At 51.8% G+C, this 230,686-nt stretch carries 209 protein-coding genes, 4 pseudogenes and 3 riboswitches (2 of these 216 only partly in view); of the genes and pseudogenes, 153 read left to right on the forward strand and 60 right to left on the reverse strand.

Annotated features, from left to right (window positions below):
* From EDM56_RS14480 to EDM56_RS31185, 4 genes are all read left to right on the forward strand, one after another.
* Positions 1 to 131, forward strand: partial view of a flavin monoamine oxidase family protein gene (locus EDM56_RS14480; protein ID WP_122918617.1) — the end only. 1,474 nt of this gene lie to the left of the window's left edge; the window shows 131 of its 1,605 coding nt (coding positions 1,475–1,605); the start codon falls outside the window, past its left edge; it ends in the stop codon at positions 129 to 131.
* 27 nt (positions 132 to 158) lie between these two features.
* Positions 159 to 341 (forward strand): twin-arginine translocase TatA/TatE family subunit, encoded by a 183-nt coding sequence (locus EDM56_RS14485; protein ID WP_122918618.1) that lies wholly within the window; start codon positions 159 to 161, stop codon positions 339 to 341.
* 278 nt (positions 342 to 619) lie between these two features.
* On the forward strand, positions 620 to 1,228 hold the full coding sequence (locus tag EDM56_RS14490; RefSeq protein ID WP_122918619.1) for a DUF1533 domain-containing protein: 609 nt from the start codon (positions 620 to 622) through the stop codon (positions 1,226 to 1,228).
* Positions 1,229 to 1,564: 336 nt separating this feature from the next.
* Positions 1,565 to 1,849 carry a hypothetical protein gene (locus tag EDM56_RS31185; protein ID WP_148040390.1) on the forward strand — a complete coding sequence of 95 codons (285 nt, stop codon included), beginning with the start codon at positions 1,565 to 1,567 and terminating at the stop codon, positions 1,847 to 1,849.
* A 54-nt stretch (positions 1,850 to 1,903) separates the two neighbouring features.
* On the opposite strand, the gene EDM56_RS14495 is transcribed toward EDM56_RS31185, so the two are convergent.
* Both EDM56_RS14495 and EDM56_RS14500 read right to left on the reverse strand, forming a co-directional pair.
* Positions 1,904 to 2,332 (reverse strand): exosporium protein C, encoded by a 429-nt coding sequence (locus tag EDM56_RS14495; RefSeq protein WP_122918620.1) that lies wholly within the window; start codon positions 2,330 to 2,332, stop codon positions 1,904 to 1,906.
* Positions 2,333 to 2,473: 141 nt separating this feature from the next.
* Positions 2,474 to 2,656: a DUF1272 domain-containing protein gene (locus EDM56_RS14500; protein ID WP_122918621.1), complete on the reverse strand. Its 183-nt coding sequence runs from the start codon at positions 2,654 to 2,656 to the stop codon at positions 2,474 to 2,476.
* 171 nt (positions 2,657 to 2,827) lie between these two features.
* Between EDM56_RS14500 and EDM56_RS14505 the strand changes: the two genes are divergently transcribed.
* The 8 genes from EDM56_RS14505 to EDM56_RS14540 all read left to right on the forward strand — a co-directional run bounded on the left by EDM56_RS14505 (position 2,828) and on the right by EDM56_RS14540 (position 11,987).
* Entirely contained in the window at positions 2,828 to 5,179 is a 2,352-nt protein-coding gene (locus tag EDM56_RS14505) for a histidine kinase (RefSeq protein ID WP_183192443.1), read from the forward strand.
* A 58-nt stretch (positions 5,180 to 5,237) separates the two neighbouring features.
* Positions 5,238 to 6,386, forward strand: a complete 1,149-nt coding sequence (locus EDM56_RS14510; RefSeq protein ID WP_183192444.1) for a response regulator — start codon at positions 5,238 to 5,240, stop codon at positions 6,384 to 6,386.
* 158 nt (positions 6,387 to 6,544) lie between these two features.
* Positions 6,545 to 7,339, forward strand: coding sequence for a transporter substrate-binding domain-containing protein (locus EDM56_RS14515; RefSeq protein ID WP_122918624.1), 795 nt, complete (start codon positions 6,545 to 6,547; stop codon positions 7,337 to 7,339).
* A 25-nt stretch (positions 7,340 to 7,364) separates the two neighbouring features.
* Positions 7,365 to 8,024, forward strand: a complete 660-nt coding sequence (locus EDM56_RS14520; protein ID WP_122918625.1) for an amino acid ABC transporter permease — start codon at positions 7,365 to 7,367, stop codon at positions 8,022 to 8,024.
* Positions 8,017 to 8,739 (forward strand): amino acid ABC transporter ATP-binding protein, encoded by a 723-nt coding sequence (locus EDM56_RS14525; RefSeq protein ID WP_122918626.1) that lies wholly within the window; start codon positions 8,017 to 8,019, stop codon positions 8,737 to 8,739. Before EDM56_RS14520 ends, EDM56_RS14525 begins: the two co-directional genes overlap by 8 nt.
* A 48-nt stretch (positions 8,740 to 8,787) precedes the next feature.
* Positions 8,788 to 9,669, forward strand: a complete 882-nt coding sequence (locus tag EDM56_RS14530) for a 5'-nucleotidase, lipoprotein e(P4) family (protein WP_221175980.1) — start codon at positions 8,788 to 8,790, stop codon at positions 9,667 to 9,669.
* A 164-nt stretch (positions 9,670 to 9,833) separates the two neighbouring features.
* Complete coding sequence (locus tag EDM56_RS14535; RefSeq protein ID WP_122918627.1) at positions 9,834 to 11,387, forward strand: hypothetical protein; 1,554 nt, start codon at positions 9,834 to 9,836, stop codon at positions 11,385 to 11,387.
* 39 nt (positions 11,388 to 11,426) lie between these two features.
* Positions 11,427 to 11,987 carry a PsbP-related protein gene (locus tag EDM56_RS14540; protein WP_183192445.1) on the forward strand — a complete coding sequence of 187 codons (561 nt, stop codon included), beginning with the start codon at positions 11,427 to 11,429 and terminating at the stop codon, positions 11,985 to 11,987.
* 150 nt (positions 11,988 to 12,137) lie between these two features.
* Here the strand turns inward: EDM56_RS14540 and queF are convergent, their stop codons facing one another.
* From queF to queC, 4 genes are read right to left on the reverse strand one after another with little or no spacing between them, the layout of a single operon-like run.
* Complete coding sequence (queF, locus tag EDM56_RS14545) at positions 12,138 to 12,659, reverse strand: preQ(1) synthase (protein ID WP_246009390.1); 522 nt, start codon at positions 12,657 to 12,659, stop codon at positions 12,138 to 12,140.
* Between the two features lie 42 nt (positions 12,660 to 12,701).
* On the reverse strand, positions 12,702 to 13,430 hold the full coding sequence (gene queE / locus EDM56_RS14550) for a 7-carboxy-7-deazaguanine synthase QueE (RefSeq protein WP_122918629.1): 729 nt from the start codon (positions 13,428 to 13,430) through the stop codon (positions 12,702 to 12,704).
* Complete coding sequence (gene queD, locus EDM56_RS14555) at positions 13,423 to 13,890, reverse strand: 6-carboxytetrahydropterin synthase QueD (RefSeq protein ID WP_122918630.1); 468 nt, start codon at positions 13,888 to 13,890, stop codon at positions 13,423 to 13,425. The genes queE and queD overlap by 8 nt, the downstream gene beginning before the upstream one ends.
* Positions 13,891 to 14,553, reverse strand: coding sequence for a 7-cyano-7-deazaguanine synthase QueC (queC, locus tag EDM56_RS14560; RefSeq protein ID WP_246009391.1), 663 nt, complete (start codon positions 14,551 to 14,553; stop codon positions 13,891 to 13,893). It abuts the gene before it with no gap.
* Between the two features lie 156 nt (positions 14,554 to 14,709).
* Positions 14,710 to 14,753: riboswitch (PreQ1 riboswitch) on the reverse strand.
* A gap of 211 nt (positions 14,754 to 14,964) precedes the next feature.
* On the opposite strand from queC, the gene EDM56_RS14565 reads away from it, so the two are divergent.
* From EDM56_RS14565 to EDM56_RS14575, 3 genes are all read left to right on the forward strand, one after another.
* Entirely contained in the window at positions 14,965 to 15,555 is a 591-nt protein-coding gene (locus EDM56_RS14565; RefSeq protein ID WP_425456316.1) for a TetR/AcrR family transcriptional regulator, read from the forward strand.
* A gap of 56 nt (positions 15,556 to 15,611) precedes the next feature.
* On the forward strand, positions 15,612 to 17,033 hold the full coding sequence (locus tag EDM56_RS14570) for an MFS transporter (protein ID WP_122918632.1): 1,422 nt from the start codon (positions 15,612 to 15,614) through the stop codon (positions 17,031 to 17,033).
* A gap of 169 nt (positions 17,034 to 17,202) precedes the next feature.
* Positions 17,203 to 20,367 carry an ATP-binding protein gene (locus EDM56_RS14575; RefSeq protein WP_342772394.1) on the forward strand — a complete coding sequence of 1,055 codons (3,165 nt, stop codon included), beginning with the start codon at positions 17,203 to 17,205 and terminating at the stop codon, positions 20,365 to 20,367.
* A gap of 229 nt (positions 20,368 to 20,596) precedes the next feature.
* On the opposite strand, the gene EDM56_RS14585 is transcribed toward EDM56_RS14575, so the two are convergent.
* Positions 20,597 to 22,000 carry an MFS transporter gene (locus EDM56_RS14585; RefSeq protein WP_122918633.1) on the reverse strand — a complete coding sequence of 468 codons (1,404 nt, stop codon included), beginning with the start codon at positions 21,998 to 22,000 and terminating at the stop codon, positions 20,597 to 20,599.
* A gap of 114 nt (positions 22,001 to 22,114) precedes the next feature.
* Here EDM56_RS14585 and EDM56_RS14590 point away from each other — a divergent pair, with 114 nt between their 5' ends.
* From EDM56_RS14590 to EDM56_RS14650, 13 genes are all read left to right on the forward strand, one after another.
* Positions 22,115 to 23,002, forward strand: a complete 888-nt coding sequence (locus EDM56_RS14590) for a LysR family transcriptional regulator (protein ID WP_122918634.1) — start codon at positions 22,115 to 22,117, stop codon at positions 23,000 to 23,002.
* Between the two features lie 205 nt (positions 23,003 to 23,207).
* Positions 23,208 to 23,621: a DoxX family protein gene (locus tag EDM56_RS14595; RefSeq protein WP_122918635.1), complete on the forward strand. Its 414-nt coding sequence runs from the start codon at positions 23,208 to 23,210 to the stop codon at positions 23,619 to 23,621.
* Between the two features lie 80 nt (positions 23,622 to 23,701).
* Positions 23,702 to 24,037: an ArsR/SmtB family transcription factor gene (locus EDM56_RS14600; RefSeq protein WP_122918636.1), complete on the forward strand. Its 336-nt coding sequence runs from the start codon at positions 23,702 to 23,704 to the stop codon at positions 24,035 to 24,037.
* The gene (locus tag EDM56_RS14605; protein ID WP_122918637.1) at positions 24,034 to 24,456 is read left to right on the forward strand and encodes an SRPBCC family protein; all 423 of its coding nucleotides are present in this window, start codon (positions 24,034 to 24,036) and stop codon (positions 24,454 to 24,456) included. The genes EDM56_RS14600 and EDM56_RS14605 overlap by 4 nt, the downstream gene beginning before the upstream one ends.
* Before the next feature lie 235 nt (positions 24,457 to 24,691).
* Positions 24,692 to 25,990: an ABC transporter substrate-binding protein gene (locus EDM56_RS14610; protein WP_122918638.1), complete on the forward strand. Its 1,299-nt coding sequence runs from the start codon at positions 24,692 to 24,694 to the stop codon at positions 25,988 to 25,990.
* Positions 25,991 to 26,044: 54 nt separating this feature from the next.
* Positions 26,045 to 26,980, forward strand: coding sequence for a carbohydrate ABC transporter permease (locus tag EDM56_RS14615; protein WP_122918639.1), 936 nt, complete (start codon positions 26,045 to 26,047; stop codon positions 26,978 to 26,980).
* Between the two features lie 15 nt (positions 26,981 to 26,995).
* Complete coding sequence (locus tag EDM56_RS14620; protein WP_122918640.1) at positions 26,996 to 27,820, forward strand: carbohydrate ABC transporter permease; 825 nt, start codon at positions 26,996 to 26,998, stop codon at positions 27,818 to 27,820.
* A 130-nt stretch (positions 27,821 to 27,950) separates the two neighbouring features.
* On the forward strand, positions 27,951 to 28,820 hold the full coding sequence (locus EDM56_RS14625) for a MurR/RpiR family transcriptional regulator (protein ID WP_122918641.1): 870 nt from the start codon (positions 27,951 to 27,953) through the stop codon (positions 28,818 to 28,820).
* A 14-nt stretch (positions 28,821 to 28,834) separates the two neighbouring features.
* Positions 28,835 to 29,740, forward strand: coding sequence for an N-acetylmuramic acid 6-phosphate etherase (gene murQ, locus EDM56_RS14630; protein WP_122918642.1), 906 nt, complete (start codon positions 28,835 to 28,837; stop codon positions 29,738 to 29,740).
* Between the two features lie 127 nt (positions 29,741 to 29,867).
* On the forward strand, positions 29,868 to 30,869 hold the full coding sequence (locus EDM56_RS14635) for a LacI family DNA-binding transcriptional regulator (RefSeq protein WP_183192446.1): 1,002 nt from the start codon (positions 29,868 to 29,870) through the stop codon (positions 30,867 to 30,869).
* Between the two features lie 104 nt (positions 30,870 to 30,973).
* Entirely contained in the window at positions 30,974 to 31,882 is a 909-nt protein-coding gene (locus EDM56_RS14640; protein ID WP_122918644.1) for a pseudouridine-5'-phosphate glycosidase, read from the forward strand.
* On the forward strand, positions 31,879 to 32,754 hold the full coding sequence (locus tag EDM56_RS14645; protein ID WP_122918645.1) for a carbohydrate kinase family protein: 876 nt from the start codon (positions 31,879 to 31,881) through the stop codon (positions 32,752 to 32,754). Before EDM56_RS14640 ends, EDM56_RS14645 begins: the two co-directional genes overlap by 4 nt.
* Before the next feature lie 179 nt (positions 32,755 to 32,933).
* Positions 32,934 to 33,064, forward strand: a riboswitch (cyclic di-AMP (ydaO/yuaA leader).
* 174 nt (positions 33,065 to 33,238) lie between these two features.
* The gene (locus tag EDM56_RS14650; protein ID WP_122918646.1) at positions 33,239 to 34,447 is read left to right on the forward strand and encodes an aspartate kinase; all 1,209 of its coding nucleotides are present in this window, start codon (positions 33,239 to 33,241) and stop codon (positions 34,445 to 34,447) included.
* Here EDM56_RS14650 and EDM56_RS14655 read toward each other — a convergent pair.
* On the reverse strand, positions 34,444 to 35,403 hold the full coding sequence (locus tag EDM56_RS14655; protein WP_122918647.1) for a helix-turn-helix transcriptional regulator: 960 nt from the start codon (positions 35,401 to 35,403) through the stop codon (positions 34,444 to 34,446). The genes EDM56_RS14650 and EDM56_RS14655 overlap by 4 nt on opposite strands.
* Positions 35,404 to 35,600: 197 nt before the next feature.
* Here EDM56_RS14655 and EDM56_RS14660 point away from each other — a divergent pair, with 197 nt between their 5' ends.
* From EDM56_RS14660 to EDM56_RS14725, 14 genes and pseudogenes are all read left to right on the forward strand, one after another.
* Positions 35,601 to 36,491: an SDR family oxidoreductase gene (locus EDM56_RS14660; protein WP_122918648.1), complete on the forward strand. Its 891-nt coding sequence runs from the start codon at positions 35,601 to 35,603 to the stop codon at positions 36,489 to 36,491.
* A 182-nt stretch (positions 36,492 to 36,673) separates the two neighbouring features.
* Entirely contained in the window at positions 36,674 to 37,327 is a 654-nt protein-coding gene (locus EDM56_RS14665; protein ID WP_122918649.1) for a GntR family transcriptional regulator, read from the forward strand.
* Between the two features lie 125 nt (positions 37,328 to 37,452).
* Positions 37,453 to 38,538 carry a M42 family metallopeptidase gene (locus EDM56_RS14670; protein ID WP_122918650.1) on the forward strand — a complete coding sequence of 362 codons (1,086 nt, stop codon included), beginning with the start codon at positions 37,453 to 37,455 and terminating at the stop codon, positions 38,536 to 38,538.
* A 53-nt stretch (positions 38,539 to 38,591) separates the two neighbouring features.
* A complete protein-coding gene (locus tag EDM56_RS14675) occupies positions 38,592 to 38,801 on the forward strand; it encodes a hypothetical protein (RefSeq protein ID WP_122918651.1) in 210 nt (69 codons plus the stop codon).
* Positions 38,802 to 39,226: 425 nt separating this feature from the next.
* Positions 39,227 to 39,850: a PepSY domain-containing protein gene (locus tag EDM56_RS14680; RefSeq protein ID WP_122918652.1), complete on the forward strand. Its 624-nt coding sequence runs from the start codon at positions 39,227 to 39,229 to the stop codon at positions 39,848 to 39,850.
* A 136-nt stretch (positions 39,851 to 39,986) separates the two neighbouring features.
* Positions 39,987 to 40,682 (forward strand): response regulator transcription factor, encoded by a 696-nt coding sequence (locus EDM56_RS14685; protein ID WP_122918653.1) that lies wholly within the window; start codon positions 39,987 to 39,989, stop codon positions 40,680 to 40,682.
* A complete protein-coding gene (locus tag EDM56_RS14690) occupies positions 40,675 to 41,787 on the forward strand; it encodes a sensor histidine kinase (protein WP_122918654.1) in 1,113 nt (370 codons plus the stop codon). Before EDM56_RS14685 ends, EDM56_RS14690 begins: the two co-directional genes overlap by 8 nt.
* 101 nt (positions 41,788 to 41,888) lie before the next feature.
* Positions 41,889 to 42,743 carry a M15 family metallopeptidase gene (locus EDM56_RS14695; protein ID WP_122918655.1) on the forward strand — a complete coding sequence of 285 codons (855 nt, stop codon included), beginning with the start codon at positions 41,889 to 41,891 and terminating at the stop codon, positions 42,741 to 42,743.
* Between the two features lie 161 nt (positions 42,744 to 42,904).
* Positions 42,905 to 43,081: pseudogene (locus EDM56_RS14700) on the forward strand (DUF3311 domain-containing protein); the annotation flags it as partial.
* A 231-nt stretch (positions 43,082 to 43,312) separates the two neighbouring features.
* Entirely contained in the window at positions 43,313 to 44,929 is a 1,617-nt protein-coding gene (locus EDM56_RS14705) for an ABC transporter substrate-binding protein (protein ID WP_122918656.1), read from the forward strand.
* Positions 44,930 to 45,081: 152 nt separating this feature from the next.
* Positions 45,082 to 46,002: an ABC transporter permease gene (locus tag EDM56_RS14710; protein WP_122918657.1), complete on the forward strand. Its 921-nt coding sequence runs from the start codon at positions 45,082 to 45,084 to the stop codon at positions 46,000 to 46,002.
* A gap of 15 nt (positions 46,003 to 46,017) precedes the next feature.
* Entirely contained in the window at positions 46,018 to 46,923 is a 906-nt protein-coding gene (locus EDM56_RS14715) for an ABC transporter permease (RefSeq protein WP_221175981.1), read from the forward strand.
* A gap of 13 nt (positions 46,924 to 46,936) precedes the next feature.
* Positions 46,937 to 47,920: an ABC transporter ATP-binding protein gene (locus EDM56_RS14720; RefSeq protein ID WP_122918658.1), complete on the forward strand. Its 984-nt coding sequence runs from the start codon at positions 46,937 to 46,939 to the stop codon at positions 47,918 to 47,920.
* A gap of 29 nt (positions 47,921 to 47,949) precedes the next feature.
* A complete protein-coding gene (locus EDM56_RS14725) occupies positions 47,950 to 48,909 on the forward strand; it encodes an ABC transporter ATP-binding protein (RefSeq protein WP_122919177.1) in 960 nt (319 codons plus the stop codon).
* Between the two features lie 238 nt (positions 48,910 to 49,147).
* Here EDM56_RS14725 and EDM56_RS14730 read toward each other — a convergent pair whose 3' ends face one another.
* Positions 49,148 to 51,214, reverse strand: coding sequence for a sigma-54 interaction domain-containing protein (locus EDM56_RS14730; protein WP_122918659.1), 2,067 nt, complete (start codon positions 51,212 to 51,214; stop codon positions 49,148 to 49,150).
* Between the two features lie 226 nt (positions 51,215 to 51,440).
* Here EDM56_RS14730 and EDM56_RS14735 point away from each other — a divergent pair, with 226 nt between their 5' ends.
* Genes EDM56_RS14735 through EDM56_RS14760 form a run of 6 tightly spaced genes read left to right on the forward strand, consistent with a single transcriptional unit; the run spans position 51,441 to position 58,987 of the window.
* Positions 51,441 to 53,054, forward strand: coding sequence for a glutathione ABC transporter substrate-binding protein (locus EDM56_RS14735; RefSeq protein ID WP_122918660.1), 1,614 nt, complete (start codon positions 51,441 to 51,443; stop codon positions 53,052 to 53,054).
* Between the two features lie 36 nt (positions 53,055 to 53,090).
* On the forward strand, positions 53,091 to 54,011 hold the full coding sequence (gene nikB, locus EDM56_RS14740; RefSeq protein WP_122918661.1) for a nickel ABC transporter permease: 921 nt from the start codon (positions 53,091 to 53,093) through the stop codon (positions 54,009 to 54,011).
* A gap of 17 nt (positions 54,012 to 54,028) precedes the next feature.
* Complete coding sequence (locus EDM56_RS14745) at positions 54,029 to 55,627, forward strand: ABC transporter permease (protein ID WP_122918662.1); 1,599 nt, start codon at positions 54,029 to 54,031, stop codon at positions 55,625 to 55,627.
* A 10-nt stretch (positions 55,628 to 55,637) separates the two neighbouring features.
* Positions 55,638 to 56,606, forward strand: a complete 969-nt coding sequence (locus EDM56_RS14750) for an ABC transporter ATP-binding protein (protein ID WP_122918663.1) — start codon at positions 55,638 to 55,640, stop codon at positions 56,604 to 56,606.
* 19 nt (positions 56,607 to 56,625) lie between these two features.
* Entirely contained in the window at positions 56,626 to 57,591 is a 966-nt protein-coding gene (locus EDM56_RS14755; protein ID WP_122918664.1) for an ABC transporter ATP-binding protein, read from the forward strand.
* 19 nt (positions 57,592 to 57,610) lie between these two features.
* The gene (locus EDM56_RS14760) at positions 57,611 to 58,987 is read left to right on the forward strand and encodes a M20/M25/M40 family metallo-hydrolase (RefSeq protein WP_183192448.1); all 1,377 of its coding nucleotides are present in this window, start codon (positions 57,611 to 57,613) and stop codon (positions 58,985 to 58,987) included.
* Positions 58,988 to 59,036: 49 nt separating this feature from the next.
* On the opposite strand, the gene EDM56_RS14765 is transcribed toward EDM56_RS14760, so the two are convergent.
* The 3 genes from EDM56_RS14765 to EDM56_RS14775 all read right to left on the reverse strand — a co-directional run bounded on the left by EDM56_RS14765 (position 59,037) and on the right by EDM56_RS14775 (position 61,596).
* Positions 59,037 to 59,801 (reverse strand): MerR family transcriptional regulator, encoded by a 765-nt coding sequence (locus EDM56_RS14765; RefSeq protein ID WP_122918665.1) that lies wholly within the window; start codon positions 59,799 to 59,801, stop codon positions 59,037 to 59,039.
* A 125-nt stretch (positions 59,802 to 59,926) separates the two neighbouring features.
* On the reverse strand, positions 59,927 to 61,036 hold the full coding sequence (locus EDM56_RS14770) for a DUF4179 domain-containing protein (protein WP_122918666.1): 1,110 nt from the start codon (positions 61,034 to 61,036) through the stop codon (positions 59,927 to 59,929).
* Between the two features lie 11 nt (positions 61,037 to 61,047).
* On the reverse strand, positions 61,048 to 61,596 hold the full coding sequence (locus EDM56_RS14775; RefSeq protein WP_122918667.1) for a sigma-70 family RNA polymerase sigma factor: 549 nt from the start codon (positions 61,594 to 61,596) through the stop codon (positions 61,048 to 61,050).
* Positions 61,597 to 61,912: 316 nt separating this feature from the next.
* On the opposite strand from EDM56_RS14775, the pseudogene EDM56_RS14780 reads away from it, so the two are divergent.
* Positions 61,913 to 62,360 (forward strand): annotated as a pseudogene (locus EDM56_RS14780) (MarR family winged helix-turn-helix transcriptional regulator); the annotation flags it as partial.
* The gene (locus tag EDM56_RS14785) at positions 62,350 to 63,384 is read left to right on the forward strand and encodes a threonine aldolase family protein (protein WP_122918668.1); all 1,035 of its coding nucleotides are present in this window, start codon (positions 62,350 to 62,352) and stop codon (positions 63,382 to 63,384) included. The pseudogene EDM56_RS14780 and the gene EDM56_RS14785, both read left to right, overlap by 11 nt.
* 255 nt (positions 63,385 to 63,639) lie before the next feature.
* On the opposite strand, the gene EDM56_RS14790 is transcribed toward EDM56_RS14785, so the two are convergent.
* A complete protein-coding gene (locus EDM56_RS14790; protein WP_122918669.1) occupies positions 63,640 to 64,416 on the reverse strand; it encodes a Cof-type HAD-IIB family hydrolase in 777 nt (258 codons plus the stop codon).
* Between the two features lie 233 nt (positions 64,417 to 64,649).
* On the opposite strand from EDM56_RS14790, the gene EDM56_RS14795 reads away from it, so the two are divergent.
* Together EDM56_RS14795 and EDM56_RS14800 are read left to right on the forward strand one after the other, a co-directional pair.
* The gene (locus EDM56_RS14795; RefSeq protein WP_122918670.1) at positions 64,650 to 65,600 is read left to right on the forward strand and encodes an MBL fold metallo-hydrolase; all 951 of its coding nucleotides are present in this window, start codon (positions 64,650 to 64,652) and stop codon (positions 65,598 to 65,600) included.
* A 28-nt stretch (positions 65,601 to 65,628) separates the two neighbouring features.
* Complete coding sequence (locus EDM56_RS14800) at positions 65,629 to 65,961, forward strand: HIT domain-containing protein (protein WP_122918671.1); 333 nt, start codon at positions 65,629 to 65,631, stop codon at positions 65,959 to 65,961.
* 111 nt (positions 65,962 to 66,072) lie between these two features.
* Here the strand turns inward: EDM56_RS14800 and EDM56_RS14805 are convergent, their stop codons facing one another.
* Positions 66,073 to 66,435: a L,D-transpeptidase gene (locus tag EDM56_RS14805; protein WP_122918672.1), complete on the reverse strand. Its 363-nt coding sequence runs from the start codon at positions 66,433 to 66,435 to the stop codon at positions 66,073 to 66,075.
* Between the two features lie 183 nt (positions 66,436 to 66,618).
* Between EDM56_RS14805 and EDM56_RS14810 the strand changes: the two genes are divergently transcribed.
* Positions 66,619 to 67,197: a hypothetical protein gene (locus EDM56_RS14810; protein ID WP_122918673.1), complete on the forward strand. Its 579-nt coding sequence runs from the start codon at positions 66,619 to 66,621 to the stop codon at positions 67,195 to 67,197.
* Positions 67,198 to 67,866: 669 nt separating this feature from the next.
* Here EDM56_RS14810 and EDM56_RS14820 read toward each other — a convergent pair.
* Complete coding sequence (locus tag EDM56_RS14820) at positions 67,867 to 68,424, reverse strand: substrate-binding domain-containing protein (RefSeq protein ID WP_148040391.1); 558 nt, start codon at positions 68,422 to 68,424, stop codon at positions 67,867 to 67,869.
* A 334-nt stretch (positions 68,425 to 68,758) separates the two neighbouring features.
* On the opposite strand from EDM56_RS14820, the gene EDM56_RS14825 reads away from it, so the two are divergent.
* From EDM56_RS14825 to nagZ, 18 genes are all read left to right on the forward strand, one after another.
* Complete coding sequence (locus EDM56_RS14825; RefSeq protein ID WP_122918676.1) at positions 68,759 to 69,967, forward strand: ROK family transcriptional regulator; 1,209 nt, start codon at positions 68,759 to 68,761, stop codon at positions 69,965 to 69,967.
* Positions 69,968 to 69,978: 11 nt separating this feature from the next.
* Positions 69,979 to 70,590, forward strand: a complete 612-nt coding sequence (locus EDM56_RS14830) for a chromate transporter (protein ID WP_122918677.1) — start codon at positions 69,979 to 69,981, stop codon at positions 70,588 to 70,590.
* Positions 70,591 to 70,595: 5 nt separating this feature from the next.
* The gene (locus EDM56_RS14835; RefSeq protein WP_122918678.1) at positions 70,596 to 71,132 is read left to right on the forward strand and encodes a chromate transporter; all 537 of its coding nucleotides are present in this window, start codon (positions 70,596 to 70,598) and stop codon (positions 71,130 to 71,132) included.
* Between the two features lie 309 nt (positions 71,133 to 71,441).
* A complete protein-coding gene (hutH, locus tag EDM56_RS14840) occupies positions 71,442 to 72,953 on the forward strand; it encodes a histidine ammonia-lyase (protein ID WP_122918679.1) in 1,512 nt (503 codons plus the stop codon).
* A gap of 149 nt (positions 72,954 to 73,102) precedes the next feature.
* Positions 73,103 to 74,533: an amino acid permease gene (locus tag EDM56_RS14845; protein ID WP_122918680.1), complete on the forward strand. Its 1,431-nt coding sequence runs from the start codon at positions 73,103 to 73,105 to the stop codon at positions 74,531 to 74,533.
* Positions 74,534 to 74,657: 124 nt separating this feature from the next.
* A complete protein-coding gene (gene hutP, locus EDM56_RS14850) occupies positions 74,658 to 75,101 on the forward strand; it encodes a histidine utilization transcription antiterminator HutP (protein ID WP_122919180.1) in 444 nt (147 codons plus the stop codon).
* 223 nt (positions 75,102 to 75,324) lie between these two features.
* Positions 75,325 to 75,753 (forward strand): hypothetical protein, encoded by a 429-nt coding sequence (locus EDM56_RS14855; protein WP_122918681.1) that lies wholly within the window; start codon positions 75,325 to 75,327, stop codon positions 75,751 to 75,753.
* 421 nt (positions 75,754 to 76,174) lie between these two features.
* Entirely contained in the window at positions 76,175 to 76,549 is a 375-nt protein-coding gene (locus EDM56_RS14860; RefSeq protein WP_122918682.1) for a VOC family protein, read from the forward strand.
* 64 nt (positions 76,550 to 76,613) lie between these two features.
* Entirely contained in the window at positions 76,614 to 77,369 is a 756-nt protein-coding gene (locus tag EDM56_RS14865) for a class I SAM-dependent methyltransferase (protein ID WP_122918683.1), read from the forward strand.
* A 238-nt stretch (positions 77,370 to 77,607) separates the two neighbouring features.
* Positions 77,608 to 78,660, forward strand: coding sequence for a serine hydrolase domain-containing protein (locus EDM56_RS14870; RefSeq protein ID WP_122918684.1), 1,053 nt, complete (start codon positions 77,608 to 77,610; stop codon positions 78,658 to 78,660).
* A gap of 38 nt (positions 78,661 to 78,698) precedes the next feature.
* Positions 78,699 to 80,030 carry an ABC transporter substrate-binding protein gene (locus EDM56_RS14875; RefSeq protein WP_122918685.1) on the forward strand — a complete coding sequence of 444 codons (1,332 nt, stop codon included), beginning with the start codon at positions 78,699 to 78,701 and terminating at the stop codon, positions 80,028 to 80,030.
* 28 nt (positions 80,031 to 80,058) lie between these two features.
* The gene (locus EDM56_RS14880; protein ID WP_122918686.1) at positions 80,059 to 81,009 is read left to right on the forward strand and encodes a carbohydrate ABC transporter permease; all 951 of its coding nucleotides are present in this window, start codon (positions 80,059 to 80,061) and stop codon (positions 81,007 to 81,009) included.
* Between the two features lie 33 nt (positions 81,010 to 81,042).
* Positions 81,043 to 81,870, forward strand: coding sequence for a carbohydrate ABC transporter permease (locus EDM56_RS14885; RefSeq protein WP_122918687.1), 828 nt, complete (start codon positions 81,043 to 81,045; stop codon positions 81,868 to 81,870).
* 40 nt (positions 81,871 to 81,910) lie between these two features.
* A complete protein-coding gene (locus tag EDM56_RS14890; protein ID WP_122918688.1) occupies positions 81,911 to 82,876 on the forward strand; it encodes a GNAT family N-acetyltransferase in 966 nt (321 codons plus the stop codon).
* A gap of 25 nt (positions 82,877 to 82,901) precedes the next feature.
* Positions 82,902 to 83,882 carry an N-acetylglucosamine kinase gene (locus EDM56_RS14895; RefSeq protein WP_122918689.1) on the forward strand — a complete coding sequence of 327 codons (981 nt, stop codon included), beginning with the start codon at positions 82,902 to 82,904 and terminating at the stop codon, positions 83,880 to 83,882.
* The gene (locus EDM56_RS14900; RefSeq protein WP_122918690.1) at positions 83,875 to 84,738 is read left to right on the forward strand and encodes a MurR/RpiR family transcriptional regulator; all 864 of its coding nucleotides are present in this window, start codon (positions 83,875 to 83,877) and stop codon (positions 84,736 to 84,738) included. The genes EDM56_RS14895 and EDM56_RS14900 overlap by 8 nt, the downstream gene beginning before the upstream one ends.
* Positions 84,739 to 84,762: 24 nt before the next feature.
* Positions 84,763 to 85,665, forward strand: coding sequence for an N-acetylmuramic acid 6-phosphate etherase (murQ, locus tag EDM56_RS14905; RefSeq protein WP_122918691.1), 903 nt, complete (start codon positions 84,763 to 84,765; stop codon positions 85,663 to 85,665).
* 15 nt (positions 85,666 to 85,680) lie between these two features.
* On the forward strand, positions 85,681 to 87,273 hold the full coding sequence (nagZ, locus tag EDM56_RS14910) for a beta-N-acetylhexosaminidase (protein ID WP_246009392.1): 1,593 nt from the start codon (positions 85,681 to 85,683) through the stop codon (positions 87,271 to 87,273).
* 68 nt (positions 87,274 to 87,341) lie between these two features.
* Here nagZ and EDM56_RS14915 read toward each other — a convergent pair whose 3' ends face one another.
* The gene (locus EDM56_RS14915; protein ID WP_122918692.1) at positions 87,342 to 87,932 is read right to left on the reverse strand and encodes a hypothetical protein; all 591 of its coding nucleotides are present in this window, start codon (positions 87,930 to 87,932) and stop codon (positions 87,342 to 87,344) included.
* 321 nt (positions 87,933 to 88,253) lie between these two features.
* Here EDM56_RS14915 and EDM56_RS14920 point away from each other — a divergent pair, with 321 nt between their 5' ends.
* From EDM56_RS14920 to EDM56_RS14945, 6 genes are all read left to right on the forward strand, one after another.
* Positions 88,254 to 89,021 (forward strand): ABC transporter ATP-binding protein, encoded by a 768-nt coding sequence (locus EDM56_RS14920; RefSeq protein WP_122918693.1) that lies wholly within the window; start codon positions 88,254 to 88,256, stop codon positions 89,019 to 89,021.
* 15 nt (positions 89,022 to 89,036) lie between these two features.
* On the forward strand, positions 89,037 to 90,908 hold the full coding sequence (locus EDM56_RS14925; RefSeq protein WP_122918694.1) for an FtsX-like permease family protein: 1,872 nt from the start codon (positions 89,037 to 89,039) through the stop codon (positions 90,906 to 90,908).
* Positions 90,909 to 91,161: 253 nt separating this feature from the next.
* Complete coding sequence (locus EDM56_RS14930) at positions 91,162 to 92,211, forward strand: response regulator (protein WP_122918695.1); 1,050 nt, start codon at positions 91,162 to 91,164, stop codon at positions 92,209 to 92,211.
* 17 nt (positions 92,212 to 92,228) lie between these two features.
* Positions 92,229 to 92,783, forward strand: coding sequence for a heme NO-binding domain-containing protein (locus tag EDM56_RS14935; RefSeq protein WP_122918696.1), 555 nt, complete (start codon positions 92,229 to 92,231; stop codon positions 92,781 to 92,783).
* Positions 92,776 to 94,518 (forward strand): hybrid sensor histidine kinase/response regulator, encoded by a 1,743-nt coding sequence (locus EDM56_RS14940; protein WP_122918697.1) that lies wholly within the window; start codon positions 92,776 to 92,778, stop codon positions 94,516 to 94,518. The genes EDM56_RS14935 and EDM56_RS14940 overlap by 8 nt, the downstream gene beginning before the upstream one ends.
* Positions 94,511 to 94,879: a response regulator gene (locus EDM56_RS14945; RefSeq protein WP_122918698.1), complete on the forward strand. Its 369-nt coding sequence runs from the start codon at positions 94,511 to 94,513 to the stop codon at positions 94,877 to 94,879. The genes EDM56_RS14940 and EDM56_RS14945 overlap by 8 nt, the downstream gene beginning before the upstream one ends.
* A 117-nt stretch (positions 94,880 to 94,996) precedes the next feature.
* Here the strand turns inward: EDM56_RS14945 and EDM56_RS14950 are convergent, their stop codons facing one another.
* The 3 genes and pseudogenes from EDM56_RS14950 to EDM56_RS31860 form a co-directional block, all read right to left on the reverse strand.
* Positions 94,997 to 95,260, reverse strand: coding sequence for a hypothetical protein (locus tag EDM56_RS14950; protein ID WP_122918699.1), 264 nt, complete (start codon positions 95,258 to 95,260; stop codon positions 94,997 to 94,999).
* Between the two features lie 42 nt (positions 95,261 to 95,302).
* Positions 95,303 to 96,061: a YheC/YheD family protein gene (locus tag EDM56_RS14955; protein ID WP_122918700.1), complete on the reverse strand. Its 759-nt coding sequence runs from the start codon at positions 96,059 to 96,061 to the stop codon at positions 95,303 to 95,305.
* A 39-nt stretch (positions 96,062 to 96,100) separates the two neighbouring features.
* Positions 96,101 to 96,189: pseudogene (locus EDM56_RS31860) on the reverse strand (phosphoenolpyruvate phosphomutase); the annotation flags it as partial.
* A gap of 309 nt (positions 96,190 to 96,498) precedes the next feature.
* Here EDM56_RS31860 and EDM56_RS14965 point away from each other — a divergent pair.
* The 3 genes from EDM56_RS14965 to EDM56_RS14975 all read left to right on the forward strand — a co-directional run bounded on the left by EDM56_RS14965 (position 96,499) and on the right by EDM56_RS14975 (position 99,832).
* The gene (locus tag EDM56_RS14965; RefSeq protein WP_122918701.1) at positions 96,499 to 96,864 is read left to right on the forward strand and encodes a MerR family transcriptional regulator; all 366 of its coding nucleotides are present in this window, start codon (positions 96,499 to 96,501) and stop codon (positions 96,862 to 96,864) included.
* 116 nt (positions 96,865 to 96,980) lie between these two features.
* Positions 96,981 to 97,862 carry an NAD(P)-dependent oxidoreductase gene (locus EDM56_RS14970; protein ID WP_122918702.1) on the forward strand — a complete coding sequence of 294 codons (882 nt, stop codon included), beginning with the start codon at positions 96,981 to 96,983 and terminating at the stop codon, positions 97,860 to 97,862.
* Positions 97,863 to 98,329: 467 nt separating this feature from the next.
* Positions 98,330 to 99,832 carry a malate:quinone oxidoreductase gene (locus tag EDM56_RS14975; RefSeq protein ID WP_122918703.1) on the forward strand — a complete coding sequence of 501 codons (1,503 nt, stop codon included), beginning with the start codon at positions 98,330 to 98,332 and terminating at the stop codon, positions 99,830 to 99,832.
* Between the two features lie 86 nt (positions 99,833 to 99,918).
* On the opposite strand, the gene EDM56_RS14980 is transcribed toward EDM56_RS14975, so the two are convergent.
* The gene (locus EDM56_RS14980) at positions 99,919 to 100,686 is read right to left on the reverse strand and encodes an alpha/beta fold hydrolase (RefSeq protein WP_246009393.1); all 768 of its coding nucleotides are present in this window, start codon (positions 100,684 to 100,686) and stop codon (positions 99,919 to 99,921) included.
* Between the two features lie 296 nt (positions 100,687 to 100,982).
* Between EDM56_RS14980 and EDM56_RS14985 the strand changes: the two genes are divergently transcribed.
* The 3 genes from EDM56_RS14985 to EDM56_RS14995 all read left to right on the forward strand — a co-directional run bounded on the left by EDM56_RS14985 (position 100,983) and on the right by EDM56_RS14995 (position 104,163).
* Positions 100,983 to 102,374, forward strand: coding sequence for an APC family permease (locus tag EDM56_RS14985; protein ID WP_122918704.1), 1,392 nt, complete (start codon positions 100,983 to 100,985; stop codon positions 102,372 to 102,374).
* Positions 102,375 to 102,533: 159 nt separating this feature from the next.
* Positions 102,534 to 102,989, forward strand: coding sequence for a GNAT family N-acetyltransferase (locus EDM56_RS14990; RefSeq protein ID WP_122919183.1), 456 nt, complete (start codon positions 102,534 to 102,536; stop codon positions 102,987 to 102,989).
* A 25-nt stretch (positions 102,990 to 103,014) separates the two neighbouring features.
* Positions 103,015 to 104,163 carry a glycerate kinase gene (locus EDM56_RS14995; protein WP_122918705.1) on the forward strand — a complete coding sequence of 383 codons (1,149 nt, stop codon included), beginning with the start codon at positions 103,015 to 103,017 and terminating at the stop codon, positions 104,161 to 104,163.
* Between the two features lie 70 nt (positions 104,164 to 104,233).
* Here the strand turns inward: EDM56_RS14995 and EDM56_RS15000 are convergent, their stop codons facing one another.
* Together EDM56_RS15000 and EDM56_RS15005 are read right to left on the reverse strand one after the other, a co-directional pair.
* Positions 104,234 to 105,019, reverse strand: a complete 786-nt coding sequence (locus EDM56_RS15000; protein WP_122918706.1) for a VOC family protein — start codon at positions 105,017 to 105,019, stop codon at positions 104,234 to 104,236.
* Between the two features lie 29 nt (positions 105,020 to 105,048).
* A complete protein-coding gene (locus EDM56_RS15005; protein WP_122918707.1) occupies positions 105,049 to 105,996 on the reverse strand; it encodes a DMT family transporter in 948 nt (315 codons plus the stop codon).
* Between the two features lie 303 nt (positions 105,997 to 106,299).
* Here EDM56_RS15005 and EDM56_RS15010 point away from each other — a divergent pair, with 303 nt between their 5' ends.
* Positions 106,300 to 106,941: a DUF2306 domain-containing protein gene (locus tag EDM56_RS15010; protein ID WP_122918708.1), complete on the forward strand. Its 642-nt coding sequence runs from the start codon at positions 106,300 to 106,302 to the stop codon at positions 106,939 to 106,941.
* Here EDM56_RS15010 and EDM56_RS15015 read toward each other — a convergent pair.
* The 4 genes and pseudogenes from EDM56_RS15015 to tnpA form a co-directional block, all read right to left on the reverse strand.
* A complete protein-coding gene (locus EDM56_RS15015) occupies positions 106,919 to 107,554 on the reverse strand; it encodes a DUF2306 domain-containing protein (protein WP_122918709.1) in 636 nt (211 codons plus the stop codon). The genes EDM56_RS15010 and EDM56_RS15015 overlap by 23 nt on opposite strands.
* 140 nt (positions 107,555 to 107,694) lie before the next feature.
* Positions 107,695 to 109,116, reverse strand: coding sequence for an aspartate ammonia-lyase (gene aspA, locus EDM56_RS15020; RefSeq protein WP_122918710.1), 1,422 nt, complete (start codon positions 109,114 to 109,116; stop codon positions 107,695 to 107,697).
* Between the two features lie 233 nt (positions 109,117 to 109,349).
* Positions 109,350 to 110,441, reverse strand: coding sequence for an IS200/IS605 family element RNA-guided endonuclease TnpB (tnpB, locus tag EDM56_RS15025; protein WP_122918711.1), 1,092 nt, complete (start codon positions 110,439 to 110,441; stop codon positions 109,350 to 109,352).
* A gap of 2 nt (positions 110,442 to 110,443) precedes the next feature.
* Positions 110,444 to 110,764, reverse strand: a pseudogene (gene tnpA, locus EDM56_RS15030) (IS200/IS605 family transposase).
* Positions 110,765 to 111,059: 295 nt separating this feature from the next.
* Between tnpA and EDM56_RS15035 the strand changes: the two are divergent.
* Complete coding sequence (locus EDM56_RS15035) at positions 111,060 to 112,334, forward strand: NAD(P)/FAD-dependent oxidoreductase (RefSeq protein WP_122918712.1); 1,275 nt, start codon at positions 111,060 to 111,062, stop codon at positions 112,332 to 112,334.
* Between the two features lie 67 nt (positions 112,335 to 112,401).
* Here EDM56_RS15035 and EDM56_RS15040 read toward each other — a convergent pair whose 3' ends face one another.
* Positions 112,402 to 114,486 (reverse strand): sigma-54 interaction domain-containing protein, encoded by a 2,085-nt coding sequence (locus EDM56_RS15040; protein WP_122918713.1) that lies wholly within the window; start codon positions 114,484 to 114,486, stop codon positions 112,402 to 112,404.
* Between the two features lie 199 nt (positions 114,487 to 114,685).
* On the opposite strand from EDM56_RS15040, the gene EDM56_RS15045 reads away from it, so the two are divergent.
* The 7 genes from EDM56_RS15045 to EDM56_RS15075 are packed head-to-tail and all read left to right on the forward strand — an operon-like array spanning position 114,686 to position 123,088.
* Positions 114,686 to 116,317, forward strand: a complete 1,632-nt coding sequence (locus EDM56_RS15045) for a glutathione ABC transporter substrate-binding protein (RefSeq protein WP_246009394.1) — start codon at positions 114,686 to 114,688, stop codon at positions 116,315 to 116,317.
* 12 nt (positions 116,318 to 116,329) lie between these two features.
* Positions 116,330 to 117,253, forward strand: coding sequence for a nickel ABC transporter permease (nikB, locus tag EDM56_RS15050; protein WP_122918714.1), 924 nt, complete (start codon positions 116,330 to 116,332; stop codon positions 117,251 to 117,253).
* A gap of 13 nt (positions 117,254 to 117,266) precedes the next feature.
* Entirely contained in the window at positions 117,267 to 118,814 is a 1,548-nt protein-coding gene (locus EDM56_RS15055; protein WP_122918715.1) for an ABC transporter permease, read from the forward strand.
* Between the two features lie 13 nt (positions 118,815 to 118,827).
* Positions 118,828 to 119,799 carry an ABC transporter ATP-binding protein gene (locus EDM56_RS15060; RefSeq protein ID WP_122919185.1) on the forward strand — a complete coding sequence of 324 codons (972 nt, stop codon included), beginning with the start codon at positions 118,828 to 118,830 and terminating at the stop codon, positions 119,797 to 119,799.
* A 12-nt stretch (positions 119,800 to 119,811) separates the two neighbouring features.
* The gene (locus EDM56_RS15065; RefSeq protein ID WP_122918716.1) at positions 119,812 to 120,780 is read left to right on the forward strand and encodes an ABC transporter ATP-binding protein; all 969 of its coding nucleotides are present in this window, start codon (positions 119,812 to 119,814) and stop codon (positions 120,778 to 120,780) included.
* A 15-nt stretch (positions 120,781 to 120,795) separates the two neighbouring features.
* Complete coding sequence (locus EDM56_RS15070) at positions 120,796 to 121,803, forward strand: asparaginase (protein ID WP_122918717.1); 1,008 nt, start codon at positions 120,796 to 120,798, stop codon at positions 121,801 to 121,803.
* 25 nt (positions 121,804 to 121,828) lie between these two features.
* A complete protein-coding gene (locus EDM56_RS15075; protein WP_183192449.1) occupies positions 121,829 to 123,088 on the forward strand; it encodes a cyanophycinase in 1,260 nt (419 codons plus the stop codon).
* Positions 123,089 to 123,174: 86 nt separating this feature from the next.
* On the opposite strand, the gene EDM56_RS15080 is transcribed toward EDM56_RS15075, so the two are convergent.
* Complete coding sequence (locus EDM56_RS15080; protein WP_246009395.1) at positions 123,175 to 123,654, reverse strand: anthrone oxygenase family protein; 480 nt, start codon at positions 123,652 to 123,654, stop codon at positions 123,175 to 123,177.
* A gap of 275 nt (positions 123,655 to 123,929) precedes the next feature.
* On the opposite strand from EDM56_RS15080, the gene EDM56_RS31495 reads away from it, so the two are divergent.
* The 4 genes from EDM56_RS31495 (at position 123,930) to EDM56_RS15095 (ending at position 126,600) form a co-directional block, all read left to right on the forward strand.
* The gene (locus EDM56_RS31495; RefSeq protein ID WP_183192450.1) at positions 123,930 to 124,076 is read left to right on the forward strand and encodes a hypothetical protein; all 147 of its coding nucleotides are present in this window, start codon (positions 123,930 to 123,932) and stop codon (positions 124,074 to 124,076) included.
* A 140-nt stretch (positions 124,077 to 124,216) separates the two neighbouring features.
* Positions 124,217 to 125,182, forward strand: a complete 966-nt coding sequence (locus EDM56_RS15085) for a metal-dependent hydrolase (RefSeq protein WP_122918719.1) — start codon at positions 124,217 to 124,219, stop codon at positions 125,180 to 125,182.
* Positions 125,183 to 125,325: 143 nt separating this feature from the next.
* Positions 125,326 to 125,736 carry a cytochrome-c oxidase gene (locus EDM56_RS15090; RefSeq protein ID WP_122918720.1) on the forward strand — a complete coding sequence of 137 codons (411 nt, stop codon included), beginning with the start codon at positions 125,326 to 125,328 and terminating at the stop codon, positions 125,734 to 125,736.
* Between the two features lie 249 nt (positions 125,737 to 125,985).
* Complete coding sequence (locus EDM56_RS15095; protein ID WP_183192451.1) at positions 125,986 to 126,600, forward strand: NUDIX hydrolase; 615 nt, start codon at positions 125,986 to 125,988, stop codon at positions 126,598 to 126,600.
* 77 nt (positions 126,601 to 126,677) lie between these two features.
* On the opposite strand, the gene EDM56_RS15100 is transcribed toward EDM56_RS15095, so the two are convergent.
* On the reverse strand, positions 126,678 to 127,649 hold the full coding sequence (locus EDM56_RS15100; protein ID WP_122918722.1) for a helix-turn-helix transcriptional regulator: 972 nt from the start codon (positions 127,647 to 127,649) through the stop codon (positions 126,678 to 126,680).
* A 238-nt stretch (positions 127,650 to 127,887) separates the two neighbouring features.
* On the opposite strand from EDM56_RS15100, the gene modA reads away from it, so the two are divergent.
* The 3 genes from modA to EDM56_RS15115 are packed head-to-tail and all read left to right on the forward strand — an operon-like array spanning position 127,888 to position 130,472.
* Positions 127,888 to 129,045 carry a molybdate ABC transporter substrate-binding protein gene (gene modA / locus EDM56_RS15105; protein ID WP_122918723.1) on the forward strand — a complete coding sequence of 386 codons (1,158 nt, stop codon included), beginning with the start codon at positions 127,888 to 127,890 and terminating at the stop codon, positions 129,043 to 129,045.
* Between the two features lie 37 nt (positions 129,046 to 129,082).
* Positions 129,083 to 129,778: a molybdate ABC transporter permease subunit gene (gene modB / locus EDM56_RS15110; protein WP_122918724.1), complete on the forward strand. Its 696-nt coding sequence runs from the start codon at positions 129,083 to 129,085 to the stop codon at positions 129,776 to 129,778.
* 16 nt (positions 129,779 to 129,794) lie between these two features.
* Positions 129,795 to 130,472, forward strand: a complete 678-nt coding sequence (locus EDM56_RS15115; protein ID WP_122918725.1) for an ATP-binding cassette domain-containing protein — start codon at positions 129,795 to 129,797, stop codon at positions 130,470 to 130,472.
* Between the two features lie 25 nt (positions 130,473 to 130,497).
* Here EDM56_RS15115 and EDM56_RS15120 read toward each other — a convergent pair whose 3' ends face one another.
* From EDM56_RS15120 to speB, 5 genes are all read right to left on the reverse strand, one after another.
* The gene (locus EDM56_RS15120) at positions 130,498 to 131,811 is read right to left on the reverse strand and encodes a DUF4129 domain-containing protein (RefSeq protein ID WP_122918726.1); all 1,314 of its coding nucleotides are present in this window, start codon (positions 131,809 to 131,811) and stop codon (positions 130,498 to 130,500) included.
* On the reverse strand, positions 131,801 to 133,024 hold the full coding sequence (locus EDM56_RS15125) for a DUF58 domain-containing protein (RefSeq protein ID WP_122918727.1): 1,224 nt from the start codon (positions 133,022 to 133,024) through the stop codon (positions 131,801 to 131,803). The genes EDM56_RS15120 and EDM56_RS15125 overlap by 11 nt, the downstream gene beginning before the upstream one ends.
* Positions 133,025 to 133,966 carry an AAA family ATPase gene (locus EDM56_RS15130; RefSeq protein WP_122918728.1) on the reverse strand — a complete coding sequence of 314 codons (942 nt, stop codon included), beginning with the start codon at positions 133,964 to 133,966 and terminating at the stop codon, positions 133,025 to 133,027. It lies immediately after the preceding gene.
* Between the two features lie 133 nt (positions 133,967 to 134,099).
* Positions 134,100 to 136,673 carry a winged helix-turn-helix domain-containing protein gene (locus EDM56_RS15135; protein ID WP_183192452.1) on the reverse strand — a complete coding sequence of 858 codons (2,574 nt, stop codon included), beginning with the start codon at positions 136,671 to 136,673 and terminating at the stop codon, positions 134,100 to 134,102.
* A gap of 150 nt (positions 136,674 to 136,823) precedes the next feature.
* Positions 136,824 to 137,768 (reverse strand): agmatinase, encoded by a 945-nt coding sequence (gene speB, locus EDM56_RS15140; protein ID WP_122918730.1) that lies wholly within the window; start codon positions 137,766 to 137,768, stop codon positions 136,824 to 136,826.
* 390 nt (positions 137,769 to 138,158) lie between these two features.
* Here speB and EDM56_RS15145 point away from each other — a divergent pair, with 390 nt between their 5' ends.
* Positions 138,159 to 139,538, forward strand: coding sequence for an MATE family efflux transporter (locus tag EDM56_RS15145; protein ID WP_122919187.1), 1,380 nt, complete (start codon positions 138,159 to 138,161; stop codon positions 139,536 to 139,538).
* Positions 139,539 to 139,626: 88 nt separating this feature from the next.
* On the opposite strand, the gene EDM56_RS15150 is transcribed toward EDM56_RS15145, so the two are convergent.
* Both EDM56_RS15150 and EDM56_RS15155 read right to left on the reverse strand, forming a co-directional pair.
* A complete protein-coding gene (locus tag EDM56_RS15150; protein WP_122918731.1) occupies positions 139,627 to 140,484 on the reverse strand; it encodes a universal stress protein in 858 nt (285 codons plus the stop codon).
* Positions 140,485 to 140,513: 29 nt separating this feature from the next.
* A complete protein-coding gene (locus tag EDM56_RS15155; protein ID WP_122918732.1) occupies positions 140,514 to 140,939 on the reverse strand; it encodes a universal stress protein in 426 nt (141 codons plus the stop codon).
* 254 nt (positions 140,940 to 141,193) lie between these two features.
* Between EDM56_RS15155 and EDM56_RS15160 the strand changes: the two genes are divergently transcribed.
* On the forward strand, positions 141,194 to 142,081 hold the full coding sequence (locus EDM56_RS15160; protein WP_122918733.1) for a serine hydrolase: 888 nt from the start codon (positions 141,194 to 141,196) through the stop codon (positions 142,079 to 142,081).
* A gap of 99 nt (positions 142,082 to 142,180) precedes the next feature.
* On the opposite strand, the gene EDM56_RS15165 is transcribed toward EDM56_RS15160, so the two are convergent.
* Entirely contained in the window at positions 142,181 to 142,912 is a 732-nt protein-coding gene (locus tag EDM56_RS15165) for a gamma-glutamyl-gamma-aminobutyrate hydrolase family protein (RefSeq protein WP_122918734.1), read from the reverse strand.
* Positions 142,913 to 143,128: 216 nt separating this feature from the next.
* Between EDM56_RS15165 and EDM56_RS15170 the strand changes: the two genes are divergently transcribed.
* The 4 genes from EDM56_RS15170 to EDM56_RS15185 all read left to right on the forward strand — a co-directional run bounded on the left by EDM56_RS15170 (position 143,129) and on the right by EDM56_RS15185 (position 148,159).
* Entirely contained in the window at positions 143,129 to 144,775 is a 1,647-nt protein-coding gene (locus tag EDM56_RS15170) for a peptide ABC transporter substrate-binding protein (protein WP_342772395.1), read from the forward strand.
* A 26-nt stretch (positions 144,776 to 144,801) separates the two neighbouring features.
* Positions 144,802 to 145,677: a D-amino-acid transaminase gene (gene dat, locus EDM56_RS15175; protein ID WP_122918735.1), complete on the forward strand. Its 876-nt coding sequence runs from the start codon at positions 144,802 to 144,804 to the stop codon at positions 145,675 to 145,677.
* Between the two features lie 159 nt (positions 145,678 to 145,836).
* Positions 145,837 to 147,075: a hypothetical protein gene (locus EDM56_RS15180; RefSeq protein ID WP_122918736.1), complete on the forward strand. Its 1,239-nt coding sequence runs from the start codon at positions 145,837 to 145,839 to the stop codon at positions 147,073 to 147,075.
* Positions 147,076 to 147,277: 202 nt separating this feature from the next.
* Positions 147,278 to 148,159, forward strand: coding sequence for a GNAT family N-acetyltransferase (locus tag EDM56_RS15185; RefSeq protein ID WP_122918737.1), 882 nt, complete (start codon positions 147,278 to 147,280; stop codon positions 148,157 to 148,159).
* Positions 148,160 to 148,215: 56 nt separating this feature from the next.
* Here the strand turns inward: EDM56_RS15185 and EDM56_RS15190 are convergent, their stop codons facing one another.
* Positions 148,216 to 149,679 (reverse strand): DHA2 family efflux MFS transporter permease subunit, encoded by a 1,464-nt coding sequence (locus tag EDM56_RS15190; RefSeq protein WP_246009396.1) that lies wholly within the window; start codon positions 149,677 to 149,679, stop codon positions 148,216 to 148,218.
* Between the two features lie 299 nt (positions 149,680 to 149,978).
* Between EDM56_RS15190 and EDM56_RS15195 the strand changes: the two genes are divergently transcribed.
* The 5 genes from EDM56_RS15195 (at position 149,979) to EDM56_RS15215 (ending at position 156,954) form a co-directional block, all read left to right on the forward strand.
* Positions 149,979 to 150,833 carry a hypothetical protein gene (locus EDM56_RS15195; protein ID WP_122918738.1) on the forward strand — a complete coding sequence of 285 codons (855 nt, stop codon included), beginning with the start codon at positions 149,979 to 149,981 and terminating at the stop codon, positions 150,831 to 150,833.
* 340 nt (positions 150,834 to 151,173) lie between these two features.
* Entirely contained in the window at positions 151,174 to 151,860 is a 687-nt protein-coding gene (locus tag EDM56_RS15200) for a response regulator transcription factor (protein WP_122918739.1), read from the forward strand.
* Positions 151,853 to 153,142 (forward strand): sensor histidine kinase, encoded by a 1,290-nt coding sequence (locus EDM56_RS15205; protein ID WP_122918740.1) that lies wholly within the window; start codon positions 151,853 to 151,855, stop codon positions 153,140 to 153,142. The genes EDM56_RS15200 and EDM56_RS15205 overlap by 8 nt, the downstream gene beginning before the upstream one ends.
* A 216-nt stretch (positions 153,143 to 153,358) precedes the next feature.
* A complete protein-coding gene (locus tag EDM56_RS15210; protein WP_122918741.1) occupies positions 153,359 to 154,312 on the forward strand; it encodes a hypothetical protein in 954 nt (317 codons plus the stop codon).
* A gap of 296 nt (positions 154,313 to 154,608) precedes the next feature.
* Complete coding sequence (locus tag EDM56_RS15215; RefSeq protein ID WP_246009397.1) at positions 154,609 to 156,954, forward strand: S-layer homology domain-containing protein; 2,346 nt, start codon at positions 154,609 to 154,611, stop codon at positions 156,952 to 156,954.
* A 499-nt stretch (positions 156,955 to 157,453) separates the two neighbouring features.
* Here the strand turns inward: EDM56_RS15215 and EDM56_RS15220 are convergent, their stop codons facing one another.
* Positions 157,454 to 158,731 (reverse strand): erythromycin esterase family protein, encoded by a 1,278-nt coding sequence (locus EDM56_RS15220; protein ID WP_122918742.1) that lies wholly within the window; start codon positions 158,729 to 158,731, stop codon positions 157,454 to 157,456.
* 289 nt (positions 158,732 to 159,020) lie between these two features.
* On the opposite strand from EDM56_RS15220, the gene EDM56_RS15225 reads away from it, so the two are divergent.
* On the forward strand, positions 159,021 to 161,276 hold the full coding sequence (locus EDM56_RS15225) for an ATP-binding cassette domain-containing protein (protein ID WP_122918743.1): 2,256 nt from the start codon (positions 159,021 to 159,023) through the stop codon (positions 161,274 to 161,276).
* 119 nt (positions 161,277 to 161,395) lie between these two features.
* Here the strand turns inward: EDM56_RS15225 and EDM56_RS15230 are convergent, their stop codons facing one another.
* A complete protein-coding gene (locus EDM56_RS15230; protein WP_122918744.1) occupies positions 161,396 to 162,154 on the reverse strand; it encodes an SDR family NAD(P)-dependent oxidoreductase in 759 nt (252 codons plus the stop codon).
* Between the two features lie 466 nt (positions 162,155 to 162,620).
* Positions 162,621 to 163,346: a gamma-glutamyl-gamma-aminobutyrate hydrolase family protein gene (locus tag EDM56_RS15235; RefSeq protein ID WP_122918745.1), complete on the reverse strand. Its 726-nt coding sequence runs from the start codon at positions 163,344 to 163,346 to the stop codon at positions 162,621 to 162,623.
* 246 nt (positions 163,347 to 163,592) lie between these two features.
* On the opposite strand from EDM56_RS15235, the gene EDM56_RS15240 reads away from it, so the two are divergent.
* The gene (locus EDM56_RS15240; RefSeq protein ID WP_122918746.1) at positions 163,593 to 165,236 is read left to right on the forward strand and encodes a peptide ABC transporter substrate-binding protein; all 1,644 of its coding nucleotides are present in this window, start codon (positions 163,593 to 163,595) and stop codon (positions 165,234 to 165,236) included.
* Between the two features lie 34 nt (positions 165,237 to 165,270).
* On the opposite strand, the gene EDM56_RS15245 is transcribed toward EDM56_RS15240, so the two are convergent.
* Positions 165,271 to 166,158, reverse strand: a complete 888-nt coding sequence (locus EDM56_RS15245) for a LysR family transcriptional regulator (RefSeq protein WP_122918747.1) — start codon at positions 166,156 to 166,158, stop codon at positions 165,271 to 165,273.
* Positions 166,159 to 166,346: 188 nt separating this feature from the next.
* Here EDM56_RS15245 and EDM56_RS15250 point away from each other — a divergent pair, with 188 nt between their 5' ends.
* The 6 genes from EDM56_RS15250 to EDM56_RS15275 all read left to right on the forward strand — a co-directional run bounded on the left by EDM56_RS15250 (position 166,347) and on the right by EDM56_RS15275 (position 171,443).
* On the forward strand, positions 166,347 to 166,799 hold the full coding sequence (locus EDM56_RS15250) for a MarR family winged helix-turn-helix transcriptional regulator (RefSeq protein WP_183192453.1): 453 nt from the start codon (positions 166,347 to 166,349) through the stop codon (positions 166,797 to 166,799).
* 11 nt (positions 166,800 to 166,810) lie between these two features.
* Complete coding sequence (locus EDM56_RS15255) at positions 166,811 to 167,854, forward strand: dipeptidase (protein ID WP_122918749.1); 1,044 nt, start codon at positions 166,811 to 166,813, stop codon at positions 167,852 to 167,854.
* Between the two features lie 13 nt (positions 167,855 to 167,867).
* A complete protein-coding gene (locus tag EDM56_RS15260; protein WP_122918750.1) occupies positions 167,868 to 169,988 on the forward strand; it encodes a CocE/NonD family hydrolase in 2,121 nt (706 codons plus the stop codon).
* Positions 169,989 to 170,049: 61 nt separating this feature from the next.
* A complete protein-coding gene (locus EDM56_RS15265; RefSeq protein WP_122918751.1) occupies positions 170,050 to 170,514 on the forward strand; it encodes a RidA family protein in 465 nt (154 codons plus the stop codon).
* Between the two features lie 311 nt (positions 170,515 to 170,825).
* Positions 170,826 to 171,026 carry a YezD family protein gene (locus EDM56_RS15270; protein ID WP_122918752.1) on the forward strand — a complete coding sequence of 67 codons (201 nt, stop codon included), beginning with the start codon at positions 170,826 to 170,828 and terminating at the stop codon, positions 171,024 to 171,026.
* Positions 171,027 to 171,155: 129 nt separating this feature from the next.
* A complete protein-coding gene (locus tag EDM56_RS15275) occupies positions 171,156 to 171,443 on the forward strand; it encodes a DUF2325 domain-containing protein (protein ID WP_122918753.1) in 288 nt (95 codons plus the stop codon).
* On the opposite strand, the gene pdaA is transcribed toward EDM56_RS15275, so the two are convergent.
* Positions 171,440 to 172,237 (reverse strand): delta-lactam-biosynthetic de-N-acetylase, encoded by a 798-nt coding sequence (pdaA, locus tag EDM56_RS15280; RefSeq protein ID WP_122918754.1) that lies wholly within the window; start codon positions 172,235 to 172,237, stop codon positions 171,440 to 171,442. The two genes, EDM56_RS15275 and pdaA, sit on opposite strands and share 4 nt — an antisense overlap.
* Before the next feature lie 53 nt (positions 172,238 to 172,290).
* A complete protein-coding gene (locus tag EDM56_RS15285; protein ID WP_122918755.1) occupies positions 172,291 to 173,526 on the reverse strand; it encodes an MDR family MFS transporter in 1,236 nt (411 codons plus the stop codon).
* A gap of 107 nt (positions 173,527 to 173,633) precedes the next feature.
* Here EDM56_RS15285 and EDM56_RS15290 point away from each other — a divergent pair, with 107 nt between their 5' ends.
* A complete protein-coding gene (locus EDM56_RS15290) occupies positions 173,634 to 175,442 on the forward strand; it encodes an ABC transporter substrate-binding protein (protein ID WP_122918756.1) in 1,809 nt (602 codons plus the stop codon).
* Here the strand turns inward: EDM56_RS15290 and EDM56_RS15295 are convergent.
* The 5 genes from EDM56_RS15295 to EDM56_RS15315 all read right to left on the reverse strand — a co-directional run bounded on the left by EDM56_RS15295 (position 175,439) and on the right by EDM56_RS15315 (position 180,091).
* Positions 175,439 to 176,551 (reverse strand): GerAB/ArcD/ProY family transporter, encoded by a 1,113-nt coding sequence (locus EDM56_RS15295; protein WP_122918757.1) that lies wholly within the window; start codon positions 176,549 to 176,551, stop codon positions 175,439 to 175,441. The two genes, EDM56_RS15290 and EDM56_RS15295, sit on opposite strands and share 4 nt — an antisense overlap.
* 2 nt (positions 176,552 to 176,553) lie before the next feature.
* Positions 176,554 to 176,781, reverse strand: coding sequence for a hypothetical protein (locus tag EDM56_RS15300; protein ID WP_122918758.1), 228 nt, complete (start codon positions 176,779 to 176,781; stop codon positions 176,554 to 176,556).
* Positions 176,778 to 177,974, reverse strand: a complete 1,197-nt coding sequence (locus EDM56_RS15305) for a Ger(x)C family spore germination protein (RefSeq protein WP_183192454.1) — start codon at positions 177,972 to 177,974, stop codon at positions 176,778 to 176,780. Before EDM56_RS15305 ends, EDM56_RS15300 begins: the two co-directional genes overlap by 4 nt.
* Complete coding sequence (locus EDM56_RS15310; protein ID WP_122918760.1) at positions 177,971 to 179,452, reverse strand: spore germination protein; 1,482 nt, start codon at positions 179,450 to 179,452, stop codon at positions 177,971 to 177,973. Before EDM56_RS15310 ends, EDM56_RS15305 begins: the two co-directional genes overlap by 4 nt.
* Positions 179,453 to 179,551: 99 nt before the next feature.
* Positions 179,552 to 180,091, reverse strand: coding sequence for a GNAT family N-acetyltransferase (locus EDM56_RS15315; RefSeq protein ID WP_122918761.1), 540 nt, complete (start codon positions 180,089 to 180,091; stop codon positions 179,552 to 179,554).
* A 128-nt stretch (positions 180,092 to 180,219) separates the two neighbouring features.
* Between EDM56_RS15315 and EDM56_RS15320 the strand changes: the two genes are divergently transcribed.
* On the forward strand, positions 180,220 to 180,822 hold the full coding sequence (locus EDM56_RS15320) for a YdeI/OmpD-associated family protein (RefSeq protein WP_122918762.1): 603 nt from the start codon (positions 180,220 to 180,222) through the stop codon (positions 180,820 to 180,822).
* A gap of 82 nt (positions 180,823 to 180,904) precedes the next feature.
* On the opposite strand, the gene EDM56_RS15325 is transcribed toward EDM56_RS15320, so the two are convergent.
* The gene (locus EDM56_RS15325) at positions 180,905 to 181,243 is read right to left on the reverse strand and encodes a hypothetical protein (protein ID WP_122918763.1); all 339 of its coding nucleotides are present in this window, start codon (positions 181,241 to 181,243) and stop codon (positions 180,905 to 180,907) included.
* A gap of 140 nt (positions 181,244 to 181,383) precedes the next feature.
* Here EDM56_RS15325 and EDM56_RS15330 point away from each other — a divergent pair, with 140 nt between their 5' ends.
* The 3 genes from EDM56_RS15330 (at position 181,384) to EDM56_RS15340 (ending at position 187,120) form a co-directional block, all read left to right on the forward strand.
* Positions 181,384 to 181,692, forward strand: coding sequence for a hypothetical protein (locus EDM56_RS15330; RefSeq protein WP_122918764.1), 309 nt, complete (start codon positions 181,384 to 181,386; stop codon positions 181,690 to 181,692).
* Positions 181,693 to 181,704: 12 nt separating this feature from the next.
* On the forward strand, positions 181,705 to 182,484 hold the full coding sequence (locus EDM56_RS15335) for a GNAT family N-acetyltransferase (RefSeq protein WP_122918765.1): 780 nt from the start codon (positions 181,705 to 181,707) through the stop codon (positions 182,482 to 182,484).
* Positions 182,485 to 182,677: 193 nt separating this feature from the next.
* Positions 182,678 to 187,120: an Ig-like domain-containing protein gene (locus EDM56_RS15340; RefSeq protein WP_183192455.1), complete on the forward strand. Its 4,443-nt coding sequence runs from the start codon at positions 182,678 to 182,680 to the stop codon at positions 187,118 to 187,120.
* 91 nt (positions 187,121 to 187,211) lie between these two features.
* Here EDM56_RS15340 and EDM56_RS15345 read toward each other — a convergent pair whose 3' ends face one another.
* Positions 187,212 to 187,637 (reverse strand): MarR family winged helix-turn-helix transcriptional regulator, encoded by a 426-nt coding sequence (locus EDM56_RS15345; RefSeq protein ID WP_122918767.1) that lies wholly within the window; start codon positions 187,635 to 187,637, stop codon positions 187,212 to 187,214.
* Positions 187,638 to 187,850: 213 nt separating this feature from the next.
* On the opposite strand from EDM56_RS15345, the gene EDM56_RS15350 reads away from it, so the two are divergent.
* Complete coding sequence (locus EDM56_RS15350; RefSeq protein ID WP_122918768.1) at positions 187,851 to 192,362, forward strand: helix-turn-helix transcriptional regulator; 4,512 nt, start codon at positions 187,851 to 187,853, stop codon at positions 192,360 to 192,362.
* An 84-nt stretch (positions 192,363 to 192,446) separates the two neighbouring features.
* Here EDM56_RS15350 and EDM56_RS15355 read toward each other — a convergent pair whose 3' ends face one another.
* Together EDM56_RS15355 and EDM56_RS15360 are read right to left on the reverse strand one after the other, a co-directional pair.
* Positions 192,447 to 194,993, reverse strand: coding sequence for an NEW3 domain-containing protein (locus EDM56_RS15355; RefSeq protein WP_425456318.1), 2,547 nt, complete (start codon positions 194,991 to 194,993; stop codon positions 192,447 to 192,449).
* A gap of 360 nt (positions 194,994 to 195,353) precedes the next feature.
* Complete coding sequence (locus tag EDM56_RS15360; protein WP_246009398.1) at positions 195,354 to 195,689, reverse strand: GNAT family N-acetyltransferase; 336 nt, start codon at positions 195,687 to 195,689, stop codon at positions 195,354 to 195,356.
* A gap of 233 nt (positions 195,690 to 195,922) precedes the next feature.
* Between EDM56_RS15360 and EDM56_RS15365 the strand changes: the two genes are divergently transcribed.
* Entirely contained in the window at positions 195,923 to 196,408 is a 486-nt protein-coding gene (locus tag EDM56_RS15365; RefSeq protein WP_122918770.1) for a hypothetical protein, read from the forward strand.
* Positions 196,409 to 196,474: 66 nt separating this feature from the next.
* Here EDM56_RS15365 and EDM56_RS15370 read toward each other — a convergent pair whose 3' ends face one another.
* Positions 196,475 to 197,179, reverse strand: coding sequence for a TetR/AcrR family transcriptional regulator C-terminal domain-containing protein (locus tag EDM56_RS15370; protein WP_183192456.1), 705 nt, complete (start codon positions 197,177 to 197,179; stop codon positions 196,475 to 196,477).
* 97 nt (positions 197,180 to 197,276) lie between these two features.
* Between EDM56_RS15370 and EDM56_RS15375 the strand changes: the two genes are divergently transcribed.
* Positions 197,277 to 197,978, forward strand: a complete 702-nt coding sequence (locus EDM56_RS15375) for a DUF6022 family protein (RefSeq protein WP_122918772.1) — start codon at positions 197,277 to 197,279, stop codon at positions 197,976 to 197,978.
* A 356-nt stretch (positions 197,979 to 198,334) separates the two neighbouring features.
* Here the strand turns inward: EDM56_RS15375 and ilvN are convergent, their stop codons facing one another.
* Positions 198,335 to 199,744 (reverse strand): acetolactate synthase small subunit, encoded by a 1,410-nt coding sequence (gene ilvN, locus EDM56_RS15385; protein WP_183192457.1) that lies wholly within the window; start codon positions 199,742 to 199,744, stop codon positions 198,335 to 198,337.
* A 124-nt stretch (positions 199,745 to 199,868) separates the two neighbouring features.
* On the opposite strand from ilvN, the gene EDM56_RS15390 reads away from it, so the two are divergent.
* On the forward strand, positions 199,869 to 200,765 hold the full coding sequence (locus EDM56_RS15390) for a LysR family transcriptional regulator (RefSeq protein ID WP_122918775.1): 897 nt from the start codon (positions 199,869 to 199,871) through the stop codon (positions 200,763 to 200,765).
* Here EDM56_RS15390 and EDM56_RS15395 read toward each other — a convergent pair.
* Positions 200,737 to 200,967 (reverse strand): cysteine-rich CWC family protein, encoded by a 231-nt coding sequence (locus EDM56_RS15395; RefSeq protein WP_122918776.1) that lies wholly within the window; start codon positions 200,965 to 200,967, stop codon positions 200,737 to 200,739. The two genes, EDM56_RS15390 and EDM56_RS15395, sit on opposite strands and share 29 nt — an antisense overlap.
* A 247-nt stretch (positions 200,968 to 201,214) precedes the next feature.
* Between EDM56_RS15395 and ssuE the strand changes: the two genes are divergently transcribed.
* The 19 genes from ssuE to EDM56_RS15490 all read left to right on the forward strand — a co-directional run bounded on the left by ssuE (position 201,215) and on the right by EDM56_RS15490 (position 221,487).
* Entirely contained in the window at positions 201,215 to 201,757 is a 543-nt protein-coding gene (gene ssuE, locus EDM56_RS15400) for an NADPH-dependent FMN reductase (protein WP_122918777.1), read from the forward strand.
* 24 nt (positions 201,758 to 201,781) lie between these two features.
* Complete coding sequence (locus EDM56_RS15405; RefSeq protein WP_122918778.1) at positions 201,782 to 202,675, forward strand: LysR family transcriptional regulator; 894 nt, start codon at positions 201,782 to 201,784, stop codon at positions 202,673 to 202,675.
* Positions 202,676 to 202,857: 182 nt separating this feature from the next.
* Positions 202,858 to 203,868, forward strand: coding sequence for an LLM class flavin-dependent oxidoreductase (locus tag EDM56_RS15410; RefSeq protein ID WP_122918779.1), 1,011 nt, complete (start codon positions 202,858 to 202,860; stop codon positions 203,866 to 203,868).
* A 51-nt stretch (positions 203,869 to 203,919) separates the two neighbouring features.
* Entirely contained in the window at positions 203,920 to 204,744 is an 825-nt protein-coding gene (locus EDM56_RS15415; RefSeq protein ID WP_122918780.1) for a transporter substrate-binding domain-containing protein, read from the forward strand.
* Positions 204,745 to 204,765: 21 nt separating this feature from the next.
* Positions 204,766 to 205,467: an amino acid ABC transporter permease gene (locus tag EDM56_RS15420; RefSeq protein WP_122918781.1), complete on the forward strand. Its 702-nt coding sequence runs from the start codon at positions 204,766 to 204,768 to the stop codon at positions 205,465 to 205,467.
* Between the two features lie 31 nt (positions 205,468 to 205,498).
* Positions 205,499 to 206,209 carry an amino acid ABC transporter permease gene (locus EDM56_RS15425; RefSeq protein ID WP_122918782.1) on the forward strand — a complete coding sequence of 237 codons (711 nt, stop codon included), beginning with the start codon at positions 205,499 to 205,501 and terminating at the stop codon, positions 206,207 to 206,209.
* Positions 206,206 to 206,958 (forward strand): amino acid ABC transporter ATP-binding protein, encoded by a 753-nt coding sequence (locus tag EDM56_RS15430; RefSeq protein ID WP_122918783.1) that lies wholly within the window; start codon positions 206,206 to 206,208, stop codon positions 206,956 to 206,958. The genes EDM56_RS15425 and EDM56_RS15430 overlap by 4 nt, the downstream gene beginning before the upstream one ends.
* A gap of 31 nt (positions 206,959 to 206,989) precedes the next feature.
* Positions 206,990 to 208,147: an amidohydrolase gene (locus EDM56_RS15435; protein ID WP_122918784.1), complete on the forward strand. Its 1,158-nt coding sequence runs from the start codon at positions 206,990 to 206,992 to the stop codon at positions 208,145 to 208,147.
* A gap of 162 nt (positions 208,148 to 208,309) precedes the next feature.
* Entirely contained in the window at positions 208,310 to 209,665 is a 1,356-nt protein-coding gene (locus tag EDM56_RS15440; protein ID WP_122918785.1) for an LLM class flavin-dependent oxidoreductase, read from the forward strand.
* A 32-nt stretch (positions 209,666 to 209,697) separates the two neighbouring features.
* Positions 209,698 to 211,359 (forward strand): ABC transporter substrate-binding protein, encoded by a 1,662-nt coding sequence (locus tag EDM56_RS15445; protein ID WP_122918786.1) that lies wholly within the window; start codon positions 209,698 to 209,700, stop codon positions 211,357 to 211,359.
* Between the two features lie 25 nt (positions 211,360 to 211,384).
* Complete coding sequence (locus EDM56_RS15450) at positions 211,385 to 212,323, forward strand: ABC transporter permease (protein WP_122918787.1); 939 nt, start codon at positions 211,385 to 211,387, stop codon at positions 212,321 to 212,323.
* Entirely contained in the window at positions 212,320 to 213,213 is an 894-nt protein-coding gene (locus tag EDM56_RS15455; RefSeq protein WP_122918788.1) for an ABC transporter permease, read from the forward strand. The genes EDM56_RS15450 and EDM56_RS15455 overlap by 4 nt, the downstream gene beginning before the upstream one ends.
* Positions 213,214 to 213,246: 33 nt before the next feature.
* Positions 213,247 to 215,289 (forward strand): ABC transporter ATP-binding protein, encoded by a 2,043-nt coding sequence (locus EDM56_RS15460; RefSeq protein WP_342772396.1) that lies wholly within the window; start codon positions 213,247 to 213,249, stop codon positions 215,287 to 215,289.
* 15 nt (positions 215,290 to 215,304) lie between these two features.
* Positions 215,305 to 215,787 (forward strand): DinB family protein, encoded by a 483-nt coding sequence (locus EDM56_RS15465; RefSeq protein WP_122918790.1) that lies wholly within the window; start codon positions 215,305 to 215,307, stop codon positions 215,785 to 215,787.
* A 5-nt stretch (positions 215,788 to 215,792) separates the two neighbouring features.
* Entirely contained in the window at positions 215,793 to 217,166 is a 1,374-nt protein-coding gene (locus tag EDM56_RS15470) for an amidohydrolase (protein WP_221175982.1), read from the forward strand.
* Positions 217,167 to 217,200: 34 nt separating this feature from the next.
* Positions 217,201 to 217,512 (forward strand): hypothetical protein, encoded by a 312-nt coding sequence (locus EDM56_RS15475; RefSeq protein ID WP_122918792.1) that lies wholly within the window; start codon positions 217,201 to 217,203, stop codon positions 217,510 to 217,512.
* 242 nt (positions 217,513 to 217,754) lie between these two features.
* The gene (locus EDM56_RS15480) at positions 217,755 to 219,662 is read left to right on the forward strand and encodes a PhoX family protein (protein WP_122918793.1); all 1,908 of its coding nucleotides are present in this window, start codon (positions 217,755 to 217,757) and stop codon (positions 219,660 to 219,662) included.
* A 276-nt stretch (positions 219,663 to 219,938) separates the two neighbouring features.
* On the forward strand, positions 219,939 to 220,529 hold the full coding sequence (locus tag EDM56_RS15485; RefSeq protein WP_122918794.1) for a TetR/AcrR family transcriptional regulator: 591 nt from the start codon (positions 219,939 to 219,941) through the stop codon (positions 220,527 to 220,529).
* An 88-nt stretch (positions 220,530 to 220,617) separates the two neighbouring features.
* Positions 220,618 to 221,487, forward strand: coding sequence for an alpha/beta fold hydrolase (locus EDM56_RS15490; protein WP_122918795.1), 870 nt, complete (start codon positions 220,618 to 220,620; stop codon positions 221,485 to 221,487).
* A 16-nt stretch (positions 221,488 to 221,503) separates the two neighbouring features.
* Here the strand turns inward: EDM56_RS15490 and EDM56_RS15495 are convergent, their stop codons facing one another.
* The 3 genes from EDM56_RS15495 to gltC all read right to left on the reverse strand — a co-directional run bounded on the left by EDM56_RS15495 (position 221,504) and on the right by gltC (position 223,350).
* A complete protein-coding gene (locus tag EDM56_RS15495) occupies positions 221,504 to 221,833 on the reverse strand; it encodes a hypothetical protein (RefSeq protein WP_122918796.1) in 330 nt (109 codons plus the stop codon).
* A gap of 126 nt (positions 221,834 to 221,959) precedes the next feature.
* Positions 221,960 to 222,349: a RidA family protein gene (locus tag EDM56_RS15500; RefSeq protein ID WP_122918797.1), complete on the reverse strand. Its 390-nt coding sequence runs from the start codon at positions 222,347 to 222,349 to the stop codon at positions 221,960 to 221,962.
* 95 nt (positions 222,350 to 222,444) lie between these two features.
* Positions 222,445 to 223,350: a glutamate biosynthesis transcriptional regulator GltC gene (gltC, locus tag EDM56_RS15505; protein ID WP_122918798.1), complete on the reverse strand. Its 906-nt coding sequence runs from the start codon at positions 223,348 to 223,350 to the stop codon at positions 222,445 to 222,447.
* Positions 223,351 to 223,499: 149 nt separating this feature from the next.
* Here gltC and EDM56_RS15510 point away from each other — a divergent pair, with 149 nt between their 5' ends.
* The 7 genes from EDM56_RS15510 to EDM56_RS15540 all read left to right on the forward strand — a co-directional run bounded on the left by EDM56_RS15510 (position 223,500) and on the right by EDM56_RS15540 (position 229,657).
* Positions 223,500 to 224,774, forward strand: a complete 1,275-nt coding sequence (locus tag EDM56_RS15510; RefSeq protein WP_122918799.1) for a Glu/Leu/Phe/Val family dehydrogenase — start codon at positions 223,500 to 223,502, stop codon at positions 224,772 to 224,774.
* 68 nt (positions 224,775 to 224,842) lie between these two features.
* Positions 224,843 to 224,948: riboswitch (TPP riboswitch) on the forward strand.
* 127 nt (positions 224,949 to 225,075) lie between these two features.
* On the forward strand, positions 225,076 to 225,705 hold the full coding sequence (gene tenI / locus EDM56_RS15515; protein WP_246009399.1) for a thiazole tautomerase TenI: 630 nt from the start codon (positions 225,076 to 225,078) through the stop codon (positions 225,703 to 225,705).
* Positions 225,702 to 226,850, forward strand: coding sequence for a glycine oxidase ThiO (thiO, locus tag EDM56_RS15520; RefSeq protein ID WP_122918800.1), 1,149 nt, complete (start codon positions 225,702 to 225,704; stop codon positions 226,848 to 226,850). The genes tenI and thiO overlap by 4 nt, the downstream gene beginning before the upstream one ends.
* The gene (thiS, locus tag EDM56_RS15525) at positions 226,847 to 227,050 is read left to right on the forward strand and encodes a sulfur carrier protein ThiS (RefSeq protein WP_122918801.1); all 204 of its coding nucleotides are present in this window, start codon (positions 226,847 to 226,849) and stop codon (positions 227,048 to 227,050) included. The genes thiO and thiS overlap by 4 nt, the downstream gene beginning before the upstream one ends.
* A gap of 3 nt (positions 227,051 to 227,053) precedes the next feature.
* Positions 227,054 to 227,821: a thiazole synthase gene (locus EDM56_RS15530; protein ID WP_122918802.1), complete on the forward strand. Its 768-nt coding sequence runs from the start codon at positions 227,054 to 227,056 to the stop codon at positions 227,819 to 227,821.
* Positions 227,818 to 228,837 carry a thiazole biosynthesis adenylyltransferase ThiF gene (locus tag EDM56_RS15535; RefSeq protein WP_122918803.1) on the forward strand — a complete coding sequence of 340 codons (1,020 nt, stop codon included), beginning with the start codon at positions 227,818 to 227,820 and terminating at the stop codon, positions 228,835 to 228,837. The genes EDM56_RS15530 and EDM56_RS15535 overlap by 4 nt, the downstream gene beginning before the upstream one ends.
* 196 nt (positions 228,838 to 229,033) lie before the next feature.
* On the forward strand, positions 229,034 to 229,657 hold the full coding sequence (locus EDM56_RS15540; protein WP_122918804.1) for a DUF3298 and DUF4163 domain-containing protein: 624 nt from the start codon (positions 229,034 to 229,036) through the stop codon (positions 229,655 to 229,657).
* Between the two features lie 72 nt (positions 229,658 to 229,729).
* On the opposite strand, the gene EDM56_RS15545 is transcribed toward EDM56_RS15540, so the two are convergent.
* Positions 229,730 to 230,686: the 3' portion of an MDR family MFS transporter gene (locus EDM56_RS15545; protein ID WP_246009425.1), read on the reverse strand. It continues 522 nt past the right edge of the window; the window shows 957 of its 1,479 coding nt (coding positions 523–1,479); its start codon lies beyond the right edge, outside the window — the gene reads right to left on this strand; the stop codon is at positions 229,730 to 229,732.

Genomic DNA, 230,686 nt, shown 5'->3' on the forward strand with positions numbered 1-230,686 from the left:
CGGAAGAGAATTGCTATTTTGCCGGTGAGCATACGGCCGAGTATTACGGCTTTTTGAATGGCGCTGTGGAATCGGGCGAACGGACGGCACAACAAATTCTGCAAAGCCAAAAAGTTGCAAAGCAGGCATAACGTCAAATGCAGGAGGAGTGAGGGAAGATGAGTGCGATCGGTATCCCCGGTTTGATCGTGATTTTCCTTTTGGCGCTAATTCTGTTCGGACCGAAAAAGCTGCCACAGCTCGGCCGGGCGATTGGGCATACGTTAAAAGAGTTTAAGCAGTCCACGCGGGGCTTGGTGCAGGATGAAGGAGCGGATGTGCAACAGGAAAAGAAAGCGTGATGGCAGAGGGAGTATGGTGGCCCCCGGAAAAAAGGCGGCGAAGTGGACAGCGGAGAAAGCGAGCGGCCCCAACCCATGGCCGCCCCGAATTGTACCGAGTTGTTCAGATCTTGTTCAAATCGCTTTTGTAGACTGGTTGAGGGGAAATAAGCACCATGAAAACAGGAGGATTGAGATTGTACGGCTGATGGAACGCCGTGTGCGCTGAAAGGCGCCCGCACGGTGTAGGCTCGTTATAAACCCGAGAGGAATAAGACGAGAATAGCGTTACACCGTCATTGCATGCCGATGAGACGGACAACAATGTAGACAATGATCTGACGATTACCTTTACGGATGATTCGGTATGGAGCTCCAAAGTAACGGCGGTCAAACTGGGCAGTAGTATTCTGAGCCCCGATGACTATTCGCTCACGAATGGAAAAGTTACGATTCGAAAAGACGTTATCCAAACGGTCGGTGATCATCACATTACAGTTGTAGCCACTGGCTATCAGGATGCGATGGTGACCCAGTCTGTGAAAGCAGGGGCTTTTTCGTCTTCCACATCTTCCGCAGAATTATTGGGGGATGGGGATATCATTTCTTTGCCTGGCGTCAACCAGTTCAAGCTGACGGCAAAAGATCGCTACGGGAACCCGATCCCAGACTATGTGTTCAAATACCAAGTCGAGATAGACAATGAGGATGGCGATAACCACACTGTGATAGTCAATGGCCAGCCATATGTAAGTGCTCATGTGGAAACTGCCGTATTTCCGGTCACGGCAGCATCCCCAGTGACAGGGCCAGATGGGGTAGCCATGTTCGAGTTTTCGTTGTCGGACGATAATTTCGGTTGGAGAGTCGACATATTGCTAAATGATGGGGAAACGGTCATTTGGTAGGGAAGAAAACAAGGGAAGGCGTTGGAATCATCGTAAAAAAAGAGGAGATCCGCAATAGCGGCTCCTCTTTTTTACGCTTCCGTCCATACGGTGAGTATCGACAGAAGATCGAAGTCATTCATTCACACAGTGAGAGATGTTCAGATCTTGTTCAAATCGGTGGTGTACACTGTTTGTGGGGAAATAAGCAAACTGAAAACAGGAGGATTGAGATTGTACGGCTGATGGAACGCCGTGTGCGCTGAAAGGCGCCCGCACGGTGTAGGCTCGTTATAAACCCGAGAGGAATAAGACGAGAATAGTCAAGGTAACGCAGCACCTATAGCAGCCAATGTAATGGTAATTGGTCTGCCCATTGTTGGCTTTCCGCAGGTAGGAAATTATGTTTATCTGGATGCGAATAATGATCTAGAAGGAGCAACTACCTTCAAATGGTATGCGGATGGAGTAGCAATCCCTGGTGCGACCTCAAATACGTATACCCCAACGCCTGCAGATGTTGGTAAAATTATTCAGCTTGAAGTAACTCCTGTGGCATTAACAGGCACACAGACAGGGACACCTGTGAAAAGTCCAGGCACAGCTCCTATTATGAGTAATCAAATGCCACCAGCACCTTAAGCACCTGCATGATCGATGATCCTCTAGGAACGTTCCTAGGGGATTTTTCTTTGTTTAGCTGCTCGTCTGAACGGCCAATCCACTAAAGGAAATAGGACCAACAACGTCAGCTCTAGTATTGGCCGTACGATTTTCTGCGGTTACGGTGTAAACATGAGTACCTGATCGTACATTTCGATCGATCGCCTGAAATGTAACCACGTAGTTTTGTTCAGAGCCAGTTGATTCAATACCTTGCAGTGTGTTGAAAATTTCCCTTCCGTCTCGGAAGATTCGAAAGAGAATTTGAGCGATACCGGTAACCCCTCGGACACCAACCGTTGCCACTAATTCCACCCGGTTGGGTTGAGATTTGGAGACGGGTATTCGCAATCGAATGGTTGCTAGACGAGTCCTTCCTGGAGAGCGTCTGATCGTAAATGATGTTGCTAGATTGAAAGAGCGACGTGGCTGAACAGCTGCTTTATCGAGAATACGTGCCAAAAAAATCACCTCCTTTAGTTCGATACCCTCAAAATATGGTGGAACATAAGAGCGTGATTGGACGACTATCAAACATTCTCGAAATAAGGCAGATCCATCATCGATATAACGAAAAAAACTCCCCATGGGGAGCTAATGCTACTACTGGCGCTTTGCTCTTCTCGGTCGGCGAAGAAGCTCACCAGAGCAGTTCGGACAAATGGCATTCATGTCATCCGTGCAATCTTTGCAAAATGTGCATTCATAACTGCAGATGTAAGCTTCCTGGTCAGGCTCGACTCGTTTCTGGCATTTTTCACAGCATTCTCTCATTTCCAATCCCATTGCAATCAGTTCCTTTCGTATTTTCAGTATCGTAATCGTAGAGAATCTCTGCCTGCTTGTGAAGAGACAGATTGTAAAGGGAACCATAAGGACAGAATGGATAAACGCTGGCGTATGCCCATACTGGATGGTACACTCTTTTCAGGCAAAGCAGCATGGGGAGTTGAGAGATTGATTGCCAAAAAAGTGATCGTACTGTTACTAGTGATTTGGTTTCTTACATCGGGTTTGGCGGTTGCAGAACCCTCCTCATCAAAAACGACATATGATGAAATCTATGAAAAGTATCACCGTGCAGCAGAATCCTTTTCTAGCGAATCAATTCCATTCACACCGGAAGAGCGGGAGTACCTGAAAGAAATGAGAAACAAACAGGTGAAAGTTCCGCTTGCGCCGGGTTTCATGGGCGGATTCTATGAATTTGACGAGAAAGGCAAAAACTACGGTGTCAATCAACTATTCTACTCCTTTTTAGAAGAGACATTGGGGCTCAAGCTGTCTTATGTTGCCGTCAGCGGTCCAGAGGATGTGTTCCATAAAATCGCGAACGGTTCCTTGGATGTGGCGCCAATCATTTATCGGCATCCGGCAGAATATTCTGGTATCCTGCTGAGCGAACCGATAAGCTACAATATGAATTACATCTTTTACTCGAATGAGAAAAAGATAACGTATGACTCGCTAGGGTACGCGCTGGAAGGGAAAAAAATCGGAACGGTCAATCTGTTGAGTGAAGATAGTCAACCGCTGAACCAATTCAACGATATCACGTATTTTCCTTACCGAAGCATTTCGGATGCGTATGAAGCATTTATGGCCAAAAAGATTGATTTCATTTACGCCAACGTCGAGAACTATCGAAGCTTTATCGATCACGGCCTCTTGGCATTGCCCGTACCCAATCCCAAAAACGATGAAACCTACCGCGTTTGTGTCAGTAGCTCCAATCCGCTGTTGCAATCGATCCTAAACAAAGCGATCGCCAGTATCATCGGGCAAACCGTTTCGGAATATGACAAAGAAATACGAAAGGCGTATTTGTATCACCATTTTTATATGACGGAACAGGAAAGAGAATTGCTGCGTTCAATCGGCGTCCTTCGCGTTATGGTGGATGACAACTTTACACCCCTTTCCTTTTATGATGAAAACAAAAATCACTATGCAGGTGCGAGCGTCGATCTTTTTGAGAGCATCGCAACGATGATCGGGTTGCGCTATACACTCGTTCATGATGAAAACATCAGCTGGTCAGAAAAAGTAGCCAAAGTGAAAAGCAAGGAGATCGATGTCCTTTTTCCCATCAGCATGACGCCAACCAGACAAAAATTCGGACTCTTTTCGCAGCCTTATTATTCCACGTACTATACGGTGATCGCAAAGGCGGAGAACGGGAAAAAGCTGAAATACGCCCAAGAGCTGCTTCATAAAAAAGTAGGGATCGTGAAGGGAACATCGATTACAGATTTTATCGAGACCATCATCCCAAAAGAGCAAATCACGTACTTTGACAGTGACAGCCACATGTATCGCGGATTGAAAAATGGACGTGTCGACTATATCATTCAAAACGAGAATGTCTTTTTAGAAGATTTTTATGAGAATGAGCTTTTTGATCTGACCTCGGTTTATCGCCTGCGAGAGTCACCGAAATATTACTGCTATTTTTTAAAACAGTCCGATAAGATGGAACAAGTCATCCCGATCATAAATCGGGCCATGAATTATTTCGATTCGAGTGAAATGGTGGCTGCCTATCAGGTAGGGGAAAGCGAGCTTCGGAACCGGTATATCGAGCAAAAGAGAAACCGAAATTTGATCGCATTTGTTTTGCTGATTGCCGTCGTTGTGCTGTCGCTTTTGGTGTACGGCTTTATTCGAACCAAAAAGTTTTCGAAAAAACTCGAAAAAGAAGTAGCCATCAACGAAATGGCCTATTTGCAATCACAGATCAAACCTCATTTTTTATACAATGCGTTAAGCGCGATCATGGCCTTTTGCTATACCGATTCGGAAAAAGCGGGGGATTTGTTGAACAGTCTCAGCAAATACTTGCGAATCGTCTTCAATACCGATAATCGGGGAGAGCTGGTGACGATCCAGCGAGAAATCGAACTGGTGAAATCATATGTGGATATTGAGCAGGCCAGATATGGAGAACGGCTTCAGATCTTTTTCGATATCGATCAAGCCTGTCTACAGCAACGGATTATGCCACTGCTGATACAGCCGTTAGTGGAGAATGCGATCCGGCATGGGGTTATGAAAAAAGCACAGGGTGGCACGGTGCGTCTTTCTGTCAAACAAATCGGCGAATCGATCACCGTCATCGTGTCAGACGATGGTGTCGGGATGTCGGAACAAAAAATCAAAGAAATTTTGTCTCGGAAGGAAACCGTGTCTGGCGTAGGTCTTGCCAACATCAAGCAAAGGCTGGGACATTATCCAGGCAAACAACTGACCATCGAAAGCAAAGAAGACCGTGGCACGATCATTACGTTACCATTACCGCTCAAGGAATAAAGTGAATTACACAACTGAAGAGAGACTTTATGCCTTCATCAACCAGGAGGAAATGCCCATGCTGCGTGCGATAACCATCGATGACGAGCAACCAAACCACATTCTTCTCAAGCGGGCCATTGAACAAAATGGTCAATTGGAAGTGGTCATGCAGTTTACCCACCCGGAAACGGCTCTTGGAAAAATCGAGGAGATTCAACCCGATGTCGCATTTGTAGATATCGAAATGCCAGACATGAATGGTTTGGATTTGGCAGAAAAGATGCTGGAGATTCATGGCCAGATGCATATCATTTTTGTCACCGCATATAGTCAGTACGCGATCGAAGCATTTAAAGTGAATGCATTGGATTATATTTTGAAGCCTGTCGACGCGGAGGAAATGAATCGAGTGGTTCGCAAAATTATGAGCCGAACGATTCCACACAAGCCTCCATCCACACAGGAGTCCCTAGAGCAATTGCCGAAAGCAAAAATCCTCTGCTTGGGGGAATTCGAAGTCTACGGAAACCGTTCTTCGCAAAAGGTGCAATGGATTACCGCAAAGGTTGAGGAGCTTTTGGCTTACCTGGTCATGCATCCGGGAAAACCGGTAGACAAATGGAAACTGTGCGATTTGCTTTGGCCCGCCCTCGACGCTGATAAAGCCACTACCAATCTCCATACGTCCATTTACCGTTTGAAAAAAACAATTGCGAATGAGCAGCTACCGCTGCAGATAAAAAGCAATAGCCATGGCTACTGGGTGGAGGTCGGGGAATGTTCGATTGATTATCTGGAATTTGAAAGGCTGAGCTCAACCTGGGCAAAGCATAACGAACTGCCCGAGGAAGAAGTGGCGTCGCTGATGAAAGCGGAAGCGTACTATCGTGGAGAGCTTTTTGCAAATAAAGCCTATCTGTGGAGCGTGGCACACAGTGAACATATCAACCAAAAATATATTCGGTTGTCCTACCGCTTGATCGATTATTTCGAGCAAAAGCAGTCGTTCGAGCAAGCGATGGAATACGCGAAAAAGCTATTGCAGTTGTTTCCGTATGAGGAAAAGGCCTGTATGGTGACGCTGGATATTTACGGAAAGCGCAAAGATAAGCCCGCACTCATCCGACAATACAAGCAGTATTGCGACGAGTTGAGGAAAGAAATGGGCTGCACGCCTTCTCTTAAAATGGAAAAGCATTATGAAACATTACTGAAATCCCTCTAGGGATCAAAAGCGATTTGAAACGGAGTTGTTTTTCCGATTCAAGTCGTTTTTTTGTTTTCTGAATTGTGATGAATGTCAGAATGATGTCAGAATGACAATTTATCATGCTCATAAAGGCAACGAGCTGTATAGAAAAAGATGTCAGAGGGGGAGAAGCAATGAAAAGAAACGGCTCATGGGTGACAAACGCGCTTGTGCTTGTTGTACTTGTAAGCGCTCTCGTTGGCTGTGCGGAGCAAAAAGAAAAAGGCCAAACGGAAAAGGCTTCAACGAAGGAAAAGCTGGTCATGGCGACCTCGGCAGATTATCCGCCGTATGAGTTTCATGATACATCGGGCGGCAAGGATGAAATCGTGGGGCTTGACGTCGATATTGCCACATACATCGCGAAGGAAATCGGAGTCGATCTGGAAATCAAGGACATGGATTTCAACGGGCTGCTGCCTTCTTTGCAGGCGAACCGGGCAGACTTTGTCATGGCTGGCATGACGCCGACAGAGGAACGGAAAAAAAGCGTGGCTTTTACGGATACCTACTATGAAGCAAAAAATACAATTGTCGCGAAAGCAGGAAGCCATTTGACGAAAATGGAGGACTTGGCAGGCAAGAACGTCGTTGTCCAATTGGGCTCCACACAGCAGACCACTGTTGAAGAAGCCGCCAAGCAAATAAAGGACATGAAGGTAACGCCACTTAATAAAATTGGCGATTTGGTTCAGGAAGTAATCACTGGTCGGGCACAGGCCGCGATTATTGAGGATACGGTTGCAAAGGGGTATGTGGTGTCAGGCAACCATTTGGAAATGAACCCGCTCCCGGACAACGGGGAAAATGCATACGCAATCGCGCTGCCAATCGGTTCCCCCAATGCGGAGAAGTTTAATCAAGCAATTAAAAAGCTGAAGGAAAGCGGCGAATTGGACAAGCTGACGAAAAAATGGTTTGACAAATAAGCAGCAGCGAGGAGTGTAACAAAACGTGGGCCTTGATTTTTCACGAATCAGCGACAAGCTGGTCTATATCCTGTCAGGGATTATCGATACCATGCAGTTTACCTTGCTGTCCGCATGCGTCGGATTTCTTGGGGGCGCTCTGCTTGCGTTAATCAAAATCTCAGACAATCGACCCCTGAAAGGACTGGCAGTCTTCTACACCTCGATTTTCAGAGGAACGCCGCTGATTTTGCAGCTGACATTGATTTATTTTTCCATTCCACAATTGACTGGCTATGACATCTCCCCACTCGGGGCGGGCGTGATTGCATTCGGCTTAAACTCAGCCGCCTATACTTCAGAAACGATACGTGCGGGGATTCTCGCCGTTGACAAAGGGCAGCGCGAAGCGGCCATTGCGCTCGGGATTCCGTACCGCAAGATGATGATCGACATCATTTTTCCGCAAGCATTAAAAAACATACTACCGGCCTTGGTGAATGAAAGCATCAACCTGCTGAAAGATTCCGCACTCGTTTCCGTGATCGGGGTGACCGATGTACTGCGCCGTGCCAATATCGTAGCTGCCGAGAAATTCATCTATTTTGAGCCATTGCTCGTAGCGGGACTGCTCTATTATGTCATGGTCATCGGGTTCACCGCTGCAGCGCGCCGTTTTGAAAGGAGGTTGAGGCGCAGTGATTAAGATTGAGAACGTAACCAAATCGTTTGGTAGCCTTCCAGTTCTCCAGGGAATTTCAACAGAGATAAAAAAGGGAGAGGTCGTCGCCATCATTGGCCCATCCGGTTCAGGCAAATCAACGCTGTTGCGCTGCATCAACCAGTTAGAAACCCCGACATCCGGCCAGATCCTCGTCGATGGCACAGCGATGACGCATTCAAAGTCAAATGTCATGCAGGTCCGTCAGAAGATTGGGATGGTCTTTCAGCACTTTCACCTGTTTCCGCACATGACCGTGCTGCAAAACATTATGTATGCGCCCATCCAGGTGAAAGGCGTGTCGAAGGAGGAAGCTGCCACAAAAGCGGTGGAGCTTCTGAAGCGGGTGGGATTAGCGGACAAAGCTGACACGTACCCGTCCCGGTTATCAGGCGGTCAAAAGCAACGAGTGGCCATCGCCAGGTCATTGGCAATGGAGCCGGAGGTGATGCTTTTTGATGAACCGACCTCTGCACTCGATCCGGAAATGGTCAAAGAGGTGTTGGAGGTCATGAAATCGCTCGCCTATTCCGGCATGACGATGGCCATCGTGACGCATGAAATGGGATTTGCGCGGGAGGTGGCGGATCGGATCTTGTTTCTGGATCAAGGCCAACTTGCCGAGGATGCACCACCCATCCAGTTTTTCACCGCGCCTAGAAGTGAACGGGCACAACTATTTCTGCAAAAAGTACTGTAACCGTCGTTACCGTATTTGATGCGATAAAAAAATGAGGGGGAACCAAACATGAAAAAACACCTATCCATGATGCTCGCAAGTATCATTGCACTTGGCACGGCAGCCGGTTACGCGTCAGCGTCGACCAGTCAGCCTTCCGTAGAGGCGGCACAGCAAGAACAAGCACCCGCTGCTGAAAGCACGACAAGCGACGTCGGCAACATTTTGACCGTAGCGGTAGCATGGAAGCAGACAGCGGCAGAATACAAAGCGCTTTACCACCAAGCCTTCAACATTGCGCGCATGCAGGTCGATCTGGCACTCGCCAACCAAAAGCCGGGAGACAAGCCGTTAGCGATCATCACGGACTTGGATGACACGGTCCTGCTCCCCGTCAACTATTGGGGCTATCTGATAAATAATAATATGGACTTTTTTGACGATGCCATCTGGGACAAGTGGATTCCGCAGTACAAAATGGTCGCCTCTCCAGGGGCGTTGGATTTCTTGAATTACTGCAAGGAAAAAGGAGTGGAGGTTTACTATGTCTCCAACCGCGACCAAGGGCCAAGAACCTACAAATACGCGCTGACCCAGCTGAAGCGGCTCAAATTCCCGTATGCTGATGAGACTCACTTGACCGTGAACAGAGACACCTCCAACAAAGAGCCCCGTCAGAACGAGATCGCGCAAACCTATAACGTAATTTCTTACCTGGGCGATAACCTGAACGACTTCCGCCGCGTGTATTACGTGAAGGACGTGGATGAGCGTACCAAACTGATGGAGCAGGATAAGGATCTTTATGGAAGCAAGTTTATCTTATTGCCGAATCCAACGGACGGCCATTGGGTACGCGCTATTTTCGGAGAATCGGAACCGGCAGCGACCGATGAGAACCGGGCGATTTGGAAGAAGGCGGCGACTCGGAGTGCTTGGAAGCAGAAGTAGTAGGGAGTGGGTTGGGCGCTAGAGAGGATGTAATCGTTTAGTTCCCGTGGAAGCAAAGTAGTACCGATGATTCAAGGTGAATATGTAAGCCCTGGTGGATGTTGCTGCCAGGGCTTATGCGTTTTTTTATCGATTATTGAATTTGCAAGAAAACAAACAAATGTATGTATCTGTCAAAATTCCGTCATTATATTGAAAAAAATGGTATTGTTTCAAAAATAAAACTCAAATATATTGAGATGTATTACAAAAAATACCATTTAAAGGGGGTTTTTATGGCTACTGCAAGTGTAATTCGCGAAACAGCACGTAAAGCAGCTGTTCAAACGAATACGTCAAATCAAAAAACATCTACACCACCAAAGACAACAACGAATACAACATCAACTCCAACAAAGAACGCGCCTATTGTTTCAACTCCCTCCAAACAACAATACGTACAAAGCCCTCCTAGAGATCGTGATACTGTTACCATAAGCGATGCAGCCAAGAAAGAGCTTCAAAATCATTCACAGCCTACAGTTGTTAAAATGCCACCTACTACATTGAGCAATACAGTGTCTATTACCCCGAGTAATTCTCGGCAGGATATAGTTACAATAAGTGAGAAAGCTACAACTCTTTATAAGGCCTCTACCAATTCCAATCAAAAAACAGCGCAAGTAATTACAGTTAAACAAGTTGATGATGGGGGTGCCCCAGGGGGAAAGCAAGTTCCGAAAACACCAATTGACGCAGTGAAGTTAGATCTAGATAAAATTATGCATAAACCGGAAAAGAAAGATTCGGATAGCAAAACTCCTACTCCAAAACAACCAATAGATAGAGTAAAAGATCCTAATTTTCCTGTGAAAGAGGAGAAGACGTGGGGGCAAGCAGCTAATGAGGCAGCGGTTAGTGGAGCAATGGGAAATATTACAACACAATATACAGACGCAGGTGCCCAGAAAGTAACAAAAAATCCCGTGCTCTCAGGAACTGTTGGGAAAATGGCGGGATTAGGGATGTCCATTATTGACGTTAAGCAGGATATGGCAGCAAATTTATCGCAAGGAAAAATGAATTTAGGTAGTAATAAGACTATAGGACAGGCTGTGGCGGAAGCTGGTACTGGTGCATTAATTACCGAGTATGGTACAGCTGGGGCCTTAGCTGCAGCTGGATTGGCTCCTGAAACTGCAGGAGGTTCATTACTCGCTGCTGGAGTCGCGTATACAATTTCAGTAGTTGATTCTAAATTAGGTATTTCATCTGCGGTTGGAGAATATGCGAAGACTGAGGGAAATCGGATTATTAAATCTGGAGAGTCTCTGAAAGAGTTAATGAATCAAGGTAAGCAAAAAGGTTATGGAGACATGACTGATAAAGAAAAAAAGGCAATTGATAAAACAATGGATAATGTAACCGAACAAAATAAGAAAATTATTGAAGCAAAAGAAAAGTGGGTAGCTGCAGATAAAGCAGGCGACGTAAAAGGAAAGCAAGAAGCTGAAAAAGCAGCCAAAGATGCAAGAGAAAAGGGAGGGACTATCGATAAAGACGAAAAACTAGATAAAGTGAAAGAACGCGAAAAAGAATTAAATGATAAGATTGATAAGGCTAAAGAAAAATGGAAAGAAGCAGACAAGATTAAGGACCCGGTAGAGAGACAGAAAGTAAAAGATGCTGCACACGAGGAGGCAAACAGATATAGATCAGAAGGCGGTACTAGGCCATAATAGAATACAAAAAAGTATTCTTTTACTAAGGGGAAAATGATGAACAGACATAAGGTATTTATGATAGCACTTCAGATTCTTTCTATTTCATTTTTGTTATTTGGGTGCTCAACTAGTAATTCATCACATGGAAATGTTGAATACCTTATATACAAGGATAATGAAAATCATTTTTCGATAAACTATCCGAGTACATGGTCAATTGATAGTAAACAACCAAATGTAGGAGTTATGTTCGATTCTCCAAAAGAGAATGATCAAGATATGTACACTGAAAATGTAAGTGCTGGTGCTTTTTCTTTACCAACCGAGGCTACTTCCCCGATAGAAAACTATGTCAATGGAATGGTTGATACTATAAAGAAACAAACACCTGAGATGAACGTTATTAAAACTTCAAGCTTAAAGATAAATAATGTACCTGCTATTCAGATTATTTATACTGCAAAACGTGACAATTTGGACCTCGCGTATAAAGCTACGTATCTATTGAAGGGGAAAGTTGGTTACATTATTGTCTTTACTTGCTTAAATGGCGAAATAGATAAATATTCCCCTGTAGTTGATAATATGATTAACTCTTTTGTTATTACAGATTAACAAATGATAAGCAATTGTGGTTGCAGGGCCTTTGTCTCACCTTCACTAGTGAGAAATTTACTTTTTACTGTTTTATAGGCATTAAGCGGCAAACGTAAAAATGGGAAAACCCTAATAAAAAAGGGATTTCCCATTTTTTTAATCCTATCCCTACCGATTATCCACTTTCTCCGGATACATATCATGATTCATCATCCGATACTCCGCCATCTGCTCATATTTCGTCCCAGGCTTGCCGTAATTGCAGTACGGATCGATGGAGATGCCGCCGCGCGGGGTGAATTTGCCCCAGACTTCGATGTAGCGCGGGTCCATCAGTTTGATCAAATCGTTCATGATGATGTTCACGCAATCCTCGTGGAAGTCGCCGTGGTTACGGAAGCTGAACAGATACAGCTTGAGCGATTTGCTCTCGACCATTTTGATATCTGGCACATAGCTGATGTAAATCGTCGCAAAGTCAGGCTGGCCGGTCATCGGGCAGAGGCTCGTGAATTCCGGGCAGTTGAATTTGACGAAATAGTCGCGGTAAGGATGCTTGTTGTCAAACGTCTCCAGCACGCTCGGATCATATTGGTAGTTGTAGGCGGTGTTTTGATTGCCCAGCAACGTCAGGTGTGACAAGTCGCGGGATTCGTTTGTGCTTTCATTCATCTTCGTTTTATCTGTCATGGCGCATACGCTCCTCATTCGTGTTCATTCGCAAAAAATCGATTAGACGCCGCGTTTGTTTCCCCACATTAGCGCATGCAGCTGCGGCAACACTTTGACGTCGTTCATGTCGCTTTGGACCATGGTTCGGTCGATCAGCCACTCGAATTTGGCCAGCAGTTGATTGCGCAGCGCTTCGTCGTCCGCGAGATGGACGTCATCATTACCGACCTGCAAAAAGAAGGGCACCTGCGGGTAACGGTGGTGGATGGTCCGCGCATGCTCGAAATCTTGTTCATCGAACACGACGACTTTCAGGCTGAACGGATTTTTACGCGGATTGGCCGCCAGTTTTTCAATCATGTCGTCCAGGAGGGAAAAGTCGGTGGTCATGCCGGAGCTTGGCGGCTTAGGCGAAATCGTGACTTCGTCGATTTCGAGCAGCCAGTCCTGCCACTTAGTCCCTTGCGTTTCGATGGCCGTGCGAATGCCGTTTGCATGCAGCAGTTCGACGAGTCCGCCGATGCTTTTGATTAGTGCAGGATTGCCTCCTGAGATGGTCACGTGTGAAAAACGATCCTGGGCAAGCTCGCGCAGCTCGGCCAAAATGTCCTCAGGCGACAGCTGACGGATTTGGTCTTGCGCCGTTCCGTCCCACGTAAACGCGGAATCGCACCAGCTACAGCGGTAGTCGCAGCCAGCGGTGCGGACGAACATCGTTTTTTGCCCGATAACCATCCCTTCCCCTTGAATCGTGGGGCCGAAAATTTCTAAAACCGGAATGTTACTCACCGTACATCCACTCCCGTCTTGCTTCGGCGTAGCTTGTCGGCGTCTCAAACAAGCGAACGAATTCGACGCGGTTTCCGTTTGTCAGCTGGCTTTCCATTTGCTCGAAAATCCAGACGACCATGTTTTCCGCTGTCGTGTTCATCAAGGGGAGCGTTTCATTCAAGTACCGGTGGTCAAGATGAATTTCGATGTGTTCTTTCCAAATCTTTTTTATATCGCCAAAATCGATCACGATCCCGATGTCGTCGGCGTAACCGCTGATGCCGAAAACGACTTTGTACGTATGACCGTGCAGATTTTTACATTTTCCTTCGTAGCAGTGCAGATGGTGGGCGGCGTCAAAGGTGAATTCCTTGCTGACCAACACCCGTTTCTTGTGATATTTCAGCTGCTCTTTTTGAATGTCCGTGCCGAATTTTTGCAAGCCTTCCACAATGCGAAAATCGTAGAAACCACTCATTTACGCATTCGCCTCCTGACGTTCGGCCAAATACGAGACAAGGCCGGCTTTACGAAGCTTGCAGGCCGGGCATTCGCCGCAGCCGTCGCCGATGATGCCGTTGTAGCAGGTGAGCGTTTTTTCGCGCACATAGTCAAATGCGCCGAGCTCATCGGCCAGCTTCCACGTCTCGGCTTTGTTCAACCACATAAGCGGGGTGTGGATCACGAATGAATAGTCCATCGACAGATTCAATGTGACATTAAGAGACTTTACAAAAATGTCGCGGCAATCCGGATAGCCGCTGAAATCTGTTTCGCAGACGCCGGTCACCAGATGGCGGGCGCCCGCTTGTTTCGCATAGACGGCGGCGAACGAGAGGAACAGGAGGTTGCGTCCGTCTACAAATGTAGAAGGGAGCTCGCCTTCCTTTTGCTCAATCGCCACATCGTCGCGGGTGAGTGCATTGGGGGCCAATTGATTCAGCAGGCTCATGTCCAAAATCGTGTGATTGACGCCTTGCTCGGCGGCAATGGCGCGTGCGCATTCGATTTCCTGCTTATGGCGCTGCCCGTAGTTGAAGGTAAGCACTTCCACCTCGCCAAACTGTTTTTTGGCCCAGAACAGGCATGTCGTGCTGTCCTGTCCGCCGCTAAAAACAACAACGGCTTTTTCTTGCTTCATTCTCTCCATCTCCTTTTCGTTTGAACGAAGAAAGAGAGTTCTTGAACGTGCGACCGCATGCGGTCATGTCCACCCTAGTGAAAAACGTCACTCGTTTTTCGATTGAAAAGCGCGGTACGTTTTTCAGAAAAAAACAAAACAATACCAAGGGCATTGTTTTCCTTAGTTTTTTATAGAGGGAGTTCGCGAACCTCTCCCATGCATGGTGCATGGATGTCTTCTGAAATTGTCGTCAGGCAGATGCCAGACGTTCCTCATTATACTATAGCGAGAGGTAGGCTTGCCAATGGTTAAATATGTACGTGCAGTTAGAGCGAAGAGGTGCAATTGCCCGGTTGACAATCACTGGAAATGGCAGTATGATCTTCTCATGATTGTTAGTGATCACTAACAATAGAGAGGGCTGACAACGTGGATACGCACAACACTCATACCAACAATGACAAAATGCTACTGGCAGCGATCGATCTCATGGCGGAAAAAGGATACAAGGGCGTGTCGACGAAGGAAATCGCAGCTGCGGCTGGCGTAAGCGAAATGACGTTGTTCCGCCACTTTGGCAGCAAGCAAAATTTGCTGGAGACAGCGGTGGACCGTTTTTACTATACGGTCGAGATGAAGCAGCTGTTCAAAGACCGGATCGTGTGGGATTTGCATACCGATTTACTGCTTGTCAGTCAAACCTACCACGAGATCATGTACCGCAACCGGAAACTGATCCTGATCATCCAGAAGGAGAGCGGCAATTTGCCGGGCTTTCGGGAAAAGACGCATAAGCATCCGCGACAGCTGCAAGAGATGCTGACGGAGTATTTCAAGGCGATGCAGGCAAAGGGCAAAATGATTCCGACTGATCCGACGACGCACGCCATCGCTTTTTTGTGGCTGAATCACGGCGCATTTATGGGTTATTTGAACGGTAGCGCGTTGGAGGCGCCGGTTCCGCTTGAGCAGTTTATTGAAACAAGTGTCCAGCTGTTCACTAGGGCTTTAACACCCTAGTTTTTTTACAGACATTATGTTAGTTAGTACTAACTAACGGAAGGGGAAGAGAGCAAATGAATTCGAAATCGATCCATGCCAATTCACCGGATGAAGGCGCACAGCATGCGCCAAAGCTCGTGCGTCTGCTTTGCTTTATCCTGCTGTTTTCCGTCTCGAACGTGACGATGTTTAACATCGCGCTCAGTGACATCGCGAAAGATTTTGGGTTGCTGCCATCGGAGGTAAGCTGGGTGGTGACAGGGTATTCCATCATGTATGCGATCGGCTCGCTGACCTATGGCAAGCTGGCCGACAGATTTCCGCTCAGGCGTTTGCTTACGGCAGGGCTGTTCCTGTTTGCGGCAGGCTCCATCCTTGGGTTCGCCTCGCAAAATTACGGCATGCTCATCGCCGCGCGACTCGTGCAATCAGCGGGTGCGGCAGCGATCCCGGCATTGGCGATGCTTTTGCCGGTGCGTTTGTTTGCTGTCGAGCGCCGCGGTCAGGTCATCGGCATCATTGCATCTGCCATCGCATTCGGCGCTGGCGTTGGGCCGATCTTGGGAGGTTTCATCGCAAGCTCGCTGAACTGGCGGTATTTGTTTCTCATTTCCGTCATCACGCTCGTGACTGTGCCCTTTTTTCGCAAATGGCTGCCTCGCGAGGAAACGCAGCCGGGTTCGTTTGATTTCCCGGGAGCTGTTTTACTCGCAGGGACGGTCGCTTCCTTTATGCTGTGCATCACGCGTTGGAATGGCTGGTTTTTGCTGGTCAGCCTGTTCTTGCTCGTGCTGTTCACAGTTCGCATGCGAAAAGCAGAGCAGCCGTTTATTCAGCTGTCACTTCTGGCCAATACCCAATACAGAAGCGCCCTGATTAGCTGCTTTCTCGTTTCTGGAGCATCCTTTGCGATTTTGCTGGTTACGCCGATGATGCTGCACAATGTGTTAGGCATGGAAACCGGCATGATGGGACTCGTGATGTTCCCCGGTGCGATGAGCGCCGCGCTGCTGGGACGGTACGGCGGAAAGTGGGCCGACCGCAAAGGCAGCCTGTTCGTCCTTTTCATCGGGCTGTTGCTGATGATGCTTGGCCAATTTGCTCTTTCGACCGCAAGCGGACACGTTGCGTGGATTGTCGCCGCCTGCCTTGTGTTTGTGAATGTCGGGATGTCGTTTTTCCAAGTTTCGACGACAAAAGTGGTGTCGACGACATTGCCTGCTGGCCAGACGGGAGTGGGAATGGGGATTTTTTCATTGACGAATTTCATGGCAGGGGCCGTGAGCGGTGCTGTCATCAGCAAAATTATCGATCATACGGGTACGGTATCGCCGGTCAATCCGTTTGCGGTGCCGGGAGCGGCTGCACTTTACAGCAATGTGTATCTTGGCCTGATCGCCGTCACCGTGCTCGGCGCAGGGATTGTGTATGCCGTGTTCGGACGGAAGCGGGCCAATTTTGAAGGGCTTTCTGGTAAGGAAGTCAAAGCCAATTAAAAAAGTTGGTTCCAAACATGCAGGCGCTCCATTGCGGGAGTGCCTGTTTCTATATAAGAAAGGCAATCGTCTTGAATCGTTCACGGCCCACCCGATGTTTGTGAGTTTTTTGTGAGCAAGGGGTGTTATCATGAAGGCGAGGCTAAAGTGAGCGGAGGGAGACTCCTTTTTGAACGCACGCATGAATCGCAAACTATTCGGTATGAGCATCATCTTTTTGCTCTCGATCGCCATTTTCGTGGGTATCTACAACCAGACCATACCAAATGACCACACGCCATTGGCGAAGCACGGGGTGCTGGATTTGACGCAGTGGGACTTTAAGCAAAAGGGGATAGTACCCCTTGACGGCGAGTGGGAGTTTTATCCGGGGAAACTGCTGGAGCCCCCCGCGTTCCGTGAGGGGAGCAGCGGTACTCCTTCCTATATTAGCGTGCCGGGCACATGGAAGGGCGAAGCCTCCCAGGGCAATTCCTACAGCCGAAAAGGCTACGGCACCTATCGGTTGAAAGTGATTTTGCCGGATTCGATGACAGGTGAAATAGTGGGGCTCAAAACGCGCAGTATCCGCATGTCCCATCAGCTGTACATCAATGGAAGGCTGGAGGGCGGAAGCGGCAAGCCAGCTGTTGAGAAGGACGCGCATCTGCCAGGGAACACGCCGTATGAAGCATTTTTTTATCCTGGCGGTAAGGAAGTGGAGATCGTCATCCCTGTCGCCAATTTCATGTTCATCACCGGCGGGATCGTCAATCCAATCCAGTTCGGGCTGCATCAGGATATCGCCAAATTAAACAGCATTCAGGTCGGGACCGATATCGCTAAAATTTTATTCCTATTGCTGCTGGGCTCCTACCATCTCGGGTTTTATTTTTTGCGCATGAAGGAGCGGACCTATTTGTACAGCGGATTCTATATGGTCTGCTTGGGCCTGTACGAATCGATCTATGGGGAGAAGATCGTGCTGCAGCTTCTTCCCGGCATACCGTTTGAGTTCGCCTACAAAATACAGGATGCGAGCATGTATGTGAGCGCAGTGCTGCTTCTGATGTTCTTTCAGTCGATCGACCAGCGCCTGCTCTCAAGACGCAACCTCAGGTGGATCAATATGCCGGTCATGGTCTTCATCGCAACCATTTTGCTGCTCCCGTATTCGGTTTATTCCGAAATCAAAGTGCCGTTTTTGTTTTACATTACGATTGCCCATCTCTTCATGCTGATTCGGATGATTTTTTTGTACATCAAACATCGCCGAGAGTCGTCCTCTACGCAGCAAGAGCTTTTGCTCTGCATCGGTTCAAGCGGATCATTGATGGCTTCGCTCGTGATCGGCTCCATGTATGCCGATAATCTGATTCTGACCGATATGTGGGGAAAAATCGCGGTTGTCAGCTTCATCACGTTCATGAATATTTTGCTCGCTGTCCGGTTCAACACCGCGTACGAGACGACGGAAATCCTTTCACGTCAGCTGGCGGTGTCGAACGAGTTGAAAGACGAATTTTTGACGAACACGTCTCACGAAATGAAGACGCCGCTTCACGGGATCCAAAACATTACGAGCTACCTGCTGGAGAGTGAGGAAGACCCTTTATCGCCCAAGCAAAGCCAAAATCTGCGGCTCATCAAAGATACGTCGATCAAGCTGTCGATGCTGATCCATGATCTGATTGATGTGACGCGGCTGAAGCAAGGCGAGCTGCGACTCTCGTTGACATTGGTGGATGTGCGGGTCGTAACGCAGATGGTGTTTGATATCTTGCGATTCGAGCTGACTGGAAAAAACGTCTGGCTGGACAACCAGGTTGGCAATCAGGTGTGGGTATTGGCAGATGAAAACCGGCTGCGCCAAATCATGTACAATCTCGTGCACAACGCAATCAAGCATACCGACCAAGGCTCCATTACCGTGAAGGCGATCGCCGCCAATGGTATGGTGACGGTATCGGTTGAAGATACGGGGACAGGCATTGCGCATGACAAGCATGAGGCGATTTTCGGCTATTTCGAACAGCTGGATCAGCCGCTTCCGCGGGATGGATACACAAGCATGGGAGTCGGCTTGTACATCAGCCGCAAGCTCGTCGAGCGCATGGGAGGCGAAATCAAGGTAGCTTGGTCCCAAGTCGGTGAAGGAACGCGTATGGACTTTACGCTGCCGATCTCACCGGTGCAGCCAGCCTATCAGGAAATCGCTGCGGCTGCAGTAATGGAAACGAACGATTTCCCGCATGATGCGCCACTTGATTTTGATGGGCAGCATGGGCAGACGATCCTTGTCGTGGATGATGAGGTCACGAATATCCATGTGCTCATGACGATTTTGATGCGGCATCGTTATAACGTCATCACCGCTTTCTCCGCAAAAGAAGCGCTCGACAAAATGCAGATTCACCCACGGATCGATTTGATCATCCTGGACGTCATGATGCCCGGCATGTCTGGCATCGAGCTGTGCCAGCAGCTGAGGCAGCAGCATTCCATCCTCGATTTGCCGATCTTGTTCGCGACGGTCAAAGATACGCCGCACGACATTGCGCTCGGCTATCGAGCGGGTGCGAACGATTATCTGACCAAGCCGTTTGACGCGAAGACATTAATCGCGAGGATTCAGACGCTGCTTGCGATGAAAACTTCCATCCGAGACGCCCTTCAAAATGAGCAAGCATTCCATCAAGCGCAGATCAAGCCTCATTTTCTGTACAATGCCCTGAGCAGCGTTATTGGTTTTTGCTATATGGATGGGCAAAAAGCGGCTTATTTGCTCACGATGCTTAGCCAGTACCTGCGTTTTATTCTCGACATGGACCGCAACAAATTGTTTGTGACACTTGAGCGGGAGCTTGATTTGATTGAAGCCTATGTGGAAATTGAAAAAGCGCGCTTTGACGATCGCTTCTCCTTTACGTGCAGCGTCGATGAAGACGTGTTACAGGCAGAAATTCCTTCGTTAAGCATCCAGCCGTTTGTTGAAAATGCGATACGCCACGGGCTGTTCGAAAAAGAAGGAAGCGGCGAGGTAACCTTGACGATTCTAGCGGAAGAGCGGCAGATACGGATCGAGGTCGTGGATGACGGCATTGGCATATCAGCTGAGGTGCTTGCTCTCTTGTTTAAAGGTGAACGCAAAAAAGAAGGGGATGGAGGGATCGGCATCGCAAATATCCGCCAGCGTCTCGAAGCCATCCCGGACGCCAGCCTGACGATCAGCTCTGAGCTGGGGAAAGGGACGAAAGTGACGATGACGTTGCCTTACGGAATGGGCATGGAGCCATCAAATGAGGGTAAAAATGGTGTGGAAAATACACTGGGGCAGCTGGAAAAAAAAAGATGAATGTCACCCGAGCGAAAAAACAGAGCTGTTCCCTCAATCCGCTTGCTGGCGAATGTGCTCAAAAAGCCACAGCGAACGATGTCGTTCGCGCTGTGGCTTTTTTGGTGAACGCGAGATTACTTCAGTACCGCGGTCATATGCTCGATCGTGATCGACCGATGCGAGGCTGTCCAGAACTTTTTCACCTAGATGATTTGCGGTGATTCGTGCTTGACCCCTGAACGTGCTGTCATGACACCTTGCTTACATTGGACTCTTTCAATGGTTCTGAATCCCGAAGCCGCAGATTCATAAAAACCAGGGCAACTGCAATGACAGTGAGGAAAATCCCCAGCAGTCGAAATCCAGCGAAACTGAACGTACCTCCCATAATGATTCCGGTCAACAATGAAGATAAAATGGTCCCCAAATATCTCGATGTATTGAAGAGTCCGGAGGCAACACCGGTCATTTCTTTTGGAGAGCTTTTAAACAAAGCCGCCTGCATACCAACAGCGTTGAGCCCGTTGCTTATGCCGAATGCAGCTAACGCAAAGGTCACGCTGATTACCGGTGAAGCTGGATCCAATGTTACGAGCCACACGGAACCCAATGTCATGAGTATTGCAGATGTCACCAATGCGGGGCGTGGGCCTGATTTATCGATCCATTTTCCTGCCAGTGGAGAAGCGATGAGCGAGCTCAAGCCTAAGGTGAGCATAAGAATCCCTGTATGGAGCTCGCTTACATGACGTACCATTTGCAAATAAGACGGAAGCCCGAAAAAGAGCGCATAAAATAGTAGGTTAACGAGCATGAATTGGACGTTGACCCAAGTCATGGCAGGATACTTGGCGAATGTACGCAAAGGAATAAACGGTGACATTGTTTTTAACTCGTGTCGAACGAAAGCCCCCAGCGTCCCAAGTCCGATCAACCCGACAATGATATGCCACCATGAGACATGCCCGGACGATTTTGCTGACAGTAAACCAACAAGCAGAGCAACCAGACCCACTGTGAAGAGTAGGATACCCGACCCATCGATCACATCCCACCATTTACGAATGGACATGCCCTGAACAACAGATCCTGCCGGTTCGCCCTTTGGAATCATCCTCCATGCTAATAGAAAGCTCGCCACCACGAACGGAATATTGACGATAAAGATCGCTTGCCAGTCCCACCACTGAATCAAGACCCCGCCAGCAAAAGGTCCAATGGCTGCCGCTCCGGATAAAAAAATCGACAAAATAGACAAAGCAGTCGCTCGTTTCTCCGTAATATGAATTCGTACAATCGCCATTCCGACTGCCACCAACATACTTGTTCCGATGGATTGCACAATGCGGGACACGATAAGCCACCCAAAATTTGGTGATAGTGGAGCGAGTAAAGATGAAACAAAGGATACAACAAGCCCCGTTAAAAATATTTTCCTAGGTCCGAATAAATCACTGGCCTTTCCCATAACAGGTTGAGCGATGGCGCTTGCAATGTAGAAAGAAAAAATAATCCAGGAAACAACAGTAAAATCAAGGCGGTACACATGTTGTAGCCTTGCGATAGCGACAGAAATCATCGAAGAATTTAATGGGTTCAATAATATCCCCAGTCCAACGGCTATCATCAACCACCTGCTGCGAGTATTCATTTTTGAGCTCCCCCTAACGTGTGTTGATGATAGCTTATTTGAAATTTACTATTTACTCCAACGCATTTTAAGTTATAAATATATTGACTAGAAGGAATGAATGGAGAGTGTGAAATGGAACTTCTTCAGCTGCAATACTTTTTAGCTGTAGCCCGCTTGGAACATGTGACCGAAGCTGCCCGATCGCTGCATGTAACGCAATCGTCATTAAGCAAAACGATTCAACGCTTGGAGGAGGATCTAGGGGTTCCTCTATTCGATCGGTCTGGTAGAAAGCTGCGACTAAATGAGTTTGGAAGCAGATTCCTTCGCCGCGCGGAAAGAGCTTTGTTTGAATTGGAGCAGGGGAAGCAGGAGATTCGCGATATGACCAGCGCGGAGCAAGGCACACTCGAATTGGCGGTAACCACCGCAAGTGCGTTGCCGAATATCCTTCGAGAGTTTCGGAAAAAGCGACCTTATGTCCAATACCATGTGCAAATGCTGAGTATGCAAGAAATGGTTACACTTCTTCATCGAGGAGAGGTCGATTTCTGTTTATCTTCACCTCCTATTGAAGAGGATGACATTGAATGTCAAATCGTGTTCATTGACCCTATACTTATAGCCGTTCCAAAGGGGCATCGGCTGGCAAACCGAAGCAGCGTATCCTTGATCGAACTAAAGGATGAATGGTTTGTTGGTGTAAAAAAGGGCTACGGGATTCGCGATTTCGTAGACGCTGTATGCCATTCGGTTGGATTCGTACCAAAGTATGTGTATGAGGGAGACGAACCTGCAAGGCTGAGCTCTCTTGTGGAAGCCGAACTTGGCATAGCCTTCATACCAAGCACTGCAAGGAATTCACGGGGAGATATTCATTATCTCCAAGTAGAGAATCACGAATTTGTACGGGAAATCGCTCTACTATGGCACAAGAGTAGGTACATTTCGCGGGCTGCTCTGGAATTCCGTGAGGTTGTTGTGGAATATTTTGAGGCGATATCAAAGCTTCGGCATTAACAGGCCGAGGCTTTTTTCGCATGTTTTTATGTCGTGCGTAAAATGCAGTTGACAGGACACTAAATGGTGTCATATTATCAATATGACACCAAATGGTGTCATATTATCAATATGACACCAAATGGTGTCCGATTAAGAATTAGCCATTTGGAAAGATTGGAACCTGAATACGATTCTTCTGAAACAATTTATGAGGAGGATACAAATGAGCAAGATGATTGGTGTGGAAACAAACGGAAAAGTAGAAATCCAGTCCCGAGGAAAAAAGATTGCTTATTGGACAGTCACCTTACTGCTCGCAGCATCTGTTATGTTAAGTGGAATCGGACAACTGATGCAATTCGGGGGAAACATTGAGCTCGTAACGAAGCTTGGCTACCCATTATACATTTTGACCATTCTCGGGATTTGGAAAGTGCTTGGAGCCATCGCACTCGTCGTGCCAGGTTTTCCTCGGCTCAAAGAATGGGTTCACGCTGGTATTTTCTTTGTAATGACTGGTGCTGCTTTATCTCACGCGTTTGCTAACGATTTCGGGTTTTCTATTATCCTTCCGCTTTTCTATGCGGTACTAAATATCGTCTCGTGGGCGCTACGTCCGATGAGCCGCAAATTGTAAGGAGGTGGTGAAAGTAACGGCTGTCCCTTCGTACCACCATAGATTTTTACTACAGAAAATAATTTTTTGGAGGGAGTGTTGTGAGTGAGAATACCCCTTTACGGGACGTGTTTGACGCGATTGCAGATCCAACTAGACGCCGACTGATTCGTCTGTTAGCAGAGGCAGAGGAGATACCGCTTCATGAATTGACGGCACAGTTTCAAATGGGTCGTACAGCGGTATCCAAGCATTTGACAATCCTGAAAGAGGCCGGACTGGTGCTAGACCGAAAAGTCGGCAGAGAAACGCGATTTAGGCTAAACGCCTCACCACTACGAGAAATTCAAGATTGGTTGGGTTTCTACAGTAAGTTTTGGAGTGCGAATATGTTGCGCTTGAACCAACTACTATTAGAGGAGGAAGAAGAAGAATGAGTTTAACATTATCTTTGGATTTTCAGTACAAAACATCGATTGAGAAGCTTTGGACCGCTTTAACCGATTCAAACAAGCTTTCCAAGTGGATGGTCAATATCCACACCGGTCAGGCGATGGAAAATGATTTTAAACCAGTCGTAGGGCACCATTTTCAGTTCCGGACTCAGCCGACCGAATATTGGGATGGAATTGTTGCCGGCGAAGTGCTTATCGTGGAAGCACCAAACCGGTTGTCCTACACCTGGTCGAGTGGTGGAGAGAAGCACACAGTCACCTGGACGCTGCAGGAATTAGAGGAAGGAAAGGTTAACCTTCATCTCGACCAAACCGGAATCTCAAACGAGCAAGCACTGGGTGGAGCTAAGTATGGCTGGAGTAATTGGTGCGGCGAGCTTGGGAAAGTGTTGGAACAATAGTAACAAATTCAGAACAAGGAGCTACCGGAGCAAGGCCGGTGGCTCTTTTTTTCTTGAAAATACGTTCTTGAAATATTGTTTCATATCATATAGATCTCTTATGAAATGAAACCAACCTTTCCGCGTTGGTAATGATCCGAATTTTCTGTCTCGAATAACTTGGGCAAGTGGCCGCTTTTGAGCCAGCTTTCCCGGGGGAAGAGCCATGCATCCATGAACAAAGGGGGCGTAAATCATGAAAAAAGCAAGCAGCGGTTTTCTGGCGACCGTGATGGCGCTATCGCTCGGACTGGCGGCGTGCAGCGGTGGCGGAGGAGGAGGAGGTACCGCAACGACAGAGCCAGCTAAAGGAGACGGGGCGGCAGAGAGCAAAGAGGTCAACCTCACGATGACGAGCTGGCGCGTCGAGGATGTGGAGGGCTACAAGAAGATCATCGCGGCATTCGAGGCACAAAATCCGGGGATCAAGATCAGCTTCAAGCCGCAGAAGGCGACGGAGTATAACACGATCCTCAATACGGCGCTGCAAAGCAACAGCGCGGCTGACATCATTCAGCTTCGTCCCTATGCGACCGGGATTGCAATCGCCGATGGGGGCTTTCTGGAGCCACTGGACGGTGTGAAGGGACTCGATGCGATTCCGAAAGAAGCGCTCGACTCGGCACGCGGCAAGGACGGCAAGGTGTATGGTGTTCCGCTCTCGCTCAACTCCACGCAAATCTACTACAACAAGAAAATTTTCACCGATAACGGGCTATCGGAGCCGAAGTCGTGGGATGAGCTGATCGCCTTGGCAAAAGCGTTGAAAGCAAAAAATATTACCCCTTTCGCTTTCGGGGCCAAAGAGAGCTGGCTGCTTTCGCTTTCCCACGGGGTTATCGCACCTGGCACCTATAACGGCAACGCGTTTGTGGAAAAGATGCTGAAGGGCGATGCCAGCATGACGAGTCCGGAATACAAGGCGTCGATCCAACGGATGAAAGATTTGACCCCGTATTTCCCTGATCATTTCGTCGGGCTGGATCTGAATGACATCCGGGCGATGTTCGCGACGGAAAAAGCGGCGATGTTTATCAACGGAAGCTTTGAACTGGAAGTCATTCAGAAGATGAATCCGAATCTGCAGATCGATTTCTTCCCGATGCCGACCGATGACGGCAAGCAGGTGATCACGACATGGGTGGATGGTTCTTATGCGGTCAATGCAAAATCGCCGCACAAGGCGGAAGCGCTCAAGTTCATGGAGTTCATGGCAACCCCGACATTCGGTGAGCTGTTCGCTAATACGTTCAAGCGGATCAGCGCGATTCCCGGCGTGAAGGTCGACGATCCACTCGTCAGCAAGATGGCGCAGCTGTCGGATACGATTTCGACACCGTATGCAGCCCTGGTCCACTTCAGCGGCGGCGACCCATCGACGAAAAAAGTGATGGAGAACGATCTGCAAGGCATGTATTTGGACAAAATGACGCCGGAGCAGGTAGCCGACGACCTGCAAAAATCGCTGGAAGCCTGGTTTAAACCGAGCAAATAGGCACATGTGCCTCCGTTCCCCTGCTTTTGCTTCTGAAAGGTGGTGAACCGCTGCATGCCTGTACCCGCAGCACAGCATGCCAAACGAAAGGGCAGGTGGCTCATCCATCTGTTCCCGCTGCCCGCCCTGCTGGTATATGTGTTGTTCGTAATCTATCCGATCTTTTCTGCATTTCGCTACAGCTTGTACGAGTGGAAGGGGCTAACACAGGGAGCTTTTATCGGCTTGGTCAATTTCATCAAGCTATTTGGGATCGAGCCGTACAACTCGATGTTTTGGAACGCGTTTCGGCACAATCTGGTCTATTTTGCAGTTGAGATGGTCGTGCAAAACGGCCTCGCCTTTTTGCTGGCGTTCATTCTGTACCGCAAAGTGCGTGGCGCAGGCTTTCTCAAAACGGTGTATTTCTTCCCCCGCCTGCTATCGGTGATAGTCGTCGGGTTTCTATGGAAGCTCATCCTCAATCCCAATTATGGTGCGCTCAATACGATTTTGGCGAAGCTGGGGCTGGAGCAATGGGCAAAGCCGTGGTTGGGCGACCCGGACACCGCTTTGGTGGCGATTATTTTGGTCAACTGCTGGTTCGGCCTTGGATTCGCCGTATTGATCTTTCTCGCCGGACTGCAGGCCATCCCGGAAGAGGTCGTCGAGGCAGCCCGGATCGACGGTGCGAGCGGACATACGCTGATACGCAAAATCATCGTGCCGATGTGCATACCAGCGATCACGATCATGACGGTGCTCACGTTTATCCAGTCGTTTGAAGCGTTTGAGCTGGTGTACGCGATGCAAGGCTCGATGGGCGAACCGTTTTATTCTACAGATACGATGTCGGTCTATTTTTACCGGCTGGCATTCGGTAGCTCGGGTGGCGGCGATACAGTTTCCATCGGATTGGGTTCAGCTCTGGCGGTGGTGATTTTTTTCATCGTCGCATCGGTTTCCGCCGTCTTTCTGTATGTGATGCGGAGAAAAGAGGTGCAGCATTGAGGAAGGGGGGAGCGGATGAAAACTGGCATCGGCACCCGTTCGGTTTTTTACTTGATCGCCTACTTGTTCGTGCTGGTGATGGCGTACCCGATCGTATTGATGGTTCTGTCATCCTTTAAGTCGACGGCTGAAATTTTCACCAGCCCCTTGTCGCTGCCGGAAGTGTTCAGCCTGGAACCGTACCGAAAGCTGTGGGAGCTGGTTCCGTTTCAAGACTACATTTGGAACAGCGTGTTCGTCAGCGTGGTCACGGTTGCATTGATTCTCCTGTTTTCCTCACTCGCTGCGTTTTATTTGGCCCGCTTTTCCTTTGCCTGGAGCGGTTTTCTCTACTTCTTTTTCCTCATCGGCCTGATGATTCCGCTGAAGCTGGGCATCGTGCCGCTGTTCATCCTGATGAAAAACATCGGGCTGACCAACTCGCTCTGGTCGCTGATCCTCATCTATACGGCGAGCGGCATCCCGATTTCCGTCTTCATCCTGACGGGCTTTTTTCGTACGCTGCCGATCGAGCTCGAAGAGGCGGCGCGCATGGATGGCTGCAACCATTTTCAGGTGTTTTGGCGCATCTTGCTGCCGTTGATTCGCCCGGCACTGGGAACGGTGATGATCATCAACTTCATTTCCGCGTGGAACGATTTCTTTTTCCCACTCATTTTTATCCAGGATGAGGCCGCGAAGACGATTCCGATCGGGATGCTCGGTCTGTTCGGGGAGTACGAGGCGGATTGGAGTATGATTTTTGCTGGCCTGACGCTGTCCTCGCTGCCCATGATCGCAGTGTTTCTGGTAGCCTCCAAGCAATTCATGGAAGGACTGACCGCCGGCGCCGTCAAGTGAATGGGACGGGTTTGCTGCGAAGCGTTCAAGGGAATGTAAGAGATGAGTGGAATAAGAGGAGTGAAGGATTGTATGCGTTTGCAATGAACAAGCAATCATACAGGCAAATCATGAAGAAAGCGGTGTCGGCATGTTTAATGGTGGTCTCGTAGGCTTACAGGCGATTTTGGATGAATTGAAGCCGTCGGAGCGTAAAGCGGCGGAATATATATTGGCTCACCCCGAAGAGGTGGTGGAGCTGTCGGTGCAGCGTGCCGCCGAACGGAGCGGCGTATCGGAAGCGACGCTGGTCAGACTGGCGCGCTCCCTCAACATGAAAGGGTTTCAGGAGCTGAAGCTGCGTATCACAGGTGATCTGAACAAAACGACGGCTGCAGGTAGCTATCAGGAGATCATGATCGACGGCCCGGTGGAGACGATCATGCAGGCGGTCAGCTGGAATAACACGCAATCGATTCAGGATACGCTGTCCGTCCTCTCGCGCGACGAGGTGAAGCGGGCGGCAGATGCGCTGCTTGCGGCACGCAAGATCGACGTATACGGCGTCGGGGCGTCAGCCGTCATCGCGGCAGATGTGAAGCAAAAATTTTCGCGGGTTAACATGTGGTGCGAGGCGCACGCCGATTTTCACAGCCAGCTAACGTCAGCCACCGGCTTGACAGGTCAGGATGTCGTTTTCGGCATCTCCCATTCGGGACAAACCGAGGACATCATTCAATCACTCGGCGAGGCGAAACGGCAGGGAGCAACGATCATCACTTTGACCAAATTCGGCCCATCGCCCGTGGCGGAGCTGGCCGACATCAAGCTGTTCACCAGCTCGGTCGAGCAAAGCATTCGCAGCGGCGCGATGGCATCGCGGATCGCGCAATTGAATGTGATCGACATCCTGTTCATTACGACGATCAGCCGCAGCCCCGAATCAGTCATTCCCGCGCTGGAAAAATCACGGCTTGCGGTAAACCGGACGAAACGATCCTCTTCAGGGGGAGGAGCTTAGAGGAGGACTGTGGGATGGATGATAGACTGGAAGACTTGTCGACAGAATCACGCAATGAGCAGACACGGCAGCTGGATACGCTATCGATCATGCAAATCCTCCAATTGATGAATCGGGAAGAAAGGAAGGTGCCGCATGCGGTGGAACGGGCACTGGAGCAAGTGGCAGCCGCCGTCGCATGCGTGATTGCAGCCGTAGAAGCGGGCGGGCGACTCTTTTATTTCGGCGCAGGGACGAGCGGCCGGCTGGGCATTTTGGATGCGGCCGAATGTCCGCCCACGTTCGGCACCCCGCCGGAGCTGGTGCGAGGCATCATTGCGGGCGGAGCAGCTGCGATCATGCGGGCGATCGAGGGGGCAGAGGACGATGAGCAGCTGGGGTGGCGCGATGTGCATGACTGCGGGGTTACCGCACATGATGTCGTTGTGGGGATCGCTGCAAGCGGCAGAACCCCTTATGTCATTGGCGCCCTAGACGCTGCCCGCGGAATCGGTGCGAAGACGATCGCACTCTCTTGTGTGGAGCAGGGTCTCATCAACCAACATGCCGATTTGGCGATCAAAGCGGTCGTGGGTGCGGAGATCGTGACTGGCTCGACGCGCTTGAAGGCGGGAAGCGCGACCAAGCAGGTGCTGAATATGCTGACCACCGCCACCATGATCAAGCTGGGCAAAGTGTACGGCAACCTGATGGTCAACGTGCAGGCGACAAACAACAAGCTGCGCGAGCGAGTAAAGCGGATCGTGATGGAAGTGACCGGCGTCACCTACGAGGAGGCGGAAGAGCTGGCTCAGCAGGCGGATGGGGACGCGAAAACCGCGATTTTGATCAAGCTGACCGGTAGCAGCCCGGAGGAAGCGAGGCGGCTTTTGGCGGCGACGCAAGGGCGGTTGCGTGAGGCGATTGAGCTGCTTGGCTAAGAGCTAAGAAATGAAAGGGATGCTTTGTCGCTGTTTGCAAGCTTTACGCTTGACAGTGGCAAAATATCCCTTCTATACTTGTAATAAGATTCTGCCAACGTTGGCATAAAACGATTGAGGAATGAACATGAACCGATTTACGATTAAAGATGTAGCCGCCAAAAGCGGGACGTCCATCCGCACGGTTTCCCGCGTCTTAAACAGCGATCCACATGTAAAAAAAGAGACGAGGGATCGTGTGCAAGCGGTGATCGACGAGCTGGGTTTCAAGGTAAACATCGCGGCCCGCAGCTTGCGCGACCGCAAGTCGAACCAGATCGTCGTCTTTGCCGACCGACGGAAGAATGCCTTTTTGGGCGGCTTCCACAACGAGGTTGTGCTCGAGCTGCACCGTGAGGCCAAAACCCAAGGCTACCGCATGGTCGTGTCCGTTTCCTCGCCGGAGCAGTTCGAGGAGGATGAGAACGATGGCTTTTATTTGGTGCAGCACGGTCTGTGCGATGCCGCCATCCTGTTCGATCCGCATGAAGGGGACCGGCGCGTGCAATATTTGCGCGAACACCGCGTGCCGTTTGTCGTGCTCGGCCAGGACAAAAGCAGCTACCAAACGTCCTACGTCGGCCTCGACAACCGCGCTGCAGGCTACATGGGAGCCAAATACCTGCATGAAAAAGGCCATGCTGCATTCGCGCTGATTCTTGGCAGCGAAGCATCCGGCGTCAATCAGGACCGGGCGGAAGGATTCCGCAGGTACCAGCGGGAAAAAGGCCTGGACAACCAGGTGCTATTCGGCTTAACCAACATCGAATCGGCGTACAAAAAGACGCAGAGCCTGCTCGAAGCCAAGTCGGTCACGGCGATTTTTGTTTCCGGTGACGAGCGTGTCGTGGGCGTCTACCGCGCGATCCAGGAAGCAGGACTGCAAGTGGGGCGCGACATCGGCGTGTTAGGCGTTGATGATTTGGAGATGGGGCGTTTTCTGCTCCCGGCGCTGACCTCGCTCGTACAGCCCAAGCAAGAGATGAGCAAGCTGGCGCTGGAGTTGATCATGGAGCAGCTGCAAGAGGAAGAGCGCGTGGTCAAGCGAGTCCTGTTCGTCCCAACGATTGCCGAACGAGAATCGGTCTAAATTTTTTTCGATCGTTTTGCCAACGTTGGCAAAAATGTAAAACGACAACAAAGAACTGCTCACCCGATCCATTTGCACTCATTCATAGAAGGAGGAATTCATTCATGAACACGAATCTTTTCCAGATCCACGATGAGGTAAAATCGGCGCTGGCCGAGGGCAAGGCGGTTGTCGCCCTGGAATCCACGATCGTTTCGCACGGAATGCCGTATCCGGATAATGTGAAAATGCAGCTGGAGGTTCACGAGCTGATCCGCGAGCTAGGAGCGGTTCCAGCGACCATCGCGCTGATGGACGGACGCATCTGCATCGGGCTTGACGATGACCAAATCGAACGGCTTGGGACTGCGAATGGCGTCGTGAAAACAAGCGTGCGCGACATCCCCCGCGTGCTGTCCGCCAACCAAATTGGCGCGACAACCGTAGCAGCCACGGCCTATGCGGCTGCTCAGGCAGGCATTCGCTTTTTTGCCACAGGCGGATTGGGTGGCGTTCACCGCGGCGCGGAAGAGACGTTCGATATCTCGGCAGATTTGCCGGCATTGGCACAATATGACGTATGTGTCTTCTCCTCCGGGGTGAAGTCGATTTTGGACATCCCGAAAACGTTGGAATATTTGGAGACTTCCGGCGTCCCGGTCTACGGCTTCGAGACGGATCGCTACCCCGGCTTTTATGTGCGCGATTCCGGCCAGCCGATCGAATCGGTCGACGAGGAAGGGCTGGTTGCGATGCTGCGGACAAAGGAGCAGCTTGGGCTTACGCATGCGGTAGCGGTGGCGGTGCCGATCCCGGCGGAGCATGAGCTGGACCGTGAAAAGATGGAGGCGACGATCAACACAGCGCTGAAAGAGGCTGAGGCAGCCGGAATCGCAGGCAAGCCGGTCACACCGTTCCTCCTGTCCAAAATCAAGGAAAGCACAGGGGGCACGAGCCTTGCCTCCAACATCGCCTTGATGAAAAACAATGCCACCGTCGCGGCGAAAATCGCGGTGGCGTTCCACGCGCGATGATTACCGTCGTCGGTGATTTGCTAGTAGAGATCCTGGTGCGAAAAGGCCAGACGCGCTACGCCACCGACACGGAAGGCACGGTCGACATGCGGCCGGGCGGGCAGGCGCTCAACGTCGCCAGCTGGTGTGCGCGGGAAGGAGCCGACACAAGACTGATCGGAAAAATCGGCCGGGACGTATTCGGCGATTACTTGCTCGAAAAAGCGACGAAAGCGGGTATCGGCTGCGAGCTCGTGCGCGATGAGCAGGAGGAGACAGGGCGCAATGTCATTTTGATCGATCGCGAGACGGGCGAGCGGTCGATGATCCCGGATCGCCGCGTCAATATGCGGCTTAGTCCCGAGGATGTCGATGTCGCCGGAATCGGTCGCAGCAGGCTCTTGTATTTGTCCGGCTACAGCCTGTTCGACGAGCAGCTCAGGCGAACGGCGCTTCATGCCAAAGCTGCGGCGCTTGCGCACAACGTCCCGATCGCGCTCGATCCTAGCTCGACCTTTCATTTGCGGGAGTTAAAGGAGCTGTTTTTGCAGCAGCTTCCCGGTGTGACCTTCCTGTTCCCGAATTACGAGGAAGGTGCACTGCTCACCGGACAGGAAGAGCCCGAAGCGATTTTGCGCGAGCTGCATCGTCATGTCCCGATACCCATATTGAAGCTAGGAAAAGACGGGTGCATCTTGCTAGACGGAGATACGGTTGTCAGACTTCCTGCTCCCAAGGTGAATGTGGTGGACACGACAGGCGCAGGTGATTCTTTTGCAGGCAGCTTTCTCGCCGCATACAGCAAAACAGGTGACCCAATTGTAGCAGCCACGCGCGCTATTGAAGTGTCTTCGCATGCGGTGACGCAGGTGGGGGGAAGCGGATGCAGCTGAATTTTTCACCCACGTTAAAAGGATCAGGAAACGGGCGGTATTTTTGGAATGCGGGCGAAAATTCCAGTAAATAGGTGGAGAGGGCCCGAGACTGGAAAATAGCGCATCTTACGGAGGGTGTGCCCATCGTGCCGGTATGGTACCATACAAAACAAGTTTTACCCGCTTGCGGGCAAACAAATCAATAAGAGCCTAGTTCCGTCCAGGACGGAAGCGGGGGAACCAACTTTTGGGGTTAATTCTGTGCAAGCAGAAGGGATGCTCTCTGCCATCCTACCCGTCAGCTAACCTCGTCGGCTAAAGCAGATTTGTCGGAACGAACCAAGTTTTTGCATGTATCAAGCTATGTCAAGATTTCCGCCCCCTTTGCGAGGGGGACAGTCGACGCATCTGCTTTCCGTCAGGGTCAGCCCTCTGTTCGGTAGCGGTGCGTCGATTTTTTATTCGCGTTTTTTCCACCACATGATGAAAAAGGAGGAATAGGATGGCTCTCATTGTGCAAAAATTCGGCGGAACTTCTGTAGGCACGGTTGATCGGATTCGCGAGGTGGCGAAGCGGGTGAAGGAAAGCAGGGAGGCAGGCCATCAGCTAGTCGTCGTTCTGTCTGCCATGGGCAAAACGACGGATGCGTTGGTCCAACTAGCAAAAGAGATTTCCGAACACCCCGACGAACGGGATATGGACATGCTGGTCAGCACGGGGGAGCAGGTATCGATCGCATTGCTGGCCATGGCACTGCAACAGGAAGGCTGCGAAGCGATTCCGCTCACTGGCTGGCAGGCGGGGATTGTGACCGATTCCGTACATGGCGAAGCGCGGATCAAGCAAATCGAGACACAGCGGATTCGAAGGCATTTGGCACAGGGGAAAATCGTCATTATCGCAGGCTTTCAAGGGATGGATGAGCAGGGCGCGATCACGACATTGGGACGAGGCGGTTCAGATACGAGCGCGGTTGCGCTTGCAGCAAGCCTGGGTGCACAGCTTTGCGAGATATATACGGATGTGGCCGGAGTATTTACCGCTGACCCGCGCCTGGTACCAACTGCGCAAAAGCTGTCGGCGATTTCGTATCAGGATATGCTGGACCTCGCAGAGCTCGGCGCAGGGGTCCTCCATCCGCGCTCAGTGGAAACGGCACGATCGCATGGCGTTCATGTGGTCGTCCGATCCAGTTTCTCAAATGAGGAGGGCACGAATGTGGGCAGAGACGTGCCAGCACCTGGCATCACAGGAATCGCCCATGGGGAGCACGTCGCCATCGTGACGCTAAAAGGCGAGGGTATCCGCAGCCGGACGCCCGTTCTGTCCTCACTGCTTCAGGATGCTGGGATCCCGGTAAGCGCGTTTGTGCACGGTTCTTCATTTTTGTCATTTCCACTTGCAAAAAACCAGCTGCAAAAAGTGGCTGCGCTGCTGCGGGAAAATCGAGAGCAGCTCGGCTACCGCGAGCTTGAGGAAGAGGGCGGCTTCACGATGGTCTCCGTCGTAGGCGTATCTCGTCATTCGGCCGCCAAGGTGCTGAAGGAGATCATGGGCCGAATGAAGCTGCTGCATATTCCGATCCGCTGGGTCCATCAAAGCGAGCGAAGGCTGTCATTCGCTATCCGGGGGAACAAGGCGGAGACGGCGATCCGCACGCTTCACAGGGAACTGGGACTGGATGGGCGCGAGGAGCTGGCGGCATTTTAGGAGGGTTCGCTTGCATACAGCGTATGGAGGGACGCGATCTCCGCAATCATCCGCTGTCTCAGCTCAAGTGGCTCGATGATCTCCATTTGTGCCCCGTAGCCGAGCGCTAGCTCACAGGCCGATTCCAGCGTATGGAACTGGACTTGTGCAAGCAGCCAGCCATTTTCTGCAGGAGCGGTATGAATTAGCTTGATGTACCGTTCCTGCTGAAGGCGGGGAAGCAGCTTCTCGTGGAAACGCACGGCAGCCGGATAGGCAGGCAGATTCGCCTTGAACTGTGCTGTAGAGGTGTCCCAAAAGGAAGCGAGGTCGAAATCCGCCGGCCGTATAAACGTTTCGTCCAACTGCTGCGCATGCATGAGACGTGAAATCCGGTACGTGCGTATGTCCCCCTCCACCTGTGCGACCAAGTACCAGACGCTGCGCTTGGCCACGAGCCCCAGCGGCTCGACGACCCGGTCCACCAGCGCATCCTCGCGCTGATACGTCATAGCGAGCTTTCGTCCTGCCCAGACCGCATCCTGGATGATCGTGAGCAATGGCACCTCCTCATCCGATTGATGCCAGCCCGCACCGTCGATATGGAGGCGTTCCCGCACGTGCTCGGCATCGCGACGCACAGCTGTCGGTGAGGCGGCCACCAGCTTTTGGAACGCTGCATCAAAAGCCCCGCGCATGCCCAAGTCGCCGAGCTGTGCGAGCGGAGCGGCCAGATGGAGGGCGCGTATCTCTTCCCCTGTCATGCCTGTCAAATTCGTCCGAAACCCTTCCGCTAGACACCAGCCCCCTGCCGATCCACGTTCGGCATAGATGGGAATGCCAGCAGCACTGAGCGCCTCCATATCCCGATGAACGGTCCGCTCCGACACTTCCAGCCGCTCTGCCAGCTGGCGTGAGGACAAGCGTCCATGATTTTGCAGCAGCAATAAAATGCTCAACAACCTCTCCGCTTTCACCCAAAAGCCCTCCATCCCTGTTATGTTCATTTTCATCACGTACAAACTATTTGTACTTTACCATTTTTATTATGACAGCACTTGTCATATATGATCCCGTACACTGCATTCATGCTTAGAAAACATGGCTACGCCAAGCTTTTTGGCGAGGCCGCGGTTGCACTTATCTGTACGAAAAAAACGGGAGGCATTTTCTCATGACAAAACCTTTGGCAGGAAAAATTGCAGTGGTGGCCGGTGGAACCCGTGGCGCAGGCCGGGGCATTGCCGTCGCGCTGGGCGAAGCCGGGGCGACCGTGTATGTGACAGGACGCAGCGTGCGCGGCAGCCAGTCTGATTTGCAGCGAAGCGAAACGATTGAGGAGACGGCAGAAATGGTCAGGGAAGCGGGAGGAACCGGTATCGCAGTGCGTGTGGACCACACGCGGGAAGAGGAAGTGCGTGAACTTTTCGCACGGGTGAACGCGGAACAAGACGGACAGCTCGACATTCTGGTCAATGACGTGTGGGGCGGGGAGCAGCTGTCCGAGTGGGGCAAACCGTTCTGGGAGCAATCGCTTCCCAACGGACTCTTGATGCAGACGCGGGGCATTCATTCCCACCTCATCACTAGTCATTACGGCGTGCCGCTTATGGTCGCCAAAAAGCGTGGGCTAATCATCGAGATTACAGACGGCACAGATTACCGTTACCGAGGCAATCTGTACTACAGTCTGGCTAAAATTTCGGTGATTCATCTAGCGAAGGCAATGGCCGCTGAGCTGCGCCCGCACAATATCACGGCGCTGTCGCTGACACCAGGGTTCTTACGCTCCGAGGAAATGCTCGACCATTTCGGCGTCACGGAAGAAAACTGGCGGGATGCAGCCAAAATCGACCCGAATTTTCTTCAATCCGAAACGCCCGCTTATATCGGTCGCGCCGTAGCGGCGCTCGCTGCCGACCTGGATGTGGCTCGCCAATCTGGCAAAGCGCTCAGCACCTGGGGCTTGTCTGACGAGTACGGCTTCACCGATTATGACGGCAGACGCCCGCATTGGGGGAGATATGCGGAGGAGCAATGCTTTTACAGAGAGGAAGAAGCGTAGTAATAAGAAAACGTACGTGTCCCGTATGGTTTGGAAAAATCACTCTCACCGATGGTGAAGGGTGATTTTTTTTGCGAGGAAAAGAGAGAAAAGTCGAAAATTTATCATTTACAGTTGTCAGAATCGTTTGTTATTATCTGAATTGTCGACAATTTGCCAATTAAGCGAGCGAGGAGCAGCGCATGAAATCAGACAAGATCATCAATAACGCCCTGTCCAATCTGATCAAGGAACGGATCGTCGAAGACCTCGTCCTCGGAAAAATCAAATCGGGTGAAAAATTAGTCGAAGCCAAATACGCAGAAGAATTCGGCACCAGCAGAGCTCCGATTCGCGAAGCCTTTTATTTATTGACACTGGAAGGCTTTGTGCAAAAAATACCGCGCAAAGGAACGGTCGTCAAAGGCTACACGCCAGCGGAAATCCGCGATTTGCTGGAAATCCGCAATTTTTTGGAAGAGCTTGCCCTGCAGCGCCTGTTTGAAAAAGACCGCAGCAAGCTGACTGGGCGGATGGAGACGATCATCGGCAAGATGGAGCGAGCCAGCCACGACGTGAAGGAATACGCTGCGCTCAATTACGACTTTCACTTCCAAATGATTTTGGCGAGCGAGAGCGATGTCATCAAAAGTATGTACGAACGCTTGGGCACGCCGCTTCGTTCGTATCAAACCGTTTCTTTTTTAGAGGAGCAAAACATCAAAAAGTCGTTGGAAGAGCACAAGCGCATCGTGCAGCTGTTGAAGGACGGAAGTCTCCAGGAGGCAAGCCAGCTGCTCGCCAAGCATAACAAAGACGTGTTTACCCGCATCGAGAAATATGTGAATCCCACATAATCTCATTTTTTTCATCATAAATGTCGACAATCGACCGAAATGAAATTGAGGAGGTGAGGCTCCGCAGTCGGGTACGGGAAATGAAAAGCGCTTCAACACAATTGAACTTGAAGGAGGCAGGAAGGATGAAGGAAAGAATCAAGGCAAGATTTCGCGAGTTGGCAGGGATGGTAGGCGTTTCGGGCGCGGAACAGGAAGTGGTCGCCTATTTGCAGGAGCAGCTGGCCGCAGTTGCCGACGAGGTCAAGGTCGACCCGAGCGGCAATGTGATCGCCGTGAAGCACGGATCGAAGCCGGGACCGAAGCTGATGGTGTGCGCGCACTCCGATGAAGTCGGTTTTTGCGTCAAAAACATTTATCCAAACGGCTACATCGCCTTTGACAAAATCGGCTATGTCTCCGATCAATTGCTGCTGGGGCGCAAGGTGTGGATCACGAGCAAAAAGCTGCCCGGCGTGATCGGGATCAAGGCGGGCCATCTGCAGACACCTGAAGAGAGCAGGCAGGTCAAATCGATCCGCGATTGCTACCTCGACGTGGGCGCTTCCTCCCGTCAGGAAGTGGAAGCGATGGGCATCAAGATCGGCGATCCGATCGTCTTGCAAAGCGACTTCATGGAAATGCACAATTCCGACCTGATTTCGACTAAATCCGTGGACAACCGGATCAACTGCGCGATCGTCATCGAGCTGTTCCACCAGCTGAAGGACACCGCGTTTGCCGGAACGCTGTACGGGGTCGTGACGGTACAGGAGGAAGTGGGGCTGCGCGGCGCGACGATGGTCGGCAACCAGCTCGAACCCGACTACGCGATTGTGCTCGACACCATTCCTGCGGGCGATACGCCGGACATCGAGACGGAGAAAGTGCTCCCGGTATATCTCGGCAAAGGCCCGGCATGCCCCGTGGCGGATGCGGCAGGCGGACACTTCACATACATTCATCCAAAGGTGCGCGCGATGATTGAGGAGCAGTCGGAAAAAGCGCAAGTGCCGGTACAGTACTTGACGCTGATTGGAGACAGCTACACGACCGATGCCGCCAATTTGGCGATCGCCGGAAAAGGCATTCCGGTCGGAGTGGTGGCCACCCCGCGTAGATACTCGCATTCCCCGATCGAACTGGTCAATCTTAACGATGCGGAAGGCGTGCTCAAAATCGTGAAAGGCATCGTCACCGATAACGGACAGAAAGAATTGGGCTTTCTCTAAAACGAGTTTCGAAAAAGCCAAGAAAACAGAGCATCGGATAAGGGGGCAATTAGATGAAAGTCACCCATCTTCTTTCGCTTGTTCCGTTTATCGACATGGTGTTCGCTCTGACGCTTGTTACCGGGTGGAGCTGTTGGAATGATTTGCGGGGTGATTACTGTTGTTTATATTACGGTTACTGGAACGACGGTCGCGACTTTATTCCCGACGCTGTCAAGAGCGGTGCAGGATTTGAATGTGGGGATTGTTGCGTTGGGGGCTAATGTGGTGGTGAAAGAGCGCCCACAGTCGGTGTGAGTGGAGAATGATAGGCGGAAAGATGAAATCCGTTGGCCGATGAGCTGGCGGATTTTTTGTGTGGAAAATGGGGTTTTATGCAACTTTCGTACTTAAATACATCGACTTCAATAATACGGAAACGATGTCGAACCCGTTTACATATTCGGGCGAAATTTACGTGGGGGAGACAACCCCTATTATATGAGGACGAGGTTTATAAAACAGTTGATCAAGTGCGGAGAAGAGTAACACGCCACAAATGGGAGCGATTTTTGCGCTACTTGGCATCGGAATGTCTTCATTTTATAAAAATTTTAAGTTTACCCCACTTTTTTCTTAAATAGTTTTCTCTAACTTATACCTAGGGGAAAGAAATCCCCCAAAAACATAAACTCGAAGGAGAGTTAGTATGAAAAAATTACTTGAAAAAACATCCGTACGTTTGACAGCCTTTGGATTGGTCACTGCGATCGCCGTATCTGGTGGTATACTAGTAAGTGCAAAGGAAAATCCAACTCAAAATACTGCAGCTCAAAACCAAGATTCTGAGGGATTGTATGCAGGAACTTACAAAAAAGTCAAAGCCTCCGAGGCGCTTGCGGACAAGGATGTAAAAGCAGCAATCGATCAAGTCTATGCTCAGTTTCCAGAAACAAAATCCTATGAGATTAGTGCTTATGAAGATGTGGTATCAAAAGGCGAGCATGATAAATATGTTGTTAACCTTGAAAAAGATTCAAATAACTTTTTTGATTTTGCAGTAGATGCAAAAACGGGGAAAGTTAGCTATACCATACAATCATTGACGGCTTCTGAAGTTCTTTCATACGCAAAATCCGGGGTAGATAAAATCCATGCCTTGCATCCAGAAACAAAATCGTATGAGATTACAAGTGCCAATGTTATTGACAACTTTGTAGGCAACTTTAGCAAATATAACATCACATTTACTGAAAAAGATTCCAAACGCTCGATTACTTTTGGAATAGATGCGAAAACGGGAGAGATTATGGATTCCTATAAAAAAGAATAGCTTGTAAAAAACTCTCCACTTAAAATGAAGTGCACCCCTTTTGGTAGAATAGGAAAAACTCCTTGGAAAACCGATTCAAGGGGTGCATTTTTGTTTAGCAGCAACAAGCATCTGAAATGAAAATAGGGAGAAAACAATGAAACGCATGACAATATTGATAGCTGACGACGAGGCGGAAATTGCGGAGCTAATCGCCTTACACGTAAAAAAAGAAGGTTACGATTATTTTATCGCATCGGACGGGAAGGCAGCGATTCATGCTGTTTCGACGCATTCGATTGATTTGGCGATTTTGGATATTATGATGCCCAAGCTGAATGGGTATGAAGTCACCCGACTCATTCGCGAACAGCATAATATACCGATCATCTTTTTGAGTGCAAAAACGTCTGATCTGGACAAAATCACAGGACTGGTTCAGGGGGCAGACGATTATATGACCAAGCCTTTCAATCCAATGGAGTTGATTGCCCGCGTGAATGCCCAGTTGCGACGCTACATACAACTGAATCAACCGGCAACAGTGGGCAAAATGGTTTTGGAGGTGGGGGGCCTGGTCATTTATCCGGATGAGCACACCGTTAGCCTGTACGGTGAAACCATCGAGCTAACGCCAAAAGAGTTTGATATATTGTATCTGCTAGCCAGCTATCCGAAGAAAGTATACAGTGCCGAAAATATTTTCCAGCAGGTGTGGGGTGAGGCGTACTATGAAGGCTGTAATACGGTGATGGTGCATATACGAACTTTGCGGAAAAAGCTTGGGGAAGAAAAGACGAAAAACAAATTTATAAAAACGATTTGGGGTGTGGGGTACTCATTTAATGGCTAAGATGATACGAAGCTTTCGGTTCAAAATGATTGTCCTCCTAGGGCTAAGCATGCTTCTATCCGGATCCATCACCTATTTGCTCTATAAAGCGCTACAGATTTACTATTGGACTCAGGTGAAGTTTGAAAATCCATTGAGACCGATTCGCTATTTCATCCGAGACGTGGGGGATATCTACTTTTTTTTACTTATTTTTATTCCGCTTGCTATATTATTTTTCTATATCTTCACCAAACCTTATACAACGTATTTTCAAGAGCTTTCCACGGGCATTCATCATCTCGCAAATGGTGACTTTTCTCGTCGCATGCATATTTCGTCCAATGACGAGTTCGGGAATATTGCCAAAGACATGAATCTGGCAAGTGAAAAATTGCAAAAAGCCGTAGAAAGAGGAGATTTTGCCGAAAACAGCAAGAATCAGTTGGTGTTGAATCTGGCGCATGATTTGCGTACACCGCTGACTTCCGTTTTAGGCTATTTGGATCTGATTCTACGGGAAGAGCAGTTGACTCTGGAACAAATCAGACATTACGCAACGATTGCTTTTACCAAGTCGCAACGATTGGAAATGCTCATCGATGAACTGTTCGAAATCACCAGAATGAACTATGGTACGGTCGCCATTGAACAGGACTCAATCGACTTGGGTGAATTGCTTATCCAGCTAAACGAAGAGTTGTATCCTTCCTTTGAGAAAAATCATCTGATAGCGCGAGTGAATGTGACCCCGCATTTGACGATTCAAGGAAATGGAGAGCTGCTGGCACGCGTATTCGAGAATTTCCTGACCAATGCCATTCGCTATGGGCATGATGGCCAGTTTGTCGATATCAATAGCTTTCGGGATGGCGATGAGGTGGTTGTCCAGGTGATCAATTACGGTGACCCGATTCCCGAAAAAGAGCTGCCGCATATATTTGAAATGTTTTATACTGGCGACAAAGCGCGAACCCAACGGGAGGGGAGCACAGGCCTCGGCTTATTCATTGCCAAAAATATCGTGGAGCAGCATCAGGGGATGGTTTCTGTCCAAAGCAATCTGATTCGTACACTTTTTGAAGTGCGGCTACCACATGAATCCGCTTCACAAGAACCGGCATAAAATCTGGCCATGATTTTAGAAAAATTTTATTTTCACCCCACTTTTTCTTTTAACTGTTTTTCCTATCCTGAATGGGTAAAGAGCCAGGGAGGAAACTGAAAATGAAAAAGTGGGTATTTTTGTTTGTCATTTTGATATTGTTGCTGGGTTATAAAGTCGTTCAACCAAAACTGGGGAGTGGACAAGATCATCAACGTGAAAGACACATTGGGGACTCCTCTCAGGAATATCAAACGATAAACATTGAAAATGGCCAGGTATACCAAGGGAATCTGTTATTGGTCAACAAGGATTATCCTGTTCATCCGGAAGGGATAAAATCTGATGTGGTCGATCTTTCTTTGCACAAAGAATTGGTCAATGGATATCGGTTGCTTGACGATCGCATTCAGTTGTCAGAGAGCGTAGTGCAAGCATTTACCAAGATGGTCCATGCTGCAATCAGCGATCATGTGAGCCATTTTATGATTAACAGCGGGTATCGGAGCCTTGAAGAGCAACGACGGCTCTATAAAGAAATGGGTTCGGACTATGCTTTGCCAGCGGGCTATAGCGAACACAATTTGGGGGTATCGCTCGATATCGGATCTACGCAAATGAAGATGGAGCAAGCACCTGAAGGAAAGTGGCTGAAAGAAAATTCCTGGAAATACGGATTTATTTTGCGCTATCCAGAGGACAAGGCGGATATAACAGGGATTAACTATGAACCTTGGCATTACCGCTACATTGGGTTGCCTCACAGTGCGATTATGCATGAGCGTCACCTCACTTTGGAGCAATATTTGGATGCTCTGAGAAACGAAAAAGACATGACTGCAATCGTCGATGGTAAAACGTTTGAAATCTCGTATTATCCAATTTCGCAAAGCGATACGATTCAAGTACCGATCAATCGCCACTATGAGATTTCTGGCGACAATCGGGAAGGAGTCATTGTGACCGTGTATCCTTGATGGCGGTGGCCGTGCGCGAGTTTAGGGGCAGTACAGTGATTGAGAGAGAATACGAACTCGAATGAAACGCTTTTGGCATAACTTCACGTACATTCATCCAAAGGTGCGCACGATGATTGAGGAGCAATCGGAAAAAGCGCAAGTACCGGTACAGTACTTGACGAGTGGAGCCGTATGTGCTCGGGATGCCGTTCAATCTGTTTTGGGTCGTTCTCTGGGTCGCGCTCACCTCAGCCATCATCGGGCTGAGATGGCGAGGAGACAAAGCTCTTCTATTTGAGAGCGAGGTAACCCCCTATAATCACAATCTAATAATAAAAATAGGACACACTGAATAAATATAATAGACAAAATTGAGTGAAAATTTATACAATTAGCGCAATGACTTACTTAAGTATGAGAAGTAATATTAATCTATTAAAGCTTTATAAGGAACTGAGGTGGTCTTAACCTAAGCGAACCTACGAGCAATAAAGCAGCATGGATATTGGTTGAAGCGGTTGTCAAAATGTCTTACGTTAGGAAGTTGGAAAGCGAACCCATTACTTATGAAACAAGGGGGTAAACTAATGAAGAAACGCAGAAAATCACTGTTTTCATCCATTTTCATTCCGATTATTCTGGCATCAACCGTTCTCGCTGGCTGTGGCGGCGGGGGAGGCGGAGACCGCATGTTAACGATCGCGGAATCCACAGACCCCGGAACCGCAGATGTACAAAAAACGACATCGGAATATACCATTCCATTGAATATTTACGATCGCCTTATAGAGGCCAAAACGGTTTCGCCAGGTAAATCCGAACTCGTTCCAAGTCTTGCCGAAAGCTGGGACGTGTCGCCGGATGGTCTCACTTATACGTTCCATTTGCGGAAAAACGTGAAATTCCACAATGGCGAAGTGTTTAAGGCCGATGACGTCTTGTATACGTTTGACCGGATGCTTGATCCAGCGACGAAAGCATTAAATACAGACTTCCTGGACATGATCGCTGGCGCGAAAGACCGCATGGATGGCAAAGCGACAAGCGTCAGCGGGATCAAAGTCATCGATGACAATACCATTTCCATAACGTTGGCTAAAGCATTTGCACCATTTTTGGCAAATCTGGCGACGCCGCCGGGTTCCATCTATAACCGCAAAGCGACAACCGAAGCGGGCGATCAATTCGGGATCGAGCCGTCCAAAACGATCGGTACCGGCCCATTCAAAATGAAATCGTGGACAGTCAATGACACTGTCGTGATGGAAGCGAATAAGGACTATTTCCAAGGGGCTCCCAAATTCGATGGCATCAATTTCAAGTTCGTGCCAGACGCGGAAACGAAGCGAATGATGTTTGAGACTGGCAAGCTCGACGTTTTCGATTTGAGCAGTTCGGCCTCGCAAATTCCACAATTCCGTGACAATGAAAAATGGAAGAACAACATCGTTTCAGGTCCGATCGTCGGGACGTACTACTATTGTCTGAATGAAGACATTAAGCCATTAGACGATGTCAGAGTCAGAAAAGCATTGCAAATGGCAATCGATCGTCAAACACTGATCGATAAGCTGTATTACGGGGAAGGTCAATTGGTGAATGGGATTTCGCCACCAGGGCTGCTGGGCTATAATCCAGATTTGCCGAAGATTGAGTTCAACCCGGAAAAAGCAAAACAATTACTGGCCGAAGCAGGGTATCCGAACGGGTTTGACATGGAAATCGCCCAAACGACGGAAAGCTCGGAAACACTGAAAATGAATGAAGCCGTACAGGCGATGCTACAAAATGTAGGTGTCAAAGTAAAGATTACACAATTGGACGAATCTACGTATTTCGCCACAAGAAAAGAAGGGAAACTGCCATCTTATCATGCCGATTGGTCAGCGGATTACAATGACCCAGACAACTTCTTCTACACGTTCTTCTCTCAGAAAAACACCAAAGCCAGGTCGTATAACTACAAAAACCTGGATGTGAATGCCAAGCTGGAAAAGGCGAGAACAATGGTTGACCAAACACAGCGGATCAAAGATTACCAGGAGATGGAGAAAACAATCGTGCAAGATGATGCTGCATGGATACCGCTGTTTGCCTTGAATAAATTGTTCGTTGTGCAACCACGCGTGAAAAACTTCCAGGTGTCTTGGAACGGCTGGACTTCGATGAACTATTACGGAATCGAGATTGTTGACGCGAAATAAAAACGTTTGGAAGAAATAAACCATGCTCCTTGTAAAAATAACTACTTTTTCCAAGTAGTTATTTTTACATAGGAAGCGGCTACAAGGGCTGGGAGCCGCAACGAGCGGTCAGCAAAAAATAGCCAACAGCAACAAAGAGGAGGAGTGGTTGCGTGGGGCACTACATCATTCGCAGGATTCTTATATCGATACCGGTAACATTTGGCATTGCACTAATAACGTTTATTCTCTTGAATGTGATTCCGGGTGACCCGATCGCGCTGATGATGAAAGAGCATATCAGCCCAGAGGTTGTTGCCCGAGTGCGGGCGCAGATGCACTTGGATGATCCGGCGTATTTCCGATTTTTCCGTTATATCTGGGATGCATTGCATGGCGATTTTGGCGTCTCGTATAAGTTGAATCGATCGGTTTCGTCCCTTCTGATGGATGCTTTTCCGAACACATTGACACTTGCGATTGCAGCAGCTTTGGTATCGTGGATCATTGGTATTCCTGCTGGTGTTTTATCCGCGGTGAAGAAGCGTTCCTATCTGGACAACTCCATCATGGGGTTTTCCCTACTTGGTGTATCCATTCCGGTCTTTTGGGTTGGGCTGCTGTTTCAATATGTGTTTGCTTTCTGGTTGGGCATATTGCCGGTTTCTGGATTCAGTGGTCCCGAATATTTGATCATGCCAGCGATCGTGCTTGGCTGGAGCTCTGCTGGGACGATCTCACGACTTACCCGCTCAAGCCTGCTTGAGGTGATGCGCAATGATTACATTCGTACAGCACGGGCCAAGGGCAATGTTGAGCTCAAAGTGGTCATGAACCATGCCTTAAAAAACGCAATGCTCCCCGTCGTCACCGTCATGGCGTTGCAAGTCGCCGGGCTTTTGTCGGGGGCGGTCATTACGGAGAGTGTTTTTGGTATACCGGGAATCGGAAGGATCGCGGTGAATGCGATTCAAAACAGGGACATGCCACTGCTCCAGGGAGCCGTTATGTTTACGACCGTCCTCGTCATCGTGGGGAATTTGGTTGCCGACATTCTCTATTCACTGATCGACCCACGGATCAAATACGATTGAAGGAGGGACTAGACGTTGAATATTGCGAGAAATGTGCTCCTGAAAAAAGAAATGCTCGAACCGAGTGATGAATTGGTCAAAGAGACGTTCTGGCAGGATATCTTTAAATCATTACGCAAAGACCGCATGGCTGTCGCGGGCGGAATCGTGATCGCGCTGTTCATCCTGATGGCGATCTTTGCCCCGTGGATCGCACCTCATGATCCGTATGCCGTGTCATTGGATCTGCAATTCCAAAAACCAAGTGCCGAGTATTGGCTAGGAACCGATATGTTTGGTAGAGACGTCTTTTCCAGAATGATTTATGGTTCGCGAATCTCGCTATTGATCGGAATTGTTCCGAGCTTGATTACGATGTCAATCGGTATTGTTTTGGGCATTGTCGCGGGATATTTTGGCCGTAGAACAGACTTTGTCATTATGACGATTTCGGATATGGTGCTGTCGTTTCCATCCTTGCTGCTGGCGATGGTCGTCATGTATACGCTTGGAGCGAGCCTTTTAAATATATTTATTGCACTGAGCATAGTGGGTTGGGCAGGTACGGCGAGGGTCGTTCGCGCACAAACGCTATCATTGAAAAACAAAGAGTTCGTCGAAGCTTCCCGAGCGATTGGGGTTAAGCCGATTGTCATCATGCTGCGCCACATTTTGCCGAACTGCATCCCGCAGCTGCTTGTCCTGTTTACATTGGAGATTCCGGGATCGATCTTGTCAGAAGCGAGCCTGAGTTTTCTTGGAGTAGGCGCACAACCGCCTGCTTCCAGCTGGGGCTTGATGGTTTCCAATGGCAAGGAGTTTTTGTTCAATGCCCCTTGGGTTGCGATTTCACCTGGCATCGCGATTTTGCTGATCGTTTTGGCGTTTAACTTTTTGGGCGATGGCCTGCGGGATGCCTTGGATCCATATTTGAAGCAATAGGGGGAATAAGGGGATGAAACCATCGGATACCGTCTTGGAGATCAACCATTTGCAAACCTACTTTTACACGGACAAGGGTGTTGTCCCTGCCGTCGATGATATAAGCATTTCCGTGAAAAAAGGAAAAATCATCGGGATTGTCGGAGAGTCAGGATGCGGCAAAAGCATGACGTCCTTATCAATTATGCAGCTCATCGCGTCTCCCGGAAAAATTGCCGGAGGAGAAATCCTGTTCCAAAACAAAAACCTGGTGGGACTGTCCAAATCGGAAATGCGCTCACTGCGGGGGAATGAGATTTCAATGATTTTTCAGGAGCCGATGACGTCACTAAACCCTGTTTATCCGGTCGGCAAGCAAGTGGCAGAGACGCTTTTGCTCCATAACAAGACGATGCAAAAAGAGGAAGCGAAACAAAAGGTCATCGATATGTTCAAAATGGTCGGCATTCCCGAGCCAGAAAGGCGATATCGTGCGTTCCCTCACCAGCTGTCAGGTGGATTACGGCAGCGAGTCATGATTGCGATGGCATTGATTTGTCGTCCGAAGCTGCTGATTGCCGATGAGCCAACAACTGCGCTTGACGTGACGATCGAAGCGCAAATTTTGAAGCTGATGAAACAGCTTCAGGAAGAGATCGATACGTCGATTATCATGATCACTCATAATTTGGGCATCGTGGCCGAGATGTGCGACTACGTGTACGTCATGTACGCCGGAAAAGTGATGGAGCATGCGGATGTGTTTGAGCTGTTTGATCATCCCAAGCATCCATATACAGAAGGCTTGCTCAAATCGATCCCCCGTGGCAATGTACAGCAAAACAAGAAGAAGGGATTGTACAGTATCGAAGGCATGGTTCCGAATATGTTGAATTTGCCCAAGGGCTGCAGATTCCATCCCAGATGTATGTATGCAGAAGACGCGTGTAGAGAAATTGAGCCTGATCTTGTAGATACAGGCGACGGGCACATGGTCAGATGCATTAAGTACAAATAAGAGGGGGTGTGGCTGTGGGCCGTGTATTGATGAAAGTCAGGAACCTGAAAACATACTTTCCTATCGAAAAAGGACTCTTTCGCAAGAAGCTGGGGACGATTCGTGCTGTAGATGATATCAGTTTTGATATCTATGAAGGTGAAACGCTTGCAATCGTTGGAGAATCGGGATGCGGCAAAAGTACCTTGGGTCGAACGCTGCTCCGCTTGCAAGAGGCGACAGAAGGGGAAGCAATTTTTGAAGAGCAAAACATATTTCAGTTGGGCAGTTCTGAACTGCGCCAATTGAGAAAGCAAATGCAGATCATTTTTCAGGACCCGTTCGCTTCCTTAAACCCGCGGATGAAAGTAATGGATATCATCGGAGAGCCATTAATCACGCATGAGTCGATGAGTCTGAAAGAAAAGGAAGAGCGTGTGCTGGAATTAATGGAAGTGGTCGGCTTACGCAAAGCGTATGGCTATCGGTATCCGCACATGTTCAGCGGGGGGCAACGACAACGGATCGGGATCGCCCGGGCACTGGCGCTTAACCCCAAGTTCGTTGTCTGTGATGAGCCGGTATCTGCGCTGGACGTATCGATTCAATCTCAAATTATCAATTTGTTGCAACGGCTTCAGGAGCAAAACAACCTTACGTATTTGTTCATCTCGCATGATTTGAACGTAGTCCGTTATTTTTCTGATAGGATCAGCGTCATGTTTCTCGGGAAGCTGATGGAGCTAGGACCGACGAATGAAGTGTATGAGCGTCCGCTGCATCCGTATACCAAATTTTTGATCGCGGCTGCACCGGTTGTGGACCCGCATGCAAGAAACAAGGAAAAGCTGATTCTTGAAGGGGAAATTCCAAGCCCGATCAATCCGCCAGCGGGCTGCCGTTTCCATACGAGATGCCCATACGTGCAAGAGGTATGCAAAAGGGAGGAACCGCAGCTGCAAGCAATCGATAATAGGCAGGTTGCGTGTCATTTTCCATTAGAAACATAGGTGGAGAAAAATAGAACTTACCTCCAGGCTAGTAATCACTCTACCAGTCTGGGGGTCCTTTTTGCCATTTTGACCTGTTGGTTGCGGGAAAAAATAGACCTTGCCCAATTCAGTTACACGGCTCAGTCATGAGCTTTTTTCGAATGACAGGCATTCTCGATGAGATGAGCCATTTCCGGACGAGGGTTTAATGTCATTACGAAATTTTATAGGTGACGTGAAAAGACCCCAGAGGAGATTATCCTCTGGGATTTTTATGTGAGGATAACCACGCATGCCCCGCCTCAGTCAGCCTCGTCCCGAATCGCCCGCGATTTTTCACGATATAGCCCCGCAGCTCCAACACGTCCAACCTGCTCCGAACCTGCTGCTCGCTCAGCGGCCGAGCCCAGCTTGCGGTCGACTCGGCGATGCTTCTCCGATTCGGCGTTGCCCCGCGCTCCGCAATGGCCTGCATACCGCGCAAAATAAGCAGCAGCTCGTCTTCTTCATCAGGAATGACCGGCGGCGCATTTGTTTGCGTGCGGGCCGCCCCACCGAGTAAGCCGGACGAATCGCCTCTTCGTTGAAAGCTGCTCTCATGGGGAATGTCCTCCATACGGAGCATATTGTCCTCACAAATCGCCAGCATGTAGTCGATCGTATTTTTCAGCTCCCGCACATTTCCGTACCAAGGCAAGGACACAAGCTTTTCGATAACCCCTGCCGTAACGGTTACATCCGAGTGCTGGCTGTGTCGGATGAACTGGCGAATGAGCAGCGGGATGTCGTCCGACCGTGTCCGCAGCGAAGGGAGGTCGACGAAGAGCACGCGCAGCCGGTGGTACAAGTCCTCGCGAAACGTCCCCTGATCGATCATTTGCAGCAAATTTTTGTTGGTGGCGGCGATAATCCGTACGTCGATCGGGATGATTTTACTGCCGCCGATGCGCATGATCTCTTTTTCCTGTAGCACACGCAAAAGTCTCGCCTGCAATTTGAGGCTGCTGTCGCCGATCTCATCCAAAAAGATCGTGCCGCCGTTCGCCTGCTCGAACAAGCCAACTTTTCCGCCCTTTTTCGCACCGGTGAAGGCGCCGTCCTCGTAGCCGAACAGTTCGCTTTCCATCAAGTCCTCGGAGATGGCGCTGAAATTGACAGCGAGAAACGGCCCTTTCTCTCGCAAGGAGGCGTTATGAATGGCGCTAGCAAAAAGCTCTTTGCCTGTGCCGCTTTCGCCTTGGATCAATAGGGTAAGCTCGGTTTTGGCGAGCTTTTTGGCGGCTGTCTTTGTTTGCGTAATAGCGCGGCTCTCCCCGATCAGATCGTCAAACGTATATTTGGCCACAAAGCCTTTCTTTTTCAATTCAGTACGCAGCGATCTCTCCAGCTCAATCGTTTTTCGTGCGTTCTTAAAGGTGGCTACGAGCGATTGGTCCTTGTTCAGCGGAAACCGTTGAACGACAGCCTCAACCTGGCCAAAGGCAAACCAGCGATTCTCTTCCTGGGAGGGAGACAGCAAAAAATCGACCAGCTCCGGGTGAGCGATGACCTGATCAATTTGTCTGCCGATGACTTGTTTGGGCGAGACGCCAAGCAGATGACCAAGCTCTTCATTGAATACGGTGATTTTGCCTTCCCGGGTAATCGTCAAAATCCCGTCGTTGACGCCATCCAGCACATCATTTAAGTGTTTGTTGAGATTCGTGGCGATTTGGTTCGTATCCGCCAGCCGCTTGCTCAGCTGGATGATTTTACGCAGGTAGCGCTGGGAAATGATATCGCCGGGCTCGTTGAGATGGAAGTGGTCCAAGATTTGATTGATCGTCGAGATATCCATCAGGCGCGGGCCGATGCTTACCACGTCCCGGACATGCTCAGGGATCAGCTCGAACGCACCGGGCGTCACCGCGATTTCGATTTTACGTGCATTTTGCAGACCGGGATAAAACGGAACGTAATGGATGTGATCGATCCCCAGCTTTTTCAACGAATCGATCGATTCCATGCACGTTTCCAAAGAATCGTTGACATAGAGAGCATTTGTCCCGGCAGGCAAATACAAGAGCTTGTCGATGTTTTCGTAGTTAATGATCCGTTTGGCGATGATGACCTTGCAGTTGCTGCCCAGGCAGTGATGGATTGCGGGATCTTCTAGTACCAAAGGGTGCGAGATGACGACCAGTTGATCGTGCAGCAATCCGGGAAGACCTTCTTCGATGGAATAGCTGGCGATCCGCACGTACCCATCCAAAATTTCCTGGAGCTGATTGACCAGCGCGGTGCGGGTGTCCTTGCTGCCTGCTAGTAAAACGAATTCATTCATCTCAGCGTTGACCTCGCTTTTGGTTATTTGGGTATGTTTGGGTAAAATGTGCACGTAAAATAACCGATTATTCTTTATCGTAAACCAATGAGCGGCTGATTGCACGCACAATTGAAGAGAAAAACCAAGGAAAATCAATGGTTGTGACAAGCCTCTTTTTTTGGCATAATTCATGCTTTTTAGCACTGTAGTTTCACTTAATTGAAAATAAGGGGAGAGATTTCAAGTGAAAGCGAGAAAAAAGTGGGTTTTGCTATCGGTCAGCTTTTTGCTGGCAACGGCTGTCATGACGGGCTGTTCCGGCACTAGTGGCCAACCACCGGCGACTGATCCAAAAACAGCGGAGAAAGCGCAGCAAACCGAAACAACCAAAGTGGAGCAAAATGCGGAGGTTACGGTGGCATTGGAAGCGGAAGCGACCTCGCTTGACCCGTGGAATTCGACCGACAGCAACACGCTGCACATTTTGTCCACGATGTTCGAAGGGTTGCTGACACTGGATGAAAACGGGGAGATCCTACCGGTTCTTGCAACCGATTACAAGCTCAGTGCTGATGCGACATCCTTGACCTTTCATTTGCGCAAAGGGGTTCTCTTTCACGATGGCACTCCTTTTGATGCACAGGTCGTAAAAGCGAATTTGGATTATGTCCGCGACAAGGCGAATGGCATGGCGCGAGCGAGCTTTTTCGGCTTTATTAAGGAGGTTACGGTCGCAGACCCGTACACGGTCACCGTCACAGCCAAGGAGCCTGATTCTGCGATGGTCGCGTATATGGCGCATCCGTCTGCCAGCTTCAAATCGCTAAAAGAGCTGCAAAAGAAGATCGACGATCCGAAATACAGCTTGGACCGCAATCCGGTAGGAACGGGTCCTTACAAGTTCAGTGAATGGAAAAATGGCCAATCCATAAAAGTGACAGCCTTTACAGACTATTGGAATAAGGAAAAACCAGCAAAGCTTGCAGCAATTGTGTTCAAGCCGGTGACGGAGGCAAGTACGCGGGTCAACATGCTCAAAGCGGGCGAGGTGGATCTTGTGACCAGCCTGCCTACGCTTGATGCGCGAAAAATGGGGACAGATTCGAGTGTGGACGTGTTTTCCGGCCCTTCGCTCAACATGCTTTATGTCGGCATCAATGCAAAGCTGGACAAGTACAAGGACAAACGTGTGCGCCAAGCATTAAACTATGCGATCAACAAGGAGCAGCTAATCAGTCAGGTGGCGGATGGGTTCGGCACTGTCGCCGATTCGCCGTTGTCCCCGTTGGTCAAAGGGTATGCCAAGCAGCAAAGCTACGCGCATAACGTGGATAAGGCGAAGGCGCTTTTGGCGGAAGCCGGCTATCCGAATGGCTTCACTGCGACACTATGGACGCGCAACTCGACCGAGTTCGTCGCCATTGCGGAAAATATCAAAATCCAGCTGCAAAGCGTAGGGATCAAAGTCGAGGTACAGGCATACGAGAGCGGCACGCTGTTTGAGAAACTGGATTCCGGCCAAGGGACCGACTTGTTCATCGGGCGATGGGGAACGGGCACGGCGGAAGCGGATTGGGGCTTGCGGCCAAATTTTGCCTCGGATCGGGTTCCACCGAATTATAACAACTCGGGCTTCTATATGAACAAACAAGTCGATCAACTCTTAAACGATGCGCTTAAAATGACAGACAACAAAGCAGCACAACAAAAATATGCCGATGCGCAAAAGGTCATCATGGATGAAGCACCATGGATTTTCCTGTACGTTCCTGACGTAGTGATCGCGAAACGGAAAAACGTTTCCGATGTGTCGGTTGCGCTTGATACCGTTCGGCTTAATGCGGCTTACAAAAAATGAGCGCAAGTTTTAGTTTCTGTAGAGAAGGTGTAGCGAGTGGCTAGATATGTGTTAAAACGCGTAATCGGCATCATTCCGATTGTAGCGGTCGTCTCGATCATTTCATTCTTGTTCGTGCATCTGACGCCGGGAGACCCGATTCGCATCATGTACGGTGCCGATATGGATCTGGCTACCTATGAAACGATGAAAGCGAAGTTGGGCTTCAATGATCCGCTTTATGTGCAGTATGGGCGGTACCTCGGACAAATTCTTTCCGGCGATTTCGGTATTTCGTATAAAACAAAAACAAATGTGTCCGATGAGATCGGCAGGCGTTTTCTGTACACGCTGGGCTTAACGTTTGCCAGCATGTTCTGGGCCTTGTTGATCGGGTTGGTTGTCGGCATTTATTCTGCCGCCAAACGCAAATCGTTTTGGGATCGGCTGGGAATTATCTCGACCACGACAATCATCAGTATTCCTGAGTTTTGGTTCGGGCTCATGCTGATGCAGGTTTTCGCGGTCCAATTGGGGTGGCTGCCAACAAGCGGCAGCGGCACCTTTGCCCACCTGATTCTTCCGTCGATTACGCTTGGATTCGGCGTAGCGGCAATCATTGCCCGCTTCACGCGTTCCAGTGTTTTGGAGGTGCTGCAGGAAGATTTCGTACGAACGGCCCGGGCAAAAGGGCAGCGGGAGTCCGTCATCATTTGGACCCATGTGCTGCGCAACGCGCTGATTCCCGTCATTACGATGACCGGGCTGCAGTTTGGCTTTTTGCTTGGAGGAGCGGTGGTAGTTGAGCAGGTTTTTGCCTGGCCGGGGTTGGGATCGTACTTGATCGATTCGGTGCTTGCCCGCGATTATCCGGCGATGCAGGCGCTCATCTTGCTCTTTTCCGTCCAGTTCCTCATCGTCAATCTGCTGGTCGATATCAGCTACAGTCTCGTGAATCCGCAAATCCGCTATGAATAACCAAGAGGAGCAGACGTATGAAGAGCCAGATTCATGAAGAAGCATCACGCAATCAGCCGGATGTCCGTGTACCGCGACATCGGGAAGTGAAGACGTACTCGCCCGTTCAGTTATTCCTGAAAAAATTCAAGAAACAATCGATGGCGGTTGCCGCCCTTTGGGTGTTGATCGCAATCTTCCTGCTTGGGCTTGCAGGTCCCTGGATCACCCCCTTTGACCCGAACCGATCCGTGACCGAACAATATGCGGAAAAGGGAATCGATCGGGCGAAGGGAAGCATGGGGGTGATTCACATAACGGGTAAGATGAGCGATGGAACCGAACGTCCTGTGACGGATCTCACGCTGCAAAGCGCGAACCGGCAGATTGCCTTAGCTAGTGAAGATAACGGCGCCATCAGCGTGACGCCGATCGGACAAGGAAGCACCACTGTGCTCATTGCCAAGGGCAACATCTCGGCACAGGTCAAAGTGGACGTTTCGGTTGCAGATTCCCCGCCAATCGTCACCCAGCTTGTGCTGCGCGGCCCGACAGGCATCGTTAAAAAGGGGGATTCGTTCCGGCTTGAGCTGGAGGCTGTGCTTTCAAACGGTGAAAAGCTGGTTGGTTGGGAGCAAATTCAAAGCAAGCTGAAGCAATCGCTTGGGACAGGCACGTCAGAGAAAGGTGAAAGCAACGGGTTTTTAACAGGGAAGAAAAAGACGGACGCCGAGCAGGTTCGCATTGAATCGATGAATGATCAGGTGCTGCGCGTAAGTCCCGATGGCACGGTAACTGCGCTTGGCTCTGGAAGCAGCGAGGTCAAAGCATCGCTCGGGCTCGTTTCCACAATCGTGCCGATTGCTGTTGACACGATGCACAAAGAACCCATGCTCGTCCAGCTTGTGGCGGATCAGCCAAAAATCGCGCTGCACGACAGCAGTAAGCATCAGCCGCCGTCCATGCTTCATTGGTTTGGGACCGATCACCAGAATCGCGATATTTTCAGTCGTGTGCTGGCCGGAACACGGGAAACGCTGTTCATCGGATTCGTCTCCGTAGGGATGGGGGCGGTGATCGGGACGCTGCTTGGCCTTTTGGCCGGCTATTACGGCAGATGGGTCGATTCGAGCATTACCCGACTGACCGATATCTTGCTTGCGTTTCCTGGGATTTTACTAGCGATCGCGGTTATCGCCGTCTTGGGAGCGGGGATGACCAACATTATTTTTGCAGTCGCCGTGTTTACCGTACCGATCTTTATCCGCATCGTCAGGGGGAGCACCTTGTCCCTCAAGCAGATGACGTATGTGGAGGCGGCGAAATCGATCGGCGTGCAAGATGCGGTGATTATCATGCGTCATATTTTGCCCGGGATGCTGCCTGTCGTGATGGTTTATTTGACGATGAGGATCGGTACCGCGATCTTGCTAGGCGCGGCGCTCAGCTTTCTCGGACTGGGCGGAGATATTACGGCGCCGGAATGGGGCGCGATGTTGAGCGCGGCCAAAGACAACAGCCGGAATTTGTTCTATCCGACATTTTTCCCGGGGATCGCGATCGTGTTGACCGTCGTCAGTTTCAATCTGCTTGGTGACGGGCTGCGCGATACGCTCGATCCCAAGCTGAAGGAGTAGGAAACCGAGAATGAAAAAGCCGATATTGGAAGTCAAAGAACTGCGGGTGAATTTTGCAAAAGAAGAGGAAGAAGTTACGGTCGTCAACGACATTTCCTTTGCGGTGCATGCAGGAGAAACGCTGGGGATTGTTGGGGAATCGGGCTGTGGCAAAAGCATCACGTCATTATCGATCATGCGCCTGATTCCTAGCCCGCCCGGTCGTATCGCTTCCGGACAAATCGTTTACAACGGCAGAGACTTGATGCGGTTGTCGGATGAAGAGATGCGAGGTGTGCGAGGTAACGAGATTTCGATGATCTTTCAAGAGCCGATGACCTCCTTGAATCCCGTCTTCACGATTGGCAAGCAACTCGATGAAGTCATTTCCCTGCATACAAGCGCCACCAGGCAGGAGGCAAAAGAACGATCCATCGAGATGCTCAAACTCGTCGGCATTTCACGCGCGGAGCAAATTTATCAAAGCTACCCGTTTGAATTGTCGGGCGGAATGAGGCAACGGGTGATGATCGCGATCGGGATGGCGTGTCAACCCAAGCTGTTGATTGCCGATGAGCCGACGACTGCGCTGGATGTGACGATTCAGCTGCAAATTTTGGACCTGATGAGACAGCTGCAGGAGAAGGAAAACACGGCGATCATGCTGATTACCCATGATCTCGGTGTCGTCGCTGAAATGTGTGATCGCGTAGTGGTGATGTATGCAGGGGAGATTGTGGAAGAGGCGGAAGTGGATGATTTGTTCCATGACCCGAAACACCCTTATACGATCGGTTTGCTGCTCTCCATTCCATCCGCAGAGGAAAAAAGAGGCCGCTTGCATTCGATCAAAGGGCAAGTGCCGCCAGCAGGAACGATCACCCGAGGATGCCGCTTCGCCGATCGGTGCGAGCGCGCCTTTGACCGATGCTGGGAGGAAGACCCCGAGCTGATTGCGGTGGGGAACAAGCATACATGCCGTTGCTGGCTGTATGTCTAGGTGAATGGAGGCGAAAGGAATGGAACCGCTTTTAGAAGTGAATGAGATGAAGGTGCATTTTCCAGCCAAGAGCGGGGCGTTGACCAAAACGAATGGTCTGGTGAAGGCGGTCGATGATGTCTCGTTTACCATCCGGCAAGGAGAGACGCTCGGGCTTGTGGGAGAATCAGGCTGCGGCAAATCGACGACAGGACGGGCGATCATGCAGCTGGTCAAGCCGACGGCCGGCGAAATCCGTTTTGCGGGAAAGAGCCTGGCAGCCCTTCCGGCGAGAGAATTGAGGCAGAACCGCAGACATTTGCAGATGGTGTTCCAGGATCCGTTCTCGTCGCTCAATCCACGGCTGACGGTCAAAGAGATTTTGGATGAGCCGCTGAAAGCACACAGGCTGGGCGACGCGCGGGAGCGGACGGAAAAAATACGCCAGATCATGGAGGTCTGCGGGCTAGACCACACCTATACCAATCGCTACGCGCACGAATTTTCAGGAGGGCAGCGGCAGCGGATCGGCATTGCCCGTGCTCTCATCCTCCAGCCGCAGCTGGTGGTCGCGGATGAACCTGTCTCCGCATTGGATGTGTCGATCCAATCGCAAATTTTGAATCTCATGCAGGATTTGCAAGAAGCGTTTGGGCTGACCTATTTATTCATCTCGCATGATCTCGGGGTCGTGCGTCATATCTGTAATCGTGTGGGTGTCATGTACTTGGGCAGGATGGCAGAGCTGGGGACCACGGAGGCCTTGTTTAGCAATCCATTGCATCCGTACACCAGAACGCTGTTGAACGCGATCCCAGTGCCAGACCCCAGAAAAAGAAAAGAGCGAATCGTCTTGCAAGGGGATGTGCCGTCACCGGTTAATCCGCCTGCGGGATGCGCGTTTTGGGGACGATGCCCGAACGTGATGGAGATGTGCAAGGAAGTTAGGCCGCGCATGATTCAGGTGAACGATCAGCAAAGCGTGGCGTGCCATCTGTACGGTTGAAAAAGGAAAGGGAGATAGGATGGAAGAGGGGAAAAACGTGGGCTTGGCTACGGTTGAGCAATTGATTGAAGAGCGAAACGAACACTACCTACAGCGTTTGTTTGCCTTGTTGAAGCAGGAAAGCATCAGCACGATGAACAAAGGCGTGCGGGAGTGCGCAGAGTTGTTGAAACAAGTGATGGAGGAGTGCGGCATCTCGAGCCGTCTGATCGAAACAGCCGGACATCCGGTCGTTTACGGAGAATGGATCAAGGAAGAAAATGACTTCACGGTGCTAATCTATGGTCATTATGATGTGCAGCCTCCCGATCCGATCGAAGAATGGGAATCGCCTCCCTTTGAACCGACGATTCGGGATGGCAGGATTTATTGCCGTGGGGTCGGTGACAACAAAGGGCAGCTGATGGCACAAGTACTGGCAATCAAAACGATGCTGGACTGTTATGGGGAGCTGCCGGTCAATGTGAAGCTAGTGTTTGAGGGCGAGGAGGAGAATGGCAGCCCCCATCTCGCCGCTTTTGTCGAGGAGCACAAGGAATTGCTGGCATGTGACCTCGTCTATACATCCGATGGGCCGATGCATGCCAGCGGTATTCCTTCCGTCGAGCTAGGTGTTAGAGGGATATTGGGTGTCGAGCTGGTGGCGCACGGAGCTAAATGGGATCATCATTCCGGCAATATGGGCAATATCGCACCGAATCCGGCCTGGATGCTGATCGATCTGTTAAAAACGATGCGAGATGAAAAGGGCCGGGTGCTGATCGAAGGCTTTTACGATCACATCCGACAGCCAACCGACTACGAGCTTGGATTGTTCCGCAAGCTGCCCTTCGATCGGGAGGAGCTGATCAAGCAGATCGGCTATCCGGAGTTTGAAGCAGACGCAGAAACCTTTTACCGACAGCTATCGTTGGAACCGACTTTTAATATTTGCGGGTTTCATAGCGGATATGGGGGAGAGGGGTCCAAGACGATCATTCCTGCGAGAGCAAGCGTGAAAATGGATATCCGGCTTGTCGTCGATCAGGATCCGGCAGATATTTTTCAAAAGTTTTGCGCCCATGTGAAGAAGCACGCACCGGACATTGAGGTCCTGCATCAAGGGGAGATGAAGCCATCGCGAACTCCCGCTGACTTGGAAATCATCAGCGTGATTGTACAGGCGGTAGCGGATGCTTATACGGTCGAGCCGCTGTTGGTACCCGGCGTCGGAGGCAGCTTGCCCGATTACGTCTGGACACAAATATTGGGCGTTCCTTCCGTGATGGTCCCCTATGCCAATGCGGATGAAGCGAATCATGCGCCGAATGAAAACATGTCCGTTGCTCTGTTTTTCAAAGGCATTTCGTGTACGTGTCATGTCCTGCATCGTTTGGGAGAGTTTTCGCAAAAGTAAGAGGAAAAGTAGCAAAGGGGGAGCGCCAGTATCGGACGCCCCTCCTTTTTTATTCCGCCAATCGGTCGCAATACACATGCATCGCTTCGCGTAAAAATGCCGCCAGTCCTGGATGATGCTTATCGATGTTTTTGGTGAACCGTTCATCCTGCACGTACAAATCGCCCAATCCGCGAAAAATCTCCGGCGTACAGTCGTAAAAATTGGCGGTGATGTGCGCGCGTAGCCGGGCGACGGCTGCTTGCACCTGCGGGTCGGCGGGGCCGTTTGGCATACCGGCGATGACCTGCTGATAAATGTCGTTCCATTGGTCGTTAATGGATGCCCAATCGTCTTTGGTATAAGCGGAGGTCCGCTTTTCGCTCTCATCCACAATCTCTTTGCCGTACAGGTGGCGCGCCTCATCGGCGTACGTTTCCCGATGCTTCTCAATCTCTTCCATCGAGAAACCCTCGAACATTTTGTCAGTTTCCATTTTGCTTCCTCCCTCGATTGATTCAATGGTTTTGTCTACGGTGCGGATCATTTCCTCAAGCCGCTGCTTCTTTTGCAACAGCAGCTCCCGATGAGATTGCAGGGCATGCTTGCGATCGAACGCGGGATTGTCCAGAATCGCTTTGATTTCCTGGAGATTGAAGCCGATTTCTTTGAAAAACAGGATCTGCTGCAGCGTTTCCAGATTCTCATCGGTATAGAGTCGGTAGCCAGTCGGAGTGGTGGAATCCGGCTTCAAAAGGCCGATCTCATCATAATGATGGAGCGTGCGCACACTGATGCCGACCAGCTCGGCTACGGCTTTTACTTTGTATGCCATCTCATCACCTCCACAAGTAGAGCGTACTTTATCACGTTGCGTGAGGGTCAACAGGAAAAATGAAAATGGGGAAAACAAAGAGGTGCTCAGTCAAGCCGGCTTTCTTACTTTCAAATATTCTTTACCTACTTTATCTCTATCGTAATCTCCGGCATGGTAACTTTTTTGTTTTCCTTTGTGCCCACAGGCGTTTCTTTTTTCTCTTTTCCGTTCTCATCAAAAGAAACCCCGCCTTTATTTTCTGAGATGTAGATGATTGGCGTAATCGTCAGCTTCGAGGCTTTCTCCTCCAACTTTCTGAAGGTCATGCTCCATTTCATGATCCCCGTAGAGGAATCGCCATGTCCGCCGTTATCTTCGCCCTCATACACATTGCCCAAATCATCCTTGACAATCAGATGGGCGCTTACATCCTGCAAACGATCCCGGTATTCATCTGGCACTTGCTGTGTATAGTCCGTTACGAATGACATCGGGGTTCGTTTGATTTTGTCAATCGTTACGACGAAGCCGTCTTTCTCAGTACGTTTATGAACAAGCTTCGCATCGCTTTCCACAGTTTGCAGCTTAAAGGAAAACGACCATTTTCCGTCGATCTCTTCTTGCTGATTGTTCTCGATTTTTAGGATGTTGTTGATAGACAGCTGGCACTCTACCTGTTCCATCTCCCCAGCGATACTGTAGTTTGCTTGCCCGACGTAAGTGTTCGGCGCTACTTTCTCTACATGATTGCTTCCCGTCAGTCCGCCATTATAGTTATGGATAAGCAAGGAAGGTCCTACACCGATTAATGGCGATTCCCCGAGATCTTGAGGAGACTTTACTTCGTACGTATAGGAAATGGTTTTGCCATCAAAAACGGCATTCTTCACTGTGATCTGAATCCCGTTGCTCTCTTTGCTCACATTCACCTCGTTGGCATTGGTCTGGTACAAATCATACACACCTGTTCGGCCGCTATCCAAAAAACGGAAAATATCACCGATAACCGGAATACCAGCGGCGTAGGCCGGATCGTTTATTCCCAGATAAGCAGTACCTCCAACCAGAAGACCAGCGAACGCTGCCGCGATCACTTTCGTTCCGGCCCATCCCTTCTTCTTTCTAACCGATTCCAGCAATCGTTTTTTCACTTTTGCTTTTTCAAGCATGGTAACCTTCGTCGCTTCCTCGATTTCTCTCATTTCCACCTCATCGACCTCTACTTCTTTCAATAACCGGTAAATATCCCGCATGGCTCTCTCTCCTATCTGTTCATTGTCGCCTGTTCGGCCAACTTTTTCTTTCCGCGGAAAACTCTATTGTCCACAGCCGTCCTGGTAAGCCCTAACTGATTGGCGATATCGTCTGATTTGACGCCCAAGAAATATTTCATTGTGAATATTTTCTGATCAATCGGCTGCAATGTATGGATGAACGCCATAAGCTCTCGCTTACTCTCATGCAGCACAACCTGATCTTCCGTCGATAAACCATGTGTGATACTCTCGGCTTCCAAGGAGACCTCGTCGCGCTTCACCATCTTCCGGTAGTAGTCAATGGCTTGATATTTGGCTATTTTATAGAGCCATTTTTTAAAATCCTCTCCTTCTCCTTCGAATTGATTGGCATGATTCCATACCGCCAGGAAAACATCGTTTATGCATTCCTCAAACTCTCCGGACTGGTATGTCGGGCCTAATACTTTGCACACGGTACCTTTCACAAGTCCCAAATATTTGTCTACGATATACTCTAAAGCGTCTTCTTTTTTCTTTTTTAATCGCTCGATGTAATTCCGTTCATCACATCTCATTTCTATAATTCCTCCCAGATATTCGGTAAAGGCCTTTACATCATAGACAACGAACAAAATTCGACTTTCTCTCGCAAATTCGCACTTTTTTTAAAAAAAATGACACAGCGCCAGTCAAATCCTGTATTTTCTCGGTCTATCTCTATATTTTTAACTCTCATCCAGTATAAGAGAATCTGATGTTGTGGCGAAATGATGCTACGGAGAAGCGCTATAGCACGGAATATATTTGTGTTATTGTTGACACAGTCCACTTAATCAGCTATCGTGATTGTTGACGAAGTCCACTAAATAGGAGGGCGATCCTGTGAGTGAAATGGATCGGATCATCGCCGATATCCGGCGATTCAACCGATTTTATACGAATTTGCTCGGTGTATTGGATAAGCATGTTCTCGATACCGGCTATTCCTTGACCGAAGCGCGGGTCATCATTGAGATTGGGATGATGGAGACATGCATCGCGAACGAGCTGGTCCAGCTGTTAGACATTGACCGCAGCTACATGAGCAGGATCATCGCCAAGCTCGGCAAAGATGGGCTGATCAGCAAGGAACAATCGCCCTCCGACAGTCGAACGAGCCGGATCCGGTTGACGCCAAAAGGAGCTGCACTCTTCGAGCAGCTGGACGTGAAATCGGATGAGCAGATCGTCCGCTTACTGCGGGGATTGTCCCCAAATGAAATTCAAGAAATACATGCGTCCATGTTAATGATTCACCAAAAGTTGAGCAGAGCGGGAGAGGATATGGAATGATACGGTTCGAAAGCGATTATACCGAAGGCGCACACGAGCGCATTTTGAAGCGTTTGGTGGAAACGAATGAGGAGCAGACATCCGGCTACGGGGTCGACCCGCACTGTGAAAGAGCGCGAGAATTTATCAAGAAAGAATGCGATACGCCAAATGCGGAAGTCCACTTTTTAGTCGGCGGAACGCAAACGAATACGACGGTCATCGCCTCCATTTTGCGCCCGCATCAAGGGGCCGTGACCGCTACTACGGGCCATATTGCCGTGCACGAAACGGGAGCGATCGAAGCGACTGGCCACAAGGTGCTGACCGTGCCGAGCGCAGACGGCAAAATCACGGCGGAGCAGGTCAAGGAAGTATACGATGCTCATTGGAACGATGTGACACATGAGCATATGGTGCAGCCGGGCCTTGTGTACATTTCCCACCCGACGGAAAATGGAACCACATATACAAAAGCTGAGTTGGAAGCATTGAGCAAAGTGTGCCGGGAGTGCGGTCTGCCTCTGTTCATGGATGGCGCTCGTATGGGGTATGGTCTGGCTGCTCCGGATAGCGACCTGTCGTTGGCGGATATTGCCAAGCTGTGCGACGTCTTTTATATCGGCGGGACCAAAGTCGGCGCTTTGCTGGGAGAAGCGGTCGTTATCGTAAACGATGCCTTGAAAAAAGATTTCCGGTATATGATCAAGCAGCGCGGCGGTATGCTCGCAAAAGGCAGACTGCTGGGCATTCAGTTTGAAACGCTGTTTGAAGACGGCTTGTATGTGGACATTGCCAGGCATGCGGTCGATTTGGCGATCATGATCCGGGATGCATTCGCCAAGAAAGGCTATCCATTCCGCTACGCTTCCACCACCAATCAGCAGTTTCCGATTTTGCCGGATGATGTGCTGGCGAAACTGAAAGAAACGTACTCCTTTTCGTTTTGGGAGAAATTCGATGATACGCACAGCGTGGTGAGATTTTGCACGAGCTGGGCAACCAAGCGGGAGAATGTGGAGCGGTTGGTTGCGGATATTGAGGCGTTGTGATAGAGGCTGAATTCGCTTATATGACAAGGCGTTCAAGAATTTGGTAGATCGGTGATCGGTAAGGAAGAAAAAGCGACTTCCGATTGAAAAGGTATGGCAAAGCTGACTCCGATCATGGGAGTCAGCTTTTTCACAACATCTTCGTTGAGTTGCACTGTAACGAGTATTGACTTGAAATCCTAGCCGCTTTTTGGCAGACAAAAAACAGCACCGCGCCCATCACTCGCTGCGGTGCTGTTCTACATTTTACTTATGTTATTTAATCAATCCGGCATACTGCAGCCCGTGCGCAATTCCGCCCTTATCCACATGCTTGGTGATGTAGTTGGAGAACGGCTTCAAATCGTCATGCGCGTTGCCCATCGCGATCCCCATGCCGACGAAGCTGAGCATTTCCTTGTCGTTGAGACCGTCTCCGAACGCAACGGCTTCTGCCGGCGACAGGCCGAGGTAGCGCAGCAGCGCCTCGATCCCTTGGGCTTTGGAGCCACCTTTCGGAAACACATCGATGGAAACGTGGTGCCAGCGAATGAACGAAAGGGAAGGGAGTGATTGATGATAGCGGTCTTCTTCAGCAGTAGGACAGTAGAGCAGCGCTTGAAAGATGTCGGCTTCCTTCCAGAAATCGGGACGGCTTGGCGGCATTGGCACCTTTAAGTGATCAAAGGTTTCAACGACATAAGGATGCTCTGCGTGGGTGGAATAGCTTTCATGGCTTCCTTGCAAGACGAGCGGATGCCCAAGCTCTGCGGCGAGCTGCTGGAATGCTTCCATATCAGCCTGCGGAATATGGCGAGCGTAAATCGGCTTGCCTTTGTAGACCACATAGGAGCCATTAAAGCAGACGAACGAATCAATCCCGCATTCCTTGGCGATATGCGTGAAGTAATACGGGGCTCTGCCTGTTGCGATGACAACTTCCACCTGCTGTTCTTTCAGCTTGCGGATCGCTTCGATGGTATCCTGCGGAATGTGCTTGTCGTCATTTACCAACGTGCCGTCGATATCAAAAAAGACAATTTTGTAAGCCATGCAAGGTCTCCTTCTCCGAGATGTTTTTTTTATCTATCTCTAACTCCTATCTTTCATGAGTATACCACGCCAAAATAAACCGCGGGTATGTGGCAGGTGAAATAATTGCGCCCGTAAAAGGGAGGGTTTTTCACCACCGTTGTGATGCAGGACAAACCCACACAGCCCATCCTGTTACCTTTTACGGTATAATGAGACTATTGAAAAAATATGTAAACAGGCGGGTGGAGCTGGTGGGAAAAAGAGAACCGATTGAGCTGGGAAATGGGATTCATTTGATCGACGGGTTTGACATGGGGGAGCCGGGCAGGACCGGGTCGTACGTCATCGAGGCGGAGCAGCTGACGATTGTGGAGACTAGCGCCAGCCCGTCCGTCCCATATATTTTGGCTGGACTCGAACAGCTGGGACATCGGCCCGAGGATGTGCGCTACATCATCGTGACGCACATTCATCTGGACCATTCGGGGGGCGCAGGCCTTTTGCTGCAGCACTGTCCGCACGCGCAAGTGGTCGTTCATCCGAAGGGTGCGCGGCATCTCATCGATCCGGAACGATTGATCGCTAGCGCCAAAATGGTGTACGGTAACACGTTTAACCGATTTTTCGATCCGATTGTGCCGGTGCCGCAAGACCGCGTCATCGTCAAAGCGGACGAGGAGACGCTTGCGATCGGCCCTGAGCGCACACTGACATTCCTCGATACGCCTGGACATGCCAACCATCATTTTTCGATTTACGATCCGTTTAGCAAGGGCATCTTTACCGGAGATACGCTTGGGGTGTACTATCATCAGCTGCGAGACCTTGGCCAATCGTTCTATTTGCCATCCACGTCGCCGAATCAGTTCAATCCCGAGGCGATGGCGGTCGCGATCGAACGTGTCAAAGCGCTGCAGGTGGAACGAATCTATTTTGGCCATTTCGGGATGAGTGAAGAGCCGGAGGAGGTGTACCGCCAGTTGTATGCATGGCTGCCGCGTTTCATCGATGCGGCGCAAACGGTCGCAGAAGAAGGCGGGGACTACACCGTATTGAGCGCGCGAATGACGGAGCAGATCACCGAGGCGCTCGACGCGCAAGGTGTGGCGCGCGATCATGCCGTTTACAGCATATTGCCGGTAGATATGGATGTGTGTGCGATGGGCTTGTTGGATTACATACAGCGGCGGGCCAAAGCGTAGTCAGTACGCGAGAGGAGGTAATCATCACATGTCAGAGGACTTTTATTGTGATGAAGTGTTGAGCGGAAAAACGCCTGTGCAAAAAGTAATGGAAACCGATCGGGTGCTCGCTTATTATCACACCCGTCCGTTTTATGAGGAGCATGTCGTCGTCATCCCGAAGCGGCACATTCACTCGCTGCTGACATTAGAAGAAAGCCATTCGGAGCTGTTGCTCGAAATGCTGGACGTGGTGAAGCAAGTGGCAGCACAGGTCGTTGAAGAGAAAGGCGCCTGCCGGATCATGACCAATCTTGGGGACTACCAAGACTCCAAGCATCTGCATTGGCACGTCATCTTTGGCAAACGAATCCGTGAGTAGCTGCCGATAACCGTGCCAAAATGGACAGGCTGTTGTAAAAGGGGCTCGACCGCTGATGGAAACATCGGCAAGGGGAGCCCTTTTTTGCGGTCAAACAGCGGGAGCAGTTTCTCAATTCGGCCGGATCCGTACAGGTGTACCAAGCGGAACCAACCGGCCCAGCTCATTCACATCCTGATTGTGCATGCGAATGCAGCCGTGCGAGACATAGTGTCCGATGGAAGCTGGATTGTTCGTGCCATGGATTCCGTAGTGCGGCTTGCTCAGTCCCATCCACAACGTGCCAAAAGGCGAAAGAGTGCCACCCGGATGGGAAAAAGGATAAGGTACTTTGCTCACGATCGTAAAATCTCCCCGCGGTGTCGATGTGGCGATTTTACCGAGTGCAACGGGATACGTGCGGACAAGCTTGTCGCCGTCAAACAATTCGAGCCTCAGGCGGGAAAGGGAAATTCTGATGGAGTAGGCGGGCATGGTCATCACCTCGTTCCGGTTTTGAAAGCAGGAACTACAGCTTATGCGCGAGTGTGGGCAAGGGTTCTCTTAGATGGGGACAGCTTCTTTCCGCCGGAACATTGGCGGCAGGCTCGGATGCTTGTCAAGCTAAGGCAACATGGATATCATCAGGAGACAATCGAACGAACGGGAGCTGAAGACATGAAACCGGATCTACGGCAATTGCTCATGGTGGCGGAAAGGCTGGAAAACAGCGGAATTGTGTACACGTTAGGAGGGAGCGGTCTTTTGTATTGTTTGGGGCTCACACAGACGGTGCGAGATTGGGACCTGATGACGGACGCACCGAAAGAAGCGGTGATGGCGGCGCTGGGCTCGCTGCCGGTCGAGGAGATCACAAGCGGCGATTATCCGTATGCCAGTCAGTACAAGCTGCTCATCCATCACGAGGCACCGCAAGTGGAGCTGATCAGCCGCTTTGCCATCTATTCGGAAGCAAGGTTGTGTACATTGCCGCTCACAGCCGACATGAGCTGGCAAGGGGTTCGGGTAAGCAGTCCGGAAGTCTGGTATGTGGCATACGCCTTGATGAAGCGAACAGAGAAAGCGGGGCTTCTGCTCGACTATTTACGAGTGCATGGGGTACGGCATGACGTGATGCGCAAGCTGCTGGCTGAGCCTTTACCCGACGATATTGTCCAGGGGCTGCAAGAGCTTATGAGCTTGAGTCCTTTTGATAAAAATCATCGCGCCGATGAAGCGAGTAGTACGAATAGATGATTCCGGCCGCTCTGCCTTTTGGCGTGCGCGAATTGACCTTAGATTGCAAGCATTCCAACAGCTTTTTGTCGCAGCTTTTGGAGAAGTAGCCTTTTTTTTCGTAGCATTTGTCATGCTTTTTGCAACAGTTATCGACATCGTCGATGGGGTCATCGGGCCCGCTACATCCAGGACCGCACCAGTTGCCATAAAAGCAGGGGAAGAGTTTCCGACGTTTGTTTTTGCCCATGGGACCGCTCCTTTTGCGTGATCTGTACCAACACCATATGCAGAATGGAGCGATTTTGCAGTGGGCATATCGGGAGACCAGAAGATTCCTAACGAGATTTATACACTAGTTTAATAAAAAGTATCGTATGATAAAGGTGTGACTGTGAGAATTACGCTACCCTACAGCACAATTCCACTGTTTTTTGGAAAAACTTCGAAAAAGGCGGGATACGTGATGCCAGCGGTGAAACCGAAACCAGAGCACCCATGGAGAAGGAACTGCATCATCAAGCGGGAGGTTAGTCAGCATATCAATCAGTCCATCACGAATGCGCGGGTTAATTCCAACAAGGTAGGCGGAGGCTTGCCCTCATGGAATGGCAGGAAGTAACGCCCGGCGCCCGGGTGCAACAATGACATAGGAACCAAAAAGAAAACTGACGCCGCAAGTAGAGGGCGTCAGTTTGTTGTTTGTTCGGCCACGAAGGAACGGTCGATCAACCAGGAGATGTTCATTTTTTTCGGTTTGGGAAGGTTGGCTTCCGTTTGCAGCTCTTGGGTAATCGCTTCTTCTGATAAGGTGAGCGGCTTGTGTGCGAGCTGTTTACTGTGGGCTTGAAAGTCACGAACCGCTTCTTGAATCGCGGCCGGTTCACTTCGCACCATGTCGGGCTGCGTCACCAGCACCCATGCGCGATCTTGGGCATCCACACTACCGGCGACGATGACGATTGGCTCGCCTTTTAGGTAGTGGGTGACGGCGCTATCGAGCGAGACGTAAGCGAATTGGAGCTGTCCGGCAGCAAGCGAAGCGATCAGCTCATCACTCGTTCGCGTAGCCGTCTGCTCGTCTTTTGGGGAATTTGCTGCTGTATGAAAAGGGGAATCGGCTTGAATCCCTGCCTGAATGAGTGGAACGGTTTGCGTTTTTGTGGAAGAAACGGCAAAGGAGCAGCCGAACAGAATCAATAGGGCAACAACAAGTGAAACGGTATAAGGAATTCTCCATCTGCGCATCTATTATCACACCCTTAATTCCTATTAAACAGATATGAATTATGTATGTTTGAATTATCGTACGAGCGAAAGCACTTTGTCAAGAAACGAATGTAATGTAGGCTACGAACATGGAGGAAGACGTGTTCATCTGCTGATTAAAAAAACTAAAATGAACAAAAGTTCATGCGAAAACACCTGTAAAGGCAAGCATCCCACTAGGGAATGAAGTGTCGAAAAAGCTGTCTGACGAAACATCTTCTCAAAATGGGTAAAAGTTGTATAATGAAGAGAATAAGAAAAAACGTAAAAGATTCGCACCGCGCTATACATAACGGTTCAAAAAGGGGATGCCATGATTACGCATTTTCACGAGGCGATGTCGCAAAAGACCAAGAGCGTGAAATATTTGTATCGCCTGATCCATAAGCATGGCCCTGTCTCCAAAAGCGCATTGATTGAGCTTGCGGGGATGAAGCCGTCTACATGTGCACGGCTGATCGAAGAGCTGCTTGCGCAAGGGCTGATCATGGAGAGCGGGCTGGGGGAATCGAGCGGGGGACGCAAGCCGCTCATGTATGCGATTCGGCCGGATGTCTCTTACGTCATCGGCGTGGATGTCTCGCGCCTGCATATCAAGCTGCTCTTGATGGACTTGTCGCTCGCAGTCGTCGGGGAAGCCAAGCTTCCCTTGGATCAAGACAGCACGCCTGATGTTGCTATTGCGTTCATCGAGGAACAGATCGAGCGATTGCTGGCCCAACACCAGCTGGACGTAAGCCGGGTTTTGGGCATCGGGGTGGGGGCTGTCGGTCCGCTTGACCGCGAGCAGGGCGTGATGACGGGGCCGCTGCAATTTCCCGGCCCGAATTGGCGCGATGTCCCGATCGCAGCTAGGCTGCACGAGCGCTTCTCCATGCCCGTTCTGCTAGACAACGGGGCGAATACCGCTGTTTTGGGAGAGTATTGGAGCGGCCTATGGAAAGAGGTAGACAGCGTTGTTTATAATTTAACCGGGATCGGTATTCGCTGCGGTGTGCTTGCCAATGGGCAGGTGGTACGCGGTCCGGTCGATATGGAAGGGACATACGGCCATATGGTGGTCGACATCCACGGGCGCAAATGCTCGTGCGGTCAGTTCGGCTGCCTAGAGGCGTACAGCACCTTGCCGGCCATTCGCGATGAAGTGATTCGCCATCTGAAACGTGGAAAACCATCGCTCATCGCTGCCCGGGTAGCAGATGATGAGGAGATTGAGCTTGCCGATATCGCATGGGCTGTGGCGAACCGGGATTCGCTCTGCTGCGAGGTCGTGAAGGATGCGGCTTATCATTATGGCATCGGCCTCTCCAATATGATGTATCTGATTCATCCGGAAGTGATCATTCTCGGTGGAGCGCTTGTGACGGAAATGGACCTGTTTTATGAGGTAGCCACGCAAACCGCTTTGCAGCGGGCTTCCATCGTGCCTGGCTACCAGGTCAGATTCAGCCGGGGGACGCTCGGAGAACATGCAGTCGCCGTCGGAGCTGGATGCATGGTGATGAATCATTACCTTGAATAAGGAGGACGGCGATGAACAGCAGAATGGAATGGAAGACATTATGGCACATTTTCATTGCCTTTCTCAAAATCAGTCCGGTGACGTTTGGCGGCGGGTATGCGATGATCCCGCTCCTCGAGCAAGCGTTTACGGAGAAAAAGAAGTGGATCAAAAAAGAAGAAATCGTTGATATACTTGCCTTTTCGCAAACGGTACCGGGTTCGATCGCGGTAAACGCCGCCACGTTTATTGGGTACCGGCTGGCAAAAGTGCCGGGAGCCGTCGCAGCTACGCTCGGCATGGTCATTCCGACTTCGGTGATCATCGTGTTGTTGGCCGCGCTGTTTTTGGGCTATCAGCATCTGCCGATCATCCAGTCCGCGTTTTTGGGCATACGGCCCGCCATCGTGGCGTTGATTTTTTATGCGGCGGTAAAGACGGGTAAGGCGGCGATCGTCGATAAAATCACAGTCGCCCTCGGAGCGGCTGCCCTGATCATTCTCCTCTTTGTACCGATACACCCTGTCTTTGTGCTTCTGGCAGGGGCGGTGATTGGCATTTTGCTTGGACGCAGCAAAAAAAAGAAGCAGAACGGCGCTGCTTCGGATGAAGAGGCCAAGAGGGAATACACGCAGGGGAGATAACAATCATGCTATGGGACTTATTACTCGCTTTTTTGAAAATTGGGTTCGTATCGTTTGGCGGCGGCTATGCGATGATTCCCGTCATCGAATATGAGGTGCAGCGGCACGGCTGGCTAACCACGCCACAATTCACTGACGTGATCGCACTGGCCGGGATGTCACCCGGACCGCTCGCGACCAATGCGGCGGTGTTCGTCGGCTACAAGACGGCAGGCATACTCGGCGCAATCATTGCAGGAGTCGGCATTTCGCTTCCGTCGTTTTTGATCATCATCCTGCTTTCGCTCTACTTGGCACGGATTTCGCAGCACCCGCTCCTTCAATCGGCTTTTTATGGACTGAGGCCGATGATCACCGGACTGATCTGTTATGCCGCGATCCGCTTCGCCGTCCAAAATGATATCATCGGAGGCGCTGGCGGGTTCGATGGCGCTGGTGTACTTATTATGCTGGGAGCCTTGGCGGTGCTCATGTTCACGAAAATTCATCCGGTGTTTGTCATTTTGCTATCAGGTGTGGCTGGGATCGTGATTTACTCATAAACAAGTGCCCCTTTATAGGGAGACTGGGGGCACGTCCACCTTTTTCCAAAAACCAATTCGTTGACAAACAATTCGGAATCAAATAAGATAGCGCTAGTAGATAGTAGCCATTAGCGATTTCCGATTTACGATTCAAACCACACGTGTTTCACGGCTTTACCACAAGCAATAGATTTAGGCAAGGACCCAAAAGCATAGTAAAAGCCCATAGCGATTAGTTGATAGGGGGCTATACCAGGAAACGATTGTTTCGTTTCTTCGGTGTAGCCTCTTTTTGCGCTTTTTGACAAACGAGAGGAGAATGACGACATGGCAATTTTATTGGATGGCAACAGTCTGACACTGGAACAGGTGGCAAACGTTTTGTACCGGAACGAGAAAGTGCAAATTTCCGAGCAGGCATGGGAGAACGTGAAGAAAAGCAGAAAAGTGGTTGAAGAAAACGTACAGCGCGGCAATGTGATCTATGGTATCACCACCGGGTTCGGCAAGTTCAGCGATATGGTGATCTCGAGCAGCGACACGGAGGAGCTGCAGATCAATCTGATCCGCAGCCACGCAGTTGCGGTCGGGGAGCCGTTTTCGGAAAAAGTGAGCAGAGCGATGCTGCTTTTGCGTGCAAATGCGCTGGCAAAAGGGTACTCCGGGATTCGCCGGGAGACGCTGCAGCTTCTGCTCGATTGCCTGAATCACGGGATTCATCCGGTTATCCCGAGCCAAGGTTCGCTTGGAGCGAGCGGCGATTTGGCACCGCTTTCACATTTGGCGCTGCTTTTGGTGGGCGAAGGCGAGGCAATTTATCAAGGAAGCAAAATGTCGGGAGCGGAAGCACTTAAACAGGCAGGGCTTTCACCGATTCGTCTGCAGGCGAAGGAAGGGCTCGCGTTGATCAATGGGACGCAGGCGATGACAGCCGTGGGCGTGCTCGCATACCTGGAGGCGCAGGAACTGGCGCTGACAGCGGACAAGGTTGCAGCCATGACACTGGAATCGCTTTGCGGGATCGTTGACGCATTCGCGCCGGAATCCCATCAGGTGCGCCCGTACCCTGAACAGCAGGATGTAGCTGCACGAATCTTGTCTTACGTGGATGGCAGTAATTTGACGACACGGCAGGGCGAGATCCGTGTGCAGGACGCATATTCATTGCGCTGCATCCCGCAGGTCCACGGAGCCATTTATCAAGTCTTGCGCTATGTCGAGGAGAAGCTTTTGATCGAGATGAATGCGGCTACTGATAACCCACTGATCTTCTCGGACAGCGGCAAAGTCATTTCCGGCGGTAATTTTCATGGCCAGCCGATCGCGTTTGCGATGGACTTCCTCGGAATCGCGATGTCAGAGCTCGCCAACATTTCCGAACGCCGGATCGAGCGACTGGTCAATCCGCAGCTGAATGACCTGCCAGCATTTTTAAGTCCCGACCCAGGTTTGCAGTCTGGTCTGATGATCACCCAGTACGTGGCAGCGTCGCTCGTTTCCGAAAACAAGACGCTGGCGCATCCGTCCAGCGTGGATTCGATTCCATCCTCCGCGAACCAGGAGGACCATGTGAGCATGGGGACGACCGCAGCGCGCCATGCCTATCAGATCATCCAAAACAGCCGCCGTGTACTCTCCATCGAGGCGATCTGCGCTGCGCAGGCCGCATACATTCGCGGAGCGGAAAAGCTGGCGCCGACGACAAAAGAGCTGTACAGCCAGATCCGCGCGATCGTACCAGTGATCGAAAAAGACCGCAGCTACTCCAAAGATATCGAAAACGTGGCCAGCTGGATCAAGGAAAAGCATGCGGCACAGGGAGTTGTACAGCCCGTGTAGGCCTGTACCTTGGCTCAGCCCGTGTAGGTCCGAGCCCCGGCTCAGCCCGTATAGCAAATCGATTGCAAGGAAAAGCATAAGGTGGCTCGCGATGGGCGCGTGTTCGCATGGGACCATCGCGAGTCAGACAAGAGGGGGAGAGAGCGTATATGATCAAAACGGACGGCAACCAGAATGAGCTGAAACGCACCATGAAAAGCAGACACCTGTTCATGATTTCGATCGGCGGGGTCATCGGAACAGGGTTGTTCCTCGGTTCAGGCTATACCATCAATCAAGCGGGTCCGGGCGGAGCGATTCTCGCGTACATTCTCGGCGGGCTGCTGATGTATCTGGTCATGCTTTGTCTGGGCGAACTGTCTGTAGCAATGCCGGTCGCCGGCTCTTTTCAGGCATACGCCAGCAAATACATCGGACCAGCCACCGGATTTACTGTCGGCTGGCTGTATTGGCTCAACTGGGCGATGACGGTTGGCATTGAATTCACCGCAGCCGGGTCGCTGATGAAACGCTGGTTCCCCGAGACACCGATCTGGATTTGGTGCGTGCTGTTCGGTTTGCTCCTGTTACTGCTCAATGTTATTTCAGTACGCTTTTATGCGGAGGCGGAATTTTGGTTTGCGAGCATCAAGGTTGTCACCATTCTTTTGTTCATCATCATTGGAGGCGCCTCGATGTTCGGTCTCATCCACTTTGGCAACGAGCCAGCGCCGATGTTTTCCCACTTCACGGACGACGGCGGGCTTTTCCCGAACGGGGTGACGGCTGTTCTTTTGACAATGATTGCTGTAAACTTTGCGTTTCAAGGCACGGAGCTGGTCGGGGTCACGGCCGGAGAAAGCGAAAATCCCGAGAAGGATATTCCGAAAGCGGTCAACAACACGGTTTGGCGCATCCTGTTCTTTTATGTGATCTCCATGGTCATTTTGGTTGGATTGTTCCCGTGGCGGGAAGCAGGTCTTTTGGAAAGCCCGTTTGTGGCGGTTTTTGAGAAAATCGGAATTCCGTATGCCACGGACATTATGAATTTCGTGCTGCTGACATCGGTATTGTCGGTAGGCAATTCAGGACTGTATGCCGCGAGCCGCATGCTGTGGGGAATGTCGCGAAACAAGCTGGCAAGCCCATTTTTAGGGAAACTGACCAAGAACGGCACACCGATCAATGCGCTGCTCATCACGCTTGCCGTCGCCTGGCTGTCGCTATTATCGAGCGTGTTTGCGGAAGATACGGTCTACCTCTGGCTGCTGTCGGTCGCTGGAATGGCGGGTGTCGTCGTATGGATGGCGATCGCCGCATCGCAGTTCATGTTTCGAAAGCGCTTTCTCGCGGACGGTGGGAAGCTTGAGGAGTTGAAGTTTCATACACCGCTTTATCCGTTCGTGCCGATCGCAGCATTTCTGATTTGCGCGGTCATCTTGATCAGCCTGGTGTTCATCCCTGATCAGCGGATGGCGATCTACTGCGGGGTGCCGTTCACGGTTGGATGCTATGTCTTCTATTTTGTGAGACAACGGAAAAAGACGCACGTCGAGAAAACCGAGAAAGTCGAGCTGCTTCAGACAAAAGAGGCGAAATAATCGCATCGAGGCTTGGAACTCGCAGATTGCTTCCTTCAGGCAGAAAGGTAAAATAGACGTATCGCATAAAAGGTATGAATCCATATCTGAATCTGTGTGAAGAGAAATGGGTGAGATGAAGCCAATGGCATTGAGAAAAGAGCATCGGATCGGCCGTCATGCGACATTATTGGTTTTGGCTGATGATGAGAGCGAACAGCAGGCATTGATCAATGGGCTGGAGTGGAAGTGGTGCAGCGGCAAAGTCGGATCGATGGAGGCGCAAAAGGTCGTCGCAGCTATCGAAACCGCCGCCAAGCAGCATGGCCTCATCCAAAACGATGTGTATCGGGAAGCGCACGCCCTCTATCATACGATCATGGAAGCGTTGCACGGCATCACGAGGGGCCAGATGCAGCTGGGCTCGATTCTGCGGACAGTCGGGCTGCGTTTCGCCATCGTGAGGGGCAATCCGTACGAGAGCGAAGCGGAAGGCGAATGGCTGGCCGTCGCGCTGTACGGAACGATCGGTGCGCCGGTAAAAGGGCTGGAGCACGAAACATTAGGGCTGGGCATCAATCATATTTGACAAAGGAACGTGGAAAAGCGGTTGCGCAGGCAGCCGCTTTTTGTCATTTTGGAATCACAAAAATCGTCTTGCTGAATACGATTGGTATATGAGTAAGTCAGTGTGTACACACTTGCTGTATTTGTTTTGTACTAAAAGGTGAAACTTACGAATGATCGCTTATAGTCTCACCTCACACCGAAAATGTATGAGCAATAATGATGGTAGGTGGGAGGAAGAATAAATGGAAAATAACAAGGAACCGCAAAATTCAACAAGCAAGGCAAACAAGAACCGGTCAACCAATGATTCAGCAAATAAGGCAAACAAAAAACAAGCGACCAATCATTCAGCTAGTAAAACAAATAATAAACGGTCAAATGGAAATTCAACAAACAAGGCAAACAAGAAACAGTCATGTGATAATTCATGGCTGGCAGGCAATAATTTAGAAATCATTGTGGCTTTTCTTCTTTTAAGTGGAAAGCTAAGAGTAGATGCTGTTCAATTGTTTAGACAAGCCACGATGATTGTCAGTTTAACCGGAAAGTACATTACATTGGGCGATTTGAACAATACGAATGTAGATAACTTGCTGAAGTTTCTTAACGATAATGGAAGTTTGACTGTGGATGAGATTATTGAGGCGCTTAAAAAGAAAATGGGGAATTGATAAACTTAGTGAAATGGAGGCATTCAAGATGAATCATAATTTTAATGGAGAGCTTTTCTCGGAATCAGTATTGGTAATTCTTTTAGTTGCATTACTACTATTTGGTTCCACGGATATAGTTGGACTTTCCGCACAACCAACAAAGCCCTAGAAATCTAGTGAAAGCCATTTGTACGATAAAGAGAATGCAAACTCCCGCCTTGATGTCTATTATCCCATCTAGGACGATATAAACATGTGTTCAAAAAAAGCAGCGGCAGTCTAAGACTTAGTTCTTAGCCAGCCGCTGCTTCTTTATTTACCCCGGTCCACATCAGCCAGTAACAAAAAAACGCTGGATTTTTGTTGGGGATTTATGTAAAATAAATTCGTAAAATGAAACTCGGTTTTATCAGATGAAACATAAATGGAGATGATCGCGATGTCTTTCACATTTTCCGGAATCGACCACATTCAACTCGCCGCGCCGGAGGGATGCGAAGCGGAAGCACGTCGGTTTTTCAACGACCTGCTAGGCTGGCCCGAAATCCCGAAGCCGGAGATCTTGCGGAAGCGCGGCGGCGTATGGTTCCAATGCGGGACACATCAAGTCCACATCGGAGTACAAAAAGACTTTGTTCCCGCCACCAAGGCGCATCCAGCCTTCCACGTGGAAAAGATCGACCAGCTTCGGGCTTACTTGCTGGAAAAAGGTCTGCCGGTGATCGATGACGATGCCCGTGCGGATGAAGGCGTTTCGCGTTTTTATTTGAATGATCCGTTTGGCAACCGGCTTGAGTTTTTAGAATGGCTGTAAATGGCTGTAAACATCAGCCTGCGTCAGTGTGAGCTTTCATCTTTCTGATAAGAGGTGGTATGTGATGGACAGCAAAGAACGGTTTTCCAATCGCGTGGATACGTACGTCAAGTACCGTCCGACCTATCCGCAGGAATCAATCGATTATTTGTATAATGCGATCGGCCTGCGTCCCGAGAGCGAGATTGCGGATATTGGGGCGGGTACCGGAATTTTTTCGAAGCTGCTGATCGAACGGGGGAGCCGAGTCATCGCCGTCGAGCCGAATCAAGCCATGCGCGATGCAGCTGTGGACATGCTTGTCGATGAACCAGGTTTTCGCGTTGTTTCGGGTTCGGCCGAGGCGACGGGGCTGGCAGATTCATCCGTTGATTTCATCGTCTGCGCCCAGGCGTTCCACTGGTTTGACCGGCAAGCGGCACAAGCAGAATTTCGGCGGATTTTGAAGCCGGGCGGGAAAGCGATTTTGATCTGGAATTCACGGCTCACGCATGGAACGCCGTTTCGCGAAGGCTATGACAAGCTTTTGCACACATTCGGGACCGATTATGAAAAAGTCGGCCACAAAAACATTTCATCGGAGACGATCCGCGCCTTTTTCAAGGATGGGGAAATGGGGGAGGCGCGCTTCACCAACTCGCAATCGTTCGATTTCGCCGGACTCAGCGGGCGGTTGCTGTCGTCCTCATACAGCCCGACTCCCGGACATCCGAATTTTGAGCCGATGATGGCGGAGTTACGCAATCTGTATGAAGCCAATCAACAGGACGGGCTCGTATCGTTTGATTATGAGACGGAAGTTTTTTGGGGCGAGGTATAAAGGCGAACGGCGATGCCGACAGGCGCACTGCGAAAGCGTGGTGCGCTTTTTCACGTGAATTGCTGAAATTATATTTCAAAAAACAACAAAATATTTGATATTTTATTTTAGGTGTGTATAATTCAAATTGTAGCTATTATTCTGAAATAAAATTTCAGCAGTTGACCGGGCCTGTTTTCGAAAGCGCTTTACTACGCAGGAGAAACCAAAAAGGGGGTTCATTCCGATCAGCAGAGCATTGGAAGAACAAATCGATTCGTTTTTGCAAAAAGCAGTGGCGGAGGGGCACATTCCCGGAGCCGTCCTGCAAGTCGCACATCAGGGCCAGCTGTTGTATGAAAATGCGGTCGGCTATCGCGCCTGCTTTCCCGAAAGGCTGCCGATGCAGCTCGATACCGTTTTCGACCTCGCCTCATTGACGAAAGTGGTGGCGACATTGCCTGCCGCTTTGCAACTCATGGAGCGAGGGCAGATGGCGCTGGATGATCCGGTCGATTCCATCATTCCGCAGTTTGGACGGCATCATGCGGAAAAAGTCCGGATCGGCCACCTGCTTACCCATACCTCCGGGCTTCATGCCGACTTCACCATTGACCCCTACACCATGACGAAAGAGCAGATGCAGGCGGCGATCTGTCAGTTGGATTTGTTACATACGCCGGGAGCGAAAGTCATTTACAGCGATCTTGGAATGATGTTGCTGGCAAAGGTCATCGAGGCATTGACCGACATGCCGTTTGACCGCTATGTTCGCCAAGCCATTTTCGAGCCGTTGGAAATGGAGGAAACGTGCTTCAATCCGACTTTCGCACAAGAACGCTATGCTGCGACAGAGTTTTGCCAAAGGCGAGGCGCCTATAAAGCCGGTATCGTCCATGACGAGAAGGCCGATGCGATGGGCGGTGTCAGCGGACATGCCGGACTATTTTCAACGGTTGCAGATCTGTCGCGCTACGCCTGCATGTGGAAGCATGACGGTTTGTACCGGGGAAGGCGCATCTTGTCCAAAACGGCGATTCGCACGGCACGGCGCAATTTTACCGCGTTTGATGCGGAGTATCGCGGATTGGGCTGGTTGCTTAAAAGTCAGTCCGGCCCTAGCTCAAGCGGGGACTTCATGTCGACGGAAGCATACGGCCATACCGGATTTACCGGGACGAGCATCTGGTTCGATCCACAGGTTCATCTGCATGTGATTTTGCTGACCAATCGTGTCCATTTTGGTAGACACGACCATATTTTGCGATTGCGTCCGAGGCTGCATAATTTGATTCGCGCAAGCTTAGTGTAAGTATTTTCATTATTTCGAAAATAATGAGGGGGTTCTGTATGAAAAAGAGGGGTCTTTTCACTACAATCGGTTTTCTCGGTTTATCCGCTGCGTTGGTTTTGTCCGGCTGTTCCAGCAAGCCGGCGGCTTCAGGTGATCAGGTCGAGCTGTTTTTAGGCTATGACTCCGATCCGCCGACCAAGAAAAAGATGGAAGAGATTATCGCCAAGTTCGAGGCGGCGCACACCAACATCAAGATCAAGACCGAAACCGCTCCCTATGATGACTTCTACAAAAAATTGACGACGCAAATTGCGACAGGTACGGCGCCTGACGTCTGGCAGAGCGACGGAACGAAAGTGTTCGGCTATGCAGAACGCGGGGCATTGCGCGACATCACCGATTTCGTAAACAAAGAGATCAACAAGGATGACGTGTACGGGATCGATTTCGGCAAAGATTCCACCGGCAAATACTGGGCAGTTCCCCAAGGCATTCAGGTGGGCGTGCTCTATTACAACAAAGACTTGTTCGACAAAGCCAGCGTTCCTTATCCAACAGCAGACTGGACGTGGGACGACCTAAAAGCAGCGGCCGCCAAGCTGACGCTCGATGCGAACGGCAAAAATGCGGACGACCCTGCGTTTGACAAAAAAGCGGTCAAGCAGTACGGCTTCACCTTCTTCGGCAGCTCGCGCGGCGCATTCAACATTTTGAAAGCGTACGGTGGCGGCGTGCTCGACCCGAGCATGAGCAAGTCGATCATCAACTCGCCGGAAAACAAAAAAGCGCTGGAATGGATGGAAGACGGGATGAAGCGCAAGCTGTTCCCGAATCCATCGGAGCTCAAAGCGTTCCAAAGCAACTTCAAGGTGTTCCTGAGCGGAGCGGCTGCGATGCAGATCGACATTTACGCAGCGACGACTTCGATGAACGATGCGGGGCTTAACTATGATGTCGCGCCATTGCCAAAAGGCCCTGGCGGCAAGCGATTCGCGCCGGTGATCGCCAATTCGTGGGTCATCAACAAAAAAGCCGATGATGCCAAAGTGAAGGCGGCGGAAGAGTGGATCAAGTTCTGGGCGACGAGCGACGAGGCTCAAAAAGAATGGGCGCAGGTCGGCGAAGCGGTGCCGGTGAAAAAATCGGTGGCCAACTCCGATATGTTCCTGACGAAAGAGACCAAGCCAGACAGCAAAAAAGTGTTCCTCGACAGCCTCGAATTCGCTGGCACGATCGACGCCAACGCGGTGTTTTCAGAGTGGTACAAAGTATTCAGTGACAATCTGACCGACCTGTTTATGGAAAAAACCAATGTAGACACCTTCATTTCCAAAACGGACCCTGAACTGCAAAAAGTGCTGGACGATTTCTACAAAAAGCAAAAATAGCTTGTAAAAAAGGGTGTGAAAACCGACCATGCTTGAGCTTGAAAAGGAAGGACGACCGCAGCCTGTCATCAAAAAAAAGCGAAAGTGGTTGGACAGTGAGGGGAGATGGGGGCTTTTGATGGTCTCCCCTTATCTACTCAACTTCATTGTTTTCGTGCTGGGCACATCGCTTGCTTCAATCTATTTCAGTTTTTCTGACTATGACATGCTCAATCCACCGGAATGGACTGGACTTGCGAATTACGAGAAGCTGTTCCAGGACCCGCTGTTTTACAAGGCGCTGTGGAACACCGTATACTTCACCATCCTCTACGTGCCGGCCAAAACGTTTTTGGCGCTGATCCTCGCTGTCGCACTGAACCAGAAGCTGAAGGGGCTGAAGTTTTTCCGCATCGCCCACTTCCTGCCGGTCATCTCGTCGTGGACGGTGATCGCGTATGTCGCGGATGCGATTTTCAATACGCGGATCGGTTTCGCCAATGCGCTTTTGGCTAAGTTCGGCTTCGCGCCGCAAGACTGGCTCGCTGATGAACGCTGGGTCATCCCGGTGCTGGTGCTGGTCGCGATTTGGAAAAGCGTCGGCTATATGATGGTGATCTTTTTAGCGGGCTTGCAGGGGATTTCATCCGACATGTATGAGGCTGCCAGCATCGATGGCGCGAGCGCGTGGCAAAAGTTTTGGAAAATCACCGTTCCGATGATTTCCGGTACAACATTTTTGGTTATCATCCTCAACACCATCTATTCGTTCCAAAACTTTGAGCAAATCTTCGTCATGACGGGCGCATCGTCCGAAGCGGCGTCCACCGGCGGTACCAAAAACGCCTCGCTGGTGCTGATGCTGTTCATGTACCGCGAAGGATTCAGCTTTTTCAAGATGGGATACGCCTCGGCCATCGCTTGGGTGCTGTTCATCATCTTGTTCCTCATCACCTTGGTTCAATTCAAGCTGCAGAAGAAATGGGTTCACTATGATTGAGTGGGCACAAGGCAAATCTGAAAGGAGGCGGCCATGCGCAAGCGATTTTCCTACAGCAAGCTGCTGGGCTACATCGTCGTTATTTTCAGCACGCTGGTGATGATCGTTCCGTTTTTGACCACCGTGTTCAACTCGCTGAAAACATACAAGCAATACATGGCGTTTCCACCGGAATGGCTGCCCGATCCGGTGCGCTGGAGCAACTATACGCAGGTGTGGGAGCAGGCCAATTTCAATGCCTATACGTTCAACAGCGTGTATGTCGCCATTTTGTCCGTCATCGGGGCGATCTTGTCGAGCTCGATGATCGCCTACGCGTTTGCGCGGCTGCGCTTTCCGTTTCGCGATACACTGTTTATGATCGTGCTTGGCACGATGATGATCCCGGGAATCGTGACGATCATCCCGCAGTTCATCATTTTCAAAAACCTCGGGATGGTCGACTCGCTGACTCCGCTTTGGTTTTTGGAGTGGCTGGGTCAGCCGTTCGCCATCTTCCTGCTGCGCCAGGCGTTTCTCGGCATTCCGGCGGAATACGAGGAAGCGGCGAAGCTCGATGGCTGCAATCCGTTTCAAATTTACTGGAAAATTTACTTGCCGATGGCGAAGCCGGCAATGGCGACCCTCGCCGTATTCACCTTCATGGGCAAGTGGAACGAAATATTGTCACCGGTAATTTATTTGGTGTCCGAAGAAAAATTCACGCTGCCGGTTGGCATCATGTCGCTCGCCGGGCAGTTCAAAACGAATGACCAGCTGCTGGTCGCAGGTGCTTTGATCAGTCTGGTTCCGATCTTGATCGTGTTCTTGTTTGCGGAAAAGTATTTTGTGGAAGGCTCCAAAACATCGGGGCTGAAATGAGTGGAAGCATCGTAAGGATGTAAGAAAGCTGGTGGGCAGCATGAAAGTGGTAGCGTGGGATAGAGCGTATCTGGTCGCATTGTGCCAGTTTTGGAATCAAGAGCTGGGGGAGCGCTTTCCGATTCGCAAGGAGCTATTTGCGCAAAACAGCTTTGAGGACGCCAATGTATTGGCGGGCGGATCGTGGATTGCCCTCGATGCTCATACAGATCGCGTAATCGGCTTCGTCGTGGCAAAGAGCTGGCAGGAGCAAGGGATGTCGGTGCGATTAGGCAAAGGAATCGGCTGGATTCAAGTGCTGCTTGTCGCCCAAAACGAGCGTGGCAAAGGCATTGGGCGTGAACTTTTGGCGAGAGCAGAGCGGGCGCTCATCGCGCAAGGCGCACAAAAAATTTGGCTTGGTCGCGATCCGTATCACTACTTTCCAGGGATTCCTGAAGAATCGCCTGAAGTAAAAAGCTGGTTCGAGAACAAAGGCTACACGTTGACGGAGCCGCTCGAAAACGATCTGCTGTGTCGGTATGAGGAGGGGCAGCCTTTCGCAGTGCCGACGTTTGCAGACGCGCGGTTCCGGTTGGTTGAGCGAGCGGATGAGGAAGCATTGCTGCGGTTTCTGCATCGCTGCTTTCCAGGACGCTGGGAATATGAAGCGATTCACTATTTTCGGCGCGGCGGCGTAGGCAGGGAGTTCGTCGTGCTGGAGAAAGAGGGCGAGATCATCGGGTTTTGCCGGATCAATGATGCACACTCCCCGTTCATTGCCCAAAATGTATACTGGGCAGATTTGATGGGCGAGTCGTATGGCGGAATCGGTCCGCTTGGCGTCGATCCTGTACATCGCCAGAAGGGCTACGGACTGGCTGTCGTGCAGGCGGGCATCGCTTTTTTGCGCGAACGAGGTGTGACCAGCATCGTGATCGACTGGACCACACTTGTCTCTTTTTATGAAAAGCTGGGCTACCGCAGCTGGAAACAATATGCGAAATATAGCAAGGACGTCAACTGAGTGAAACAGAGAGCGAGGGATTCGCATGCGAGTCGTAGCGGGAATCGATGGAGGCGGGACGAAAACGGAGTGCATGCTGGCTTGTCTGAAGACAGGAAAGACGGTGACGGTCACCGGAGCGGGCTGCAATCCGCTGATCACAGGCTACGAGCGACTGGCGCAGACGGTGCGCGCGCTGTTAGAAGAAGCGCTCCGGGAAATGGCGCTGTCGTTTGGTGCGATACAGGCGATCTGCCTGGGCGTAGCTGGAGCTGGAAGGCCGCAGGAGCAGGAGCAGGTGGACACAGCTGTACGGGCGATGCTGGCGAAAGAAGGGATCGGTCCGAATGTCCCCTGCCTCGTGCTGCATGATGCTGACATCGCCTTGCGCGGTGCGCTCGCGCCGGAACAAAAGGCAGGAATCATCGCGATCGCAGGAACTGGCTCGGTGGCATACGGGGTGGATGCGGGCGGTAAGCGTTACCGCAGCGGCGGCTGGGGCCATCTTTTGGGCGATGAGGGGAGCGGCTACGCGATCGGCCTCGCCGGTTTGCAGGCGGTTTGCCGGGCGTATGATCGGCGCGGAGAGCAGACGTTGCTGACCCGTACCGTACTTGAGCTTTGCCAGCTGGCCGACCCGCAGGAGCTGATTCCTTATTTGTACACGAACTCTTTGGAAAAAAGCGAGATTGCCCGATTTGCGAAATTGGTCATCGAGGCAGCGGAAGCACGCGATCACGTCTCGATCGGCATTTTGACCAAGGCCGCAGATGAGCTGATCCTTCATATAGAAAGCTTGCGTGTCCAGATGCAGGGACACGCTGACGGAGAGGAACACTACCCGGTGGTTGTGGCAGGCTCCATCTTTGCGCATAGTCCGTTCATCAAGGAGCGGTTTGCAGAACAAATTACGGTGCGAAAGCTCGGCGTTTTTCAAGAGCCGTACGGTTCTCCTGTGGAAGGGGCCGTCCGGATTGCCAAGGAACTGGCTGGAGCTGATGGCGGGGAGGAGACAGAGCATGCTTAACGGAGGACTGCTGCGCATCCGCGAAGGGCTTCTACAAATCAAGCCTGCAGAACGCAATGTTGCCCATTATATATTGGAAAATCCGGCGGAGGTCGTCCGGCTGTCGGTTAAGGAGCTTTCGGAAAAGAGCAGCTCCAGCCAGGCCGCCATCACGCGGATGTGCAAAAATCTCGGACTCGATGGCTTTCAGGAGCTGAAAATACGCATCGCCGGCGATTTGCAGCTATCCGCGCAGACGGATGAGGATTTCAAGGAGATCCGTTCGTCCGATAGCTTGCCGACGCTGATCGAGTCGGTGTCCATCAATAACATTTATTCGATACGCGAGACGTTGAAAATATTGGATGAAAAGAGCGTCCAGCGCGCGGTCGAGGCGCTCACCGGGGCAAAAAGGATCGATTTTTTCGGTGTCGGCGCATCGCAGCTGATTGCGCTTGATGCCCAGCAAAAATTCATGCGGATCAACAAATACTGCACTGCATTCGCCGACTCACACCAGCAGCTGACGGCAGCCGTGACGCTGACGAAGGACGATGTAGCGTTCGGAATCTCTTATTCCGGCGAAACGAGGCAAGTGATCGCGGCGATCCGAGAGGCGAAGGCGCTGGGGGCGACGACTATCGGGCTTACCCGCTTTGGCAACAATACGCTGTCCAACCTCGTTGATATTTGCTTGCCAGTTGTGTCACGGGAATCGGATATTCGCAGTGCGGCGACATCGTCGCGCATCGCCCAGTTGAACATCATCGATATTTTGTTCATGGGCGTAGCGGCGCAAAATTACGAGCAATCTGTGCACTATCTGCGTGAGACACGCCATGTTGTGCGACAGGAATTCCATAAGACTTCATTTTGAATGGGTTTTTCGAGAGGAGCCATTATGACAGATCTGGATCAGCTAGTAACCGAATCGCGGAATGAGCGAACCAAGCAGCTGGATCAAAAATCAACGGAAGAAATCTTGACGATCATCAATGAAGAAGATCAGACCGTGGCTTTGCAAGTGCAGAAAGCAATCCCTGAGATCATCGCGGTGGTCGAGAAGATTGTGGCTTCCTTCAAGCGAGGGGGGCGGTTGTTCTACGTAGGCGCGGGAACGAGCGGACGGATCGGGACGCTTGATGCTTCGGAGTGTCCGCCTACGTTCAGCACAGACCCGCAGATGGTGAGAGGATTGATTGCCGGCGGGCAGGAAGCGGTTTTTCGTTCGGTCGAAGGCGCCGAAGATGATGAGGGAATGGGAATTACCGATATGGCGCAAAACCAAGTGACCGCAAGCGATATTGTCATCGGTATTACGGCAAACGGTGGAGCGCCTTATGTGATCGGGGCATTGAAGGAGGCACGGAAGCGGGGAGCGGCCACGGTGGCGTTCGCCTGCAACCGGAAGGCCGTCATCAATGACTATGCGGACATGCACATCACGGTTGAGGTCGGGCCAGAGGTTGTAACCGGCTCGACGCGGATGAAGGCGGGAACAGCGCAAAAGCTGGTGCTCAATATGTTGACCACGACGGCGATGATCAAGCTGGGCAAGGTGTATGACAACCTGATGGTCGACATGCAGCCGCTCAACGCCAAGCTAACGGAGCGAGCCAAGCGGATCATTCAAACCGCTGCTGATTGTACGCGGGAAGAGGCGGAGGAGCTTTTCAGCCGATCGGGCGGGCATCCCAAGGTAGCGATCGTGATGCATCGCTGCGGCGTAAACCGCGAGCGTGCTTTGGAGCTGCTTGCGCAAACGGACGGATTCGTTCAGCGGGCAATCGAACAGGGCTTTTAGAGGAGGCGGGCAAGCGTGGAGCTTTCACAGATGACATTGGCGCAAAAATTGGGGCAGATGGTGATGTGTGGTTTTCATGGCGAAACATGCGATGAGCAGCTGCGCGCCTTGATCACGCGCCAGCATGTGGGCGGGATCATCTATTTTACCCGGAATGTGGTTGAGCCAAAGCAAATTCACGAATTGTCCTCCGCGCTGCAGCAGGCCGCCATCGCGACGAACGGCATTCCGCTTTTGATTGCCACAGATCAGGAAGGTGGCATGGTCACGCGAATCAAAAGCGGCGTTACGCCAATTCCGGGGCAGATGGCGCTCGGGGCTGCGGGAGACGAACACGCAGTCAGACAGCTGGCTTGCATCAGCGGCGGCGAGCTGCGTCATCTGGGAATCAACATGAATCTTGCGCCATGCCTGGACATTCAAAACAATCCGCGCAATCCGGTGATTGGGGTGCGTTCGTATGGCAGCGATCCGCATCGGGTGGCGCGAATGGGCGCTGCGGCAATCGAAGGGTATCAGGAAGCGGGAATCGTCCCTGTCATCAAACATTTCCCGGGACATGGCGATACGTCGGTCGACTCTCATTTGGCCGTTCCGAGTATTCCACACGATTTGGCACGTCTGCGCGAGCGGGAGCTTGTTCCGTTTGTTGAGGCGATCACGTGTGGGGCGGATGTCGTCATGACGGCTCATGTGCTGTTTTCCGCAATCGATGACACCCTCCCGGCCACACTTTCCAAGCCGGTTTTAACAGGTCTTTTACGCGAGCAGTTGGGATTTGAGGGTGTGATCATGACCGATTGCATGGAAATGAAGGCCATCGCCGATACGTTTGGAACCGAACAGGCTGCAGTGATGGCCGTTGAGGCGGGAGCCGACATCATCTTGATCAGCCATACCTATGCCGCACAGCTAGGCGCTCTACGGGCGCTGCATGAGGCGGTGGAGGCAGGCGTGCTGACGGAGGAGCGGATCGACCGCTCTGTCAGCCGGATTTTGCACATGAAGAAAAAGCGGGGCGTTATGCCTCCGTCCTTATCGTGGGTGGGCTCGCAGGAGCAGTTGGAACGGCCGGAAGCAATCGCCTGCGCCAAAGCACTGTCAGCGAAAAGCATCACGGTTGTACGGGATGAAGCGCGTTTGATTCCGCTGCAAAAAGAGGAGAACGTGTTGGTCATTTATCCGAAAAGCGCCGTCACGACCGGTGCGGATGAGCGAATCGAAACAACTCAGTCGCTTGGCGAACAGCTCGCACGCTACGGGTATCGCGTCATCGAGATGCGTATTGACGCCAACCCTACACTTGCAGAGATGGAAGCCGTGTTGGCAAAGAGCAAAGAAGCGGAACAGCTGGTTGTCGCCACCTACAATGCGCAAAACTACCCTGCACAGCTGGAGCTGCTGCAGCTGCTCACCACCTTGCATGGAACAAAAAGTCTGGTGGCCGTAGCGCTGCGCAATCCGTATGACGCGACAGCTGCTAAGCAGATCGGGACGTATGTGGCCACATATGAAAGCAGCCCGCTCGCGCTGGAGTCGCTTGCCAGTGTTTTGGCAGGGGAGCAAGAGTCTGTCGGCACATTGCCGGTCTTGCTTGAAGGAAATTGACAGATAAAAAAACGTTGTCCATCGGGGCAACGTTTTTTTCAACGGGTTTTTGGGAGTCTATAGGTCGCTTATTCGTTATGGATTTGCCAGTCGCTCGTTTTGACGCTTACCACCTTTTGCGCGCTGGACAGCGCTTCAAGTGTAAATTTCACACCTTGTTCTTCCGGTACAAGGACATACCAGAGTTTAAAGGGAAATAGGTCGTTGGAAAGGATGTGTGCATCAAAGCTTTCCTTGGTCCGTTCGCTCTGAACGCGGATCGTCTGGATGTCGTTGGTGAGGATGACGCCGAATAGCATCGGTGAAGGCAAATCGAATGGCGTTCCTTTTGTGCTGGGGAAATATTGATCGGTCCAGTCATGTTCGGTGTCGAGAACATCCTTTTGCAGCGGGGGAATTGAATGCCCGCCGCCAAATCCCCACTTCCAGCCGCCCGTCCATGTCTTTTTCACATACTCTGCGTTGATCATCTGGTTATCGCCCCTCACATAGAAGACCATTTTCCCATTCGCCAGATCAATTTCATCATAAATTTGGCCGACAGATGTACGTACTTGCTCGATCGCAGCCACAGGGGTTACTGCTGATCTGTCATTCAGAAAAAGAGAAATGCCGATGATGAAGAGGAGAAGAGAAGAAAGCAGGAAAGTTTTTTTCATTGGCCCCCTGGTGGTCACTGGTCATCGGAAGGGATTTGTGACCATACTGGTTAAAATTTGTTATTCATCCATTTAATCACAAATTATTTCATCCATTCAACCTAATATTCTGTTCATTCCGTAAGAAAGTTGCATGCGCAGGACAACGTTTTCCGTCACGTTCCAGCCGATCAGCGAGCAGCCTTCGGTGAAATAAAGCCCTCATTTTTTCTCTTTTCTTACAAGAATGAAAGGTAAATGTAAGCTAGATCAATGGCTCCTCCTCCGCGAACCCGGTACAGTAAATACATGCAAAACGAACGAAAAGCGGAGGAAGAATCAATGAAATCAGCAGTGGTTGAATGTAAAAACGTTCAAAAGATTTACGGTGCACGCGGCCAAAGCCAATCCCATGCGCTAAAAGGCGTGTCGCTCACGATACAAGAAGGCGAATTCGTAGGGATCATGGGGCCGTCCGGCTCGGGCAAAACGACCTTGCTCAACGTTATCTCTACATTGGATCGGCCAACCGATGGGGTAATTCAAATTGCGGGGACGGACATCACTACGATGAAGCAGGGCAATCTAGCAGATTTTCGCTCGCAGAAGCTCGGCTTCATTTTCCAAGACTTCAATCTGCTCGAAAATCTGTCAGTCTATGAAAATATCGCGCTGCCCCTGTCACTGCAGGGCGTCTCTTCCAAGGAGATCGGGGCCAAGGTGACAAAAGTGGCGCAGACCCTCGGGATCGAAGGCATTTTGAATAAATACCCCGTAGAAATTTCGGGTGGGCAAAAGCAGCGGGCTGCTGCGGCGCGTGCGTTGGTGCATGATCCAGCGATTTTACTCGCGGATGAACCAACGGGCGCCCTTGATTCGAAAAACGCCAAAAGCTTGCTGGAAACGATGACCGATCTGAACGATAACCACCATGTCTCCATTATGATGGTCACGCACGATGCATTCAGCGCGAGCTACTGCAAGCGCATCCTGTTCATTCAGGACGGCGATTTGTACACGGAAATTCACCGCACGACTGATCGCCAACAATTCTTCAAACAAATTCTGGATGTCCTTGCCGAGCTTGGTGCATCGCATGATGTGCACTAGGAGGGAGGAAGGGACATGTTATTGAAGCTTTCGCTTGCGAGCATGCGCAAAATGATGAAAGACTATCTGGTGCTTCTGATCGGTCTCGTCATTTCGATCTCGATTTTCTATATGTTTCAGACGCTCGCGATGAATAAAGCGTTCATCGAAAGCAATTCCGTCATTTCGGCGATTCAGTTCGTGTTTTATGTCGGTGCCTTTTTGCTGGCGTTTATCACGTTCTTCTACATTTTTTACGCCAATTCATTCCTGTTGTCGCTGCGGCGTAAGGAGCTTGGCATGTATATGATGCTCGGGGCGAAAAAAGGGAAGGTAAGCCAGCTGTTGTTTTTGGAGACGCTCGCTGTCGGTATCCTTTCCTTGGTTATCGGGAGCATCGTGGGAGTCGGGCTTTCCAGCGGTGTCGGTCGCCTGTTGATGAGTCAGCTGGAAATCGCGCCGGAAGGCTATCAGCCGTTTTACATGCCGTCCCTGTTGGTGACAGCGATATTTTTCCTGGTGCTGTTCCTGCTGACATCGACGGTCAATGCGATTAAGCTTGCCCGCACGACCGAGCTGAACTTGATCACAGCCGAGCAGCAAAACGACCGGGTGAAGGCGAAAGGACCGCTGACCATCGTCGTAGCGGCGCTTGGGCTAATTTTGACCGCAGTCGGCTATTATGTGCTGATTCATATTAAAGAGCTGCAGCTGCTGGGCTTCGTCATCGCGACGGTGACGATTACGATCGGCACCTATCTGATTTTCATTTCGCTTTTGCCTGTCTTTTTGAATGCATTGAAAAAGAACCGCAGCCTTACTGACAAAAAGCTGAATGCCTTTACGTTCGCGCAGCTCCGTTTTCGGGTGAACAACCTAACAAAAGTGCTCGGCACCGTCACGATGCTGATCGCCCTCGGCGTAGGTGCGATGGCTGGCGGGCTCGCGTTCCAAAAAAATGTTGGCATGATGGCTGAGCTGAGCCACGCCTATGACAGTACTTTGATCGATCCAGTCGATGCAGATTACGCCGCGATGAAAAAGATGACTGTCGAGGAGCAGCGCACGTATCATTACAAAACGGATGACAAAGCCGTTTATTATCAAAAAGACGAGCTGCTCGCAAACCCGCCGCTCATCATAAACACCGGCAAGGAGATGTACATCGAAAATAATGAACCGACGCGCGTCTCTGCCAAGCTGCCCGCCGATTCCTATAGCATGTATGAGGACAAAAAGGAGAAGCAGGGAGAGGAGCTTCCGAAGGAGTGGCAAAAAGCGCTCTCGAACGAATTCTCAACCAGCTATAAGCTGTATGACGGAAAAGCGATCCGCATCGTTGGTCAGGCAGCCTATGCCGGTGTCAAAGGTAAAGAACACACGCTGCTCTTGACCAAAGTGGATGATTTCCTAAAATATAAGCCCGCGTTTAAAGAGATGGATGAGCGCCAAAAAGCGCTGGTCACGCTCGAAACGGGAGAAGAAAACCCATATCTCTCGACGAAATACGGCAACTACGAAGCGATCTATGTATTCACCAGCGGTACGATGTTCATGGGCTTCTTTTTAGGGATTGCCTTCCTGGCGATGATGGCAAGCTGCCTGATGTTCAAGATTTTGTCCGGTGCGACGCGAGACCGGAACCGCTACAGCATGCTCCGCAAGATCGGGGTGCGCAATGAATGGCTCGTCGCCTCCATTTACAAGGAGCTATTCCTGCTGTTCATTTTCCCAGCGATCATCGGACTTGTGCACGTGTTTGTCGGCATGAATCTCTTCTCGTTCATTTTGCTTGACCCGTATGTGAGCATCTGGCTTCCACTCACCGTGTTCCTGCTTATTTACGCCGTTTACTACTTCATTACCGTGCGACTTTACCGCGGAATTGTTTTGCCGAAGGAAGTGTAGAATCTGGAAAAACCGGGTAAAGGAAATAGACATGACCCCCGCTGTCATTGCGGGGGTTTTTCCTATACACGTGGAGTTTGGCCCTGTCGTTTTTTTTAGATGCGGCGTCGAATGCTGGAGCATTGACAAAATTTTACGCACATCGGTAAAATTTTAAGAAGTATGCCAATTTTTTCTTATACAGTATAAGTGCAACCGGGGTTGAGAGGTTGCCGAAAAGCTTGGGACAAGCAAAAGATGGAGTGAGACAGGCATGAACGAGTCTTGGAGACAAAACGCCTCGTTTCTGATTATCGACGATCAGGAATACAATATCAGCCTTTTAGAGCGCATATTGAGCAGGGCTGGCTATACCAATTTGCACAGTACGACCAATCCGCTGCAGCTGCAAACCCTGTTTCACGAAGTGCAGCCGGATATTATTCTACTCGATCTTCATATGCCGGAATTGGACGGATTCGCAGCGCTTCAGCAGATCAAGGAGCTGAATCAGGAGGGGGAGTATATCCCGGTTTTGGTGTTGACCGCTGATGTGACCCAGGATGCCCGAAAACGGGCGCTGCATGAAGGGGCAAATGATTTTTTGACGAAGCCCTTCGACCGGACGGAAGTGGTGCTGCGCATTCAAAATCTTCTGCGGACGCGGTTCTATCATTTGCAGCTGCAGGATCAGAATCACGACCTCGAACAGAGGATACGGAGACGCACCTTCGAGCTTGAGCAGGCGAAGAAGGAAATTTTGCAAGTATTGAGCCGGACCGCTGAGTTCCGCGATGACGAAACTGGCCAGCATACGCTACGGGTTGGCCAGCTCGCGGGCAAGCTGGGCGCTGCGCTGGGCATGACGCCACAAGAGGTGGACATGCTTGAAATGGCGACGCCGCTGCATGACATCGGCAAAATCGGCATACCGGACGGCATCCTGCTGAAGCCGGGCCGCTTTACCCCGGAAGAGTTCGAACAGATGAAAATGCATACCAAAATCGGGGCGACCATCCTGGAGGGAAGCTTGTTTCCGGTCCTGCAGCTGGCGAAAACCATCGCGCTCACACACCATGAAAAGTGGAATGGCACTGGCTACCCGTGCGGTTTGAGCGGAGAAGAGATTCCGCTCCCCGGGAGGATTGTGGCAATTGCCGACTTTTTCGATGCGTTGACCCATGAGCGACCCTACAAGAGGGCGTGGACGGTCGACGAAGCGCTGGAAGAGATCAAAAAGCAGAGCGGAACGCATTTTGATCCGCGTGTCGTGGACGCTTTCCTTGCGATCATGGAAGGCACACCCGCAACATCAATAGACTAATTGGAAGGTGTTCACGAATGAGAGGCATGGTTTTCACCACATTTTTGGAAATGGTCGAAAGTAAATTTTCGCTCAACGTCGCCGATCAGATCATCCAAGCATCCGATTTGCCCTCCGGCGGCAGCTATACGAGTGTCGGGACCTATCACCACAACGAGATGATCGCGCTTGTCGGGCAATTGAGCGAGCGGACTGGCATCCCGGCAGGGGATTTGGTACGCACCTTCGGCGAGTACCTGTTTGGCCAGCTAAACGAGATGCATCCGCAATTCATCGCGACCAACAGCTCAGCCATTTGCTTTTTGAAAAACGTCGACAGCTACATCCACGTCGAGGTTCGCAAGCTGTATCCGGACGCCGAGCTCCCATCTTTTACGTATGAAACTCCTGGGAAGGGGACACTTGTCATGACGTATCGTTCATCTCGGCCGTTCGCCGATTTGGCGGAGGGACTGATCATCGGCTGCATTGCGCATTACGGGGAGCCGATGGGGCTTGTGCGTGAGGATCTTCCGGAAGGTAAAGGCACCCGTTTTGTCTTGACGCGTCAGGAGGAAACCGCCAATGACTGAGCTTGACATGCTCCGCCGACAGCTGGAGCGCGAAAAAAAAGCACGCAAGGAAGCTGAGCGAATTGCGGAGGAAAAAACGCGAGAAATCTACTATGTGAACCAAGAGCTGCGCCATCTCAACGACCAGCTGGAAGAATTGGTCAATGAGCGCACGCTTGAGCTGTCCAAAGCGCGCGATGAAGCGGTGGAAGCCAATCAAATCAAAAGTCAATTCCTCGCCAACATGAGCCATGAGCTGCGGACGCCGTTGAATGCGATCATCGGCTATAGCGAAATGCTGAAGGAAGAGGCGGAAGAGATGGGCGAGCAGGCTTTTGCCGACGATTTGGACAAAATCAACACGGCTGGGAAGCATTTGCTCGCGCTCATCAACGATATTCTCGACCTGTCCAAAATTGAAGCAGGCAAGATGGACATTTATTTGGAAAGCTGCGAGATTGCAAGCCTTGTCCGCGATGTCGTGACGACCGTCCGTCCGCTGGTAGAGACGAACAACAACCAGCTCGACGTATCCGAGCTCCCCGAGGGGATCATGAAGACCGATGTCACCAAGCTGCGGCAAATTTTGTTGAATGTACTGAGCAACGCGTGTAAGTTTACGAAGGAAGGCACCATCTTGCTTTCCGCCGAGTATGAAATGCGGCAAGGGAAGCAGGGGATTCGCTTTCAGGTGCGTGACACGGGAATCGGGATGACGGAAGAGCAGTTGGCCAGGCTGTTTGAAGCGTTCAAGCAGGCCGATTCGTCAACGACTCGCAAATACGGCGGCACCGGGCTCGGGCTTGCGATCAGCCAGAAGCTGTGCCAAATCATGGGCGGGGACATCCAGGTAGCAAGCGAGTTCGGTAAAGGGACCACGTTCACCATCTGGCTACCTACGATTGAGCAGGATATCCACGTACTGGCGGATACGAAAGAGACCGAGATGCTGGTCAAAGGCTCAAGCACCTTATTGGTGATCGACGATGACATGGCGATGCTACAGCTTATGAAACGGTACCTCGGCAAGGAAGACTGGACGGTCGCGGTAGCCAAAAATGGCCACGAAGGCATACGCTTGGCCAAAGAGCTGCGACCCACCGTTATCGCGCTCGACGTGCTGATGCCCGGGATGGATGGGTGGACCGTACTGACTACGCTCAAAAACGATCCCGAGCTGGCCGGCATCCCCGTGGTGATGATCTCCATGACCGACGACAAAAATTTGGGCTATGCGCTGGGCGCATCCGAGTTTTTGACCAAGCCCGTTTACAGGGAGCGCCTGATCGCGGTGTTGGACAAATACGTGCCAGAGCGCCGGGACAACTCCGTACTGGTGATCGAGGATGACGTAACGACCAGCCAAATGATGACAAAAATGCTGGAGAAGGAAGGCTATCGCGTCACCCATGCGTGCAACGGGCAGATTGCGCTTGACGTTGTCGCCGAGTCGGTGCCTCAGCTCATTTTGCTCGATTTGATGATGCCGGAGATGGACGGATTCGAATTCGTGACCCAACTGCGGAAGCGGGAGGAATGGCGGGCCATCCCGATCGTCGTCGTGACCGCCAAAACGATCACGGATGAAGAGCGGCTGCGCCTAAACGGCTATGTGAAAAATATTGTGCAAAAAGGAAATTTCGAACGCAATGCGCTTCTGCAGGAAATACGCCAGCTGATCACAGGCGCGGAAGAACTGACGCGAGCGATGCATGACAGCAACTCGCAGCAGCATGAAGGGGTGAATCATGAATAAGATACTACTTGTCGAAGACAATGAAATGAACCGTGACATGCTGTCCCGCCGTCTCATGCGTAAAGGCTACCATGTCATCATGGCGGTCGACGGACAGGAAGGGATCGACCTGGCGCGTACGGAGGCGCCGGATTTGATCCTAATGGATATGAGCCTGCCGGTTGTGGATGGTTGGGATGCGACGCGCCGGTTAAAGGAAGCGGAGGAAACGCGCCATATCCCGATCATCGCGCTGACGGCGCATGCGATGGCAAGCGACCGCGAACGGGCGATACAGGCGGGGTGTGATGATTTCGATACGAAGCCGGTGGAATGGGCGCGGTTGTTGGAGAAAATGGAAGGGTTTTTGGGGAAGGTGTAGGGTTTGGGGAGAAGGAGAGGCTTGAGGGCTTCTCCTTATTTTATTGAAGAGAATACGCTTGCTAAAATGTCAACCCTAGTTGTCCTGACTGTAAGCCCCTGAAGTCGTAGACATCAATTAGCAAGAATCGAATTTTTTCTTGATCTCATCGATCTGATCCGTATTTCCTCCTCGGTATAATAACCAAGGAATTATAGATGCGTCAGTTCCCATTTGAGCAATTTCCTTGAACTGTTGGAGTAACTTGTTTAATTGGTCTTCCGTATAAGTTTTTCCCGATTTTTTTGCAGCCAGATCCATTATTGTTTTTATTGTTTCATCGTCGTTGAATTTATCTTCCGGCACACTTTTAATTAGATCGATAATCATGCCAATATCCATAGATAATCTCTCCTTTTACAGGAAGATACGATATCGTATCCCTTATTTGTAGCTTTGCATTGTCTCATACATGGTTTTATCTTCTAATTGAAGAAATATATTATCATGCGGTGAGTTATTGGCTTCAATGATCCACACCTTCCCCTGCGTATCAAAACACATATCAAATCCAATGACTCGAATACCTGGATAATTGTATTGAAGTCGCTCTACAGCCCGTAGTGCTACTTGATCTAACTCGGATAGAAGCGATTGTAGTGAAAGGTTCTGTAAGGAGGAACGTTGAACGGTTGTCTCAACGGGGAGTATGGTTGCCCCAAGGTTTACATTGGTTATGACGAAACCATAGTTTGCTAATTTTGCTAGTTTTCCTGTCACTTTCCATGGAGTTTCACTCTTACGTTGTACCATTACTCTGATGTCAAAGGGGCGATGATCTATCTCCATTAAAGGAATCCGGTGCTGAACAATATATGTTTCAGATAGAATTTTATTTACTTCCCCACTGTCAATGTATTGGGCAAAACCCTTTAATATTTCCCGTGTTAAGTAGGAAAAGAGATCATCACGTGTTACGACTTTTTTTGTCAATTTAACCTGAACCATCAAACGCTCGTTTCCTTCAGAAGAAATGGTAATGATGCCACGACCGGCACTCCCGGCAGCAGGTTTCAGAATGACTGCACCATATTTTGTAAGTAACTCCATTAGGTTTTCCTCTGTCATCAATCGAGTTTCCGGTAAATGGGAATTGATTAGTTCATCTTCTTTCAGAGCATTATATGCTTCCCATTTGTTCATCCTTTTTTCACCTCACCATTTCTATTTTTTTATATGCCAAAACTCCAAAACATCCAGCACCTGAGACCAGGAAGCTTCATTGCTGTCCCTCACCCCTTGGCTGCCGACATGGATAAACCAGATCTCCAACAGTCTATGGGTAAAACAGCAAAACTGTTACTGGGACCATCTGTTTGGTTTTTCGTTTTATCTCGGTGCGGTATACCGCACCAACTATTTTTGGGCTTGAACGAAAGGAGGGAATGCTGTGGAAAAGATTTTGTGGAGAAAACGAGTACCTAGTAATGCCTATGAGCATCACATGACCCCGTTCGATATATGTTTACCAGCAAGTAACGAGCGGAGAACCATATCATAAGTAACAGCAAGTTTATGTGAACGTATGAAACTCATCGTACAATCCAGCGATCGTAAACATAGAAGGAGGCCCGTAAGAAGTGAGAATAAGCGAACTATCGCGATTATCCAATGTCAGTGTACGTTCTATACGGCATTATGAAAACAAAGGTCTTCTTCACGCAGATCGGATGGAGAACGAATACCGGGATTTCGACGAATCAGCCGTAGAAAGAGTCAGGGCAATTCAACTGTACTTGAAGCTTGGCTTGACGGTAGAAGAGATCGGAGCATTGTTCAAGAGTGAAGCGGTAGATCCCGATGAATATGAATATTGTGATGAAATGCTGGCAACGTATGAAGAGAAGCTAAGTCATGTGAATCGTCATATCGAATCCCTTCTTGGATTGAAAAGATTACTGGAGCGGCAAATATCACTTACGAGAAGCAAAAAGAAAATCATCTAAACGCATACGCAGCCTCGGAGTATGAAGTATTGCTCCGGGGCCTTTTTATGTATTGACATTGACACTAGTGTCATCCTTTATGATTTGCATAATTTCATGAGAAAGGGGTTTTTTCAATGAGGAACCACAAATCAGTGACAGTCATCGGGTTAGGGCCGATGGGCCAGGCGATGGCGAGCGTTTTCCTTGAACGCGGCTATGCTGTGACCGTATGGAACCGGACCTCCAGTAAAACAGAAGAGCTTGTGGCGAAGGGGGCTGTAAAAGCGTCCACAGTTAATGATGCGCTAGCCGCTAACGAGTTGGTTATCCTCAGCCTTACCGATTACAATGTGATGTACGCGATTCTCGGACCTGATTCGGAAAACTTGTCTGGCAAGGTTTTCGTCAACCTGAGTTCAGATACCCCAGCAAAAGTCCGCGAAGCGGCAAAGTGGCTAGCAGACCGTGGAGCCCGGCATGTCACGGGCGGTGTACAGGCTCCGCCATCAGGTATCGGCAAGTCGGAATCTTTCACATTTTACAGTGGTCCTAGGGAGGTTTTCGATGCCCACAGAGAGACGCTGGAAGTGATCACCAGCACCGATTATCGAGGCGAGGATCCTGGACTAGCCATGTTGTACTACCAGATCCAGATGGACATATTCTGGACATCGATGCTTAGCTACCTACACGCACTTGCTGTGGCAAACGCGAACGGCATTACTGCGGAGCAGTTTCTGCCATATGCTTCATCGACGTTGTCGTCGCTTCCAACATTCATCGAATTTTACACGTCTCGTCTCGATGAGGGCAAGCATCCTGGTGATGTAGACAGACTAGCTATGGGCTTTGCGAGCGTCGAGCATGTCGTTCATACGACCGAGGATGCTAGGATCGACAATGCCTTACCAGCCGTAGTTCTGGAAATTTTCAAGCGAGGTATGGAGAATGGTCACGCCAGCGATAGTTTTACTAGCCTGATTGAAATCTTTAAAATATCAGATGTTCGTCCATAAAGATTGGGCCATTCCAGATGGGATGGCCTTTAGACTTGCCGCTGGAAGACACAGGGGAGAATCATAGTATAAACAGTAGTAAGCGATTGATTTTTTTGACATAATCTCCGCAATTAGGAGACATAAATCAGCAGAATCGAGTGAATAATTGTAACATAAATAAAACTCAGCTTTACATTTGCATTCATTTATTCCTCAAAATTCCACATTTTTTACCTCAAATACCTTGACAACCTCCAAAACCTACCTGAAACAGTATGTGACTTCTAAATATTATCAGCTTTCAAACAGGATTTTGCTGTCATATAATAGTAAATATTTTAATCTCTCAACAATAGTGTTACACTATAAGCAGGTAAACATTCTTCGAAAAGGTGCGTAACTAGGTCGCACCCTGTTTGCTGTCAAAGGCTAAACAGGAGCGCCTACATCTTTTCTTCAAATACTAGCGCGTTAGGACGGTAAAAATGAGTAACAGACAAATCAAAACAGACGTTATCTTAATTGGTGCCGGAATCATGAGTGCGACTTTAGGGTCACTGCTGAAGGAATTAGTACCAGATTGGGAAATTACAGTGTTTGAGAAGCTTGCAAGCGCAGGTGAGGAAAGTTCCAACGAGTGGAATAATGCGGGAACTGGGCATGCTGCACTGTGCGAGCTGAACTACACGAGCGAGAAACCTGACGGATCGATAGATATTAGCAAAGCGATTAAAATTAATGAACAGTTTCAGGTTTCAAAACAGTTTTGGTCCTATCTTGTAAGCAGCAAGCTGATCAGCAATCCGCAGGACTTTATCATGCCATTGCCTCATATGAGTTTGGTTCAAGGGGAACAAGATGTAGAGTTTTTGAAGAAGCGTTTTGAGGCAATGTCAAACAATCCTTTGTTCCAAGGTATGGAATACTCCGATGACCCAGAAAAGCTGGCGGAATGGCTTCCACTTGTTATGACAGACCGTACATCGGATGAGCCGATTGCAGCAACAAAAATCGACTCCGGAACTGATGTCAACTTTGGTGCGTTAACACGCATGTTATTTGACCACTTGCAAAATAAAAACGTCGAGGTCAAATACGAGCATAGTGTCGATGATATCAAACGTACCAGCGACGGCTTGTGGGAATTGAAAGTGAAGAACCACAAAAATGGCGTCGTCCAACGCCATACAGCAAAATTTGTCTTTATCGGTGGTGGAGGCGGAAGCCTGCATCTGTTGCAAAAATCGGGTATTCCGGAAGGGAAACATATTGGTGGATTCCCGGTAAGCGGAATTTTTATGGTGTGCAAAAATCCGGATGTTGTCGAGCAGCATCATGCAAAAGTATACGGTAAGGCTAAGGTTGGTGCGCCGCCTATGTCTGTGCCGCATCTTGACACACGTTATATCGACAATAAAAAATCGTTGTTATTCGGACCGTTTGCCGGCTTCTCGCCTAAGTTCTTAAAAACGGGCTCCATGTTCGATTTAATCACTTCCGTAAAACCGAATAACGTCTTAACGATGTTGGCGGCAGGTGCAAAAGAGATGGCATTGACAAAATACCTGATTCAGCAAGTTATGCTATCGAAAGAACAGCGTATGGAAGAGTTGCGCGAGTTCATCCCGAACGCGAAAAGCGAGGATTGGGATATGGTCGTAGCAGGTCAACGTGTACAAGTTATCAAAGATACAGAAGCGGGCGGCAAAGGTACGCTTCAATTCGGTACGGAAGTAATTACTGCGGCGGATGGTTCGATCGCTGCATTGCTCGGGGCTTCTCCGGGTGCTTCTACCGCTGTTTCCGTCATGCTTGAGTTAATCAAAAAATGCTTCCCGCAGCAGATCAATGAGTGGGAACCGAAATTAAAAGAAATGATTCCAACGTATGGCGTATCACTGATGGCTCACCCAGAGCTGATTCAGGAAATTCATACGTCCACAGACCGTGCGCTTGAACTGAGCAAAGAACTGGCTCTTTCCAAGTAGACCGGACAAAAAGGAATCATAAGGCAAGCGGCCTTCGTCCTTACATTTCGTGGGATGAAGGCCGTTTCATTTTGGGTTCGTTGGCGTTAGGCTTGTTTTTTTCCTTCATGAATTTGCTCCAGACACGCTTGAATCGCGGCAATGACGACGTTCGGCTCGGTCAATTGAGGAAAATGCCCGCTTTTTTCAGCGATGATGTGGGTGCTCGTTGTGGATAAGGAAAGCAAGTCTAACTGATTGTCCATTCTTTTTAACCGAGCTTCCTCGGGCATCATGCGATTCTCTTTGCCACCTGTAATCACGAATACTGGTACCGCGGGAAAGGAAGCGATTTTCTCGATGTGTGCGACCGTGCTTTTCACAAAATTTACTTCATAAAACTTTTTATGCGGATTCAAGGAATCAAACATTGAAAATAGTTTGTTGATGGCTTTGACAAACGACCCTTGATACTGATCCAAATGAATATCTTTGGGATGGCTGGCTTCCAGAAAGACGATCCCTTCCACTTCCTTTGGATAAAGGCGGGCATACAAATTCGCATACAGCCCACCCAATGAATGACCAACAAGCACGTATGGGGGCTCAAATCCTGCTATGGACAATGCTTCGCGCAATGTCTCTACAATCGTCAGTCCATCTTGAGGCTCTTTCGGCTGATCGCTGCCGGTGACGCCAAAACGGTTGTAGGCGAACACAGAGGATGATTCGGAAATGACTGGCAAAATGTGCATCCAGCCTTCAATGGGACCCGATCCGCCGTTGATCAAAACGATTGGCGGCTTGCCGGTTCCGCTGGTGGTATATTGGATGGTCCCTTTGGAGGTCTTCATGTTTACTTTGGCGATGGGCAAAACAGCGCACCTCACTTTGTATGGATACACTTGGATACGTTCGTGGATGAAGAAGGTTCCATAAAATAGAAGTTACTGCCGAAATCATACCGTTTGCTTCGAGTTATGCAGCAATGAAGCATACTTATGCGATAATGGGTAAAATTTCAAGCGTTTGCGTCTGGAAAAGGCAGAAAAAACAGAAAACAGTCGTTTGGCACGAATTATGTATCCATAAAGCCAAAAGAAAGGAGGAAGCATAATTAAACTGGTCTGACCGGTTTGACCAAATTGGAAAAGATGGGGGTAAGCAAACAATGCAGACAGAGACGACAGTAACAGGCACAACCAGAGGTGCATCCTCCGCGCGCGAACTGAAACGCGTGCTCACGCTGCCATCGCTCGTGTTTTATGGAATTGCTTTCCTGGTTCCTACCTCGATTTTTGACATGTATGGCATCATCTCAAACACTACGCATGGCATGCTAAGCTTCACCCATCTTATTACGGCTGTGGCGATTCTGTTTACAGCCTACAGCTATGGGCGAATGGCGACCGCATTTCCGGTGTCAGGCTCTGCGTACACGTATGTACAGCGTGCGATCAATCCGTACATGGGGTTTTTGACCGGCTGGACCGTCATGATGGATTATTTGCTGGCGCCGATGCTTTCGTACATTTTTGCCGCCAACTACTTAGGTGCGCTTTTTCCCGATGTCCCACGGTGGATCTGGATCGTCGGGTTCACGGCATTCGTGACGACGGTGAGCTATATCGGTATCAATGTGACGGCATGGGTCAACAACGCGATTGTCATCGTCCAGCTGTCGATCATCGCTGTTTTCACGTTTTTTGTCTGCAAGTACATTTGGGGCGGCGGCGGAACCGGGACGTTTTTTGATTCGTCCGTATTCCTCAACCTGCAGGAGCTGGCGAAGCCGGACGTAGGCTGGAGTGTGATTTTTACCGGCGCCTCGATATTGGTGCTGTCCTATTTTGGCTTTGATGCGGTCACGACTGTGGCGGAGGAAGCGATCGAGCCGAAAAAGAATGTGGCGCGTGCCGTCATGATCATTTGCGCAGGAGCCGGGGTGATGTTCACCTTAGTTTCCTACCTGATGCTTTTGGCATGGCCGACGGGCTGGAACGAATTCACCGATGTCAACACAGGCTCACTGGCTTTGTTTCAAAAAATCGGGCTCAGTACATTGGCCGTCATTTATCCGTTTTTCACTGTGATCGGGGCGATCGCAGGCCCGTTGGCCGCACAGACGGCTTGCTCGCGCATGCTGTACAAAATGGGGCGGGAAGAAGTGCTGCCGAAGCGATTCTTCGGGTATATTCATCCGAAAACGGCTACCCCGACCAATTGCATCCTGCTGATCGGTGCGGTTAGTCTGAGCGCTTTGTTTTTCGATTTACGCACCGCGATTTCGCTCGTGAACTTTGGGGCGCTGTTCGGCTGCACGTTTGTGAATTTGTCCGTCATCTTTCATTACTTTATCAAAGGGAAAAAGCGCGGGGGAGCCGACAGTGTGCGCTACTTGCTGGTACCCGCGATCGGAACTGTCATAACTTTGTTCTTCATTTACATGCTGGACGGCTATGCCAAAATGGCTGGCATTACCTGGCTTACCATCGGTCTGTTTTATTTGGCTGGCAGCACGAAGTTTTTCCGCAAGCTTCCACCGAATTTGGGGCTGGATTGAGCAAAGAGTTCGGGAATTCAGTGGGGACGTGACCTCGGCATTGGCCGGGCCGTTCCCGCTTTTTCGTTTCTGGTGCATGTGCAACAAACACGATGGTTGAAAGTGGCTGACAATATAAGTAAAGTAGGGGTAAACGAACTGGAATGAGGGGTGTTTGTTCTGAATATTAAAATAGATGATTTGACTGGACCTGAAATAGCCGCGTTAATCGGGGAACATTTGCAAAATATGGCCCAGCATTCTCCGCCAGAAAGCATACATGCCTTGAACCTCGACCGGTTGCGGAAACCGGAGATCACGTTTTGGAGCGCGTGGGAAGAGGGCGAGCTGATTGGCTGCGGGGCGCTCAAGGAGCTGGACGCCCTGCACGGGGAGGTCAAATCGATGCGGACGGCTTCCGCGCATTTGCGAAAAGGTGTCGCAGGTCGAATGTTGCAGCATGTGATTGAGGAAGCCAAGCGCCGCGGTTATCGGCGGCTCAGCTTGGAAACGGGCTCGATGGCTGCTTTCGAACCGGCAAGACGGTTGTATGCGAGCTTCGGATTTCATGAGTGCGGGCCGTTTGCCAATTACGTGCTAGACGAAAACAGCGTCTTCATGACGAAAGAATTATGATACGCGAGCGAGCAGGGGGACGAACATGAAAATTGTAGTCGCACCCGATTCATTCAAAGGCTCGATTGCAGCCCGCGATTTGTGTGCCGCGATCCGCCAAGGCATCCTCACAGCTCGTCCCGATGCTCAGGTTGTCGAGCTACCGCTTGCAGATGGCGGAGAGGGAACGATGGAAAGCCTGGTCTATGCGACCAGAGGCGTCACGCAAAAGGTTCGGGTAAGTGATCCGCTGGGAAGACCGATCACTGCGGCTTATGGTGTTTTGGGCGACGAGAAGACGGTTGTGATCGAAATGGCGCAAGCGTCCGGGTTGCCGCTGCTTACTTGCGCCGAACGTAATCCGTGGCGTACTACAAGCTTTGGCACAGGGGAGCTGCTGCTTCATGCGCTCGATGCGGGCTACCGACGTTTTATTATCGGGCTTGGGGGAAGCGCCACCAATGATGGTGGAGCGGGCATGATGCAGGCGCTCGGCATCTGTTTGTATGATCAGAAGGGGGAGTTGCTCCCAGCAGGTGCGAGCGGGGGAGCGTTGGCACAGCTTGGCTCCATCGATCCGTCCGGGCTGGATGCCCGCTTGCAAGAATGCTCGTTCATCGTAGCGAGCGATGTCACGAATCCGCTGTGTGGACCGTCAGGCGCATCGGCTGTATTCGGTCCGCAAAAAGGCGCTACGCCCGAGATGGCGGCCCAACTGGATCAGACACTCATGCGGTACGGCGACATTCTTTTTGCTGAGCTTGGCGTAGACGTGCGGGAGCGTCCCGGAAGTGGTGCCGCAGGCGGGATGGGCGCTGCATGGATGGCATTTTTGCAGGCGGAATTCAAGCCGGGAATCGAACTGGTCATGGAAGCGACCGGATTCGCGGAGCATGTCCGCGATGCTGACCTGGTTGTGACGGGCGAGGGACGTCTCGATTCGCAGACGCTGTCGGGCAAAGCGATTGCAGGCGTGTGCGCGCTCGCCCAAAAGCATCGCGTCCCAACGGTCGCCCTGTGTGGCGGCATGGAGCTGACCGGCGCGCAGATGGATCAGCTCGGCTTGACGGCGGCTTTTTCTATCGTACCGAAACCGTGTAGTATCGAGGAAGCCATGGTAAATGCAGCCCAATGGGCGACGGAGCGCGCCGAGCAGATTATGCGCCTGCTGTCCATTCGCAAGACAGGTATATGATATACCAAAAAAAGCATGTCCCTTCAAAGCCAAACAATTGGCGTGATGGAGCAATGCTTTTTTACGTGTTCTAAGGAAGCTGCAAGCGCAGCGGAATGTCAGCTGCGAAGCCGGGCGTGTGATGGATGGAAAACGAATATCCTTCATGATGAAACGAGAGTGAGTCGTCGCTTGCGTGGAACGGAATGCTGTGAAGATAAAACCGTTCCTGCAGTTCATGAAGAAAAGAGAGGCTTGGCGTTCCGAATGCGATTTCGATTTTGGGAGGAACGGCTTTCATGTCGATCGGAAGCCATCGGCGATGGTGCCAGTTGGCGACTACATGTGCGGTTCCTCCGATAACAAAGTTGAAGAAGTCGCCGTCTCGCAAAGTTTTCAGCTGTAAATGGGAGCGCAGCCAATTGCGGAAAACGGGCACGCTAGCCACTGGGCAGCCGACCTCGCGCAAATATAAAATGTTGAGCGGCGTGTGCGGAACGAGGACACCATCCGCAACATACTCGTGCGCGATGATTTCGAGCAGGTTGCCGTCGCCATCGCGAAAATACAGATTCAATCGTCCGTTCTCGTCATCGATCTCCCGGCCATCCGGCCATGCCGCGATGAACAATCCTGATTGCTTCAGCCATTTCACCGATTCGTGAAATTGTTCATAGGGAACTTGGAAAGCGAAATGGACTGGCGCGAGCGGCTCATGCACTTCTTTGAACGTCAGCGAAGCATGTGGCGTGATGGCGAAGGTAATGTCTTGCCCCGTTTGTGCGATGATGGGAAAGCCGAGCCGTTCCGCATAAACTTGCCGAACGCCTTGGATGGAAAGCGTCTGTAGCTTGAGTCCGGAAAAATGTGTAATCACAGCAATTCCTCCCTACAGTGGCATTCAGGTTACTTGGAAAAAGAGACGCTGTTTTTTGCAGAGGCGCTGGTTTGTTTTCGGCCAAACCGGTTCGCCCCGACCACGCCGATGATGATCAAAGCTGCCCCGATCACATGGTACAGTGACACTTCCTCGCCCAAAAAGATTGCGCCGGCTGCCAGCGAGACGACCGTCGACAAGTTCGAGAACACGCTCATTTTCGCAGCCTCGATTTTGGAAAGGACATAGTTGGCGATCATGGACGTCACCAAGGAAGACATAATGCCCAAATACAGGACAGCGATGACAAACTGACCGTTGGCCAGCGGCGTGAAAAATTGTCCCATCGTCCCGGTTGCGATATGTTTGCCAACCGATACGAGCAGAAATAAGACAAAACCGAAGCCCATCATGACATAGCTCAATTCGGATGGCGTAAATTGCTTGGAAAGCGAGCGCGACTGTACATTGTAGCCGGAGATGGCGAAGCCGGACAACAGCAGGAGCACGATGCCTCCGATGTGAGTAGGATCGATGCTGCCTCCTTGCATGATGAAGATGAACAAAACGCCGAACACGGATAGGAGGATGGACAGCTTCTGCATGAGATTGGTTTTTTCCCGCAGGAACAGGGAAGCCAGGACCATCGTAATCACAGGCGTGAGAGCAATCAAGATCCCCCCTTCGGCAGATGTCGCATGCAACAGTCCGAATGTTTGCAAGGTAAAGAATGAGGTGGGGTACAGCAGCGCGAGCACAAGCAGGGAGCCAAGCGGCTTACCGCGGTAATTCAGCTTGATATGGCCGGTGAGCACAGGGATGGACATCACCAAAAAAGATGCGATGAAGCGGAAAGCCAATGTATCAAGCGGATCAGCGGCTGCCAGCGCATTTTTGGTAAACAGGAATGAAAAACCGATGATGAGGGCGTTCGTGATGGCAAAAACGTAGGCGAGCCCCAGCCCTTTGTTGGTCATAATGGAATCCTCCTAGAGAAAGGTTACGTTCTGGAATTTATTGTACAATCTGCGCCAATTCGTTTCATCGGCAGATAGTCGCTGCTTCTCTACAAAAATAGTCCACCCCTGTTGCAGGGTGGTCTTACGACTATTGGCTGATTTGTTTTCTAAGCCTGCGTACGGAAGTCTGTCTCCTAAGGCATCGTGAGAATTGTGTCTTATTCGGGAACGATTGGGGGAACCAGTTGCATTGTGGTCTGCAGAAGTGTAGGTTTACGAAGGAGATAGAAAAAGCGCTACAGATTGAGAAAGGGGATCTAGATGAGAAAGCACTTTTATACGCTGATGCTGGCGGTGGCTGCCGTCTTCATCGGTTATTCTTTCTACACAAATTTTATCCATGATCCCCAGGCGACCGCCTTCCTCGGACACAAGGTGACGCTGAAGCGGCCGATCAATCTGCCTGTGTGGCTGACTGTGATGGAAGTTCATATTGTGTTCGCGTGTGTCGCGATGGTGTCAGGCGCGCTCAACTTCCCCAGCCGCATCGTCCAAAACCACCGCAAGTTCCACAAATTCAACGGCTACCTGTATGTAGCCTCCGTGGTGATCGTCGACCTGACCTCAGGGTATATGGCGCCCTTTTCAACCGGTGGTAAAATCAACAGCGTGGCATTCAATCTGCTCAATGTCATTTGGCTGGGGATGACGATCGCTGCGATCGTACAAATCAAGCGAAAACAAATCGACAAGCACCGGAAATGGATGGTTCGCAGCTACGCGTTTTGCTATACAAACATGTTTATCCATCTCATTACGTTCGTCTGCCACAACGGATTCGGCATGGCGTACGAAACAAGCTATACGATCGGCGTTTACGGCACGATCCTGCTCTTGCTCGTAATCGCCGAAATCGTCCTGAGAACAGTCTATTGGCACCCTAAGGGACGATTGCGGGCGTAGCGGCGGATTTGCGGACGTACCATTCCGCGACCAACAGGTTGGGCACCCAGCAGATCCACGCGATAGCCGGATAAAAGGATGCGAACGCGCCAACTCCCCAAATAGCAAAGCAGATTGGCATCCAAAGGCGGAGCGTGACTCCGGCGAGCGTGAGGGCGTAATTGCGAAGCATCCATTCGCGATGGGCCTTCACGTTTTTTTGCTTGATTTGTTGATAGGCGGCGTAGCCCGTGTACAGCCACAAAACGGAGAGCAGGAAAAAGCCGCTCGCCGCCATGAATCCGCCTGACGCAGAAAATGCGAGGACAGCGCCCGCCAACCCGCCGAGCAGTACGGACACAAGGTATGCTTTCCCTAACGACCGATGAAGGGAAAGCCGTTTTTCGCGCAGCTTCGCGGAAAAGAGAAACGGGCCGGTGACCAGAGCGAAGGCGCTAAAAGCGATATGCAGATACAAAAATGTGTACCACGATGGCTGCAGCGGGCCCGTACTATTGATTTTCACGTTGACCAGACCGGCCTTGTCGACGCCCACCACGAGGTATTGGACAATGGAGTACGCGCTGATTGCGAGTGCAAAGAAAAGAATAATGGTCCAAATGATTTTTTTCATGATTTCGACCTTTCTATCATCAGGCATATAGGATAAATTTTACAGGAAGATAGAGGCGTGCACAAATGATTCTCCAAGGAAAGAAAAAGCCCAGCCTTGCAAACGCGAGGCTGGGCTTTTTACGGTTATTGGCGATTCGATTAATCGCGGAACAAGAGCGATTTGCCTGCAATCCCCGGATGAGTCATCTCATACGGATCGAGGATCAGGTCGAGTTCTTCTTCCGTCAGCACGTTATTCTGCAAGCACAGCTCACGCACGGATTTACCGGTCAAAATCGCTTCGCGGGCAATCCGAGCTGCAACCTCATAGCCGAGATGCGGATTGACGGCGGTGATGATGCCTGCGCTTTTTTCCACATAAGCCTTGAGAACCTCTTCATTAGCAGTGATACCGTCGAGGCAGTTTTCCTTGAACACGTGGAACACGTTGTTCATCATGCTGATCGATTGCAGCAGGTTGAACACGAGCACCGGTTCCATGACGTTCAGCTCCAGCTGTCCGGCTTCGGACGCGAGGCAGATCGTATGGTCGTTACCGATCACCTGGAAGGCAACCTGATTCACAACCTCTGCCATGACCGGATTGACTTTACCCGGCATGATTGAGGAGCCTGGTTGACGCGGCGGCAGGTTGATTTCGCCCAAACCGACGCGCGGGCCGGAAGCCATCAGACGTAGGTCGTTGGCGATTTTGGACATGTTGATCATGCAAACCTTCAGTGCAGCGGACACTTCCGTATAGGCGTCCGTATTTTGGGTGGCATCGACCAAATCTTCTGCACCAGTGATGGCGAAACCGCTGATTTCAGCAAGGTGGACCACTACATTTTCGATATAGCGCGGATCGGCATTGAGGCCAGTACCGACAGCGGTTGCGCCCATATTGACTTCATACAGGTGCTGACGGCTTTGCTGGATTCGGAGGATATCGCGGGAAAGAACCTTGCGATACGCTTCAAATTCCTGGCCGAGACGGATTGGCACCGCATCCTGCAAATGCGTACGGCCCATCTTGATGACATGGTCGAACTCTTTCGCCTTCTGCGCAAACGCGTCGCGCAATATTTCCATTGTATGTAACAGCTTCTCCAGCATGGAAAGCGTCGCCAGATGGATGGCTGTCGGGAATGAGTCGTTAGTCGATTGGGACATGTTGACGTGTGTATTCGGGCTTACTTGGAAATAATCGCCCTTTTCAAAACCGAGAATTTCCAGTGCACGGTTGGCAATGACCTCGTTGGCGTTCATGTTGATCGAGGTACCCGCACCGCCTTGAATCGGATCGACGATGAATTGCTCATGCCAGCGTCCAGCGATGATCTCTTCCGCAGCGGAGACAATTGCTTGTCCAATCCGCTTGTTAAGCTGGCCTGTTTCCATGTTGGCCAGTGCAGCTGCTTTTTTCACGATCGCCATTGCATTGATCAGCGATTCATGAATCCGGTAGCCTGTAATCGGGAAGTTCTCGATGGCACGCAGCGTTTGCACACCGTAATAGGCATCTTTCGGCACTTCTTTTTCTCCGAGAAAATCCTTTTCGATCCGTTTGGTTGCTTCCATGTGACACATCTCCTTAGAGTATTTTGAGGTAACTGTTTCTTCGAAGGAACGATGGTTCGGTCGATGGTATAGTGAAAACGATTTCGTTCACTCCTACCATCCTACCACAGTTTTCAGGATGTTTCCCATCATCTTGACACTCCCCATGCTTAAAAGTAGGGGATTCTTGGGTAGTCCCTCCTAACGGTGGGAAATTCACCAAGCTCTCCCTGTGTGTCCCACAGTTCAGTTGGCTATGCCAACAGCCGAAGTCCCTCTTGCTCAATATTGAAGGCAGCGTTTTGGTCACGATCATGTTGCACACCGCAGTTTGGACATGTCCATTGTCGCAAGTTCAGGTTTTTCACGTCTTTGTTGCGATAGCCACAGTTAGGGGTGGAACAGAGCTGGCTAGAAGGGAAGTGTTTCCCGACAATAGAGATTGTTCTGCCATACCATTGCGCCTTATACTCCAGCATCGTCCGAAACATAGACCACGAAGCATCTGCAATGGATTTTGCTAACTTGTGGTTTTTTACCATATTTTCTACTTGCAAGTCTTCCAAACAGATCACTTGGTTTTCGTTGACTAGCTTGGTTGACAGCTTATGTAGAAAATCGTTACGGGTATTTGTAATTTTTTCATGGAGTCGAGATACTTTGATACGTGCTTTGTCACGGTTTTTACTGCCTTTTTGTCTACGAGAATGAACCCGTTGCCACTTTGCTAGTTGTTTTTCATACTTACGATAGTATTTGGGATTATCCACTTTCTCACCAGTAGAGAGGATGGTGAAATCCTTGATACCAAGATCAACTCCAACTGTCTGTTCGATTTCTGGTAGTGGCTGAATCTCTGTTTCACAAAGAACAGATACAAAGTATTTACCTGAAGGATGACGTTTGATCGTAGCTGATAGGATACGTCCCTCAACTTCTCTTGATTTAGCAAATGAAACCCATCCAAGTTTCGGGAGTTTGATACGATTTCCTTCCACTTTGATGTTCATTTTGCATGTGTAGGATTGCTTTGGATTCTTCTTGCTTTTGAATTTGGGATAGCCTTTTTTCTCCTTGAAAAATTTATTGTACGAGGAATCCAAATCTTTCAAGGTGGATTGCAGGGCAGTCGAATCCACTTCTCTCAACCATTCGATTTCCTTTTTGAGTTGTGTGAGTAGAGCGGAACAGTCATTGTAATTCAGCGTTTTCTTTTCTTGTTCGTAAGCCTCTTTTCGTTTCACAAGAAAGTGATTGAATACAAAGCGAGTACATCCGATTATCTTGTTAATGAGTGTCGCTTGTTCTCTGCTAGGATATAGACGAAATTTGTACGCTCTGTGCATATTCAATCACTCTTTTCTTTTTGTGACTCAATGTATTTCTTACTCACATCCAGTTGAACAGTTCCAACTGTGGCAACAAAGTAGAGTTTGTCCATAGCGAAGGGAGCCTGCTTTTTAGATGCCGAAATTCCATCCGCAACACTCTCGTTGTATAGCCCTTCAAATGTTTGGCAACTCTGAGAATTCCGAATTGCGGAGCGCATTTGATGAGCATATGAACGTGATCAGGCATGATTTCCATTTCAACAATAATTGGGACAAAAGACAACGTGATAGTTACATTCAAATACGATGTTGTGGTTACTTTCTACTGATCTACTCAAAACCATCACCTCTGGTTAATGATACCACTTTACGTTAGAAAAACTATCTTATTTAACGAAAACAAATAAAACGCTATTTTGTTTGCCCTTGGCACCCCATATTGAGGATGCAGAGCAAAGTGCAGTAAAACCCCATTGCTAAAGCAAGGGGTTTTACTGCACGAATGATAAAAATTCTACCGATCAAATGGGGAATCGTGCGCCAAAAACTGGGGCAGTAGAAGCAGTTTATTTGTTTTGTAACGATGCTCTCCTATAGTAAGATAGAAAAAAAACTAGCTGGAGGAATTTTAACATGCACGGGTTATCGTTATGGTCGGCTACTGCAAATGCCCACCGCGAGCGCGCTTCCCTTCAAGGAAACAAGGAAGCAGACGTGGTCATCGTCGGAGCGGGCTACACGGGGCTTTCTACCGCCTACCACGCGTCACAGCTTGGGTTGAAGGTCATTGTTGTGGAGCAGAACGAAGCGGGATGGGGAGCAAGCGGGCGCAATGCTGGCATGATTTTGCCAGGCTACAAAGATTACATAAAGACACTTGCCGCGAAGCACGGGCTGGAAACAGCGAAGGATATGTTTTCCCTTTCACTCGATGCGATCGCACTGGTCAAAAAAATGGTGAGCGACAATCAAATTGCGTGCGATCTCGCGCAGACCGGCCATCTGATCGCGGCCACAAAGCCGAAGCATATGGACAGTCTGCGAGAGGAACAGGAATTTTTGCAAAAGCAGTTCCACTACCGCACAGAGATGGTGACGACTGAGGAGATGCGCCGCGAGCTGGACTCGCCGCTTTTTGCCCATGGCGGGCTGGTTGACGAGCACAGCTGCTCGTTTCACCCGCTCAATTACGCATTGGGCTTGGCCGATGCTACTGAGGCGCTCGGCGGAGTTATTTATGAGCGTTCGCGGGTGATTGCCATCGACAGAACGCCGGGGAAGGTCATTGTCAGGACGGCGGAAGGGGCGGTCACCGCCAAAGAACTCGTCATCGCCACCAACGGCTACACCGACGACTTGGTGAAAAAGCTGACCCGCTCGGTATACCCGATCGCAAGCTACATGGTCGCGACTGAGCCGCTCGCACCCGATCTCGCAGCGCAGCTGGTCCCGCGCAACCGGATGGTATTCGACACGAAAAACTTCATTTACTACTTCCGCCTGACCCCTGACGGCAGGCTGGTGTTCGGCGGGAAGGATCAATTTACCGGCGAGGAAACAGCACAAACGTACGAAGAGGTGCGCGATGATCTAATCAAAGTGTTTCCGCAGCTCAAGGAAACTCGCATCGACTATAAGTGGGGCGGCTTGCTCGGCGTCACCTACGACATGCTGCCGTACATCGGTCAATTGGAGGATGGCACCCATTTTTCCATCGGCTGTGCCGGTCACGGAGCGGCGATCACCACCATGCTGGGCAAGATCATCGCGCAAAATATTGCGGGTGAAAGCCGGATTAAAAAAGGGCTGGAAACAGTCCCGCTGAAGCAAATTCCGTTTCATGGGCAGCGGGCTTTCGTGCTGAGCGTACTGGAAGTATACTACAAGCTGTTGGACATCATTGCATAATAGTAGAATCGTTTTTTCGAACAAGCAGGGCTAACGCGAGGAGATGCGCGATAGCCCTTTTCACTTGCTATGTCGTCCCTTCCAACGCTCGCAAGTAATCCAGTCCGCTTCGCGTCAGCTTGATCCCGCCTCGCCCGCGATTAGTCACGACGTAGGCCTGCTGCTCTAATGTATCCAGTCGCCTGCGAATCTGCTGCTCGGTGAGGGGCTTTTTCCATAGTCCGCTTTTTTCAGATAGTGTCTTGCGGCCGATCGATACCCCTTGTTGATTGGCGAGGTGGATGGCTTCGAGCATAAACCGATGCTCCTCCTGATCCGACGGGATTTCCAGAGGGGATGCCGCCGTTGCCTGGGTGCCCGTATCAAGGAGGATAGGCTCGCGAACCGGCTGCTGTTCAGGCGATTTGCGCTGGAAAAAGCTTTCGCTTGGAATATCGTCCGCGGTAATCACCTGGCCGTTGCACACCGCGAGCATGTAATCGATCGTATTTTTCAGCTCACGGACATTGCCGTACCATTGATACCCAAGCAGATGCTCCATGACCTCGGGCATGATCGCGATGCTGCTTCTGCCGCTTTGCATGAGGAAGTGCTCGATCAGCGCAGGGATGTCTTCCTTGCGGTTGCGCAATTCGGGCAGATGGATGTAGAGAATTTTAAGCCGATGGTACAAATCCTCGCGAAACGTCCCTTGCTCGATCATCCGGATCAAGTTTTTGTTGGTCGCGGCGATGACGCGGACATCGATCGGGATGATTTTGTTACCGCCAATCCGCATCAACTCTTTTTCTTGCAGGACGCGCAAGAGGCGTGCCTGCAGCTTGAGGCTTGTATCGCCGATTTCATCGAGAAAAATCGTTCCCCCGTTGGCTTGTTCGAACAAGCCGATTTTGCCGCCTTTTTTCGCTCCGGTAAATGCCCCTTCCTCATAGCCGAACAGCTCGCTTTCCACCAGATCGTCCGGTAATGCACTGAAATTGACCGCGAGAAAAGGGCCTGACTCCCGCAGCGATGCATTGTGGATCGCGCTGGCGTACAGCTCCTTGCCTGTCCCGCTTTCGCCCTCGATCAGCACCGTCAGATTGGTCTTGGCGATTTTGCTAGCGATCTCTTTCGTTTTCACGACGCGTTCGCTGTTGCCGCGAATGTCTTGAAAGGTGTATTTGGCGATGTAGCCTTTGCGGATCAGCTCACGGCGGAACGACTTTTCCAGCTCGATCGTTTCATGCGCATTTTTGAACGTGGCAACGATCGATTCCTCCGTGCTGACGTGGAAGCGGTGGACGATCACATCAGCCTGAAACAGCGTGAACCAGCGGCTCTCTTCCTCCGAGTCATTGAGCACGAACGAAACGAGCTCGTGATTGCGGAATACGTCTGACAAATGGCGGCCCACCGTCTTGGTGGTATTCAACCCGAGCATGGCGATGAGATTTTCGTTGAACACCGTAATGATCCCGCTGGGGGTGACGGCGAGAATGCCGTCGTTGACCCCGTCGAGCACTTGCTTCAAATGCTTGTTGAGCTGATCGGACTGGCGAGTGGTATGGGAGAGCTTCTTGCTCAGGTCGATGATCTTACGGATGTACTTTTCCGAAACGATGTCGCCTTTCTTTTCCAACAGATTCAGATGCTGCAGGATCGTGATGACGGTGATGAGGTCGATCAGCCGCGGGCCGATGTTGACGACTTTCTTCACGAAGGCGGGGACGAGGCTGACTTCGCCGGGGGTGATCGCGATCTCGATGTCTGGGACGTGTTTTTTGCCCGGGTAGAACGGGATGTAATCGATGTGGTTGATCCCAAGCTGCAGCAGCGTCTCCACAGACTCATACACGGTTTCGGGGGCGTCGTTGACGTACAGTACCTGTGTGTTATCAGGTAAAAACAATAGCTTGTCGATGTTTTGGAAATTGACCGTCCGTTTTGCGACGACGACCTTGCAGCCCTCTCCGATGTAGGGAGCGGCTTCATCGACGATCGCGGAGGAGGAGAGGATGATCAGCTTGTCCGTAAACACGTGGGGGATTGTCTCTTCTAGCGAAAAGTCATGGATGTGAACGAAATCGCCGATGACCTCGGTCAATTGCTCAACCAGCGTCTTTCTGGTTTCCTTTGTCCCGGTGATCAGAATTAGTTCTTTGGCATACATGTCGCCGTTCCCTCCAGTATGGCCTTTATTGGTTCGAATTGGTTCTATTAAATAACATCCAATATCATCCATTATAGCGAATGTCGGGCAAAAAAGTATCGTCAATAGACGAAAAATTACGAATTGTCCCTATGGCACGCAGGTTGCAAATTAGGCAACGCAAGAGGGGCATTCATTTTTTATATTGGAGGGGTTTTTATTGGCACGTAAACGCAATGGCTTGAAAGCAGGAGTTAGTGTCGTTCTCGCGGCAGGTATGCTGGCGGCTTGTTCACAGGCGCCGGCGACGACTACACAGAGTCCACCGGCAAGCACACCTGCACCGGAGACACCGGCACCAACTGCACCGGCGCAAGAGAAAAAAGAAGAAGCCAAGCCGGTTACGCTGGCGGTCGAAGCGGAGCCAATCTCGCTTGATCCGCAAAACGTGACAGACGGGAACTCGATTACCGTGCAGCGGCCGATGTATGAAGGGCTGTTTGCTTTCGATGACAAGATGCAGCCTGTACCGGTTCTCGCTACCGGCTATGAATTTAGCCAGGATGCGACATCGGTCACGTTTACGCTGCGTGAAGGGGTCACGTTCCATGACGGTTCTCCCTTTAACGCGGATGTTGTGAAAGCGAATCTCGATTTTGTTCGCGACGAGAAGAACGGGTTGGCGCGGCGCAGCTTTTTCTCCTTCATCAAAGAGGTAGTCGTCAAAGACCCGACGCATGTGACCGTTGTGGCCACTGCGCCGAACTCTGCGATGCTGTCCTATTTGGCCCATCCGTCAGCTTCCTTCAAATCGCTCGAATCGATCAAAAAGAAGCAGGCAGACGCCAGCTACAATCTCGATCGCAATCCGGTCGGTACAGGCCCATACAAATTCGTCGAGTGGAAGGACAACCAATACGTCAAATATGAGCCGAATCCAAACTACTGGAATAAAGAAAAGCTCCCGAAACTCGCCAACATCATCTACAAGCCGGTGACGGAAGCGAGCACGCGCATCAACATGCTGAAAGCGGGCGAAACCGATATCATCACCAAGCTGCCGACGCAAGCGGCTAAAGAGATTTCGCAGGATAGCAATTACAACGTCTTCACGGCGCCATCGTTGAATGTGTACTACGTGGGTCTTAACCTCAAGGAGAAAAAATATCAGGACAAAAAAGTGCGTCAAGCATTGAACTACGCGATCAACAAGGATGAACTGATCGCCTCGGTGGTGGACGGCTATGCAAAGGTGGCCGATTCTGCGATTGCGCCGGGAACTTTCGGCTACAGCCAGCAAAAAGTGTACGAGTACAATCCAGACTTAGCTAAAAAGATGCTGGCGGAGGGCGGGTTTAAAGATGGCTTCACCGCAACTCTCTGGACGCGCAATACGAGCGAATTCATCGCTATCGCTGAAAACGTAGCGATTCAGCTCGGCAAGGTGGGCATCAAGGCGAAAGTTCAGGCTTATGAGAGCGGCACGTTGTTCGACATGCTCGACCATAACAAAGGTACTGACATGTGGATCGGCCGCTGGTCGCCGGGAACCGGGGAAGTGGATTACGGGATCCGCCCGAACTTCCATACGAAGAGCTTTGCGCCTGACAACAACAACTCCGGCTTCTACAGCAACAAGGAGGTCGACACGCTGCTCGATGAAGCGCTCGCGACTGCGAATAAAGAAGAGTCTTTGAAAAAGTACGCGGATGTACAAAAGATCATCTACGACGATGCGCCATGGGTGTTCCTGCACGTACCGGACAACGTCGTCGCCAAGGCAAAGGACGTCAACGATGTAAACGTGCTGCCGAGCGATACGGTGATCGTGAATAATGCCGTGAAGAACTAGAGGTGAATAGGCGTGCTTTCTTTCATCATCAGGCGAACAGCCGCAATTGTCCCCATGTTAATCATCGTTTCCATCATTGCATTTTTGTTTGTTCACCTGACGCCGGGCGATCCGATCCGCATCATGTACGGGAACGAAATCGACGCTGCCACCTACCAGATGCTCAAGCAGAAGGAGGGGTTCAACGATCCCTTGTACCAGCAATACGCCCGCTATGTCGGCAAAATCATCACACAAGGTGATTTCGGCATCTCGTACCGGACCAAGGCGAACGTATCCGATGAGATTGTACGCCGATTCGGCTATACCTTGATTTTAACGCTGGCAAGCATGGTGTGGGCGATCGTGATCGGGCTCATCGTCGGCGTGGTTTCAGCGACGAAGCGCAATTCCATCTGGGACCGCCTCGGCATGGTATCCGCGATCACGGCGCTCAGCGTGCCGGAGTTTTGGTTTGGTTTGATGCTGATGCAAATCTTTGCCGTGCAGCTCGGCTGGTTTCCGACGAGCGGCAGCGGCGGCATCCGCCACTTAATCCTTCCTTCCCTGACGTTGGGGCTAGGCGTAGCGGCGATCGTAGCTCGCTTTACCCGCTCCAGCATTCTGGAGGTGCTGCGCGAAGACTTTGTGCGGACAGCGCGGGCGAAGGGACAGAAGGAATGGGTGATCGTCATGACACACGTTCTGCGCAGCGCGCTGATCCCGGTCGTTACCATGACGGGTCTGCAATTCGGCTTTTTGCTCGGCGGTGCCGTCGTCGTGGAGCAAGTATTTGCCTGGCCGGGACTCGGTTCCTATCTGATCGATTCGATTCTGACGCGGGATTATCCGGTGATTCAAGCGCTGATCTTGTTGTTCTCGGTGCAATTTTTGGTCGTGAACCTGCTGGTCGACATCAGCTACGGATTGTTGAATCCGCAAATTCGTTACGAATAAAAAGGAGACCATTATGCCAACTACAACCAAATCACCCTCTCCTTTTCAAGCGTTTGTCCGGAAATTCCGCAAGCAGAAAGTGGCGGTGGTCTGCTTTGGCTTCACGCTGGTGATCGTGGGCGTAAGTATCGCGGCTCCTTGGATCGCCCCCTTTGACCCGTATCGGCCCGTCACGGATCAGTATGCGGAAAAAGGTGTCCAAGTAACGCAATTGACCAGTGCCAGTTTGGATGTACGAGCGCTGTACAGCGATGGAAGCGAGCAGCCGGCAAGCGGATTAAACCCGCTATCGTTCGATAGTGACGACAAGCTGATCGCTTCTGCGCGAAAAACGGAAGCGGGCGTAAGCATCAATGCGAGCGGCCAGGGCACGACAACAATTCGGGTGCAGAGCGGGGATGTAGCGTCTCGCTTTCAGGTGAATGTCTCTGGGGAAGGGCACGCTGAGCCCGCTCTGTCTCAATTGATCGCCGAGCTGCCGCAGCTGCGTACAGGGCAGACGGCAAAGATCGAGCTGAAAGCGTTGCTCACCGATGGCAGCCAAGTCGTAGGTGCATCCGAGATCGCCATGCTCGCGCAAAAAAACCAAGCGGTCGAGGCGATGAAGCCTGTTGAAAGCAACGGCTTTAACACCACCTCGACCACGCAGGCGAAGACAGGGCTTACGTTTGAGGCGCTTGCGCCGGGCATCGTAACGATTGGAGAGGACGGGACAGTGACTGCGGTCAGCCAAGGCGAGACTGCGGTGAAAGTGGCGCTAAACGGGGTTTCCACGCTCGTTCCGATCGCCGTCAACCAGCCGCTCTCCCACCCGGTGCTGACTCGACTGGAGCCGGAATCGCTGCAGATCGAACTGATCAATGCCTACAAGCATCAGCCGCCGTCCATCCTGCATTGGTTCGGGACGGATCACCAAAACCGCGACATTTTCAGCCGGGTGCTGATTGGGACGCGTGAGACGCTTTTGATCGGTTTCATTTCCGTTGCCATCGGTGCTGTCATCGGAACGATTCTCGGACTGATGGCAGGTTATTACGGCAGATGGGTGGATGCGCTCATCACCCGCTTCACGGATGTGCTCTTGGCTTTCCCCGGCATCTTGCTCGCGATCGCGGTAATCGCGCTGCTTGGTCCTGGCATTACCAACATTATCTTTGCGGTTGCCGTCTTTACCGTTCCAATCTTTATCCGCATTGTGCGCGGGAGCACGCTTTCGCTCAAGCAGATGATGTATGTGGAAGCAGCGCGTTCGATCGGCGTCAAAGATCATGTCATTCTCGCCCGCCACATTTTTCCGGGGACACTTTCGGTCGTCATGGTGTATCTGACCATGCGCATGGGGACGGCCATACTCATAGGGGCAGCACTCAGCTTTCTCGGCCTGGGCGGCGATATTACAGCGCCGGAATGGGGCGCTATGCTGAGTGCGGCAAAGGACAACAGCCGGAACATATTCCACCCCACCTTTTTTCCGGGGCTTGCGATCGTGCTGACCGTCCTCTCTTTCAATCTGCTCGGGGATGGGCTGCGGGATGCGCTCGATCCGAAAGTAAAGGAATAGGCGGTGTGTAATGATGCAGGAACGACTTTTGGAAGTGAACGGGTTGACGGTCAATTTTCGCAACGATAATCGAGAAATCACCGTTGTTCACAATATTTCTTTTCATATCAACCAAGGTGAGACTGTCGGCGTGGTCGGGGAATCAGGATGCGGAAAAAGCATCACCTCGCTATCCATCATGCAGCTTGTACCCACGCCGCCAGGGCGGATCGCAAGCGGCGAGATCCGCTACAAAGGAACGAATCTCCTGTCTTTGAAAAGTAAGGAGATGAATCAGATTCGCGGCAACGAGATTTCGATGATCTTTCAGGAGCCGATGACCTCGCTCACGCCGGTGTTTACGATTGGCAGGCAGCTCGATGAAGTCATCCGGCTTCATACCAAGGCATCGAAAAAGGAGGCAAAAGAACGGTCGATCGACATGCTCAAGCTGGTCGGCATTTCGCGGGCGGAGCAGATTTATGCCAGCTATCCGCACGAGCTGTCCGGTGGTATGCGGCAGAGAGTCATGATCGCCATTGGCCTTGCCTGCAATCCCAATCTGCTGATCGCAGACGAGCCGACGACCGCGCTCGATGTGACGATTCAGGCGCAAATCCTCGATCTGATGCGCGAGCTGAAGGAAAAGACCGGATCCTCGATTTTGTTCATCACGCACGACCTCGGAGTGGTGGCGGAGATGTGTGATCGGGTGATCGTGATGTATGCCGGTGAAATCGTGGAAGAGGCAGATGTCGATACGATTTTTAACGATCCGCGGCATCCATATACCCGCGGGCTGCTGGCTTCCATCCCCAAAATCGAGGAAAAGAAGCGGCACCTCTACTCGATTCCAGGGCAAGTCCCGCCGGTAGGCTCGATCACCCAAGGGTGCCGGTTCCGCGAACGCTGCGACAGTGCCATCGATCGCTGTGTGACGGACAATCCGGCGCTCGTTGCAGTTGCCGCCAATCATGCATGCCGCTGCTGGCTGCAAGCCGACTAAGGAGTGAACCTGATGACAGAAGCGTTGCTGGAAGCCAAAAACGTACGAGTCCACTTCCCAATCCGAAAAGGGATCTTGCAACGGACGACCGGTTACGTGAAAGCGGTGGACGACATCTCCTTTTCCATCCAGACAGGAGAGACATTCGGCTTGGTAGGGGAATCAGGCTGCGGGAAATCGACCACGGGACGGGCGATCTTGCAGCTGATCAAGCCGACCGCCGGACAAGTGCTGTTCGACGGGGAGGATCTGGCGCCTCTCGCTGCCGAACAACTGCGCCTAAAGCGGAAAGATATGCAGATGGTGTTTCAGGACCCATACGCCTCGCTAAATCCGCGCTTTACCATCGAGCAAATTTTGGAGGAACCGTTAAAGGCACACGAGGAGCGTGACGACGCGGAGTGGAAGCGGCGCATCGCTGACATGATGGACGTATGCGGCTTGAACAAAAGCTATTTGAAGCGGTATGCGCATGAGTTTTCCGGCGGGCAGCGCCAACGAATCTGCATCGCGCGCGCACTGATTCTCCGGCCCAGGCTGATCGTCGCCGATGAACCGGTATCCGCGCTGGATGTTTCCATCCAATCGCAAATCCTCAATCTCATGCAGGACTTGCAGGAGGAATTCCGGCTCACCTATCTGTTCATTTCGCACGATCTGGCGGTCGTCCACCATCTTTGCAATCGGTTGGGCGTGATGTATTTAGGGCGGATGGCGGAGATGGGGGCAGCCGAAAAGCTGTACGCCAACCCGCTCCATCCCTATACGAAGACGCTGCTGTCGGCCATCCCGATCTCCAATCCGCGGATGAACAAGGAGCGCATCCTGCTGCAAGGCGAAGTGCCGTCCCCGATCGATCCGCCGAAAGGGTGCGCATTTGTGACGAGATGTCCGAAGGCGAAAGAAATCTGCAAGACAGAGAGACCGGAGCTGCTGCCGGTGGAGGATGACCATCTGGTAGCGTGTCATCTCTTTGCATAAGGAGAGGAATGTGGAATGGTAGAAACATTGGTAGTCGTCAAACGCGGTAATCAGATCGAGAGCAGACATTCCGGAAGCATTGCAGTCGTCGATTATGAAGGAAATCAGCTGTATGCGGTAGGCGATGTAGGGCGCGTGACATTGACGCGCTCCGTCTTGAAGCCAATTCAGGCCATCCCGGTCATCCAGTCGGGAGCCGCTGACCGCTTTCTGTTTACCGATAAAGAAATATCCATTTGCTGCGGCTCTCACAATGGCGAGCAGCAGCATACGAAAGTGGTCGAGTCCATGCTGTTCCGCCTCGGGCTCACGGAGGAAAATCTCCAGTGCGGCGTACATGCGCCTTACAGCCAGGCAAGCTATGGGGAGTTGCTGCGCCAAGGTGTGGAGCCGACACCGATTCATAACAATTGTTCCGGCAAGCATGCGGGGATGCTGGCATTAGCCCTACAACTGCAAAGCGACATCAGTACTTATCACCATCTGGAGCACCCGGTGCAGCGCAAAATCGAGGAGGCACTTCTCGCACTGTCCGGACTGAAGGGAGACGAGCTGGTCACGGAAATCGACGGCTGTGGCGTGCCAACGTTCGGGCTGCCGCTGCACAACCTAGCCCATGTGTATGCCCAGCTGGCCCATCCGGAAAAGCTCGATTCCCTCTCGTTGCGCACGACGGTGAAACGGATCGTCTCTTCCATGATGGCGTATCCGGAGATGGTGAGCGGTACCGACGAATTTTGTACCGATGTCATGCGCGCGCTGCCAGGAAAGGTGCTGGCCAAGGGCGGGGCAGAGGGCGTTTATTGCATGGGGCTGCCGGAAAAAGGAATCGGCATCGCGATCAAGATCGATGACGGGGCTTTTCGCGCGGCGTATCCTGCTGCGATGGAAGTGTTGAAGCAGCTAGGTGTGCTGGACGCAAAGGAGGAGGAGGCGCTGCTGAACTATCGCAAACCGCCGATCACCAACCGCCGCAAAGAAATGGTGGGGGTAATCGAACCTGTTTTCGCGTTGAACGAATAACCAATCGAAAAAGGAGTGCATGGGTATGAAAAAGTTTGGCAAAAAAGTGCAGTCGTTTTTGTTGGCAGGGGTTATGCTTGTGGCATCACTCGGATTCGGAGGTAGCGTTTGGGCGGAGGAGCCAGCTGCTTCGCAGGATGAAGCAGCGCAGGACGCTCTCGCGGCGAAAGCGAAAGGAAGCCTCGTCATCATTGGCGGGGCTCAGCAGCGGGACAATGCTGCGATTCACGAAAAGATGATCGAGCTGGCAGGCGGCAAGGACAAGGCAATTATCGGCATCTTCCCAACGGCGAGCGGCTCGATGTCGTCGTCGAAAGAAATGAAGGAAGATTTCGAATATTACGGGGTGCCTGCCGACCATGTCAAAATCATCGACATCACCAAGGACAATTATCAAGACAAGGTGAACAACGATGACATCGTAGCTCAGATCGCCGAGACAAACGCGCTCTTTTTCGTAGGCGGTGACCAGGCGCGGATCACCAAAGCGTTTTACAATCCGGACGGCAGCAACACCAAGGCGCTGGATGCTGTCTGGGATGTGTACAACAAAGGCGGCATGATCGCCGGAACGTCCGCAGGCGCCGCGATCATGTCCAAAACGATGATTGCCAACACCGATTCGCTCGGCGCGCTTTTGAACGGCGTAACCTATGATGACACGAAGCCTGGACTGTGGGTCACCAAAGGACTCGGCTTCTTCAACGGAGGCATCGTTGACCAGCATTTCAGCAAACGCGGTCGTCTGGGTCGACTGGTCGTCGCCCTAGTTGCCGAGAAGCAAAAATACGGCTTTGGTATCGATGAAAACTCTGCGATGGTAGTCACCGGCAACACGATCGAGGTCATCGGCGCAAGCGGCTTGTTCATCGTGGATGCATCCAAGGCGTCCGTTTCCAAAAGCGGTGTGTACAAAGGAATCGACGTATCGTATATCGAGAAAGGCGACAAGTACAATTACGTGAGCAAACGCTTTACACTCGCCAAGGAAAAAGTAGCGATTGAGCCGGGGAAAGAATACTATGAGGGCAATACGCTCAACACGAGCGTGTTCGGGCTCGATGCCGCTAAAGTCATGCTGCTCGACGATCTGATGGACAACACGGCAAAAGAATCGGTCGGCGTCGCATTCGGCTTGGAAAACAATGGCGCTGGCGTCAAGGTCGTCTTCAGCAAAAATAAGAATACAAAAGGCTACTATGACGAAACCGAGTATGCGTCATCTGCCCTGCATGTGGATATGACGATTACGCCGATCGAAGTGACGATCAAGGAGAAGAAATAGGGAGCGCAACTCACGCTAAAAACCGTTCAGGACATGCGAAGGGTGCATGTCTGGACGGTTTTTTCTTTCACCTCGGAAGACACTGATCATTGGCGCAGCGCGACGATGTAAGCAGCTAGGGCTGCGAGTGAGGCAATCGTCCGCACATGGTTCCATGCTACCCAATCGGATAGGTAACAAGTCCACAGCGCGGCTCCCTCGGGGCTTGTGGGGGAGGCGGCGGCCAATGCGTCATTAAGCGGCACATTGCATGCAACCGTCACCAGAAAAGCGCCAACTACATACAGCACGCCTCCTGCGAGGAGATAGATTGCACCCGGCGTCCCCCATTTGAAACAGGCGATCACCCCCAACACGAGGCTCAACAGCGCTGTCACCATAAACACGAATAGAAACAAAGTGGTCACTATGGTGCTATTGATCGATTGCATGGCTGCGATGCCCTGCGCGGCAGGGAGGCGGGAGAGTGCGGTCATCACGAATGTGGAGAAGGCGAAAAAGACGCCAGCCATCAATCCACAGCCGAGTGCGGAGGCAAACGTCAGTCCGGAAAGCAGGCTATTCACTGCGCCAGCCCTCCCCGACACCAGCTGCGGCGGTAGTTTTCATCACAAGTGCAATCTGCTCATTCATGCGATCCTCTCCCATCAAATATTTTTTTACTGGCAAGCAAGCAGAAGTTTATATTTATTTCCTTAATTTGTAAAGTGTTGTTTTCTCTTGTCCATGAAGGACGCTTCATCAAAACTCAACATCACTATACATTGGCTTCATGCCGCGCTAACATTCCCGTAGTAAGATGAACAGCGTAGAGATGAACAAATGAGCGGGAGGATTCCAAATGCTGACCAAATTCCTTCGGTGGATGCTGTCCGAAACAGAAGACGTACACGTTGAGCGGAAACTGTATGTACAAAATGAAATCAACCAATTCGTGCCGAGCAATCCAGGTATGGCAATGGGGGCCAACCTGCTGTATCGGTCTTGAGCAAAAGCCGCAGCAGGCGAACGAAAAGCCGTCCGATAAATGTAGGGGATACATTTGCGGGCGGCTTTTGTTCATTAAACCAAACAGGGAGATGCGTGAAATCGCGTGTTTTCACTACACAGCTTGGGGGGAACGGGAAGATGGATACGGGAAGTCATCTTTTGCTGGGAATGTCGCTTGCGGGACTGGCGTATGCAGATCCTGTGGTGGCGCTTCATCCTGAGATCGCGCATGCCGTCATAATCGGTACGGTGATCGGTTCGGTCGCGCCTGATTTTGACACGTTGGTTCGATTGCGCGGATACGCCTTTTATATCCGCCACCACCGTGGGATCAGCCATTCCATTCCGGCGTTGTTCTTGTGGCCAGCCGTTATTTCAGGTTCAATCATTTTATGTAGTGAGCTTTCACATGGCTGGTTTTCCTTGTTTCTCTGGACGTTAGCGGCTGTTGTACTGCATGTTGGACTGGATATGTGTAACACGTACGGCGTGCAATCACTTCGACCTTTTTCCAAAGCATGGGTGCACCTCGACATTTTGAGCATTTTCGAGCCGTTCCTGTTCTTTTTGCATCTTGCAGGCATTGTGGCCTGGTGGCTGCATGTAGGCATTGCGCCGGGCGTGCTGTTCGGCTGGATTTATGTCATAAGCGGCTTGTACATTGTGATACGGGTGAGGCAGCACCGTGCGTTGATTCGGCTGATCAAAGCGCACAGCAATAAGAAGGGCCAGTGCCATGTCTTTCCACAGCTGAGTTGGTTCCGCTGGCAGTATTTGCTGGAAGGTGAGCAGGCGTTTTATACCGGCATAATCGAACGTGGACGCATCATGAGCGGTGAGGTATTTTCCAAGCAGGAGAAAAACGACGTCATTCAGGCGACGGTTGGGACAGACGGGGTTCGCGCATTTCTGGCGTTTGCGCAGCGTGTCCACGTCACGTGCTTGGAATTGCAGGACGGGTATCATGTACGGTGGAGCGATGTGCGCTTCTGGCATGGACAAAAGCTACCGTTTGGTGTAGATGTCCGGCTGGACCGGGAGCTGAATGTCATCAGCTGCTCGCTCGGCTGGCGCAAAAAGGTGTGGGAGCCGCCGTTCGTGTAAGTGCGCTACCCCGGCTACGCCGCCAGTAGGAGCCAACCCTCCGGAAATATCATGCGGCATTCAACCTGACGATGGATATACTTTCTTGTCGAATCTCGTATACTTTGAATAGTTCGACATTCTTCATAATGGAGGGTAGGACAATGAAAGGTATCATTTGGCTGCGTATTGCGGTCGTCTACTTCGTTATCGGGGTCGTTTTTGGAATGGGGATCGGTATCGCCCAGCTGTTCCAGCTTGCCACCGTTCACGCGCACATCAACCTGCTCGGCTGGGTATCGCTCGCACTCGCTGGCATCATTTACTGTCTATTCCCGCAAGCGGGCGTCGGCAAGTTGGGGAAATGGCATTTTTGGCTGCACAACATCGGCTTGCCGCTGATGGTCATCGGCTTGTATCTGGAGATCATGCAGCTCTCGACGCTGCCCTTGATCCAGATCGGCGGGATCGTGGCCATTATCGGGATCATTTTGTTTTTGATCAACGTTTTTGTCAACGTGAAGGAAAGCACGTTCGTTTTTGGGAAATCGGGGAGCAATAAGTTTTCGTCTTGAAAATGCCAGCAAGGCAAAAAGATGGCAGCATGGGCCGGATTGGACGGTTCCCGCTGCCATCTTTTTGTACAGATAAGAATTTATAAAATTCTTATCCAGTATAAGTTCAACCGCTGCTCCGCCAAAAGCTTGTCGTAGCCAGGTTTTCTAATGCATGAAAGGGAATGCTTGCTTTTAGGCCGAGGAAGATTGTACCATCACGGTAACGCAGGCGAGGAAGAGATCACGAAATGGGAGAGGGAAAGCCGGATGGAGCAACTCACAATCTACAACGAAAACATGGAAAAAATCGGCGTCATGGAGCGTGAACAGGTGCACAAGGAGGGCTGGTGGCATGAGACCTTTCACTGCTGGTTCGTCAAAATCGTGGCGGGGGAGCTGTACCTGTACGTCCAGAAGCGCCAGGCGGGCAAAGATACCTTTCCCGAAAAATTCGACATCACTGCAGCAGGTCATTTGCGCGCGCACGAATCGCCGGAGGACGGGCAGCGCGAGGTCGCGGAGGAGCTGGGCATCGAGGTCGATTTTGCCCAGTTTGTGCCGCTTGGCATCTTTGCGGATGAAGGTGCCTTTCAAGAGCTGATCGACCGGGAGTTTTGCCATGTCTACGCCTATCGAAGCGAGCATGCGCTATCCGACTTCCACCTGCAGCTCGAGGAAGTATCCGGAATGTACCTCATCAAGCTCCAAGATATGATCGACCTGTTCGCAGGAAAAATCGAGAATCTCCAGGCAAACGGCTTTGAAGCGACCGCCACAGAGCGGACCGATTTAACCGTTACATTGACAGTGACTGACTTTGTCCCGCATCAGACGCATTATTATCAAGGCGTATTCGGTAAAATCATCGAGGTTTTCGCGTAACTGCCGACCGGCTTGCAACGGAAAAAGGAACGGAAGCTTGGCGATGCTTGCCAGCTCCGTTCCTTTTTGATTCCGGTTCAATCCGTCTCATACAAAACCATTCCCATTCGTGAAATGTCATAGCCACCGAGCCCATGCACTTCCTTCTGGAACGCCTCCGAACGCAAAATCGTAAGCACGGTTTGAATCAGCTGCTGGTTTTCCGCCGTTTTCAGCAAAACGAGATCATAGCTTTCCTGGATGAGCGGGACAAAATCGATGCCGGCAAGCCGCGCTGCTTTTTCGATGCCGACCCCCACGTCCGCCTGACCGCTCGCGATCACGCTGGCGACGCCAAGATGGCTGGTCTCCTCAAAACCATAACCGATAAGCTGGTGCCTCGGAATTTGGTGAATCCGCAGCTGCTCATCAAGTAAAACGCGTGCGCCAGAGCCTTTTTCCCGATTGACCAGCTTGAGTCCAGGCCGCTGCAAGTCAGTCCAGGTCTGCAGCTGGAACGGATTGCCCTTTTGCACATACAGTCCTGCCCAGCGCGTCATGACATGAACGACCAGATACGACTCGCTGAGCAACATTTTGCGGATGTAAGGCAGATTGTACTCATTCGCATCCGCGTCCAGCAAATGAGTGCTGACCACATCGGACTCGCCTCTGAACATCGAGATCAGACTGTTCAGGCTTCCGGTATGGGTGCGGAGCGGACGGATGCCGATCTGTTGCTTTTCGATGTGTGCGGCAAGCAGATCGAGGCAAATATCCTGCCCGCTGATGATGATGGGGCGGGGTGCGGAGGTTTTGGCTGCGGAATTGCCAGGTACGTGTGCAGTCGCTTGCGCTGCGGGCAAGACGGCAGCAGGCGATTTGACCGCTACGTGCTCGCCTTTGGAACGGAGCTTGTATGCCTCTAGATCGGCTGCGTCCACACGCATTTGCCGACCGACGCGATAGGCGGGCAGCTCCCCTTTTTTGATCAGATCATAGACGGTCAATTTGGAGACGCGTAATAATTGGGCAATCTCCTCCGTTGTATAGGAAATCTCATTCGACAAGTTGCTTCCTCCCCGTGACATCGACACAGAACGATTCTGCTCATTTCTTTTCATTATAAACCTTTTGTATCAGTCGCTCCATGCTGTGAAGAAAGCATTCGTTAATATAAATAGATATATTTAGTTATAATTAGTTTTGAGAAAATGTGTATTTCAAGAAATAAAATATGGCTAATTATCTTTAGATATATATAATTGTAAATAGAATGCAACGAAAGTAGCGAAGGAGTGAAAGAAGTTGAGTAAGCAACGCAAGTCTGTTCTTTTTCTGTTCCTGTTTTGCCTGAGCCTGCTCACGGCGCAGGTTTTGCCTGCTTCAGCGGTTGTGGCACAAGCGGCTGCGGCAATCAATGTAAAAGTGGATGGACATCATCTATCGGTCAGCCAGCCGCCTGTCATCAAAAATGGCAGAATGCTGGTACCGATGCGCGATATTTTTGAAGCGTTGGGTGCCCGTGTGACGTGGAACGGAGCGAATAAGACGGCAACTGCCGTACAAGGCTCCACCACGATTGTGTTGACAATCGGGCAAAAAACCGCGAAAGTCAACCAGTCGAGCAAAGCGCTTGACGAAGCGGCGCAAATTATCAGTGGCAAAACGATGGTGCCGGTTCGCTTTGTCAGCGAAACATTCGGTGCAAAAGTGATTTGGAACGAGCATGCCCGTACCGTGGCAGTCGTCACGCCGAAGCTTGCGAACCAAAAAGCGGATTTGACTATTTCGGCTGCTGCGAGTCTGACCGATGCCTTGAATGAACTGAAGACCTCATTTAACGCGGATTATCCGAACTATCATCTGACCTTCACATTTGGCAGCTCTGGTAAGTTGGCCACGCAGATTCAGCAAGGGGCGCCTGCGGATGTGTTTCTGTCCGCTAGCAAAAAAGATATGGATACATTGGAAGCAAGTAAGCTGATCACAACGTCGACACGCGTCAATTTCGCAGAAAACCGCCTTGTGCTGATTGCGCCGAAAGATACCAAGCTGCCTGTGGCCGGCTTTGACAAGATCAACCCGGATGCCATCAAGCAAATGGCAATCGGCAACCCGGACAGCGTGCCTGCTGGTCGCTATGCCAAAGAAACGCTGATGAATGTAGGGCTGTGGGACAAGCTGCAAAGCAAAATCGTGTTTGCCAGCGATGTTCGCCAGGTGTTAACCTATGTAGAGTCGGGGAATGTTGATTTGGGCGCGGTTTATACGTCCGATGCACTTTCCACGGATAAAGTCAAAATCTTGGCGATCGCTGACACGAAATGGCACAGCCCGATCGTCTATCCGGGCGCGGTCGTCAATACGTCCAAATTCGCTTCTGAAGCGGACGTTTTCCTTGATTACTTGAACAGCGAAAAAGCGATGCTGATCCTCTCGAAGCATGGCTTCTATGTAAAATAAGCAAGTAGTAGCGGTTGAATTGAGAAAGGTGGCTATCATGACGGATATCGACTATACACCCTTGTATTTGTCTTTAAAAGTCGCCGGGATAGCCACCTCCATTGTTTTTATCAGTGGAGTTTTGCTGGCCCGGCTGCTCGCGCGCAAGGAGTTTGTGGGAAAAAGCGCGCTGGAATCGTTTTTTTTATTGCCGCTGGTCCTACCTCCGACCGTCGTCGGGTTCGGCCTGTTGATGTTGTTCGGCAAAACCGGAATCTTGGGAAAGTGGCTGCTCATGCATTATGACGTGCAGATCGTTTTTACTTGGGTGGGGGCGGTCATCGCTTCTGTGGTCGTTTCGTTCCCGATGATGTACCAGAGCGCGCTCGCTGCATTCCAGACGGTGGACAAGCATTTGGAAATCGCCGCGCGCACGATGGGCGCTTCCGAGTGGCGCGTGTTTTGGACGGTTTCCTTTCCGCTGGCGTGGCCGGGGGTTTTGGCTGGCTTGGTGCTCGCCTTCGCCCGTGCGCTGGGTGAGTTCGGTGCGACGATGATGCTGGCGGGCTACATCCCCGGCAAAACGGACACGATTCCGATCGCCATCTATTTCGCGGTGGAAAACGGGGAGATGGACAAGGCCTACTTTTGGGTTGTAATCATCGTTGCGCTCGGATTCAGCACCATCATGTGGCTCAATTGGTGGACCAAACGCAACCTCAGACGTTACGCACATGAAAGCAAACAAACATAGATTGGGAGAGAAACGCATGCTTTCTGTTCATATAGAAAAAAAGCTGGCCCATTTCCAGCTGGACGTCCAGTTTGCGGTCGGGAATGAACGGATCGTCCTGTTCGGCCCTTCAGGATCGGGGAAAACGACGATTCTCAACGCACTCGCAGGCATCATTCACCCCGATGCTGGCGGGATTTCGCTGAACGATACCGTCTTCTATGAAGCGAAAAAGCGCCCTCTTTCGATTCAGAAGCGTCGCATCGGGTATTTGTTCCAAGATTTCGCGCTGTTTCCTCACATGAAGGTCGAAGCGAACATTTTATACGGCGTCAAGCAAAAAGGGATGACAAGCCAATCTCCCCTCATCCAGCAGCTATTGTCTGTGATGAAGATCGGACATTTGCTGGAGAAATATCCTACGCAAATTTCCGGTGGTGAAAAGCAACGGGTGGCTTTGGCGAGAGCGCTTGCCACCGAGCCGCATCTGCTGCTGCTCGACGAGCCATTTTCCGCGCTTGATAAAGAGACAAAGGCACAATGCCATGAAATAGTAATCGAGCTGCACCAGACGTGGAGCATTCCAGTGATTTTGGTGACGCATGACCTGGAGGAAGCACAAAAGCTCGGAGACCGGATTCTGTTTATGGAAAAGGGTAAGATCGTGCGGCAGGAAGTGAATACGGGGCAAAAAGAGCGATTGCATTCCACGTAGGAAGCAATCGCTCTTTTTGTCGTGTTCAGTGTGGTGCTCCATTATTTTCGTTCCCGACGAGCGTCGCCAGCTCCGCCACATCAGTCTCCATACGGGCGATTTCATCCTCAGCCAATTGCTGTCCGCCATAACGGTAGCTCTCGTACGCGCGCGTGATGCGTTCGGCAAGGGGAGTGAGGGGACTGCTTATATATGTGGAGCGGATACGCTGCAAAAACTCGCGGCTTGTCTCCTCCAGATGGATCAACATGCCCCGCTTGCTCATCTGCTGCAAAAATTGATAGTAAGCGAACCTCACGCGGTCGTTTTGCGGCACATGCCATTTCTGCAAGTTCTCATGCGTTTTTTCTTCGGTAATAACGGAAGGGGCGAGCTTTTCCACAGTCTGTGCAGGTGGTGTGATCGGCTGCGCGGGCTGATCCACACGCTTGTTCTTTGTGTAATGCCTCCAGACCATCCGCCCCAAAACGAACAGAATCAGAAGGGCGACAAGTGCGATGAGATACGGCTCCAGCCGCGAAAACAAGTCTTGCTGAACAGGCGGAGGTGGCGCGTATTCCTGCTGCGAGTCGCCACTTTGCTCAAGAAATTTGTTCAATGCCGTATTGTTGCTGGCCTTACCTTTCAGCGCTGCGATCAGCGAATCGAGCCACAGCAAGAGCGGCATGAAGACCACTTTGAGCAGGCTAAAGACGGGCCCTTTGATCCATGTGAAGCTGTAGGCGAGCGCGTAGTAGAGGAGGCTTGCGGCCGCCAAAAAGACGGTGATGATCCCGATCGTGAGCCCTGCTTGCTGTCCTGCAAACACGCCGATTTTTCCACCGGAGAGTGCGGACGAGCCCGTGTCGCGCGTCAAAAACTCCAGGTAGCACATGATCAGAAACCAGATCGTCGAAAACGAGATCGCGAGCATGAGATCGGCTAGCGAAAACGCTCCTGTCATTGCCAGCCAAATCATGAGGCAGACGTAGGCGAACATGACAAGCGTGAATCGCTTGGTCAATTCGGGCAAGGTGATGCCTTCCGCTGCGCGTGCATGCAGGCGCCAATAGTATACGGCAGCACCGATCAGGGCGAGAATCACCGAATCTGCATACACATAGCCCAAAAGCGCGACGAGCAAGACCGTTAGCGACAGCAGGATCAGGCCGAGAAAGCCGCGGCTGCTTTTTTGGTAAAAGAACGAACCAGCGGAAAACAGCACGCTGATGGTGAGAAACAACCCGATCGCGCTCTTACCCGAAAAAGCCAGGTATGGCGTGATGAACAGCAGCAGCGCAATGATTTGCGCTTCAAACGTGAGCGCCAGTGAGCTGCGCAGAACGGTGTTATCGTTCATGGACGGCTGCACGCTCCTCTCGGCTAACACTAGACGCTCTCAAGCCGGAATGCCACTGTAGCTGAAGCGGGCGGAAAAACGGCGTGTCTGCGGAAGCGTCAAGCAGCGTCACTTCATGCCCACGCTTCATCAGTCGCTCTGCCATTCGGCTTGTCTCCGCGTCAAAGCGAGAAGAAACAAGGAGAATGGAGAGCTTGTGCGTACTTGCTTCCAGGCGGCGGAAAACAGTGGACAGCGATGTGGGCACAAAATGGTTCATTTTCGCCAGCTGTGTCAGGATGTGCACGTATTGCGCTTTTCCTCCACCCTCTGCCAGGTGAAACAGCTCGCGCCCGCGCTGCCTCACATTCAAGTAAAGCGAATGCGGCGTCTTTTCTCGGCGGAAGCGGGCAGCAGCAGACGCGATGGCCGAAATCGTCCGCTCGTTTTCCAGATCGTTGAAACGCTGCAGCCTCGGTTCGTACATCGGCAGCATATGGCCGATGATCACCCATTTTTGTGAGGACGTATATTCGTAGAGCCGCGTTTGCAGCTGGGCTGTCTTGGCGGTCGCCTTCCAGTCGATCGTTTTTTGCCGATCGCCGGGCAGATAGTGGCGGACACCGCGGATGAAAGCAGGGTCGTCCTGCATGCGCTGCATCGACAAACGTTTGCCCAACGGTTCAAGCGCTCCTTTTTGGTACGGGGGCAATGCAGTGATCTCGGGATAGACCAAAAGCGAGTAGGATGTTTTGCCGGTGTGTACGCAAGGTTCGGTCGCAAATGGGCTCATCAGCTCCATCGCCATATCCGTCAGCCAAAGCACACCACGCTTCCGAGGAATCAGCGTCAGCTCACGTATGACCTGTGAACGGGGTGGGACGTGCATAAATACCTGGATCTGCAGCTGTTTGCTCGCCTCCAGGCAAACATCCGCGCCTTCAACCTCTACGGTCATCGGGAGCGTAAAGCTGAGCTTGGTCGCCGGAAGCGGGAGTATTGAACGGTTTTGCACCGCGATGCGCATGGACGTTGGCGTATGTGGCATCACCCGCGATTGCGGACTGCTGCAGGTGATTGTGACAAAACGGGAAATCCGCTTTTGCCACCAGCGATGCGCAACCAAAAGAAACAGGAAGAAACACCCGAGCGCGAAGAAAAACCAGTAATGCGTAAGCAGCGCGACAAACAGGAAAATGCCGCCGATCAGTTGAAACGAATCCCGTGTCGTCATTTATTGAACGCCCGTTTCCACAGGTGCTGGCACGCTTTGCAGCAGCTCCTGCACGACATCTCGCTCCGTCTGCAACAGCTCTGCTTCCATCGTCAAACGGATGCGGTGGGTGAAAAGCGGGGGTACAGCCAGCTTGACATCATCTGGCAGGACAAAGCTTCTGCCATCGATGTACGCAATCGCCTGGGAAGCGCGGACCAAGGCAAGCATGGCGCGGGGGCTGATGCCGACCTCGATCGATGAATGGGTGCGGCTCGCCTCCGTCAAATCGATGATGTAGTTTTCGACGGCCTCGCTCACATGAACGCGGCGCACTTCTTTTTGCATCTGAATAATGTCTTGCGCGCCAAGCACTGGCTGGACGTCGTCCAGCGGTGAATCGGTGCGGAAGCGGCGCATGATGGCAAGTGAATCGGTCCGCGTCCCATAGCCCAAGGAAAGTCGGAACAAAAAGCGGTCCAGCTGTGCTTCAGGCAGCGGGTACGTGCCTTCCGATTCGATCGGGTTTTGGGTGGCGATGACAAAAAAAGCCTCAGGCAGCGGCAGGCTGACGCCTTCGATGGTAGCTTGGCGTTCTTCCATGCATTCCAGGAGACCGGACTGCGTCCGGGGCGTTGCCCGGTTGATCTCATCGGCAAGCAGCACATCGGCAAAGACCGGACCGCGGCGCAGCTCGAAATTGCCTGTTTTCGGGTTGAAAAAATGCAGTCCCACCACGTCGGACGGCAGCAGATCAGACGTGAACTGCAGCCGCTGGAAGGCGCCGCCGATCGACTGGGCCAGCGTCCTAGCCAGCACCGTTTTGCCCATCCCCGGCAGATCCTCCAACAGGACATGTCCGCGCGCAAGCAAGCCTGCGATCAGCAGACGAACTTCCGTTTCTTTTCCTACGATGACACTATTGATCGAATGCAAGAGCTGTTGAACCTTTTCAGCGTGCATTTGGTTCCTCCTTATAGGAAGCTTTTTACGTGGAAATCCCATCTATTCTCTCATTATTTTCAAAACATTTCCATAAAGTATGGAAAATTCAGCATGATCAATCAATAAATTTTTATAAAGAAAGAGTCGCCATTCACTTCAAGAGTGAAAGCTCCTGGGCCTTCAGCAAAGCCTGCGTGCGCGATGAAACGCCTAACTTGCCATAGATTCGGTTCAAATAAATTTTGACCGTCCCGACTGATAAGGAGAGTTGCTCGGCCATCACCTTGTTCGTGGCGCCTTGTCCGATCAGGTCGAGCAGGGCCAGCTCTTTTTGGGTGAGAGGAGACAGCGGGAACGGCAATTCTTTTGTACCTGACTCGCCAAGCTGGGTCAGCATGTTCACATAATCACGGCTGACTGTGTTCCAGGCTTGTGTTTTGCGATAAGCGACAAGCAGCTGATGCATTGGTTCGCCTTCATCCACAAAACTACGAATATAGCCATTCGACTCCGCTAGCAATAGCGCTTCATGCAAGAAGCCGATGGCATCTGTTTGGTTGTCGTCCTGATATTCGAGAAGCGACTGCAGTAGTGTAATCTCGCATTGGCTAACCAAGCAGTTTTCCCGTTTGGCGAGCGGTTTCAACGCGGTGAGCAGCTCGCGCGCCTGCTCGTATTCGTTTTTCGCCATATACAAGCGCACAAGCGTCAGCAATTCCAGCTCTTTGGCCAACGTCGCCTGCATGCCAATCGACTGCCTTAGCGGTTCGGCGCGGCTCCATGCTCGCTCCACATCGCCCATGAGCAGGTCCAAACGGGTATGGAAGGCGAGCAGCGGCCGCTGCCAGTGTGGCTCACCCCATTTTTGGACGGTTTGGATCGCTTCGTCGATAACGTAACGGGCCAGCTGTCTTTCGGCATTGGCCCAATGATGGCGTGCGCGAGTAAGGCAGTTGGGGATGTACAGCCCTGCCACTTGCTTGTCCCAGGCGATTCGCTGGACCTTGTCGAGCAGCGCACGGCTGTCAGCCAAGCGATTCCATTCGTAATACCCTTCCGCCAGCGCCTGGTTCACGTACATGTTCATCAAGGAATCGCGCCAGCCGTGGGATTCGAGAATCTCGCTGAACCTGAGCCCAATGGCTTCCGTATGTTCATTGAGGATTCCTTTGAGCCCGAATGCGGTACGGCGGATGAACGGCTCTGTCGTATTGTAGTTGAACTGGTAGAAGACGGGGCTTTCCGGCAATCTTTCATAAAATTGCTCTGCCTGCGCAAACCAGCGGGGAAAATCGCCGGTCGCAAACACCAAATTGGCCCTGACGAAAAAGACACCGCCGAGAAACTGGCGCTGCTCTTCTGAGGGTGGCCAGGCTCTACACGCCGCTTCGAGCCGGTCGATCTCCGCCGCGGCCCGCACTGTCTCGCCGGCCACAACGAGGATGAACGCAAACAGCAGTGAAAGCAGGGGGGACAGCATCTCGGCAGGTGCGGGAATGCTGTCAAACCAGCGGATGAGCGTGGCGAATTCCCCTCGCGCAAGAACCGCTACGATATGCGTCTCTATCAGCTGCGCGGCTTGTTCATATTGTTTTGCACGAATGGCGTGATCGATCGCCTCATCCAGCAAGCCCATGTCGGCAAAAGCCCGACTGGCAAGCTGATGGAGATGGAGCCAGTTTTGCGGCTCTTTTTTCTGGAGCTCGGCGCGCAAAAAATCCGAGAACAAATGATGGTACCGGAACCAGCGCCCGGCATGATCGAGCGGGATCAGGAACAGATGCTGCTTCTGCAGGCGTGCCAGCATGGCATCGCTGTCGCTGCGCTGGCGGATGGCGTCGCAGATGGCCGCATCCATCCGCTGCAAGATCGAGGTGTGCAGCAAAAACTCCTGCATGTCCGCAGGAAGCCGGAACAAGACCTCTTCAAGCAAAAAGTCAGCCACATTTTGGGGAGAGCCGGATAACTCCTCGATGAAACGATCGCAATCTAGTTGATTTTGCAGAGAGAGGGCAACGAGCTGCATGCCGGCCACCCAGCCTTCCGTAAAGGCGGAGAGCTTGCCGAGCTGCTCAGTTGAGAGGGAAAGATGCGCGATCTCGCGGTAAAACATCGCTGCCTCTTTTTCAGTAAAGAGAAGCGATTGGCTGGTGATCTCGGTTACGCCGCCGCGAACGTGCCATTTGGCAACGGTAAAAGGAAGCGAGGAACGGCTCGTGATCGTGAGATGGACGTGACGGGGCAAGTAATCGACCAGGTAGGCGAGGCTATCGTGAATCGGGACATGATCGATCGTATGGTAATCATCGAGAATGATCGCCATTTCTTTGTTGTATTCATACAGCTCGTTGATCAGGGCGTCTACAATCGTATAGATCGACGTTTGCGGGTACGATTGCATGAGCGGCCCGATTGCGGCTGAAAGCCCGGGCATGCAGGTGGACGTGAGCCCATAGATCAAATAGCGCCAAAAACGCATGAGGTCATTGTCCTTGTCATCGAGCGAGATCCAGATGATCGGAAACGACGCATTGTCGGCCCATTGGCTGAGTAGCGTCGTCTTGCCGAAACCTGCCGGGGCGCAAATAGTTGTCAAACGTGTGCGGCGTCCTTTATCGAGCAAGTTCGCAAGATGATTACGCAAAACGAGCTTGTCGTGCTGCACGGGAAGAGTGATTTTAGTTCTCAACATGACGGAATCGCCAAGGTCTGTTGGTTTCTGCATAAGTCCTCCTTGCCCGCCAATAGCGGCAATTCTATTATATCGTTTTTTTGCTAGTGAGAAGATGCTAGGAACGGCGAAACTACACTGCTGGACCATGACAAAAAAGCTCGCCTCAAAGCAGGCGAGCAAATGGTATTTCATTCGAATCAATTATTTTTTGTCGTTTTTCTTCTCATTCAGTGCTACGTGGGAAGCGAAATCGTGAATGAGTGTAGCTGCGAGCAGCGAAGTGATGGTGGTTGGATCGTACGGTGGCAGCACTTCTACCAAATCGAAGCCGATGTAGTTCAGGTCAGTCAGGCTGCGAACGATTTCCAAAGATTCAGCGCTGGAGAAGCCGCCTGCTTCAAGCGTACCTGTACCTGGAGCAAACGCTGGATCGACGAAATCGATATCGAAAGTCAGGAAGACAGGCGTGTCGCCGATTTTGTTTTTGATTTCGCTCACGACATCCGCGATGCCGCGTTGGCGCAATTCAGGGGTGGTAATGACGTTGTAGCCCAATTCATAGCTGGCATCCAGATCGCCAGGGTGGTTCAGCGTGCCGCGGATCCCGACTTGGAACACTTTATCCGGTTGGAGCAAGTTTTCTTCGTACGCGCGGATGAATGGGGAACCATGCCAGTATTTTTCTTCGTAGTATGTGTCCCACGTGTCGGTATGGGAGTCGAATTGGATCATGGCAACAGGACCGTACACTTTAGCTGCAGCGCGCAGGCTAGCCAGCGTGACGGAGTGGTCGCCACCCAGACCGATTGGGATAATCCCTTTTTGCATCAATTCGAGCATCGCAGCTTCAATGCGCTCGTAGCTGCGATGGATGTTGTGTGGAATAACCGGCACATCGCCGACATCGATCGCATTGGTATCGTCGAACGGATACACTTTGTGGATCGGATGATAAGGGAACAAAGTCATCGAAGCTTGGCGGATCGCTTGCGGCGCAAAACGAGCACCGACGCGGAAGGAAGCGGCGGTATCGAAAGGCATTCCGATGATCGCGACCTTGGCATTTTCATTGTCTGCTGGCAAGCGCATAAACGAACCTGTTGTGCAAAATTCTGGTTTTACGTCTGGTGTCAAAGGATATTTCATGGGAAGTTCCTCCTGGAATTGTTAGATTTGTTGGTTTGGTTTGGTTTTTTACGTTGAAGGCTTTCCCGTTTTTATAAGATCATCGACAGCAAAACTGCGATTAAGAACAGTTTCAAGTTCATTTCAGACTAACCCCTACCTTTTGATGAAAGTATGGCTGTATGCTTTACCTCTAAGCAAAAACGATACCAACTGTAATAAACGCGATTTTACCCGCTTTTGCATCGTTTTTACCCAGGGATGAATTGATTATGCACCAATGCATCATTTTTTCTAACTAATATTAGTTAGGTAATGGGCGTTAGCGTTTCCAAGCAATCGATGCTAAAATCAATTCACTTGAATTGTATTTTACCACAAAATGTGATCGGAAAGGTGGAATGTATGAAGATGGCAGAAGCCGCCAGTAAAGGGAAGGTGCGCTTGACCGAAGGGCCAATCGGAAAAACACTATTCTTTTTTGCCCTCCCTGTCTTATTCGGCAACGTCCTGCAATCGCTCAATGGCTCGATCAACTCGATCTGGGTAGGGAAGTTCCTCGGAGAGACCGCGTTGGCCGCGACGTCCAATGCGAACAATATCATGTTTTTTCTGCTCAGCTCCATTTTCGGGATCGGCATGGCCACAACGATTTTGGTAGGACAAAATATCGGGGCCAACAACATGGGAGAAGCGAAGCGGGTCGTAGGGACGAGCGCGGTGTTTTTTTGTTCGCTGTCGATTTTAATCGGTTTGATCGGTTTTCTATTTTCCGCCGACATCTTGCAATGGATGAATACGCCGCCCGATGCCATTCCGCTTGCTATTGCCTACACGCGCATCATTTTTGCCGGAGTCCCGTTTTTGTTCGTGTATAACTTCATCATGATGATTCTGCGCGGGTCGGGCGATTCGAAAACACCGTTTTATTTCCTGCTTATTTCGGTGGTTCTCGATATCGTGCTGAATCCGCTGCTGATTTTCGGGATTGGCCCGTTTCCGGAGATGGGCATATCCGGATCGGCGTTCTCCACGCTCATCGCCCAGTTCATCAGCCTGATTTTGCTCGTCGTCTATCTGTTCAAGACGAATTACTTCCTGTTATTGCGGAAAGGCGAATACCATCTGCTGCGCTTCGACCGCGAAATTATCGCTGCTCTAATCAAAAAGGGGCTGCCGATGGGATTCCAGATGATCGTCGTCTCATCGAGCGGGCTGGCCTTGATCAACCTGGTCAATACGTTCGGCTCGGATGCCACTGCGGCGTATGGGGCCGCGACGCAGCTGTCCAACTACATCCAGATGCCAGCAATGGCAATCGGTGCAGCGGTGTCCTCGATGGCGGCGCAAAACATCGGGGCAGGGAAGTGGGATCGCGTGACGCGCACGGCCATGACGGGCATTTTGTTCAATTTCGTCATGTCCGGGATATTGGCCGCGCTCATCTATGTGTTCAACCGCGAGGCGCTGTCGCTGTTTCTCCCTACTGAGGGAGATGCGATCGCGATCGGAATGCATATCAACCGGCTGACCCTTTGGGCGTTTGTGCTGTTCGGGATCAACTTTGTCCTGGCAGGTGTTATCCGTTCGACCGGTGCCGTCATGGTGCCGCTTCTCGTCACATTTATCGCGCTTTGGGTCATCCGCATCCCGATGTCCTACTATTTGGCGAATGTTTATGGTTTGGATGCGGTCTGGTGGAGTTTTCCCGTCAGCTTTACCATCGCTGTCATTTTGACGGTGCTCTACTACATGTTCGGCAATTGGAAAAAAGCGAAGATGATGTCGTAGCGGAGAACAAATATAAAAAGAAACCAGCCGATCATGGCTGGTTTTTATCATTTGAAAGAGGAGATAAGATTCGTAAGTCTAAAGCTGGCTACGATCGAACGATCAACAGCGGTTTTGTCGTTCGGTGAATCACTTTGTAAACCGTGCTGCCGACCAGCAAATCGGTGAGGCCGCTTGTTCCGTGGTACCCGAGCGCAACCAAATCGATATGCTCTTGCTCGGCGGCTTCCTTGATTCGCAGGGATGGATCGCCGATCGCCACCTTTGTGGTGTAGGTGACGCCGGATGCGCGCAGCAGCGGCTCGTATGCGGCGATAATGCGTTCGCCGCTGGTCACCAGCTTCTCATGAATATCCTCGCTAAGCTCTTCCGCGTGAGGGAAAGAGTAGCCGACCGCCGTGAACAGTACGAACTCTGCGCCGGTCTTTTTGCCCAGCTGGATGGCCGCTTCGGCAGCATAACGGGCGTGATCAGAGCCGTCCACCGCAATCAGGATGCGTTTTGGCGCATGAACGGATTCGGTTTCTTCCGGCACGAGGATGATTGGAACCGGCAGGTGGTGCAGCAGAGGATAGCCGATGCTGCCGAGCATCCAGCCAGCGACACGGCCATAGCCGTGCGTACCCATCACGATCATGTCGTGCTCTTGGGCCCAGTTGCCGATCGCCTCGTGCGTAATGCCGACCTCATAGTTCATGGTATAAGGCACGCGAGAATTTTCAACCAGCTCAAAAGACGGCTGGAGGTGTTCCATCGCGTCCTCTTTTTGATAGCGAGTGAATTGCTCAGGATCAATGAACGTCACGGTTTTTCCCGGCGGCAGCGGCGAAAGAACATGCAAGAGGGTTAGGGACGCATCGGTTTTGTCAGCAGCGATCGCCGTCGCCAGGCGGACGGCCTGCTGCGAACGCTCACTTGCGTCGATTGGGACCAAGAGCTTCGTCATGATAAGTTCCTCCTAAACAGAAATGGTGATTAACGTACGATCAATACCGAGCATTTGGCATGGTGCAGCACCTTGGCGCTCACGCTGCCCAAAAGCACGGAGGAGACGAGGCCATGGCCAACGCTCCCAACCACGATCAGATCGCACTCTTTTGCTTCGGCTTCATTGCAGATTTCTTCCGCTGCACCGCCGAGAATGTTGCGGTACGCGACGCGCGATTTATCCTCGAACTGCGCCCATGCCTGATAGGAAGGCGTCTCTTCCGGTGAGAGCACGTCTTGCGGCTGAGGGATAACGGCAGCCGGATAGCCAGCGATGACGGGGACGAATGGCTGGAACACGTGTACGAACGTAATTTTGGCTTCCGGCAGCGCTTCGTGCGTTTGCTTTGCCCATTCGACCGCCTTTTGGGACGTTTCGGAACCATCAACTGCAACTAAAATATTGGTAAACATGAGTGACCTCCTGTTTTAACTGTTATTTCGTTTCCTGAAGCACCTTCAGTATAGCAAAGGGGTCTTTCGCTGTATGTCAGGGAGAACCCTGAATATGAGGGAGGTTTTTCCCTGATCTTTGCGATGGAAAGCCACTGACTGGTCCGAGGAGTCGCAACCGTTCGAACTTTCAGTCTTGACTTTGGAAGAAAGATGGGAATTAATGAGGGTAGGAAAAGGCCGTCCATTTTTACATAGAAAAGAGGAGACAAGTCATGGAATTGCAAGAAAAGCTGGAGCGAATCGCGCGAGAAATGCCGGGGACGTTCGGGGTTGCAATCAAACATCTGGAGACGGGCGAAGAAGCGTCCTTGTTTGGGGATGAGCTGTTTCAGCTGGCGAGCGTTTTCAAAATCCCGATCCTGGCGACATTGTTTCGGGATGTGGAGGAAGGACGCCTTTCGCTGGGCGAGCGTGTGAAGCTTCAGGCGGACGAGCGTGTGCCAGGCTCGGGCGTGCTGCAGGAGCTGGACCCCGGGGCCGAGGTGACGATCAAAGACTTGGCGATGCTGATGATCATCGTCAGCGACAATTATGGAACTGACCAGGTGCTCAAGCATGTGGGGATCGAGCGCGTCAATCGCTTTATGAATGAGCTAGGCCTCGTAAAAACCAACATCCAGCACGATTGCTGGCGCCTGCTGACGATCTGTACGGGACTTGATTTGCCAGCGCCGACCGCGGAGGGATACGAGGAATACATGCGACGCGAAGACGCTGATCAATTCGACGAGGCTCATTCGATCCTTGAGCCGCGGCCGGAGAATAACGTATCGACTCCCCAAGAGATCAACCGCCTGCTGGAGATGATCGCGAAGAAGCAGCTGATTTCCGAAGCGGCCTGCGACGGGATGCTGAACATTCTCAAGCGTCAGCAATTTACCAGCCGCATTCCGAACCTGCTCCCTGGACAAGCGCGTGCCGCGCACAAAACCGGAACGATCGGCAGCTGTGTCAACGACGCCGGAATCGTCTACATGCCGCAAGGAAAAGGTGCGTTTGCCATCACGGTGCTGTCGCGCGATAACGAAAGCACCAATCAGGGCGCACAAACGATTGCGCGACTGTCCCGCGCTGCATACGATCACTTCATGGAATCATAAATCGAAAAAAAAAGAAGCCGGTGCGCATGCATCGGCTTCTTTGTCTGCAACTTTTTTTCAGAAATCCGCGTATATCCACTACAGCCAAACGACAGCTGCTTACCGAACCGCTTTCGTCCGCCCCGCCAGCTCGACGAATGACGAAGCAATCCGCAGCATGTTGTCATCGTGCAACCACATCCGCTCCGGATGCCACTGTATGCCGACAATCGTGGCATCGTCGTTTTCAATCGCTTCAATGACGCCGTCCGGCGCAACGGCCGTGACGCGAAAGCCCGGCGCCGGGTCTTTGACCGACTGGTGATGGGACGTATTTACCAGCACTTCATCTTTGCCAAGCGCATCTCTGACAAAGCCGGGAGCAAGTGAAACGCTGTGCGCCGCATATAGCTTGGAGCCTTTTTGCCCGTGCTGGAGAGCATGGGGGATTTGGGACGGGATGTCCTGAACGAGATTTCCGCCGAGCGCCACATTGATGATCTGCATGCCGCGGCAGATACCCAGCATCGGCTTTTTCAACTCACGGGCAATGCGAATCAGCGCAAGCTCCGCCACATCGCGCTCGTAATCGACCTCGCCTAAGCCCGGCAGCGGCTGTTCGCCGTAGAGATGGGGAGCAGGGTCTTCTCCACCGGTCAAAATCAGCCCGTCCAGCGCTTCGACCATTGCTTGCAAGGGGGCGTTCGGCTGATGCAGGAGCGGCAGCAACAACGGTGTTCCGCCGGATCGCACTACGCCGTCGATATAGCTGTTGCTTACATAAAAGTTCGGTTCGTGCGGATTTTTGGCAAAAAATTGTTTGGGACAGGCAATGCCGATGATAGGCGGCATGTTCTCACCTCGTTTGTCAGTTGGAAGAATGTACGATTAGTATGGAAGATCTCAGGCAGAAAGGGAACAAAAAACGTATAGAAGATTTACATAAGGTGTATTGAGGAATTCAATTTGTCATGGTTCTTTTCCTTGCAGTACGATGTGTACGAGCAAAAAAGAAAGAGATGCAAAAGACGTAGCAAACGATGAATCCGTACAGGGGGGAAGCTTGCATTGAAGAAGAAGTTGATCCGTTGCATGAGCATGTTCGTGCTGCTAGGAGGAATGTTGGCGGGCTGTAGCAGCAATTATGCCGCCACACCAGCGCAGCCGACACAGCCACAATCGCAAGGAAACGCAGGAACTACCGATGCCGGCAGCAAAGCACCGCAAATTTTGCACCTGAATGTAGAAGAACCATCATCGCTTGATACTGTTTCAGCAGACGAGGCGAATTCCGGCATTTTGATTCGCGAGCTGTTTGACGGGCTGACACGCTTCGATGAAGACGGGAACGCCGTCAAATCGTTGGCAGAGGACATCAAGGTGTCCGACGATCAGCTGGTGTACACCTTTACGCTGCGCGATTCGAAATGGACGAATGGCGATCCGGTTACTGCCGAGGATTTCGCGTATACCTGGATGCGCAATCTCGATCCGAAAAACGCTTCTCCCAATGCATACTCTCTCTTTGATGTGAAAAATGCCAAGGCCTACTATTCGGGCAAAGCCAAGGCGGAGGATGTCGGCATCAAAGCGCTTGACGTCAAGACACTGCAGGTGACGCTGGAGCACCCGACATCGTATTTCTTAGCGTTGACCCCATTTTTCACGCCGGTCAACAAAAAGGCGGTAGAAGCCAATCCGCAGGCATGGTGGAAAGATCCTTCGACATTTGTCAGCAACGGGGCATTCAAGCTCGATACGTGGGAGCACAAGAGCAAGCTGGTGCTTGCCAAAAACGACACCTACTGGGATAAAGATGCCGTCAAGCTCGATAAAATTGAGTTTTCCATGGTGGCTGACACCAATACCGAGCTGGAGATGTTCAACCATGGTGATCTGGATTGGGCAGGCGGACCGCTCAGCTCGCTTCCGGCTGATGCGATTCCGGTTCTGAAGGAAGAAGGCAAGCTGAAATCCAAAATGAAGGCGGCCAACTACTACATCAAGTTCCAAACCGAGAAAGCGCCGTTCACCAATGAGAAGATCCGCAAAGCGTTTGCTTATGCGATCAACCGCCAGGAGCTGACCGACAATGTGACCCAAGCGGGACAGACACCTCTTTTGGGATTCGTGCCGCAATCGATGGCACTCAAGCCGGAGGGCTATTTCAAGGACAGTGATTCCGAGCAAGCGAAAACCTTGCTTGCAGAAGGCATGAAAGAGTTGGGCGTGACTACCTTGCCGACCGTCACCTTCATGTATAATACGTCCGACATGAACAAAAAAATCGCCGAAGCGTTGCAGGCACAATGGAAAAAAACGCTGAACACCGACGTGAAGCTGGAAAACTACGAGACAAAGGTCTTTTTGCAAAACCAGGAAGGCGAAAACTACATGTTCTCCCGCTCAAGCTGGGTAGCTGATTACAACGACCCGATCAACTTTCTGGAAAAATTCACAGAGAAAGAAAGCTCGAGCAACAACACGCGCTGGTTCAACCAAAAGTACACCGATCTCGTGGAGGGAGCACGTGTCGAAAAGGATGCAGCCAAGCGCAAGCAAATGTACACGGAGGCGGAAACGATCCTCATGGATGCGATGCCGGTCACACCGCTTTACACGAATGTAAACGCATGGGTGCAAAATGACAATCTCAAAGGCGTCATCGTCGATGCGCTGGGGTACGTCGATTTTAGATTCGCCTATAAAGAATAGAAGAGATAAAAAAGGAGGATGGAAGTATGAGTGAGAACATAGCTTATTTCAATGACCGCTTTATTCCGGTCGATCAAGCGGTTGTGCCGATCGAGGAGCGCGGCCTGCAGTTAGGAGACGGCGTCTACGAGGTGCTGTGCATCTACAACGGCGTGCCGTTTACGCTGAAGGAGCATCTGGATCGACTGGAACAATCGGCAAACGCGATTGAGATTGATCTGCCGCAAAGCAAAGAGAAGCTAGCTGAGCTGGCGTGGGAAGGCATTCGCAAAGCAGGCATTGAAAACGGTACCTTGTACATGCAGGTCACACGTGGAACAGCGCCACGCAATCATCTGTTCCCGGAAAACATCACGCCGAACCTGTATTTGGTCTGGAAGCACGGCGCGCCTGATTTTTCCAAGTACAAAGCTGAGGGTGCAGCAGTGTTTACAGTAGCAGATGAGCGCTGGAAAAATTGCTACATCAAATCGATCAACCTGCTGCCTAATTTACTCGCGAAGGAACAGGCGAAGCGAAAAGGTGGCCAGGAAGCGCTGCTGGTGCAGGATGAATGGGCGAAAGAAGGGTCATCGTCCAACTTGTTTATCGTGAAAAATGGACACTTCAAGACGCCACAGGCTGATCACTCGATTTTGAAGGGAATTACCCGCCAAAAGCTAATCACGGTACTGAATGAGCATCAGATTAAGGTGAGCGAGCAGCCGATTTCGCTTACGGAAGTGCTTGAAGCGGACGAAGTATTCATGACTAGCACCACGATGGAAGTGCTGCCGGTCGTCTCGGTCGACGGCAAACAGATCGGGGCAGGAAAGCCGGGGGATTACTTCCGTCAGCTGACAGCGTGGTACAGCGAGCTAGTCGCGCAGGAATGCAAGCCAGGCACAATCAAAACCGTATAAAGGAACGGCGAGGGAAAGCCTTGCCGCAGGCTGTCGAGCATGCTCGGCAGCTTTTTTCATTTCAGCGTGGCTTGACGTAACGAAATCGGTGTCGAAACCGTCAGACTATCGATGAAGTGATCAGAATGATCGGATAAATGTTTGTATGGAGGGACCGTTATGAAGTTAAAAAAATCAATCCTGCTTTTGGCAACGCTCAGCTTGTTCACCGCCATTCCGGCATCAGCTGCTTCGCCGATTGTCGAGAAGATGAAAAAGGTGGACCAGCAGCGGATACAAGCGGAACAAAATGAGGAATGCACTATGGGATGCCGGGCAGCTAGAGAATCGTATAACTGGATAGGCCCGACTTTTTATGAAATGCAGTTGAAAAACGACCAGCTGACCCCGGAGCAGCTCTACATCTTGGGCAAGGTGAAGGGACTCATCCAGAAAGAAGCGGAAATCATCGATTTGTACGAAGCAAACGAGCGAACGCCGTACAACAAAGTCCGTGATGAGGTGCAGGCGACAATACTCGATATGCTGACCTACACGGCCAAGATGAAAGAGGTTTCCGCCAACGATGTGAAGGTGCTGACCTACGCTGTCGCTAAATCGCGCGCACTTTATGCAGATGCATCGTGGAAGGAGAGCTGGGTAGTCGACCGTGACACCGCGTACCTGTACGCCTATATAGACGGCGTCGTCGCGGTGCTCGATCGATTCATGCAAGATTTGCCCAAGTTTGTTGACTATATCCCGGGAGGCAGCTTCTCCGAGTACAGCTGGGCGAACTCGGTTGCCATGCGGGCGATTGCGGAATTCACCAAGTCGATGGAGCCGAATTACCACGATACGGCGCAAGAGCTGTACGATACGTATGCCCGAAAAAGCTTGAATCTGGCCTTGGCTGATACCAGCTTGAACCTAGAGTACAAAATGAGGAATGTGACAGATATTTACAACGCATACAAAGCTCAACTCGGCACGTCGTACAAAAACAATTTGACGGCTGGTACCCAGGAAGGGCTTCTCACCATGCTCAAGCAAAACAATGCGGCAGTGAAGGATAATGAGCGTTACTATCAGGATTACGCGATGGCGATTAAGCTCATCGATGCCTATGCTAGCCAGAAGGAAATTACGACGGCAGCCAAAAAGCAGCTCCGTTTGCAATGGTACCAATCGTTCATGGCCGGGTTGGATAAGCTGGACATCAGCATCTACAAAGGCGACTTTTATTGGTATGCCAACTATTTAGCCACCAACGACCTCAAGGCCTTCGCGCAGGCCCAGCCAGCGGAGATGAAAAAGCTTGCCGCAAAGCTTTTGGCGAAAGTGAAAACGGAGAAAAACCCGAGAGACGCGGCGCTGTATAAGAAGACGGTCGCGCTGTTGACTAAGTTGAGCAAATAATGTGATTAGAACAAATACATCGATGGCCATCTTGTGAGCGGATTCCCGCTTTGCGAGGTGGCTTTCGTTTTGGGAAGGAAAACAGTGGAAAATGGGATTGAATTACGGTAAAATATTTTTTATCAAAAGAATCGCGTTAATTGACCGAAAATACTGAATAAATCGCATTAGACTATTCATTACCTGACAAGGAGGAGACAACATGATTGTTTTCAAAAGACTGAATGCATGTACGCTGGACGAAGCGGTGCTCGCGTACAATCGTGGGTATGAAGGCTATTTTTTTGACCAAACGAAGACCGTTGACAGCCTCGCGCACAAAATCGGCAAAGAAGAGCTTTCTCCCAGCCATTCCATCGTCGCGTTTTACGATGGAGAGCCGGTGGGCATCGTGCTGAACGGAATTTGGCAGCGAGACGGCAAAAAGGTTGCCTGGAATGGGGGCACAGGTGTCGCGCCCGCTTTTCGTGGAAAAGGTGTGGGCCGTGCGCTGATGGACGAGACGCTCGCCATTTATCGAGAAGCAGGCGTTGAGCAAGCAGCGCTGGTCGCCGTCAAAGAGAACGAAACGGCGATTGCGCTCTATGAAAAAGTAGGCTATCGGGTTGTAGGGCAGTCGATCTTTTTGGAGAGCCAGTCATCGCTGCTTCCTTTTCATGAGGAATCGGCGATGGACTATCCAGTGGAACAGGCGGGCGTACAGGATGTGTATGGGCTGGCGTTTTGGCCGAAGCCGATCTGGGACATCCAGTGGCAAAGCATCGAGAACAGGGTGGCGCTCGTGGTCCGAGACGAAAATGGGCAGGCGATCGGCTACGCTTTGTACCGGCGCCTGTATGACGAGCAGGGGCAGCCTGCCACCACGCTTTTGTTTCACTGTGCAGCCGATCCCACGCGGCATGACACAGAGGCGATCATCCGATGCGCATTGTCTCATGCGTTCGATCCGCTTGACGCTAGCCTCCACCGATTGACGGTCAATTATCCTGCGGCCGATGAACAGGTGCTCGCGATTTTGCGGGAGGCAGGGTTTGGCAGAATGGCGGAGCAGGTGTTTATGGTGCGGGAGATGTCCAATTCCTGACGGGTCGGAAACGAGACACAGAAGAAAAACCAACCGAAACATGCGGTTGGTTTTTTTCAATTTCCTCTTTTGGGATCGCCGCGATGCATTACCAGAAACGAAAGCGGCAGCGCAACCGCCGTAATCACGCTCGCGATGATAAAAATATCGTGAAAGCTCATGGTGTACAGCACCGTTTGGAACGCGGCGTCGCTCTGGTCATGCCCTAGTGCGAGCAATTGCTGCCTGTTCCCATCGAGACGTACAGTGAAAACGGAGGTCAAGAGGCTGATCGTCATCGCGGAAAAGATCGTCCGCAGCCAGTTGATCAGGGCAGATGCGTGCCCGGACAGCGCTTCAGGAATGGCGCTCATGCCGACATTCGTTGCGGGGGTCATTGCCAGGCCGGTGCCTGTGTTGCGCAAGGAAAGCCAGAGCATGATGGACAGTAGGCTCGTGTCGGGCTGCAGGCTGCTGAAATGATAGGTGGTGCCGACCAAAATCAATCCTCCGCATAAAATCAGCCACCCGGCGCCGAATTTGGTGTAAAAATGACCGGAGATCAGCGTGGCGCACGTGAGGCAAAAAGCTGCAGGAAGAAACAGAAGCGCGATTTGCAGGGCAGACAGCCCTTGCATGTCAGCAAGATAAAGCGGGATGAAGGTGATCCCGGCATAAAGGCTGGTCTGCAAAATAAGCGAAATGATCAGGCTGACGGTAAAGGGAATGGAGCGAAACAAGCGTAATTGCAGCAGTGGAGCGTCCGTGCGCAGCTCGTGCACGATAAAGCCAATTCCGCAGCCAAGCCCGACCGTAAGGCAAATCCACGCCTTAGCGGAGCCCCATCCCCACGCCTGCAAGTTACCGAACACCAGCAAGAGAGCGAGGCTGGCGACCGCAGCCAGCGTAAGTCCAGCGCCATCCAGCTTGATCCGCTTTTGGCACCGATCCGCTGGCAGCAGGCGTGCCCCCAAGAGGCACACCACAACCCCGATCGGCAACGTGACCAAAAAAATCCAATGCCAGTCGTATTCCTGGAGCCAACCGCTCATCGACGGAGCAAGGGCGGTGCCGAGCACCGTGGAAAAGGACCAGACGCTGACAGCGAACGGGCGGCGCTGCTCGGGTAGCAGCTGGTAAATCATCGCAAGCGAAAGCGGCTGGAGCAGACCGCAAAAGATGCCTTGCAGCACGCGGAAAACGATCAGGGCATAAATGTTCCACGACAGCGCGCAAAGAACGGCGCACAGGTTCACGCCAGCCAGCGCGAACAAAAACAGGCGCTTCCCCCCGAAGCGATCGATCGCATAGCCGGTCACCGGGGCGATGACACCCGCTGCGAGCGTGAATCCGGTCACAATCCATTGAACCGTTCCGAGCTGCGTATTGAACAGATGGATGAAGCCTGGGAGCGACATGTTCAAAGAGACGGTATGGTACATGCCAACAAACGAGCCGAAAAATAGGGTCAGGACGATTGACCAAAATGACCGTTCCGCAAGCGGAGCGTCGGCAGCGATTTTTTGCAGGTCAACGGACAAGCGCGGCACCTCGAATCAAACTTGTTTTCGTTGCAAGATGTACATTTAGAGGCAGTATAGCACCGCCTCGTAGGTAAACGTTTATCGAATGATAGTATCGAGCGATAGAAAACTCGTATGGAAGTGTGAGGTGGCCTGCGAGTCCATACATAAACCGCCGGCATACCGACAAAAATAAGGAAAAATTCAGCACAGACTTTCCATTAGATTTCCATATTGCTCTAAGCGAATTCAAAGAATCGAAGCCTACACTAGGAATGTCCACGGTACAACCACACAATCTTGAAAGGGTGAAAGACATGTTTAGCAAAGCAAAAACAGGTATGGTCATGAGTGCTGTTGCCGCAGTGCTCAGCATCGGAAGCATCGGCAGTGCTTTCGCGGCGACAGCAGACACTACCACCCAAACGGTGACAGCGCACAAAGTTGTGATGAATGGTTGGGACACTGCCGAAAAAGGAGCGCACGCTGGCAAAGTCGACAATACCCAGCTGCTGGATGGCGGCCAGTTCGGCGATCATGGTCATGGTAGAGGTTTCGGCAAAGGGTTTGCGAATAACGCCGAGCTGCTGGCTCTTTTGAAGCTCGATGCGGATCAATTGCAAGAGCAGCTGAAAGCGGGCAAGTCGCTCGCTGAAATCGCACAGGCGCAAGGCGTTTCCACGGACGCGCTCACCAGCCTGCTTGCCAAACAGCGCGATCAGAAGCTTACAGAGGCAGTGAAGAACGGCAAGCTGACAAAGGAGCGGGCCGATCGGATCAAGGTAAACTCAGCCGAGCGAATCAAGCAATTCGTCGAGAGCAAGCACAATGGCCGCATGCACGGCAAAGGCTCCGGCCTGCGCAACAATGAGGAGCTGCTGGCCTTGCTGAAGCTGGATGCCGACCAATTGAAGGAACAGCTGAAGGCAGGCAAATCGCTGGCTGAGGTCGCACAAGCACAAGGTGTTTCCAAAGCTGACGTCATCAAGCTCTTGATCGCCCAGCGCACGAAAAAGCTGGATGAGGCGGTCGCAAGCGGCAAGCTGACACAGGAAAAAGCGAAGCAAATCAAGTCGGAGCTGGCTGACCGGATCAACCGATTTGTGGAGAAGAAGTTCGATCGTAAGGACGGCCACAATAAGGAGAAGGGGAAAGCTAGCAGGCAGGAATAAAAAAATGCGAGCAGTAATCGAATAGAGCAGCGGCAGGCAAAAAAGCAAGCAGGCGGGTGTGTGATGACTACCTAGACCTGCTTCCTTTTTGTCCTGGTCTCAAATCTAGTTCTAAAGATGGAGTGCTTTACTAGAAGAAAAAACGAATATCCGAAAAAATGGGGAGGATGCAGGCTTGAGTCGACGGGAAGATATCTCTCAAGGATGTTGCGGTGATACAGGAAGGGGACAAGGATGAGTCTGTTGAAAACAAAATGGATGACAAGCCAAGGTGATGACATCGCAATTCGACTCAGCCGAGTTGCGCGAATTCCATTTTTGACACGAAAGAGGGAGACATATGCGGATTCTCGCAGTGGAGGATGATCGCCATCTTCTAGCAGCAGTAAGCAGTGTGCTGCAGGAGGAAGGCTATCAGGTCGACAGAGCCGAGCGAGGCGATGAAGGCTTCTATTTGGCGGAGCGCGGCATTTATGATTTGCTAGTGCTCGATATCATGCTGCCGGGCATGGATGGCTTGACCATCGTCAAAAAGCTGAGGAGCAAAGGCGTGTCCACGCCGGTTCTGTTTCTGACGGCAAAGGATAGCGTGGACGCGCGCGTGCAAGGTCTTGACGCCGGGGCGGACGACTACTTGGTCAAACCGTTCGCGGTTGAAGAGCTACTGGCACGGACACGGGCCTTATTGCGCCGGAACGGCAAAATCAGCACCGAGGGCGAACTGACCTACGGCCCGATCACGCTGAAAGTGAACGAGTACGACGGGTATGTGGGCGAGACACCGATGAAGCTGACCAGCAAAGAGTTCGAGCTGCTGAAATATTTGCTGCATAACAAAGAGCAGATTCTCACGCGGCAGCAAATTTTCGACCGCGTCTGGGGCATCGATTCTGAGGCCAATTACGGCGTCGTCGATCTGTATGTGCATTATTTGCGCAAAAAAATGAGCGATTTCGGTTGTGACAACCTGATTGGGACTGTGCGCAACGTCGGCTATATCCTTAAAGGGAAGAAAGAGAATGTTTAAGAAAACCCAGAATCGCCTCGTGATCCTCAACGTCATCGTATTCATGGTGCTCTTGTACGGGTTGGGGAGCGCGCTCTACTTTTCCATGCAGTACAATCTATATTCACAGGTGGACAGGGAGCTGCAGCGGGCCGTTTTTCAAATGAATCAGGGGCCTGCGCTGCAAGGGCCGATGCCGTCCGCTCCCCTGTCCCACCTTAAACTGGAACGCAAACGCTTCGGCGATGTGGACCGGCGGATCGTCTTCTTGTTTTGGGGTCCGCACGACCAGTTTTTGGCAAAGGCATTCGGCGAAATGATCGAAAACGACGACATCCCCAAATTCAAGCCGGAAGGCAATGAGCTCGGTATCACGACGAAGGTGATCGATGGGCAGCCTTATCGAATTTGCACGATCATGGCCAACCGGATCATCTTTACGGAAGGACAGCTGCAAAAGGTCGAAAAAGTCCAGCTGGTCTACAATCTGGAGCCTGAGCAGAAAATGCTCGACCTTCTCTTGTACGTGCTAGGTATCGGCGGGTTTGTCAGCATTATCATCGCCATCGTCACCGGGCGGTTTTTGGCCAAGCGCGCCTTGGTGCCGATCCAGCAGTCGTGGGAAAAGCAGCAGCAATTCATCGCGGATGCCTCGCATGAGCTCCGCACGCCATTATCCGTCATTCGTCTCAATCTGGAGCGGCTGTTCCGCAACCCCGACCATACGATTGAGGAGGAGAGCGAGACTATTTCGGCCAGCATGCAGGAAACAAAGCGTTTGACCAAGCTGGTGACCGACCTGTTGACCTTGGCACGGTCCGATTCCAACGAGCTGCAAATTTTGAAGCAGCGTGTGCGGCTGGACGAGATTGTGCTAAAAAGCATTCGCACCTTCTCCCAGCTGGCCGAGCTCAAGGAAATCACCATGAAGCGCGATGTGGAGGAGCCGCTCGAAATCATGGGCGACGAGGAACGCCTTCAGCAGCTGATGGTCATTTTGCTGGACAACGCGTTGAAATATACGCAAGAAACCGGGCAGATCACGGTCAGCTGTAAACGCGAGGGCAACTGGATTACCATCATCGTCAGCGACACCGGCATCGGCATCTCACAGGAAGAACTCGGCTATGTTTTCGACCGCTTTTTCCGCGGGGATAAAATGCGCTCTCGCGCTGAAGAAGGAACCGGACTCGGTCTCTCCATTGCCAAATGGATCGTGGAAGCTCACGATGGCAAAATCCGCGTGGAAAGCAAGGAAGGCGCCGGAACCAGCTTTACCATCACCCTGCCGGCAAAGAGTTGAGGGGAGCCGGAGAAGACAAATTTATTAAAGGACGAGTATGCAAAGAGGTATCTACCTCAATGTGATTCTCGTCCTTTTTGTTTGAATAGGCAAAAGCAAACGAGCAGGATCGTTTCCTCACATCGCGAAAATAAAATGTAACGATTTAGCGATGGTCGAAAACAACCAAAGAGGATACGGACGATGAACGTGACCACAGTAGGGAGGAACCATTAGATGACAACCAAAAATCACGAATGGGAAATCACGAAGCCAAAGAAACCAGTAATCGAGTGGTTGCTTAATGGGGACCCTGCAATCCGTTGGCAGGTGATGCGTGACCTAACCGAAGAGCCCGCTGACCGTGTTGCCGCAGAGCGATCGCGGATTGCCGCGGAAGGTTGGGGTGCCCGGGTCCTCGGCATGCAGTCTTCCAAGGGCAACTGGGGCGGTGAAGCCGATGCCAGGAACTGGCTATGCACGAGCTACACCTTGTTGCTTTTGAAGGACCTAGGCTTGGATCCCTTGAGTGAGGAAGTTCGCAGATCGATCGGCCTCGTGCGTGACAACATTACTTGGCCGCAGCAAATGGGCGGTCTGCCCTATTTCGACGGCGAGACCGAGCCCTGTGTCAATGGGTGGATCCTTGGGGTGGGTGCCTATTTCGGAGAGGCAAGCGACCGTCTAATGGATCGACTCCTCAGTGAGCAGCTTGAGGATGGAGGCTGGAATTGCGACGCTCCTAAAAGTCGACGATCCTCGTTCCACAGCACCATCTGTGTCCTAGAGGGGTTATTAGAGTACGATAAGGCTAAGGGTGAAACTGCTGCGGTGACCGAAGCCCGCATCCGAGGACAAGAGTACCTTCTGGAGCGTCGCATGCTGAGGTCCCTGTCATCCGGCGAGGTGATCGATCCAAAGTGGACAAGTTTCTCGTTCCCGACCACGTGGCATTATGACCTGCTGCGAGGGCTGGATTACTTACGCAGCGCCGGTGTCAAACCCGATGAACGGGTCACTGAGGTCGTCGGTCTAGTGGTTACGAAACAAGACCAAAATGGGAAATGGCCATTAGAGAACCCTCACCCCGATCGAGTTCACTTCGATATGGAAGGTGTGGAAGGCGAGCCTAGCCGTTGGAACACTCTCCGCGCCTTACGAGTGCTGGACTGGTACTCAACAGGAAGCTGATGAATCCGATCGAAGGGAACTCGCAACGATCAGCAGGACATGCGAGTCATTGATAGGCTAATGGCATCGATAGTTCAATATAACAGCGGCGAGTCTAAGACATAGTTTTTAAGCCTTAGTTCGCCGCTGTTTTATGTATGAAGTTCCATGCTTGTAAAATTTGGAACGAGGAAACTTGCGAAATCGCTGCAACTCTTCGCCAGCAACCTGCGTCGAAAAGTACATCGAGTTATGACACATTCTCGGATTAAGTTGCGTACGAACCAAACCACTATGATTATGATGGAGGTATTTCCTTGCTAAACTATAATGCACTTTCAACAAAAGCATTTAAAAAGGTGATAGTCGGAGCTGTGCTCGCTTCCAGCTTGGCAGTATCGAACGCAGGCATGGCAGCAAACGCACTCCCGTTATCTGATATTGCACAAAACGCGAACAAAGATGCCATCCTGAAATTGAACTATGCAGGTGTTCTGAAAGGCTATACGGATGGAACATTTAAACCGCAAAAAGAAGTAACACGCGCTGAATTTGCCAAAATTGCCGTACTCGCGATGGGGTATACGGATGAGCAAGCGAAACTTAGCCAAGGTGCGACCATTTTCAAAGATTTGCCTCGGGATCACTGGGCATCCGGTTATATCAATCTGGCCGTTTCCAAAGGAATTATTAAAGGATATCCAGACGGCACCTTTAAACCAAACAATACGGTCAATGTGGCGGAAGCCTTAACGGTATTCGTACAAGGCTTGAAAATTGACGTCACGCCCGCACAATCGGCGCAGTGGTATCTGCCGTATTTGCTAGAAGCAAACAAAGTCGGGATATATGACACAACTACAGCTCCAACTACGGCTGCCAAGCGTGATCTGGTAGCAGCGTTCACCGATCGTTTCATGGAGACATCTGTCTATGCAAACGGCGCTTACTATGACAAAGACGGTAACGCGACCGGAACCATCCAGAAGCTTCCGGTCGTAAAAGGTGCGGTTGCCGCTTATGACAAGTCTGCCAATACCGTGAAGATTGTAGGTCAAGACAAAGAGGTGGCAATCGCGTCGAACGCGCAAGTATTCGGCAACATCGTTATTGGTTCACAAGTAGAGTATGTCGTGAAAAATGGTAAAATAGCATTCTTAAACGTGGTGACGGCAGATGCCCGAATCATGGAGGGCGTCATCAAAACGGGTCTCAACTTCACGACAGCTGTAGGGGACGAAAGAAAATTCAAAGCGATCGTAAACGGGAAAGAAATCGTGCTTGAGGTGGAGAGCGGCGTAAAAGTGACCAGCTCGCAAGTCGGGCAAAAGTTCGTAGCGGTCCTGGATGAAGACGGCAAAGTGTCGTCCATCACCATCTCGCAAAACGTGGCATCCGGAATTGTGAAAAAGACCTCGACGGTAAGCGGAACGAACCAAAAACAAGAGATTGTTGTGGATAACGATACGTATCAACTCGCAAGCAATGCAACGATCAAGGTTAAAGATCACCCGCTCGCAGATGAAAAAGCAGGTACGTTCGCTGGCATTGAAAAAGGCGATCTCGTGAAGCTGACGCTGAATGTAGATGGTAAGGTATCTGCAGTGACGTATACCAAATTGAGCGTTACCGCATCGATTCAAATCGATACGAATGACAATTTGATCAGCTTTGGCGATTATGAATACGATGTTTTAGAGGATACAAAGCTTTACGTGGATGAGGATGAAGTATCAGAACTGGGCGAATTGAAAGATGGCAACATCGCCATTCTCACGTTTGATCAGGATGGAAATTTGAGCAAAATTGAGCAGGGCACCGGTGTTACCACCAATAAGGTAGTCGCCAGTTCAACGGCATATGTGGCAGGTAGCCCGGCTACGCTGGCTACAATCAAGGTAGCCGGAACCACCTATAAAATTCCTGCTTCAGCCAAGCTGACGATCGATGGCAAGAGCGTATCCGCTACCTCACTGAAGGCGGATCAACTTACCGACTACAGCATCACGACTTGGAAATACAACCTGGGTACCAACGAAGTCGTTGAACTGGTAGCGGAAAAGCAGGCCGTAACAGGATATGTGACCTCGATCTCGGGCAAAAAAGTAACGCTCAATAACAAGGTTTATGAGCTGCTTTCCGGAGTGACAATCGATGTTGATGCAGATACGAATGACAAAGTATATACGCTGACACTGAACAACAACGGAAAAGTGAAGGCAATCGCAAGTGACGTGAAAACCGTTAGCGGTGTCGTCGATACTGTGGAAGTGAAAGGCGAAAACGGTTCGATCACATCCGCACAAATCGCAGTAAACGGGAAAGTATACGATGTGAGCGATACTGCCTCTCTGACAGGAATCGATCAGTTCGAATACGCAACTCTTACGCTAAACCGTGATGGCGAAGTGGTTAATGCTGCTGCAAAAGGCAAAATGACAGTGGACAACGCACCTTTCGTCGGTATCGAATCGCGTGTGAATGGAGATAAATACGTATTCTACAACAACACTTCAACCAGCCTCAAACTGGATCCAAATGCGAAAGTGAAATACTACAACGGGTCTGATTTGCCAGAAAAAGATGTAACAAGCACAGACCATGTGAATTTGTGGACCAACGATGAAGGAAATGTTTACTTGATTGTCGTTACGAAACGATAAGAGACTCGGTTGATAGGTGCAAAAACAAAAAAGGTAAACAAAAAGGCGTGTGAACGAACAGTAGTTCGAACACGCCTTTTTGTTCGTTTTTAAGAACGTACGTTTGTGTGTTGGGGAATATTGTGATACAATGCAGATAATTGGGATCATTATCTACTAGCGCAAATACTCCCTTCTGTGAAAAAAGGTGAGGATATGGTCTAGCTATCGACTATGCGAAATCAGGTATTACGAAATCAGAATTGATAAAGGAAGTCATAAACGCCAGAGAGCAGTTGGTTATTCAACTTTTGGAGCTTCCAGTTGATAAGCGAAACAAGCATATAGCAGTAAATGGCGTTTCTCATTGTCCACACACGGGGACACCCTATTCACTTGCATATATTGTGAAAGAGTTCATCCAACATGACAATCATCATAAGGAACAGATCGTATCATTTTTAAGCAATGAACGGATCGAATAATGTCAGGTTGTTTGCTCTTCACCCTATGCGCTTTTTTACTCCTTGATCATGACCGATGGAGTAGCGGTCCGCACGAAAATGAGACCATCAAAAGCTTTTGCTGGAACCATCTGTAACGTGTACAGCTTTTCAAAGCTTCCATACAAACTGCTAAAGTCAGCACCGATTGCACTGATGGGCTGAACTCGATTTACATATGCGGTAAATTCTTCATCTTTTCTTGCCTTTGCAAAGTCCAGGAATCCATCCTTCATGTTCGTTTGTGCAAAAAGAACAGCTAACCGTTCGTTCCCACTATTTTTTATATAAAACTCTTTTCGCTCACCGGTAGTAGCATCATTCGCGAGGAAGGAGCTTTCATAGAATTCACTCCCGATTGCGTAATATTGGTCTGCAAAGGTTTTTGCGAGATACGCCCCCATGCAGGTCTTCATTCCAACGGATGTGGAGGTTTTTTCAATGTGTCCATTATGTCCTGTAATGAAAATGTTTTTGCGACCATAATATTTCTGTTCAAAAGATAAAATCCATTTCACTTTTTCCGCCATAAAGAAATCACGGGCATTGCTATAGTTCGCATTTGAACCGCGCAGTGTAGCGTTTTGCGTGATTGCCTCGGCATAAGCTAGAGCCAGCTCATACTCTTTCTCTGAGCTTTTTGCGGTATAAACGGATTTGTTTTCTTTCATCCGCGCCATCAAGTTTTTCATATGGGAGAGCGCATTTTGTACGGTGGCCTGCTTCTGATCGTACACCGTTTTATCATTCAGATTCGCTAGAGCAGTCTCATACGTGGAGGCAAGTGTCGGATCAACCTTTTTTACATAAGAGAATAGCCCGTTTTTGTTATTATCATAGCGTTGCATGTCAAAACCATAAAAATGAATTTGATCTTTTGCATCGCGATGTTCATTAAATGAGCGCATCCAAGATAGAAGGGCTGTCATTTCTTCCGTATTGTAAATCGTAAAACCAATTGCCTTTGCAGCAGCTTGTGCAGTTCCACTGCCTCCTAAAATGTATTCATTGACCTTTTGTCCTCCGCCGAAATCGCCTTCGATGGCAAATACGCGATATCCTTGTTTTTCCACCAGACGTTTAAAAATATCTAGCTTTAGCGTAGTGAATTGCTTGTTACCATGAGTAGCTTCTCCGAATCCGATGATGGTTTTTGCAGGAAGTTCCAAATTTGAGACAGGAACAATGTTAGATTTCAATGACTGTTGCAACGTTGTGGTTGAGTTAGACTGGAAACCCGTCAATACACACATTATGATCAGCAGACTTATTGTGAAAAGTAAACTTTTTTTCATATCGTCCTCTCATTCTTGAGTTGATCATTCGTTCTACCATCTTCCCACTCGGAATGATCAAAACGTATGACACTCATATTGTGGTTATTTTTACCATTTCTATTATTATACTTCTTTCTATTGTTGTTTAGATACATTGAATTTTATTTATATGGCAAGCACTTCTTTGAACGATTGAGGATATGGACAAAGCGATAGTTGCAAGTTCTTCCTCCACGTCTTACTAGGTACGATGAATGGTACAATGTGAATATGAGTAGAAATGAATAGTATCGAGAGGATGGTAAGGATGAACGAATCGAATCAAGAGTATATCGTAATCTCGGGTGCGAGAGAAAACAATCTCAAGAACGTGTCCTTGCGCATTCCTAAGCGGAAGATCACGATCTTCACCGGGGTATCCGGATCTGGCAAATCATCGATCGTCTTCGATACGATCGCCGCAGAATCCACGCGCTTGCTGAATGAGAACTTCAGCATGTTTGTGCGCACTTTTCTGCCCCGCTACCCGCAGCCGGATACGGACGCAATTGAGAATCTGAGCATGGCTGTTATTGTGGATCAAAAGCGGCTGGGCGGCGGCTCGCATTCCACAATGGGGACGATTACCGATATCTCTCCCATTCTCCGTCTGCTTTTCTCCCGAGTAGGAAAGCCCTATGTGGGACAAGCGAACATGTTCTCGTTTAACGACCCGCAAGGCATGTGCCCCGAGTGCAACGGGCTCGGTCGCAAATTAGGCGTTGACATGAGCAAAGCGCTGGACATGTCAAAATCGTTGAATGAAGGGGCAATCATGCTGCCGGACTATACGGTAGGAGGATGGGATTGGTCGATGCTCGTACAGGCGGGGTCGTACGATCTCGACAAGAAGCTGAGCGATTTTTCGGATGAAGAGCTTGAGCAACTGCTGTACGGCAAGGCGAAGAAAGTGGAGACGCAGTTCGGCGGGAAGACAGTAAATATTACAGTGGAAGGCGCCATCGAGAAGTTTACCAACAAATACATCAAGCAGGATGTAAAGACGAAGTCCGAGCGTACACAAAAAGCTGTTATGCCGTACATCTCCGAGGGGCCATGCTCCAGCTGCCGTGGCGCGAGACTCAGTCAGGCCGCGCTCAGCTGCAGGATCAATGGACTCAACATTGCGGAGATGTCCTCCATGGAGGTCGGAGAGCTCATCCGCGTCATTCGGGAAATTGACGATGCGATCGCGGCTCCGGTCGTCAAATCACTGACGGAGCGGTTGCAGCATTTGGTGGATATCGGACTTGACTACTTGACGCTGGACCGTGAGACGGATACTTTGTCGGGCGGCGAGTCTCAGCGCGTCAAGATGGTGAAGCACTTGAGCGGCAGTCTGGTTGATGTCACGTACATCTTCGATGAGCCAAGCGTTGGCTTGCACCCTCGTGATGTGCACCGGTTAAATGGGTTGCTGCAGAAGCTGCGTGACAAGGGCAATACCGTGATTGTCGTCGAGCATGATCCCGATGTGATCAAGGTGGCGGATCATATCGTCGATGTCGGGCCACACGCCGGCAGCCGCGGCGGTACCATCGTGTATGAGGGAAGCTACCAAGGCTTGCTGGAGGCCGGTACGCTGACGGGCACCCACATGAAGCGTCCGCTCCAGCTGAAGCACGATTGCAGACAGCCATCCGGCAAGCTATCCATCAAGGATGCCAACCTGCACAACCTGAAGAACGTGAGTGTAGATATTCCAACCGGAGTGTTGACCGTAGTTACGGGTGTCGCCGGCTCTGGCAAGAGTACGCTGATTAACGAAGTATTCCTCAGTCAGCACCCGGATGCGATCGTCATCGACCAATCGGCGGTAGGAGTATCAACACGCTCGAATCCCGCAACCTACACGGGTATTATGGATGATGTGCGCAAGGCGTTTGCTTCTGCGAACAAGGTTAACCAAGGCTTGTTCAGCTTCAACTCCAAGGGGGCTTGTGAAAACTGCCAAGGGCTTGGTGTTGTGTATACAGACCTTGCATTCCTCGATAGCGTGAAGCTGCCGTGCGAAGTATGTGGGGGTAGACGGTTCAAGGAAGAGGTGCTTGCCTACAAGCTGAACGGCAAGTCAATTGCAGAAGTGCTGGAGATGACTGTGGAGCAGGCATTGGAGTTTTTCCAGCTAAAAGAAGTTGTGCGCAAGCTCCAGGCGATGAGTGATGTGGGGCTGAACTATATTACACTCGGGCAGCCGCTCAGCACGCTCTCCGGCGGGGAATGCCAACGCATCAAGCTGGCAAGCGAGCTGCATAAGAAGGGCAGCATCTACGTGATGGACGAGCCGACGACCGGCCTGCATATGTCAGATATCGGTCACCTTCTGGGAATCATGAACCGCCTCGTGGACGCCGGCAATACGGTGATCGTCATCGAGCACAACCTCGATGTGATCAGCCAAGCGGATTGGATCATCGATATGGGACCGGATGGAGGCAGCAAGGGCGGCCAGGTGGTGTTCGAGGGCACACCTACGCAGATCATCCATGCAGAGCAGTCGATCACGGGAAGATACTTGAAGTAATTCCGCTCAAGAAAAACGTAGTACAGGGAAAACGTACGTATGCGCAACAAGGCTGCCGGCAGAATCGGCAGCCTTTTGCTTCTTGTATGAAATGCCATTGTGAGAATGCCCGCTTCACGTCATCTTCCACCACTTACACTAATGATCTCGCCCACGATGTAATTCGCCGCATCGGAAGACAAAAAGGCGATCATCTCCGCGATTTCCTCCGGTGCACCAGCGCGCTTCAGCGGGATCCCCGAGATAAAGCCGTGCAGGCGCTCCTCCGAGGAAAATTTGGCATGCCACGGCGTTTCGATCACGCCGGGCGCGATACCGTTGACAAGGATTCCTTGTGACGCGAACTCGCGGGACATGCCGAGCGTCAACGTATTGACCGCTCCTTTCGCCGATGCATAATGAACGCTTTCGCCGGCACCGCCAATACGGGCAGCCGCAGACGAAAGATTGATGATTTTTCCGCTTTGGCGTGGAAGCATATGCCGTAATACAGCTTGGGAGCAAAACAGAATGCTCTTCACGTTGATATCATACGTCTCATCCCACAGACGCTCGTCGATGTCCATAAACGCGCTCGCTTTCACGCCCGCACCTGCGTTGTTCACCAACACATCGATCCAACCAAACTGGGTGACGACCTGTTCCACCATTGCGTCCACTTCATTCTTTTTGGTTACATCCGCCTGCACGACCATGCACGTTCCACCGCTATCCAGAATGTCCCGCGCTGTCTCCAGCGCCCCTTGCTCATTGCGATTGTAATGAACCGCCACCACAGCCCCGCGAGCCGCCACAAGCTTGGCACCCGCCTGTCCAATGCCCGAACTGGCCCCAGTGACGAGAATGACCTTCCCCGACAAATCCGTTAAGTTCCCCAAAACCCCGCCCCCTCAACTTTCAAGTTTGTAAGATTGTACCATGGAAGTTACTCATCGTGGCGGTGTAATGCTCGATGAAAAAGGAGAAGAGGGAACATGAACCGCTGCAAAAACGAAAAGTCCCCAATCAGGGACTTTTCATTTTTGCCTTTTACCCATGTATTAAGTTTTTTCCTTTCCCTTTCATCCCACCAACGAGAAGGTGAGCAGCGGTCCTTCCCACCGCAGCGAAGGGATTTGGAGCAAAAAGTGAAGCGATGCCTTTGTCCCTGCCAGCAGAGGCTGTGCCAAAAAAGGGGAACGTCTTTCGCGCCACATTTACATCTTTGAAATACACCCGCCGCGCAGCGTGTGGCTTTGGGGCGTTTGGTACGGCCGGTCCTCACGGCCCGCAGCAGGAAGTGGCAAGAGCAGAGCGCAACTTATTGCTCCAAATCCCCGAACAACCACCACAGCTAACCAGACACTACCTCTTGCAGCTGCTCACCTTCTCTACAAACCTCTCCGCAACCCGCAGCATCCCGTCATCATACTTCCACATGCACTCCGGATGCCACTGAATGCCGATCACCATCTGATCATCGCTCTCGAACGCTTCGATGATCCCGTCCGGCGCGACGGCGGTTACGCGCAGACCGGGCGCCGGATCTTTGACCGCTTGATGGTGAAAGCTGTTGACCAGCACGCTGTCGGTCTGCAGCGCATCGCGTAAAAAGCCGGGCTCCAGGCGGACGTGATGGCTGCCGTAGGGCAATGAGCCTTTTTGGCTGTGCTGGCCAGCGCCCGCCACCTGGCTCGGAATATCTTGAATGAGCGTGCCGCCGAGTGCGACGTTGATGATTTGCATACCGCGGCATATGCCGAGAAGCGGTTTATTCAGCTCACGAGCTGCCTCGATCAGGCGCATTTCGGCCAAATCGCGTTCATAATCGACCTCGCCTAACCCTTGGAGCGGTTCTTCGCCAAACAGATGCGGGGCGGGATCGCCGCCGCCGGCCAAAATGATACCGTCCACCGCTTGGGCCATCTGGCGGATCGGCGCATAGTCATGATGGCGTAGCGGAATGAGCAGGGGAGTGCCGCCGCAGCGCATGATGCCATCAGCATAGCGAGTGCTCAATGTAAAAGAAGGATCGAGCGATGAGGCTGTGAGGAATTCGGCAGGACAAGCGATGCCAATGATAGGTTGCATGTTAGACACCTCGCAAAAATTGGGTAAAAACATCTCTTTCTCATTTAATAAGGATTCGGAAAAAAATTTCAATCGATTTGCAAGCGTTGTCGCATTGAAATAACCCATAAGGGATATAAAGGAATTTTATTTGTCAGCAGGTAGACGGGTAGGATACCATGTCCGTAGAAAATGACCCGCGAAACGCCCATTTCACAACGGAAAAATCAGAATGTTTCAACCATTCGCAACAAGGAGGATACAATGATGAAAAAAACCGCTTTCCTAGCAGGGGCAACGCTGCTGATCACAAGCGTGCTTGCGGGATGCAGCAGCTCGGCTCCGGCGAGCACCGCCCAACCCACTGCCGATCCGGGTACAACCGCTAAGAACCCGGATGCATCGCAAGCTGCTGCTGTTGACCAAGTGATGCATATGAACAGCACGGAGCCGAAAACGCTCGATCCCGGACTCTCCAGCGACATCGCCTCAGGCATTTTCATCCGTGCGGTGTACGATGGCCTGGTGCGGCTGGACAAGGACGGCCAACCGCAAAACTCGGTCGCGTCCGCCATCAACATTTCCGACGATAAAAAGACGTACACCTTCACGCTGCGCGATTCCCAATGGTCCAACGGCGATCCGGTTACAGCGGGCGATTTCGTCTTTTCTGCAATCCGCACGCTCGATCCGAAAACGGGGAGCGGCTCTGCCTACAAATACTTCCCGATCAAAAACGCCAAGGAGTTCAATGCGGGAAAAGCCAAGGCGGAGGATGTCGGGATCAAGGCGATTGACGCCAAAACATTGCAGGTTACGTTAGAAAACCCGACCGCCTTTTTCCTGACACTTGCCACATTTTATTATCCGGTGAACCAAAAAGTCGTGGAAGCCAACAAGGACTGGGCGTTGAAGGCAGATACCATCGTTAGCAACGGTCCTTTCAAAATGACGACATGGGAGCACAAAAGCAAGATCGTGCTGCAAAAAAACGACACGTATTGGGACAAAGAGACGGTGAAATTGAAAGAGCTCGATTTCTCAATGGTCGAGGATGCGAATACCGAGCTGGAGATGTTCAACGCCGGTGAGCTCGATTGGGCTGGAGCGCCGGTCGGAGGCTTGCCTGTCGACGCCATTACACCGCTGAAAGATGAAGGCAAGCTGTCGACTGCCCCGAAAGCGAGCAACTACTACCTGTTATTCCAAACAGAAGTGAAACCGTTTACAAACGAAAAGATCCGCAAGGCGTTCGCGCTCGCGGTGAATCGTCAGGAAATCGTCGACCAGATCACACAGGCAGGGCAAAAACCGTTGATGGGCTTTGTGCCACAGTCTGCGTCGCTCAAGCCAGAGGGTTTCCACAAAGACAACGATGTGCAAGAAGCAAAGCAGCTGCTCGCAGAAGGAATGAAGGAGCTGGGGTTATCCAAGCTTCCGGAAATTACGTACTTGTACTGGAACTCCGACCGATCGAAAAAAATCGCGGAAGCGCTCCAGGCACAATGGAAAAAATCGCTTGATATTGACGTAACGCTGGTCAACAAAGAAATGAACGTCGTGTGGGACGACCAGGCGCAAGGAAAATACATGATTTCGATTTCTGGCTGGACAGGCGATTACAACGACGGAGTGAATTTCCTCCAGCTCTTGATCGATAAGATGAGTTCCAACAACTGTACGTTTTGGCACAGCGACCGTTATTCCCAGCTGATCGCGCAATCGGATGCCGAACCGGACCCGACTAAACGCAATGCGATGCTGCTGGAAGCGGAAACGATCCTGATGAACGAAATGCCGGTGACCGGTCTGTTCAGCGACGTAAATGCATGGGTGCAAAGCGAAAAAGTAAAAGGTGTCCAAATCGATGCGCTCGGATATATCGATTTCAAATGGGGCTATAAAGAATAACTGGAAGCGCAAAGGGGGGGTGAATACCTCCCCTTTACTCATCGGCGTGGCTGAGCAAAAACTCCTTGAACAGATGCGCGATCCCGGTCGTCTTGCGATTTTTCAGCGCAATGATCTCGAAGTTGCGCTTGATTTTGGGCATTCCGGCGATGGAGATCGTTTTTAATTGCCCGCTCGCCACCTCGTCTTTCACCGCATACTGGGATAAAAACGCAATGCCGACCTGCGCCTTGATCATCTGCTTGACCAGCACGAAATTGTCCACTTCCATGACGATGTTGAGTCCGAGCCCTTGCTTGTCAAAGGCTTCCTTTACCAAAATCCAATCCTGCGAACCGCGGTTGTACAAAATGAACGGCTCTGCCGCGATTTGCTCCGGCGTGACCACGTCCAGCTTGCTAAGCGGATGATCGGGATGCACGACCAATAGCATCTCGTCGCTCATGAGATGCCGGTTTTCGATCTGGGGATGGTCAACATTGCGGGAGATACCAAACGGAACCTCGCAGTTGAGCACCATGTCGACGACTTGGTGGGAGTGGCCGGTATGCACAATGAGCCGCACCTTGGGGTATTTCCGATGGAAGTCCCCGAGCAGCGTGGGCAGCAGATGGTTGGCGGCGGTCATGACGGAACAGAAACGGAGCTCCCCTTCCACAGCGTTTTTCATTTGCTGCAGGACAAGGCGGCCGTCATTCATATGCTGCATGACTTTTTCGGCATAAGGCAGAAAGGCCTTACCTTCCTCGGTCAAAACGACAATTTTGCCAGAGCGCTCGAAGAGGACGGTTCCCAACACGTTCTCCAGAGACTGCACGCGTGAGCTGACGGACGGTTGGGTGAGGTAGAGAAATTCACCGGCTTTGCTGAAGCTGCCGGTCGATGCGACACAGAGAAACGATTCGATCTGGTCTAAGTTCATGGTAGGTTCGCCTCGTAGCTTGTAGAGTTTCCTTCATTATAAAAAATTGCGGTAAGGTACAAAAGATTAGAATTGAAAATTATCAAAATTTTAGCATAAGCTGCCTTTACAGCGAAAGACGTGTTTTGCTATAATCGGCTCAATTATTTAGAATTCTAAGTAATTTGCGAAAAAGGAGAGAGAGCAGGTTGCCAACCAAGAAAGCTGATCACACCCAAGAAGAATTGACCAGCCTGGAGCTGAAACAGCTCGCCAATCTGCTGACGAACGCCCACAATCTGCAATTGGAAAAGTACGGCATCACCGTCGCCCAGTTCGGCGTGTTGCATTTCCTGAAAAAAATGGATGGGCTGACCCAAAGCGAGCTGCAGCAAAAGCTCGGGATAAAAGGCTCTTCCATGACCAGCCTTTTGGAGCAGTTGGAGAAAAAAGAGCTGATCGACCGGATCGTTTGCCCGGAGGATGGGCGAGCCAAGCGGATTTACCTTAGTGGTAAAGGCCGTCGCTTTTTTGATGAGCAGGTGTGGGGCATCTTTAGCAGCTTTGAGGAGAAGCTGCTGGCTAATTTCTCGGAGCAGGAGCGTGCGCTTCTGTTATCGTGGCTTGTGCGGCTGCGCCAAAATATCGAAAGCTATTTGTAGGAGGGGACAGGATGGAAAAGCAGTGGGAGGAAGTAGCAGGGCGGATTCATGCGCGTGCGCTGGTGGCGGACGCGCACTTTGATTTGCTGATGGACGTGGAGATCCAGCGCAAGCGCGGACGCACGCGTGTGATTGAAAGCGATTACTTGCCGGAGTTTGAGCGCGGTGGCGTCAATGTCATCGTAGCGGCGGTGTTTGTGGAGAGCGAGTTTTTGCCGGAAATGGGTTTGCGCAAGGCGTTGAATCAGATTACGGCTCTGCATGCCGAGGTGGCCGAGTCGCCGGATCGTTTCATGATTTGCCGCACGATGCAGGATGTCGAGCGGGCCGTTGCGGAAAACAAGCTTGGATTTGTACTGTCCCTCGAGGGCGTGGAGCCGATCGGCGATGATCTCACCTTGGTGCGCACATTTTACGAGCTGGGTGTGCGTAGCATCGGGCTTACGTGGAGCCGCCGCAACTACGCTGCGGACGGGAGTCACTATTCGAAAGCGAAGGAAGGCAAAGAGGGTGGATTGACCGCGTTTGGCGTGCAGATCCTCGAGGAGGCCGCTCGGCTTGGCATAACCATCGATGTGAGCCACATCAATGACTCTGGCTTTTGGGACGTGATCGCGTTCAGCGAAAAGCCTGTGATCGCCTCGCATTCCAATGCGCGCAGCGTCACAGACTCGTCGCGCAACCTGACTGACGAGCAAATCAAGGCGATTGCAGAGACGAACGGCGTCATCGGGCTGAATGCAGCCAGCATGTTCACGGCAGATACGGACGAGCGCTCGACGATCGCGGGCCTGGTCGATCATGCCGAGCATATCATCAAGCTGGTCGGCGTGGAGCATGTGTGCCTGGGGCTCGATCTGTGCGACCCGTTCATGAAATACATATCGCCTGAGACGATTGCCCGTTTTCCGCGCGTTCCGTTTGATGTGGTGAAAGGGCATGGGCAGCTGCCAGCGCTGACGGCCGAGTTGTTGCAGCGCGGCTACAGCGAGAGCGATGCCGAAAAGATTCTTGGGAAAAATCTGATGCGCGTCTTTGCGAGCGTGTGGAAATAAACGGGGTGCGGACATGACGGCAAGTGGTGATAAGCAATCGGACTTTTCCTTGTACAAATCAGGCATTTATTGTGCAGATGTTTCGTTTGTAAATGGCACGGTTCTGCTCACGGCGAAAGGGCAGTCGGGCGATGCAGAGGATTACCTTTTACCGCTTGCACAGTTGGCAGCGCAGGAGGCAGAGCTGCATGGCATCGATTGGGATGCCGCCAATGAAATCGTCACCCAGGAGGGCGCGGTCTTCCAGCGCTTTGACCGAATCGATGGAGAGCATGCGGGCGTTGCCAAAACGGCATGGCTATGGGCCAGACGCGGGGAAAAGATGCCGGTTGATCTGATCGTTTGCGAGCGGGAGGTCATCGGGTATTGCATCAACGGACGCGGTGACAGCGAAATGCTAATTAAGAACGGCTACGAGGTGCTGACGCCGCTCATGCTTTGGCAGGATGCGGGATTGTCGCCGGAGGCAGGGAGGGCTGCCCACAAAGGCACTTTTTTTGTCCCGATGCGCGATGGCGTCAGGCTGGCTACAGAGTTATGGCTGCCGGAGAACCTTTCTGCAGGGGAAAAAATCCCGACGATTCTCGTGCGTACTCCGTATGGACGCAAGACAAAGGCGAACGGCGATGTCCGTTGGCTGCGGTTCGTACAGCGCGGTTATGCGCTGGTCGTGCAGGACACGCGCGGGCGCGGTGAGTCGGAAGGCGTCTGGGTGCCCAAAATCCATGAGCTGGCAGATGGCGACGATACGCTCAACTGGATCGCAGCACAAGCGTGGTCGGACGGCGGAGTCGGCATGATCGGCGGCTCATACGGCGGATTTGTTCAATGGGCAGCTGCGGCGAGCGGCAACAAGCATTTAAAGGCGATTGTCAGCTATGTCACGGTAGGCAGCGCGTTCGGTGACATTCCCCGGACGAACGGGATGATCCCTTCGGGCGTTTTAACCTGGACGTTCATGATGGCAGAGCAGGACCAGAACCCGGATGCGGCCAACCGGACTGACTGGGAGGAAGTCATCAAGCTGCGGCCGATCAAGGATATTCCGAAAATGGTGCTGGGCAAGGACATTCATTTTTGGAACGAGTGGATGAGCCATCCGGATTACGATGATTTTTGGGCGCAGTCGGATTGGGTGAACATGGGCGAGCAGATCGATGTTCCGTCCTTGCTGATCTCTGGCTGGTATGACGATGACAGTGTCGGGACGTCGGAAGCATGGAGTCTGCTTGAGCGCCATCAGCGGAAGCATCGCCGGATGATTCTAGGCCCCTGGCACCACAGGGCCAACACCGCACGCGAAATACACAACATTCCGTTCGGCAATAACGCGATCCGCTATGATCTCGACTTGATCCAGCAGCAATGGTTCGACCGGTTTCTGAAAGGCTGCGAAAACGGTGTGGACGCCAAGCCGCAAGTCGAATACTACATGGTTGGCGAAAACGAATGGAAGTCGTCGGATAGCTGGCCGCCAGCAGAAACGGTGTACACGCCGTTTTACTTGCACAGCCCAGGAGCGGCGAATACGGCTGCGGGCGACGGGATGCTAAGCTACGAGGAACCGGGGGATGAAAAGCCGGACAGGTACACCTTTGACCCGTTGGACCCGGCACCATATCTGATCGACATGACGGAAAACGAGTGCAGCGTGCCGGAAAATTATCGCGAGGTTGAGGAGCGCCATGACGTACTCGTCTTTACGTCGCCGCCGCTTGAGGAAGACGTGGCGATTGCCGGGGAGATCAGCGCGGTGCTGTACGCGGCCAGCTCGGCCAAAGACACAGACTGGGTCGTACGCCTGACGGATGTGGACGAGGCGGGCAATTCGATCCGGCTGTCCGATGGCATGGTTCGCGCACGATACCGTCATTCCTACACGCAGCCCGAGCTGCTTGAACCCGGCAAGGTGGAAGCATACGAGGTGAAGATGACAAAGGTCGCGAACGTATTCAAAAAGGGGCACCGCATCCGCGTCTCCGTCATGTCCGGCGCTAAAAACCTGATCTTCCCTAACCATAATACGGGAAATGACCCCGCGTCCGATACGGAGATGATTGTAGCGCTGCAGACGGTCCATCACGATAAAACCTATCCGAGTCACATCAGGCTGCCAATTTTGCCGATGAAATAATGGCATCCAATCTAATGAAAAACGTTGAGACGTATATCACAAAAAAAGGAGTGCTTCGATCATGTCAAACATTGAACAGCGTTTGCGCGAATTAGGCTACGAGCTGCCGCATCCGCCAGCCGTGATGGCCAATTATGTGTCATGTGTGCAGACGGGTAACCTGATTTTTACGTCGGGAGCCGGCTGCTATATCGGTGGAAGTCCCAAATATACCGGTCGACTCGGTGAACAGGTCACGATTGAGCAAGGATATGAAGCAGGCAAAATTACCGTGCTGAATTTGCTCGCCATCTTGAAGGCACATCTGGGCGATCTGGACCGGATCGAGCGGATCGTCAAGCTGTTTGCCTTGGTTAGCAGCGCACCTGACTTTTATGATCAGCCGAAAGTCATCAACGGCGCTTCTGATTTCCTCATTGAAATACTGGGGGAGCGAGGCAGGCACGCGCGAGTCGCTGCAGGAACCTCGGTGCTGCCGTTCAACAATCCGATCGAGATCGATTTGATCGTGGAATTGAAAGCGTGAGGAAGAGTGCCCAGAAAGTCGTTGACAAGGAATGCGGCGCATGGTAATTTTTTAATAACATACTAATCTGCTAGGAATTATAGGGTTTGTCAACGGAAAAATAATTGCAAAGTCGATCGGTCAACCGAAGGCTCTTAATCACTGATGGATGTTCGTCGTCCTGTTAGTATGGGAGTCTTTTTTGCTTTCCCAAAATCTTAGTTGAGAGGTTGGTGTTACCTTTGCCAAATTTTCAATCCTTACTTGACAAGTCGGAATAGTGGGTATTAAACTTTTAACAAGATTTTACTGTTGGAAAAGGAGAGAATGTTATGGCAAACCACGCTTCGTCGACTCCTGATCAGCTGATCGCCCGCATCTTGCATGCATTGGAAGGGCTGCAGTACGGGTCCGTACAGATTGTGGTCCATGATTCACAGGTCATACAGATCGACCGCACAGAAAAACACCGCTTTCCTTTGGAGAAAGCGGAGGTTTATCAGCAGCAGCTATCGCGAGAGAAGAAGAAGTAGGCGAAAATTGAAATATAGCGGAAGTGAGCAAGAATTGCAGCCGCTCGCTTCCGTGTACCGAGTCCGAATTACGTTGGCCACTGGCCGTGTTAATAAGAAACCAGCCCAAAAATCTTGGAGGTGTGTAGCATGGCGTCAGTTCTCATCATCGGTGGGGATCGCCTTGGCAGGATCGTCGATCTCCTGCAAGGCAACGGTTTTCAGGAAATCAATCATATCACGGGTCGAAAGGCTTCGCAGGTAAAGGTGAAAATACCGGTCAATACCAATATGATTCTGGTGCTGACTGACTTTGTGAATCATAATCTGTCGACTTCCATCAAATTGAAAGCGAAGGAACAGAACCTGCCGATCATGTTTTGTAAACGCTCGATCTCGGAACTGGTTAAAGTGTTGCCGCCGAAGCGGTTGGCTTAGTTAGTTCTGGGCGTCGATGCTTTCCCGAGCTGGTCGAGGCTTTTGAACTCATAGCCTTGCTTGCGCGCTGCATCGATAATGCCAGCGAGCGCTTCGGTGTTATCCTTCGAGACCGAGTGCAGCAAAATGACGGCACCCGGGTGCAATTGGGCCATCACCTGATCGTACGCGTATTGTCGACCGCGCTGTGCGTTCGTTTCCCAATCGCGGTATGCGACCGACCAGAACACATTGGTATAGCCGAGCTGTTTGGATACGGCTAGCGTTCGGTCGCTGAATATGCCGCGTGGCGGGCGCAAATAGGCCATTTCCTGCTGGCCGGTGACTTTGGCAACAGCCACTTTCACGGAGTCCAGCTCTTCCTTGATTTTGGTATCCGACACCGTCGTCATATCGGGATGACTCCACGAGTGGTTGCCGATCAAATGTCCTTCCTGCGCCATGCGCTTCAAGAGCTCAGGCTGCTCCTTGACGTAATGCCCGGTTACAAAAAAGATCGCAGGCACCTTCTTTTCTTTCAGTGTGTCGAGTATGCGCGCCGTGAAGCCATTTTCATAACCGTTGTCAAAAGTGAGATACAGTTCTTTTTTCGTCGTATCCCCGAGGAAAACCGCGCCATGCTTGTCGATGATCGGTTTGAAGCCCTCTTCCGTGATCGATGGCAGCTGGCCGTTCTTGCTTTTTTTGAAGCCGAAATGGTATGTTCCGCCGTTCGAGGCTGCCGATGATGCGATGGGCTGGATCAGCAACAGGACAGCCGAAAGCAGAAGCATTGCAAAACCAAAACGTTTCATGGATGGACACACTCCTTGCAACAGAATCTCTCCCGGTAGTGTGCCCAGCCCAGCTAAGCAGATTCGCATGTGTGTACGGTTTTTTGCTTCACTAAGGAATATTGAAAGAAACCTCCCCCGACTAGCAAGACAGCCGCAATGACAAACAAGATCTCCCCTCCGCTGTACATGAAGATCCACCCGCCAATAACAGGACCAAGCGTCCGCGAAATATCCCAATGAATCCCATAGAGTGAGAAATAGCGTCCCCGCTTATCGATTGGCGCAACAGAGGCGACATGATTAAGCAAGTGGGTCAAGCCGACCGCTTCGCCGATCACCAGGAACAGTTCAGCAACCAGCAAAAGCGCGAAGCTTTTGGCGAAGCCGTAACCAAGCGCTGCAACCGCATAACAGCTTGCTGCAATGATGACGATGCGGCCCATCGGAAATCGTTCCGTCTTTTTCACGAGCCATAACTCCAGTGTAATTGCCAAGACTGCTTTGGCGGTAGCGAGACTGGCGATGATCGTGACATAGTTCGTGAAGCTTTGCTCCAGATAAAGGCGGAAGGTCGTTTCCGTTTGGGCGTAAAAGAAGCTGATCGGCAGTGTGCTCGCCATCAGAAGCAGCACATAGCGGTAGTCATGCAGCGCCGTTCGCAAGGAAAAGCGATGCCGCGAAAATGACTGCTTTTTATGAGTTGTGTTTGTTTCCATGCGCGCAAGAGGTGCCGTCTCCTCAGTTTTTCGCCAGACAAGCAGCATATAAAGAAAAATCACCAGCGCGTCGATCCCAAAAAGATAAGCGGGATCATAGGCAAAAATCAGTACACCCAAAAGCGGCCCCATCGTTTGTCCGACATAACTGGCTGTGGAAAGCAAACTCATCACTTCCGGTCGCAGTGCATCTGAGACGGCGTCTGCGATTTGAGCACGCGACGCAGGGATGTAAAAGGATCGGGCCGCTCCCAAAACCATATATAAGAGGGCGAATGCCCAGACTGCATCAGCGAACATGAAGCCAGCCATCGCGCATGCTTGTACTAGGAGCGTGAGCACAATGACCGGTTTGCGTCCGAGCCGATCGGTGACGCCGCCGCCAAACATTGTGACCACAATGTCGGTGAGCGGCTGCAGCCCCACGATCACCATCGGCAGCATGATGGAGCCGCCCAGTTTCTCATGCAGGTACAGGATGAGAAAAGGGGCCATCATAGAGCCGGACAGACTGGTTATTAGCTCGCCTGCCAGCCGAATCCAAACAATGGTATGATAGCGGGTAGAAAGTGATGCGAATAACGATTTCATCCTGAACGCCTCCTTGGTTTCGCCTCATTGTACGCCGGGGTGCCAAGAGGAAAAAGGGCAGGATTTGATGAGCAATTTTTTCATGTTTTTACTTAGGAGAGAGTACGGTGCAAATTATTGATGACTATATACGGCTCTTTGGGCACAAACCGGATGCCGCCATCGGGAGCGAGATACCGTTTTCGCTGGATGAGGTGGCGGCCGCGCTGTGCTGTACACCCCGCAATGGCAAACTGATCCTGGGCAGGCTGATCGAGCGGAACTGGATCAGCTGGATGCCGGGGCGGGGAAGGGGCAATCGTTCACACATCAAATTTCTCGTCGAGCCGGTCGTCATGATCGATGGGGTCGCTAGGGAATGGGTATACCAGGGGCATGTTCAAAAAGCGCTGGCACTCATCGAGGAGCATGCGGAGGCGCAACCTGCCTTGTCTGATCGCTTTTCCCAATGGTTCCGCGGCTATTTCGGGATGCATCAACTAAGCGTTGGGGAGGAGACGGTTGATGCGCTGCGCCTGCGGCTGGATTTTCCGATCACATGTCTTGATCCAGCGGTGGCGTGGCTCCGATCCGAGAGCCATCTGCTCAAACAGGTGTACAATACGCTTGTCGCCTATCATCCGGCAACAGACACAGTCGACCCGATGCTGGCCTATCATTGGGAAATAAACGAGCGCGGGGATGTTTGGACGTTTTTCTTACGTAAGGGCGTGCTGTTTCATCACGGCCAGCCGTTGCGCGCTTTAGATGTGGTGGCGTCTTTCGCGCGAATCCGCGATAGGGACGACTCGCATTATCGCTGGATGCTTACAGGGATCAAGCGGATCGAGGCGGTGGAGGAACGGGTGATCCGCTTTGAGCTGGAGCAGCCGAACCATATGTTCCTGCAGCTTTTGGCTAGCGAGTATTTGAGTATCGTGCCGGCGGAATATGCCGAGGAGATGGGGGCTGAATTTGCCCGTCTGCCTGTGGGGACCGGTCCTTTTAAAGTCGTGCGCAACGATGAATCGATGCTCGTGCTGGAGGCGTTTGCCTCGTATTTTCGCGAGCGGGCCCATCTCGATCGGATCGAATTCGTCATTTTGGGAGAGCATGGCTTGGCAGATAAGCTGCTGGATGAATCGGCGTACGGGATTCGCTATGAGTCAGTACTTGCAGGCGAGCAGCTGCCCCCGTCAATTCGCGGTTGGAGGCAGCTGGAGCGGACGGAGTGGTGTGTACAGTACATCGCCTTCAACATGCGTAAAAACGGCCCGCTCGCCGACAAACGATTTCGTCAGGCTTTAGCGCTCATACTCGATGGCGCTCGCCTAACACAGGAGCTTGGTGGAAACAGGTGTGAACCGATGCGCCGTATGATGCCGGGTGCGGATCTTATTGCGGCAGATGTTGGGAGCGCTGACCCGGCTTTGCTATTGGCGCAATGCGGATATACAGGGGACGTGCTGCGGCTGCGCACGTTCACCGATGACGATCATCGCGAAGATGCCGCATGGATCGAGGCACAGTGCGCCCGGTACGGGATAAAGGTAGAGAGTGCCTTCTTTGACGCACAGACGCTGCTCACACCTGCCTGCATCGGCGCTGCCGACATCATCCATGACAGCGCGTCCATCGGCGAGGACGTCGAGGTGTCACTTTTGCATGTTTGGTTGGCTGGACACAGCTTCGTGCAGCAATTGCTGGATGAATCGACGCAAGCAACCGTCGCCAAACGGGTGGAGATGCTTTACGGCATGAAGGAGCGCGGGCAACGCCTTCGACAATTAGTTGAGCTGGAGGATGAGCTGCTGGGCACCTTTGCCTATCACCCGCTGTACCGCAATGAAGCAAAACTTCTTGCGCATCCGGATCTCGCAGGGGTAACGATCAACGAGCAGGGCTGGGTCGAGTATGCCAAGCTGTGGTTTCGCTAACGCTCCGGGAGTTCTACCCCTTTGAAGCGAGCTCGCCCCCAGTCCACAATCAGATAGAGCAGTGGGATGAGCTCAGTTACGAGCAAAAACGTCAATTCCCCATGTGTTAACAGATGTGTCAGCTGCGGTGCCGATTTCACCATAAAAAGTGTGAGTCCCACCATCATGGCGGACATGGATAAGGAGAGCGGCCGATGGTCATGCAAGGAAAACGTATGGGTGAGCGCAATCACGGCGACATACAGAAACAAGCTGATTTTGAGGAATAGGCTGGTCAGCCAAATCGCGATCAGCAATGGGTCCAGGTTTTCGAGAAATGCCCCTGCGCGGATGTAGCGGATGAGCTCCAGCTCCGGATAGACCAAGTTGGCTGTTAGATCTGGCCCGAAAATCAGCAGGGCGGGGATCAGGTTCGTCAGGATGATCAAAAGGGACGTGACACTTGCCCAGAACAGCGATTTCATCGTTCTTTCCGGGTGGGCAAAATACGGGAACAGAAAAAGGATGAAGGCCATTTCACCATACAAGGTCAAGACGAAAAAGCTGGCATTCCACATTCCCTTTAGATCAAAATGATTGATCAGCGCGTGCGCCATCGATGCGTTCATTTCGGAGCCGATGAACATGGGGATGGCAATTATGCCGATCACGCTGATAAAAAAGACGCCTTGCGCGCAGCGGAAAATCGTACCGACCCCGGAACGCACCGCATAGCTGATGCAGATGGCGAATATGGCGGTAACCGCCCATTCCGGCGTGCCCAGCAAAAAGACCTCGATGATGAAATTCACCAATTCGCGCAGCAAGTAGGCAGAGGAAAACAAATACGAGAAGATCATGATGAAGACGAGCGGGTAATGGAGCGGTCTCCCTATGATGTCTTTGCCGTAGTTGCCGAAAAATTGCAGGGGTCGTCTTTGTGCGAGCCGAAACGATCCGTACGTGATCACCAATCCGCCGCAGGTTCCAACGATTAAGGGGACCCAAGCGGCAAAATGAGCATCCTGGACGAGTGGACCAAAGCGGAAGCCCAACATTGTTGTAAAGAGATATTGGGAGAACAGCATGTAGACCTGGGACTGGCTAATTTGTCCAACCGTTTTTTCCACCTTTACTCACTTCTCCACAAGATCAATTTTTCCAACGGGTAAAAAATCGCTTCAATCGCAGAGGCGATCGAGAATTGACTCCGAAAATGGTACAGGGCACAGTACGCAGCATACATAAAAAAGATGGAGAATGTGACGATGCGGATCGTGCGTGGCTTTCTGTGGTTCTTTTTCATATATCGCCAATCGATCCAGAATATAGCGCAAAACATGAGCGTAATGACGATCATCTGTTTGCCTCCGAAGAATTGCTGTTTTGAATCCGTAACGGCTCTTTGACAGTGCCGAGCCGTTTGATGGTGACATGGGCATCATAGGAAACCGTTACTTTGCGATATAGATCGCGCCACTGCGGGGCAATTCGTCTCCATTGCCTCGGCTCATACCAATCGATATACTCCCCAAAGCGAAACACATCTGCGCCTGTCGCTTTCGCTCTTTCCACAGCCTTTGCCATCCGCTTTTCCACGAGGTCGGAAATGCCCTGCTCAAGCTTATGCTGTTGTGCCGGATCCAACAGATCGACGTCAGAATCAGAAGTGATCAAAGAGGCGTCGGCTTCCACTTTTATTTTGATCATGACTTGATCGCCGCTGATGGATGGCGTAATTTTGGTCCTCGTTTGGTTTACCATGTAGTCGACATACTTGCCATCCGTCGATGATTTTACAGAGACTTCCGCATTCCTCATTTGTCCCATTACCCACATCGCCCCCCTCATTTCATAGGTGCTAAGCGAGGCGACCAGCTTGCCTTGCCGGAAAATCCCCGCCCCGCCGGTTCCCATCCATTTTTGCGGGTTCTCCATTTCGGTCGGGAGCGTTTTCGTTTCAAACGTGAGGGAAGGCAAAATGATATCACCGCCGTGATAAAAGGCCACGAGGCAATCTTTTACCGTTGTGTTCAAGGTGACATGCGCCTTGCTGTAGTCAACCAGAATATCGACGGGAAACCGCTCGAAAATACTCGGCACGACCATGAGCTCCTGGGCTTTTCCAGGCGTGAGGTAAATGCTCGCGTTAATATGGATGCGCGGTTCGCGTTGCAAAAAATCGAACACCTGCATCATCCCCTCCTTCGCCAAGCCATTGCCGAGGACGATCACGCTCGTTTGACCAAATGTGATGGAGCGAGACAGGTCGGCTTGGATTTTCCGGTACGCTTCTCCGATATCCCGCCCTTTTTTGCTTATGAAGGTATAGGGCTTTCCCGTTTGTTCTCCGGTGCCCCCGGATTGACCAGGAATCAGCCGGTTTGGTAAAGGGAAGGCCAATGTCAGCTCGATGCCTTCCTTTGCCTTATCGATCAACATCATCCTGGCAAAGCTCCGGTCGTTCAATTCAATGGATGACCAGCAGCCTGCCAATAAGAATAAGGGAAGAGTGACGACTGTTAGAAACAGCAGCTTTTGTATGGTTTTCAATCCTGATTCTCCTCTTGCATATGAACCCAGGGGCGCTCGTTTCGCTGTAGCCGTTTGCGGTCGTTTGCGTAGGCTGAAGGTCTTGAACGCATCAGCCACCAAGGTGCCCGAATCAGCGTGTCTTTCAGATCACCGAACACCAGAGGGGTGACCGGGTTCAAATACGGCGTGTCGAACGAGCGCAAATTAACCAGATGGATATAAATCAGCAACATTCCACAGGTGATCCCAAAGAGCCCAAACATTCCTGCGAGCACCATAATCGGAAAGCGGAGCAAGCGCAGGGACAAGCCGAGATCGAAATGCGGGATAATGAACGACGCGATGCCTGTCAATGCAACAATGATGACCATTGCTGCCGAAACGATCCCTGCTTGTACGGCGGCCGTCCCGATAATGAGTGCGCCGATGATGGAAACCGCCTGTCCAATCGGTTTGGGGATGCGAACCGCCGCTTCGCGCAGAGCCTCGAAGGAAATCTCCATGATGAACGCTTCGATCAAGGCAGGGAACGGTACAACCTCACGAGACGCAGCGATGGTAATCAGCAGCTTGGTTGGGATCATCTCCGGATGGAATGTCGTGACCGCGATATAGGTGGACGGAAGCAGCAGCGAGATCAGGATGAAGAGATAGCGAATCCAGCGGATCCAGGTCGCTGCGACATAGCGCTGATAGTAGTCCTCCGATGATTGGAGCAACGAAAATAAGGTGACAGGCGCAAGCAAAACGATAGGCGTGCCGTCGACAATGACCGCAACTCGTCCTTCCAGAAGCGAACCTGCCACGACATCAGGTCGCTCGGTGTATTGGATTTGCGGAAAGGGAGAAAACGGGGAGTCGTCAAAAAACTCTTCCACGACGCTGCTCCCCAGCAGGCCGTCGATTTCGATTGACGTCAAGCGTCGCCTGACCTCGTCGACCAGCGATTGCTTGCTGACACCTTGCAGGTACAACATATACACGTTCGTTTGCGTCTTCGTGCCGATGATCATCGCTTCCGACTTGAATTCGGGCGTTTTTAACCGGCGCCGAACGAGGGAGAGGTTCACTTGCGCATTTTCAATGAACGCCTCGCGCGGACCGCGGACGGCAGACTCATTCGGTGGCTCGCTGACACTCCGTTTCTCGTAAGAGGCGAGAGGAAGGTCGATTACGCGTTGTTCCCCATCTACCAGCAAAAGCACGTGACTTTGAAGAATGGCGGTCACGCCGTCTTCAAGCGGGATCGCCTCATACTCTGAGATTGGCAGCTGTTTGCGATCGAAAAGCTGACTGTAGAAGAGAGTCGCATCGCTTTGCGGCAAAGCCTGCAGCGCGTGCAGAACATCATCCTGGATTGTCTGCAAATCAACCATGCCCCGCAAGTAAACAAGCGCGCAAGGTACATTCGGACCTGCGACAAATGTGTGATAAACCACATCAAAGCAGCCATTCAATTGAGTGCGCAACCAATCCGTTTGCTCCTGTATCGTCATGGTTCACCTCTCCTTTGTGGCTTTATGATGCTTATTTTGCGCGATTGGGTTATTTTTACTCTTAATGAAAAAAGCCTCCCGGATAGGAGGCGCATCAAGCTACTTATTACTATCGGCGGTAATCGCAAACAAGGCGTGGTCTTCCCAAACGCCATTGATCTTCAAATAGTTCAGTGCCAGCCCTTCGCGGCGGAATCCGGCCTTTTCCAAAACGCGGATGGAGCCGACGTTGCGGGGCATGACGCCAGCTTGGATGCGATGTAAACCGGCTTGTCCAAACGCGAATTGGGTGGCAAGCTGCACGGCTTCCGTCATATAACCGCGTCCATTGTGGGCTCGATCCATAAAGTAGCCGAGATTGGCATTCTGAAATGGGCCGCGGGCCACTCCGGTCAGCGCCAGACGCCCGATCAGCTCGTCTGTTTCCGTCAAAAAAATGCCGAACGTGTAGCCTTGATCATGGTCCGCAGCATGGTTGCCCGCGGCGATGTCTTTTTCCTGCCCTTCCAAGGTCAGAAAGGAATCGGGGCGGATCGGCTCGAATGGTTGGAAAAACGTCTGGTTTTTCAGGCGCAAGGCAAGCAAGGAAGGGGCATCGTAGAGTTCCAGCTTTTTGAGGGTAATGTGGTCAGCACGCATGTTTTCAATTCCTTTTTTTCATATTTTGGAGAATAATGATAATAACACCAGGACTCCCCCGATTCAAGGGAGTTAAGTCCATATACTTTCGGTACACGCGACATACTGTTAAGGAGGAATGGACCAAGATGGGCAAAAAACCGGCAGAATGGCCGATTCTCTTTTTTTCGAATCAGGAAGAATGGGAGCGTTGGCTGGAAGACAATTGTGACTCGGCAGACGGCGTTAGGCTAAAGCTTGCCAAAAAGCAGGCTGCAGAACCGTCGCTAACCTATGAGGAAGCGGTGGAGGGGGCTTTGTGCTACGGCTGGATCGATAGCCAGAAGGAAGCGCTTGATGAGACGAGCTGGATTCAGCGCTTCTCACCACGCGGACCCAAGAGCATTTGGTCGCAGATTAACAAGGAAAAAGCGGAGCGGCTCATCGCGAGCGGCCGGATGCGTGAGCCAGGTTTGCGAGCCGTCGAGCGTGCCCGTGAAAATGGAAAATGGGATGCTGCGTATGCCTCACAGAGCAAAAAGGAGTTTCCTGCTGAATGGGAAAGCGAGCTCGCGAAACATCCGCGGGCACAGTCATTTTTTGAAACGCTGGATAGCCGCAACCGCTATGCCATCCTGTTTCGCATCCAGACAGCCAAGAAGGAAGAGACGAGGCGTCAGCGGATTGAGCAGTTTGTCAGCATGCTTGAAAAGGGAGAAACGATATACGGTCCAACAAAAAAAGGCCGCTAACGCGCAGGCCTTTTAATCTGGCAAGTATAGAAAACAATGGCGAAAATATTGTTTAAGCAAAAACGGAACATCTCGCTCGAATCTATGGAGCGAATCCGTAAAATAGCAAAATGAAGAGAAAAAGCAGAAAGTAGCCAACCGCCGCTGCAAACCCGATGTAGAGAAGCGACAGTACGATACGCAGTGGAAGCGAGCTCACGCGTTGTGAAAAATAGCGCTTGAATTGCCAAAAGCCGAAGCCTAGCAGCGGAATGATATACAGCCAGGCAAACAGGTTCACCCAGGAAAACAAGCGGTGAAACGCTTCTAAGGCGACAGGTCCTTCTTCCATGTGATACGTCTCTACGATGTACATCCTGCCGCTGAAAAACAGCAGCGTGATGATCAGATAATAGAAAAGCATTGCTTTTGATAATTTCATGTACCATTCACTCCCAACGTTTGTATCCTTTTCTACGGTATCGCTGGGAGCCAAAAACAAAAAGTACCAACTTTTCTTGGTACCGCCTTCTAGAGGTAGGTAACGCCAACATCATCGCACACAGAAGGGATTCGAGAACATTGCAGGAACATCCACACATTCATCCGGAATGCGCGAAAGCGATCGATCAGCTCAAACGCATGAAAAATCCCAAATTCCCAGATTTCGTCGCATTGCGGACCTATGGGCAAGACCGCTATTCGGCGATGGGGTGGGAAGAGCTGCAGCAATACATCAATGAGCAGACCATCGTGATCGTCGAGCAATTCGAGGATGAGCACAACATCATGTCGGCGCTACGCTGGGTAGCGAGAGGCTTGCCGGTATCGCTCGCCATCCGCAAAGTGCGCGCAGATTATTCTATGTACGGATTCAGAGGGAGAAACTAGCGTGGAGGAAAAATGGAGCTAACCATTATTCACAGCAAACAGGAAGTACGGCAGTATTTGCAAACGAAAGAAGTAGCCAATTTCATGTATCATTGCTGCAACCTCGAAGAGGATTACTGGTCGTACAGCCAATTTTACGGTCTATCTGACAAGGGTGAGCTGCTTGCAGTCGCGATCATGACGGTCAAATACGGAATGCCGGTTTTGCTTGCCTCTACCTATTGTGAGCAGAACCATTATCAGGACATGCTGCTAGGCAAATTGGCTCCGTATCTCCCAGAAGGACTTTACAGCCATCTGAATCCAGGTGCTTTTGAAGCGCTGGGACGATCCGACTGCAAATCGCGAACTATTTTTCATAATATGAGGCTTGAGCGGAACGAATACAGTCCTGCCGAACGATCCGAAGAGATGGTCCGTTTGTCATTGGCTGATAAGGAGCGGCTTTTGGCTTTCTATCAAAAAAGCCACCCTGATTATTTGTTGGATGATGGCTATCTGGAAAAAGGCCAATACGTCGGAATCGTCGAAAACGGGGAGCTGGTGAGCGCTGCGGGGATTTTTTCTGCTACGGATGAATACGGCGTCGTCCAGATCGGCAACGTGGCGACACATCCCGATGCAAGGGGAAGGGGATTGGCGGCAAAGGTGATCACACAGCTGATTGATGACATGCTGCCGATCCATCGTCATATCGTGTTGAACGTCAAAGAGGAAAACCGCGGTGCAATCAAGCTGTACAGCAAGCTGGGCTTTCGCAAGATCGGCTTGTTTGAAGAAGTGATATTTTAATCGACGCTTGGGGAGAGAAAAGTTGGGGACATCGGTCCTCAACTTTTTTACTTTCACATACGTTTTTTGCAGCAAGTCAAAAAGTACTAACTTTAGTTAGGTTTTTCACTTGTACGGATAATCTACAATCGTTTGATGAAGAGAGTTGAATGAGCATGAAATGATTGAAAAAACTCAGTCAGGATGTGAAGCAATGGTATTTCGGTTTGGTCAGACCAAAAAAGTGTTTACTGTCTTGCTATCGACCAGTGTGATTTTAACCATGACGACAGAGGCGCTAGCATCGCCAAATACCCGCATTCAGCTAGACCGGACAAGCGTTGCGGCAGTGACAAGTGCCGATGAGCAGGTGGAAGTGAAGACCGTGACAGCAGCAAACGGAATCATCACGGTAAAGCTGACAGGGAAACCGGAGAAGAGTCCCGATCCGGACGATTTTACGTTTCTGCAAAAAATCGATGAGCGAAGGGAAAGATCCATTAAGGTTACGAGCTTCACATGGGATGCCGTACAGAACACGGTGAAGGTTACATACAAGTCTATTGTCGCAACGAAGGAAAAGCAGAGCGTGTTGGTCAGCGTTCTCTTTCACGGGGTGAAGACAGAGGCTGACGTGTTCACAATCGCAGAGCGAAATGCAAAAGTGGCGGACGTGTTGCTTTTCAATCACGCTGCAGATTTTGTCTTGATGCCGGATTCGGATGATTCCGATTTGCTGTTGACGGCCATTGCCAAAGATTCGGACGGCAATATCGTCACGGGGAAAAAAGTCGCATGGTCGTCCGATAACGAGGACGTCGTGACAGTCGACAAAAACGGCAAGGTTGCGGCTGTCGGGACTGGAACGGCAACAATTACGGCCACCATCGAGAAAAAATCCGCAAGCGTGAAAGTGAAGGTTATCGATGATTCCGCTGCGATGTCAGATGTTTCTGCCACAAATGGCGTGGTCACCGTGACTTTGCTCAAAGCGCCGGAAAAAACGCCAAAGCTGCGAGATTTTGCTTTTACAAAACAAATCGATAATAAAAAAGCGCAAAAGCTGTCCGTAAGCGGGTTTACATGGGATGAAGCAAGTCTTACCGCCCGTTTTACCTTTAAACCGCTGACGGCTGCTACCAAAAAGCAGCAGGTTGTCATCAGCGCGAGCTACGCGGATGCAAACCTGGATGCCAATGCGTTTACCATTGCGGCCAAAAATGCGAAGGTCAAGCAGGTTCAGATTCTACCTGTGGATGATACCGAATTGATGCTGGATTCCGAACGGACAGAATTGCAGCTCGTCGCGATCGCTACGGACGCTGAGCATGATATCGTTGCAGGCAAAAATGTTTCGTGGCGATCCGATAACACCGACGTTGCCACCGTTGATCGCAGCGGGAACGTGAAGGCGATCGGTGTCGGTACAGCGACGATTCGCGCTACCGTAGAAGGCAAATCCGATACCATTCAGATCACTGTGAAACCGGCCTCGAATCCTGCCGTGACGCTCGGGACCTTGGTGCTAAGCGAATCGTCAGCAAATGACGGCAGCGTTCCCGGCGTACAAACGGTCACGCTCGCCAACGGTTCTTTTGCGCAGCGGGTGGATGCTTCCGATATAACCGTCAATCATCTCCCGATGGGCTTGGGAATCAACGTGACGCGCACGAGCAAAACACAGTTGACCATCGCGTTCACAGGAACGGCAGTGAATCATACAGCGGCTGACAGCAGAAACGACTTGAACGTGACGATTGCCAAGGCTGCTATTGAAAGCGCAGCAGGAAGCGTCACGACGGACACATTCGGGATTCGCTTTGCTGATCCGGTTATCGTCGTGCCACCGGGACCGATTGCGGTGATGCTTACGACAGGCTCTTTGGGCACGGCGGGATACGGGAAAATTACGGGGTTGCAAGCGGGAATCAAATATGTCCTCACCACCTCAGGGAAAACCTATGGCGTTCAGGCAAACGGCAGATTGGGTGCTGAAAACGCCCCAGCGGAATCGCTAACGGGGACAGAGATCATCGGCTTGACGAACGGGATGACGTATAAAGTAGAAGAGGAAGCGGTGGTATTGGAGCGGGCACTCGTGGCTGCTTACCGAAACGCAGCGAGCACTTCCGTAATCGACAGCTTGCTGGAAGCTAACCAACTGGGGCTGACAGTTATAGGTTACGCAGCGCTGGATGACACAGGTAAAGCCGCTGTAGCAGCGAAGCTGTTTAGCCAAAAAACGGCGTTTACCAGCAAAACGGCCATTCAAAGTGCGCTGCATATAGCGGTGACGCACGCTCAAGAGGCAGCGGCGGAGCAAGCCAATGTCGATGCTTATAAAAATGCGGTCGATGAAGATGCGATTTTAGCTTTGCTGGATGCGGTGCCAAACGCACTCGGTCTGGAAGTTACAGCCTATACCTTGCTGGATGACATGCACAAAGAAGACGTAGCAGCGGAACTGTACGACGGCAAATCCTTGTTTACTAGCAAAGCCGCGATTCAAGCTGCGTTGAACACAGCAGTGGCCCACGCCCAGGATGCGGCGGCAGAACAAGCGAAAATCGACGCCTACAAAGATGCGGTCAATGCAGCGGCAATCCAGGCACTGCTTGATGCGATGCCAAACGCGCTTGGTCTTAACCTGACGGCATATGGCTCGCTGGATAGCATGGGAAAAACTGCAGTGTCAGCAGAGCTGTATGACGTGAAAGCGGCGTTTGTGAGCAAAACAGCGATCCAAAATTGGCTGGACACAGCCGTCGCCAGCGAAGCGAAGGTAGCGGCGTATCGATTGGCAGCAAATGCCGCAGCAATCGGCAGCTTGCTTACTACGAATGATTTGGGATTGACGCTTGACGACTACAATCTTTTGGATGCGCCAGGCAAGGCGGCGGTAAACAGCGTGCTGCTGGGGCAAAAAGCCTCGTTTGCCACAAAAACAGACATCCAAACTACTATGAACGCGACCGTTGCAAGCGAAGCAAAGCTTGTAGCATACCGTACGGCGGCGGACGCAGACGCGCTCGCAAATTTGCTGGCAGCTAACCAGCTAGAACTTGACACAGATGCGTTTAATCAGTTGGATCCGGTAGGCCAGGAAACGGTAGCCGCAGAATTGAACAGCCTAAAAGCGACGTTTACGACTAAAGAGGCGGTCCAGACGGCATTGGATGCTGCCGTGACCAAGGAAGTCGCAGTAGCGGCGTACAGAATGGTGCCAAATGAGGCAGGCTTGCAAAGCCTGTTGTCAACTAACGCTCTTTCATTAACCGTAACCGATTATGATGGACTGGATACCGCAGGCAAGGCGACGGTCGTCAGTGAACTATTTGGCAACCGGACTTCATTCATCAGTAAAACAGCGATTCAGCTCGCTTTGGATACAGCGGTAGCGAAAGTGGTCGAGCAGAGGAAATTGGATGCCTATAAAAATGCGGCGAACGCTACAGTCATCCAGAACCTACTGGATGCAACGCCAAACGCGCTTGGTCTGAATGTCTCAGCATACGGTCTGTTGGATGCCATGGGCAAGAATGCGGTCGCGATTGTGTTGGACGGCCAAAAAAGCAGCTTTACTAGCAAGGACGCCATCCAGAGTGCACTGAACACAGCGGTCGAAAGCGAAGCCAAAGTAGCGGCGTTCCGGCTGGCAGCCGATGCCACTGTGATCGAAAGCTTGCTTGGCGCTAATGAGTTGGGGTTGAGTCTGGTCGATTACAACGATCTGGATGCCATCGGCAAAACAGTCATCGCACAAGCGCTGAACGGGCAAAAGACTGGTTTTACCAAAAAGGGTGACATTCAGGCGGCACTGGATGTTGCGGTTCCAGACGAGGCCAAACTGGCGGTGTTCCGGAAGGCGACAACTGGGGTTGAGATGAAAAATTTGCTGGATGCAAATTCGCTTGGCTTGACGGTAACAGGATATGATGGGCTGGACGCAAAAGGAAAGCTGGCGGTCGCGACCGTATTGCTGGGGCGCAAAGCGGAATTCCTGAGTGCAACGAATATTCAAAGCGTGCTTGACGAGGAGGTAGCAAACGAAGCGAAGATTGCGGTTTATCGCATGGCGGCTGACGTCGGGGCAATCCGAAGTCTGCTGGATGAAAACGTATTGTCATTGGATTTTGGCGACTATACGAGCATTGATCCGAGTCGGTGTGATCGGGTGGCAGAGAAACTGTTTGACGAAAAGGATGGACTGAACGACAAAGATAGTTTAGTGAGCACGGTTCAGCGGCTTGCTGCGATGGAAGCGATTATGAACGCAGCAAATGTTAAGAACTGGGCTCAAGTAGATACGGTCACGTTTGAGAGAGCTGGTTATCCCGTATCGGCCGACGACCTGCCTTTTGTGGAGAATTCTATGGAATTCAAATACTCCATGCGTGGCGAAGGAGTCGGTGACTACTTTACTATTGAATTTAGAGAGAGTTTTGATCAGATCAACAATATTAACTACGGAGCAGCAAATCCTTATTACTGGCAAGGAATTGATTGGCGAAATTTTGCTGTTGCTGGGATCAAAGGGGTTAACGACAGCAATTTTGCAGCGGTAAAAGCTGCCGTCACGACCGCAAGAAATACAAAAGGAAGTAATCTTACCGCAAAAGAAATCCAGGCAGCAGTAGACAGTCTCAGTCCCAACTGATGGAAGACAACGAAAAAAACAGTCAGGGCGATTTTCCCTGGCTGTTTTTTGTCTTTGTGGCCAGCTATATAGCAAACGTTCGTGATTTTTTTTACGGAAGGTTGCGGCGCAGCTTCAGCAAAATGCTGTGCAAAAAATCAAGCTCCACCTGCGAGACGCCCTGACAGATAGTATGATGGATGTCCTCATAGATCGGAATGATGCTTTGGGCCAGCTCGCGACCCGTCTCGGTCAAATGCACATGCAGCAAGCGGCGGTCCGACTGGTTCGTGGCTCGGCGGACGAAGCCTTTGCCTTCAAGATTGGCCACCATACGCGCAACATTTGTCTTGTCGCGCAGCATTTTTTCCGCAATTTCATTTTGGGTAAGCCCGTCCTGCTCTAGCAGCAGCGCTAGGATCAAGGATTGGGCAGGGGCGAGGTTTAGCGGAGCCAGGTTATTTTTGACAAAGGCGGAAACGAGCAGATCGGTTTGATGGATGGTCAGCCCGATATAATGCTGTAAATTCACGTTCATGCTGTTTCCCCTCCGCGATTGGTTTCAATACATACGAATCGTATCGTTTATTTTAGACAGAAACGTTCGGGCAGTCAATTCTGCTAAATGACCGAGCCAGGCGAAATTCTTTTACCAAGAAAAGGTCATAATTCGCGTAGAACATGCAAAGGAAAAAGCCAAAAAATGTCGAATCATAGTTCCCAGTAAACCTCGTAGCAAAGGAAGTCGCAAATGACGTACACCCTAGGTAATTCAATAGAGCATTGTGACGACATGACACTGGAAGCCATGCTTGCCAATTCGGGCGAATGGAGTCTACCAGACTTTCTACAACTGGCCCTGCAGCTGGCAGCCATAGTCGGTGACTCGCACCGTAGACGGATTGTCATTCGTAATTTGAAGCCGTCTACGATCTTGATCAACGCGCAGTCCATGGACATGCGCGTGATGCACGATGGTGATGCGATAGTCACAGAAAGCGCGATGCTAGAAACGTTGCCGTATCTGTCTCCGGAGATGACGGGGAGATTGCAGCGACCGGTGGATCACCGTACGGACTTGTATTCGCTTGGTGTCATCTATTATCGGATAATAACTGGTCGGTTTCCATATGAGGCTGCGGATGCCATCGAGTGGACACATGCGCATTTGGCCAAGCTGCCCGAATCCGCAGTGTCGTGGCGCCCTGCGTTGCCGCCTGTGATCGCAGCGATTTTGGAGAGGCTGCTCGCCAAAGACCCGGATGAGCGCTATCAGAGCGCAGAAGGGGTTCGCCATGACTTGGCACGCTGTCAATCTATGTGGCAGGAGAGCGGGCGGATCGAACCGTTTGCCTTGGGGCAGCAGGATGTGTCACGGCTATTTGCGATGCTGCCTCAGCTATATGGTCGGGAGCGGGAGATCGCCCTGCTACGTGAAGCGGTTTTGCGTGCCAGCCTTGGGGCGACCGAGCTTATGCTGATTGTCGGCCCTTCCGGAATCGGCAAGACAGCCTTGATCAAGCAGCTGCAACGATCGCTCTTCCGCGAGAACGGTTACTTCATTTCAGGGAAATTCGAACAGTTCAATCGGGATATTCCATATGCGCCGTTGATCGAGGCGTTTCGCGAGCTTATCCGACAAATCTTGACGGAAAGCGAGGAACGCACAGCTTGGTGGAAGGAGAAAATCAAGCTGGCATTGGGGCAAAATGCAGCGGTTCTCGGCGAGGTGCTGCCGGAAATCACGCTGTTGGTCGGCGATGTCGGACAGGTGGAGGAGCTGTCGCCCTCCGAAGCGCAGCGGCGGTTCCAGCTATCGTTCCGCCATTTCATTCAAGTCGTGACGCGAAAAGAACATCCGCTGACGCTGTTTCTCGACGATGTGCAGTGGGCGGATGCCGCTACTCTGCAGCTGATCGATTCGCTTCTGACAGATCCGGGCAGCCAATCCTTGTTTGTGATCGGAGCATGGCGCGAAAGCGATGTGGGCGACAATCATCCGCTCATGCTGAAAATGGAGGAGATTCGGACTGCAGGGGTGAATGTCGAGCTGCTTGAACTCGGGCCGCTTTCGCTCGTCGAGTTGAACCGGATGGTCGCCGAGACGCTCAGAATCGAGGAAAAGAGCGCGGTTCCGCTCAGCAGCCTCTTGTATGCCAAGACGGCAGGCAATCCGTTTTTCTTCCGGCAGCTGTTCGAATCCCTGCATGATGAAGGATTGCTGTTTTTTCAGCCGGAGACGGGCAGCTGGAGCTGGGACGTCCGTGCGATTGAAAGCAAGCAAACGACAGCGGATCTGCTGGACTTCATGGTTGATAAAATCAAAAGGCTGCCGGAACGGGCGCAAGCGATGCTTTCTCTCGCTGCATGTCTGGGGAGTCGTTTTCACCTCGAGCTGTTGTCTGCAGTTAAGCAAATTTCAATCGAAGAGCTGCAGCAGGAGCTCGACCGCGCGGTGCAGGAAGGGCTGATCATTTCGGATGATGGCAGCTCGTACAGCTTTTTGCATGACCGTATTCAGCAAGCTGCGTATTCATTGCTGGAGCCTCCGCGAAAGCAGCGCTTCCACTACAAGGTGGGGACCTATTTGGCTCTCCAGCGCAGCACGGGCTCATATGATGTCGACATTTTTGAGCTTGTCAGCCACCTGAATGCCGGCGTGTCGCTGATCAACGAGGAGCGGGAACGCTTCGAGCTGATGGCGTTCAATCTTGAAGCGGGGCGAAAGGCGAAAGCGGCCTCGGCATTTGACACGGCAGCTGTCTATTGCCGAGCAGGCGCGGAGCTTATTCGGGAAACCGATTGGGCCGCCGATTTTGGCTTGTGCTTTGCGCTGCTGTTGGAACGGACGGAATGCGAGTATTTGTGCGGCCATTTTGAGCAGGCGGAGAAGCTGGCGGGGGGATTGAGCCGTCGGTCCCGAAATCGGCTGGAGCGGGCAGCCGTTTGCAAAGTCATCGCCACGCAGTACGTGAACTTGGGGAAATATGCGGAAGCGATTTCGCTCGGTGCCCGCTTGCTTGCGGAGTTTGGCATCATCATTCCAGTGAAACCGAAGCAGCTCGATCTGTTCAAGGAATTGAACTTGACCAAATGGCATCTACGCCATCAAATCGATCGGCTGACGGAATTGCCGGACATGCAGGATGTGGAGCAGAAAATGGCGATGGATTTGATGTTGGCACTCGCCGCACCAGCGTTTTTTTCGAATAAAGCGGTGTATGTCATGCTGATGTCGCGTTCAGTTCGCCTAACGCTCAAACATGGCTTGTCGCCGATTTCCGCAGCTGCTTTTGCTGGCTATGGCATGGCGCTCGGTCTCGGGATGGGCGATTATGAAACCGGATATAAATTGGGACGGGTTGCATTGGAGCTGGTAGACCGGTTCAATATCTTGTCGGTGAAGCCGAAAACGTATGTGATGTATGGCGCGGTCATTTCCCGCTGGCTCATGCATGCGGAAGAAGGCGAACGCTATTTGGAGCAAGGGCTTCTATGCGGTTTGGAAGGCGGCGACTATGTTTTCGCCAGCTATGCGATGGGCGCGCTCGTCAATTCGTTTTATGTGCGTAAAAGCATTGTTGAGCTGGAACGCCGGATTTCTGCTTATATGGAAATATTGGCCGAAACAAAGGACCAGTTCGTCAGCGACAACTTTGTTCTGTACCAGCAATGGATTTATGCCCTGCAGGGTCTAACGGAGTCACCAGTATCCTTTGTCACGAAAGAGTTTGACGAGGACGCCTTCATGCGCCAGGTGCAGAACACGGAATTTTTCGCTACCACCTTGTTTCAGTACTATACGTATAAAACACAGCTGCATTATTTGCAGGGGGAATACGAACAAGCGGTTCAATATGCCAACCAAGCAAAGCCGTATATGGTGTATGCGACTCATCTGCCGCATCTGGCTGAATGCTTGTTTTACCATTCGCTCTCGATCGCGGGGAATATGGAGAAGTGGAACGGTTGGAAACGAAAACGCATGACCGCCCGGTTGAAGGCGAACCTCCGTCGCTTCCAGGACTGGGCCAAGCATTGCGCTGAAAATTATGAGCATAAAGTGCTGCTGCTAGAAGCCGAGCTGGCACGCCTCAGCCAAAAGGATGGCATGGCCATGCAAATGTACGAGAAGGCCATTCGTCTGGCAGAAGCACACGGGTATGTGCAAAATGTGGCTATCGCAAGCGAATTGGCGGCTCACTTCTACAGGCAGCGGGAAATCGCGAGCAGCGCTGATTTTTACTCGGCGAAAGCGTACCAATTTTACCGGAAGTGGGGAGCTACCGTGAAAGCGGAAAGGCTCTTGGCGGAATTCCCGCATAGTGCACAGGCGGAAGTGGCAGCTGCTTATGAAAGCGCCCCGGTCGCTTTACTGTCGCCAGGTGGACCGGTTGCCAGCACCAGCACGAGCCCTCGTGAGCAGGCACCTGTTGAGAAGGCGGCAGAGCTTGATTTGGCAACGATTTTGAAAGCCTCCCACTCGGTGGCAGAGGAACTCGATCTGGGGCAGCTTTTGAGCCGATTGATGAAATTGATCATTGAGAATGCGGGGGCCCAGAAAGGGTGCGTGATCACGGAAAAAGCCGGGGCGTTTCAGGTCGAAGTCGAGATGGGAACCGACCGCGCCGCAAGTGTTTCGGCCGAATCAAGTCCAATGGTGGCTGGCGAGACGGCGTCGGAGTCGGTCCTGCGCTACGTGTGGCGCACCGGCTCCGTTATGATTGCTGCGGATGCGGCGAGCGACGGGCTTTTTGCCAAAGATCCGTACGTCATTCGCGAGAAGCCGCGTTCGATTTTATGCGCGCCGATCATCATCTCGGGAGAATGGAAAGGCGTCTTGTATTTGGAAAACAATTTGACGACCGATGCGTTTTCCCAAGAGCGGCTGAAGGTGCTGCAAATGCTCGCTGCCCAAGTGATCTACGTGAAAAACCTGCTGCATTCGTTTGGGGAAACGACGATTTCCGTGCAGACGGAACCGCCGACAGACGATCACCAGCAAAGCGACTTACCACAAGAGTCGATGCCGACCGAGCAGCCATCGGCACAACCACTGACCGAACCGTTGACCGAGCGGGAGCTGGAGGTGCTCAACCTGATGGCGGCAGGGCTGTCCAACAAGGAGATTGCCGACCAGCTGGTCATTGCCATCGGTACCGTGAAAACACATGTGAAAAACATTTTCGGCAAATTGAACGTGAACCGGCGGACGAAAGCGGTGGCAGAGGCGAAGCGGTATCATTTGCTCAACAACGACTAACACCCAGGCACATTGAATGAAAAAGAACCTGACTCCTGTGAAAGGAGGTCAGGTTCTTTTAATTGTATAGGCGCGTGGTCGTCGTTACTGATGCAGGCTCACCATGTTGACGAACAGGCGAATGGCGCCAGGCACCAGGGCTGGGATTTCGCGATACCAAACGAGCGAGCTGTAGGTATACGTTCCTTTACCATATTTCGCTGATAGGAAGGTTCCGGTGAACTCATTTTCGCCCGGGTCGCCATTGGAGATCAGCTCGATGTACTCTTTGCCCCACTGTGCAGGGTTGTAGGCGGAGCGGTCTTGAATCCAGTTGCCCCAATCGGCTTCGGTGATTTTGTTCGGTGTGTTGAACAGCGGATGATCGGGTGCGAGCACCGTCACTTTCGAATTCTCATCCGTGACGCGCCATTGGATCAGCGGCTCACCGATCTTGATCGGATACGGAGCGAGCTCCGGCTTCCATTTATCTTCCGGCTTGTGGTATTGGACGACCAGATTGCCGCCGTTTTCTACATATTTCAAAAGACGAGCATTGCTTGGAATCAGTTCGGGGCGGAAGCCATACGCACGGATGCCGAGCACGATCGTGTCGTATTGGCTCAGATCGCTCGACTCGATGTCTTTGGCGGTCAGATTGGTCACGTTGACGCCAAGCTGCTGCAAGTATTGATCAATGTTGTCAAAGCCGCTGGACACATAGCCGACCTTGAGCCCTTCCGGCACTGCGAGATCAAACGCCTGGATCGCCAGCTCCGCCGGCTGCACGAAATAAGTGGTGCCGATATGCGGATAGCGAATGACTTGCGCGCCGTGGCGGCTTTCTTTGCCATTGCTCGTTGCGATGGCCGTTACGGTGTATTTGTTGGGCTTGACAGTAGCAGATGCCTTGACCGTGAAGGCGACCGATTTGGTTTCTCCTTTGGCCGAGAAGGAAAGCGGCGCTGCTTTCGGCTCAACGCTCCAGCCATCCGGCACGTTTAGCGTGATGTCAGCCTGAGCTGGGCCCGGGTTGTAGTTTTTCACCGTCACTTTGACCGGTACCGGATCTTGCGGTTTCAGTGTGTTGAGCACGGTTGCACTAGGGCTCAGTGCCAACGAGAATGCCGGGAGGACGGCGACCGCATCAGACGGTGTCGCATGGACTTGTGCGGCCTGACCGGCAAAGCTATATCCGATATCAGCCGTGAGCGACGGCGCAGCATATGGCGCGAACAAAGCGGCATTGGCCGGAACGGTCACTTCATAGGTCGTTTTGACCGTCTGGTTGTAGCCGAGCTGCGCAAAGCTTGCGTTCGACAGCGCTTTTGCTTGCCATCCTTTCGGGACATTCAGCTTGAGCGAGACGTTGGCGATCGTTTCGTGACCACCGTTGTACGCGCTGACGGTGACTTTGGTCGTTTGGCCCGCAACCAGCTCGCCGGTATCCGGTTTTACTTTAGTAACGAGCGAAAGCGCCTCGGCGCTTGCCTTGTTCAGCTGGTCTGCTTTTACATTCAGGCGATAGAGCAGGTCGGTTTTCGTTTCAGCCGACAGCTTGGCTGCCTTCACATCGGATGCCGTTTTTTGCACATCGGCGAGCATGTCGTGCACTTCTTTTGCGACATCGGCAAAGTGAGGATACGCGGCAATTACTTCATCCGAGTCTTTTTGCAGCTTTTTCAGCTCGGCAGCGATTCCGCCGGCGCCAGCTTGACCGGATACTTCCTTGGCCAAATCGGCAAACGAGTAGGCAATGCCATCGAAGAAATCGCTTTCCTTTTCTTTGATCGAAACTGCGGCCTGATCCAGCTTGTAATAGCTGTTGCTCGGCCCTTCGTCATAAATGCGCCCCATGCCTTGGCTTTTGTGCATGAAGCGGGATTCCTCGCCCAACTGCACATAGGAGGCGCCGTAAATTTCGTCATATGTACCGACTGGCACGCTCACGGTGTAATCTTTTTCGTTTGCAGGAAGATACAGTTTTTTCACCTGCCAAGTGGACAGACCTTCCTTCAACTGCTCGGGAAAGATTGTTGGATCGGCAGCGTCTTTGAAAGCTCGCACCGTGATGACGTTGATTGCACGGTGGTGGCCGTGTGTGGAATTCTCATTCAAGAAAGCGGGAATGACCACATCGGGCCGCAGCGTGCGGATTTTGCGGATCAACCGCTCATAGGCCACTTGCTCGCCCCATTTTGCCAGCGTTTCGTCCGGGCTTTTGGAGAAACCGAAGTCGAAAATCGGGTCGTTAATTTTTTCACTGAGGTTTTCCAGATGAACGTTCGTGATTTTGGATGCTTCCTGAAGCTCGCGCGTGCGGATAATCCCCAAGGCGTTGCCCAGTTCGCTGCCGATCTCGTTTTGTCCCCCTTCGCCTCGGTTGGCGATGATGCTGAACGTATTGACGCCTTTTCCCAATGACAGGTAAGCAAGCACCGAACTGTGCTCATCATCCGGGTGAGCCCCGGTGTTCATGGCACTGGCGATTGTGGTCAGCGGTTTGATGGCTTTCCACAGGTCAACCACGCCGCGGTCTGCATAAGCGGTGCCAGGTGCGGCAGGCAAAAGCAGGCTTGAGACCAGCGCTGCTGCAGCCGTGAGTGTGTACAGCTTGGAAAATGTCCCCTTTTTCAACAAACGTTCCTCCATTCCCTCTTCAGATTGATGGTTCTATCAATCATGGCGTGTCTGGCTGCTTTCCTCGCTGTGACCATGGATCGACCGCGAAAGACAATGCAAAAAAATAAGCATCAGACCGAACGTCGTTCGTTTTGCTGCAGCGACAAGGTATCGAATTAGGGTGCCACTTTGTTCGGGAAGTTAGTTAATTTTACTAACTAAGTTTACCAAAATTATACTTCCACATTTCAGAATAGTCAATTTATTAACTGCAGTTTATCTGTCTGGGAGTTCGATTATCCAGTATCACTGACAGAAAAAAACACAACAAAGGGGCGAGCCCATCTAGGTCCGCCTCTGTCGCCTTGCGAATTTCTACCTACTCCGCGATCATTTTCCGATACAAAACCTTGTAAAACCCGGTCTCTGGATCCGCATCGGTGCGGCCCACTTGCACGTATCCGCATTAATGCCCAGCTCCAGATGATCTGCTGCCAGCTCGATCAGGCAAAAACCACCGATGATCTGGTCGTCGCTGCAAATTTTGTAGTACAGCGCTTGTTGCATAAAGGAAAGATGCTGTTCGACTTGATCATGTCCGTCGGGCCCGCGTCCGTATTGGGCGACCTGGTCGGCAAAAGAGCGTATGGCGACCTCCGTCAAAGTGGCTGCGTCATCGGGTTCTGCTCTTGTGAATTGGATGTTGTCAGTTTCCGGTATTGGCATGATGGAATCGCTCCTTTATTGGGTGGATTTTCCGTTTCCGTGCTATGAGCAGGCTGGCATATGTCCAGCAGACAGCGGTAGCAGATAGGGTGCCCGCCTCATACGTTAGAATAAGAGCCGGGAAAAAGCTGTGAGAATCAGATGAATTCTTCATCTTGGCCCGCTGCACTTGCCCAAGTAGTTCTATTCATCCCGCTCTGATCCTTGCCATTGGCAAAAGGAGAGGATGCCCCGTGTTCACGGTTCAATATATCCCGCTCAGCAAAATCAAACCCGATCATTACCCGAGGATGACGGCGCAAATCCGAAAGCTGCGCAGCAAAATGCTTGATGGCATGAATCTGGTCGTCGTGCGCAAAAACCGCAAAGACGGAAGCTATGTGATTCTGCTCGGGAACGAACGCTACGAATATTTGCGAAAGCATACAAAAAAATTGGTCGCGCCCTGCCTAGTCGACGAGAGCAGAGGTAAGTCACAGGTGCGCGCGTGGTTCCACCAGTTACGCAACAAGCGGCTGCTCAGCCATTTTCCGGGGATCAAGCCGGGGCAATTGACACCAGCAGCGTTATCGATTACACGCACGTTTTTGAAGGAGGAGCCGCGCTTCAAGCAGCTGTCACGCCGCCAGCAGGTTCAGGTGCTGTCCCAGGCGGTGCGCTACAAGCGAACGGTGATCTCGGCAATGAAGGCAAAGGTGGGGCAGTTGGTCTCGAAATAAAAAACACGGGGGCGATCAGGTTCGCTCCCCCAAAATGGGCCGAAATCCGTTCCAAGTGGATTTCGGCTAGTGCTGTTTGCCTTTAGCCGTCAGACGCATGGTGAAGCCGTCGATCAATACGCCCATGCCGTAGCGAAATTCACTTTCCCAATCGGGATCGGTCGTATAGGCGGCCAGGCGAGTCATGGTCGGGAAGTGCTCGGCGGGTAGCTGCGTGTAGGCGTTTTGGTACGTTTCGGTGAGTTCAGCAGAGCTGACCGCTTTCGCCTTCGCGTGTGCAGCCATCTGGGCTTCTTCTGTAACGAATCCGAATACATAATTTTTCAGCATGGAGGATGCCCATGGAATGTGCTGATCATCAAACCCGGCATCGGCTAGCAGGCGGAACAGCTTTTCGATTTGAAGAAGGCGATTGTGCGACAGCGCGATGGATGAGAGGAAAATGTCCACCGAGTCCCGGTATGCCTGCAGCAGCTGGCGAAAATTCAGCCCCCATTGAAGCAGCTGTTCCTTCCAGTCCAGAGATGAATCAGGCCAGACTAATTCCTCGCTGATTGTATCGCAGAGGAGCTGGAGCAGCTCGTCCTTGTCTTTGACGTGGTAATACAGGGAGGCGGTCTTGACGCCTAAGGAGTCGGCAATCTTGCGCATACTCAGCTCTTTTAGACCAATTTCATTCAGCAGGAGGATCGCCGTCTGGACGATTCTGCGCTGGTCCAAGGGAATATGAGCGGGTTCGTTCGTTTGGGAGTAAAGCTTTTTTCGGGCCAAAATCATAGCCTCCCTTCTCTTGACAATTATAGCATACGCACTTATTCTAATGGTGTTAGATTAATCTAATGGTGTTAGAAAGAGGAGTGTTGATTCGATGCGTAATGCTTCCGAGTTTTTTGCGAATAGTGAACCGATGACAGCGCAGCAGGTCGTGTCCGATTTGAATCGCGCATTGTCGGGCACATGGGTAGCTGTCTTCCGCGAGCATGAAGAAGAGCTGACCCGTATGTTCGCAGCCTATGGCGACCGCGCTTACGGCGTGTACATCCAGAAGCTAATGGCCCCGCTTAGCGACATGGCCGCAGAGGTGGGAATCGCGATCAAACCAGGCTTTTCCCGGGCTGACTCCATCGAAAACTGGGGGCCGCCAGAAGAGCGGGAGCGTTGCATCTGGTACGCGCTCCATAAACAGGATGGGGCGTTGATTGGCACCGCCGTACTGCAATTTTTCCATTCCCACACGCAGCTCCATCTGCCAGAAGCCCCGCGCTTCTTTGCGCTGGAGGAGACCGAACGCGACGCCATCATCGAAGCAATTTCCCAAGCAGATGTACGGCTCCAACCGGGAAACCTCGCCAAATACCGTCATGCCGATGAGGAGGAAGCGCTTGAACGATGGGAGTACGCGACCGAAACCGGCCTTGGCGATTATATCCGGACAACCAACGGCCAAAAAGGCGGCGGCTACCTAGACCACGCCCTAACCACCTGGGGCCGCAACGGCTGGGAATTAGTCTCGGTCGTACCGCAAGACGGACAGCTGGTCGGCTTTTTCAAACGAAAGGCCGGGGCGTAGTAGGAAAAACAAAAGGTTACCGCTACAAAAATCGTAACCAGTAACCTGATTTTCTTCTGTATTCTTTTTTTATATCATTCACCCATTATGTTGAAGGAGTGTCTCCTCAGCAGCCAAGGGATTTTCGGAAAAAAGCGGAGCGGCGCCTTTACGATGCCCGCCAGGCGGAGCGCAAAAATGGAAACGTCTTTCGCGTCACATATCATCCCTGAGATACACCCGCCGCGCAGCGTGTGGCGTTGGGGCGCGGTTTCCATTTTTGCGCGGAGCCGGTCACCCCCTGCCCCCAGCAGGCATCGTAAGAGCGCCGAGGAGCTTTTTTCCGAAAATCCCGGACCCTCCACCAACCCACTTTATCAGCTCCGTCTCCAAGCCACCAAGCTCCAAACAATTAAAGCCCCCATCGCCACAGCAAAAATCTCAATGGCAGCCGTCAAGCCAATCCATTGCGCAGCAAAACCCAGACCAAGAATCGGGATGCTCACACCCAAATACGTCACCACAAAAAACGATGAAACAACGTCACCGCGAGCAGAGTCAGGCGCTACCTGGTTAACCTGCGCCAATGCACCGGCATAAGTCGGCCCATGCCCCAGCCCGATAAAGACGGTGGTGAGCAAGAGGAAGAGGAGCGATTTGGTCACCAGCGTGACGACCATCGCGATCAGGCCGAGTGCCAAAAACAGATAGCCGATTCCGATTAAGGCCGGAATGCGCCGTTTTTTCAGCATGATCTGATGCAAGGTCGACAGGCCGAGCACGAGCGCGATCACCGTGCCGGACAGGCTCAGGTTAGATTGACCTACCAATGTGCCGAAATACGAAGGAATGATCGACAGCATCAAGCTCATGATCGACCAGGCGATAAACGACGTGACCGCCGCGAGCGCAAAGGGACGGCGAATGGCTGCCGGCACCGTGGGCGCATGCAAGCGGGAAGCGGTGGCCACGGTGCGTTTTTGCTCACGGATTGCCATCAAACCGAGAACGGCCGGGATGGCGACGATCACGTGAATGAAATAGGAAAGTTGCATCGGATAAGGACCGTACTCCCCGAGAAAGCCGGAGATGACCGGACCGATCGCATTGCCGAGCGTCACGGCGAGCGCTGCGACGAAGGCGGATTTCGTCCGGCTATGTTTTTCATCGTATTCGGTCATGGCTGCAACCGCCACGCCATTGAGCATGCCGACGGAGACGCCTTGCAGCATTCGGGAAAACAGCAGCATGGAAAGTCCGTCTGACAGGGCAAACAGGATGGAGCCGATCAAAGAAAACAGAACGCCGGGAATCAGCAGCTTCTTGCGCCCGATCCGGTCGGACAGCTGGCCGGAGATAATGATCGTAGGAATGACGACAAGAGCATAAGCTGCGAAGATGAGCGTGATCATCCCGGCGGACAAATTCCATTGCGCGCGATAAAGGGCGTAAAGCGGTGCGGGGATGTTCGTCCCAAGCAGCGTGATGAACAATCCGTACGCCACAAGCCAAAAAGGGAGTGTCTTGCTCTGGGCCACGCGGTGGCGCATCGCTCTGACGGAGATGACATCCATCAGCTCCTCGAGCTGACCCATCACCTGATCGACTGCTCGTTCATCCATCGATGTAGAAATCTTGATGCGGGAAACCCCCTGGTGTTTATACGTGCCGACCGTCAATTTGTCGATGTTGTAGCCACGGCTGCCAAAAAAGTCGGAAACGCGGGCCAAAACGCCTGGGTGATCGTTCACCAACACCGATAACGTGTGTGAAGTAAGTGCTGCCACGATTCTGTATGCTCCCTTCGAAATCAAATCGAATCTATGATAACATTCAAGGTGGCATACCAATACTATCTGTATTGTTTGTTTCCCATACCTTTTTGGTATGTCAATCAGGAGGTCATCTGAGATGGATATCAGGCAGCTGCGCTATTTTTTGGCGATTGCCAAAGAGGGACAAATTACACGTGCCGCCAAAGCTTTGAATATGGAGCAACCGCCGTTGAGCCGGCAGCTGAAGCTGATGGAGGAGGAGCTCGGTGTCGCCTTGTTTGAACGCAATGGGAAGCAGATGAGGCTTACGGAAGCGGGAACCATTTTGCAGCAAAAAGCGCAAAGCATCCTGCATCAACTGGATGAGACGATGACGGAGATTCGTGAAGTGGATCAGGGGGTACGAGGGGCGCTGGCGATCGGCTCGGTGTTTTCCTGCGTGTCGCTTTTGCCCGATAAGATCAAGGCGTTTCGCGAACGATTTCCCGACGTCACCTTCAAAATTTTGGAGGGCGACCATTTTACATTGGGCGAATATTTGCAGACGCGCAACATCGAGCTTGTCATAACACGGCTGCCCTTTGAATCCGCCTACCCACTGGAGCAGTATGAGCTGATCCACCTGCCGTCCGACCCGTTTGTTGTCGTGCTCCCGTGCGAGTGGGAGCTGGGCGGAAAGCAGAACGCGATCTCGATGCGCCAGATCAAGGACGTACCTCTAATGGCGCTCAAAAGCGACAGGACGGTCGGGCTCAATGAAAAGGTCGTGAACGAGTGCCGGCAGTTCGGCTTTGAGCCTACGATCATCTGCGAGTGCTCCAGCGTGGCGATCATTCTCGCGCTCGTGGTGGCGGGGATCGGCGCGACGATCATGCCCAAGTCTGTTATGGACTCATTTCCGCTCGCACAGATCAAGCTGTTGGAGATTACCGATACGTCCTTTCAGTCCGAGGTCGGCATCGCCTGGCTGCGGAACCGCCACCTTTCCAAAAGCGCGCGGGCGTTCATCGAGACGTTCTCTGCGGATCGGTGAACGCATCGACACAGCTTTTGCAAATGCACGCTTTGCGGCGCTGTTCAGGGGCAATCCGCTCGAAGATTTCCTTGGGGAACACGGTGTGATAGCACCAGCATTCGGTCGCATTTGCGAGTGCACCGCAGCTGTTGTCATTGCCGCAAAGCGGGCAGCGGCTGGCGTCGACGGATCGCTCGTTTCGTTCGTTTCGTTCGGTCATGTTTGATCCCTCCTTACGTACTTTCCATTTTTGGTTGACACCGCTCGAATTGCAAGCGAAATGCGGGCGAAATTGCGGAGAAGTTTTTCTTCGCATCGCTATTGACAAAGGCAAATGTCCCACATTATAATTCATACTATTCACATAAGAATTATAAGTTTTCGTCGACTAGACCACTAGAGACACATGATCCAGCGCTTGCTGGGCGTGTGTCTCTTTTTTTTCTATTGAAAAGGAGAGTGCAGCAATGCCAAAAACCGTTATCATTTCTGGAAGTCCTTCCGCCAAATCGCGCGTACACGGAGTGCTCCAACTGGCCGCGGAATCGCTGCAAAACGAAGGCCATACCGTCGAGTGGGTTAATGTCTGGGAAATTCCCGCCGACGATCTGTTGTCGCTCAAATTCGATAGCCCCGCGCTCACAAAAGCGTTTGGCCTGGTTGAAGCGGCAGATGCGGTGATCGTCGCGACGCCGGTCTACAAAGCGTCCTACTCCGGCATTTTGAAAGTGTTCCTCGATCTTTTGCCGCAAAAGGCACTGGAAAACAAAACGGTGTTCCCGATCGCCGTCGGGGGCACGCTGGCTCATCTGTTGATCATCGATTATGCGCTGAAGCCGGTGCTTGCAGCGCTGGGCGCCGAGCATATCGTAAGCGGCGTTTATGTACTCGACAGCCATGTGGCATGGGGGAGCGACGGACGCGCTGCGCTAGCGGGCGAGGTGCGCGAAAGATTGGATGCGGGGCTGCAAAAGCTGGCACACGCTACCGCAGTCGCGTCCATTCGCTAGGACGATCACGGGAGGGGCTTTTTCGTGAATATCGAAAATATCGAAGCGTTCGTATACGTCATTCACTTCAATAGCTTCAACAAAGCGGCGGATGCCTTGTTTTTGTCGCAGCCGTCGATATCGGCCCGCATCCAGTCGCTGGAGCGCGAGCTGGACGCCAGACTGTTTGATCGGGAGGGGCGGCACTTTTCGCTGACGGAGAAAGGCAAGCAATTTCTCCCGTTTGCCCAGCAAATTTTGCAATCGTACAAAAAAGGCAAGCAGTATCTCCAGCAGATGAAAACGTCACTGCATGAGCTGCGCATCGGTTGCACCGTTTCTGTTTCCAATTATGTCATTCCGGAGCTGTTACCGCGTTTCAAGAAAGAGTATCCGGAGATTCAGATCAAGCTGCAGACGGCGTCGACCGAGTCGATTTTGGATGGGATATTGAACAAGGAGCTGGACCTGGGATTCGTGCGCAATGTGACACATCCGCATGTCGACTCTGTGGCATTTTATGAGGACCAGATCCGTCTCTTTGTGCATAAAGACCATCCGTTCATCGATCGCGGGGCCGTTTCGATTGAAGAGGTGGGGAGGGAGCCGCTCGTTTTTTTTCAATGCGGATCGTTGGATTGGATGAAGATTCATCGGCTTTTCGATACGCTGGATCAGCCGCCGACGATCGAATTCCATATCGATAATCTCGAAACCGCCAAAAAGCTAGTAACAGCAGGCATGGGGATCAGCTTTTTGCCGGAGCTGTGCGTGCGCCGCGAGGTTGAAGAAGGGAAGCTGTTCCCGATTACGATCCCGTCCCTCGCCAGCCTGTCGCTGCGGACCAATCTCATCTCGCGCAAAGGGGAAGGACCTGAATTTCGGAAGCTGTTTCAGGAATTGGGCCGAGGATTTTTGGCGCAAAAGCAGTTGATTTAGATCGATTTGTTCTATTTTTTAATTGAAAAGCTCTATTAGCAGGTGGGCATCGGTCGTGATAGAGTTTTTTTCAGAGAGGAGAAACAACCTGAAAAGGTTTTTTTCTTACCTATAATCCCGATAAAACCTATAAGAATTTAAAGATTAAAATTTAGTGGAAAACAGGAGTGGAGGGAGCAGCAATGGGGGTTAAGCTGAGCATCTTGGATCAGAGTATTATCGAGCCAGGCGAGACGGCACACGAAGCATTCGGGCATACGATCGAGCTTGTGCAGCGGGCGGAAAAGCTTGGGTATCACCGCTTTTGGGTGTCGGAGCACCACGATTCGGAAGGAGTGGTCGGGTCGTCGCCCGAGGTGCTGATCTCGCATTTGCTGGCACGAACCGAACGTATCCGCATCGGCTCCGGCGGCGTCATGCTTCAGCACTATAGCCCGTATAAAGTGGCGGAAAATTTCAATGTTTTGGCTGCACTCGCACCTGGCCGCGTCGATCTCGGCATCGGTCGTGCACCGGGCGGATTACCCCGCTCAACACGAGCGCTGCAGCAGGAGGGCGGCGTCAAACGGACGCTGGCCGAAAAGCTGGCCGAACTGGATCAGTACCTGCACGACCATTTACCAGAGGACCATCCACTTTACGGGGTGAAGGCATTGCCGCATCCGGAAGAACCGGCAGCACTCTATCTGCTCGGCACGAGTGTGGCAAGCGCGGAGGTGGCGGCGAAGCAGGGCGTGCCTTATGTTTTTGCCCAATTCATCAATGGCGATGAAGAAGTGATCGAAAAAGCGTTCGCCACCTACCGTGAGCAATTTCCAGCCGATCAGGCGCGAAAGCCGGAAGCGATCCTCGCCCTCTCCGTCATCGTGGGCGATACCGATGAGGAAGCCAAGGTGCTGGCAAGCGATGCCAAGGTGGTCAAAATTCATCTGGAAAGCGGCAACACGCTGACGGTCAAAAGCATCGAGAGCGCCGAGGAGTACGGGCGCCAGTCCCAGGAGAAATACAGGATCGAGGTCAAGGAAGCCAATGTGATCCACGGCTCCAAAGAAACAGTCCGCGAAAAGCTGTTGGCCATCCAGGCGCGCTATGGAGTCGACGAGCTGATCGTCACAATTGCGGTAAAAGGCTTCGCGAAGCGGCTGCGCGGCTACGAGCTTTTGCAGGAGGCTTTTGCCGAGCAGGCGGTTTAGCAGGACGCGAAAATAGATAAAAAAACAGATTGATAGGTGGAGGGGTTTTCGATGAGAAAATTATCAATTGCAACGGCATTGCTTTCGACACTGCTTCTATCAGCCGGTTGCGGCGCGGTGGAAACGACCAAAGACGCGGGCGCGTCCGGCAGCGGCGGGGATACCGCGGGTGTCAAAAAAATCATCATCGGGACCGGTACCCAGTTCCCGAACATTTGCTTCATCGATGATAAAGGAAACTTAACCGGCTATGACGTCGAGCTGGTGAAGGAGATCGACAAGCGCTTGCCCGACTATGAGTTCGAGTTCAAGACGATGGAGTTCAAAAACCTGCTCCTGAGCCTGGAAACCAATAAAATCGACCTGATCGCCCATGAGATGGAGGTCAACGATGAGCGGAAGGCCAAATTCCTGTTCAACGACGTGCCATACAATATCTTCCCGAATAAAGTTACGGTCCACCAAAGCAACAACGATGTGAAATCGATCGAGGACTTGAAAGGGAAAAAGCTGATTGTGACCGCGACGAGCAATGCTGCGGTGCTGGCGGAAAAATGGAACAAGGAGCATGGCAACCCGATCAACATCGTCTATACGGGCGCGGGTGAAGACGCCAAGGCGCAAATTAAGTCGGGCCGCGTGGATGCGACCATCTCCACCCAGTTCGATGTTGATTTTGAGAACAAAGCGGTTGATGCCCAACTGAAAACGGTCGGCGATACGCTGTCCAACTCCAAAGTGTACTTCATCCTGCGCAAAGACGAGAACGACTTGAAAAAGCGTGTGGATGAGGCGCTGACCGACATCAAGAAAGACGGTACGCTGGCAAAACTGAGCACGCAATGGCTGGGCCGCGACTACACCGTAGAAAACTAAGCGAAAGGGGGCAGGGTGTAAGTGGGAAAAGCATTTGACATTACGTTGATCGTGGCATTTTTGCCCAAGCTGCTGGCGTTTTTGCACGTAACGCTGTTCGTGCTTGCGCTCTCGCTCTTGTTCGGTCTCTTGATCGGAGTGGTGATTGCGCTGCCGCGCCTGTACAAAGTCCCGATTATCAGCCAGCTTGCGGCGCTGTATGTCTCATTCGTTCGCGGGACACCGATTCTCATCCAGCTGTTTTTGGTCTACTACGGGCTTCCAGCGCTATTGCAGACCGTCCATCTCGACATCTCCCGCGTCAATCCGATTTTCTTTGTGATCGTAACGTATTCGTTCAGCAGCGCGGCATTCATTTCAGAAACCATCCGCGGCGCGGTGAACAGTGTCGATCGCGGTCAGGTGGAAGCGGCCTATGCGATCGGCCTGACGGGGCCACAAACCTTTTTCCGCATCGTCGTGCCGCAGGCGCTGATGATTGCGTTCCCCAATTTTACTAACACGATCATTGGGTTTCTGAAAGATACGTCGCTCACGTTCTCTATCGGGGTAATGGATATGATGGGGCGCGGGCAGGCTCTCATATCCGCCACCGCTCATTCGCTGGAAGTGAACATCGCGCTTGCGATCATTTACTATGCGGTCGTCATCATTTTGGAAAAACTGTTCGTCAAAACGGAAGGGCGACTGCAGCGGCATGAGCGAAGGCTTGTCGGGGCATGAAGCCGGGCAAACGAAACGGGGTGAAGACTAGGTGACCATCGATGTTGCATTCATCATTTCCTCTTTTTTTGAGATCCTCAAAGCGCTGCCGCTGACGCTGGTCATTACGATCGTTCCGCTGATCGTCGGGTTTTTCATCGGCATCGGGACGGCGCTGATCCGGATTTACAAAGTGCGTTACCTGTACCGGCTCGCTGATTTCTACGTTTCCTTTTTGCGGGGGACGCCGATCATCCTGCATGTGTTTATCATCTATTTAGGTCTGCCGATGCTGATCGATCACTTGTCTGCCACATTCGGCTGGGGGTTCAAATCGACGTCCATCCCGATTCTGCTGTTCGTATTGACGGCGTTTTCCCTTACGGCGGGGGCCTATATGTCGGAGATTATCCGCTCCGGCATCCTGTCGGTCAACCGGGGTCAAATTGAGGCAGCCTACTCGGTGGGGATGAGCACGACGCAATCGCTGTACCGGATCGTGATGCCGCAGGCGATCGGGGTGATTTTGCCCAACCTGTGCAATCTGTTCATCGGCTTTTTGCATACGTCCACGTTCGCCTTCATGGTGTCGCAGATGGAGCTTTTGGGCAAAGCCAATGTCGTGGCATCGGTGAGTCTCAAGTTTTTGGAGGCATTCATCGCCGCCGCACTGATTTACTGGGGCATGACCGTGATCGCGGAATGGCTGACAGCGTTTTTGGAAAAACGGATCACGGCCTACAACAAGGGGGGAATGGCATGATTTCGCTGCGAAACATCCACAAAACGTTCGGCAAGCAGACGGTGCTGAACGGGATCAACCTCGACGTCGAAAAAGGAGATGTCGTTGTCATTTTGGGCCCGAGCGGCTCGGGGAAAACGACGCTGCTGCGTTGCGTCAATTTTCTGGAGCGACCCAATGACGGCGAGGTCTCGATCGGGGATTTCACCGTTCATTGCAAGCATCCGAGCAAGCAGGACATCCTGAAGCTGCGTCGCAAAACGGCGATGGTGTTCCAGCATTACAATCTGTTCAAACACAAAACGGTGCTGGAAAACGTGATGGAGGGGCTGATCGTCGCGCAGAAGGTACCAAAAGAAGAAGCGCGTGCGCGCAGCCTGGAGGTGCTGGAAAAGGTCGGCCTGTCCGCGAAAATCAACGATTATCCGAGCCAGCTTTCCGGCGGTCAGCAGCAGCGCGTAGGCATCGCGCGTGCGCTGGCGCTCAATCCGGAGGTCATCCTGTTCGATGAGCCGACATCGGCGCTCGACCCGGAGCTGGTGGGCGAGGTGCTGTCCGTCATCCGCAAAATCGCCCGCGAAGGCGTGACGATGATCGTGGTGACACATGAAATGGGCTTTGCCCGCGACGTCTCCAATCATGTCGTGTTCATGGACGGCGGCGTCATCGTGGAGGAAGGCAAGCCGGACGAGATTTTTGTCAATCCAAAAGAGGAGCGGACGAAGCAGTTCCTCAAACGGATTACCCCGGAATGGAGCTATGTGATCTGATGATAGCAAGTGAAAAAGGAGACACAACCCAATGACAGCTGATACATTGCGACAACAAGCTCGGGAGCTGTTGCCTAGGCTGGTCGACATCCGTCGTGATCTGCACCGTTATCCCGAATTATCGATGAACGAGTTTGAGACGACGAAAAAAATTCGCACGTTTTTGGCGGATGCAGGAGTCGGTCTTCTCCCGCTGGACCTGCCGGTCGGAGTGCTGGCTGAGGTCGTGGGCGCCGAGCCAGGACCGACAATCGCACTACGCGCCGATATTGACGCGCTGCCAGTGAAGGAAGAGACAGGTCTTCCGTTTGCATCCGTCATAGAAGGCAGGATGCATGCGTGCGGCCACGACTTTCATACCGCTGCTATTCTGGGGGCTGCGGTTTTGCTGCAAAAAAACGTCCACAAGCTGAAAGGGCGCGTACGGTTTTTGTTTCAGCCGGGGGAGGAGAACGGCAAAGGGGCACAGGCGTTGATTGAAGCGGGGGCGCTTGCGGGTGTAAAAGCCATTTTTGGTATGCACAACAAGCCGGAATTGCCTGTCGGAACGATTGGATTGTCGGAAGGACCGCTGATGGCCAGCGTGGATGGCTTCCGCATCGCTGTTACAGGTAAAGGTGGCCATGCTGCCATTCCGGATGCGGTCATCGATCCGATCGTCGCAGCGAGCGCGATCGTCGGCGGCTTGCAGACGGCGGTCAGCCGCAGCATCAGCCCGTTCGACAGCGCGGTCGTGTCTGTGTGCAGCTTCCAGGCGGGCACGACCTGGAACGTCATTCCCGATCATGCTGTACTGGAAGGGACGTTTCGTACGTTTGCGCCGCATGTGAGGAAAAAGCTGCCAGAGCTGATCACCCGCATCTCGTCCGGCATCGCCGCAGGCTATGGAGCCGAGGCGAAACCGACGTGGTTCACGGGAATTCCTACGGTGACGAATGAAGCGGTGACGACGGGCATTTTCCGCCAGGCAGCCGAGCAGCTGGGGCTGGCGATCGTCGAGGCGCGCCGTTCGGGCGGCGGCGAGGATTTCGCCCGTTACCAGGAGCTGGTGCCGGGCTGCTTCATCTGGATGGGAACGAGTGGCACGGAGGAATGGCACCACCCTAAGTTCACCGTGAATGAAGAGGCATTGGTACCAAGCGCAGCCTTGTTTGCGTTGACGGCGATCGTGGCGGCCGAGCAGCTGTAGGCGTTGGCTTCGATCGAATCTTTCGATCATCGGATCGATTTCTCTTATAACCGAGAGAGGCGCGCCGGTGATACACTTTTTTTAGTATTAATCCGACTATTCTTATCTGTATTGTGTGGATAGTGATTTGCTCGGCAAACAGGGAAAGAGGAGGAATTCATGATGGCAAACAAACGCCAATTGAAACTGGGAACGATGCTTCATGGCGCGGGTGGGCACATGGCAGCATGGCGGCATCCGCAAGCCGTCATCGATGCGAGCGTCAATGTTGAATTTTACAAAAGTCTGGTGAAGTCGGCGGAGGCCGCCAAATTCGACTTGGTATTCGTAGCAGACGGCCTATACATTACGGAAAAATCTCATCCCAATTTCCTGAACCGGTTTGAGCCGATTACGATCCTGTCAGCGCTGGCGTCGGTAAGCAGCAAGATCGGTCTGGTCGGCACGCTGTCCACATCCTACAGCGATCCATACACAGTGGCGCGTCAGTTCGCTTCGCTCGACCTGATCAGCAATGGCCGAGCGGGCTGGAATGCGGTTACGTCGCCGTTGGAAGGGTCTGCGTTTAATTATAGCCGCGATGAGCATCCGTCCCATGAGCTGCGCTACCGGATCGCCAACGAATTTTTACAGGTGGCCAAAGGCTTGTGGGACTCATGGGAGGATGACGCTTTTATCCGCAATCGCGAAACCGGCCAATTCATTGATCCGGCTAAGATGCACCGGCTCGATCACAAAGGAGAATTTTTCTCCATTCAAGGTCCGCTCAACATCGCGCGGTCCCGCCAAGGACAGCCTTTGATTTTCCAAGCGGGCTCGTCTGAGGCAGGCAAAGATTTGGCGGCCAAAGAAGCGGATGCCGTCTTCACGGGACATGAAAGCCTCGAGGAGGCAAAGCGCTTTTATAAAGATGTAAAAGAGCGGGCGGTCGCCTACGGGCGTTCTCCGGAAGACATCAAGATTTTCCCCGGCATCAACCCGATTATCGGTGAGACGGTAGAGGAAGCGGAGCGCAAGTATCAGGAGATCGCAGGATTGGTCAGCATCGAGGATGCGCTTAATTATTTGGGCCGCTATTTCGATCACTTTGACTTCTCGCAATATCCGCTCGATGAGCCGGTGCCTGACCTGGGCGCATTGGGCAGCGAGGGCTTCAAAAGCACGTCCGACTGGATCAAGCGGATCGCCAAAGAGGAAAACTTGACGCTGCGCCAGCTAGCCTTGCGCGTCACCACGCCTCGCAAGGAAGGCTTCATCGGCACACCAGTGCAGGTTGCTGACCACATCCAGCAATGGTTCGAGGAAGAGGCTGCGGATGGCTTCATGATCGGCAGCGCGGTTTTGCCAGTGGGGTTGAACGATTTCATCCAGTACGTCGTGCCGATTTTGCAAGAGCGCGGCCTGTTTCGCACCGAGTATGAGCACGATACACTTCGCGGCAATCTGGGTCTGCCAATTCCGGCCAACCGTTACACGATCGCAAGAGAATTGAGAGCGGCAGCGGTCGCTCGGCCGTAACCGATTGAAATAGATGGGGGAGAGAAGAAGAGATGGCGAAACGGGCGATAACGTACGTATCAATCTTGTCGGTATTTTTGCTGGTATTGGCTGGTTGCGGCGGCGGGCAGCAAACAGCTGACAGCAAGCCTGCCGCTGCGACGGCACAAGAAAAAGGAGCGGGAGCAGCCGAGGGAGAGGGCGGCGAGCTTACTTACGCGCTGGCTACCTCACCGAGCGGGCTTGACCCCAATGTGGTTCCGGGGGCAGTCGATTATCGGGTTATGCGCTCTATTTACGACAGCTTGGTCATCCAGCTACCAGATAAGTCAATCAAGCCGTGGCTAGCCACCGAGTGGACGGTGTCACCTGATGGCAAAACGTACACGTTCAAGCTGCGCAAAGATGTCAAGTTCCATGACGGCACGCCGTTCAACGCCGCAGCGGTCAAAGCCAACTTCGACCGGATCGTGGATCCGAAAACGAAGTCGCGGTTTGCCGTCACGCTGATCGGACCGTACGAATCGTCAGAGGTGGTCGACGATTACACGGTCAAAGTCAATCTGAAATCGCCGTACAGCGCGTTTTTGAGCAGCTTGAGTCAGGCGTTTCTCGGCATCGTTTCACCGACAGCGGCTGAGAAATACGGCGATCAGCTGAAAAAGAACCCGGTCGGAACGGGGCCGTTCAAGTTTGCCGGTTGGGTGGAAAATCAGGCGATCACACTGGAGAAAAACCCGGATTACAAATGGGGGCCAGCGATTGCCGAAAACACGGGTCCAGTTCACATCGACAAGCTGACGTTCAAAATAATACCGGAAGAAGCGACGCGAATCGGCAGCGTGCAGAGCGGCCAAATTTTGTCGGCCGAAACTGTTCCACCGCAAAACATCATCGCGCTGAAAAACGACCCGAACGTGCAGCTGCTTCAGCACGAATCGACCGGCATCCCGTACACGCTGATGATGAATCAGGCGCATGCGCCGTGGGATGAGCTGAAAGCGCGAAAAGCGGTGCAGCTCGGCATCGACTTTGATGCGATCGTCAAAACCTTGTACTTGGGCACCTATCAACGTGCATGGTCGCCGCTGTCACCGTCCGTGCTCGGCTACAACAGCGCCGTGGAAAACAGCTTTAAGCCAAACCCTGAAGAATCCAAACGTCTGCTCGATGAATTGGGCTGGGTTCCAGGTCCGGACGGTATCCGTGTAAAAGATGGCAAACGGCTGACCATTCGCTATATCGACGGGTCGCCGAACCGTGAAAAACGGAACGATATCGCCGCGATGATCAAGCAGCAGCTCAAGCAGGTGGGGATCGAGGTCAACGTGGAAATTGCCGCTGACACGGCGCCATTGGTCATGGACCAAGGTGTGAACGACATTCACGGAGTCAGCAACGTGTCGGGCGACCCGGACATTTTGCGCAGCTTTTTCCATACGAATGCGATTCCGGCTCCTGGCAAATGGGGGCATAACCATACGCACAAATCCGATCCTCAGCTGGATCAATGGCTGGAGGAAGGGTTGAGGGAGAGCGATCCGGCCAAACGGGCGGAGATTTACAAAAAAGTGCAAAGCTACGTGGTCGAAAATGCATACGGCTTCCCGGTTTATGTCTTCCCGTACACCGTAGCGGCGTCCAAATCGGTCACTGGCTTGAAGTTCGACGCGCTCGGCTATCCGCTGTTCTACGATGTGGCGCTGAAAAAATGATGAATGACAAAGGAGGCTGGTCGCGATGGGCCGCGTACTGATCGGACGATTGTTTTCCTCCGTACTGGTGATCATCGGCGCTTTGGTGCTTGTCTTCTTTATCCTGTATTTGCTACCTGGCGATCCGGTCTTGACGATGATGGCCGGAACGCCGGCCAGCCCCGAAGCCGTCGCGAACCTGCGTCACCAGCTGGGGCTGGACCAACCGGTGACGGTCCAGTTCGGCAACTATTTCTGGAACATGCTGCGCGGCGATTTCGGCCATTCGCTCTTCAACGACGAACCGGTGCTGCCGGCGATTCTGGAACAGTTCCCAGCGACAGCCGCACTGACGCTGGCAAGCTCCGCCATCGCGCTCTTTGTCGGCGTCGTGCTCGGGGTGCTGTCAGCGATTCACCGCGGCGGCGCCATCGACGTGGTGGCCCGCATCATCAGCTTGTTCGGGATCTCCATGCCGACGTTTTGGTCAGGAATCCTGCTGATCCTGGTGTTCTCGGTCTATTTCAACTGGTTCCCAGCGATGGGGTCGGACGGATTCAAGACGCTTGTTTTGCCGGCGACCGCTTTGGGCATGGTGGGTGCGGGCTTCATCGTACGGATGGTGCGCAACAGCATGCTGGAAGTGATCAACGAGCAGTTTATCGTCACGTTGCGGGCCAAAGGCATTTCGGAGCGGGCGGTCATGTACCAGCACGTGCTGCGCAACGCGCTGATTCCGGCGATCACGATGATCGGCGTGCAGATCGGCGAGCTGATGGCGGGAGCCGTCGTCATCGAGACGGTATTTTCCCGACAAGGTATCGGTCGGCTGATCGCAGGCGCGATCACGTCCAAAGATTTGCCTGTCGTGCAAGGCGTCGTCTTTTTTTCGGCGATTGTGTACGTGCTTGTCAATTTACTGGTGGATCTTTCCTACTCGGTGATTGATCCGCGGGTGAGACGGATGGAGGGTGGGCGTTCATGAAGGATACCGTATCGGTAGAAGCCGTATTTCCACGCAAAAACATAACAGTTTCACCATCAGCGGTCCCGCAATGGTTCACGCTTCCCCATCTCTTTTTGTATGGTGCTGGCACAGTCATCCTGCTGATCGTGCTGGGCACGATCGCTCCGCAATGGCTGGCGCCTTACTCGCCGACCGAGATGCGGCCGGATTGGATTTTGCAGCCGCCAAGCTCGACCAATTGGATGGGGACCGATTATTTCGGGCGTGACGTGCTGAGCGTCATCATTTACGGCAGCCGCGACTCGCTTCTGATCGGCGTCGCCTCCGTCTTGATCGGCGGGCTTACAGGCGGCTTGATCGGCTCGGTGTCCGGCTATGTCGGCGGAGTGGTGGATGCGATTTTGATGCGATTGATCGATATTTTGATGACGATTCCGAGCGTCTTGCTGGCGCTGGCGATTGCGGCGGCGCTCGGGCCGAGCCTGTTCAATGTGGTATTGGCCGTAAGCGTCGCGGAAATTCCTAGGTTCGCCCGTGTGATGCGCAGTCAGGTGATCAGCGTGAAAAACCGTTCATTCATCACAGCGTCGCGTTCTATCGGGACGCCACATCTGCACATTTTTTTGCGACATGTGCTGCCGAATTCGCTCTCGCCGTTTTTGGTCATGAGCACGATCGGAGTCGGCTCCTCGATCTTGATTGGTTCGGGTCTCAGCTTTCTCGGTTTGGGCGTGCTGCGGGAGATTCCTGATTGGGGGAATCTGCTGTCGCAGGGGAGAGGCTATTTGACGGTGGCTTGGTGGATCGCGACATTTCCCGGGCTTGCGATCACGCTGTTCGTGCTATCGGTCAATCTGCTCGGGGACAAATTGCGCGATACGCTCGATCCTAAAAGCAGCCGCGCGTAGCAGCGGATGAAGAACAGGTTTTCAAAGCAGGAGGTGGCAAACATAAAGGCATTGCTCGATATTTCGCATCTCTCTGTCGATTTCAAGACAAAAACTGGCCTGCTGCGGGCGATCACCGACGTGTCGCTCGCGATCGAGCCAGGCGAGACCGTGTGCCTGGTCGGCGAGTCGGGGAGTGGCAAGACGATCACATCCAAAGCCGTGATGCGGCTGATTGATTACGAGAACGGCGTGATCGCAGGGGGGAACATCTGGCTGGGCGATATCGACCTAACTGCATTGACGCAAGAAGAGGTCAGCCGCCTGCGCGGGAAAAAAATCGCGATGGTCTTCCAGGAGCCGATGGCGGCGTTCGATCCGGTGTTTACGATCGGCAAGCAAATCGTCGAGGTGATCGTGCGGCACAAGCAAGCAACGCGTACTCAGGCAAAGGAGCGCGCTGTCTATTTGCTGCAGCGAGTCGGCATTCCTGAGCCCCACATCCGGATGAACCAATACCCGGGCGAGCTGTCCGGCGGCATGCTGCAGCGAGCGATGATCGCCATGGCGCTGGCGTGCGGGCCTGAGCTATTGATCGCGGATGAGCCGACGACGGCGCTCGATGTAACGATTCAGTCGCAGATTTTGCATCTGCTGCAGGAATTGAAAAGCGAGTTCAACATGGCGATCCTGCTGATAACCCATGATATGGGGATTGCCGCCGAAATTGCTGACCGGATCGTCGTCATGTACGCCGGACAGATTGTCGAGCAGGCGACGGTCTATCAGCTGTTTGCGCAGCCGCACCATCCGTATACGCGCGGGCTGTTGCGGTCCATTCCGAAGCTAGCGGGGAATCGGCAGGAAAAGCTTTACTCAATCACAGGCTCCATTCCGAGTCTGTCAGCATTGCCCACAGGCTGCCGCTTTCATCCGCGCTGCCCGCATGCGACACAGCAGTGCGTGGACAGCAGCCCGCCGCTTCATGAAGTAAACCAGCGCCAAGTGGCATGCTGGCATGCGGAAGAGCTGGCAAAAGCGGACACAGGTGATGAAACGACGGGCCGACAGACGGCTACTGCGCACGCGACTGTGCTGGAGCATGATTTGGCACTGGTCGATGAAGTGCGGCGTGAAACGCTGTTTGACATAAAAGAAGTGAGCAAGTTTTACCCGATCAGACAAGGGGCGCTCAAGCGCACGACAGGCATGATCCGCGCGGTGGACAACGTCTCGTTTACCATCGGCAAAGGAGAAACGTTTGGGCTGGTCGGCGAATCGGGCAGCGGTAAATCGACGCTCGGACGGGTGCTGCTGCAGTTGGAACGGGCGACGGCAGGAAAGGTGTTGTTCCAGGGGCACGATCTCACGCAGCAGCAGATCAAGCGGTTGCGGGAGAGCCGCCGCCACATGCAGATGATTTTTCAAGATCCGTACAATTCGCTTGATCCGCGCTGGAGCATCGGCGACATCATCGGCGAGCCGCTGTGGATTCATGACGGTCTGCGGGGCAAGGAAAAGCAGGAGCGGGTCGAACAGCTGCTCGCGCAGGTTGGCTTAAGCCCTTCGTGGTACGACCGCTTTCCGCACGAATTTTCCGGCGGCCAGCGGCAGCGAATCGGAATTGCCCGCGCGATTGCAACGAACCCGCAGTTCGTGCTGGCGGATGAAGCCGTCTCCGCGCTCGATGTGTCCGTCCAATCGCAGATCGTCAATCTGCTGCAAGATTTGCAGAGCAGGCTCGGCCTCACTTATTTATTCATCGGCCACGGGCTTAGCATCGTTCGGCACATCTCCACGCGGATCGGCGTGATGTATCTCGGCAAGCTGGTCGAGATCGCGCCGAGCGAGGAGCTGTTCGCCAATGCCGCGCACCATTACACAAAAGCGTTGCTTGCCTCTATCCCTTCGACCGATCCGACGAAAAGGAGGGGGGGCGTCACCATTCAGGGAGAAATCCCGTCGCCCGCCAATCCGCCGTCCGGCTGCCGCTTCCATACGCGGTGCCCGGCTGCGACCGCTCGATGCAGGGAGCAAGCGCCACAGCTTGATGAAGTGCGCAGCGATCACTGGGTCGCCTGCCACCACCCTGTCTAACCAAAGGAGGATAATATGAGTCAAAGCAAAATCGACATCAACAGCTATCTCGCTATACACCAGCATTTGCAGGAAGCCATCGCGGGGCTGACGGCGGAACAGCTCGTCTGGAAAGAAGCCCCGCACAAATGGAGCGTGACGGAAGTGTTGGCGCATCTGGCCGACCACAACCTCATCGTTTCTTTCCGCATTCGCGCGATACTCGCCGGATCGACCGACCGTTTGCCTGGCTTCGATCAAGACAAGTGGGTTAGTGAGACCCGGGCCAACCAAAGCGCTGCGGCGGACATTCTCGCGCTGTTTCAGGCGCTGCTTGTGTATAACAGCAGCCTGTTTTCACGGCTGACCGATGAGGAATGGGAGAAGGAGGGAATCAATTTCAAAGGAGAGCCGCTCACGCTCGCAGGAGCCGTTCAAGCGTTTATCAAGCATGCGCACCACCATATCGGTCAAATCGAGCGAATTAAAGAGGCGCACGCGGCGGCCGTGGCAAGGTAGCTGGGATGATGGAGAACGGGGTTGCTGCTGGAAAATCGCTGCCTAATGAGGACAGAGCACGGAAAACAACGTATGATGACCGGTTCATAGCGACAGCAGGGAATCTCTTTCAAAAGCTGGTGAACTGGCGCCGAGATTTTCACCGTCACCCGGAAGTAGGCTGGACGGAGTTTCGGACGGCGGCGATCATCGCGGCTGAACTGTCCGCACTCGGCTTTGCTGTTCGCGCAGGCCGAGAGGTGGTTGAACCGGGGGCGCGGACGGGCGTTCCACATCCCGACAGCATGCTCGCAGCCAAAAAGCGCGCGCTTCAATTGGGCGCTGAACCCGCCTGGGTCGAAAAGCTCGAAGACGGGCTCACAGGTGTCGTCGGTGTCTGGGAGACGGGACGGCCGGGGCCAACGGTCGCCTTCCGCTTTGATATCGATGCGCTTCCGATCCGGGAAGCGGACACGGCTACGCACGTTCCATATCGGCAGGGTTACGCATCGAGAATTGATGGCGTCATGCATGCGTGCGGCCATGATGGGCACGCAGCGATCGGACTTGGGCTCGCCACGTGGATTGCAGAGGGAGTGGACGGACTGACAGGCACGGTTAAGCTGATTTTCCAACCGGCGGAGGAAGGATCGCGCGGCGCGAAAGCAATGGTAGCTGCTGGCATATTGGATGAGGTGGATTATCTTCTGTCCGGGCACATCGGCCTGATGGCGACGAGGCAGAACCAGGTCGTGTGCGGCGTGACCGATTTTTTTGCCTCGCTAAAATGGGACGTCCGCTTTGACGGAGTAGCTGCACATGCCGGTTTCGCACCGCATGAGGGCCGGAATGCGCTGCTCGCTGCGGCGACCGCGGCTGTGCAGCTCCATGCGATTGCCCGGCACAGCAGCGGTGTGTCACGGATCAATGTAGGGCGTCTTGAAGGCGGCGAATCGCGCAATGCAATCGCCTCGCACGCTCTGCTCCAGCTAGAGCTGCGGGCCACGACCAACGAGGTGCTTGGCTATCTGGAGACGGAAGCGGGGCGCATCATCCACGCAGCCGCCCAGATGTACGGCGTGCACGCGGAGATCACGCTTGTAGGCGAATCGATTGCGGCTCCCTGCGATCCGGCGCTCTTGGATATCGTCGAAGCTTGCGCCCGCGATGAGGAACTGGCAACCAATGTGGTGCGCACACTGCCGTTCAACGCGTCCGAGGACATCACCTACATGATGGAGGCCGTGCAGAAAAGAGGCAGCCTTGCGACATACATGCTGTTTGGCACCGAGCTTGCAGCTGGCCATCACAATGCTGCTTTCGATTTTCGGGAAGAAACGATGCCGTTGGCTGTCAATCTGTATGGACGGGTGCTGAAGCGAATTTCCGCCAAGACATGAAGGCAGCGATATGGGGCAAGGAGGAGACATCATCATGTCCATAAGAGAGCTGGTTCCCTTGGCCGACAATGATATTTTGAACATGCCGGACATTCAGTTCGCGGCATGGTGCCACGAGCAGTACGGTGTTAATCGGGGTATTTACAATACGATTGACCAGTGGCTGTTCCAGCGCGGTTTCCGGCAGATCGTTTTGCGCAGAAAAGAGATCATCGCGTTTCTTCGGCAAGTGTCGCGCGAGAAGCGGGGCAAAGCGCAGTCTGACCGGATCAAGCTGGGGAAAGGCGTGCTGATCCCCGCGCTGATCGCGCATGTGGAAAGGGAAACGATTGCGCATTCCGGCTAACATTTCTTTCCAACCTTCCGTCTATGCGGGAGGTTTTTTGCATCCATCACGCGCAGCCGTAAACACTTGATGCCACAGCAGCCCTTGCTCCATTAGCTCGTTTTACCAAAATTTAAACATCCCTGAACAATCCGTTAACGTTGTTATTGTATGATTGACAACGTGATGCACCGCTTGGAGCAGGTGTGATGCCGACCTTTCATTATCAAAAAATTCTACAGGTTCCGGAGGAGAGTTCAAGAATGAGCAAAAAATCGATCCGCACGAAAAAGCTACTTATTCCGATCATGAGCATGGCCCTGCTTGTACCTTCTGTTTCTCCAGTACTGGCAGCGTCTAGCAACGCCAAAATCAAATCCGTCGAATTCATCGGCATGGATGCGCCGAAAAATGCCAAGGACATGGCCAATATTTATACAACTGCTTCGGCAAAAGTAACCTATGCGGATGGGACAACGAAAAAATTCCCGCTTACTTACAAAACCTTATTCAAATCAACCGATACGATCAATGGCACACAAGCTGGTGTCGCCATCGATGTAAACGGCAAGCCGATCATGGATAACAGCGTTCCTGGCCAGCCGGTGCCATACGTTTCCGATGCTCCCGATGCCAACAGCTTGATGAAAATCGACGGGCAAGCTCCGACCGGAAAAGGCGGCAATCCGCTAACGCTGGTCACCCATTATGAATACATTACTGCTGATAACGTTGGCAAATCCGCCTACGGCATTATTCCCGCATCCGTAAGCGTAGCGACAATCAACCAGGACAAGAAGACAGGCAAACTGACGGCTACCGATTTGAAAAAAGTCGACTTCTCCAGTGTGGACGGGCTGTGGATCCCGTGCAACGGGTCGCTCACCCCATGGAATACCCATTTGAGCAGCGAAGAATATGACGCCGATGCACGTGAATACGAAGCTGACCCAAGCAAAACTTTTGTCGGCTCCTTCACCAAAAACTATTTCCAAGATGAAAACAAACAAGGGAATCCGTACGCATACGGCTACATTCCGGAAATTACGGTTCACAAGGATGGCAGCTCCTCCGTCGTCAAGCATTACAGCATGGGACGCTTTTCTCATGAATTAGGGAAGGTTGCCCCTGACCGCAAGACGGTTTTCTTCGGCGATGACGGCGCAAACACAATGCTGTTCATGTATGTGGCCGACAAAGCGGCCGATTTGTCCAGCGGCACATTGTATGCGGCGAAATGGCAGCAAACCGATGACAAAGATGGCGGCTCTGCCAAACTCAAGTGGATCCAGCTTGGCCATGCGACAGATGAGGAAATCAAGGAATATATCGATAAAGGAATCAAGTTCAGCGACATCTTTGAAGTATCGGACAAGGATGCGGAAGGCTTCACCAAAATCAAGACCTACCCATCCGGTAAAATCGAAAGGCTGAAGGTCAAGCCGGGCATGGAAAAAGCGGCAGCTTTCCTCGAATCCCGCCGATACGGAGCGATTCTCGGCGCTACATCCGAATTCAACAAAATGGAAGGTATTACAATTAACAATAAAGACAAGAAAGTCTATGTGGCGATCTCCTATTTGGAAAAAGGCATGGAGAGGGACAGCAAAGGAGACGATCCACAGGACGACATCCGCCTGCAAAAAATTAAAGCCGGCGCCACCTATGAGCTGGCTTTGAAAGGCAAACAGAAGGATAGCAAGGGGCGCTCGATTAAAAGCGACTATGTAGCCGCTACGATGAACGCGTTGGTTGTCGGAGAAGACTTGCCGAAAGCGGATGAGTTCGGGAATACGGCTGTCGTGGACAAAGTGGCGAATCCGGACAACCTTTCCTACTCCGAGGATATGCGGACCTTGTTTATCGGGGAAGACAGCGGTATGCACGCCAACAACTTCGTCTGGGCGTACAACGTGGATACCAAAAAATTGTCCCGCGTTTTGTCGGTTCCGTCTGGTGCGGAAGCGACCGGCTTGCAAGTCGTGGATAACGTTAATGGATTCACGTATGTGATGAGTAATCTACAGCATCCCGGCGATGAAATGATCCTTCCCGATCCGTTGAAAGCCGATGTTGAAAAATACATTAACGAAAACTTTGATAAAAAGCGTTCCGGTATGATCGGGTACATCAGCGGCATCCCGGGGATGGAAAAAGGCAATGGGAAATAAGTCGAACGAAGCATGATGAAAGAAAGCTCAAGCCTGCGAGGGCGAGAGCTTTTTTTCTTCCAACCGGGCTTGTGGTGAACATGATAAGGCTCACCGCGCTTGATCTTAAACGAATCTCCAGAATAGCTGACCGCCAGTCTAACACTTTATTTCTCAGTGTAGTGCTTTATTCTTCGGTCAATAACTTTATTTTACAGTCTGCAACTTTATTTTATGGAAGCACTTGTAAAAGCAGCGGCGTTCCTTTATCATCCAAAAATGAAAGGGTGTTCATTTATGGTGCAAGTGTTGAAAGAAGAGCTGCGCCTTTCGATTCTGAGCGCAGCAGAGGAAGAATTCATACAGCACGGATATGCGCAGTCTTCCGTGAAGCGGATCGCACAGAAGGTAGGTGTATCGGTTGGCAACCTATACCGCTACTTCGACGGGAAGGAAGCGCTGTTCGATGCCGTCGTGGACCCGGCGTTCCATGAGCTGGAGCGGTTGATGCGTAACCCCGAACCGCGTCCGCAGCAAACGGAGCCGATGTTTGAGCAGATCGTGCTTGCACTGACAGACTTGAGTGAAGCGTACCGCCGGCCGCTTTTGATAGTGATCGATGGCAGCAAAGGAACACCACGCGAGGAAGTGGTTCATGCACTGTTCGAGCAGATGGCTGGCAACGTTCTCTCCCATATGCAGGCGTATAATGCCAAAGCAGGGCGGGATGTGTTTGAGGAACAAGCTGCCTGGCCTGTTGCCGTCGCGTTTTTGCAAGGATACTTTGAAATCATCCGGCGTCATGCAAAACGAGAGGAGCGCCAAGCGATGGTTCGCCAGTATGTTGCATTCTGGTATGAGGGGCTGCGAGCTTTTTTGTACAGATAAGAATTTATAAAATCCTTATCCAGTATAAGGGCAACCGCGGTTCCATCATGTTCAAATAATGAATGGAAGTTCACTTTTGGAGGGCGAAATGAAACGGATCGTTCGGCAATTCACTACGGCAGACGGATTCAAAGTGGAATATTCTATCGTCGGGCAAGGGGAGCCCATCCTGGTGATGCACGGCGGCCATTCGAATTGCCACGAGGAATTTGGCTACAAGGACCTTGTCAGCAATGGGTACTCGATTATCACACCGTCCAGGCCGGGGTATGGCAAAACGGCAAAGGAGCTCGGACTTACGATCGGAGCAGCTGGCGCGGCATACGCACAGCTGCTGGATGAACTGCAAATTGCACAGGTGCATCTTCTCGCCATATCTGCGGGTGGACCGAGCGGAATCCATTTCGCCTCCCGCTTTCCACAGCGAGTCAAAAGCCTTACGCTGCAATCGGCGGTCGCTGCACAGTGGCTGACGCCTGCCGACAAAACGTACAAGGCGGCAAAGCTATTATTTCAGCCGCGTACAGAAGCGTACGTTTGGGGGATGATGCGTCTGATGAACAAACTTAGTCCCCGCTTCCTGTTGAAAAGCATGCTCCCGTCCTTCAGTACGCGTCCAGCTGGGGAACAGATGAAGCTTTTTAGCGAAGAAGATTTGGAGCAGTTCCGGTTGATGGTAAACCGGCAGCGATCGGGACACGGTTTTTTGCTCGATTTAGCGCAGACCAGTGACGACCTCAATTCGGTTTTGGCGGCAGTCCGCTGCCCGGCTTTGATCATGCACAGCGTCCATGATGCAAGCGTGCCTGTGGAACATGCCCGCCATGCGCATCGGCTTATTCCGGGTGCACAGTTGTGCGAGCTGGATTCGTGGGGGCATTTGATTTGGCTGGGGAAGAGAGCGGCAGATGTATCGCAGAAACTGCTGGCGTTTTTGGATGCTCTTGGTGGTGAATAAATGGTCGGGCAAGCTGCTAAGACAGCTTGTAGAAAAAAATCAGGCCGACGAAAAAGTTCGGAAGCCCTATCAAGGCAAAAAAGTGCGCGTGCCCCAACCATTGGCGCAAATAGCGGCTGGACAAAAAGCCGCCCACTGCGAGGCAGAGCGCGCCGAAATAGCCGGAACCATACGCGGCGATCGCCCAGTTTTTTGTTACGAGCGACAAAAGGGTGCAAACCAAGGCAATGAGACACCCGACCCCGAGGGAGCGTTTTAATTTGCTTCGTGATTGTTGATCGAACAAAAACGGGACGATCAAAAAGCAGCTGGCGAGAATCAAAAAGACAATGCCGAATGTGAGCATGACGACACTCCTTTTGGAACTTGTGATTGCTACAGATTTACGAAATTTCCCATAAGAAGTTTCAGTTTTCCACGTGTGCTGACCAAAAGAAAAAAGCGGCATCGAGCCGCCTATATTCCCCTATTATTAGCCGCGAGCCGCCCAAGCCTCCACTTCCACCTTCAACGCAGGCTGAGCCAATGCGGCAACATAGCCGAGCGTCGTCGACGGTGGATTGCCGCCATGAAAGTCGTGCCAAATCGCTTGATAACGCTCGCGATCCGGTTTTTCGGTAAACCAGATGTTGATTTTCAAAACCGCTTCCGGCGTCACGCCCTCGCTATGCAAAATCCGCTTAATATTGGCAAGTGCATTCTGAAACTGTTCTTCCACCGTCTCCGGGATATGACCGTCCAGATCTACTCCAACCTGCCCGGACAATACAAGCAGCTCCGCATCCCGCGGCATGATCGAAATGTGCGAGTAGGCGCCGACTGGAGGCGCTACCGTCTCAGGGTTTTTCCGAATTACGTTCATAATTACTGCCTCCCTTCTTAATGGCTGAAGTATAGCATTTTTTGGAAAGTTGGCGCAATTGGACGCTACAGTTTTAACCCTTAAGACCACCTACCCTACTCCCCAAAACGATTCAACACCGAATAAAACCCCTGCAAAAATCGGTAAAACAACTGTGCCGTCGGCGGCAGCTGGCGATTCGTCGGTGTGATTACCCCAACCGTACGGCTGATGGCGGGCTCGCTGAGCGCATGCTTGACGGTCGTGCGCGGCATGCTGTCAAACAGCGTTGACTCGGGGAGCAGCGTCACGCCAAGTCCAGCGGCCACAAACCCTTTGATCGCATCGATATCTTCCCCTTCGAACGAGACGCGCGGCTCAAAGCTCAGCTCCCGGCACGCGTTCACTACGAATTCCCGCAGCACGTAGCCGCGGGGAAACAGTACAAACGAATCATCGCGCAGCTGACTTAGGCGTAGCGAGTCCGTGCGGGCGAGCGGATGATCGGAGGGGAGCAGGGCGACGATTCGCTCCTGAAAAAGGATCTCGCCTTTCACCTGCTTCTCCTGCGTCGGGACAGGCCCTAAAAGTGCCAGATCGATCTCACCCTTTGTCACAGCATCGACCAAAGAGCGATAAGCGCCCTGCTGCAACACGAACGTAGCATGCGGATGTTTAGCGCGAAACGCCGAGATGACGGAAGGGAGCGTATGCGCTGCCAAGCTGCTAGGAAACCCGATGCGGATGACACCGCGCTCCGGATCGAGAAACTCCTCGACTTCTTTTCGCGCCTCTTCAATCACTTGCATGGCCTGTTCCATTCGGTTGAGAAACGTTTTGCCGATCGGGGTGAGCTTCAGGTTGCGGCCATCACGAAAAAACAGATCGATCCCGAGCTCGGTTTCCAGATTAAATATCTGGCGGCTGATCGCGGATTGAGCGACATGAAGGGCATGTGCGGCTTCCGTCATATGCTCTCGCTTGGCGACCTCGATAAAATATTGAATCTGCCGAAATTCGATCGCAAACCATCCCCCTCTCCAATCGATCGCAATATGCGATGAATATTATCTAATAGTTATATTGTTTCGATTATTCTACACAATTAAAATACGGTTGTATAGAAAGAGAGACAGAATTTGGGGTTGTGGAGTGAAAGGAGTAGAAGAGAATGACCATTGCACAAGAGACGGAAAACCGTGCTGAAAGCTTGAATCCGTACCATATCGTCCAATCACAGATCGAACATGCGGCAGAGCGGTTGGGATTGCCGCGCCATGTTATCGAGATTATGAAAAAGCCGAAGCGGGTGCTGTCCGTCAGCTTTCCAGTCAAGCTCGATGACGGGACAATCCGCGTATTCGAAGGATTCCGTTCCCAGCATAACGACGCGATTGGCCCGACGAAGGGCGGGATTCGCTTTCATCCGGACGTAAACGAAGACGAAGTCAAAGCGCTGTCCATGTGGATGTCGTTCAAGTGCGGCGTGGTCGGTTTGCCGTACGGCGGCGGGAAAGGCGGCGTCATATGCGATCCGCATCAATACAGCAAAAGCGAAATCGAGCGCATCAGCCGCGGCTTCATGGAGGCGATCGCTGATTTCATCGGGCCTGATAAAGATATTCCAGCTCCGGACGTGTATACGACGCCGCAAATCATGGGCTGGATGATGGACACGTACAGCAAGCTGAAAGGGGCCTACAGCCCCGGTGTGATCACCGGCAAACCGCTGATCATCGGCGGCTCCCAGGGGCGGAGTGCGGCTACGGCCCAAGGCTGCGTTTATACGATTGCCGAAGCGATGAACCATCTGGGCAAACCGCTGCAAGGTGCAACCGTCGCGATCCAAGGTTTTGGCAATGCCGGGCGGATCGCTGCTGATCTGTTGGCAGAGCACGGCTGCCGCATCGTGGCGGTCAGCGACTCCAAAGGGGCGCTTTACCAGCCAGAAGGGCTTGATTTGGCAGAAGTGAAACGGCTGAAGGACGGTTCCGCGATCACGGATTACCCGGCGCAGTACCGGTTGCAGCGGGCGGAGGAGATTTTGGAGCTGGATGTAGATATTTTGATTCCGGCTGCTTTGGAAAACGTGATCACCGCTCAAAATGCGCATCAAATCAAAGCCAAGATCGTCGCTGAAGCGGCAAACGGCCCAACGACACCGGAGGCAGACCGCATCCTTTTTGAAAAGGGAGTGCTGGTCATCCCCGATATTTTGGCAAACGCGGGCGGAGTGACCGTTTCCTATTTCGAATGGGTGCAAAACTTGATGCATTACTACTGGAGCGAGCAGGAAGTGAATGAAAAGCTGCGCACTATCATGATCCAATCATACCAAGCGGTAAGTCAGCTCGCTGCCGAGCACAAAACCGACTTCCGCACAGCAGCGTACATGATCTCCCTCAAACGCATTCACGAAGCGATGCGTGCGAGAGGCTGGGTATAGCCTGCGTCCTGAGAAAATGCTTGCCATGATGCACGAACGTGCTTATGATTAAAAGCAATCGAATACGCGATGTACACTAGGGGGGCCAACCTGGCTGAGATGGAAAAGTCGTTTTCCGGACCCTTTGAACCTGATCTGGTTAAGACCAGCGGAGGGAAGTGTTTGACGGCTGTTTCACATGATGCCAGCGGTGTTGTGCCCATGCATTCATGCAAAACGTCTATTCCAACCACTTTTTCTTCGGAAAAAGTGGTTTTTTGCGTTTGCCGCGCTATTCGAACTTACGCGAGGGGGCTTCAGCTTGAATCGAGAGAACCGGGAATTGCATCTGATTTCGAACGGAAAGCTGCCGTTGGCGGAATTCGCGGATGTTGCTGCACATGTCTGGCCATGGGTGACCGCCATCCATCTGCGAGAAAGGATGAAGACGGCACGAGAGCTGTTGGACGGGATCGACCTGCTTCGTCAAGCTGGCGTGCCGCCTGAGAGACTGTACGTCAATGACCGTGCCGATGTTGCGGCAGCAGCAGGAATTCGAGGCGTTCACCTCGCCTACCATAGCCTGGAGCCAGGACAGGTCAAAGCGATATTGCCACGAATACGCATCGGCAAATCGGTTCATTCCATCGCGGAAGCACGGCACGCCGAAGCAAACGGAGCGGATTATGTCATGTTCGGCCACGTTTTTGTGACGAAAAGCAAAGCAGGGCTAGCCGGTCGAGGGCTTGCAGAGCTTGCTGAAGTGGTTCGCGCAGTCTCCATCCCCGTCATTGCTATCGGTGGGATAACGCCTGAGAACGCGGAATCGGTGCTCGAAAGCGGTGCAAAAGGAATAGCAGTGATGAGCGGCATTCTTGGTGCTGCGAATCCGGCGCGTGCCGCTGAAGATTATTGCCGCACGATAAAAGAAGGAGGCGTTCACGACCAATGACCAGCTATGACACAGCCGTGATCGGCGGCGGCGTGATCGGCAGCTCAATTGCCTATCATCTCGCCAAATGCGGACAAAAGGTGATTTTGTTGGAAAAAGGCAGGCTCGCTGAAGGAGCATCCAGTGCTGCGGCGGGGATGCTGGGCGCCCAAGCGGAGGAGCCGCAATCGGAAGCGTTTTTCAATCTGGCGTGTAAAAGCAGAGAAATGTTCCGAGCGATCGCCGGTGAACTGAAGGAATGCTCGGGAATCGACATCGGCCTAGTTTCCAAAGGAACGTTGAAAGTGGCGATGACAGAGGAGCAAGCCGTACATCACAAACGGTTGGCTTCCATTCATCGCCAGCATGGCGAGCAGGCGGAGTGGCTGGACGTGGCCGCGGCACGAGCGATGGAGCCCAATTTGTCCGCCCGAATTTGTGGAGGCTTGTACATCGAAAAAGACGGACACGTCCAAGCCCCCGAACTTTCGCTGGCGTTCGCCAAAGCAGCGGCCGTCTTGGGTACGGTCGTTCGGGAACATACGGCTGCAACGCATATTTTGCGTGAAAATGGCGTGGTTGCTGGCGTAGAGACGGAGGAAGGGCTGATTCGCTGCGACCATGCGGTAGTGGCGACGGGGGCGAGTGGAAGCGAAGTGGCAGCATTAACTGGCATCCACGTGCCGGTGTATCCGGTAAAAGGCGAATGTTTTTCCGTCACCACGAATGCGCCCTTGCTAACCCGAACGGTGTTTGCTGACGGGTGCTACCTCGTGCCAAAGGCCGCGGGGCGCATCGTGGTGGGGGCGACGACGATAGAAGGGTCCTTTGACCGGTCTGTCAGTCTCGCCGGAATCGCGGGGTTGTTGGCACAAGCCCAATCGCTTGTTCCGGCAATCGCAGATGCGCAATGGGAAAAGGCTTGGGCCGGTCTGCGACCGCAGACGCGCGACGGGCTCCCGTATATCGGCGAGGTGCCGGATTGCAAAAAGCTTTATGTTGCCGCAGGCCACTACCGTAACGGCGTGCTGCTCAGCCCCATCACGGGTGAAGCAATTGCCGCCCTCATTTTGGGGAGAACACCTCGCGTATCCATCGAAGCGTTCCGCTTGGACCGGGAGACTTGTAGCCGAGCTAATGCAGACAAGGAGGGTGATGTAATGTGAATCTGATCATCAATGGCAAAGCATGCGAGGTTCCAGACCGAATCGGGACGATTCAGCATTTGCTCGAACATTTTCATCTGGATCAAAAGGTTGTCATCGTGGAGCTGAATCAAACGATTCTCGATAAGGCGACGCGGGCTGAAACAAGTATTACCGACGGAGATCGAATCGAAATCGTACATTTTGTGGGAGGCGGTTGAACTATGTTAACAATCGGAACGAAAAAATTTTCCTCGCGCTTGCTGCTGGGAACGGGCAAGTTCCCTTCGTTTGAAATCCAAAAGGAAGCGGTCGCTGTTTCGGAGGCGCAAATCTTGACGTTCGCGGTCCGGCGCATGAACATTTTTGAACCGTCACAGCCGAATTTCCTGGACCTGCTGGATCTTTCGAAATACACGCTATTGCCTAACACGGCCGGCGCGAAAACGGCAGAGGAAGCTGTGCGCATCGCCAAGCTGGCGAAAGCGTCCGGGCTTTGCGACATGATCAAGGTGGAAGTGATCGGTGATATGAAGACGCTGCTGCCCGATCCAATCGAAACGCTGAGAGCTTCCGAAATGCTGCTGGAGGAAGGCTTCACGGTCCTGACGTATACCTCGGACGATGTGATGCTGGCCAAACGACTGCAGGAATTGGGTGTGCATGCGGTCATGCCTGGAGCCTCGCCGATCGGCTCCGGTCAAGGCATCGTCAATCCGCTCAACATAAGCCTGATCATTGAGCAAGCGACGGTTCCGATCATCGTGGACGCGGGCATCGGTTCCCCGGCTGATGCGGCGCTTGCCATGGAGCTTGGGGCTGATGGCGTGCTGTTGAACACGGCGGTATCAGGCGCAAAGGACCCGGTGAAGATGGCACTTGCGATGAAGCTGGCGATCGAGGCCGGACGCCTTGGTTTTGAAGCGGGGCGGATTGAGAAGAAGCGGTATGCGTTAGCAAGCAGTCCACTCGAAGGGATGAGCCGGCTGTGACGGGACGTTATTCGCGGCAGGAGCTTTTCACCCCGATCGGCACAGCGGGGCAAAGCTTGCTGGGGCAAAAGCATGTGCTGATCATCGGGGCGGGAGCGTTGGGCACTGGGAGCGCCGAATCGCTGGTCAGAGCCGGAGTGGGCACGTTGACCATCGTGGACCGCGATTACGTCGAATGGAGCAACCTGCAGCGGCAGCAGCTGTACAGCGAAGACGATGCCGCAAAGCGTTTGCCCAAAGCTGTGGCGGCCCAAAAACGGCTGAACCAGCTCAATTCGGACGTGCGCGTAAATGCGCTGGTGATGGACGTGACAACCGCCGAAATTCACACGCTTTTGGCCGGGGTTGACCTCATCGTCGATGCTACTGACAATTTCGACACGCGGATGCTGCTCAACGACGCTGCCCAAAAATACGGCAAGCCGTGGATTTACGGCGCTTGCGTCGGGAGCTACGGCATTACGTTTACGATTGTGCCAGGACGAACGCCATGCCTCGGATGCCTAATGGAGCAAGTCCCGCTGAACGGGCCGACATGCGATACGGCAGGCATTATCGCGCCTGCCGTACAAATGGTCGTGGCGTATCAGGTGGCGGAAGCGCTCAAAATTTTGGTTGGCGATCACCACTCGCTTCACGGCAAGCTGATTTCCTTCAATTTGTGGACCAATGAGTATGCGGGCTTGCACGTGAACGCGTTGAAACGGGAGGATTGCCCTTCCTGCGGGCAAAATGCTTCATACCCTTATTTGCAGCAAACGAACCAGCCGCAGACGACGATTCTTTGTGGACGAGATACGGTCCAAATCCGCCCGCGCGCTGTCGGCGTACGCGATCTGGCACAAATCGCCCAACAGCTGTCGCACCAGGGAATCGAAGTCCGAGCCAATCCGTATCTTCTGTCATGCACGATCGGTGAAAATCGAATCGTTTTGTTTCAAGACGGTCGGGCGCTAGTACACGGGACTCATGATAAGAGTGAGGCAAAATCACTGTATCATCGTTTTTTCGGCTAGGCTGCGCGTGCTTCACCAGTTCGCCAAACGTTTGGACACCTTCATCATTTCGCTGAAAAAACGGTTGCAGGAAGCAGGGATTGAAACCTTTTCTACACTGGTCCGCGAAAGCTGGGAGACGGCAAAAAAATAACCAAACCACAATCCTGCGAATAGGCTACAGTATCAAGCTTAGGGAAGGATTGAATCTCCGATTATGCCGTTTCAATTGCCGACAGGAATCCAAACGAAGAGCATTACCTCGCCGCCGGGAACGACCGTGTATTATCCGCAGGTGACCGGACTTGCCAATCGACGCGTGCAGGAGCGGATCAACGAGCAGATTTTGAGAGCAACCAGAGAATTAATTCATGCGCAGGCCCGATACCAGACATCCAGGCAGCCTGAGATGATCGGGCATTACGAAATCAAAACGAATGAACGGGGCCTCTTGAGCCTGACGTTGACCAACTATGCGATTTCTCCTCATATGGCACACGGAGTGACGATGATGAGATCGCTCACCTTCAATGTGAACACCGGCAAGCAATATGCTTTAAGCGACTTGTTCACGCCAGGCAGCAACTATGTTCAGGTTATTTCCGCCAACGTCGCGGCGCAGATCCAGAAGCGCAATATTCCGCTGCTCGCCCCGTTTCAAGGCATCGGCCCCAATCAAGATTACTATTTGGCGGATAAATCGGTCGTCATCTATTTCCCACCGTATACGATTAGTCCCGGTTATGTCGGATTTCCGATGTTCCCGATCTCGGTGTACGACCTGACGGATATGGTTCCTGACACAAGCCCGATCTCTATTCTTGCTGCCGATATTTCCTGATATCAGCGTGTAAGAAAATAGCAAAACAGGCGATCTGATTGGCTCAGATCGCCTGTTTTTTTTGCATTGCACTTAGGCAGATTCCGCTGTCGGTTCTGCTTCTGGCTGTTGTGGCACCGCTCGTCTCAGGAAAAACGAGATGATGAGGCCTGCAACCACTAGTCCGAAGGCAAGCAGAAATGCGCTTTTCATCCCTGAAATCAAAGCAAGCACCTCGACGGGAGCACCCTCGCTGCCGCCTTGAGGATGCTGCAGGTACTGCTTCTGGCCGGTCGTCATGACGGTGACCAAAAGCGCAGTACCGACGGCTCCCGCCACTTGCTGGAGCGTACTGATGATCGCCGTGCCGTGCGGATACAACGGCGGAGGCAGCTCATTCAACGCGTTGGTCATGACAGGCATCATCAGCATCGAGATGCCGAGCATCAAGAGCGTATTCCAAACCATGATCGTAATGTACGAGGTGGCGAGCGTAATGTAGGCAAATTGCCACAGCGTGTTGGCGATCAGCACAAGCCCGACGACGGCAAGCCATTTGGCACCGAACTTGTCAAACAATCTTCCGGTGATCGGCGACATGATACCCATCACGATACCGCCGGGGAGCATGATCAGACCAGCTTCCAGCGGGGTGTAGCCAAGCGCGTTTTGCAAAAAGATCGGCAGGAGCATCATGGCAGAGAACATCGCCATCATGACGATGATCATGATCATCGTGGATATGCGGAAGATGCGGTAGGTAAATGTCCGCAGATTGAGTAAAGGCTGCGGGATGGAAAGCTGTCTCCAAATGAACAATCCAAGCGACAGGGCGCCGACCACGATCGGCACCAGAACGCTGCTGCTCCTCCAGCCGCCCTGCGGATCGCCCGCACTGCTGAACCCGTAGACGATTCCGCCGAAGCCGAGCGTCGAGAGCAGAAGCGAAGGCAGATCAATCCGCGGCTTCGACGTTTCCGTTACATTTTTCAGCTTGGCATAGGCGATGACTATGACGAACAGCGCGATTGGCAGGATGCTGTAAAACAG

The sequence above is a fragment of the Brevibacillus fluminis genome (assembly GCF_003710825.1).
In the GTDB taxonomy this organism is placed as follows: Bacteria; Bacillota; Bacilli; order Brevibacillales; family Brevibacillaceae; genus Brevibacillus_D; species Brevibacillus_D fluminis.

Excerpts from the sequence above, each read along its gene's own strand:
- EDM56_RS15455 (WP_122918788.1), top strand. The coding sequence starts at position 212,320 with ATGAAGGATACCGTATCGGTAGAAGCCGTATTTCCACGCAAAAACATA.
- EDM56_RS14725 (WP_122919177.1), top strand. The coding sequence starts at position 47,950 with ATGAAAGTCAGGAACCTGAAAACATACTTTCCTATCGAAAAAGGACTC.
- EDM56_RS14535 (WP_122918627.1), top strand. The coding sequence starts at position 9,834 with ATGTATCTGTCAAAATTCCGTCATTATATTGAAAAAAATGGTATTGTT.
- EDM56_RS14620 (WP_122918640.1), top strand. The coding sequence starts at position 26,996 with ATGAAAACTGGCATCGGCACCCGTTCGGTTTTTTACTTGATCGCCTAC.
- EDM56_RS14660 (WP_122918648.1), top strand. The coding sequence starts at position 35,601 with ATGACAAAACCTTTGGCAGGAAAAATTGCAGTGGTGGCCGGTGGAACC.
- EDM56_RS15415 (WP_122918780.1), top strand. The coding sequence starts at position 203,920 with ATGAGAAAATTATCAATTGCAACGGCATTGCTTTCGACACTGCTTCTA.
- EDM56_RS14860 (WP_122918682.1), top strand. The coding sequence starts at position 76,175 with ATGTCTTTCACATTTTCCGGAATCGACCACATTCAACTCGCCGCGCCG.
- EDM56_RS15245 (WP_122918747.1), bottom strand. The coding sequence starts at position 166,158 with ATGAACTTAGACCAGATCGAATCGTTTCTCTGTGTCGCATCGACCGGC.
- EDM56_RS15055 (WP_122918715.1), top strand. The coding sequence starts at position 117,267 with ATGCCAACTACAACCAAATCACCCTCTCCTTTTCAAGCGTTTGTCCGG.
- EDM56_RS15060 (WP_122919185.1), top strand. The coding sequence starts at position 118,828 with ATGCAGGAACGACTTTTGGAAGTGAACGGGTTGACGGTCAATTTTCGC.
- EDM56_RS15035 (WP_122918712.1), top strand. The coding sequence starts at position 111,060 with ATGCACGGGTTATCGTTATGGTCGGCTACTGCAAATGCCCACCGCGAG.
- EDM56_RS14685 (WP_122918653.1), top strand. The coding sequence starts at position 39,987 with ATGAAACGCATGACAATATTGATAGCTGACGACGAGGCGGAAATTGCG.
- EDM56_RS14805 (WP_122918672.1), bottom strand. The coding sequence starts at position 66,435 with ATGCCCGCCTACTCCATCAGAATTTCCCTTTCCCGCCTGAGGCTCGAA.
- EDM56_RS15075 (WP_183192449.1), top strand. The coding sequence starts at position 121,829 with ATGAAAAAGTTTGGCAAAAAAGTGCAGTCGTTTTTGTTGGCAGGGGTT.
- EDM56_RS14675 (WP_122918651.1), top strand. The coding sequence starts at position 38,592 with ATGAAAGTCACCCATCTTCTTTCGCTTGTTCCGTTTATCGACATGGTG.
- EDM56_RS15235 (WP_122918745.1), bottom strand. The coding sequence starts at position 163,346 with ATGCAACCTATCATTGGCATCGCTTGTCCTGCCGAATTCCTCACAGCC.
- EDM56_RS14750 (WP_122918663.1), top strand. The coding sequence starts at position 55,638 with ATGAAAAAGCCGATATTGGAAGTCAAAGAACTGCGGGTGAATTTTGCA.
- EDM56_RS14765 (WP_122918665.1), bottom strand. The coding sequence starts at position 59,801 with ATGGCATACAAAGTAAAAGCCGTAGCCGAGCTGGTCGGCATCAGTGTG.
- EDM56_RS15270 (WP_122918752.1), top strand. The coding sequence starts at position 170,826 with ATGGCAAACCACGCTTCGTCGACTCCTGATCAGCTGATCGCCCGCATC.
- EDM56_RS15485 (WP_122918794.1), top strand. The coding sequence starts at position 219,939 with ATGGTGCAAGTGTTGAAAGAAGAGCTGCGCCTTTCGATTCTGAGCGCA.
- EDM56_RS15275 (WP_122918753.1), top strand. The coding sequence starts at position 171,156 with ATGGCGTCAGTTCTCATCATCGGTGGGGATCGCCTTGGCAGGATCGTC.
- EDM56_RS14540 (WP_183192445.1), top strand. The coding sequence starts at position 11,427 with ATGAACAGACATAAGGTATTTATGATAGCACTTCAGATTCTTTCTATT.
- EDM56_RS14970 (WP_122918702.1), top strand. The coding sequence starts at position 96,981 with ATGAGGAACCACAAATCAGTGACAGTCATCGGGTTAGGGCCGATGGGC.
- EDM56_RS14645 (WP_122918645.1), top strand. The coding sequence starts at position 31,879 with ATGATTACCGTCGTCGGTGATTTGCTAGTAGAGATCCTGGTGCGAAAA.
- EDM56_RS15195 (WP_122918738.1), top strand. The coding sequence starts at position 149,979 with ATGTTTAGCAAAGCAAAAACAGGTATGGTCATGAGTGCTGTTGCCGCA.
- EDM56_RS15180 (WP_122918736.1), top strand. The coding sequence starts at position 145,837 with ATGAAGTTAAAAAAATCAATCCTGCTTTTGGCAACGCTCAGCTTGTTC.
- EDM56_RS15165 (WP_122918734.1), bottom strand. The coding sequence starts at position 142,912 with ATGCCGCCTATCATCGGCATTGCCTGTCCCAAACAATTTTTTGCCAAA.
- EDM56_RS15220 (WP_122918742.1), bottom strand. The coding sequence starts at position 158,731 with ATGAAAAAAAGTTTACTTTTCACAATAAGTCTGCTGATCATAATGTGT.
- EDM56_RS31185 (WP_148040390.1), top strand. The coding sequence starts at position 1,565 with ATGGTAATTGGTCTGCCCATTGTTGGCTTTCCGCAGGTAGGAAATTAT.
- EDM56_RS14665 (WP_122918649.1), top strand. The coding sequence starts at position 36,674 with ATGAAATCAGACAAGATCATCAATAACGCCCTGTCCAATCTGATCAAG.
- modB (WP_122918724.1), top strand. The coding sequence starts at position 129,083 with ATGACGGATATCGACTATACACCCTTGTATTTGTCTTTAAAAGTCGCC.
- EDM56_RS15125 (WP_122918727.1), bottom strand. The coding sequence starts at position 133,024 with ATGACGACACGGGATTCGTTTCAACTGATCGGCGGCATTTTCCTGTTT.
- hutP (WP_122919180.1), top strand. The coding sequence starts at position 74,658 with ATGGCATTGAGAAAAGAGCATCGGATCGGCCGTCATGCGACATTATTG.
- EDM56_RS14635 (WP_183192446.1), top strand. The coding sequence starts at position 29,868 with ATGAACCGATTTACGATTAAAGATGTAGCCGCCAAAAGCGGGACGTCC.
- EDM56_RS14920 (WP_122918693.1), top strand. The coding sequence starts at position 88,254 with ATGAAATCAGCAGTGGTTGAATGTAAAAACGTTCAAAAGATTTACGGT.
- EDM56_RS15200 (WP_122918739.1), top strand. The coding sequence starts at position 151,174 with ATGCGGATTCTCGCAGTGGAGGATGATCGCCATCTTCTAGCAGCAGTA.
- EDM56_RS14595 (WP_122918635.1), top strand. The coding sequence starts at position 23,208 with ATGAGCAAGATGATTGGTGTGGAAACAAACGGAAAAGTAGAAATCCAG.
- EDM56_RS14830 (WP_122918677.1), top strand. The coding sequence starts at position 69,979 with ATGAACAGCAGAATGGAATGGAAGACATTATGGCACATTTTCATTGCC.
- EDM56_RS15015 (WP_122918709.1), bottom strand. The coding sequence starts at position 107,554 with ATGAAAAAAATCATTTGGACCATTATTCTTTTCTTTGCACTCGCAATC.
- hutH (WP_122918679.1), top strand. The coding sequence starts at position 71,442 with ATGGCAATTTTATTGGATGGCAACAGTCTGACACTGGAACAGGTGGCA.
- EDM56_RS15040 (WP_122918713.1), bottom strand. The coding sequence starts at position 114,486 with ATGTATGCCAAAGAACTAATTCTGATCACCGGGACAAAGGAAACCAGA.
- EDM56_RS15360 (WP_246009398.1), bottom strand. The coding sequence starts at position 195,689 with ATGCCAATACCGGAAACTGACAACATCCAATTCACAAGAGCAGAACCC.
- EDM56_RS15335 (WP_122918765.1), top strand. The coding sequence starts at position 181,705 with ATGGAGCTAACCATTATTCACAGCAAACAGGAAGTACGGCAGTATTTG.
- EDM56_RS15495 (WP_122918796.1), bottom strand. The coding sequence starts at position 221,833 with ATGCTCACATTCGGCATTGTCTTTTTGATTCTCGCCAGCTGCTTTTTG.
- EDM56_RS14790 (WP_122918669.1), bottom strand. The coding sequence starts at position 64,416 with ATGGCTTACAAAATTGTCTTTTTTGATATCGACGGCACGTTGGTAAAT.
- EDM56_RS14835 (WP_122918678.1), top strand. The coding sequence starts at position 70,596 with ATGCTATGGGACTTATTACTCGCTTTTTTGAAAATTGGGTTCGTATCG.
- EDM56_RS15130 (WP_122918728.1), bottom strand. The coding sequence starts at position 133,966 with ATGCACGCTGAAAAGGTTCAACAGCTCTTGCATTCGATCAATAGTGTC.
- EDM56_RS15450 (WP_122918787.1), top strand. The coding sequence starts at position 211,385 with ATGGGCCGCGTACTGATCGGACGATTGTTTTCCTCCGTACTGGTGATC.
- EDM56_RS15465 (WP_122918790.1), top strand. The coding sequence starts at position 215,305 with ATGAGTCAAAGCAAAATCGACATCAACAGCTATCTCGCTATACACCAG.
- EDM56_RS14890 (WP_122918688.1), top strand. The coding sequence starts at position 81,911 with ATGAAAGTGGTAGCGTGGGATAGAGCGTATCTGGTCGCATTGTGCCAG.
- EDM56_RS14570 (WP_122918632.1), top strand. The coding sequence starts at position 15,612 with ATGAATTCGAAATCGATCCATGCCAATTCACCGGATGAAGGCGCACAG.
- EDM56_RS15375 (WP_122918772.1), top strand. The coding sequence starts at position 197,277 with ATGCGTAATGCTTCCGAGTTTTTTGCGAATAGTGAACCGATGACAGCG.
- EDM56_RS14625 (WP_122918641.1), top strand. The coding sequence starts at position 27,951 with ATGTTTAATGGTGGTCTCGTAGGCTTACAGGCGATTTTGGATGAATTG.
- EDM56_RS14640 (WP_122918644.1), top strand. The coding sequence starts at position 30,974 with ATGAACACGAATCTTTTCCAGATCCACGATGAGGTAAAATCGGCGCTG.
- EDM56_RS14915 (WP_122918692.1), bottom strand. The coding sequence starts at position 87,932 with ATGAAAAAAACTTTCCTGCTTTCTTCTCTTCTCCTCTTCATCATCGGC.
- EDM56_RS14745 (WP_122918662.1), top strand. The coding sequence starts at position 54,029 with ATGAAGAGCCAGATTCATGAAGAAGCATCACGCAATCAGCCGGATGTC.
- EDM56_RS15390 (WP_122918775.1), top strand. The coding sequence starts at position 199,869 with ATGGATATCAGGCAGCTGCGCTATTTTTTGGCGATTGCCAAAGAGGGA.
- EDM56_RS15350 (WP_122918768.1), top strand. The coding sequence starts at position 187,851 with ATGACGTACACCCTAGGTAATTCAATAGAGCATTGTGACGACATGACA.
- EDM56_RS15340 (WP_183192455.1), top strand. The coding sequence starts at position 182,678 with ATGGTATTTCGGTTTGGTCAGACCAAAAAAGTGTTTACTGTCTTGCTA.
- EDM56_RS15160 (WP_122918733.1), top strand. The coding sequence starts at position 141,194 with ATGGAATTGCAAGAAAAGCTGGAGCGAATCGCGCGAGAAATGCCGGGG.
- EDM56_RS15435 (WP_122918784.1), top strand. The coding sequence starts at position 206,990 with ATGACAGCTGATACATTGCGACAACAAGCTCGGGAGCTGTTGCCTAGG.
- EDM56_RS15325 (WP_122918763.1), bottom strand. The coding sequence starts at position 181,243 with ATGAAATTATCAAAAGCAATGCTTTTCTATTATCTGATCATCACGCTG.
- EDM56_RS14755 (WP_122918664.1), top strand. The coding sequence starts at position 56,626 with ATGGAACCGCTTTTAGAAGTGAATGAGATGAAGGTGCATTTTCCAGCC.
- EDM56_RS14935 (WP_122918696.1), top strand. The coding sequence starts at position 92,229 with ATGAGAGGCATGGTTTTCACCACATTTTTGGAAATGGTCGAAAGTAAA.
- EDM56_RS15240 (WP_122918746.1), top strand. The coding sequence starts at position 163,593 with ATGAAAAAAACCGCTTTCCTAGCAGGGGCAACGCTGCTGATCACAAGC.
- EDM56_RS15115 (WP_122918725.1), top strand. The coding sequence starts at position 129,795 with ATGCTTTCTGTTCATATAGAAAAAAAGCTGGCCCATTTCCAGCTGGAC.
- murQ (WP_122918642.1), top strand. The coding sequence starts at position 28,835 with ATGGATGATAGACTGGAAGACTTGTCGACAGAATCACGCAATGAGCAG.
- EDM56_RS15260 (WP_122918750.1), top strand. The coding sequence starts at position 167,868 with ATGACGGCAAGTGGTGATAAGCAATCGGACTTTTCCTTGTACAAATCA.
- EDM56_RS14885 (WP_122918687.1), top strand. The coding sequence starts at position 81,043 with ATGCGCAAGCGATTTTCCTACAGCAAGCTGCTGGGCTACATCGTCGTT.
- EDM56_RS14760 (WP_183192448.1), top strand. The coding sequence starts at position 57,611 with ATGGAAGAGGGGAAAAACGTGGGCTTGGCTACGGTTGAGCAATTGATT.
- EDM56_RS15255 (WP_122918749.1), top strand. The coding sequence starts at position 166,811 with ATGGAAAAGCAGTGGGAGGAAGTAGCAGGGCGGATTCATGCGCGTGCG.
- EDM56_RS14610 (WP_122918638.1), top strand. The coding sequence starts at position 24,692 with ATGAAAAAAGCAAGCAGCGGTTTTCTGGCGACCGTGATGGCGCTATCG.
- EDM56_RS15300 (WP_122918758.1), bottom strand. The coding sequence starts at position 176,781 with ATGATCGTCATTACGCTCATGTTTTGCGCTATATTCTGGATCGATTGG.
- EDM56_RS14605 (WP_122918637.1), top strand. The coding sequence starts at position 24,034 with ATGAGTTTAACATTATCTTTGGATTTTCAGTACAAAACATCGATTGAG.
- EDM56_RS15480 (WP_122918793.1), top strand. The coding sequence starts at position 217,755 with ATGAGCAAAAAATCGATCCGCACGAAAAAGCTACTTATTCCGATCATG.
- EDM56_RS14650 (WP_122918646.1), top strand. The coding sequence starts at position 33,239 with ATGGCTCTCATTGTGCAAAAATTCGGCGGAACTTCTGTAGGCACGGTT.
- EDM56_RS15315 (WP_122918761.1), bottom strand. The coding sequence starts at position 180,091 with ATGCGTGCTGACCACATTACCCTCAAAAAGCTGGAACTCTACGATGCC.
- EDM56_RS15185 (WP_122918737.1), top strand. The coding sequence starts at position 147,278 with ATGATTGTTTTCAAAAGACTGAATGCATGTACGCTGGACGAAGCGGTG.
- EDM56_RS15285 (WP_122918755.1), bottom strand. The coding sequence starts at position 173,526 with ATGAAATCGTTATTCGCATCACTTTCTACCCGCTATCATACCATTGTT.
- tnpB (WP_122918711.1), bottom strand. The coding sequence starts at position 110,441 with ATGCACAGAGCGTACAAATTTCGTCTATATCCTAGCAGAGAACAAGCG.
- EDM56_RS14855 (WP_122918681.1), top strand. The coding sequence starts at position 75,325 with ATGGAAAATAACAAGGAACCGCAAAATTCAACAAGCAAGGCAAACAAG.
- EDM56_RS14530 (WP_221175980.1), top strand. The coding sequence starts at position 8,788 with ATGAAAAAACACCTATCCATGATGCTCGCAAGTATCATTGCACTTGGC.
- queD (WP_122918630.1), bottom strand. The coding sequence starts at position 13,890 with ATGAGTGGTTTCTACGATTTTCGCATTGTGGAAGGCTTGCAAAAATTC.
- EDM56_RS14730 (WP_122918659.1), bottom strand. The coding sequence starts at position 51,214 with ATGAATGAATTCGTTTTACTAGCAGGCAGCAAGGACACCCGCACCGCG.
- EDM56_RS14945 (WP_122918698.1), top strand. The coding sequence starts at position 94,511 with ATGAATAAGATACTACTTGTCGAAGACAATGAAATGAACCGTGACATG.
- EDM56_RS14615 (WP_122918639.1), top strand. The coding sequence starts at position 26,045 with ATGCCTGTACCCGCAGCACAGCATGCCAAACGAAAGGGCAGGTGGCTC.
- EDM56_RS14955 (WP_122918700.1), bottom strand. The coding sequence starts at position 96,061 with ATGAACAAATGGGAAGCATATAATGCTCTGAAAGAAGATGAACTAATC.
- EDM56_RS15430 (WP_122918783.1), top strand. The coding sequence starts at position 206,206 with ATGATTTCGCTGCGAAACATCCACAAAACGTTCGGCAAGCAGACGGTG.
- EDM56_RS15090 (WP_122918720.1), top strand. The coding sequence starts at position 125,326 with ATGAAAGGTATCATTTGGCTGCGTATTGCGGTCGTCTACTTCGTTATC.
- EDM56_RS15120 (WP_122918726.1), bottom strand. The coding sequence starts at position 131,811 with ATGAACGATAACACCGTTCTGCGCAGCTCACTGGCGCTCACGTTTGAA.
- EDM56_RS14810 (WP_122918673.1), top strand. The coding sequence starts at position 66,619 with ATGAAACCGGATCTACGGCAATTGCTCATGGTGGCGGAAAGGCTGGAA.
- EDM56_RS15135 (WP_183192452.1), bottom strand. The coding sequence starts at position 136,673 with ATGCAGAAACCAACAGACCTTGGCGATTCCGTCATGTTGAGAACTAAA.
- EDM56_RS14880 (WP_122918686.1), top strand. The coding sequence starts at position 80,059 with ATGCTTGAGCTTGAAAAGGAAGGACGACCGCAGCCTGTCATCAAAAAA.
- EDM56_RS14865 (WP_122918683.1), top strand. The coding sequence starts at position 76,614 with ATGGACAGCAAAGAACGGTTTTCCAATCGCGTGGATACGTACGTCAAG.
- EDM56_RS14825 (WP_122918676.1), top strand. The coding sequence starts at position 68,759 with ATGATTACGCATTTTCACGAGGCGATGTCGCAAAAGACCAAGAGCGTG.
- EDM56_RS15540 (WP_122918804.1), top strand. The coding sequence starts at position 229,034 with ATGCCGTTTCAATTGCCGACAGGAATCCAAACGAAGAGCATTACCTCG.
- EDM56_RS15310 (WP_122918760.1), bottom strand. The coding sequence starts at position 179,452 with ATGACGATACAGGAGCAAACGGATTGGTTGCGCACTCAATTGAATGGC.
- EDM56_RS15440 (WP_122918785.1), top strand. The coding sequence starts at position 208,310 with ATGGCAAACAAACGCCAATTGAAACTGGGAACGATGCTTCATGGCGCG.
- EDM56_RS14985 (WP_122918704.1), top strand. The coding sequence starts at position 100,983 with ATGCAGACAGAGACGACAGTAACAGGCACAACCAGAGGTGCATCCTCC.
- EDM56_RS14670 (WP_122918650.1), top strand. The coding sequence starts at position 37,453 with ATGAAGGAAAGAATCAAGGCAAGATTTCGCGAGTTGGCAGGGATGGTA.
- EDM56_RS14770 (WP_122918666.1), bottom strand. The coding sequence starts at position 61,036 with ATGCGGGATATTTACCGGTTATTGAAAGAAGTAGAGGTCGATGAGGTG.
- EDM56_RS14510 (WP_183192444.1), top strand. The coding sequence starts at position 5,238 with ATGCTGCGTGCGATAACCATCGATGACGAGCAACCAAACCACATTCTT.
- murQ (WP_122918691.1), top strand. The coding sequence starts at position 84,763 with ATGACAGATCTGGATCAGCTAGTAACCGAATCGCGGAATGAGCGAACC.
- queC (WP_246009391.1), bottom strand. The coding sequence starts at position 14,553 with ATGAAGCAAGAAAAAGCCGTTGTTGTTTTTAGCGGCGGACAGGACAGC.
- EDM56_RS15445 (WP_122918786.1), top strand. The coding sequence starts at position 209,698 with ATGGCGAAACGGGCGATAACGTACGTATCAATCTTGTCGGTATTTTTG.
- EDM56_RS14585 (WP_122918633.1), bottom strand. The coding sequence starts at position 22,000 with ATGAATACTCGCAGCAGGTGGTTGATGATAGCCGTTGGACTGGGGATA.
- EDM56_RS15320 (WP_122918762.1), top strand. The coding sequence starts at position 180,220 with ATGGGCAAAAAACCGGCAGAATGGCCGATTCTCTTTTTTTCGAATCAG.
- EDM56_RS31495 (WP_183192450.1), top strand. The coding sequence starts at position 123,930 with ATGCTGACCAAATTCCTTCGGTGGATGCTGTCCGAAACAGAAGACGTA.
- EDM56_RS15355 (WP_425456318.1), bottom strand. The coding sequence starts at position 194,993 with ATGGAGGAACGTTTGTTGAAAAAGGGGACATTTTCCAAGCTGTACACA.
- EDM56_RS15005 (WP_122918707.1), bottom strand. The coding sequence starts at position 105,996 with ATGACCAACAAAGGGCTGGGGCTCGCCTACGTTTTTGCCATCACGAAC.
- EDM56_RS14690 (WP_122918654.1), top strand. The coding sequence starts at position 40,675 with ATGGCTAAGATGATACGAAGCTTTCGGTTCAAAATGATTGTCCTCCTA.
- speB (WP_122918730.1), bottom strand. The coding sequence starts at position 137,768 with ATGAAATATCCTTTGACACCAGACGTAAAACCAGAATTTTGCACAACA.
- EDM56_RS14705 (WP_122918656.1), top strand. The coding sequence starts at position 43,313 with ATGAAGAAACGCAGAAAATCACTGTTTTCATCCATTTTCATTCCGATT.
- thiO (WP_122918800.1), top strand. The coding sequence starts at position 225,702 with ATGACCAGCTATGACACAGCCGTGATCGGCGGCGGCGTGATCGGCAGC.
- EDM56_RS14695 (WP_122918655.1), top strand. The coding sequence starts at position 41,889 with ATGAAAAAGTGGGTATTTTTGTTTGTCATTTTGATATTGTTGCTGGGT.
- EDM56_RS14500 (WP_122918621.1), bottom strand. The coding sequence starts at position 2,656 with ATGGGATTGGAAATGAGAGAATGCTGTGAAAAATGCCAGAAACGAGTC.
- EDM56_RS15150 (WP_122918731.1), bottom strand. The coding sequence starts at position 140,484 with ATGACGAAGCTCTTGGTCCCAATCGACGCAAGTGAGCGTTCGCAGCAG.
- EDM56_RS14895 (WP_122918689.1), top strand. The coding sequence starts at position 82,902 with ATGCGAGTCGTAGCGGGAATCGATGGAGGCGGGACGAAAACGGAGTGC.
- pdaA (WP_122918754.1), bottom strand. The coding sequence starts at position 172,237 with ATGAAACGTTTTGGTTTTGCAATGCTTCTGCTTTCGGCTGTCCTGTTG.
- EDM56_RS14975 (WP_122918703.1), top strand. The coding sequence starts at position 98,330 with ATGAGTAACAGACAAATCAAAACAGACGTTATCTTAATTGGTGCCGGA.
- EDM56_RS15265 (WP_122918751.1), top strand. The coding sequence starts at position 170,050 with ATGTCAAACATTGAACAGCGTTTGCGCGAATTAGGCTACGAGCTGCCG.
- EDM56_RS15070 (WP_122918717.1), top strand. The coding sequence starts at position 120,796 with ATGGTAGAAACATTGGTAGTCGTCAAACGCGGTAATCAGATCGAGAGC.
- EDM56_RS14485 (WP_122918618.1), top strand. The coding sequence starts at position 159 with ATGAGTGCGATCGGTATCCCCGGTTTGATCGTGATTTTCCTTTTGGCG.
- EDM56_RS14590 (WP_122918634.1), top strand. The coding sequence starts at position 22,115 with ATGGAACTTCTTCAGCTGCAATACTTTTTAGCTGTAGCCCGCTTGGAA.
- EDM56_RS14900 (WP_122918690.1), top strand. The coding sequence starts at position 83,875 with ATGCTTAACGGAGGACTGCTGCGCATCCGCGAAGGGCTTCTACAAATC.
- EDM56_RS15500 (WP_122918797.1), bottom strand. The coding sequence starts at position 222,349 with ATGAACGTAATTCGGAAAAACCCTGAGACGGTAGCGCCTCCAGTCGGC.
- EDM56_RS14950 (WP_122918699.1), bottom strand. The coding sequence starts at position 95,260 with ATGGATATTGGCATGATTATCGATCTAATTAAAAGTGTGCCGGAAGAT.
- EDM56_RS14515 (WP_122918624.1), top strand. The coding sequence starts at position 6,545 with ATGAAAAGAAACGGCTCATGGGTGACAAACGCGCTTGTGCTTGTTGTA.
- EDM56_RS15205 (WP_122918740.1), top strand. The coding sequence starts at position 151,853 with ATGTTTAAGAAAACCCAGAATCGCCTCGTGATCCTCAACGTCATCGTA.
- EDM56_RS15470 (WP_221175982.1), top strand. The coding sequence starts at position 215,793 with ATGATGGAGAACGGGGTTGCTGCTGGAAAATCGCTGCCTAATGAGGAC.
- EDM56_RS15145 (WP_122919187.1), top strand. The coding sequence starts at position 138,159 with ATGGCAGAAGCCGCCAGTAAAGGGAAGGTGCGCTTGACCGAAGGGCCA.
- EDM56_RS15475 (WP_122918792.1), top strand. The coding sequence starts at position 217,201 with ATGTCCATAAGAGAGCTGGTTCCCTTGGCCGACAATGATATTTTGAAC.
- EDM56_RS15065 (WP_122918716.1), top strand. The coding sequence starts at position 119,812 with ATGACAGAAGCGTTGCTGGAAGCCAAAAACGTACGAGTCCACTTCCCA.
- EDM56_RS15210 (WP_122918741.1), top strand. The coding sequence starts at position 153,359 with ATGACAACCAAAAATCACGAATGGGAAATCACGAAGCCAAAGAAACCA.
- EDM56_RS15345 (WP_122918767.1), bottom strand. The coding sequence starts at position 187,637 with ATGAACGTGAATTTACAGCATTATATCGGGCTGACCATCCATCAAACC.
- EDM56_RS14785 (WP_122918668.1), top strand. The coding sequence starts at position 62,350 with ATGATACGGTTCGAAAGCGATTATACCGAAGGCGCACACGAGCGCATT.
- EDM56_RS15095 (WP_183192451.1), top strand. The coding sequence starts at position 125,986 with ATGGAGCAACTCACAATCTACAACGAAAACATGGAAAAAATCGGCGTC.
- EDM56_RS14775 (WP_122918667.1), bottom strand. The coding sequence starts at position 61,596 with ATGAGATGTGATGAACGGAATTACATCGAGCGATTAAAAAAGAAAAAA.
- EDM56_RS15410 (WP_122918779.1), top strand. The coding sequence starts at position 202,858 with ATGGGGGTTAAGCTGAGCATCTTGGATCAGAGTATTATCGAGCCAGGC.
- EDM56_RS15085 (WP_122918719.1), top strand. The coding sequence starts at position 124,217 with ATGGATACGGGAAGTCATCTTTTGCTGGGAATGTCGCTTGCGGGACTG.
- EDM56_RS14925 (WP_122918694.1), top strand. The coding sequence starts at position 89,037 with ATGTTATTGAAGCTTTCGCTTGCGAGCATGCGCAAAATGATGAAAGAC.
- aspA (WP_122918710.1), bottom strand. The coding sequence starts at position 109,116 with ATGGAAGCAACCAAACGGATCGAAAAGGATTTTCTCGGAGAAAAAGAA.
- ssuE (WP_122918777.1), top strand. The coding sequence starts at position 201,215 with ATGCCAAAAACCGTTATCATTTCTGGAAGTCCTTCCGCCAAATCGCGC.
- EDM56_RS14720 (WP_122918658.1), top strand. The coding sequence starts at position 46,937 with ATGAAACCATCGGATACCGTCTTGGAGATCAACCATTTGCAAACCTAC.
- EDM56_RS14940 (WP_122918697.1), top strand. The coding sequence starts at position 92,776 with ATGACTGAGCTTGACATGCTCCGCCGACAGCTGGAGCGCGAAAAAAAA.
- queF (WP_246009390.1), bottom strand. The coding sequence starts at position 12,659 with ATGACAGATAAAACGAAGATGAATGAAAGCACAAACGAATCCCGCGAC.
- EDM56_RS14875 (WP_122918685.1), top strand. The coding sequence starts at position 78,699 with ATGAAAAAGAGGGGTCTTTTCACTACAATCGGTTTTCTCGGTTTATCC.
- EDM56_RS15530 (WP_122918802.1), top strand. The coding sequence starts at position 227,054 with ATGTTAACAATCGGAACGAAAAAATTTTCCTCGCGCTTGCTGCTGGGA.
- EDM56_RS15510 (WP_122918799.1), top strand. The coding sequence starts at position 223,500 with ATGACCATTGCACAAGAGACGGAAAACCGTGCTGAAAGCTTGAATCCG.
- EDM56_RS15155 (WP_122918732.1), bottom strand. The coding sequence starts at position 140,939 with ATGTTTACCAATATTTTAGTTGCAGTTGATGGTTCCGAAACGTCCCAA.
- EDM56_RS15010 (WP_122918708.1), top strand. The coding sequence starts at position 106,300 with ATGAGAAAGCACTTTTATACGCTGATGCTGGCGGTGGCTGCCGTCTTC.
- EDM56_RS14820 (WP_148040391.1), bottom strand. The coding sequence starts at position 68,424 with ATGCGCAGATGGAGAATTCCTTATACCGTTTCACTTGTTGTTGCCCTA.
- EDM56_RS15490 (WP_122918795.1), top strand. The coding sequence starts at position 220,618 with ATGAAACGGATCGTTCGGCAATTCACTACGGCAGACGGATTCAAAGTG.
- EDM56_RS14845 (WP_122918680.1), top strand. The coding sequence starts at position 73,103 with ATGATCAAAACGGACGGCAACCAGAATGAGCTGAAACGCACCATGAAA.
- dat (WP_122918735.1), top strand. The coding sequence starts at position 144,802 with ATGAGTGAGAACATAGCTTATTTCAATGACCGCTTTATTCCGGTCGAT.
- EDM56_RS14680 (WP_122918652.1), top strand. The coding sequence starts at position 39,227 with ATGAAAAAATTACTTGAAAAAACATCCGTACGTTTGACAGCCTTTGGA.
- EDM56_RS15225 (WP_122918743.1), top strand. The coding sequence starts at position 159,021 with ATGAACGAATCGAATCAAGAGTATATCGTAATCTCGGGTGCGAGAGAA.
- EDM56_RS14930 (WP_122918695.1), top strand. The coding sequence starts at position 91,162 with ATGAACGAGTCTTGGAGACAAAACGCCTCGTTTCTGATTATCGACGAT.
- EDM56_RS14995 (WP_122918705.1), top strand. The coding sequence starts at position 103,015 with ATGAAAATTGTAGTCGCACCCGATTCATTCAAAGGCTCGATTGCAGCC.
- EDM56_RS15395 (WP_122918776.1), bottom strand. The coding sequence starts at position 200,967 with ATGACCGAACGAAACGAACGAAACGAGCGATCCGTCGACGCCAGCCGC.
- EDM56_RS14800 (WP_122918671.1), top strand. The coding sequence starts at position 65,629 with ATGTCAGAGGACTTTTATTGTGATGAAGTGTTGAGCGGAAAAACGCCT.